The 230,686-nt window shown below is 58.1% G+C and carries 183 protein-coding genes, 3 tRNA genes, 1 other RNA gene, 1 pseudogene and 1 riboswitch (1 of these 189 running past the window's edge); of the genes and pseudogenes, 100 read left to right on the top strand and 88 right to left on the bottom strand.

All coding sequences use genetic code 11. From position 1 onward, the window contains the following. Positions 1–885, bottom strand: partial view of a heme/hemin ABC transporter substrate-binding protein gene (locus D8M41_RS07285; RefSeq protein ID WP_126926696.1) — the 5' portion only. It extends 279 nt beyond the left edge of the window; 885 of the gene's 1,164 nt are visible here — the first part of the coding sequence; the start codon lies at positions 883–885; the stop codon falls past the left edge of the window. 113 nt (positions 886–998) lie between these two features. Further along, on the bottom strand, positions 999–3,419 hold the full coding sequence (locus D8M41_RS07280; protein ID WP_126926695.1) for an HtaA domain-containing protein: 2,421 nt from the start codon (positions 3,417–3,419) through the stop codon (positions 999–1,001). Positions 3,420–3,671: 252 nt separating this feature from the next. Here D8M41_RS07280 and D8M41_RS07275 point away from each other — a divergent pair, with 252 nt between their 5' ends. Continuing rightward, a complete protein-coding gene (locus D8M41_RS07275; protein ID WP_023133632.1) occupies positions 3,672–4,325 on the top strand; it encodes a biliverdin-producing heme oxygenase in 654 nt (217 codons plus the stop codon). A 300-nt stretch (positions 4,326–4,625) separates the two neighbouring features. Here the strand turns inward: D8M41_RS07275 and D8M41_RS07270 are convergent, their stop codons facing one another. From D8M41_RS07270 to D8M41_RS07240, 7 genes are all read right to left on the bottom strand, one after another. Next, on the bottom strand, positions 4,626–5,834 hold the full coding sequence (locus D8M41_RS07270) for a type II toxin-antitoxin system HipA family toxin (RefSeq protein WP_126926694.1): 1,209 nt from the start codon (positions 5,832–5,834) through the stop codon (positions 4,626–4,628). Then, entirely contained in the window at positions 5,834–6,043 is a 210-nt protein-coding gene (locus D8M41_RS07265; RefSeq protein WP_126499555.1) for a type II toxin-antitoxin system Y4mF family antitoxin, read from the bottom strand. The genes D8M41_RS07270 and D8M41_RS07265 overlap by 1 nt, the downstream gene beginning before the upstream one ends. Positions 6,044–6,330: 287 nt before the next feature. Beyond that, complete coding sequence (purL, locus tag D8M41_RS07260; protein WP_094758650.1) at positions 6,331–8,649, bottom strand: phosphoribosylformylglycinamidine synthase subunit PurL; 2,319 nt, start codon at positions 8,647–8,649, stop codon at positions 6,331–6,333. A gap of 29 nt (positions 8,650–8,678) precedes the next feature. Further along, positions 8,679–9,491 carry a phosphoribosylformylglycinamidine synthase subunit PurQ gene (gene purQ, locus D8M41_RS07255; protein WP_126926693.1) on the bottom strand — a complete coding sequence of 271 codons (813 nt, stop codon included), beginning with the start codon at positions 9,489–9,491 and terminating at the stop codon, positions 8,679–8,681. A gap of 4 nt (positions 9,492–9,495) precedes the next feature. Continuing rightward, positions 9,496–9,747, bottom strand: a complete 252-nt coding sequence (gene purS / locus D8M41_RS07250) for a phosphoribosylformylglycinamidine synthase subunit PurS (protein WP_004006543.1) — start codon at positions 9,745–9,747, stop codon at positions 9,496–9,498. A 211-nt stretch (positions 9,748–9,958) separates the two neighbouring features. Further along, complete coding sequence (locus D8M41_RS07245) at positions 9,959–10,888, bottom strand: 3-methyladenine DNA glycosylase (protein ID WP_126926692.1); 930 nt, start codon at positions 10,886–10,888, stop codon at positions 9,959–9,961. 226 nt (positions 10,889–11,114) lie between these two features. Then, positions 11,115–12,410, bottom strand: a complete 1,296-nt coding sequence (locus D8M41_RS07240) for an aspartate kinase (RefSeq protein WP_006888570.1) — start codon at positions 12,408–12,410, stop codon at positions 11,115–11,117. Between the two features lie 127 nt (positions 12,411–12,537). Between D8M41_RS07240 and D8M41_RS07235 the strand changes: the two genes are divergently transcribed. Continuing rightward, positions 12,538–12,924 (top strand): hypothetical protein, encoded by a 387-nt coding sequence (locus D8M41_RS07235; RefSeq protein WP_126926691.1) that lies wholly within the window; start codon positions 12,538–12,540, stop codon positions 12,922–12,924. A gap of 81 nt (positions 12,925–13,005) precedes the next feature. Here D8M41_RS07235 and recR read toward each other — a convergent pair whose 3' ends face one another. From recR to ffs, 3 genes are all read right to left on the bottom strand, one after another. Continuing rightward, positions 13,006–14,082 carry a recombination mediator RecR gene (gene recR, locus D8M41_RS07230; RefSeq protein WP_037235935.1) on the bottom strand — a complete coding sequence of 359 codons (1,077 nt, stop codon included), beginning with the start codon at positions 14,080–14,082 and terminating at the stop codon, positions 13,006–13,008. Positions 14,083–14,273: 191 nt separating this feature from the next. Next, positions 14,274–17,192, bottom strand: a complete 2,919-nt coding sequence (locus D8M41_RS07225) for a DNA polymerase III subunit gamma and tau (RefSeq protein ID WP_126926690.1) — start codon at positions 17,190–17,192, stop codon at positions 14,274–14,276. Positions 17,193–17,341: 149 nt separating this feature from the next. Further along, positions 17,342–17,438, bottom strand: an RNA gene (gene ffs / locus D8M41_RS07220) — signal recognition particle sRNA small type. A 130-nt stretch (positions 17,439–17,568) separates the two neighbouring features. Between ffs and D8M41_RS07215 the strand changes: the two genes are divergently transcribed. Beyond that, positions 17,569–17,653, top strand: a tRNA-Ser gene (locus tag D8M41_RS07215). Positions 17,654–17,880: 227 nt separating this feature from the next. Next, on the top strand, positions 17,881–18,222 hold the full coding sequence (locus tag D8M41_RS07210; RefSeq protein WP_006888516.1) for a type II toxin-antitoxin system VapB family antitoxin: 342 nt from the start codon (positions 17,881–17,883) through the stop codon (positions 18,220–18,222). A 114-nt stretch (positions 18,223–18,336) separates the two neighbouring features. Here the strand turns inward: D8M41_RS07210 and D8M41_RS07205 are convergent, their stop codons facing one another. The 4 genes from D8M41_RS07205 to D8M41_RS07190 all read right to left on the bottom strand — a co-directional run bounded on the left by D8M41_RS07205 (position 18,337) and on the right by D8M41_RS07190 (position 22,994). Continuing rightward, positions 18,337–19,047 (bottom strand): TetR/AcrR family transcriptional regulator, encoded by a 711-nt coding sequence (locus D8M41_RS07205; protein ID WP_094758656.1) that lies wholly within the window; start codon positions 19,045–19,047, stop codon positions 18,337–18,339. Between the two features lie 201 nt (positions 19,048–19,248). Next, positions 19,249–20,070: a hypothetical protein gene (locus D8M41_RS07200; RefSeq protein ID WP_006888545.1), complete on the bottom strand. Its 822-nt coding sequence runs from the start codon at positions 20,068–20,070 to the stop codon at positions 19,249–19,251. A 185-nt stretch (positions 20,071–20,255) separates the two neighbouring features. Next, positions 20,256–21,059 carry a FadR/GntR family transcriptional regulator gene (locus D8M41_RS07195; protein WP_052029893.1) on the bottom strand — a complete coding sequence of 268 codons (804 nt, stop codon included), beginning with the start codon at positions 21,057–21,059 and terminating at the stop codon, positions 20,256–20,258. A gap of 261 nt (positions 21,060–21,320) precedes the next feature. Beyond that, entirely contained in the window at positions 21,321–22,994 is a 1,674-nt protein-coding gene (locus tag D8M41_RS07190; RefSeq protein ID WP_126926689.1) for an L-lactate permease, read from the bottom strand. Between the two features lie 705 nt (positions 22,995–23,699). Between D8M41_RS07190 and D8M41_RS07185 the strand changes: the two genes are divergently transcribed. From D8M41_RS07185 to D8M41_RS07170, 4 genes are all read left to right on the top strand, one after another. After that, the gene (locus D8M41_RS07185; protein WP_006888621.1) at positions 23,700–24,491 is read left to right on the top strand and encodes a (Fe-S)-binding protein; all 792 of its coding nucleotides are present in this window, start codon (positions 23,700–23,702) and stop codon (positions 24,489–24,491) included. 11 nt (positions 24,492–24,502) lie between these two features. Then, a complete protein-coding gene (locus tag D8M41_RS07180; RefSeq protein WP_006888387.1) occupies positions 24,503–26,128 on the top strand; it encodes a LutB/LldF family L-lactate oxidation iron-sulfur protein in 1,626 nt (541 codons plus the stop codon). Further along, positions 26,129–26,773 (top strand): LutC/YkgG family protein, encoded by a 645-nt coding sequence (locus D8M41_RS07175; protein WP_006888611.1) that lies wholly within the window; start codon positions 26,129–26,131, stop codon positions 26,771–26,773. 360 nt (positions 26,774–27,133) lie between these two features. Then, a complete protein-coding gene (locus D8M41_RS07170; RefSeq protein ID WP_126926688.1) occupies positions 27,134–29,353 on the top strand; it encodes a TerD family protein in 2,220 nt (739 codons plus the stop codon). A gap of 204 nt (positions 29,354–29,557) precedes the next feature. On the opposite strand, the gene D8M41_RS07165 is transcribed toward D8M41_RS07170, so the two are convergent. Continuing rightward, the gene (locus tag D8M41_RS07165; protein ID WP_006888523.1) at positions 29,558–31,117 is read right to left on the bottom strand and encodes a molybdopterin-dependent oxidoreductase; all 1,560 of its coding nucleotides are present in this window, start codon (positions 31,115–31,117) and stop codon (positions 29,558–29,560) included. Positions 31,118–31,887: 770 nt separating this feature from the next. On the opposite strand from D8M41_RS07165, the gene D8M41_RS07160 reads away from it, so the two are divergent. Beyond that, complete coding sequence (locus D8M41_RS07160; RefSeq protein WP_126926687.1) at positions 31,888–34,275, top strand: DUF6493 family protein; 2,388 nt, start codon at positions 31,888–31,890, stop codon at positions 34,273–34,275. 40 nt (positions 34,276–34,315) lie between these two features. On the opposite strand, the gene D8M41_RS07155 is transcribed toward D8M41_RS07160, so the two are convergent. After that, entirely contained in the window at positions 34,316–35,821 is a 1,506-nt protein-coding gene (locus D8M41_RS07155; protein WP_126926686.1) for a cation:proton antiporter, read from the bottom strand. A 260-nt stretch (positions 35,822–36,081) separates the two neighbouring features. Here D8M41_RS07155 and D8M41_RS07150 point away from each other — a divergent pair, with 260 nt between their 5' ends. From D8M41_RS07150 to D8M41_RS07130, 5 genes and pseudogenes are all read left to right on the top strand, one after another. Continuing rightward, entirely contained in the window at positions 36,082–37,161 is a 1,080-nt protein-coding gene (locus tag D8M41_RS07150) for a hypothetical protein (RefSeq protein WP_126926685.1), read from the top strand. A gap of 500 nt (positions 37,162–37,661) precedes the next feature. Further along, positions 37,662–37,931 carry an integrase core domain-containing protein gene (locus tag D8M41_RS07145; protein ID WP_126926684.1) on the top strand — a complete coding sequence of 90 codons (270 nt, stop codon included), beginning with the start codon at positions 37,662–37,664 and terminating at the stop codon, positions 37,929–37,931. A gap of 18 nt (positions 37,932–37,949) precedes the next feature. Then, positions 37,950–38,288: pseudogene (locus D8M41_RS07140) on the top strand (hypothetical protein); the annotation flags it as partial. Next, a complete protein-coding gene (locus D8M41_RS11965; RefSeq protein ID WP_236588944.1) occupies positions 38,288–38,833 on the top strand; it encodes a hypothetical protein in 546 nt (181 codons plus the stop codon). The pseudogene D8M41_RS07140 and the gene D8M41_RS11965, both read left to right, overlap by 1 nt. 198 nt (positions 38,834–39,031) lie before the next feature. Continuing rightward, entirely contained in the window at positions 39,032–39,511 is a 480-nt protein-coding gene (locus D8M41_RS07130; RefSeq protein ID WP_126926682.1) for an NTP pyrophosphohydrolase, read from the top strand. Between the two features lie 83 nt (positions 39,512–39,594). On the opposite strand, the gene D8M41_RS07125 is transcribed toward D8M41_RS07130, so the two are convergent. The 6 genes from D8M41_RS07125 to D8M41_RS07100 form a co-directional block, all read right to left on the bottom strand. Further along, positions 39,595–39,671 (bottom strand) — tRNA-Pro (locus D8M41_RS07125). A gap of 104 nt (positions 39,672–39,775) precedes the next feature. Then, positions 39,776–43,675, bottom strand: coding sequence for a S8 family serine peptidase (locus tag D8M41_RS12085; protein ID WP_161970775.1), 3,900 nt, complete (start codon positions 43,673–43,675; stop codon positions 39,776–39,778). A gap of 215 nt (positions 43,676–43,890) precedes the next feature. Next, positions 43,891–45,717 carry an ABC transporter ATP-binding protein gene (locus D8M41_RS07115; RefSeq protein WP_126926680.1) on the bottom strand — a complete coding sequence of 609 codons (1,827 nt, stop codon included), beginning with the start codon at positions 45,715–45,717 and terminating at the stop codon, positions 43,891–43,893. Next, positions 45,714–47,597 carry an ABC transporter ATP-binding protein gene (locus D8M41_RS07110; RefSeq protein WP_126926679.1) on the bottom strand — a complete coding sequence of 628 codons (1,884 nt, stop codon included), beginning with the start codon at positions 47,595–47,597 and terminating at the stop codon, positions 45,714–45,716. Before D8M41_RS07110 ends, D8M41_RS07115 begins: the two co-directional genes overlap by 4 nt. Positions 47,598–47,939: 342 nt before the next feature. Then, positions 47,940–48,911: a metallophosphoesterase gene (locus D8M41_RS07105; protein ID WP_037235850.1), complete on the bottom strand. Its 972-nt coding sequence runs from the start codon at positions 48,909–48,911 to the stop codon at positions 47,940–47,942. A gap of 50 nt (positions 48,912–48,961) precedes the next feature. After that, complete coding sequence (locus D8M41_RS07100; protein ID WP_126926678.1) at positions 48,962–51,097, bottom strand: transglycosylase domain-containing protein; 2,136 nt, start codon at positions 51,095–51,097, stop codon at positions 48,962–48,964. A 202-nt stretch (positions 51,098–51,299) separates the two neighbouring features. Here D8M41_RS07100 and D8M41_RS07095 point away from each other — a divergent pair, with 202 nt between their 5' ends. The 5 genes from D8M41_RS07095 (at position 51,300) to D8M41_RS07075 (ending at position 54,934) form a co-directional block, all read left to right on the top strand. After that, positions 51,300–51,503 carry a hypothetical protein gene (locus D8M41_RS07095; protein WP_006888552.1) on the top strand — a complete coding sequence of 68 codons (204 nt, stop codon included), beginning with the start codon at positions 51,300–51,302 and terminating at the stop codon, positions 51,501–51,503. A 153-nt stretch (positions 51,504–51,656) separates the two neighbouring features. Next, entirely contained in the window at positions 51,657–52,139 is a 483-nt protein-coding gene (locus D8M41_RS07090) for a RidA family protein (protein ID WP_006888354.1), read from the top strand. Continuing rightward, positions 52,132–53,199 (top strand): hypothetical protein, encoded by a 1,068-nt coding sequence (locus D8M41_RS07085; protein ID WP_006888398.1) that lies wholly within the window; start codon positions 52,132–52,134, stop codon positions 53,197–53,199. Before D8M41_RS07090 ends, D8M41_RS07085 begins: the two co-directional genes overlap by 8 nt. An 85-nt stretch (positions 53,200–53,284) precedes the next feature. After that, positions 53,285–54,283 (top strand): NADP-dependent oxidoreductase, encoded by a 999-nt coding sequence (locus D8M41_RS07080; protein WP_126926677.1) that lies wholly within the window; start codon positions 53,285–53,287, stop codon positions 54,281–54,283. A gap of 15 nt (positions 54,284–54,298) precedes the next feature. Next, positions 54,299–54,934 carry an NAD(P)-dependent oxidoreductase gene (locus tag D8M41_RS07075; protein WP_126926676.1) on the top strand — a complete coding sequence of 212 codons (636 nt, stop codon included), beginning with the start codon at positions 54,299–54,301 and terminating at the stop codon, positions 54,932–54,934. A gap of 148 nt (positions 54,935–55,082) precedes the next feature. Here D8M41_RS07075 and D8M41_RS07070 read toward each other — a convergent pair whose 3' ends face one another. Continuing rightward, positions 55,083–55,760, bottom strand: a complete 678-nt coding sequence (locus tag D8M41_RS07070) for a Crp/Fnr family transcriptional regulator (protein ID WP_006888478.1) — start codon at positions 55,758–55,760, stop codon at positions 55,083–55,085. 313 nt (positions 55,761–56,073) lie between these two features. Here D8M41_RS07070 and D8M41_RS07065 point away from each other — a divergent pair, with 313 nt between their 5' ends. After that, on the top strand, positions 56,074–57,258 hold the full coding sequence (locus D8M41_RS07065; protein WP_126926675.1) for a MarP family serine protease: 1,185 nt from the start codon (positions 56,074–56,076) through the stop codon (positions 57,256–57,258). A gap of 103 nt (positions 57,259–57,361) precedes the next feature. On the opposite strand, the gene aroQ is transcribed toward D8M41_RS07065, so the two are convergent. Both aroQ and D8M41_RS07055 read right to left on the bottom strand, forming a co-directional pair. Continuing rightward, positions 57,362–57,808: a type II 3-dehydroquinate dehydratase gene (aroQ, locus tag D8M41_RS07060; RefSeq protein WP_023133679.1), complete on the bottom strand. Its 447-nt coding sequence runs from the start codon at positions 57,806–57,808 to the stop codon at positions 57,362–57,364. Between the two features lie 338 nt (positions 57,809–58,146). Continuing rightward, on the bottom strand, positions 58,147–58,899 hold the full coding sequence (locus tag D8M41_RS07055; RefSeq protein WP_126926674.1) for an SDR family oxidoreductase: 753 nt from the start codon (positions 58,897–58,899) through the stop codon (positions 58,147–58,149). A gap of 323 nt (positions 58,900–59,222) precedes the next feature. On the opposite strand from D8M41_RS07055, the gene nth reads away from it, so the two are divergent. Beyond that, the gene (nth, locus tag D8M41_RS07050; RefSeq protein ID WP_126926673.1) at positions 59,223–60,149 is read left to right on the top strand and encodes an endonuclease III; all 927 of its coding nucleotides are present in this window, start codon (positions 59,223–59,225) and stop codon (positions 60,147–60,149) included. Then, complete coding sequence (locus D8M41_RS07045) at positions 60,142–60,909, top strand: NUDIX hydrolase (RefSeq protein ID WP_126926672.1); 768 nt, start codon at positions 60,142–60,144, stop codon at positions 60,907–60,909. The genes nth and D8M41_RS07045 overlap by 8 nt, the downstream gene beginning before the upstream one ends. 86 nt (positions 60,910–60,995) lie before the next feature. Here D8M41_RS07045 and D8M41_RS07040 read toward each other — a convergent pair whose 3' ends face one another. Together D8M41_RS07040 and D8M41_RS07035 are read right to left on the bottom strand one after the other, a co-directional pair. Continuing rightward, complete coding sequence (locus D8M41_RS07040; protein WP_039955133.1) at positions 60,996–62,531, bottom strand: glycine-rich protein; 1,536 nt, start codon at positions 62,529–62,531, stop codon at positions 60,996–60,998. A 536-nt stretch (positions 62,532–63,067) separates the two neighbouring features. Continuing rightward, complete coding sequence (locus D8M41_RS07035; RefSeq protein WP_446737495.1) at positions 63,068–65,101, bottom strand: bifunctional 3'-5' exonuclease/DNA polymerase; 2,034 nt, start codon at positions 65,099–65,101, stop codon at positions 63,068–63,070. Positions 65,102–65,654: 553 nt separating this feature from the next. Between D8M41_RS07035 and D8M41_RS07030 the strand changes: the two genes are divergently transcribed. The 6 genes from D8M41_RS07030 to D8M41_RS07005 all read left to right on the top strand — a co-directional run bounded on the left by D8M41_RS07030 (position 65,655) and on the right by D8M41_RS07005 (position 70,177). Further along, positions 65,655–67,325 (top strand): CpaF family protein, encoded by a 1,671-nt coding sequence (locus D8M41_RS07030; RefSeq protein WP_126926670.1) that lies wholly within the window; start codon positions 65,655–65,657, stop codon positions 67,323–67,325. Beyond that, positions 67,315–67,983 (top strand): type II secretion system F family protein, encoded by a 669-nt coding sequence (locus tag D8M41_RS07025; protein WP_006888264.1) that lies wholly within the window; start codon positions 67,315–67,317, stop codon positions 67,981–67,983. Before D8M41_RS07030 ends, D8M41_RS07025 begins: the two co-directional genes overlap by 11 nt. A gap of 41 nt (positions 67,984–68,024) precedes the next feature. Next, a complete protein-coding gene (locus D8M41_RS07020; RefSeq protein WP_238693492.1) occupies positions 68,025–68,768 on the top strand; it encodes a type II secretion system F family protein in 744 nt (247 codons plus the stop codon). A 40-nt stretch (positions 68,769–68,808) separates the two neighbouring features. Beyond that, on the top strand, positions 68,809–69,168 hold the full coding sequence (locus tag D8M41_RS11950; RefSeq protein ID WP_238693491.1) for a DUF4244 domain-containing protein: 360 nt from the start codon (positions 68,809–68,811) through the stop codon (positions 69,166–69,168). Between the two features lie 129 nt (positions 69,169–69,297). Beyond that, complete coding sequence (locus D8M41_RS07010; RefSeq protein ID WP_238693490.1) at positions 69,298–69,756, top strand: TadE family type IV pilus minor pilin; 459 nt, start codon at positions 69,298–69,300, stop codon at positions 69,754–69,756. Continuing rightward, positions 69,746–70,177 (top strand): Rv3654c family TadE-like protein, encoded by a 432-nt coding sequence (locus D8M41_RS07005; RefSeq protein ID WP_126926669.1) that lies wholly within the window; start codon positions 69,746–69,748, stop codon positions 70,175–70,177. The genes D8M41_RS07010 and D8M41_RS07005 overlap by 11 nt, the downstream gene beginning before the upstream one ends. 141 nt (positions 70,178–70,318) lie before the next feature. Here D8M41_RS07005 and D8M41_RS07000 read toward each other — a convergent pair whose 3' ends face one another. Then, the gene (locus D8M41_RS07000; RefSeq protein WP_126926668.1) at positions 70,319–72,997 is read right to left on the bottom strand and encodes a DEAD/DEAH box helicase; all 2,679 of its coding nucleotides are present in this window, start codon (positions 72,995–72,997) and stop codon (positions 70,319–70,321) included. 224 nt (positions 72,998–73,221) lie between these two features. On the opposite strand from D8M41_RS07000, the gene trhO reads away from it, so the two are divergent. After that, entirely contained in the window at positions 73,222–74,136 is a 915-nt protein-coding gene (gene trhO, locus D8M41_RS06990) for an oxygen-dependent tRNA uridine(34) hydroxylase TrhO (RefSeq protein ID WP_126926667.1), read from the top strand. Next, on the top strand, positions 74,133–74,636 hold the full coding sequence (locus tag D8M41_RS06985; RefSeq protein ID WP_126926666.1) for a GyrI-like domain-containing protein: 504 nt from the start codon (positions 74,133–74,135) through the stop codon (positions 74,634–74,636). The genes trhO and D8M41_RS06985 overlap by 4 nt, the downstream gene beginning before the upstream one ends. A 175-nt stretch (positions 74,637–74,811) precedes the next feature. Here the strand turns inward: D8M41_RS06985 and D8M41_RS06980 are convergent, their stop codons facing one another. From D8M41_RS06980 to D8M41_RS06960, 5 genes are all read right to left on the bottom strand, one after another. After that, the gene (locus D8M41_RS06980) at positions 74,812–75,276 is read right to left on the bottom strand and encodes a pyrimidine dimer DNA glycosylase/endonuclease V (protein WP_126926665.1); all 465 of its coding nucleotides are present in this window, start codon (positions 75,274–75,276) and stop codon (positions 74,812–74,814) included. Between the two features lie 143 nt (positions 75,277–75,419). Next, positions 75,420–76,799, bottom strand: coding sequence for a hypothetical protein (locus D8M41_RS06975; protein ID WP_238693488.1), 1,380 nt, complete (start codon positions 76,797–76,799; stop codon positions 75,420–75,422). Between the two features lie 709 nt (positions 76,800–77,508). Continuing rightward, positions 77,509–78,822 carry a hypothetical protein gene (locus D8M41_RS06970; protein ID WP_126926664.1) on the bottom strand — a complete coding sequence of 438 codons (1,314 nt, stop codon included), beginning with the start codon at positions 78,820–78,822 and terminating at the stop codon, positions 77,509–77,511. A gap of 935 nt (positions 78,823–79,757) precedes the next feature. Next, the gene (locus D8M41_RS06965; RefSeq protein WP_126926663.1) at positions 79,758–81,038 is read right to left on the bottom strand and encodes a hypothetical protein; all 1,281 of its coding nucleotides are present in this window, start codon (positions 81,036–81,038) and stop codon (positions 79,758–79,760) included. Positions 81,039–81,446: 408 nt separating this feature from the next. After that, positions 81,447–82,877 (bottom strand): hypothetical protein, encoded by a 1,431-nt coding sequence (locus D8M41_RS06960; RefSeq protein ID WP_126926662.1) that lies wholly within the window; start codon positions 82,875–82,877, stop codon positions 81,447–81,449. A gap of 418 nt (positions 82,878–83,295) precedes the next feature. On the opposite strand from D8M41_RS06960, the gene D8M41_RS06955 reads away from it, so the two are divergent. Beyond that, positions 83,296–84,366, top strand: coding sequence for an LLM class flavin-dependent oxidoreductase (locus D8M41_RS06955; protein ID WP_126926661.1), 1,071 nt, complete (start codon positions 83,296–83,298; stop codon positions 84,364–84,366). An 80-nt stretch (positions 84,367–84,446) separates the two neighbouring features. Here D8M41_RS06955 and D8M41_RS06950 read toward each other — a convergent pair whose 3' ends face one another. Next, the gene (locus tag D8M41_RS06950) at positions 84,447–85,220 is read right to left on the bottom strand and encodes a hypothetical protein (protein WP_126926660.1); all 774 of its coding nucleotides are present in this window, start codon (positions 85,218–85,220) and stop codon (positions 84,447–84,449) included. A gap of 368 nt (positions 85,221–85,588) precedes the next feature. Between D8M41_RS06950 and D8M41_RS06945 the strand changes: the two genes are divergently transcribed. From D8M41_RS06945 to D8M41_RS06930, 4 genes are all read left to right on the top strand, one after another. Further along, positions 85,589–87,316, top strand: a complete 1,728-nt coding sequence (locus D8M41_RS06945) for a DUF7059 domain-containing protein (RefSeq protein WP_126926659.1) — start codon at positions 85,589–85,591, stop codon at positions 87,314–87,316. 116 nt (positions 87,317–87,432) lie between these two features. Beyond that, complete coding sequence (locus D8M41_RS06940; RefSeq protein WP_023133706.1) at positions 87,433–87,852, top strand: pyridoxamine 5'-phosphate oxidase family protein; 420 nt, start codon at positions 87,433–87,435, stop codon at positions 87,850–87,852. Between the two features lie 201 nt (positions 87,853–88,053). After that, positions 88,054–90,855: a type I DNA topoisomerase gene (gene topA / locus D8M41_RS06935; RefSeq protein WP_126926658.1), complete on the top strand. Its 2,802-nt coding sequence runs from the start codon at positions 88,054–88,056 to the stop codon at positions 90,853–90,855. Positions 90,856–90,943: 88 nt separating this feature from the next. Continuing rightward, on the top strand, positions 90,944–91,915 hold the full coding sequence (locus D8M41_RS06930) for a Ppx/GppA phosphatase family protein (RefSeq protein WP_126500820.1): 972 nt from the start codon (positions 90,944–90,946) through the stop codon (positions 91,913–91,915). A 32-nt stretch (positions 91,916–91,947) separates the two neighbouring features. Here D8M41_RS06930 and rhuM read toward each other — a convergent pair whose 3' ends face one another. Next, positions 91,948–92,913 (bottom strand): virulence protein RhuM/Fic/DOC family protein, encoded by a 966-nt coding sequence (gene rhuM, locus D8M41_RS06925; protein WP_126926657.1) that lies wholly within the window; start codon positions 92,911–92,913, stop codon positions 91,948–91,950. 188 nt (positions 92,914–93,101) lie between these two features. Between rhuM and D8M41_RS06920 the strand changes: the two genes are divergently transcribed. Further along, positions 93,102–93,662, top strand: a complete 561-nt coding sequence (locus tag D8M41_RS06920) for an SMI1/KNR4 family protein (RefSeq protein WP_126926656.1) — start codon at positions 93,102–93,104, stop codon at positions 93,660–93,662. Between the two features lie 218 nt (positions 93,663–93,880). On the opposite strand, the gene D8M41_RS06915 is transcribed toward D8M41_RS06920, so the two are convergent. From D8M41_RS06915 to D8M41_RS06870, 9 genes are all read right to left on the bottom strand, one after another. After that, on the bottom strand, positions 93,881–95,635 hold the full coding sequence (locus D8M41_RS06915; protein ID WP_238693487.1) for a pentapeptide repeat-containing protein: 1,755 nt from the start codon (positions 95,633–95,635) through the stop codon (positions 93,881–93,883). A 297-nt stretch (positions 95,636–95,932) separates the two neighbouring features. Next, entirely contained in the window at positions 95,933–97,969 is a 2,037-nt protein-coding gene (locus D8M41_RS06910) for a hypothetical protein (RefSeq protein WP_238693486.1), read from the bottom strand. A 287-nt stretch (positions 97,970–98,256) separates the two neighbouring features. After that, the gene (locus D8M41_RS06905) at positions 98,257–99,729 is read right to left on the bottom strand and encodes a hypothetical protein (RefSeq protein WP_126926655.1); all 1,473 of its coding nucleotides are present in this window, start codon (positions 99,727–99,729) and stop codon (positions 98,257–98,259) included. Between the two features lie 3 nt (positions 99,730–99,732). After that, a complete protein-coding gene (locus D8M41_RS06900; RefSeq protein WP_126926654.1) occupies positions 99,733–101,082 on the bottom strand; it encodes a hypothetical protein in 1,350 nt (449 codons plus the stop codon). Between the two features lie 3 nt (positions 101,083–101,085). After that, positions 101,086–102,774, bottom strand: a complete 1,689-nt coding sequence (locus D8M41_RS06895; protein ID WP_126926653.1) for a hypothetical protein — start codon at positions 102,772–102,774, stop codon at positions 101,086–101,088. Positions 102,775–102,777: 3 nt separating this feature from the next. After that, a complete protein-coding gene (locus D8M41_RS11945; RefSeq protein WP_238693485.1) occupies positions 102,778–105,645 on the bottom strand; it encodes a hypothetical protein in 2,868 nt (955 codons plus the stop codon). 234 nt (positions 105,646–105,879) lie between these two features. Further along, positions 105,880–107,160 (bottom strand): hypothetical protein, encoded by a 1,281-nt coding sequence (locus D8M41_RS06880; protein WP_126926652.1) that lies wholly within the window; start codon positions 107,158–107,160, stop codon positions 105,880–105,882. A 187-nt stretch (positions 107,161–107,347) separates the two neighbouring features. Then, positions 107,348–107,857 (bottom strand): hypothetical protein, encoded by a 510-nt coding sequence (locus tag D8M41_RS06875; RefSeq protein WP_006888276.1) that lies wholly within the window; start codon positions 107,855–107,857, stop codon positions 107,348–107,350. Between the two features lie 448 nt (positions 107,858–108,305). Further along, positions 108,306–108,887 (bottom strand): hypothetical protein, encoded by a 582-nt coding sequence (locus tag D8M41_RS06870; RefSeq protein WP_006888034.1) that lies wholly within the window; start codon positions 108,885–108,887, stop codon positions 108,306–108,308. A 488-nt stretch (positions 108,888–109,375) separates the two neighbouring features. On the opposite strand from D8M41_RS06870, the gene D8M41_RS06865 reads away from it, so the two are divergent. Further along, complete coding sequence (locus D8M41_RS06865) at positions 109,376–110,698, top strand: hypothetical protein (RefSeq protein WP_126926651.1); 1,323 nt, start codon at positions 109,376–109,378, stop codon at positions 110,696–110,698. On the opposite strand, the gene D8M41_RS06860 is transcribed toward D8M41_RS06865, so the two are convergent. The 7 genes from D8M41_RS06860 to D8M41_RS06830 form a co-directional block, all read right to left on the bottom strand. Continuing rightward, positions 110,695–112,269, bottom strand: coding sequence for a pentapeptide repeat-containing protein (locus D8M41_RS06860; protein ID WP_126926650.1), 1,575 nt, complete (start codon positions 112,267–112,269; stop codon positions 110,695–110,697). The two genes, D8M41_RS06865 and D8M41_RS06860, sit on opposite strands and share 4 nt — an antisense overlap. A 53-nt stretch (positions 112,270–112,322) precedes the next feature. Next, a complete protein-coding gene (locus D8M41_RS06855; RefSeq protein ID WP_126926649.1) occupies positions 112,323–113,429 on the bottom strand; it encodes a pentapeptide repeat-containing protein in 1,107 nt (368 codons plus the stop codon). A gap of 155 nt (positions 113,430–113,584) precedes the next feature. Continuing rightward, positions 113,585–115,387, bottom strand: a complete 1,803-nt coding sequence (locus D8M41_RS06850) for a hypothetical protein (protein WP_126926648.1) — start codon at positions 115,385–115,387, stop codon at positions 113,585–113,587. Positions 115,388–116,214: 827 nt separating this feature from the next. After that, positions 116,215–117,858, bottom strand: coding sequence for a pentapeptide repeat-containing protein (locus D8M41_RS06845; protein ID WP_039955131.1), 1,644 nt, complete (start codon positions 117,856–117,858; stop codon positions 116,215–116,217). A 7-nt stretch (positions 117,859–117,865) separates the two neighbouring features. Beyond that, on the bottom strand, positions 117,866–119,365 hold the full coding sequence (locus D8M41_RS06840) for a pentapeptide repeat-containing protein (RefSeq protein WP_051122044.1): 1,500 nt from the start codon (positions 119,363–119,365) through the stop codon (positions 117,866–117,868). A 120-nt stretch (positions 119,366–119,485) separates the two neighbouring features. After that, on the bottom strand, positions 119,486–120,733 hold the full coding sequence (locus D8M41_RS06835; RefSeq protein ID WP_006888133.1) for a pentapeptide repeat-containing protein: 1,248 nt from the start codon (positions 120,731–120,733) through the stop codon (positions 119,486–119,488). Positions 120,734–120,865: 132 nt separating this feature from the next. Then, the gene (locus tag D8M41_RS06830; RefSeq protein WP_006888242.1) at positions 120,866–122,212 is read right to left on the bottom strand and encodes a chloride channel protein; all 1,347 of its coding nucleotides are present in this window, start codon (positions 122,210–122,212) and stop codon (positions 120,866–120,868) included. Positions 122,213–122,371: 159 nt separating this feature from the next. Here D8M41_RS06830 and proC point away from each other — a divergent pair, with 159 nt between their 5' ends. Continuing rightward, complete coding sequence (gene proC / locus D8M41_RS06825; RefSeq protein ID WP_006888139.1) at positions 122,372–123,220, top strand: pyrroline-5-carboxylate reductase; 849 nt, start codon at positions 122,372–122,374, stop codon at positions 123,218–123,220. Between the two features lie 109 nt (positions 123,221–123,329). On the opposite strand, the gene D8M41_RS11940 is transcribed toward proC, so the two are convergent. From D8M41_RS11940 to D8M41_RS06810, 3 genes are all read right to left on the bottom strand, one after another. Continuing rightward, complete coding sequence (locus D8M41_RS11940; protein WP_231375371.1) at positions 123,330–123,869, bottom strand: DUF559 domain-containing protein; 540 nt, start codon at positions 123,867–123,869, stop codon at positions 123,330–123,332. 708 nt (positions 123,870–124,577) lie between these two features. Continuing rightward, positions 124,578–125,240 (bottom strand): potassium channel family protein, encoded by a 663-nt coding sequence (locus D8M41_RS06815; RefSeq protein WP_037232489.1) that lies wholly within the window; start codon positions 125,238–125,240, stop codon positions 124,578–124,580. Further along, positions 125,233–126,930, bottom strand: a complete 1,698-nt coding sequence (locus D8M41_RS06810; RefSeq protein ID WP_023133741.1) for a TrkH family potassium uptake protein — start codon at positions 126,928–126,930, stop codon at positions 125,233–125,235. The genes D8M41_RS06815 and D8M41_RS06810 overlap by 8 nt, the downstream gene beginning before the upstream one ends. A 300-nt stretch (positions 126,931–127,230) precedes the next feature. Here D8M41_RS06810 and D8M41_RS06805 point away from each other — a divergent pair, with 300 nt between their 5' ends. The 9 genes from D8M41_RS06805 to ccsB all read left to right on the top strand — a co-directional run bounded on the left by D8M41_RS06805 (position 127,231) and on the right by ccsB (position 139,118). Next, a complete protein-coding gene (locus tag D8M41_RS06805; protein WP_023133742.1) occupies positions 127,231–128,901 on the top strand; it encodes a metalloregulator ArsR/SmtB family transcription factor in 1,671 nt (556 codons plus the stop codon). A gap of 124 nt (positions 128,902–129,025) precedes the next feature. Beyond that, complete coding sequence (locus D8M41_RS06800) at positions 129,026–133,012, top strand: FCD domain-containing protein (RefSeq protein ID WP_126926647.1); 3,987 nt, start codon at positions 129,026–129,028, stop codon at positions 133,010–133,012. Positions 133,013–133,378: 366 nt separating this feature from the next. Continuing rightward, complete coding sequence (locus D8M41_RS06795) at positions 133,379–133,477, top strand: 30S ribosomal protein bS22 (RefSeq protein WP_005504750.1); 99 nt, start codon at positions 133,379–133,381, stop codon at positions 133,475–133,477. A 110-nt stretch (positions 133,478–133,587) separates the two neighbouring features. After that, on the top strand, positions 133,588–133,854 hold the full coding sequence (locus tag D8M41_RS06790; RefSeq protein ID WP_006888200.1) for a glutaredoxin family protein: 267 nt from the start codon (positions 133,588–133,590) through the stop codon (positions 133,852–133,854). An 89-nt stretch (positions 133,855–133,943) separates the two neighbouring features. After that, complete coding sequence (locus D8M41_RS06785) at positions 133,944–134,630, top strand: histidine phosphatase family protein (protein ID WP_006888147.1); 687 nt, start codon at positions 133,944–133,946, stop codon at positions 134,628–134,630. Positions 134,631–134,685: 55 nt separating this feature from the next. Next, the gene (locus D8M41_RS06780; protein ID WP_006888252.1) at positions 134,686–135,303 is read left to right on the top strand and encodes a TlpA family protein disulfide reductase; all 618 of its coding nucleotides are present in this window, start codon (positions 134,686–134,688) and stop codon (positions 135,301–135,303) included. 1 nt (position 135,304) lies between these two features. Next, positions 135,305–136,318, top strand: coding sequence for a cytochrome c biogenesis CcdA family protein (locus D8M41_RS06775; protein WP_006888269.1), 1,014 nt, complete (start codon positions 135,305–135,307; stop codon positions 136,316–136,318). Between the two features lie 10 nt (positions 136,319–136,328). Next, positions 136,329–137,954: a cytochrome c biogenesis protein ResB gene (gene resB, locus D8M41_RS06770; RefSeq protein ID WP_006888138.1), complete on the top strand. Its 1,626-nt coding sequence runs from the start codon at positions 136,329–136,331 to the stop codon at positions 137,952–137,954. A gap of 3 nt (positions 137,955–137,957) precedes the next feature. After that, complete coding sequence (gene ccsB, locus D8M41_RS06765; protein WP_006888197.1) at positions 137,958–139,118, top strand: c-type cytochrome biogenesis protein CcsB; 1,161 nt, start codon at positions 137,958–137,960, stop codon at positions 139,116–139,118. Between the two features lie 254 nt (positions 139,119–139,372). Here ccsB and D8M41_RS06760 read toward each other — a convergent pair whose 3' ends face one another. Beyond that, positions 139,373–139,774, bottom strand: coding sequence for a PLDc N-terminal domain-containing protein (locus D8M41_RS06760; RefSeq protein ID WP_081481261.1), 402 nt, complete (start codon positions 139,772–139,774; stop codon positions 139,373–139,375). Between the two features lie 60 nt (positions 139,775–139,834). Between D8M41_RS06760 and D8M41_RS06755 the strand changes: the two genes are divergently transcribed. Continuing rightward, on the top strand, positions 139,835–140,122 hold the full coding sequence (locus D8M41_RS06755) for a DUF4229 domain-containing protein (RefSeq protein ID WP_023133745.1): 288 nt from the start codon (positions 139,835–139,837) through the stop codon (positions 140,120–140,122). Positions 140,123–140,286: 164 nt separating this feature from the next. Here the strand turns inward: D8M41_RS06755 and D8M41_RS06750 are convergent, their stop codons facing one another. The 8 genes from D8M41_RS06750 to D8M41_RS06715 all read right to left on the bottom strand — a co-directional run bounded on the left by D8M41_RS06750 (position 140,287) and on the right by D8M41_RS06715 (position 147,054). After that, the gene (locus tag D8M41_RS06750) at positions 140,287–141,186 is read right to left on the bottom strand and encodes an aminodeoxychorismate lyase (RefSeq protein ID WP_126926646.1); all 900 of its coding nucleotides are present in this window, start codon (positions 141,184–141,186) and stop codon (positions 140,287–140,289) included. Between the two features lie 17 nt (positions 141,187–141,203). Next, a complete protein-coding gene (locus tag D8M41_RS06745) occupies positions 141,204–141,629 on the bottom strand; it encodes a hypothetical protein (RefSeq protein ID WP_006888254.1) in 426 nt (141 codons plus the stop codon). A 159-nt stretch (positions 141,630–141,788) separates the two neighbouring features. Further along, complete coding sequence (locus tag D8M41_RS06740) at positions 141,789–143,048, bottom strand: multidrug effflux MFS transporter (protein WP_126926645.1); 1,260 nt, start codon at positions 143,046–143,048, stop codon at positions 141,789–141,791. A 209-nt stretch (positions 143,049–143,257) separates the two neighbouring features. Then, on the bottom strand, positions 143,258–143,845 hold the full coding sequence (locus D8M41_RS06735; RefSeq protein WP_126926644.1) for a hypothetical protein: 588 nt from the start codon (positions 143,843–143,845) through the stop codon (positions 143,258–143,260). Beyond that, complete coding sequence (locus tag D8M41_RS06730; protein WP_232018615.1) at positions 143,842–144,321, bottom strand: low molecular weight protein-tyrosine-phosphatase; 480 nt, start codon at positions 144,319–144,321, stop codon at positions 143,842–143,844. Before D8M41_RS06730 ends, D8M41_RS06735 begins: the two co-directional genes overlap by 4 nt. 167 nt (positions 144,322–144,488) lie before the next feature. After that, entirely contained in the window at positions 144,489–145,016 is a 528-nt protein-coding gene (locus D8M41_RS06725) for a DUF2247 family protein (protein ID WP_126926643.1), read from the bottom strand. A 95-nt stretch (positions 145,017–145,111) separates the two neighbouring features. Beyond that, positions 145,112–145,330: a hypothetical protein gene (locus D8M41_RS06720; RefSeq protein WP_126926642.1), complete on the bottom strand. Its 219-nt coding sequence runs from the start codon at positions 145,328–145,330 to the stop codon at positions 145,112–145,114. A 296-nt stretch (positions 145,331–145,626) separates the two neighbouring features. Further along, positions 145,627–147,054 (bottom strand): pentapeptide repeat-containing protein, encoded by a 1,428-nt coding sequence (locus tag D8M41_RS06715; protein ID WP_126926641.1) that lies wholly within the window; start codon positions 147,052–147,054, stop codon positions 145,627–145,629. Positions 147,055–147,541: 487 nt separating this feature from the next. Here D8M41_RS06715 and dnaK point away from each other — a divergent pair, with 487 nt between their 5' ends. From dnaK to D8M41_RS06695, 4 genes are all read left to right on the top strand, one after another. Further along, entirely contained in the window at positions 147,542–149,389 is a 1,848-nt protein-coding gene (gene dnaK, locus D8M41_RS06710; RefSeq protein ID WP_006888157.1) for a molecular chaperone DnaK, read from the top strand. A gap of 2 nt (positions 149,390–149,391) precedes the next feature. Further along, positions 149,392–149,967, top strand: a complete 576-nt coding sequence (locus tag D8M41_RS06705; RefSeq protein WP_070536282.1) for a nucleotide exchange factor GrpE — start codon at positions 149,392–149,394, stop codon at positions 149,965–149,967. 201 nt (positions 149,968–150,168) lie between these two features. Then, positions 150,169–151,200, top strand: coding sequence for a DnaJ C-terminal domain-containing protein (locus D8M41_RS06700; protein ID WP_126926640.1), 1,032 nt, complete (start codon positions 150,169–150,171; stop codon positions 151,198–151,200). A gap of 3 nt (positions 151,201–151,203) precedes the next feature. Continuing rightward, positions 151,204–151,659 carry a heat shock protein transcriptional repressor HspR gene (locus D8M41_RS06695; RefSeq protein WP_006888158.1) on the top strand — a complete coding sequence of 152 codons (456 nt, stop codon included), beginning with the start codon at positions 151,204–151,206 and terminating at the stop codon, positions 151,657–151,659. Positions 151,660–151,708: 49 nt separating this feature from the next. Here the strand turns inward: D8M41_RS06695 and trmB are convergent, their stop codons facing one another. Further along, positions 151,709–152,527, bottom strand: a complete 819-nt coding sequence (gene trmB / locus D8M41_RS06690; RefSeq protein WP_126926639.1) for a tRNA (guanosine(46)-N7)-methyltransferase TrmB — start codon at positions 152,525–152,527, stop codon at positions 151,709–151,711. A gap of 141 nt (positions 152,528–152,668) precedes the next feature. Beyond that, complete coding sequence (locus D8M41_RS12080; RefSeq protein WP_274542623.1) at positions 152,669–152,803, bottom strand: hypothetical protein; 135 nt, start codon at positions 152,801–152,803, stop codon at positions 152,669–152,671. Between the two features lie 559 nt (positions 152,804–153,362). Here D8M41_RS12080 and D8M41_RS06680 point away from each other — a divergent pair. Both D8M41_RS06680 and D8M41_RS06675 read left to right on the top strand, forming a co-directional pair. Further along, positions 153,363–154,838 (top strand): amino acid permease, encoded by a 1,476-nt coding sequence (locus D8M41_RS06680; RefSeq protein ID WP_126926742.1) that lies wholly within the window; start codon positions 153,363–153,365, stop codon positions 154,836–154,838. A 172-nt stretch (positions 154,839–155,010) separates the two neighbouring features. Further along, on the top strand, positions 155,011–157,584 hold the full coding sequence (locus tag D8M41_RS06675) for a Tex family protein (RefSeq protein WP_174232420.1): 2,574 nt from the start codon (positions 155,011–155,013) through the stop codon (positions 157,582–157,584). A 132-nt stretch (positions 157,585–157,716) separates the two neighbouring features. Here D8M41_RS06675 and D8M41_RS06670 read toward each other — a convergent pair whose 3' ends face one another. From D8M41_RS06670 to D8M41_RS06655, 4 genes are all read right to left on the bottom strand, one after another. Further along, positions 157,717–158,544, bottom strand: a complete 828-nt coding sequence (locus D8M41_RS06670; RefSeq protein WP_126926638.1) for an aldo/keto reductase — start codon at positions 158,542–158,544, stop codon at positions 157,717–157,719. 194 nt (positions 158,545–158,738) lie between these two features. Next, positions 158,739–162,851: a DEAD/DEAH box helicase gene (locus tag D8M41_RS06665; protein WP_126926637.1), complete on the bottom strand. Its 4,113-nt coding sequence runs from the start codon at positions 162,849–162,851 to the stop codon at positions 158,739–158,741. Between the two features lie 44 nt (positions 162,852–162,895). Then, positions 162,896–163,219, bottom strand: a complete 324-nt coding sequence (locus D8M41_RS06660) for a hypothetical protein (RefSeq protein WP_126926636.1) — start codon at positions 163,217–163,219, stop codon at positions 162,896–162,898. 288 nt (positions 163,220–163,507) lie between these two features. After that, complete coding sequence (locus tag D8M41_RS06655) at positions 163,508–164,056, bottom strand: hypothetical protein (RefSeq protein WP_126926635.1); 549 nt, start codon at positions 164,054–164,056, stop codon at positions 163,508–163,510. A 273-nt stretch (positions 164,057–164,329) separates the two neighbouring features. After that, positions 164,330–164,467: riboswitch (SAM riboswitch) on the top strand. 31 nt (positions 164,468–164,498) lie between these two features. Between D8M41_RS06655 and D8M41_RS06650 the strand changes: the two genes are divergently transcribed. The 3 genes from D8M41_RS06650 (at position 164,499) to D8M41_RS06640 (ending at position 167,051) form a co-directional block, all read left to right on the top strand. Then, on the top strand, positions 164,499–164,720 hold the full coding sequence (locus D8M41_RS06650; RefSeq protein ID WP_006888132.1) for a hypothetical protein: 222 nt from the start codon (positions 164,499–164,501) through the stop codon (positions 164,718–164,720). Positions 164,721–164,725: 5 nt separating this feature from the next. Beyond that, positions 164,726–165,160, top strand: a complete 435-nt coding sequence (locus D8M41_RS06645) for a plasmid stabilization protein (RefSeq protein WP_126926634.1) — start codon at positions 164,726–164,728, stop codon at positions 165,158–165,160. 94 nt (positions 165,161–165,254) lie between these two features. Then, the gene (locus D8M41_RS06640; protein ID WP_126926633.1) at positions 165,255–167,051 is read left to right on the top strand and encodes a cell division protein PerM; all 1,797 of its coding nucleotides are present in this window, start codon (positions 165,255–165,257) and stop codon (positions 167,049–167,051) included. Between the two features lie 53 nt (positions 167,052–167,104). Here the strand turns inward: D8M41_RS06640 and D8M41_RS06635 are convergent, their stop codons facing one another. Then, positions 167,105–167,572: a hypothetical protein gene (locus D8M41_RS06635; protein ID WP_006888165.1), complete on the bottom strand. Its 468-nt coding sequence runs from the start codon at positions 167,570–167,572 to the stop codon at positions 167,105–167,107. A 101-nt stretch (positions 167,573–167,673) separates the two neighbouring features. On the opposite strand from D8M41_RS06635, the gene purN reads away from it, so the two are divergent. The 5 genes from purN to D8M41_RS06610 all read left to right on the top strand — a co-directional run bounded on the left by purN (position 167,674) and on the right by D8M41_RS06610 (position 173,132). Further along, positions 167,674–168,237, top strand: a complete 564-nt coding sequence (purN, locus tag D8M41_RS06630) for a phosphoribosylglycinamide formyltransferase (protein WP_126926632.1) — start codon at positions 167,674–167,676, stop codon at positions 168,235–168,237. A gap of 110 nt (positions 168,238–168,347) precedes the next feature. Beyond that, entirely contained in the window at positions 168,348–169,952 is a 1,605-nt protein-coding gene (gene purH, locus D8M41_RS06625; protein ID WP_126926740.1) for a bifunctional phosphoribosylaminoimidazolecarboxamide formyltransferase/IMP cyclohydrolase, read from the top strand. Between the two features lie 146 nt (positions 169,953–170,098). Continuing rightward, a complete protein-coding gene (locus tag D8M41_RS06620; protein WP_006888056.1) occupies positions 170,099–170,668 on the top strand; it encodes a TetR/AcrR family transcriptional regulator in 570 nt (189 codons plus the stop codon). 155 nt (positions 170,669–170,823) lie between these two features. Then, positions 170,824–172,104 (top strand): serine hydroxymethyltransferase, encoded by a 1,281-nt coding sequence (glyA, locus tag D8M41_RS06615; protein WP_126926631.1) that lies wholly within the window; start codon positions 170,824–170,826, stop codon positions 172,102–172,104. Between the two features lie 149 nt (positions 172,105–172,253). After that, positions 172,254–173,132, top strand: coding sequence for a bifunctional methylenetetrahydrofolate dehydrogenase/methenyltetrahydrofolate cyclohydrolase (locus D8M41_RS06610; protein WP_006888049.1), 879 nt, complete (start codon positions 172,254–172,256; stop codon positions 173,130–173,132). Positions 173,133–173,269: 137 nt separating this feature from the next. Here the strand turns inward: D8M41_RS06610 and D8M41_RS06605 are convergent, their stop codons facing one another. Next, positions 173,270–174,139, bottom strand: a complete 870-nt coding sequence (locus D8M41_RS06605) for a GntR family transcriptional regulator (protein WP_126926630.1) — start codon at positions 174,137–174,139, stop codon at positions 173,270–173,272. A gap of 105 nt (positions 174,140–174,244) precedes the next feature. Between D8M41_RS06605 and D8M41_RS06600 the strand changes: the two genes are divergently transcribed. From D8M41_RS06600 to D8M41_RS06580, 5 genes are all read left to right on the top strand, one after another. Then, the gene (locus D8M41_RS06600) at positions 174,245–174,703 is read left to right on the top strand and encodes a hypothetical protein (RefSeq protein WP_232617545.1); all 459 of its coding nucleotides are present in this window, start codon (positions 174,245–174,247) and stop codon (positions 174,701–174,703) included. Continuing rightward, positions 174,700–175,548 (top strand): exodeoxyribonuclease III, encoded by an 849-nt coding sequence (locus D8M41_RS06595; RefSeq protein ID WP_126926629.1) that lies wholly within the window; start codon positions 174,700–174,702, stop codon positions 175,546–175,548. Before D8M41_RS06600 ends, D8M41_RS06595 begins: the two co-directional genes overlap by 4 nt. A 44-nt stretch (positions 175,549–175,592) precedes the next feature. After that, positions 175,593–176,672: a tryptophan--tRNA ligase gene (gene trpS, locus D8M41_RS06590; RefSeq protein WP_126926628.1), complete on the top strand. Its 1,080-nt coding sequence runs from the start codon at positions 175,593–175,595 to the stop codon at positions 176,670–176,672. Positions 176,673–176,715: 43 nt separating this feature from the next. After that, positions 176,716–177,288 carry a 2'-5' RNA ligase family protein gene (locus D8M41_RS06585; RefSeq protein ID WP_126926627.1) on the top strand — a complete coding sequence of 191 codons (573 nt, stop codon included), beginning with the start codon at positions 176,716–176,718 and terminating at the stop codon, positions 177,286–177,288. A gap of 163 nt (positions 177,289–177,451) precedes the next feature. Next, positions 177,452–178,816 carry a hypothetical protein gene (locus D8M41_RS06580; RefSeq protein WP_126926626.1) on the top strand — a complete coding sequence of 455 codons (1,365 nt, stop codon included), beginning with the start codon at positions 177,452–177,454 and terminating at the stop codon, positions 178,814–178,816. A 201-nt stretch (positions 178,817–179,017) separates the two neighbouring features. Here the strand turns inward: D8M41_RS06580 and D8M41_RS06575 are convergent, their stop codons facing one another. Then, positions 179,018–180,127: a mannose-1-phosphate guanylyltransferase gene (locus D8M41_RS06575; RefSeq protein WP_037232861.1), complete on the bottom strand. Its 1,110-nt coding sequence runs from the start codon at positions 180,125–180,127 to the stop codon at positions 179,018–179,020. A gap of 308 nt (positions 180,128–180,435) precedes the next feature. Here D8M41_RS06575 and sdhC point away from each other — a divergent pair, with 308 nt between their 5' ends. From sdhC to D8M41_RS06505, 14 genes are all read left to right on the top strand, one after another. Then, positions 180,436–180,894: a succinate dehydrogenase, cytochrome b556 subunit gene (sdhC, locus tag D8M41_RS06570; protein ID WP_080727397.1), complete on the top strand. Its 459-nt coding sequence runs from the start codon at positions 180,436–180,438 to the stop codon at positions 180,892–180,894. A 3-nt stretch (positions 180,895–180,897) separates the two neighbouring features. Next, entirely contained in the window at positions 180,898–181,383 is a 486-nt protein-coding gene (locus D8M41_RS06565; RefSeq protein WP_006888205.1) for a succinate dehydrogenase hydrophobic membrane anchor subunit, read from the top strand. Between the two features lie 46 nt (positions 181,384–181,429). Beyond that, positions 181,430–183,193 carry a succinate dehydrogenase flavoprotein subunit gene (gene sdhA, locus D8M41_RS06560; protein WP_006888069.1) on the top strand — a complete coding sequence of 588 codons (1,764 nt, stop codon included), beginning with the start codon at positions 181,430–181,432 and terminating at the stop codon, positions 183,191–183,193. 1 nt (position 183,194) lies between these two features. After that, a complete protein-coding gene (locus D8M41_RS06555) occupies positions 183,195–183,983 on the top strand; it encodes a succinate dehydrogenase iron-sulfur subunit (RefSeq protein ID WP_006888283.1) in 789 nt (262 codons plus the stop codon). A gap of 103 nt (positions 183,984–184,086) precedes the next feature. Continuing rightward, on the top strand, positions 184,087–185,337 hold the full coding sequence (locus D8M41_RS06550; protein WP_006888057.1) for an amidohydrolase: 1,251 nt from the start codon (positions 184,087–184,089) through the stop codon (positions 185,335–185,337). Between the two features lie 1,253 nt (positions 185,338–186,590). Next, positions 186,591–190,229, top strand: a complete 3,639-nt coding sequence (locus D8M41_RS06545; protein WP_126926625.1) for a hypothetical protein — start codon at positions 186,591–186,593, stop codon at positions 190,227–190,229. Positions 190,230–190,260: 31 nt separating this feature from the next. Further along, a complete protein-coding gene (locus D8M41_RS06540) occupies positions 190,261–190,965 on the top strand; it encodes a MazG nucleotide pyrophosphohydrolase domain-containing protein (RefSeq protein WP_126926624.1) in 705 nt (234 codons plus the stop codon). A 267-nt stretch (positions 190,966–191,232) separates the two neighbouring features. Continuing rightward, positions 191,233–192,516 (top strand): phosphopyruvate hydratase, encoded by a 1,284-nt coding sequence (gene eno, locus D8M41_RS06535; protein ID WP_126926623.1) that lies wholly within the window; start codon positions 191,233–191,235, stop codon positions 192,514–192,516. A gap of 169 nt (positions 192,517–192,685) precedes the next feature. Next, the gene (locus D8M41_RS11935) at positions 192,686–193,453 is read left to right on the top strand and encodes an FtsB family cell division protein (protein ID WP_238693484.1); all 768 of its coding nucleotides are present in this window, start codon (positions 192,686–192,688) and stop codon (positions 193,451–193,453) included. A gap of 20 nt (positions 193,454–193,473) precedes the next feature. After that, positions 193,474–194,064: a DUF501 domain-containing protein gene (locus tag D8M41_RS06525; RefSeq protein ID WP_023133788.1), complete on the top strand. Its 591-nt coding sequence runs from the start codon at positions 193,474–193,476 to the stop codon at positions 194,062–194,064. 65 nt (positions 194,065–194,129) lie between these two features. Continuing rightward, positions 194,130–195,098, top strand: coding sequence for a Ppx/GppA phosphatase family protein (locus D8M41_RS06520; protein WP_006888100.1), 969 nt, complete (start codon positions 194,130–194,132; stop codon positions 195,096–195,098). 46 nt (positions 195,099–195,144) lie between these two features. Beyond that, positions 195,145–196,644 (top strand): S8 family peptidase, encoded by a 1,500-nt coding sequence (locus D8M41_RS06515; RefSeq protein ID WP_126926622.1) that lies wholly within the window; start codon positions 195,145–195,147, stop codon positions 196,642–196,644. A gap of 262 nt (positions 196,645–196,906) precedes the next feature. Continuing rightward, positions 196,907–198,292 carry an NAD(P)/FAD-dependent oxidoreductase gene (locus D8M41_RS06510; RefSeq protein ID WP_126926621.1) on the top strand — a complete coding sequence of 462 codons (1,386 nt, stop codon included), beginning with the start codon at positions 196,907–196,909 and terminating at the stop codon, positions 198,290–198,292. A gap of 69 nt (positions 198,293–198,361) precedes the next feature. Further along, a tRNA-Leu gene (locus tag D8M41_RS06505) sits at positions 198,362–198,435 on the top strand. A gap of 279 nt (positions 198,436–198,714) precedes the next feature. Here D8M41_RS06505 and D8M41_RS06500 read toward each other — a convergent pair. Together D8M41_RS06500 and D8M41_RS06495 are read right to left on the bottom strand one after the other, a co-directional pair. Continuing rightward, complete coding sequence (locus D8M41_RS06500) at positions 198,715–199,146, bottom strand: DoxX family protein (RefSeq protein ID WP_037232623.1); 432 nt, start codon at positions 199,144–199,146, stop codon at positions 198,715–198,717. 203 nt (positions 199,147–199,349) lie between these two features. Beyond that, positions 199,350–200,366, bottom strand: a complete 1,017-nt coding sequence (locus tag D8M41_RS06495) for a GmrSD restriction endonuclease domain-containing protein (RefSeq protein WP_126926620.1) — start codon at positions 200,364–200,366, stop codon at positions 199,350–199,352. A 577-nt stretch (positions 200,367–200,943) separates the two neighbouring features. Here D8M41_RS06495 and D8M41_RS06490 point away from each other — a divergent pair. From D8M41_RS06490 to ilvA, 4 genes are all read left to right on the top strand, one after another. Next, a complete protein-coding gene (locus D8M41_RS06490) occupies positions 200,944–201,885 on the top strand; it encodes a Cof-type HAD-IIB family hydrolase (protein ID WP_126926619.1) in 942 nt (313 codons plus the stop codon). A gap of 154 nt (positions 201,886–202,039) precedes the next feature. Then, the gene (locus D8M41_RS06485) at positions 202,040–202,981 is read left to right on the top strand and encodes a Bax inhibitor-1/YccA family protein (RefSeq protein ID WP_023133799.1); all 942 of its coding nucleotides are present in this window, start codon (positions 202,040–202,042) and stop codon (positions 202,979–202,981) included. 149 nt (positions 202,982–203,130) lie between these two features. Beyond that, positions 203,131–204,456 (top strand): AI-2E family transporter, encoded by a 1,326-nt coding sequence (locus tag D8M41_RS06480; RefSeq protein ID WP_126926618.1) that lies wholly within the window; start codon positions 203,131–203,133, stop codon positions 204,454–204,456. A 161-nt stretch (positions 204,457–204,617) separates the two neighbouring features. Further along, complete coding sequence (ilvA, locus tag D8M41_RS06475; protein ID WP_023133801.1) at positions 204,618–205,871, top strand: threonine ammonia-lyase; 1,254 nt, start codon at positions 204,618–204,620, stop codon at positions 205,869–205,871. 104 nt (positions 205,872–205,975) lie between these two features. Here ilvA and D8M41_RS06470 read toward each other — a convergent pair whose 3' ends face one another. From D8M41_RS06470 to D8M41_RS06460, 3 genes are all read right to left on the bottom strand, one after another. Next, positions 205,976–206,311 carry a hypothetical protein gene (locus D8M41_RS06470; protein ID WP_037232633.1) on the bottom strand — a complete coding sequence of 112 codons (336 nt, stop codon included), beginning with the start codon at positions 206,309–206,311 and terminating at the stop codon, positions 205,976–205,978. 147 nt (positions 206,312–206,458) lie between these two features. Beyond that, positions 206,459–206,962, bottom strand: a complete 504-nt coding sequence (greA, locus tag D8M41_RS06465) for a transcription elongation factor GreA (RefSeq protein ID WP_126854092.1) — start codon at positions 206,960–206,962, stop codon at positions 206,459–206,461. Between the two features lie 187 nt (positions 206,963–207,149). Then, positions 207,150–207,632 (bottom strand): DUF4307 domain-containing protein, encoded by a 483-nt coding sequence (locus tag D8M41_RS06460; RefSeq protein ID WP_126499672.1) that lies wholly within the window; start codon positions 207,630–207,632, stop codon positions 207,150–207,152. A gap of 205 nt (positions 207,633–207,837) precedes the next feature. Between D8M41_RS06460 and mca the strand changes: the two genes are divergently transcribed. The 8 genes from mca (at position 207,838) to D8M41_RS06420 (ending at position 213,166) form a co-directional block, all read left to right on the top strand. After that, positions 207,838–208,806, top strand: coding sequence for a mycothiol conjugate amidase Mca (mca, locus tag D8M41_RS06455; protein WP_126926617.1), 969 nt, complete (start codon positions 207,838–207,840; stop codon positions 208,804–208,806). A 238-nt stretch (positions 208,807–209,044) separates the two neighbouring features. Beyond that, complete coding sequence (locus D8M41_RS06450) at positions 209,045–209,389, top strand: hypothetical protein (RefSeq protein ID WP_094758208.1); 345 nt, start codon at positions 209,045–209,047, stop codon at positions 209,387–209,389. 7 nt (positions 209,390–209,396) lie between these two features. After that, positions 209,397–210,194 (top strand): polyprenyl diphosphate synthase, encoded by a 798-nt coding sequence (uppS, locus tag D8M41_RS06445; RefSeq protein WP_051122052.1) that lies wholly within the window; start codon positions 209,397–209,399, stop codon positions 210,192–210,194. Between the two features lie 100 nt (positions 210,195–210,294). Then, positions 210,295–210,822, top strand: coding sequence for a prepilin peptidase (locus tag D8M41_RS06440; protein ID WP_126926616.1), 528 nt, complete (start codon positions 210,295–210,297; stop codon positions 210,820–210,822). Between the two features lie 48 nt (positions 210,823–210,870). After that, on the top strand, positions 210,871–211,374 hold the full coding sequence (locus D8M41_RS06435) for an NUDIX hydrolase (RefSeq protein WP_126926615.1): 504 nt from the start codon (positions 210,871–210,873) through the stop codon (positions 211,372–211,374). Between the two features lie 147 nt (positions 211,375–211,521). Next, the gene (locus tag D8M41_RS06430) at positions 211,522–211,986 is read left to right on the top strand and encodes a hypothetical protein (protein WP_126926614.1); all 465 of its coding nucleotides are present in this window, start codon (positions 211,522–211,524) and stop codon (positions 211,984–211,986) included. Further along, complete coding sequence (locus D8M41_RS06425; protein ID WP_126926613.1) at positions 211,970–212,350, top strand: hypothetical protein; 381 nt, start codon at positions 211,970–211,972, stop codon at positions 212,348–212,350. Before D8M41_RS06430 ends, D8M41_RS06425 begins: the two co-directional genes overlap by 17 nt. 225 nt (positions 212,351–212,575) lie before the next feature. Continuing rightward, a complete protein-coding gene (locus tag D8M41_RS06420; protein ID WP_126926612.1) occupies positions 212,576–213,166 on the top strand; it encodes a hypothetical protein in 591 nt (196 codons plus the stop codon). A 135-nt stretch (positions 213,167–213,301) separates the two neighbouring features. Here the strand turns inward: D8M41_RS06420 and D8M41_RS06415 are convergent, their stop codons facing one another. From D8M41_RS06415 to D8M41_RS06405, 3 genes are all read right to left on the bottom strand, one after another. After that, the gene (locus D8M41_RS06415; RefSeq protein WP_126926611.1) at positions 213,302–214,708 is read right to left on the bottom strand and encodes a class II fumarate hydratase; all 1,407 of its coding nucleotides are present in this window, start codon (positions 214,706–214,708) and stop codon (positions 213,302–213,304) included. Between the two features lie 233 nt (positions 214,709–214,941). Beyond that, a complete protein-coding gene (locus D8M41_RS06410; protein WP_006888076.1) occupies positions 214,942–215,697 on the bottom strand; it encodes a carbonic anhydrase in 756 nt (251 codons plus the stop codon). Positions 215,698–215,918: 221 nt separating this feature from the next. Further along, positions 215,919–216,683, bottom strand: a complete 765-nt coding sequence (locus D8M41_RS06405; RefSeq protein WP_037285747.1) for a DUF4245 domain-containing protein — start codon at positions 216,681–216,683, stop codon at positions 215,919–215,921. 258 nt (positions 216,684–216,941) lie between these two features. On the opposite strand from D8M41_RS06405, the gene glpX reads away from it, so the two are divergent. Next, positions 216,942–217,937: a class II fructose-bisphosphatase gene (gene glpX / locus D8M41_RS06400; protein WP_023133814.1), complete on the top strand. Its 996-nt coding sequence runs from the start codon at positions 216,942–216,944 to the stop codon at positions 217,935–217,937. A gap of 208 nt (positions 217,938–218,145) precedes the next feature. Here glpX and D8M41_RS06395 read toward each other — a convergent pair whose 3' ends face one another. The 4 genes from D8M41_RS06395 to D8M41_RS06380 form a co-directional block, all read right to left on the bottom strand. Next, positions 218,146–218,619, bottom strand: a complete 474-nt coding sequence (locus D8M41_RS06395; protein ID WP_126926609.1) for a hypothetical protein — start codon at positions 218,617–218,619, stop codon at positions 218,146–218,148. 275 nt (positions 218,620–218,894) lie between these two features. Further along, positions 218,895–219,917, bottom strand: a complete 1,023-nt coding sequence (locus D8M41_RS06390; RefSeq protein ID WP_037285998.1) for a lipid II:glycine glycyltransferase FemX — start codon at positions 219,915–219,917, stop codon at positions 218,895–218,897. 201 nt (positions 219,918–220,118) lie between these two features. Next, positions 220,119–220,754: a 5-(carboxyamino)imidazole ribonucleotide mutase gene (purE, locus tag D8M41_RS06385; protein ID WP_023133819.1), complete on the bottom strand. Its 636-nt coding sequence runs from the start codon at positions 220,752–220,754 to the stop codon at positions 220,119–220,121. A gap of 34 nt (positions 220,755–220,788) precedes the next feature. Further along, positions 220,789–221,979: a 5-(carboxyamino)imidazole ribonucleotide synthase gene (locus D8M41_RS06380; RefSeq protein WP_126926608.1), complete on the bottom strand. Its 1,191-nt coding sequence runs from the start codon at positions 221,977–221,979 to the stop codon at positions 220,789–220,791. A gap of 193 nt (positions 221,980–222,172) precedes the next feature. On the opposite strand from D8M41_RS06380, the gene D8M41_RS06375 reads away from it, so the two are divergent. Further along, on the top strand, positions 222,173–222,769 hold the full coding sequence (locus D8M41_RS06375; protein ID WP_023133820.1) for a GtrA family protein: 597 nt from the start codon (positions 222,173–222,175) through the stop codon (positions 222,767–222,769). A gap of 146 nt (positions 222,770–222,915) precedes the next feature. On the opposite strand, the gene D8M41_RS06370 is transcribed toward D8M41_RS06375, so the two are convergent. Further along, positions 222,916–223,728, bottom strand: coding sequence for a TIGR03089 family protein (locus D8M41_RS06370; protein ID WP_126926607.1), 813 nt, complete (start codon positions 223,726–223,728; stop codon positions 222,916–222,918). Positions 223,729–224,204: 476 nt separating this feature from the next. Here D8M41_RS06370 and D8M41_RS11930 point away from each other — a divergent pair, with 476 nt between their 5' ends. The 3 genes from D8M41_RS11930 to D8M41_RS06355 all read left to right on the top strand — a co-directional run bounded on the left by D8M41_RS11930 (position 224,205) and on the right by D8M41_RS06355 (position 226,445). Further along, entirely contained in the window at positions 224,205–224,624 is a 420-nt protein-coding gene (locus tag D8M41_RS11930) for a WhiB family transcriptional regulator (protein WP_023133822.1), read from the top strand. Positions 224,625–224,644: 20 nt separating this feature from the next. Then, positions 224,645–224,869, top strand: a complete 225-nt coding sequence (locus tag D8M41_RS06360) for a DUF3499 family protein (protein WP_126926606.1) — start codon at positions 224,645–224,647, stop codon at positions 224,867–224,869. Positions 224,870–225,020: 151 nt separating this feature from the next. Then, positions 225,021–226,445: a DUF1461 domain-containing protein gene (locus D8M41_RS06355; RefSeq protein ID WP_126926605.1), complete on the top strand. Its 1,425-nt coding sequence runs from the start codon at positions 225,021–225,023 to the stop codon at positions 226,443–226,445. 341 nt (positions 226,446–226,786) lie between these two features. Here the strand turns inward: D8M41_RS06355 and D8M41_RS06350 are convergent, their stop codons facing one another. After that, on the bottom strand, positions 226,787–228,358 hold the full coding sequence (locus D8M41_RS06350) for a dolichyl-phosphate-mannose--protein mannosyltransferase (protein ID WP_023133825.1): 1,572 nt from the start codon (positions 228,356–228,358) through the stop codon (positions 226,787–226,789). A gap of 204 nt (positions 228,359–228,562) precedes the next feature. Here D8M41_RS06350 and rsmI point away from each other — a divergent pair, with 204 nt between their 5' ends. Beyond that, positions 228,563–229,480, top strand: a complete 918-nt coding sequence (rsmI, locus tag D8M41_RS06345) for a 16S rRNA (cytidine(1402)-2'-O)-methyltransferase (RefSeq protein WP_231375375.1) — start codon at positions 228,563–228,565, stop codon at positions 229,478–229,480. Positions 229,481–229,513: 33 nt separating this feature from the next. Next, positions 229,514–230,620: a TatD family hydrolase gene (locus tag D8M41_RS06340; RefSeq protein WP_023133827.1), complete on the top strand. Its 1,107-nt coding sequence runs from the start codon at positions 229,514–229,516 to the stop codon at positions 230,618–230,620. Positions 230,621–230,686 lie beyond the last annotated feature (66 nt).

Raw genomic sequence — 230,686 nt, 5'->3', positions numbered from 1 at the left:
TCGACCGCCTACGGCAGTGATCAGCTCATCTGCGCCGTAGCCGTCTCCAAGCACGAAGAACACTCCCGAGTTACCGCGCACATACAGAAAAGCCATCGACAGGCGCTGATCTCCCTGCGGCGCGACTTCCTTCAAAGTGGTGGTTGCGTAGTCAAGGTCTTTTTGGATGCGTTCAGCCACCGTATTCCCCGCCTCCTGCACGCCGAGGGCCTGCGCCACCAGCTTGAGCTGGGGAATAATGAGGTTCATTTTACGATTCGTGTCGGTCAGTACCACCGTAATACCGGAGCTTTCCAGTTTCTGCGCCGCATCACGTGAAGAAGCTGACGAGTCGAGGAACACCACGTCTGGTTTGGCGGAGAGAATAGCCTCAACGTTGAGATCGTGCCCGTTCTGAGTCATCACCGGAAGCTTCGAGAGCGACTGCTCCGTGTTAGAGACTGTACGCCCCACCAGTCGTCCGCCCAAGCCGAGAGCTATCACATCCTGTGCCAGAGTCCCGTACGTATCGAGGGCCAGGATGCGTTCCGCTGACTTAACAGTCACCTCTTTACCGGTGTAGTCCTTAAAAGTTACCGGCAGCTGCGGGGTGGGGGTGTCCACCATTGCCTGCACCTCGGGGGTGTTCTTTGCGCTTGAGGGGCCGGTCACTTCTTTCGGGTGAGCGGCCTTGCCGTCTTTAAGTTGTTGGGCTAGTTCAGCGAGGACAGCGCTGCTTTGTTCCTCACTAACTATCGTCTGTGATGAGGCGGCATTATTCGGGTTCTGGGTACCGATGCCGCACGCGGATAGGGTGAAAAGCAACGCCGCCATCATGAGGGCAGCAATTTTCTTTGAGAAACAGCTGGGGGCTTTGATGCCGCTCACTAGTGAATGGATAAACATACGAGTTCACTCTCAAAAATATTGCGAATAGTGTGAATAATGATGCGAAATAAGTTGAGGGGTGCGGCGGGCTTCTTCACCTTCACCGCACCCCAAGCAGTGCACGCTACGCCCTAGTTATCGGATGTCTGAGCACGTGAACGACGCACATAGAACAGCGCACCCACCCCGGTGAGCAACGCTGAGACGCCACCGGCAACACTGCTCTGCACGCCGCTAGCACCCGTATGAGCCAGAGGCTTCTTATCGCACCCTTCACCCTCATACACGGTTTCGGTGATGGTCTTCTCGGTCGGCTGTGCTGCAGCGGGTGTGCTCGACTCGCCGCTCTTTGAGAGCGAAGCGTTGAAGCTCAGCGGGGACATGTCCTGCCCAGCGGAGTAGAAACCGGCGAATGATTTAGCCCCCGCCTCGGTCAGTTTGGTTGATGCACCCTTGACGGAGACCGACCCGTTAGAGGTCTGCAAACCGCTCAGGTCAACATCCAGTAAGGCAACTTCCCCGTAGCTGTTGGATTTGCCTTCCATATTGTTGCTGGTCAGGGTCGCGTACAGGACGCCCTTAGAGCCGTTAATGTCAAGGCGCGGGTTGGCGATTGTGCTGTCGAGTACGCCATGGTGGCCGGTGAAATGGATCGAACCAGTAAACGATACTGAGCCCTTACCGTTTTTCACCGTTCCGGAGCCGCTTGACCAGTTGAACGTATTATGAGCAAAAGTGGTTCCGCTCAAATCCCAGTTACCGTTGGCGATACCGCCGCGTACATAGGAGCGGAACGAATCTTTCACACCCCAGCCCAGTTCAGCCGTGACGACCTTACCGTCTGAGGCGGATGCCACGTCTTTTGCTGCGGTCGTTGGGGCGACCGCAACCTTACGGGTTCGGGTGACGGGCACGCATACCGGCTGGGCCGGGTTGGTGGAGACGGTTGTGCCCGAGCCTGAGCCGCCGCTGCTTAGGGTACTACTGGAAGAAGCGTCGCCACTATTTGAGGAGTCGGAGGAAGATACCCCCGAACCGCCACTGGCTGTGCTATCGCTATTATCACCAGCACCGGGTAGCTGCGGGGTGTTGCCGCCGCCCTGATTAGCTTTGGCGATGTCAGGCTGACTTACGTTAAGATCCGTCAGCTGCTCCCCAAGCTTCACCGACAGGTTCAACGGTGCCATGGCGCGCTTATCAGCGTCGCTGTACTGGCCCGCAAAGAGAGCATTCGAACCGGCAACAGTCACGGTTACGGCCGCGTTCGAGAGCTTAAAAACGTTGTTCTCGTAGGAGGCGCCGCTCAGATCCACCTCGGCCATTATGAGGTCTTTGAACGTATTGTGTTCGCCCTTAAGGTTTAGTGCCTCGGCATCCACCACCAAATAGCCCTTGCCGTTGACAGCGACAAGACGGGTGTTACTGAATGTGCTGTCGAGCTGCCCGTGGTGCCCGGTGATATGCACCTCGCCAGCGAACGAGATCTGGCCGGTTTGGGTGGCCGGGTCGAAGGCCCCGGATGCCTTGGTCCAGTTCAGCCCGCCAGCATTGGTTTTCTCCATACCGCTGACCTGGATGCTGCCGCGTGCGAGAGTTGACAGGTAACGCAGGAAGGAATCACGGATACCCCACTGCATGGAGCCGGACTCAACCACATGCCCTTTGGCGGTGTTCGTGCTGTTATTGGGCAGGGCCGGGGCTGCGGGTGCTGTGGGCGTTGGGGCTGCGGGTTTCTCTTCGGCCTTGGGGGCATCGGCAGCCGGTTGCTGGTCGGTTTTTGGCGCTTCCGGCTGAACGGTGTTCGTCTTAGGAGCCGGTGCCGGTGTGGTGGGCTTCTCGCTGGGTGATGGCTGGGCGGGAGTCTCTGTGGATCCCCGAGCGATACGCCCACTGAACGAGATAGCGTCTAGTTTCTGCCCTGCATCATAGAAGCCAGCAAAAACAGGGGTAGCCTCTTCGGCGAGGATTACTTTGGTTTTGTCGCTGGCGGCAAGAGAAATGTTATTGCCGTCGTGTTTGAGGTCTGAAGCGTCGAAAGTGCCCAGTTTAATATTCTGGTATGACTTCAGCGGCTGCGGTGTTGTGCCTTCGTAGGGGCGGGACTGAACATTGGCGCGCACCTCACCCTTGCCGTCTTTGCTGATAATGATGCTGAAGTCGGTGATGATGGTTTCCAGCACGCCGTGGTGCCCGGTGTAGTGGATTTTGCTTCCGGTGTAGACGATCTCATAGCCGTCGTCGGTGACTCTGCTCTTGGAGGCGTCAAACTCGCCGAAAGTGTATTCACCCTTGGGGTTAGTGCCGACTCTGGCTAGCTTTTGGGTGCCTTGTGCGACTCCTCTCAGCAAGTAGTCGCGGAAGGAATCTCTGAGCCCCCATGTTGTTTCTGCTTGAGTGAAAGAATCTGCGGTGTTGTGCACCTGCGTTTGAGAGGCTACGGATGTGGTTGTGGTATCTGCGAATGCGACGGGTGTGGAGGCGATACTGCCAAGGCCGACGGCGGCACTGGCTAAGAACGCCCAGGAGCGCTTGGCGCTGAGTGAGACAGACATGTGACTACTCTCTTTTCGAAAGGGTGATGTGATGTTCGCTTCCAGTCTAGACCTATTAGAGAAGATTTGTGTAACGTAATAGGCGTCTAAGGCGGCATGCGAGCTCTCTAAGGGTTACCTTAGCAGAAATTTTGGTAGGGGTATTGCCAAAACCAAGTTTTAGTGACAATATGTCATTAGCGAAACTTGATGACACGGTGTCAGTAAAAAATTTGGCGCCGCAAACCCTCAAACTCAACTAAGGAACCCGCTATGACTACTACCTGCGCACCTGAAACAACTAACGAACGTTTCTCTGCCCGCCTCAAAGCGGGCACCAAAAATGTGCACGACAATGCCGAGCACTCCACCTTCATGGAAGACCTCATGGGAGGTAAACTCGATACCGCCGCCTACCTGCGCCTGATCAACCAGTACACCTACATTTACGAGGCTCTGGAAGCGATCTCCGCAAACCTGCGTGAGGCAGGCAACCCCATCACCGACCCCTTCACCATTGAAGGGCTCGACCGCGCCGCGAGCATCCGCAACGACATCCGTGCACTAGGGCAGCAGGATATTGACGCGCCGCTGCCGGCAACTATCGAATATGTGGAACGAATTAACGCCACCGCCAACGTTCCTGAACGCTTCCTAGCGCACCACTACCTGCGCTACTTGGGGGACCTATCGGGTGGTCAGGCAATCGCTGCACTGGTGGCGCGCCACTACGGCATTCCCGCCGAGGCGCTGAGCATGTACCGGTTCACTGAACTGCCCAAGCCCAAAATTTTCAAAGATGGTTACCGGGAACTGCTCGATAACGCGCCCCTGACCGAAGAGCAGCGGCAGGCCCTCATTGACGAAACCGTCGAAGGCTTCCGCATTAATGCATCACTCTTTGCGCAGCTGGGCCGCCTGTCCTAGCGGCAGCTAATAAAACAGCCTCCGCTGAGCTCGTAAAATACCCGCCCTTCACGGGGCAGTTCGGGCTCGTGCGGCACCGCCGGTAGTGCGCTAGTTCGCGGGCGCACCACCGGCGTATTTCATACCTGCAGTGCTCCATCTTCTGCTCCACACCATTGCCTAGCCCACCGGCGGATAGGTTATTAAAAACACGTCAGAATTACGGTTCCCCGCCGAAATATGACATAAAGACATGCTGCACATTGAAGGCTTGAGAACCGTCCAAAAGATGGGGTGTCGTGGTGTATAAAGTCAGCGCGGCTATAGCAGGGACCTGCGCCGGTTCTTCAAAACTTTGAGAAGCTCCTTCATGCGGTGTGAATCGAATGGCAACTCTTCACGTGCTTGTTCGGCTAGGTGTTCGGTGCCTGTAAGAACTTCTTCAAGCACATGCTCGGCAACCCTGGATGACACACCTATGTTATGTGCAAATGTCAGAAACCTACGCCGCGATAAACCATCTTTTTTCCCGCTTAGAAGAAGCGCCATGCTTTTGTCCCCGTACGGGGCGGTTGAAGGGATATCGTAGATGGGGGATAGCTCATACTGCCCTTTACGATTCTCCACAATTGACAGGTTTTTGGCATGCAGATCGCCGTTTCCGGTAAGCCACGCATAGACAAACTGGCGGAAAACCTCGGGAGCTGCAATGCGGGGTGAAAACACCTGGGTCAGTAGGGCTTCAGAACATTGTTCTGCGGTTAAAAGGTACTTGTCGGAGGGGTAACGATTACTGAGTTGACATGCGTCTTCGGCTGCAAGACGATGCGCTATACCATGCTCATCAATATAACGGTCAAAACGGCGTATTAGAATTCCTGAGCGGCCCGTTGCATCATGTACAAGACGGTGAGAGACGACTTGAGGAGAAGCGTGAATGCGGCTCGCTGCTTTTAGAAAGAAAGACTCATTTTCAACTACTTGAGGGTATTCTGGAGGAGAAATTTTAAGAAGGTAGAAATCCTCACTGCTACGTAGTGGAAGAGTAAGCATCTTTCCAGAGACCTTGTCTTGAACTCCCGGTATGGCCGCAGGGTCAATCATACTATGCCGGTTTATTAGCTCTGAAAATGTTATGGTCTGAAAGTCCTCACTTTGAATGAGTTCGCCTGCATCAGGAATGACTAGCTGAGCAGGCTGGGTGTTGGGAGAAACTATCTGTACATCTCCCACGGTGTCCTCCCCGACAGCAATGAGCATCCCAAGCTCATCATCTGCTGAAGTTTTGAGGTGTTTCCGAAGGCCTGTTAGACGACGTCCTTCGGGTAAAAGCCCGGTAAAAAATGGTGGTAGCGCCCCACCTTCCCTGCGGTACGAGTCTGTGGAGAGCGGCAGGGTGGGGGATAGGGGCTTGCTGTTAGTTTCCAGGTACGTACTCGCATAGGTGTAAGCTGTGGCTCCATCGTCGGTTCGAGAAAAGTGCCCGGCGAGAATCCCTTTCTTGTAAACATCTGCGAGGATTTCAGGCATTAGCGCTCCCTCAAGATGAGATCGATACCGAGGGTATCAAGTACGGTGCTTACTTTACTGAAGGCAACGGATTCGCGACCCTTTTCGAGGTCTCGGATAGTACGCTCTGAGACTCCCGCAAGAAGTGCCAAATACTCTTGAGTAAGTTTGAGCTCACGCCGGTGCGCCCTTACCACTTGGGCAAGTGTTCCAGTGAGTTCTCGTGCCACTACCTCTCCTTATCTAATCCCGGTCAAGTAAACCGGTGAAATACTGCCGATTTATTAGTATAGCGAATGAAAAGCTGGATTTTTTGAGTAAATCGGTAAAATATTGCCGATTTCAAGGTATGGGGTGACTGGCAGGGAAGATAAAGCAGACTTTCGGCAATATTCTGCCGTTTTTGCAGGGGTGTTGGGGAAAGTCTTTCTCCGGCACAGACTAAAGAAGCCCCTTGAGGCTCAATGCAACGGTGCAGCCCGCCGCTTTGAGCCCCAAGGGGCATGTTGCAGGTGCTCTAGCCCTGCGCCACCTCACCAAAGTGAGCTGCCATGGTGCCTTCGTGAGCGGCACGCAGCTCATCAAGGTTGATGGAAACCTCGTTTTGGAAGTCCAGCGCGTTCGAGAGCGCATCCACTACGCCGATGCGCGCGAACGGGAATTGCCGGGCGGTGCACATATCCTTGAAACGTACCTCCTCAGAGCGCGGGACGGAAACCACCACGCGGCCTAAGGACTCCGAGAACAGCAGGGTGAACAAATCGAGCCCGTCGCGTTCGGCAACTTCGCCCAGCCCGATGCGCGCCCCAGTGTTGAAACGCAGGCATGCTTCCGCGAGTGCTGCGGCAAGGCCACCGGCGGCAACGTCGTGTGCCGCATCGATCATGCCGTCACGCGACATGTTCACGAGCATATCGCCAAGCTGACGTTCAACCGCCAGATCAACCTTCGGGGGCAGACCACCCAAGTGGCCCTTGAAACGTGCCCATTCTGAGCCGTCCAGCTCATCACGCGTGGTACCCAGCAGGTAGATGGCCTGACCGTCGTGTTCCGGGGCCCAACCCGAGGGGGTGCGCCGGGTAACGTCGTCCATTACGCCCATCATCGCGACCACGGGGGTCGGATTAATGGCCTTACCGCCGGTCTGGTTGTACAGCGAAACATTGCCGCCGGTGACCGGAACACCCAGCTCCATGCAGCCGTCGGCAAGACCGCGCACGGCTTCGGCAAACTGCCACATGACGTCTGGATCTTCGGGGGAACCGAAGTTCAAGCAGTCCGAAACCGCGACCGGGCGGGCACCCACGGTTGCCACATTACGGTAGGCCTCCGCCAGGGATGCGCGCGCGCCCTCATACGGGTCAAGGTAGGTAAAACGTGGTGATGCGTCAGTCGCCAGCGCGACCCCCAAATTGGTGTGCTCATCCACACGCACCACACCTGAATCATCCGGCATAGAGAGGGCTGTGTTGCCCTGCACGTAGCGGTCGTATTGATTGGTGATCCAGGACTTGGAGCACATATTCGGGGACGCCATGAACGCCTTGATAGCCTCGCCCAGCTGTTCGCCGCGCGGGCGTGCATCGTCGGCAGCGGAGCCGGTGAAATGATCTGCCTGGAGTGCATCCTGACCAGCCGGGCGCGCATAGGGACGCTCATAGGTGGGACCGTCGTGCGCCACGGTACGCGGGTCTACATCAACGATCACCTGGCCGTCCCATTCAATGATCAGACGGCCGGTATCGGTCACCTCTCCCAAGAAGGAGTACTCCACGCCCCACTTCTTCATAATCGCCTCAAAACGCTCGACGTTCTCGGGCGAAACGACCGCCATCATGCGTTCCTGCGATTCCGACATCAGAATTTCGCCGGGGGTTAAGGTGGGGTCTCGCAAGAGTACTTTGGTAAGGTCTACATGCATGCCGCCCTCGCCGTTGGAGGCGAGCTCGCTGGTTGCACAGGAGATACCGGCAGCGCCGAGATCCTGAATGCCTTCGACCACGGAACCCTTGAAGAGTTCCAGGCAGCATTCGATCAGAACCTTCTCGGCGAAGGGATCGCCTACCTGCACGGCGGGTCGCTTGGAGGGCTTGGTATCGTCAAAGGACTCTGAAGCCAGTACGGATGCGCCGCCAATACCGTCGCCGCCGGTGCGTGCCCCGAAGAGCACTACCTGATTGCCCACGCCGGATGCGTTTGCCAGGCGAATATCTTCGTGGCGCATAATACCGACCGCCAGGGCATTGACGAGGGGGTTTGCCTGGTAGCAGGCGTCAAATTCGGTTTCGCCGCCAATATTGGGCAGACCCAGAGAGTTGCCGTAGCCGCCGATGCCCGCAACCACACCGCCGACCACGCGGGCGGTATCCGGGTGGTCGATAGCGCCAAAACGTAGCGGGTCCATAACCGCGATCGGGCGTGCACCCATCGAAATAATGTCACGCACAATACCGCCTACGCCGGTTGCCGCACCCTGATAAGGCTCAACATAGGAGGGATGGTTGTGTGACTCGATCTTGAAGGTTACCGCCCACCCATCGCCGATATCGGTTACGCCAGCGTTCTCGCCGATGCCGACCATCAGGTCTTTTTTCATCTCATCGGTAACCTTGGCGCCGAATTGCTTCAGGTGCACTTTCGAGGATTTGTAGGAGCAATGCTCGGACCACATGACCGAGTACATGGCCAGCTCGGCCGCGGTCGGGCGGCGGCCCAGAATCTTCTTAATGTCTTCGAACTCGTTTTCCTTTAACCCCAGCTCTGCCCAGGGGAGTTCGGTATCGGGGGTTTCCGCCGCATGCTCGACGGTATCGAGGTTAAACTGCTTCTCGCTCATCGCTTGTGTCTATCCTTGTCGTCGTGCGTCTAGCGGGCGTTAATCAGGTTGGAAAGAACGGAGGTGAAGACGCCCAAGCCGTCGGCACCGCCTCGTAGTGAAACATCACCGAATCCGGAGGATGAGGGACCAAAACCGGGCTCAACCGCGTGTTCTGGGTGGGGCATCAGACCGATGACGTTTCCGCGTTCGTTGCTGATACCGGCAATATCGTGGCGTGAACCGTTCGGGTTGAAACCCACGTATCGGAACACGACGCGATTCTCGGCTTCGAGCGCCTCTAAAGTTTTGGCGTCCGCCACGTATTGACCGTCCTGGTTCTTGAGCGGAACCACAATCTCTTGCCCGGGTTCGTAAGATCCGGTCCACGAGGTGGCGTTATTTTCGATGCGCAGGGTTTGGTCACGGCAAATGAACTTGCGGTGATCGTTCTTAATCATGGAACCGGGGAGCAGATGCGACTCGGTAAGAATCTGAAAACCATTGCAGATACCCAGCACCGGCAGGGGAGCGGACCCCGATGTCCCCGCCGCGTTTGCTGCTGCGATGACCGAATGCATGACGGGTGCTTTCGCGGCGATAGCGCCCGCACGCAGATAATCGCCATAGGAGAAACCGCCGGGAATGATGACGGCATCAACGTTTTTGAGATCTTCGTCGTCATGCCAAAGTTCGACGACGGTTCCGCCCGCTAACCGTACTGCACGCGCCGCATCACGGTCATCAAGGGTGCCGGGGAAAGTAATAACGCCGATGCGCGCATCAGCAAACTCGGGGTTGGGTGCCGAGACGCTGAAGTCGCCAACAAGGGGAACTTCGTGTGCTGCGAGTGATTCTGCCATGCTCTTAGTCCTCCAGAACCGAGACATTCACAACGTCTTCGATGACGGGATTTGAGAGCAGCTCTTCTGCCGCTTGGCGTGCCTGCGCAAGATGCTCTTCGGTAGCTTCGCCTTCGACGGTCAGCTCAAAACGTTTGCCTTGGCGAACGTCAGTGAAGGAATTTAGACCGATACGGGGCAGCTCGTGAGCGATAGCTTTACCCTGCGGGTCAAGAATTTCGGGCTTGAGCATAACATCAACAACAATACGGGCCATGTGTGGGCACTCCTTGGGTGCGTGAGTTTTGGTTGAGCCGTCTTTAATGGTACCGCAAGCCTTGAAGTGCCGCCGTGAAAAAGCGCGCAGACATAACTCTATTTCACGGGCTGGTACGGCACGAGAACACCGGCAAAACTGCTTTCACAACAATGCCTGGCAGGCACCGCCAACAGACGGGGCCGGGATGCAGCTAGATGTAAACGTGTAATTACAAGAATGTGTTTATGGTGGTCAGCAGACGTCGCCGCAGCGCCACTGAACGTTCCGACAGCTCGCGTTGATGCTGCACATACTCGGCTTTACCCTCGGGGGTCTCTACCTTAATAGGCTCATAGCCCCAATCGAGAAGGTCGTACGGTGCGGCGCGCATATCGAGTTCGCGCGCATCCCAGGCAAGCTCAAAACAGTCCATCACGAGCGCCGAATCGATGAGCGGGATCAGCTTGTATGCCCACTTATAAATATCCATGTTGGCGTGCAGGCAGGCGGGCTGCTCCATGGTGCGCTGTGTTTCACGGGTGGGCTGCAGCTCGTTCATGGGTGCCGCCTGAGGCATGAAAAACCGGAACGCATCGAAATGCGAGCAGCGGATGCGGTGCGACTCAACCACCCGGTCGGTGCCTTCAGCACCCAAACGCAAATCCAGGTAGTCGTGACGAATATTGTTCTGAACCGATTTATACGCCATCGCCCATTCGTGCATACCAAAGCACCCGAAGAATGCCTTCTTATCGGCTGTGTTGCCCAAGATTTCGCGGGTGAACGTGAGGGCGGTACCGCGTTTGTCCACGAATTGGGGTACGTCCACGAGAACCGCGTCACCGCGTTCGGCATGGGTGTGTGCATCGTCGGGGGAGAGCCCGGCTAAGACGAGCTCGTCTTCGGTTGCCGCACGGTAGAACTTCCAGCTGACACGTTCGGCGGCATCCAGCAGAATGACACCCGCCCCAGGATGCCAGCGTTTGAACTGACCAGGCTTGAGCGTGTAGTACGTAAACAGAAAATCCTCAACCGGATGCGCCTGCCCCTGCTCGCGCCGACGCACAAACGGGTCAGCAAAACGACCCGCCCGGCGCTCATGCTCCTTCGCATAAGTACGCCACTGCGGGCCATTAAGAACCTTCAATACCTCAGCCATCCTTCTAGATTAAACTATCCGCTAAATACGCTACAGACAATACAAAATTACTGGCTATAAAAGGCAACGCTTACCAAGTGTCGTGTATGGGGGTGTACTGCATCCAGAGGAATTTCGACTGAGAGTCTTCGGATGCCTGAGAGAACCTCGGAATAGGATAAAAATAGAGATGCTAAGAAAAACTTGAAGTTTTTCTTAGCATCTCTATAGATCGGTAGAACCCAGGTTAGCGCCCGGTCCCGCCGTAGACGGTGGCTTCTCCTTCGGTGTCTAGCGCGAAGGCGGTGTGCACGGCACGCACCGCATCATCAAGCTTCGACAGCTCAGTAATCACCGAAATGCGGATCTCGGAGGTGGAGATCATCTCGACGTTCACACCCGCGTTGCTGAGCGCCTCAAAGAACGTGAACGAAACACCCGGGTTGGTTTTCATGCCCGCACCCACGAGTGAAAGCTTGCCAACGGCCTCGTTGTAGATGACCTCTTCAAAACCAATCTCTGCCTGCGCCTTCTCAAGCGCCTGCAGGGCCAGCGGCCCGTGCGCCTGGTCCAAGGTGAACGAAATATCGGTCACGTTCGGGCGGTCCGTAGAAACGTTCTGCACAATCATGTCGATATTGATCTTCGCCTCGTTAATCAGGCCAAACACGCGCGCCGCCGAACCGGGCACATCCGGTACGCCAACAACGGTAATCTTGGCCTGCCCGCGGTCGTGGGCGACACCAGAAATCAAGGGCTGTTCCAAGGGGATCTCCTTCAGATGGGTGGGGGTGAGCTCCGCCGAGTTCTCCGGGATAACAATAGTTCCTTCAAGTTCAGAGAACGACGAACGTACATGCAGTTTCAGGTTAAACCGTCGCGCATACTCCACACTGCGCAGGTGCAGAATCTTCGCCCCGTTAGCAGCCATCTCCAGCATTTCTTCGCTAGTGACGGTGTTTAGTTTATGCGCTGTAGGGACAATACGCGGGTCGGCAGTGAACACGCCGTCCACATCCGAGTAAATTTCGCACACATCGGCGTTTAGTGCGGCCGCCAAGGCGACAGCGGTCGTATCCGAACCGCCGCGGCCTAAAGTGGTAATATCCCTGCTTTGACGGTTCATGCCCTGGAACCCTGCGACAATCGCAATGTTCCCGGCCTCAAGCGACTCGCGGATGCGGTCCGGCTTCACCTCAACCAGCCGCGCCGCACCGTGCACGCCGTCGGTGATCATGCCAGCCTGTGAGCCTGTGAACGATTTCGCCTGAACACCAATATCGTTGATTGCCATCGCCAGCGCCGCCATTGAGATGCGTTCCCCGGCGGTCAGGAGCATATCGAGCTCGCGTGAGGGGGTGACTGCGCTGGTTACTTCTGCGGCGAGGTCAAGCAGCTCATCGGTGGTGTCGCCCATTGCGGATACGACCACAACCACATCGTGCCCTGCCTTGCGGGTGTTCGCCACGCGGCGCGCCACACGCTTAATGCTTTCGGCGTCAGCAACGGAGGAACCGCCAAACTTCTGGACGATCAGGCTCATTAAAACTCCCCGGGTGAGGTATGCAGTGTAAACGGTAAACGCCGGGGTGGTCCCGGCTCCTAATCCATAGTAGACGCGTGCGGGACGCCATGTGAATTATGTGGGTATGTGTATTAGAACATGAAATATGACGCAGTGTTACAGGCTGCTGGGGTCCATAAACACTCCTGTGCCTGCCGTCACCTTTAAAAAAGTTTATACCGCAGCAGTGAACGCACCGTACGCCCCACCACTGGTAGTGGTTGTGTATGTGGTGGCTGTGCTCGCCATGTTCTGCGCGTGGGTAGTAATGCCTAATATTTGGGGTCTGCTGGTGGGGCAGGCGGTGCACGGGGTGATGTACGCGCACATGATGGTTGCCATTGTCACAGCTGAGGGCGCTAAGAATAAGTCTGCTGAGCTGAGCAGCCACCTGGGGGTCGGGCAGCTTCTCGTGGTGGCGATGTTCCTGATCTGTGCTGTGGCCGGGGTCCGGCGGATCCGCGCGGTTACGGGGGAGAAAGCCTCGGCATAAACACTTGCGTGCGCTGCTCATTCATAGAGACTCTTACTTTCACGGGGTGTCTTCACTGCAGCTTATGGGGCTGAGAGCAGGCTACTCCCACGGGTTAACATATTTGGTGCCCGGCAGAGGCGGCACCTGAGGGGTGGGGGTGCGCAGTGGCTCCTCCTGGATTTTGCGGATACGCTCCTCATAGTCCGCTGAGCGGTATGCGTCGGCACGTGTTGTTTCGACAGGAATTTCGGAGGTGCCACCCTCTGGTTTGGGGGCATGATTCTCGGCGGAGTCTTGCAGCACCTGCTCTATGAGAGCCTCATTAACGGTGGCCTGCTCGCCGTGCGATGGAGGGGCAGCCGACAGAGAATTATTGTTTTCTCCCTGCTGTTCGTCAGCATCTTCAGGGTTTGAGGGGCCCGCCCCGTCCTGAGTATCGTCAAGGTCGTCGAACATGCTCCCGCTCCAGCGTTTACGCGGCGCCTTCGGCTCAGCAGCCGCACGTTCACGCTCCGCCTGCTCTTCTTCAACCACCTGCTCAAAATCTTCAGCAGCATTCGCTTGGGCGATACCCGCGCCCTCACTGATTACGCGGCGCCCCTCAAGCGCGCGCCCGAGCGTAATCTCGTCCGCATATTCCAGGTCACCGCCAACGGGCAGACCGGAAGCAAGACGTGAGAGGCGAATACCCAGCGGAACCAGCATCCGTGAAAGGTAGGTTGCGGTCGCTTCTCCCTCAAGGTTGGGGTCCATCGCCAGAATAATCTCTTGAACACGCTCATCCGCCAGGCGCGAGACCAGCTCACGAATACGCAGCTGCTCGGGGCCAAGCCCCGCCAGCGGGTTAATAGCCCCGCCCAGCACATGGTAGCGCCCGGTGAAGGAACGGGTGCGCTCAATTGCCACCACATCCTTGGACTCCTCAACCACGCAAATCACGGCTGGGTCACGCCGATCATCGCGGCAGATAACGCACTGTTTCGTCTCCGAAACGTTGCCGCATGTTTCGCAAAAGCTCACGCTCGATTTGACTGTTGAAATCGCCGTGGTCAGGCGCGCCATGTCTGAGGCGTCAGAGTTGAGAATATAGAAGGCGATGCGCTGCGCCGACTTGGGGCCCACCCCCGGCAGGCGACCCAGTTCATCGATGAGGTTTTGGACTGCGCCCTCGTACATGATTCTCCTCTTATGACGCGCGTAGCAGGGGCAAAAACGCGCCCCGTAAACCCGTACCCGTACAGCATAGGGGATGTGCTGCTGCTGGTGCCCGCTTAACCGTCATTCTTCGCCGCAAGCTTTCCCTATCGTGCGGGAGCGGCCACCGCTTTCATCTGGTCAGTTTGCGGGCTTTGGCAAGCTGGGTGCATCTATAGCGGCGTTTCGTCGATTAGCTTGCCGCCCAAGATTTTTTCAACCGCTTTGAGACCCACATGCACACTGGACTCTACCTGTTCATCATCCGCTGAGGTTTCAAAGTTTTCTTCCTCCTCAAAGGCGGCAGCAAATACACTTTTAGATGCCGGGGCCGTCGAATGCTCAGGCTCGCTGGGCTGCCCGTTGGTGGTTTCATCCTCTGAAGGCTCGGAGGCCGCCCCGCCGGGGAGGGTCTCTGCACCTACAGGGGCCCAATCCTGCCCGGGGTCGGGGGTGGAAAAAGAACCGAATGTTTCTTCTTTTTCTTGTTCTTCTGCCCTGTTTTCCTGAGGTTCATCGGCTTTCTCAGCGTGCACACCAGCAGGGGTGGAGGAGGCGAAAGAATCACGCTCCCCGAACGGCTGCTGCGGCTCTTGCCCGGTATCCTCGGGCGGGGTTTCAGCCGGTTCCTGCGGCCCCTGTTCTTCAGAGGGGTCTGAGAGCGGGGGTGCTGCGGCATCGCCTGCGCTGTGAGTGCCTGCACCATGCACGTCAGGGTCGGGGGCTGGCGGAAAGTAAGGGTCTTCGGGGGGAACATCGTGTTCGTTGAGCACGGGGTATTCCGCCGGGGAATCAGCGTAAGCTGACTCGGTGAAACTCTGAGAGGCCCTTTGAGCAGCCTGCTGGGGAGTAGTTCCCTTAGCGGGGTTTTGAGTCTCTTCGCCCCGCATACTCGTGGAGGCTGCGGTGGTAGGGGTCTGCGTATGTGCTGCCCGGTTTGGCGCGGTATTGCCCGTATTCTTGGGGTGTCCCTCTGCCGCACCGGGCTCTTTAGGGTTCTCAGGCTCGGGGGCGGGGCTTGCCGGATCCTCCTGTGGGATGGGCGCCACCTGCCATGCCGATAGAGGGTCGTCTACGCTGGTTGCCGCCGGCTGGTCTTGTCCGTTGCCCTGCGGCTGCACGGGCTGGCCGTGGCGGCGCCAGGCATCTTCACCCCCGCGCGGGCCGTCAGCAATCGCAGAGGTATCAGTACTTGTGGGCGTCGCAGACGGCACAGCGCCTTGGCTGCTGGGCGCAGCAGGACTGTTCCCCGTTTGGTTGCCAGCCGGTTTTACATCGTCACGCGGCGTTTTCTTGGCGACCTCAGCCCGCACCCGTACTTTCACGCGAAGGAATTCGCTCACGCGCTCACTGAGCTCAGTGACCGAAGCTTTGACGGCACGCAGAGTGGGCATATCGGCGCGCACATACAGCTCCCCATTGGTGTAGCGCACCGGTTCGAGGCGCAGCAGCTGTTCGGTTACGGAGCGGTCACTCACACGCCCCACGATCACACGCCAGTTGCCGCGAACCGATAGTAACGGGTCGGATGCACCCTCACTGTTACGGGCGGTCTGACGCTGCTGGGAGGCGCCCGCGGTGCGGTGGGCGGTTCCTTGATCACCCTGCGCCTGCATAGGACGCGGGGGTTGTGGGGTATGCGTAGTCTGTTGCTGATGCTGCCCGTGGGATGGGGCGCTACCTGCCGTGCCTGCACCATCATGTGATGTGCCGGGCTGGGGCTGTTCATCCCCCGGAGTGGGGCTGCTAAAGACCGGGCCGGTGTGAACCGGTGCCTGCGGAGTGGCGGGCTGAGGGTTCGTGCCAGATGGGCTGTTTGCTTGCTGGTCGGCGGAACCTGCGGCGCGTCCTGTGTTGTTCTGCCCGGGGGTCGTAGTCCGGTTGGGTGAGGGAGCAGCGCCCCGCTGTGCGGCGGGGGAGCTGCCGGTACCGCCTGCTGCTATGCGCTGTTCCAGGGATTCAAGACGTGCTATGAGCCTGGTGGTATCTTCTGCAGGAACCAGCAGCCGCGCGCATAGCAGTTCAAGCTGCAGCTGCGGGTTGGTGGCACCGGTCATAGAATTAAGCACTTCGTTAACGGTGCTCGCCGCGCCGGTTAGCTGGGCCGTGGTGAAGGCTTGCGCCTGCGTTTTGAGGCGTTCTATCTGATCGGCGGGAACGCCCTGCAGAATCTGCGCGGCATTCTGCGGTACCGCCTGCACCACAATCAAATCACGCAGGCGTTCTAGTAGGTCTTCGACGAAACGTCGGGGGTCTTGCCCGGTCGCCACCACCCGCGAGACCGCCTCGAAGAGGGAGGGCGCATCCTGAGCGGAAAACGCATCAATCACGTTGTCGAGAAGCTGGGCGTGCGTGTACCCGAGCAGGGCGACCGCGCGGTCGTAGCTAATGCCGGATTCGGTGTTGGCGCCGGCGATAAGCTGGTCAAGAATGGAGAGCGAGTCGCGTACGGAGCCGCCGCCGGCACGGATGACGAGTTGAAGCACACCGGATTCGACGGGTACGTTCTCTTCGCCGCAGAGTTTTTCGAGGTAGGGCAGAAGAACTTCGGGCGGTACCAGCCGGAACGGGTAGTGGTGGGTGCGTGAGCGGATGGTTCCGAGAACCTTATTTGGTTCTGTGGTGGCAAAGATGAATTTGATGTGCTCGGGCGGTTCTTCCACGATTTTGAGCAGGGCGTTGAACCCTTCGCGGGTGACCATATGCGCTTCGTCAATGATGAAGATTTTGTAGCGGTCGCGCACGGGTGCCAGGGTTGCACGTTCACGCAGGTCGCGGGCGTGGTCTACGCCGCCGTGGGATGCCGCATCCATTTCGATGACGTCGAGGGAGCCGCCGCCGTCGCGGGAGAGTTCGCGGCAGGAGTCGCATACGCCGCAGGGGGTGGGGGTTGGTCCTTGGGCACAGTTGAGGCAGCGTGCCAGGATTCGTGCGGAGGTGGTTTTGCCGCATCCGCGCGGGCCTGAGAAGAGGTAGGCGTGATTGACGCGGTTGTTGGTGAGCGCGGTAATGAGCGGCTCGGTGACGTGTTCTTGCCCGATGACTTCGGCGAAGGTCTCGGGGCGGTAACGGCGGTAGAGTGCTGTGCTCACGGGTGACCTTCTGGTTGACGACGCGGGGTTCTACACTATTTTAGTTCACGGATGCACGCATGGGGCTTGGTTTCGTTACCGGCGTGGGGCTGAAGCCGCGAAGCGTGGGCGCGCTATAACGGTGTGTTTCTGCTGCAAATGTTTTGGGCATAAAAAACCTCTTACGCACCCGTCATAGCTCGAATACCCTTGCTACCTTCCGGTCCTGGGGGAGTTTTCCAAGATAACGCCACGTAAGAGGCACGTACCAGTCTACCTGATTTTGCGGTGCTTGTGAATTTGGGTGTGTGGGGTGGGGCTGGTGTGGAGGAGTTGAGGTTTTCGTTGTGGGTAGTGTATTCTATTATCCGTTCGCCTTTTTGTAAGGTGTTCAGCTGGAGGATTCGCCTAGCGGCCTATGGCGCACGCCTGGAACGCGTGTTGGGTTCACGCCCTCGGGGGTTCAAATCCCCCATCCTCCGCTCTTCCCCCGGTCTCGATTTTTTGAGGCCGGGGATTTTTCTTTCTGGTGCTTGGGCGCGGCAGCTGCAGGAACCGCAGCTTTTCCTTGTGAGTCTTTGTTGTGGGCCGGCGCGGGCTGCCATGCTTGTTGCGGGGCAGTTAGGGGGAGAACGAAAACGGACTGCTGTTCCGCGCCATTGGCGTAACGCACAGCGAACACACAGTATTTCCCCGTAAAATAGTGGGTATGATTTTCAAGAAAGTGGGTGCCCACCGGCCTTACCCCCAGCACGGTATGTCGAATGCCGACTGGGGGAGTATTCCGCCACAGCAGGTGAGATTGGATTGGCTGACCACTACTCAGAAAACACTTGATCTTGAGACTCTGCTGGCGGAGGACTCCACCTATTTCGGTGACTTGTTCCCGCACGTGGTTAAATGGCAGCAGGAGCTCTACTTGGAGGATGGCCTGCATCGTGCTTTGCGCACAGCGTTGCACAGCCGGTCTGTTATGTACGCGCGTATCCTTGACTTGGATACGCTTGACCCCAGGCTGCTGCCGCAGGGCGCTAATGCGCAGAACGGCTAGGCGACTAGCTTCCCTATAGACTCAAAGAACCCCCGAGACCTTGCGGCGGGGGTTCTTTGCTATCTGCTGTCAGTAGGCCGGAAACCTGCGAGGGGTTTACAGCTCACGGTTCGGCTAGGCAATACTCAGGTGCATCGACTCGCTGTTTGACTCGTCGTTAGAGTGAGCGTTGGCGGGTGCCTGGGGTGCGCCGTCTAGCTTGATGGGCTGGCCGTCTGTGTCGAATCGTGCACCCAAGCCCATCTGGATGAAGCGGATGGTGCTTTGGATCTGCCGTTCACGGGTGTCTTCGTCGGGGGCGTCTTCGGTGCGCCCTGCACTGGAGGAGAGCGAACCGTGTACGAGCATCGCTAGTTCCCTGATATCGTTTTCGGGGATGTAGTGTTCGGCGATGGCCGCTGAGAGGATATTTGCCAGTACCATCTGCAGCTCCCGCACGTGCTTGCCGAGTTTCGCGTAGGATTCGGGGGAAAGCATGGAACGCATGGCCGGCCCGGGGGGTAGGTGGCGGCGTGCAAGGTCTTCAATCTGCAGCCGAATATAGACGGCAAGCTGGTCGATGGGGTTGTCGACGCCTTCGAGCCCTTCATCAAGTTCTTTAATGAACCTTTCGGTCTCGTCTAGGGCGTAGGCTACAAGCAGCTCACCCATGTCGGCGAAATAGTTATAGACTGCGGTGCGGCCAATGCCAGCATTTTTGGCGACATCGGTCATGGTGAGGCCCGGCAGGCCGCGCGAATATAGGAGCTTGCCAAAAGATTCGAGGATGGCACGTTTAGTGTTCTCACGCTGGGCGGCGTTAGTGGCTGCAGAAATACGAGGCATAGTGACACTTTACCGCAATGCGTCAGTAAATAGCGAATGGGTGAAGGTTTTTAGCCTAAAAAGTTTAAAAAACCAGCAACTTTTAGGGTAAATAACGGGAGTATTACGTTCATCACCTGTGTCTTGTAAAGCTCGCGGCACACCATGCGGGTGAGTCGCACAATGAAATCAGCAGCGGGTTTGCGGACAAACTATGAGGGGCTACAGGTACCCCAGGCGGGTAGCCATCGCCAGGTCATTGCGCACCAACTGGGTGATGGGGTAGTTTCGGTGCCCTTGCCCCGGCATAACGTGCAGGGCCGTGCGCGCACCAAGCCGCGCATAGAACTGGCCGCCTTCTTGCGCTGCAACCTGTGCCGACCACATCCCACCGGATCGTGTGTCGTTCAGAAGTCTGGGGGAGCGGCCGTCCTTATCGCCCACATGCCAGCTCAATAATAGGTGACTGAGGGATATATTGGGGGCGCGGTGCTGGGTTGGGATGCCGTCCGCACCGCCACCGCCAATGAGGGTGGCGCCTCCTCCTACCATTGCGTCGGCGGCGTGTAATAGCAGCTCGTAGGCAATGAACTCTGCGCCACCAGAGTAACCGGCAAGCCACACGCGGGATCGGTCGTACCCGTATCTCTCATGCAGATCTGCAGCGAGGGCGCGGAATACCCGGCCGTTTGCGCGGGCACGCACCCACCAGTTCGTGGTTGCCTCACGCAGCACACCCTCATTAACGGTTCCCGGTGCCAGCACAGGTACCAGAAGCATGCGGTGCTGATACGCGATATCCGATAGTTCTTCTCGCAGGGTGGAGGTGCGCCGCAGCAGGCGGCTGCCGGAGCGCAGCAGATAGTCGCCATCAAAGAAGAAAAGCACACCGGGAGAGGAACCTGCGCCTTCCAGACGGTGCGCATTCCCCACCCGGTAGTGCAGGGTACGCCCGTGCGCGGTAAACGGCAGATATCCCACCAGTTCGGAGGAAGAAAGCAGAGCTGGCTCAAGCATACGGCCCGCACGGCGTGCAGCGCGCATAGCGGTACTTAGAGGGGATGGCAGACGGGGGATATGCGCGGTATTTGTGTGTTTGCGCGGTTCCCTCTTGCTCATACCCCTATTTTACCGGGTGAACTGGAAACATCGGCCTGAGCGTACTCCACGTTCGTACCCTGCGTTAGGGGCCGTATCAAACCGCTGAACTTTTGCGCGGATTCTGAGGTTTACCCCCTAAGGTCGGTGTGTAACACCTGCGATGCCGGGTGAGAACCCGTCCACTCTTGCTGCTCGCGGGCCCTGTCGGAGAGCGAATAGAACCATTTAATATGTTCACATACGCGCTCATAGGCGGCCTCTTCATCACGAGTGGAAATCGCCTCATAGATTCCCCGGTGCTGATCTTGCAGAGTCTGCTTAACCGCAGCCCAGTCACGCAGCAGCGGAACCGCCTCCTGCACGTAACTGATAGTGGCCATATGCAAAGAATCAATGACCGTATCGAGCACAATATTGCCGCTTAAGCGGGATAGTTCGTAGTGAAAACGTGTGTCGCAGAAATGGAACCGCTCATTGGAAATATCTGGCGAATCCATCTCCGCCAGGTGCTCGCGGGCGTTCTCTAAGGCGAGGTCACGCTCAGCAGAATCCGGGGTGTTCGCGGCGGCACGTGCGGCAGGCCCCTCCAGCAGTAAACGCGTGGAAACCACGTCTTTAACGGGCAGGTTGCGGGTGGCAATGTGCATGCGAAGCGCCCAACTGAGCGCATCTGAGGGCTCAGAAATAACGATAGCGCCGGATTTTGGGCCCGAACCGGTGCTGGAACGAATCAGCCCCAAAGCCCCCAAAATACGCAGGGCCTCACGCACCGATGGGCGTGAAATACCGTACTGTTCGGCTAGGGTGCGTTCAGATGGTAGCCTATCGCCCACACGCAGCTCCCCCAGACGCAGCCTGCGTTCAAAGTTTTCGAGCAGGATGCTGTAACTACGCTCTTGCATGATCGTCCCTGAGCCTGTTGTGCGCGTCATGAGTATGTCCCATTTCGTGTGAAATCTGAAAGTGACTTTTAGCTTGTGCAACTCTCCAGGGTGCAAAACCCTGTGGGTGGGTGCCTGAGGGCGTGTACGCCGCCTGGGTGGGTTCGTCACAGAACCACGCCCAATGTTGTGCTCTGCAAGCCTACAGTATTTTTATGATGCCCGCACTGCCTTCCGGTAGTGCAGCGGCGGGGCGGCGCACCCTGTGGTGCCCCGCCCCGCCAGCTCTCGCTCGTTACGGAACCCTAAGGGCTAGGGAACGAGGAACGAGAGGATATTGGTCTGCAGGAAGACCAGCAGGCAGACGACCACGAGCATCGCAAACGACCAGGGAACCACGGCCTTGAGGATGTCGGATTCCTTGCCCTCCATATCCACAGAGGTGGCTGCAATAGCCAGTGACTGCGGCGAGATCATCTTGCCGACCACACCACCGGTGGTGTTTGCTGCAAGCATCAGCTCGGGGGTAGCACCGCTCACACCAGCATGCTGCAGATTCTCGGCAGCAGATACCTGTAGCTTGGAGAAGAGCGCGTTTGCGCTGGTATCCGAGCCGGTCACCGCAGTGCCGATCCAGCCCAGCACCGGTGCCAGTACTGCGTAGATGGTACCCAAGCCCGCCAAGAAAGTACCCATTGCGACGGTCTGACCCGAGAAGTTCATGACGTATGCCAGTGCCAGCACCGAGGCAATGGTCAGAATCGTCCAGCGCATACGGTAGATGACCGAACCGAACTCGGCGAAAACGGCTGGGAACTTGAAACCATACCGCCCCTTCTCGTTGAAGAAGAAGTAAACAACCGCAACGATCAGGCCCGAGATAATCAGCAGAGTACCGGGGTTTGAAAGCCAGGTGAAGGTGTAAGGGGCGTCCTTGACGGGTGTGCCGTCCTTGGTGACCAGACGGGAGCTGAGCGCGGGGATATTGATTTTAATAGCCACGGTCTTCAGCCATGCCTTCAAACCGGCATTGAGGTTCACGAGACCGAAGATAACAACCACGATCAGGTAGGGAAGAAGAGCCATCCACACACGCACGGCAGGTAGTGCTTCTTTCTCTTCGACCTGTGAAGGCAGGCCGTAACGCTCACGCACGCCTTCTACGCCGCGCGGTTTCCAGAAGCGCAGGAAGAGCACTGCTGCACCCATCGAGACGATACATGCCACCACGTCGGTGAGGTTGTATGCGGGGGTTGCTGCGGTGATCCACTGTGCAATACCGAAGGAAATGCCGATGACGAAGGCAGGGAGCCATGCATCTTTAACACCCTTCATGCCGTCGAGGATGAAGAGCAGAATGACGGGCACGAACATTGCCAGGAACGGTGCCTGGTGACCAACGATGGTTGCAATAACGTGCGGGTCTTTGCCGCCAACATCGCCTGCGGTCACAATCGGGACGGCGACGGCGCCGAACGCCACAGGAGCGGTGTTAGCAAGAAGCACGGTAATAGCTGCTTTGAGCGGCTTCACGCCGAGAGCAAGAATCATGGTTGCGGTAATTGCCACGGGGGCACCGAAGCCAGCCAGAGCCTCAAGCAGGCCACCGAAGCAGAACGCAATGAGGATTGCCTGGATGCGCAAATCACCGCCGCCGAGACGGTCAAAGGTGCGGCGCAGATCTTCAAAACGCCCTGAGAGCACGGTGATCTGGTAGAACCAGATAGCCCCCAGAATCACCCAGCAGATGACCAAACCGTAGATAGCGCCGCGCACCGCACTGAGTCCTGCCAAGTCGAATGGCATCGTAAAGCCGAGGCTTGCCACCAGGATGGATGCGGCAAGTGCCACCAGCGCCGACCAGTGTGCGCGTGCCTTGACGACGAGTAGCATGATGAAGAAGGTCAGCAGCGGTATGGTTGCCACAAGCGCGCTCAGTGCGAGGCTTCCTCCCACGGCATCGGTGACGGCAGTGAACTTATCCACTGGTAACTCCTTTGGTACAGGAATAGATGTGTGGTCAGACATTACCCGGTAAGGTAGCCCGCTGCTGTTCTATAGACCGCAGGGGTATGTGGTCAGACCAATAAAGTGCTAGTTTGAAGGTTACATGATGCTGCTCACGTGGGGCAAGTAGGGTGGGGTGGTTGCAGGGTGTACATGCTGGTAAAACCGCGCTATGAGAAGCATATGGAAAATATTTCACGATTCGGCACGCGGCTTAATGTGATTGCAAGGGGCGGGGGAAATACCCTCGTTAGTCTGGGGAGTGCCTGTTTCAAGACGCTGGCAGTCAGGAAGAAGCGGTAGGGGTTTAGGCCCCGCTGGTGCGTTTGGGGGAGAAAATCTTAAGTCCCACCCTCAGAGGTAGGGGTGGCATGACCTTAAAAAGGGTGTGGCAACCCTAAAAATAAGGTAAACCTTAAAAATAATTTGGTGAAAAAAATGTGCGGTATTTAAATTAAAGAAATGCCCGACCGATAGTGTTAAATGTACTGTAAGAAAGAAAAGTTTAACACCTAGATTTTTCCGCCCCGCCTGCCTCTGTGACCCGGCATATCAAGGAACGCTAACACCTAGCAGCTATGCTGCCGCGCTGGTGCGAAACCGCCGCTGCAACAGCAGGCGTCTTCCCACTTAAAGAGGCGGCGAGAAAAATTTAATTAACCAGGAAAGGAGCGGACAATAAACATGCGCATCGCACTTTTCTCAACATGCATTGTAGACGGCATGTATCCGCGCGTGGCACGTGCGACCGTTGAAATCCTTGAACGTCTGGGGCACGAGGTGGTATACCCTCCCGGGCAGACCTGTTGCTCCCAGATGCACGTGAACTCCGGCTACTTCGACGACGCCTACCCCATTGTCAAGAACCATGTTGATGCATTCTCCGCCTGGGACTGGGACGTAGCTGTGGCGCCGTCTGGCTCCTGTGTGGCTTCCCTGGGGCACCAGCAGCCCATGATCGCTCGCCGCAAAGGTGATGAGGCGCTTGCTGTCAAAGCCGAGCAAATTGCAGCCCGCACCTTTGAACTGTCCCAGCTGCTGATTGACGTTCTGGGCATTACCAACGCCGCCGAGCAGCTTGGTTCTTACTTCCCCGAGCACGTGACCTACCACAGCTCATGCCACGGTATGCGCCTGCTGCACCTGGGAACCCGTCAGCAGGATCTGGTGCGCACCGTTGAAGGCATTAAGTACACCGAAATTGAGGACCTCGACCAGTGCTGCGGCTTCGGCGGAACCTTTTCGTTCAAGAACGCCGATGTTTCCGGTGCGATGGTTGAAGACAAAGCAACCAACGTTGAGAAGACCGGCGCATCCGTATGCACCGGCGGCGACTGCTCCTGCCTGATGAATATTGGCGGCGCTCTCTCCCGTAAAGGCTCACCCGTAAAAACCATTCACTTTGCCGAAATCCTCGCCTCCACTAAAGCGAATCCGCTGAAGATTGACGGCAACGTAGAACTCGCCTTCGCATAGAAAGTAGGTTGATGATGACTTCCACCGCAATCCCCCTGGGTATGCCGAAGGTCGTGCACTACGGCGAAGGCAATATCTTTGAGAACGAACCGTTCCCCGAATACGCCAAACGTGAGCTGAAGAATGACCAGCTGCGCAATAACCTGCGGTTCGTAACCCACGCTATTCGCAATAAGCGTGCCCGCGTCACCAGCGAACTGCCCGACTGGCAGGACCTGCGCACCACCGGCGAAATGGTGAAGAACTATGTGCTGTACAACCTGCCGCAGATGCTGGAGCAGTTCGAGCGTAACTTTACCGCGCGCGGCGGGCACGTGCACTGGGCGCGCGATGCTCACGAAGCAAACCAGATCGCTCTCGAGCTGATTCGCGAACAGGGTGTGGACGAGATTATTAAGATCAAGTCCATGGCAACTGCCGAAACCGGTCTGAACGAGTTCTTGGAAGAGAACGGCATTAACGCCATTGAGACCGACCTTGCGGAAGAAATCGTGCAGCTGGGCGAAGACCGCCCCTCGCACATTCTGGTTCCGGCAATTCACCGTAACCGCCGCGAAATCCGCGATATCTTCCTCAAGAAGATTGAAGGCATTAACCCGGATATTACCGATGAACCCGCCGAGCTTGCGGAGGCATCGCGTAACCGTCTGCGCGAGAAATTCCTCTCGACCAAGGTCGCCGTTTCGGGCGTGAACTTCGGTATCGCTGACACCGGCACCATGACCATCGTAGAATCCGAAGGCAACGGCCGTATGTGCCTGACCCTACCCGATACCCTCATCTCGTTCATGGGTATTGAGAAGCTGCTGCCCACCTTCCAGGACTACGAGGCATTCCTGCAGCTTCTGCCGCGCTCCTCCACCGGTGAGCGCATGAACCCCTACACCTCCATGTGGACGGGCGTAACCCCCGGTGACGGCCCGCAGAACCTGCACGTAATCCTCATCGATAACGGCCGTACCGCCGTGCTGGCCGATGAACTGGGACGCCAGGCGCTGCGCTGCATCCGCTGCTCCGCCTGCATGAACGTGTGCCCCGTGTACGAGCGCGCCGGTGGTCACGCCTACGGCTCCACCTACCCCGGCCCGATCGGTGCGATTCTTTCGCCCCAGCTTTCCGGTATTGAGGCGGCGCACAATAACTCGCTGCCGTACGCATCTTCGCTGTGCGGTGCCTGCTACGAAGCGTGCCCCGTGAAGATCAACTTCCCCGAGGTGCTGGTGCACCTGCGCGGTAAGGATGTTGAGGCAAAGCACGCGAAGAAACACGCACCCACCCAGATGGATGCCATGATGTACGGCGCTAAGAAGCTGTTCTCCTCGGGTAAGATGATGGCAGTCGCCGAGCGTGGTTTGCCCATGTCACGCCTGATTACCGGCAAGAAGCACAAGATCTCTAAACTGCCCGGTATTGTGGGCGGTTGGACTGAATACCGCGACATCCCCGAACCGCCCAAGGAATCGTTCCGCAACTGGTGGCGTAAAGAAAAGTCAGGCGCACCCGCCCGCGACAGCGCCCAGCGCGTGGATATTGCAGCCCTCATTGAAGCGAATAAGGGCAAGGCCGCTGAGGCTGCCGCTAACGCCAAGGCTGCGATGGACGCTCAGGCAGCGCATGACCCCAAGGAGAATGCATAAATGTCATCAGCTAAAGAAGACATCCTCGCCCGCATCCGTACTTCCCTCGCGGATGCGCCCGTGGCGCCGGAACCCCAGCGTAACTACCGCCGGGTGAGCCACCTGAACCAGGAGCAGACCATTGAGATGCTCGTGGACCGCCTCGTTGATTACAAGGCGAACGTGTTCGAAGCGACCGAAGCGAATATTGCGGATGTGATCGCTGAGCGGCTGGGGGAGACCTCGCACTATGTGGTTCCCGTGGGCCTGAACCGGCAGTGGCTGCCGGAAGACACCCCCACCCGCACCTGTTTCACCGACTCCGGCAGCACCCTGGAGCCGGGTGCCCTGACGGTGCACCAGCTGGATGCTGTGGATGCGGTGGTCACCTCCTCAACCGTTTCCTGCGCTGAGACCGGAACGATCTTCTTGAACTCCAACCAGGATGAGGGGCGGCGCGCAATCTCGCTGGTACCAGACCACCATATTTGTGTGGTTCCCCGCTCTACCGTGGTTGAGCTGGTGCCTGAGGCGATCGATCGCATCACCTATGAGCGCCCGGTGACCATGATTTCCGGCCCTTCGGCAACCAGTGATATTGAGCTGATCCGCGTGGAGGGTGTGCACGGCCCGCGTACCCTGGACGTGATTATTCTCGACCAGTAAGCCCATAAGGGACACTCATAAAGTGCTTATCATCCCCCTGTGCCGTTCGGGTGCAGGGGGATGACTCGTACACATATTTATACTATGCAAATGGTTATCGGCAGACCGTGTTTGCGCTGTGCAGAGATACCTAAAGTGGGCGGGAGAGACCTCGAAATAACAGTATAAAAATAAGCTGTTATGAGTACTGGTGCGTCTCGAAAACCGCTACATTGACAGAAGAGTACCAACAAGAATATCCTGTTATGTTCCACAAAAACGTGGAACGTGCACCCCCGTACACCCGTAATCCGGTATGGGCGCGGGGGAAGCGCCAGCCACCTCCAGCAAGGACTGGGGTCCAGTAGAAAGACAGCACCAATGGCACAGTTGCAGCAGGTCATCCTCCGCCGTACCGGCATTTACCCTCTTAATAGCGTCCTCGCGTCCGACCCTGTTCCGCAACATGAGCTGCATCAGCGTGTGCGTGTGCTCGCCGAGCTGGGGATGGTCCTCTCCACCGAAAGCCAGAAAACCCTCATGCGCATGAGTGAGCATGAGCTGGCCGATCTTATCGCAGATTGGAAGCACCTGCACGGCGGTGACCGGGGTGGGTGCGCCTTCCGTAAAGACTTCGATATTATCGAGCCCACCCTCACTGATACACAGAGGTACACGGAGCAGATGCTTCACTACGTTACCCGGTTTATGGGCCGCAGAGAAATGGCGAAACACTTGTGCCTGTACACCGTTGCCTGCCCCTGCTGTGACGCGATCTGGTGGTTTGCCAATAACCAACCCTACGGTGATATTCCCGATGCGCAGGTCATTACCGATTTCCGCCCGTACGACTGGCAGCTGGCGTGCGAGCGTGGGGAACTGTCCAACAGTGAACGGGATCAGCGTGAGGTGGTGCTGCTGCGTGGTGAAGGGCGCATCGTGCCGCTAATATGCTCGCTCTTCACCGAAATTGCAACCCAGAACCAGGTGTACAGCGAATTCGACCGGGCCGATCTGCTTACCCTCGCTACCCACCTGGTGTTTTATGATGCACTGCCCACCCTAGAGGGGCCGTTCGCATTCCGTGAGAACCTGGCGTTTTTGGCGGCCGCAATATCCACCGATTACGCCCACCAGGCGCGCACCCTCAATGAGGTGCTGCGCATTGCGGTGGCTCTTAGCAACATTAACCTGCTGGGGACTGAAGGAGATCTGAGCCTGAGTGACCCCAGCCGGTTTAAGCTGCGCCGCCATCAGCGCACGTTCATAGCTCGGCTCATTAATACCCTTTGCGAGCGCGACTATGAGGCCGCCTGCTACGACACCGCCACGCACGCGGAGCGTTTTAAACGACTGGCACGCACCATCCACCCCGGGGAATACCCCTCCCTCGTGTACCTGAATGTGTGGGCTGACGCCCTCTACAACGGTGAAATGCGCAGTTATGAGTCTGAGGTGGATGCCGCCTACCGCAGCTGTGATGTGGATAAGGTAACGCGGGTGCTGTCCCGCCGCCCCGGGGTGTTTGCGCGTCAGCTCAACCGGGCCTTGCGGTACTTCAGCGGCGATCAGCAGCAGGTTGCTGACGCGTTCTGCCAGGTGGCGCCGCGTGTGGCTGCGCCTCTTCTGGTGCAGATGCACAATATGTACACGAATATAGCTGCTGGTTCGGGGCAGCACCGCCTCGTGATTGATAAGGCAGGGGTGGGGTCGGTGGTCCCCGCTGGCTCGTACACCCAAAGGCAGCTTGAGTTGGGCCTGCACGCCGTGAAGAGCGGTTTGTTGGGGCGGCTGAGCGGGGTTCGTGTGCATGTTCCTCACGATGTGGCTTCCTTAGCTATGCCTCTGGGTAACCGTAACGCCAGCGAGTCTCTGCTGGGGCTGAGCCGCTACAACCGTGTGCGGCTTGACCCTCAGGCGATGCAGGCGAAAAGCCCCGCTAAGAACAGCGTGATTCGGTTGTTCACCTACTGGAACTCACCCGCCGATGTTGACCTTTCGGTGCTGCTGTACGACGCGAAAGGTGCGCTGCTAGACCGCGTGTGGTACGGCAGTCAGCGGGCTAAAAAGTACTGCTACCATTCGGGGGATGTGACGAACGGAACCGGCGGCGCGTGGGAGTTTATTGACCTGAAAATTGCGCAGGCCCGTGAGGACCGGGTGCGGTACGCGGTGCCCACCGTGCAGCTTTACGCAGGGCACAGCGGGGAGAACACCCTTGCGGATGTGAACGACCTGTTCGCCGGGTTCATGCTTTTACCGCGTGTTGGCGTGGGTAAGAATGTGCATGAGGTGAGTCAGGTGCGCGCCAAGTTCACGCTCACGTCGCGGGCGCGCGGTTCGCTGCCGCTGATTTTGGATCTGAAGGAGCGCACCATGACGATTACGGACGTGGGTATTCGTTCCGGGGTGAATGTTATAGAGTCTGGCCCCGTCGTGAAGGCCATGTTCGAGCTGTTCGCCCACTATGCACCGTTTACGGTGGCTGACTACCTGAACCTGACCGGTGCCACCGTGGTGGGGGAAGATGAGGAAGCTGATATTGTGCTTCAGCCGACGGTTGCCTCGCTCAGCCAGCTCTACCGGTATAAAGGGCTGTAACACAATAGCCCATGGGTCATACCGGGACTTCCTGGTATGGAGCGAAAGCTGCACATAGTGAGCGGGTTCCGGGGGTATTGAGTACACACAAGATCTGCTGATGACCGCGTGAAAGCGCCCCGTGTGCCGGTACTGTGACCGGCGCACGGGGCGCATTATTTTCACCCAGTTGGGTGCCTGCCATGGAACAAGCAGCAGGTAATATTAGGCGCGTGCGTCGAAGTGCTGCAGGCCGGAGTCTTCGCGGCTACCGCCCTGGCCATCGCCAACGTCGCGGTAATCGCTGATCCATTCGACCTTCTGCACCCACTTGACCATCTTGTAGCCGTGCATGGAATCTGCACGCAGGCGCAGGGGTCCGCCGTACACATCCGGCAGGGGCTTATCGTTCATGCCCCACGCCAGGATGGTTTCGTCCTCCATTGCCATGGAAATGTCCAAGCACTCGTAGTAGGGCTCGGTCGGGCGGCCATCGTAGGTGTGGCCCACGTGCCCGTAGGAGGTGACCATCACGTACCGGGCGTTCTCGTCTTTCTCCACGAGGGCAAGTACGTCGCGTAGGCGCACACCTTCCCACTTGGCGATGCCCGTCCACCCCTGCATACAGGTGTGCATCGTAATGTTCACTTCTTTGCCGAGAGCCTTCAAGTCGTCGATGCTCAGCGACTTCGGCTCCTTCACCAGCCCGCCTAGCTCTAGGCGGTAGTCCACGAATTCGTTCTCGCGCAGGCGGTTCCATTCGGTGCTTTCACGCTCTGTTGGCGGGCGGGTGTTCACCCAGTGGAACGGCGAAATATCGGCATCCGTGAAGGTCTTCTTCTTTACCTGCCGGGAGGTGATGCGGTCAAGGAATACGTTACGGACCGGCTGGGTCAGACCCCAAATGAAGGTCTGGGTGAACCGCAGATCACGCAGCGACCAGTACGAGGCGCCTAGCCACAGGGCCACGGCTGCGACCACGCCAACGATCAGCATGGTGACTGCCTGGGCGAATTGGGCGGCGTCAATCTCGTTGTAGCTCTTATTCAGCATCATGTGTGCAATGTTGTATTGCGGGTGCACGATGAACACCAGTGCTACGTGCATGACTGTAAAGACGCAGTAGAACGCCATGCCCAAGAAGTGGATGGAGCGGGCGGTCTGGCGGTTGCGGAACAGCCTGACGTAGCCGGGGAAGCGGCCGCAGAACGCGGGGCTCATAATGGGCCCGGTGGCGATCATCAGCGGCGCCACAATGAACACCACGGTGAAGTACATGAGCTTCTGAAGGGCATCGTACGGCTGGAAGTGCTCAATGGAGGGCACTTGGAAGCCCGCGTAGATTGTGAGCGAGTGCCATGCCTCGGGGAAAATCTCCCAAGAGGTGGGTACGATACGCCGCCACTGCCCGGTTGCGAACAGCAGGGTCACATAGATCAGGCCGTTCACCACCCAAATAACCGTGGCTAGGGCGTGCCATGCGCGTCCCAAACCGATCTGAGCCTTACCGGGTAGCGAAATAAGAGGGGAGAGGCTTCGTTGATCGTCGCGGGCGGTGTATTCGCCAGGGACGGTTGAAACCTTGTCCTTCGTAAAACGGAGCCATTCGGAGCCCGGGGTGCAGTGATTATTCCAGTAAAAGCGCGGGTGGGAGGCGATAACTTCCCAGCCTGAGCGGATGAGGAACCCCATCATCAGAAAGTTAATGAAGTGCGTGATGCGCAGCCAGGCGGGAAAGTCCAGCTCAACACCACTCGAACTCACCATTAAAAGAGTGGTATGCATTTTTCTTCCTTCGATAAATGTACGTGTGTGCAGTGGTGTACAGGTGCGAGCGAGGGAACGGGACGGGGCTTGGTGCGCCCCGGAAATCTGTTTGTGTACCGCCTCCTTTCAGCCGGTGTTCTGCCTTGAACTTTATATGGCCTGGGGAGGGTTCCTGCGCGGGGTGCGCGATGTTTAGGCGCACCCCCGAACTGGTTATGGTGCAGGTCACAAAACCCGTATCGAATGATAGTACGATGCGGCTTTTATTCCCCATGTGCCCTTACACCCATATACTAACTGACAGGTTGTCAGTTACGGAAGATAAGCGTCGTAACACGCCGTAAAATTTGCTTTTAAGACGCGAATTTTTAAAATTTTTATAGGGTTATAGAGACATTAAGGCGGATTTATTAAGGATATCCTTATTGTGTGAGATAAGGTATTTTTATAGTTACTTCATAAACTATTGCAAGTGTAAGTTTTGAATATTCCTGCGGTTTCTTGCGAACCTGAAACTTTATTCAGAAAATATAAAGATATGCTTTATTCTATAGCATTAAAAATGTATATATTATTATATTTCTCGCCCATAACCCACAGTCAGAGAAGACACCCGCACGCCCTAAGCCACAGGATATACGCCACCCACAGCCCCGGGCAGGAGGAGCCTGCGTCAAGCCACACAAAACACCACAGGTTCGGCAGCAGTGACCGCCCCCGGCGTATCCAGGCGAGCTGAACCCTATAATGAACGAGACACCGCCCCACCCAGCCTCTAGGAACAATAAATGAGCAGCGAAAAAGACCTCCGAGCCTCTTTCAACACCTTCATGCAGGACCTGCCCCAGCTTGTTGCAGAAAAAGGCCTTGAACAGGTATACGACCTCTACAAATCCAACGGTTACGACAGCTTAACCATAGGGGACAGCCCCCAAAGCCAAGTGGACCTTCTGGCAGAGGGCATGATCCACTGGCACAATAACGGGTTCTTCCGGCTGGCCGAGCTCTACGACGGGGTGCAGCTGGAACACAACGACGACTACTTCCTGGCGCTCATGAACCTTAACACCCCACTGCGGCAGGCACTGCTACGCCACGACCAGCAACTACGCGACGAACTGCTGTGGCAGCTGCTCACCATAGAAGGCACCCCCGAGAACTCGCTCACGAATATAGATAAGTTCATGCCAGGAACCACCTGGCAGGAAGATCTGCTCACCGCCACCCACGAAGGGCTGATCCCCAAAGACCGCCTGCTAGACGCCTGCCTTGACGCATTAGCGCGGGACTTCGCCGCCTACCGTGCCGGATGGTTCTCCCGCATGTACACCGCCCTGACCCCCACCGCCGCAGAATCCGCCCAACGGCAGGGTGCGCTCGTGAACCTGCTCGGCTCATCTGTGGGAGCGACCATCACCCTGGCGGTCAAACAACTCTCAGCGGTGCACCGGGCAAGGCTTCTTGACACGGATCGATTCATCCACGGATGCGCCCCAGCGCTTTTAACAACCAAAGCGAACGCATTAGCGGTATTGAAAATCCTGGAATCCGCATGCGCCACAGGCGGGGACGGGCCGGTCACCGAACTGGCCCTTACCGCGCTGGGACACACCCACCCGCAGGTGCAGGTGGCTGCCGCACAACTACTGGTACGGTGCAACGCAGCCGAAACACTGCACCAGCACGCGCAGAGCCTCAACCCGGTGGCCCGGCAGGAGCTAGAAGAGGCCGGGCTGCTGGCAAATACAGAAGAAGAAACCGCGCAACATACAGCGGGCTCCGAAGAACCCTCCTATCCGGTGCCTGCCTCACCCGCGCAGCCAGTAACCCCATTCAGCCAGCAAGACGCCTACGCGCGCACCCTACACGCCATGCAAGAGGCCGTGCAGGGGCTGGAGAGCGAGCTGCTGTTCCACTGGCTCATGAGTGAAAACCGCGACACCTCAGTGCTGAAACCCCTCACCCGGCAGGCGGAAGAGAGGATACGCGAGCACCGTGCAGGGCATCAGATCGCATACCTCATCCTCAGCGCCCTAGAGCCGGAAAACTCAGCTGTACAAGAATATGAGCAGCACCTAGCGCATGAAAAAACACCCGTGAACGAGCGCATCCGGGAAATCGGTGAGCACCTCCGCCAGAAATGCCCATACGCCCTGCTGGCCACCCCCACAGACACCCACGGGTGGGTAGACCCCAAAATATTTATGCAGCGGCTAACCCACAACATTTCTACCGGCGCAGACATCCTGGAACAGGATTTTACGCAGGCAATGCTGCGCCTGAACCAAGGCGATCAGGCGACGCACCAGACACTCATAAACGCCCTGGAAGAAATCGAGCGCACCGCCGATGCTGCGGGCCGATACGCACCATACTTTGAGCGTGCCCGTACCAAACTCAAAGACGCGGGGAAGCCTCCTCACATTCTTGAGAACATCCAGGCGAGCTGGAGCTACCGTGAAAGCGAGACGAAACGCCCCAGCGGCAAACCCGAATTCGTGTGGTGGAGCCCCACCGTGCACCTGCCCAAAGTACGCGAAGAACACACACCGGAAGAAAAATATCTGCTCACCCTGCACTACGCGGTCATGAGCTGCGAACAGCTGGCCCTCACCTGCCCCTCCTCCACGGCACCCGTGGCAGTCGGCCTGCTAGAACAGTGGGTCTTCTTCGACGAAGAAGACCACTATATGCACAATATGGTGGGCCTTCTGAGGAGCCACCCGGGCACATGGGACTCCTTGAGTGCGCAGGCGCTCGCGGTACTGGCCAACTCAAAAAACCAGGTAGACCGTGCCGGAGCCGCAGAGCTGCTGGCGGACACCCTCGGCGGTCGGCTCTCCTACCAAGACGCCATTGCGGGATTCGCACAGGCGGCCCCAGCGTTAATGTTCACCCGGTGGGCGCATACCTTCGAGGACATGGCGGCGCTAACCCCGCGCATCACCCTGCGGTTCTTAGACGGGCTGCTGCCGCACTGTGAGCGCACCCAGCACGGGATGGGGAAGCTGCTGGGAGTATACGCACAGGAATACTTACGCGTTCACGGCGCGAAGCATAGCGCGAATAAATCCCCGCAGCTAAGCCCCGAGATGACCGCATGGTTAAACGGTTTTAAGGGCTCCTCGCAGGCGGCGAAACACGCGCGCACAATCCTTAAAGCTGCTGACTCATAACCCCCGCCGTGAGGAATGAGGCGCAGCCGCGTGCCATAGGCTAGCCAGCCGGCGGTTGTTGTGCGGCACCGGGGGACCCGTCCTTTGGCGCGGTGCTTTTAGCCTCCTGTGCTGGCGGCACCACCGGCAGCATACCTGTTGTCAGGCGCACCTGTGCCGTTTTCCGGGCCTTTAACGCTGCGATCTGCTCCTTCTGTGACGGCTGCTGATCAGCCGATGCGCCCTGCCGCCGGAACGCCCTCTTAATGGCCGCTGCCCACAGCGGGAACAGCAGCACCGTAAACGCCCCACCGGCCACCAGCAGGGAAGCGGTCGCATCCTCAAGCAGCCCACTACCGGTAGCAATAGTTGTTACCGCCACAATAATGGGCAGGCCCGCCGCCGAATACAGGGCCAGCTCAATCTTCTCACTGGTAGAACGCAGCTCCGAACCGGTATCCGTGAAACGCTCAGCCACAAACACCGGCAGCCCGCGGGCCAGCAAAATACCCACCACAACCAGCAGCAGCACCAGCGGGAAACGCGCCACCACCGACGGGTCAATCGTCATGCCGCTCACCACAAAAAAGAGCGGAATCAGAAACGAAAACCCCACCGTCTCAAGGCGGCGCGTCATCAAATGTAACGCCCCCACCGGCGTGAGCGAACGCAAAATAATGCCCGCCGCAAAGGCCCCGAGCACCGCATCCAGCCCAAAAAGCGCCGCGAACATGATGAGGGTGGCCAGCAGAAACATGGCCAGACGCAGGATCGTCTGGCTGGTCGTATTCGCCTCAGCCGCCATAATCTGCCGCAGCCCCGGCACCTTCTCAAACAGGCGGTGCGGAACAATGGCAGTCACCACCGCAACCGCCATAAACCCCAGCAGAATCAGAATCGCCAGCCCCGGCGAATGCGAAGATAACAGCAGCGACATCGCAAAAATCGGGAAAAGCTCGCCAACGGCACCATGCACCAGCACCGCATTACCCACCCGAGTACCCGCCGCACCATGCGACTTAAGCATAGGCAGCAGCGTACCTAAAGCCGTGGAACTCAGCGCAATACCCACCGCAATATAGGTGTTAAAACCCTTAGTGAAACCGGTAATAAGCGCCGCCCCCAGCACCCCCAGCCCAAAACACACGCACCAGGTGGTGATAGCGCTGCGGCCCTGCCGGCCGCGCAACGATTTCACATCAATCTCAAACCCGGCAATGAGGAACAGCATCCCCAACCCCAGCTCTTTCAGCAGCGGAATACCGCCGTCACTGCCAGAAGCCAAACCCAGCACATTCGGGCCGATCAGCATCCCAAAAATAAGCAAAAACACAACATCCGGGATGCGTTTGCCAATCAGCCGCGATATAACCGGGGACACCAGCGCCACAAGAGAAACCCAGAAAATAGAAACATACTGGGCGGTACCCTCAACACTGGTGCTTTCGGCGGCGGCACCAGAAGCCACCAGCACCTGCGAAGCACCCGTGACGCCGTGCGCAGCAGCACCGGCAGCGAGCACACCAACCGAGCCAAGCAGCCCAGTGGCGCCGAACAGCACAGACATGAAACCTCGCAGAAATAGGGTAGGGGCAACCAGTCAGCCTTAAGTGTGGCACAGCCCCGGCGAGCACGCATATTTACGGGTGCCCCACAGCAGCCTTGCGCATCCGCTTAGACGCGGATATGCCTCAGGATACTGAGCTAATATATCCTGACTAGTATCTTTAACCTTAAACCCGACGCGCACCACACACAGCGCACCGGACTGGGCTGAGGCTCAGCATCTACGTTCTGATTCGACTACGCAGGCACACAGGAGGCAATATGCCCGCAGAAACCACCGCCAAACGCGAGGCTGGTGTAGATTTAGCTCGCGCATTCGCCCTGCTGCTGCTGGTGATGCCCGTGAGCGTAGCACTGAACCTGGTGCCGGAGAACCGGCTGCACTGGCTGGGCAGCGTGCCGCCCGCCGCGAATACGCTACTCGCTGCGCTCCTTGGCATTAGCGCATACCTATACGCCAGGAGGGTGACGTTTCCCCAATTTTTTGCCAGCACCGTGGTGCGCGCCATCGCATTCTTCGTGCTCGGGTGGCTGCTCGCCCAAGGACGCGCCTACCAGCCGGTAGCAGCCCACACCGAATTCCCGATCCTATACGACCTGCTCATCCCGTTCGCCGTGCTGACCCTGCTCACCACACTATTCGTATACTCGCCGCTGTGGGTGCAGGCTGCGCTGACGGCGCTCGCCAGCCCCGCCATTCCCTTCACCTACGAGCAGCTGGTAAACCGGGGCTGGGTCGCCGACGACTGGCTGAGCCGCACCATCCCCGCCCTGTTTAACGAGTACACCGGCACCGTGCTGCACAGCGGATTGAAGATGCTCTGGCAGGTGGGGCTGGGCATACTGCTATGGCGCGCCTACGAGAAGCTGGGCCCTAAAATTGGGGTGCCCGTCGGCCTGCTGGGGCTGGGCGCGGCAGCGCTGTTCTGGGTGAACCCGAAGGCGCAATCGGGGGTGCTGGCGTGGCCTACAACATTGAGCATTGTGGGAGTGGCCGGGGTGCTGTACGTGTGCGCCGAGGCGGCTCGGGTGCTTGCCGGGCGCGGTGCGATACTTGAGCCGTTCGCGCGGGTGGGGCGCATGAGTCTGAGCGCATCCATTGTGATACTTCTGGCGGCAGTGCATGGAGGCACCTACCTGGTGCAGCTGGTCGCCGGTGCTGAATACCGTGCCCCGCTGGAAGGTACATGGCTGACATACCTGTACTGGGTGGGGTTCCTGGCGCTGGCCTGGGGTGCGGGTGCGCTTTTCACCTGGCTGTGGCAGAAGCTGCTGAGCAACAGCACGCTCTCACGCGGACCGATTGAGTGTGTACTTGCCCTCATGAGCGGGCGGGGGTAAGGCCTGGACTCGGCGGCTACAGCCCGACGACCTCAGCCTCGTTCGCACAGACTGACCACACGCGCCCTCGACCCACAAGAGACCGAACGCCTCGATTCATCTGGATGGACGCCCATACAGCGAGGCCACTACGAGCACACCGTTACCCTCCGCCCAGGGCGATGACGAGCGTTGCTGCTGCCAGCAGGAGGCAGGTCGTCAACCTCGCCGAAAATAGGCGGCCCGAGATGTGTCGACGAATGCATAAATATCTCGAACACGGCCCATCTCAACGGCCCAATTTGCTGTAACTTTCAATATTTTTAGCGGTTCAAGGCCAGCGCAGCACAAAAGGGTTATTCACGAGGTGTAGGTGAAGATGTGTCCCGCGACAAATGGATCTGTCCAGATGCCGTAGAACCCATCCCAACACCCTTAGTGCCAAGGCTACGGAAGCCTGGCACCATCGACACCACATATTGTGAACGCTTCACCACACCGATAACCTAAAAGAAAGATAAATGATCGAAGCATCATCCCGAACACACCTTGAGGGACACGAGAAGTTGATGAACGCATTCACACGTGACGATTTTGTGGCGTCGTTCAATGCCACGCTCAAGAATGAGAGGGTCCATCGGATGGTGTACCTCACGAAGGATAAGGCGGTTAGGGATATTGCCTCGTGGATAGAGCTGAGATACAACCATGTCTGCCTTCACTCAGCCCTGGGATATCGCACCCCGAACGAAGTCGAACGCGATTTCCTGGACCTGAAGAAGGCAGCCTGAAGCACAAAACAAGCACCGTCCGAAAAACACCCAGCAGTCCATATTGTGGGTCACCAGTTCGGTGGGCCACCGGAAGAGATCAACATGGTCGCGATGCTGAAAGAGGTCAACCAGAATCCGCGCCACAACACAATGGAATCTTACAAGAAGTTCGAGCAGGAAGTGGCGGACAACCCAGACGGATTCAATAACCTGGTTATTGAATTCCAGTACCCAGACCCCGCTGACCCCACGAAGCTCACCAAAACCGAACGAGTCCCAGAAAAGTTCGAGGTAAAATGGACGACTGCCGCTGGAGAGGCGGACTCGAGGCCATTCGAGAATCTTCCGCCACAGAAACGGGTAGGGGTAAACTGATGTCAATTACGCAGGGTAACCAGGGCAATTCGGTTGTTTTGAAATTTGAGGGTTTGTTGCGTGACTGGTTAGTAGATGAAGGTGGAGTCCGGGTCGATATTGATTATCATGCGACCCACCGGACGGGCCGTGTGAAGGTGTGGCTGATGTGCGGAGAAGAGCGAAAGTCTGTTCATCTCCCTCGTGAGGTGAGTTTCGCGATGCATGATATTCGTGGTTCTCAGGTGGATCAGCATCGGGGTGCGTGGTTGTACTCGCATTTTTGGATGGAGGCTGCTGAGGGGGTGCTGCATCAGGACGCGGACTGGATGCGTGAACCGGTCATTAGTGCGAGTCCGATTGTTGGTGCGGATGCGGTTGTTGAGCTGGAGTACTATCCGCGGGATCCGGAGTGGATTCCGGAGTGGATGACAGCCAAGATAGCGGAGTATCACGAGGAGGAGGCCCGGGAGTGCCAGAAGACCGACACTGAGGCTGCCCAGGCTGAGGGCAATGGCGCTGGTGAGCCGAGTTCGGGTAGGGGCGGCCGCTCTGCTATTGAGTGAGCGGGAGAATTACGTGAGTGAGGCGCGGGAGCCCGATGCCGTAGCGTCCTCGGGTGATTACTACACGATGCTGGAGTCGGCGCCGGAGGTCGATCCCGCCAGCGGGGTTAGCCTGGCGGCGTGACGAATACGCTGGCACACACGGTGTCTCTCCGATAATCTGGTGCCTACCAGCCACCAACAGAGAGAAACCAGCCCGTGAAGTACTTTGCATACATAGTAGTGGGAAGGACTGGATATGACGGATTCGATGTCCCCCAAACTCCGCAGTCTTTCGCCGATGATACCGAGCAGCGCCTTACTGAGCCCGACTTTTTGGAGGGTTATAAACGTTATGCCCTCGTGGTGTGGGCGCTGCCTGAGGGTGTGGATCATGTGGATGATGTTCCACGTGACTCTGTTGCGCTCTCCAACTATATGCAGTGCGGCGGTTCCACGCAGGCGATGACGGTTGAGGTGCGTGTGACCCAGGAAGACGGGTCTTATGAGCATTATGTGGTTGCGCGCAAACCCGTGGCAGACCCGGATGCGTGGACCACTATCACGTATAACAATACGCCCTTACAGGTGCACCCTGAGGAGGTTTTCACCGGCGAGCAGGCGGCACCTGTTTTCCGCGCCTATATTGAGGACGGCGTGATTCCGCCGCGCGAGTTGCTGCGTACACTGGATATTTAGACTTTCGACTCGGCCCAGTGGGGACCCGGGCAGAAGGCACATACAGCAAACCCCCTGAAGATTACTCTCAGGGGGTTTAGGGTTGGTCGGGATGACAGGATTTGAACCTGCGACCTCGTCGTCCCGAACGACGCGCGCTACCAAGCTGCGCCACATCCCGGGGTTACTTCTCGGTACAGCACCGTAAGCAACTCAATAAGGATAGCCCATACCCTCGTCAAGCGCAAACAAAACAGCAACCCCAGGACGTGAGACAGCGTGAGGCTACTTCATGCCGCGAAACCGGTACACAAACGCCGCCATTGCGTCGCGGTGAATCGGCTCAACCGGGCGGAACGTCCCATCACCCCAGCCGCGCGTAATACCTTTCGACGCCAGCCACGTAATCTCCCGATAGAACGGGTCGGAGGGGCGGACATCCCTAAACGGTGACTGCTGCGGGGCGTTAAACTGTGGCGAGTTGGCGTAACGGTAGAAGAACGCCGCCATCGCCTCACGGCTCACCGGCTCGTGCGGGCGGAACGTCCCGTCACCCCAGCCGCGCGTAATACCTTTTGACGCCAGCCACGTAATCTCCCGATAGAACGGGTGTGACGGGTCCACATCCTTAAACGGAGACACCACCGGAGGCGTGAAATCGGGTGCCCCCGCCATACGGTAGAAGTAGGCGGCTATCGCTCCACGCTCAATATTCTCCCCCGGGCGGTAGGTGCCATCCGGCCAGCCCCTGGTGATGCGCTCAGCAGCCAGCCACTCAATCTCGGTGTAGAACGGGTGGGCCGGGCCCACATCCCTAAACCGGTGAGAAGCCGGTGGGGCGGGGGCGGGGTTTGACGGCCCAGCCGAGCCGCTCCTCGCCTCAAGAACCTGCGCCCGCTGAACCCGGGCGGAGGCCACCTGCGAGGTGTTCTGCGCCGCGGAAGTCGAGGGGTTATGCAGATGCAGCAGCAGCATCTTCGCGGAGGTGCCGCTGCGCAGGTGAGCCGTCACGGGCGCATCCGGTGAGTCCACGAACAGGGACGGGCCGGTGCCCTGCCCGCCGTCAAACCACAGGTTAGGGGTGTACGGGTTAAAACTCACCCAGTCGGTCTCGGAGACCGTCTGCCCCAGCAGCGGCAGGCTCGTGAGCACCCGGTACTGAAGAGGTTCAGAACCCTGCCGGGCCAGCCCCAGTGAAGAAGCGGCAACCGGTATGACTGCAACATTCGTATCGAACGTATTGGTGTCGATATCGCCCCACACACCATTGACCGGCAGCGCATCCACCTCACGGCTGGCACCCGCGCGGCGGGAGGAGAGCACCGCCACCGGGTAGTCCAGGCCTATCTGCCGTTTCACCTGAACCGAGTAATCCGCGTAGCCGTCGCTGTCCGTGTCAATCTCAACCTCAATACCGTAGGCCGGGGTGAGCGCATCCCAGTTGCCTCTTGTGGCCACGCCGAAAGAAATGACACCCCGGCCCTGGGAACTGCCTGAGGCACCCAACGCCGGAAGGTTAGACGAGGCACCCACGTACTGTACCGCCATTGCCCGCGCAGATGAGCTGCTGGGAGCCGGGCCAGACTCCTCATACCCCAGTTCGAAGGCGCCCAGCTGCGAAACGTACCCGTTACGTCGTACCGGTGTGCCCTCCGGCTTAATCCGGGCCGTCTGGGAGGTGCCAAACGTTAAGGAAGCTGAAGGGACCATGAGTTCCGACACCGGTTTTGGCGCGGCGTGCAGCGGCACCACCACGGTGGAGGAGCTGTCGGTGAGCGTCACATTGCCGCTGACTGAGCTAAGGTACTGGCGGTACCGGCCGCCCTGGTCCCGGGCCGTGCCCGCATCAAGAGTCTTCGCCAGTTTCTCGGGGTCAACCGTCACCGACACCCTAAACGTGGCCTTGGCGCCAGCGGCAACACTCACGCTTTCGGGGGTTTTGACCTGCACCCCGGCCGTGGTGGTGCGCGCATCAAAACCAACCCGGAACGTGCGCTGCTGCCCGCCTGCGTTCTCCACGGTCACCTCTTTCGTGACTGTTTTCGCCCCGGTCCCGGGGGTCACCTCAATCACCCCAAAAGATAGAGAGACCTGCTGGGGGTTCTGGGTGTTGTATGCGGTGGTTCGCTCATTGACGGCCGCCTGCGCATCCACCCGGCCAGCACCCACACGGTCCACACCCAGCCGTTCGCCCGAGATGGTACGCACCTCCTGCGAGGCGGTGTTCATGATGCGCGCCTTCACCTGCTGCTGAGACAGAAACGGCTCTTTGCTCAGGATCTGCGCCGCAATACCGGCCACATGCGGGGTTGCCATGGAAGTACCACTCAGGCGGAACGGCTGGTTGCCGCTACCCGCACCTGCTGAATAAATATTCGTTCCGGGGGTGGCAACATCGGGTTTCACGAACCCGTCAGAACCGTGCACCCCGCGGGCGGATGAGGCCGCCAGCGTATCCGGGCCCTTCGAGGTAAGAGCCGTATTACGCCAGGCCGCCCCCAGCTCAACCTCCAGGGTTCCCGCCTTCACCGCCGGGTATAGTGTCTGGGCTGTTGCACGGCTTATCAGCACCCCCGGTATGGTGGTGCTTCCCGCGATGGGGCGGTCATCATTCTCCGGGGCCACCATGAGCACGCCTTTACCGTTAGCGGCGGCAACATTCGCGAACCGGCGGGCGGAATCGCACGACGCATCGGAGCCGGAAGCCTCCCAGTGAAGCATCACCCAGCGGCCGCCGAAATTCGTGCCCGTGAACGGTGCGCAGCCGGTCTTATTCGACTCGGGGGCCGCCGTGACGGTGCCGCTCACGCGCGCATTATTGGAGGCAAACGTATACAACGTGGAGTAGCTGCCCGCATAGGCCCCAGCAACAGCGGAGGGCCCCTTCACCTCAAACCTGTCAGAGCGGGTGAGGGAACTCTCCGAATTCGCCACAGTTAACGCCGAGGGGTTGTTCGCGGGCGCACCCATAATCGAGTACACGTCCCCCTGACTCAGATTCGCCTGCGCGTTACCGGCGGCAACCACCGCCAGCACCCCCTTATCAATCAGGCGCTGCAGCATCGTGTTTTCGGGGTCATCCACCGTAGAGTAGTCGCTGCCGAGGGAAAGGTTCACAATGTTCGCACCATCCGAGAAGTCCCCATCATTATTGGGGTCCAGGGCCCTATCAAGCGCCTGGCCAGTCATGGAGGAGCTGCCGCTGCACCCAAAGATACGCAGCGGCATCAGGCGCGCCTCGGGTGCGGAACCCGGCCCGATGTGCAGCCGCTGCACATCCGCAGATGAAAGCTTGGAATATTCGCCCCGGAACGTTTTGCCGTCCGCACCCACACCGTACCCTGCGGCGGTGCCCGCCACATGCGTGCCGTGCCCCGACTCGCTGCAATCCATGGGGTTACTATCGGGCACGGGGGCGTTATACCCGTTGTAGGCATCGCCGACCAGGTCGTAGCCGCCCACCACTTTCTGCGGGTCGTAGGAACCTGCGGGCATCGTGGGGGAGGATTTTGCTTTATCGTAGGCCGCCTTGGTGCCTGGGCCGCCAAAATCGGCGTGCGTATAGTCCAGGCCGGTGTCAATCACCGCGATCGTCACGCCCTGTCCGGTCGCCCCCGTGCTGCGCCACGCCTCAAGCGCACCTGTGCCCACCACGGAGATTGCGTTCATACGCTCCTTCGGCACGATACGGGAGATACGCACCACATCCGGGTGCCCGGCGAGGCCCCTGATCGCCTGCGCATCACCGGTGAGCGCCACACCCCGCTGCAGGTTATGCGTAGTGTACAGCACCTGCGAATTAGAGGAAGCGGCTAATGACTGTGCGTTTGTCACCACCTGCGACTGCACGTGGTGTGCCGCAGCAACACTCTGCGCGGTGGGGGACGCCTGGCTCATCGGGCTCACCCGGCGCCCACCCCCATCAAGAGCTAACCCGTAGGCACCCTGGCCAGCCAGCTCCACATAAGCGGTGACGGTTCCGGTGGCCTCTTTCATGGAGGCGGTGACCACCTCACCCTGCCTAGCCCCCTCCACAGTGTCCTGAGTGGCGGGGCCCGCGGAGGCGGGGGCGGGCTGTGCCGGGGCCGCTAGGGTGGCTGGTGTGCCCAGCAGGGCGGTGCATACGCTGAGCGCGGCCACGCCCAACATGCGCGCACGGTGCGCGCCGTGTGGTTTGAACATCATGGTCCTTGTGAATAGGTATGAACTGGGTGAATGATTGGGGGCCAGCATGTTGTTGCGAAAATTCTACGGTGAATACCCCCGATAGAGAAGATTACTCCGCCCGCCTCCAAAATGCATCCGCGCGCCCGGTACCACCCGATAATGCATAAATATGTGAGCAGGGGGGGCAAGGGCAATGCACCACACACGCTCTTCGGTACGCCCCAGCTGGGAGACTATTGTTCGTTATTGAGTTCGTCCCATGAGGCGCGCATCGTCGCAAACCGCCCGCCAGTGGCCGTTAGCGCCTGCGGGGAGCCGTCCTCAACCACCTCGCCAGCATCAATCACCAGCACCCTGTCGGCGGCTAGCACCGTCGATAACCGGTGGGCAATAATAAACGCGGTACGCCCCGACAGCAACGTATTCAGCGCCCGCTGCACCGCCCGCTCACTCGGAATGTCCAAGGAGGCGGTGGCCTCATCAAGAATCACCACATTCGGGTCCGCCAAAAACACGCGCGCAAACGACACCAGCTGCCGTTGACCCGCCGACAGGTTCGTTCCGGCGCGGCCCAGCATCGTCTGGTACCCCTGCGGAAGGGCACTAATAAACCCGTGCGCGCCCACCGCCTGCGCCGCCGCAACAACCTGCTCATCGGTGGCGTTCGGGTTACCCAAACGAATGTTCCCGGCGATCGTGTCAGAAAACAGGAACACTTCCTGAGTGAGCATCACCACTTCCTGCCGTAGCTGAGCGTCTGAGAGCCTGCGAATATCAACGCCATCAAGCAGTACCCGCCCATCACTCACATCATAGAACCGCGACAGAAGCTTAGCGATCGTAGACTTGCCCGCGCCCGTAGCACCCACCAGCGCCACCCGCTGCCCCGCCGGTACGCTCAACGATGTGCGCTGCAGCGCCGGAGTGCCCTCCACATAGGCGAACTGGGCGTTTTGAAACTCGACCGCCCCGCGCGCGGCACCCTCAAGAACCTGCCGCTGCACGGGGTGCTCAGCCTCACGCACCTGCGGACGCTCCGCCAAAAAACCGGAAATCTTCTCTAGTGCCGAGAACGCCGACTGGAACAGGTTATAGAACTCGGAGAGCGTCATAATCGGCTCAAACACCCGGTTCGCATAAATAATGAGCGCCAGCAGGGTGCCCACCTGCATAGTCCCGCCCAGCACCGCATACCCGCCAATCACCAGCGCCGCCGCCACAAACACATTCCCGAAAAGCATGAGAGTGGGGGAGTAGATGCCGAACATCTTAATAGAGTCCATCACGCTCACCCGGTACCGTTCGGCCACGGCGGCGTACTCTGCACGCGCCGCCGCTTCCGCGCCGAACCCCTTGACCGCGCGAATACCGGTGAACGTCTCAACGAAGCGGGTGGTCAGCTGCGCAGACTCGTTCCGTAAAGACCGGAAAATACGCGAAATACCGCGCTGAAACCAGCGGGTCAGCAGGTAAATCGGTACGCCCGTAAGCAGCAGAAGAACCCCAATACGCCAGTCCAGCACAAAAATGGCCACCACCGAGAACAGCATGTTCAGCAGGGTAGTCACCAGCTGGCTTAAACCGCTGCCCAAGAACGTGGCGATCGTCTCAACGTCGTTCGTCAGACGCGATATGACCCTGCCCGAAGTGTACGACTCGTGAAAAGAGACGCTCAGCGCCTGCGAATGTTTAAACACTCGGGTGCGTAAATGCAGCAGCACCCCTAAGGAGACGCGCACCGTATACGCCACATTCGCCCATGTGGCGCCCGCATTTACCAGCACACTCACCGCAAACACCGCTAAAAGTGTCAGCAGCGGGCCGGTGTCGCCGTGCGTGACCGGGGCAATCGCCGTGTCGAGCACCCGCGCTATGAGCACCGGCTGGGCTGCTGCCGCAACAGCCGCCACCAGCACCGAGACGACCGAAGCCGCCAGCGCCCCCATGTACGGCCGGAGCATCTGCCGCAGCAGCGCGAAGGAGCGTTTCCGCGCCTGCTTCTGCTCCTTAGGGGTCAGGTCCGTGCGCTCGTGCGGGGCTTTAGCCCCGGTTAGTTTCATTGGGTGCCTCCGCCCTCCCCGGTGGGGGAGCCCTCACGATTCTGCGTGCTCTCAGCGGCGGCGGATACCTCACTCTCGGCAATCCCAAAGAGCATGTCCGCAATATGCGCCAGAGACGCGGGGGCCTCCGGTTCGGCGCTCATTAACGCACGGTATGCAGGGAGTTTCATCAGCTCGGTGTGCGTCCCGTCGGCAACGATTTTCCCGCCCTCAAGCAGCAGAACCCGGTCTGCTAAGGCCACCGTGGAGGGCCGGTGAGCCGTCAGCAGGGTGGTTGCCCCGCCCAAGTTCCCCTCACCGCCGCGCAGGTTCGTGATGATGCGCTCCTCCGTACCCACATCCAGCGCCGAGAACGGGTCATCCAGCAGAAGCACCGCCGGGCGTGCCGCCAGCGCACGCGCCAACGAAAGGCGCTGCCGCTGACCACCCGAAAGGCTCAGCCCCTCCTCGCCGATGACGGTATCCACGCCCTCAGGCAAATCCGCCACGAAATCGCAGGCGGCAAGTTCAAGAGCGCCCGTTAGGGTCTGCTCCAGCTCCTCATCGCTGTATTCACCGCGCACACCCATCAGCACATTCTGGCGCACCGTACCCGAGAACAGCACCGCCTCCTCAAACACGAAAGCGGTCTGTGCGCGCAGCACCGGCAGGGGCATGTCGGCAATATCTTCACGCCCCAAGAGGATGCGCCCGCTGGTGGGGGAGTAGAAACGCGGAACCAGCGTCAGCGCCGTGGACTTGCCGCTGCCGGTGGCACCCACCAGCGCAACCACCTCGCCCGCGAACGCCTTAAAACTCAGCCCCTCAAGCACCCCGCCCGGTGCGGGCGCATCGATGGCGTGTTCTTCGGGGCTGTGTTCTTGGGAGCTGGGCTCTTGTGCGGGGTCGTAGGTAAAGTGCACGTTATCGAACGTCACCGATAAAACACCGCCGGAAGGGATAGGAGCCTGCTCGGCTGCCTCGTCGGTGAGTACTACTTCTTCATGCCCGTTTTCGCTCATTACTTCAACATGCCTTTCCATAGCTACCCGGTAGTTCAAATACGAAGAAATCAGTGTGGTTGAACGCAGAACGTGCCCCAGCACCACGGTCAGCACCGCAAAATAGGCGGTGAGCGACCCTAACGAAACCTCCCCCGAGGCCACCTGCGGAACCCCCACCCACAGGGCGATGAGGGTGCTCACCCCAACAATAACCCGCTGATAAAACGCCACCAGCGCCACCAGCATAGACCGCCGGTAATCCAGGGAGTTCAGCTCCTCAACGGCTGCGGTGTACTTCTGAATTTCTTCCTGGGAACGCCCTAAAGCTTTAATGACGCGGATGCCGCGCACCGACTCCTCAATACGGGTTGATACATCCCCGGTGAGCTGCTGAAGCTCCTTAGTGTACGCATTGTATTTACGCACATAGCTCACCAGGGACACCAAAAGCACGGGTACGGTCACCACGAACACCACCGCCAGCTGCCACGAGGCACCGAACATGAATGAGCTGCCCACCAGGAACATGACCGCCACCGAGATCAGCTGCACCAGCGCGAAGGAGAGCCACCGGCGGATCGTCCCCAGGTCAGACATTGACCGGGTGAGCAGCTGCCCGGATGACCAACGGTCAATCATTGACAGGGGCGCGCGCAGCAACTTGTCGAAGAAGTTCATGCGCATCCGCATTTCCATCGTGGAGGTCGGATCCACAATCAGCCACCTGCGCCAGTAAGCCAAGGATGCCTGCCCCACACCGATGAGCAGCACCAACGACCCGCCAATCCAAATGCCTGTCTCGGTGGCGTTGCGGGTCAGCTCATCAACAATGAACTGAAGCATCTGCGGAACCGATATTTCAAGTACAGCAGCGCCGATCGCAACCACCAGACCCACCGCCCACCGGCCGCGTATGGGCTTCGTGTACGGTGCGAACTTTAGGGGTGCCCGCTCACCGGCCGCGTAGTCTACGGGCGCCGGGATGGGTTCGGGAGCGGTCTCAAGGAACGGGTTGCGCCGCCGGGAGGTGCTGGTGGCATGTGTGCGAGTCGTTGCCGGTTCCTCCTGATCGGTTGCGGGGTTGTTACCCCCTGCTGTTTATGAGCGGATGCGCCGCATCGGGCGCTATTGGTGATGTGAGCCTGAGGTTTCTATTATAGACAGCGGCCTCTTGCCGTCTGCCGCGGGCTTGCTCTGCTGTGGGGTGCCCGCCCGAGATCCCGGCCGACAGCTGGGTGTTTATTCGCTCTTGGCTGTGAGGGTGACCAGCACCGCCTCTGGGGGGCAAAAAAGCCGCACCGGCGCGAACCGTGAGGTACCCAACCCCGCCGTGACCTGCACCGGCACATCCTGCTGGTAGCTTACGCCCTTAGCGCGTGAAGGCGGTAAATCGCAGTTGCTCACCAGTGCCCGCCCACCCGGTAAACACACCTGCCCGCCGTGCGTGTGCCCGGCGAAAATTGCTTGCGCGCCGTCAGCGACGAACCGTTCAAGGGTGCGCATATAGGGGGCGTGCGCAACCCCGATACGCACCCGCGGGGTGGAGCCGGTATCAAACGCTTCAGGGGCGAACCCGGGGTGCTGATCGTAACGCAGGTGCGGGTCGTCAACCCCCGAAAACTCTAGGCGCAGCCCGCCGATGCTAATACTGTCATACCGGTTAATAAGTCCCGTCCAGCCGCGTGACTCAAAAGCATCATGCATTTTCCCAATAGGAAGCGGCACGCGTGAGCCTTCCTCAATTTCTTGGGGGGTGCGTGCCTGCCACAGGTACCGGGCCGGGTTCTTGAGCACAGGGGCGAAGTAGCAGTTCGACCCCGGCACGAATACGCCCGGGAAGTCCATGAGCGGGTCTAAAGCATCCAGCAGGGGCGGCAGCCCATCAATATGTGAGAGGTTATCACCGGTATTGATCACCAGATCGGGGCGTAACCCCGCCAGCGAATGCATGAACTCTCTTTTACGTGCCTGCCCCGGAATCATGTGCATATCCGAAATGTGCAGGATACGCAGATCTGCCGTCCCCGCTGGGAGAACCGGCAGCCGCTCGTGGCGTACCACAAAATTATTCAGCTCAATAAAGTGGCCGTACGCTGCTGCGGCGACCCCCAGAACAGCACCGGCGGCAACGGTCTTTTTCAGTACCGAACCGGTGCGTGCTGCAGGAGCCGCCGCTCGGAGCATACGGCGGGACGGGGCGGAATCACGCATTCCATCCAGCCTTTCGCTCATTCAGTTGTATGATTCACTCACCCGTAACCTTAGTTGGCGGTTGAGAGCACCTTCGCGCTGGGTTGGGTGAAGTTGTCGGTGTTGTACTTCGGTGCGACCGCCTTCATGTACGTCTGCCATTGCGCACCCGCGTAGGTTGCGCCGTCCACGTACTCACGTACCTGACCGTTAATTGCCAGCCCGTTCATGGAGCGGAAGCCCTTTGCCACGTTACCAACCCAGGAGGTGGTCACCAGGCCGCGGGTGTAACCGGCAATCCAGGTTTGTGACGAGTTATCGTTCGTACCGGTTTTCGCAGCGGACCCTTCGGGCAAACCAATCCCTCGGGTGGGGGCCGAGCCTCCCTGTTGGATCACGCCTTTAAGCACCCAGCTCACACCGTTAGCGATGTCCGGGTCAAGAACCTGTTCACACTTGGCCTGGTATTCCTTGAATACCTCGCCGTTGTTCTTGGTGACCTTGTTCATCGGGCGCGGCTCACAGTACTTCCCCTCGTTCGCAAAGACCGCGTAGGCGGAGGCCAATGTTAGCGGGGACACACCGTTTTTGGTACCGCCAATGTCAGTACCCAAATCGGGGATGCTGTGAAGCGGTTCTCCTGTGCCGTCGTACATGTGCAGGGTTTTAGACATTTCGTGCACGTCGCACAAATCCAGCCGTGAGAGCATACCGTACAGGTATGAGTTCAGCGACTGCCGGATACCGTATGCCGCCGTGTTGTACCCCAGACCGCCGTTCACGGCGTTCTTGAAGGTCCACCCTTCCGGCTGGTTGCGGTAGTAGTATTTACCGCCTGTCTCGTCGTAGCATTTGGCGTTCCACGCGAAACTGGTGGGGTACGACAACTGTGTACCATTGACCATGCCGTTGACGCCCTTGCCGTCTTTAATCCACTGGGCAAGGATCACCGGTTTGAATGTTGAACCGGGCTGGAAGCCATTGGTGCCGCCGTACTTGGCATCAACGTTGTAGTTGAACTGCGAGACCGAATGGTCATTGGTGTCCTTGGGACTGCCCCATTCTGTGTTCTGCGCCATCGCCACCACATTACCGTTGGAGGGTTCGATACTGGTGAGTGCGGTGTTAATGTCATTAGTGTTGGTTGCCCCAGGCTGAGTGGCTTCAACTGACTGCTTCGCAACCTTCTGTGCCTCCGTGTTCAGGGAGGTGTAAATCTTCAAACCACCGCGCTGCAGCATGGCGTTGCGCTGAATATCGGTGGCACCGTAGGACTCATCCTGCAGGATATTATTCACCACGTAGTTGCAGAAGAAGGCGTACTCGCCAGCGTTGCTGCACCCCTTCTTCACCGGGTGAATGTCCAGGTTCACTTCGCTGGCCACTGCCTCATCGTACTCTTGCTGAGAGATCTTCCCGTCACGCAGCATAGTGGAGAGCACCACGTTGCGGCGTTCAACTGCGTTATCAGGGTGCTCGTCCGGCCGGTAGGTGTTGGGGGACTGCACCAGCCCGGCCAGCAGCGCCGACTGGGCAACGTTCAGGTCCTTCGCAGGAATACCCCAGTAGTACTGGGCTGCGGCCTCAACACCAAAGTTTGAGCCGCCCATGTTCACGATGTTCAGGTAGCCTTCAAGGATCTCGTCCTTGGACTTGTTCTGCTCCATCGAAACGGCCAGCTTCATCTCTTTGATCTTGGCGAAGTAGTTCTTGTTCCCGCCCAGGGTGGCGTTCGCATCCTCACCGTTCTGCTCAGCAGCGTTAACGATCAGGTTGTTCACGTACTGCTGGGTGAGGGTGGAAGCACCCTGACGTTTGCCGGGGTTCATCGCGTTATTGAAGAACGCACGCCCAATACCGACGGCAGAGACCGCGCCGTGGCTATAGAAATCACGGTCCTCAACCGAAATGATGGCGTTCCGCATATGCGGGGAGATCTGGTCGAGCTTCACCTGTGTACGGTTCTCTTCATAGAAGGTGGCCAGCTCGGTCTTACCATCTGCGGCGTAGATCGTTGAGGGACGTGCCAGGGGCCCCTCTGAAATCTCATCCGGTAAGTCTTGGAACCAGCTCATGGATGCGTTCACCACTGAGCCAGCGCCTACGACGGGCGGCACAACAATGACCGCCACCAGAAAACCTGCAATGACGCTGTAAGCAATAAACTGCAAAAGGTCGCGGCCGCGACGTTTCTTAGGAGAAGCCATTCCCCCAGTTTAGCGGATATAACTGGGAACTGTAGCCGCCCACGTCAGCCCGCTTTTCATGCCCGGCATGCCGCCGAACAACCTCCTTAGGGTGTCTTAATATTTGGTGTTAAACATGAAGGTGCCCGCTGTGTTCTGTCACGTACCCGTGAAATGACCGGTGATATTGTACAGTGCGCCCCCGAAGGACTACCCTAGGTGTATGAAGAAATGGGAATACGCAACTGTGCCTCTGATGATCCATGCTACTAAGCAGATCCTCGACAGCTGGGGCGAAGATGGCTGGGAGCTTGTGACGGTACTCCCCGGTGCCTCCGCACCTTCCGGCCCGAACCCTGCAGGTAATATGGTCGCCCCCACGCAGGGCAACCCCATCGCCTACTTTAAGCGCGAAAAGGCGCAGTAGTATACGCACCGCCCGGTGACCGCCCCATCTAAGGGGTGTGGCACCGGGTTTAGCGTCTCTTACTTGTGCGGCCGCGGACAACCCCGCGAAAATATACCGTTTCAAGGGCATCCTTAAACCAATCGCCGATCCCTTACCCACGGAGAGAGCATCATGACCGAACCCCGTATAGAACAACGTATCCGAGACCTTGGCTACGAGCTGCCTGAGGTTGCTGCGCCTGTGGCCGCTTATGTTCCGGCTGTTGTCTCCGGCAGTTACGTGTACACTTCCGGGCAGCTGCCTTTTACGAAGGGGGAACTGCCGGCTATTGGTAAGGTATCTGCCAGCGGGCAAGCAGGCTTTGTAGCACCTGAGGACGCTAAAAAATATGCCGCCATTTGTGTGCTTAACGCCTTGGCCGCCGTAAAATCTGTGATCGGCGATCTTGACCGGGTGCGCCGCATTGTGAAGGTTGTCGGTTTTGTCTCTTCTGAACCGAACTTCACCGGTCAGCCCGGCGTTATTAACGGTGCATCCGAGCTGCTGGGCGAGATTTTCGGTGAGGCTGGGCAGCACGCCCGTTCGGCGGTCGGCGTGCCCGTGCTCCCGCTCGATTCCCCCGTAGAAGTTGAGATTATCGTCGAATATGCGTAGCGAACTGTACACCGGAGCTATCCCCGTGGCGGGTTCCCCTCGCGTTTATTCCGGCAGGAAGAGCGCCCCCGCCCCGCGTACCGAACAGGTGCAGCGGCTGTACACTATCCCAGACTTTATGCGCACCGCCGCAGAGACGTGGGCGAACGAGCACTCCGGGGAGGCAGCCGGTACCGCCGAAACCACCGGGTGCGCCCTCAAGCACGCGGCCTCCGTTATTTTTGTGCGTGATGGCGACGACGGGCTGGAAACTATCCTTACCTACCGGCCCGGCTGCTCTCCTTTAGGGATTGTTGCTTTTCCCGGCGGTATGGTCACCGCAGAAGATGCACAGAATATCCCCTGGTGTGGCGCTGATGCGGAGCATTGGCAGCGCACCTTCGCGTTCGGCGACGCAACAATAGCCCACAAGGTGGTGGTCGCTGCGGTGCGTGAAACCTTTGAAGAAACCGGGCTGTTATTGGCTGGTGAGGACGAGGGGAGCGTAGCCGAATATACCGCTGGCAGCGACCAGATGAACCACCGGGAAGCGATCTCGGACCGCGACGAAACCCTCAGCAAATACCTGGCGATGAGCGGACTAAAAATCCGGGCTGATCTGCTGCGCCCTGTGGTGCGCTGGCAGTCGCCGGACTTCTGCCACAAACGGTACGACGTCGCGTATTTCACCACCGCCGTGCCTGTCGGCCAGCAGGCAAGCCTGCTGAAGGATAAAGGTATTTGGGGTGACTGGGTGAACGTGCGGGAGCTGCTTGCAGGCCGGGCCACTAGCAACCTCGGTGACCGTATTAACCAGCCCGATACCGCCGGTAAAACCCTTGATGAGCTGGTCACCCCCGGGGTCATGTGTACCCTTGAATCCCTGGCGAAGGTCGGTACGAGCGTGGCCTGGTTGGCTAAGAAACGAACGGTTGAGGTGAAAAAACCCATCCTTGTTAAGAACGACGGACAGTATATGCTCTCATTCACTGAGGTGGTGAAGGCCGCCCCGCGCACCGGAAAGTTTGGCGCGGTGGCTGCACCAGCAACCTCAGTCATTCCTACAGTCACCCCTTCATAAAAACGTGGAAGGCCGGATTTTCCGCACAGCGCGGAGAATCCGGCCTTTGTTGTATGTAGATAGTCACAGTGAAAGGAGGAACCTCATGATTCGCAAAGTTCAGTACAACGCTTATGGTGATCCCAGCGTTCTAGAAATGGTTGAGACAGATGAGCCTACACCGGGCGAAGGTGAAGTCCGTGTGAGCGTCAAAGCGGTCAGCCTGAACCCCGTGGATCTGAAAACCTTTGAGGGGTATAAGCCGCTTCGTGTCGCAGAGACTAGCAACCGTTTGCGTCACCCGTCCTGGTGGTTTGGCCGCGGTCCCGCACGTTTTCCGAAGGGTGTGGGGCGTGACTTTTCTGGTGTGGTAGATGCCCTCGGCCCCGGTGTGAACAATGTTGCTGTGGGCGATACGGTACTGGGAACCCTGCGCAGCGCTCCCGGCTCCGGCGTGACGGAAGGCTCCCTGGCTGAGAAGCTGGTGACTTCTGCCCAGAATATTGTTGCGAAACCTGAGAACCTGAACTTTGAGGTTGCCGCAGCCTTGGGCGTCGCCGGGGAGAGCGCATGCGGGGCGTTCCGCGCAATCGACCTGAAACCCGAGGATGTGCTGGTTATCAGTGCCGCATCCGGCGGTGTGGGAGCCGTGGCGGTTCAGCTTGCGGTGCATCGGGGAGCAACAGTTATCGGTATCGCATCGGAGAAAAACGCGGAGTTCGTACGCTCTCTGGGTGCTATTCCGGTTGCATACGGTGACGGTTTGAAGGAGCGTATTCTCAAGGCAGCACCGACCCCGGTTACGAAAATGCTTGACTGCTACGGCGGTGACTACATTCCGTTAGGGGCAGAGCTCGGCCTGAAAAAGGACGCGATGGGCACGCTGATTCCTACGCCGAAGGCGATGATGAAGGGCGCGCAGTTTACGGGGGCGCGGCATGCGCAGCCTGGTGACCTGAAAGAAGTCGCCGATCTGGTGGCATCGGGAGATATTGATGTGACCTTAGCGCATGTGTACCCGTTCAAACTTGATTCCATCCGTGACGGTTATAAAGAACTGGGCATGGGGCATGTGCGCGGTAAACTTGTGGTCACTATTCCCTAACAAAAGTCGAAAACTATGAAAATTTTAGTATCTGGTGCTACCGGAAACGTGGGTCGTTTGGTCGTGGAACAGGCGCTTGCGCGTGGTCATGAGGTAGTTGCACTTGCCCGGAACCCGCAGAATCTTCAGCTCGATCACCCGAACCTAACTACGGGCGCTGTAGATATTCTTGATGCTCAGGCCCTCAACCCCTGGCTTCAAGGCGTAGATGCGGTCATTAGCACCGTAGGGATCGGCACCTCGAAAACGCCAACAACCCTTTACTCTGCCGGGACAAAGAATCTTCTGGACGCCATGCAAGAGCATGGGGTATCACGTTTGGTTGTGATCTCTTCGGAGGTTGCCGAACATTGGGCTCATCAAGGGCTCTTCAAGCTCTGGGTGGTGTTGCCGCTGCTGCAGCATTTTTTGGGCGCGACCTACGATGATATGCGGCGTATGGATGTGGTGTTGTGGGAAAGCACCGCGCAGTGGACGGCGGTGCGTGCCCCTCGCATTCAGCCGATGAAAGCTAAAGGTTCTTATCGGCTCAATGCCCACAAGCCGCTTCGTCGCGGCTGGGTGATTACCCCGGCGGATATGGCGACTGCGTTGCTCGATATTGCCGAACGTGAGGACCTGAACCGGCAGCACGTCTACGTCGCTAACTAGGGGATACATTACGGAGAAAAGGGCACCTGTTATCGCCTGCGTAAACGTGAGGGGAGCGGGTATACGAAAACCGCATCCGAAACCGTCGAATAACACGACGTATCGGATGCGGTTTTGTGTGTGAAGACTTCAGATGTCCTCAGAGAATTTAGCGTGAACGCTGACGCAGACGCGGCAGGTCGAGAATGACGACCGCGCGTGCCTCCAAGCGAATCCAGCCGCGGGAGACGAACTCGGCCAGAGCCTTGTTTACGGTCTCACGGGACGCACCCACCAGCTGCGCAAGCTCTTCCTGAGTGAGCTCGTGGGCCACGAGGATGCCGTCGGTTGCGGGGCGACCGAAGCGATCCGCCAGATCCAGCAGGGCCTTAGCGAGACGCCCGGGAACATCCGAGAACACCAGGTCTGCCAAGGCCTCATTTGAGTGGCGCAGACGGCGTGCCAGGGTCTTAATGACCTGGTCCGAGATGCTGGGGTCCTGCTGCTGGGCGCGTTTGAACGACTCGTGCTTAATAGCAGCCAGACGGGTCTCAGAGACAGCCACGGCATTGGTAGAACGCGGGGAGGGGTCAAAAAGTGCCATTTCGCCGAAGACATCGCCGGGGCCCATGATAGCGATCATGTTCTCACGCCCATCGGCGGCGGTGCGGCCAAGCTTAACCTTGCCGGAGAGTACGGCGTAGAGCTGGTCGCCGGGGTCCCCTTCGTAGAAGAGCACGGCGTTACGGGAAAGGTCGATTTCGGTAATATCGTCGGTGAGCAGCTTGAACGCGGCGTCATCGAGGGTCGCGAACAGCGGCGAGCGGCGCAGGATATCTAGATCCATTGTTTTGTTCTCCTTGAATATGGGTGGGGTGCGAGCACCCCCTTGTGTGAGCATTCCGGCTGGTGCACCTGCTCGAACCTATGAGCTGAGGGGTCCAAGAACCGGATGTGATATATTCAACTTACTGTTATTGAGATTACCTCAAAAATCTTATTTATGCATCTGAAAACGGTTGGCCGAAAGCAAAACTTCCCTGGGAATTTTTTAAAAAACTAAAGATTTTCACAGCTTAACCCTTTAGCATCAGTACATGAGTGCGGCGTTTTCCACGCCATCATTCATTATTTCTTTATATTCCAAGAGAGGAACGCTTGTGTTTGCTAACCTGAGCCCCCTCGACATTATTATTCCCATCATCCTCGTGCTGTATTTCCTTATGGGCTTACGAAGCGGGTTCTTTACCACGCTCGGAACGTTCTTAGGGTTGGCACTGGGTGTGTGCGCCGCCGCATGGCTGGTGCCGCTGGCGGTTGCCGCCGTCAGCCCGCAGTGGATGCTTCCCACCGCTATCGGGCTTCTTTTGCTATGCCTGGTGATTGGGCAGTGGCTGGGCGTCATTGCTGGCAGGAGCATCCGTAAAGTAACAGATGTCACACCTATAAAGGGTGTGGAGAGGTTCTTCGGCGGCGTGCTGAACGTAGCCGCATGCGCCCTCGTACTCGTCGTCATCACCCTATCCATGCGCACGGTACCCATCCCGTCAGTGAACACGGCGCTGGGCGAATCGAAAACCCTCACCTGGATGGTTGAAGCAACCCCATCCGCCGTGAAAGACCGCATCGACAGCGTCCGCAACGATGTACTCACCGCAGGCAGCATCCCCGAAGTCAAACAGCTGCTCTACCCCGAGACGAACGCCCCCACCCAGCAGGTTCAATCCGATGCACTTGAGAACGCCTCATCCTCAGTAGTGCAGATCCTGGGTGCCGCTGAGCAGTGCGGATACACCTCCACCGGCTCCGGGTTCGTCGCTGGGCAGGACCTCGTAGTCACCAACTCGCATGTGCTTTCCGGAGTTACCTCACCCACCGTGCAGGACTCACGAGGACGCACCTACCCCGGCACCGTGGTCTACAACAACCCGGCGCAAGATCTAGCGTTCATTCGTGTGCCGCGTTTGCCTATCCAACCGCTGCAGGTGGCCAACACTAACGCCGAATCCGGCGAAACCGTGACCTTCATGGGCTACCCGAAGGGCGGCCCGTTCGCCGCAAAACCCGCCACCGTACAGGGCGTGGGCAACATTCAGACCATCGACTCTGAAACCGGTAAAGCCAACCCCACCCGCCAGGTGTACCAGATCGCCGCAGACGTGCAGCACGGTAACTCCGGCGGCCCGATGCTCACCCAAGACGGCACCGTAGTGGGCGTGGTCTTCGCAAAAGCAACTGAAGGCCAGACCGGCTATGCGATAACCGCATCCACCCTGAAGCAGGCGTTGGCTGCCAACGGCAATAACACCACGCCTGTCTCAACCGGCCAATGTAAAGCACGCTAGGGTGAGCAACACACCCTCATAACCCGCGTACAGCGGACTAAAACGGGGCGCCCGGTACCTTTTCCGGTACCGGGCGCCCCGTTCGCTGATGCAAAGCCCCGTGCTAAATATCGTCTTTAAGGTACTCGGCAATAAAATCAATAGCCATCACATACCCATAAGCACCCGCACCACTAATCACGGTGGTTGCCTGCGGGGACACATACGAGTGATGCCTGAACTCCTCACGCCGGTAAATATTCGACAGGTGCACCTCGACAACGGGCAGCTCGGCGGCCTCCAGCGCATCGTGAAGCGCCACCGACGTGTGCGTGTACGCTGCCGGGTTAATCACAATTGCAGCCCCACGGGTGCGGGCCCGCTGAATCTCATCCACCAGCTTCCCCTCGTAGTTTGTTTGCATAAACTCAACATCAAACCCGTGCAGGGCGGCACGCTCACGCACCGACAACTCAATATCAACCAGGGTGGTGTGCCCGTAGATTTCGGGGCGGCGGTGCCCCAGCAGGTTCAGGTTAGGGCCATTCAGCACAAAAATAGTTGCAGACATGCTTTTAGTGTGGCACATTGAAGCGTCCCCGCGCAGGATGCACGCCCACCAAACCACCCCGCCACCACTATTTAGGTTCGTGAACCAGCCGCTTGAGACTGGCGGCAGCACCACTGTTTCTGCAGTGACCGTGTAACTAGTATTGAGAAACCATCAGTATATTCTCATTAGCAGCGGCAAACGCGGGAAAACTGGAAAATTCCGGTTTTCCCGCGTTTGCTTGCACGTGTTTAGGGTGGAAAACCCTCAGGCATGAAGTGCTGAGAAACGGAAGCACCAAGCGGTTTAGCATAAAAACTAGTCTGACCCCAGACACCGAGCCAAGAAGTCTGCCGCCATCACCTATTTGCGGGTGTCTGCTCCTCCGCCCACTGAGCGACCGTGGGCCCAAGTAACTCTGCATCCTCGGGGGCACGCAGAACACCCTCAGCGAGCGCATCTAAGACAGGATCTACAACGCTTACTTTTCGACGATCACCTATGGCGTGGAGGTATGTTTGGGTCAGCTCTGGAAGCCAAATTTGCTCGGGCCCAGCGATCTGCCGGTTGCGCGGGCTTTCGGTCGCAGTTTGAACGAGTACCTTAGCCACAGTCTCCACAGCGATGGGTTGAATCAGCCAGTTTTGAACCTTCACGTTGGTCTCGGTCTGTGTGACGGCTGCAGGGTTAAGAGCAAACTCCATCCACTGCGCAGAACGGACGATGGAGTGCGGAAGGGAACTGTCCTCTAAAACCTTCTCCTGCGCTCGCTTGGCGAGATAGTAGTCAAAATCGTCGAATGCGGGGTGGTCAATATTGCAGATGGAAAGGTGAACCAGATGCTGTACCCCAGCATGCTGGCAGGCTTTCTCCAGGGTTTTGGTAACGTCTGAAAAAGTATCAACCAGGCTGGCTGTGGGGTCTGCAGGAAAAGCGTTGGACGTGTCGATGACCACCTGAGCGCCGTTCAGAGCCTCAGCTAGTCCTTCTCCGGTATGCAGATCGATGCCTGTGGCACGAGAGAGAGCAATGACCTCGTGACCTGCTTGCTGGGCGGCGTGAGCGGTGGCGCGACCAGCTGTTCCGGTGGCACCTACAATAGCGATCTTCATGTGTCCTCCTGAGGAAATCTTTCAGAGGTGGGTACAACTCCCACTATGAAATTGTTAATGTAGATCGATTAATCGTAGTTACCCTCCCAGAGTCGAGCATGACTCATTTGGGGCGCATTAGTATTATCAAAATAACGCAGATACCTGTTCCGGCTCTAGATGCTGCGCCAGGAATTCTAAGAATTGTTCAGAACAAAAATCGTTGCAGGCATATCCTGTGTATGGCATATTTACCCGCTCAAAAATGGCAGAAACCGTGCGGTAACAGCGAACTTCGGAACCCCTAGCTGGGAAAAGCAGGCAAAAACCGGTAGGCTCGCGCTATGAGCGCATCCGCACCGAAAAGCACTACCGACACAGCCCCAGAGCTACAGCTCACCGAAGAAGAACGTGAGCTGCTAAGCACCCGCACCGTGCCCGAGTTTGAAGCGGCACAGGCGGCACGTCGCCGCGCGAAAGCACTCGCCAAAGCCCCCGAAAGCCACCTTGCCACCGTGCGCCGCGCCCGCAAAATCAACCGCATCCTGGGCGAAACCTACCCCTACGCCGTGGCTGAACTCGACTTCACGAACGCCTTTGAACTGCTGATCGCCACGGTGCTCTCGGCGCAAACCACTGATGTGCGCGTCAATCAGGTAACCCCGGCGCTCTTCGCCCGCTACCCGGATGCGCCCGCCCTCGCCGCCACCACTGAAGAAGAGGTCGAACCCTATATTCAATCCCTCGGGTTCTACCGCGCCAAAGCGAAATCTATCGTCAAACTCGCCCGCCAGCTCACCGACGACTACGACGGAGAAGTGCCCGGAACACTCGATAAACTGGTGAAACTGGCAGGAGTCGGGCGCAAAACCGCAAACGTGGTACTCGGCAACGCTTTCGGGGTACCCGGGCTGACCGTCGATACCCATTTCGGTAGGCTCGCTCGCCGCATGGGACTCACCACCGAAGACGACCCCGTCAAAATCGAACACGACGTTGCCGAGCTTATCGAACCACGCGAATGGACCGACTTCTCACACCGCATGGTTTACCACGGGCGGCGCATCTGCCACGCCCGCAAACCCGCCTGCGGAGTCTGCCCCATCGCCGACCTGTGCCCATCCTGGGGCGAAGGTGAGACGGACGAAGTCAAAGCACGTAAACTCATGAAATATGAAATGGCCCCCGGTCGTGAACGCCTGCACCTGCGCTTCCTCACCGGTGCCACACGCCGCCAACTGCACGCCGAAGGATACCCGCTGAGTGCATAACACCCTGAACACCGCCGCCGAACAAGCCCGCGATGCACTCGCGAACCTTGCCGTAGGAAAACTCGATGTCAACATAGACTCCCTCATGCGGTACGCGCCCACCAGTACCCTCTCCAAAGAGGCAGCAGTGCTCGTTCTCTTCGGAGTACTCGATGATGAACCGAGCGCATCCGCAGACTTTGACGGATGCCCGGAGTGTGTGGGCGAGAACCTGGATGTTCTGCTTTTGGTGCGGGCGGATACTCTGCGCTCACACGCCGGTCAGCCTGCGTTCCCGGGCGGCAAAATCGACCCCGAGGATTATGCGCTGTCGCGCCAGCAGGGAGTTCCGGTGGGGCGCATCGCCGCCCTGCGCGAGGCCGTGGAAGAGACCGGGCTTGACCCTGCGGGCGTTGAAATTCTGGGGGAGCTGCCGACCCTGCCGCTTGCCGTGAGCGATTTCAGGGTGACCCCGGTGCTGGGGTGGTGGGCTTCACCCACGCGGGTTGGCGTGGTCGATACGAACGAGTCTGCCCTGATTGCGCGGGTGCCCGTGCGGGATCTGCTCAACCCCGCCAACCGGCATACGGCATATGTGAAGCGCGGGCGCATAACCCATAAAACCCCGGCGTTTGAGGTTGCGCACTCTAGCGGCGATGCGCGGGTCGAGTTCACCGTGTGGGGATTCACCGCGATCGTGCTCGATAAGATTTTTGATGCGCTCAGCTGGACGGTCCCGTGGGATGCCTCGGTGCTTAAACCTGCGCCCGCCTTAAAATAAGCGGGCCGGGTATGCAGAAGGGCCTGCTCCCCAGAACCGCACAATGCGGGGAGCAGGCCCTAGCTTAGGAGTATTCGCAGCCGGAATTAGTGGCTGGGAACCACCGGAGCGGGAACCCCCGGGTCATCCGGGTAGTCCTTATGTGAACCGCTCGGGTCGCACCAGATCACCTTAATACGGCCGTGACCGTTGGTGTCATTGGTGCCGAAAGTACGGTTATTGTGTGCCCAGAACTTCCTACCGTTGGAATCCCACATTTCGATTCCCGGTGCTAGGTAGCTGCCGCCGGCACCGCCAGCACCAGCGGATGCGAAAGCACCTGAGTACCGGAACTTGTTCGAGCTGCCCTCAATATCCTGTTCCTGATCCGGGGCAGTAACACGCACACCCTGACCAATGACGCTGCCGGAACCGCCGCCGCCGTAGCCGCCGCCACCGCCGCCGGAGACCGCGTACACGTAGTAGTTGGCGTTGTCGTACCCATCGGCGTAGTGACCGCCGTAGGTATCAACCGCACCCCAAGCACTCACACCGTCAGCACCGTTAACGGGCTCGGTGGGGTTGGAGGTGCTGTTGCCCTCTGCGCCTTCAAAAGCGGAAGCGAAGATATTGCCATCGTCTGAGTAGTTAATGTACGCACCCGTCGGGTGATCGAATTTGGCGTAGCTCAGGTATTCCTGGGTGACCCGGTCCTGATCTGCTGCGGGTGCTTCACCGCCAGCGCCGCCGGTTCCGTCGCTGCCGCCTTCTGCGGTGCCACTGCCCTTACCGCCGTAGACGGTCTGCTCGTAGTCGGGGTAGTTCTCCAGGGAGGTGCTCGCACCGCCGCCGTCCATGCTGTCCACATGCTGCACTACTGTGACGGTCTGGCCCTCAACGCTCTGGGGGCTCTGCTGCACCTGCATACCGCCGCTGCCCTGCTCACCGATGGTGAGGGTGGCAGTCTTGTAGCTGCCTTCTTTGGTGCGGGGGTAGTCGTTGGTGTTGTGCTGCACGGTAACACCCGCGCCGCCGCCGCCGCCAGCAATAGCGATAACTTCCTTAATGGTGAACCCATCGCTTTCCATACGAACAATAGCGGATGCGCCACCACCGGAGCCACCGTACTGGATCTTTGCGGGCTTCAACTTATCAAGGATGAACTGCGCCTGGTTATTGCGAATACCTACCTGAGAGTCGGTGGGAAGAGCAGCTGAGGAACCGCCGTCACCAAATCCTTTACCGCCTTCAGCGGGGGTGCCGTCGAAGTTTGCGGTACCAGCTGCGCCGGTCACGAAGGTAAGGGTTTCGCCGGGGGTCACATCAAGGTAGCCGGCTACCTCGGCGCCAGCGCCGCCGTAGCCGCCACCGTACTGGTCTTCGTGAGTGGAGCCACCGGCGGCACCGCGCACATAGAACTTGATCTGGTGCACGTCGGCGGGGACTGTCCAGTGGTCGTAGACCTTTTCGCGGGTGTTGCCGCGCGGGGGCTTAGCGTAGTGCTGTGAGTTAAACGTTTTATCTGCTACACAGGGCTCGACCGGCGATGTGGCGAACGCCGGGATGGAGCTAGAAGCCATGACCACGGGTGCCGCCCAAGCCGCGCCGGTAACAAGCGTGCGGCGTGAGAGTTTATTCTGCATGTTTATATCCTTGCGAAGTACTGATATACACACGCCGGTGCCCAGTACCGTGCCCGCCCCTAGCGGAAAAAGGGCGGGGTACGTGAACACAACGAGCGTATATTGAGTGTTGTGATGCGCGGTAGAACCGCGTATACGGTGAATATTCTACTCGTAAAGTCTTTCATCTTCCATATATTCATGCATGTACTGAATGCCTTGCTGTAACCCTGAATCTCAAGCTATAGCTCAAAATTTACTGCGCGGTTCCCACGTCAGTAAGCGAATAATTATTCTATAAATTATGTATTTTGATACATTTTAATCATTTCGTAATAATTGGGCCATGCGATGCGCCGCAGAAATATACGCTCACCCAGTATTCAGTCACTCAAGCACCCTGGAAAGAACTCTAAGGCACCTTCTGAAACTTAATTGAAGCGTTAAAAATGCCAAAATATTTTTAAGAGGTCCAAATCATAAAACGACACAGAAACTAAGTTTAACCTTATAAAATACTCACCTAAGACTCAGTATCTCTTCTCTTTAAGAAGACACTACTTCGCCTCCGCATAGTTCCTCGTAACCGTCACAGACACCGGAAAATCCACCGGGACCCCACCAAAGAGCAGCTGCGCAGCCTGCTGAGCAGACTCCCGCACGATCGCCTCAACACGTTTCGCCTCAACAGAAGGGCCGCACAATACCAGCTCATCGTGCAGAAAATACACAATCTTTGTGCGCATCGGGCTGCCGAAAACTGTTTCACTCAGCAGGCGTGAACGCACCCTGCCCATCCAGCACAAAGCCCACTCCGCCGCCGTACCCTGCACCACAAAATTACGGGTCATACGCCCCCACGCACGAGACGCAGAAACCGCCCGAGCCTCCGCAGCACCCGTTGAACGATCCGCCACCGTGCGCCGCCACGCATCGGAAGGGGCAGGGGAGGTGCGACCTAAAAACGTGGTGACCTGCCCGCCCTGCTCGCCAATACGCGCCGCCCGCTCCGTAAACTCCATGGCGCGCGGAAAAAGCTGCGCAATATGCGGCAGCAGCGCCCCAACCTCGCCGCTGCGGCCCCCATACATAATGGCCAGCAGCCCCACCTTCGCCTGCGCCCGCTCAGTCAGCGCCAGCCCGTGAGAACGGCTCAGCTCGGCAATGCCCTCGTACAAGTCGGTGCTGTGCCCCGCAACGCCACGTCCCGCCGCAGCCAACGCCTCATCCCGGCTGAGCGCCGCCAGAATACGCGGCTCAATCTGTGACCCATCGGCCACCGTAAATACTTGATGCTGTGGGGCTATTATTGCCGAACGGATCTCCGCAGGCAGCTGCAAAGCACCCCCGCCGGAAGCACCCCACCGTCCGGTTGCTGCACCGCCCACCTCAAGATGCGGGCGGAAACGCCCCTGATGCACCCACGTATCAGCCCAATTCCAGCCGTTAGCAGTCCATATCCGGTACAGCTTCTTATACCGCAGCACCGGGTCGATCATGGCGTGCCTTTCCTCAGCCCGCGCCGGGTTCTGCTGCGCCCACGCCTTCAATTTCCATGAACGTGTGCTCTCAACCTGCGCGCCCGCACGCTGAAGCGCCCGCAGCAGATCCTGCGGGGAATCCGGGTTCAGCTGCGGAGCGAACAGTACACGCCGAATATGCTCAGCAAGCTCAACCATTTTCGCCGGATGCTCGCCCTCACCCGGGCGCGGCCCCAACAGCTGCTCCAGATTTTTATGGTGCTTCTGCGCATCGAACGGGATGCCCCAGTGCCCGATCTCCGCGGCAACAAGAGCACCGGCTGACTCCGCATGAGCCAACAGAGAAAGCCGGTCAGGGTGCGCGGCAGCGGCAATAGTGTGCAGCTGCGCCGCGAACTCGCCAAACGTCGCGGCAATAAGCGGGGTACGTGATGCTGGGGAACTCGCATCATCGGAGCGCACGGCTGGCCCAGTAGAATCCGCTGAAGACTGCTGGGCAGCAGAAAAACTCAGATCATCAAAGAGCGCCTGCTGACCGCTCACCTGCCGAGCAGGCGGCAGGTACCCGCGCGGTGGTTCGTGGTGCGGTTCGTGCATCAGCTCAAGCACCGGCGAATAACGAACATGCCCGCCGGGGTGGGTTGCGGCAGCACTGAGAATACGCTGCACCAGCCGCAAATCATGGCATAGATGCACCCGCACCTGCGCCTTTAACAGGAGAGGGCCAAGCACACGCGTATCGGCCCACACCCACCGCACCCGCGCACTCTTGCGCGCATCAGCGCGGGACTCAACCTCACGCACATAGGCGGGCAGGTTCTCGGCGCTCACCCTGTGCGCACACACAATACGTGGGGCCGTGCTGGGGGTGCTGGAGGTGACCGTTTCTTCCCCCGCACTGGCTGGCGCATCAGCAGAGTCGTTGGCGTGGGCCTCGGCGGCAGCCTCCACATGGAAAACACCCCAGTATGCGGTGGATGAGCCTCCCGCAGGGTTCTGAAAATGCACAGGTTCCCCGCTGTTTGCAGCATCGTTCACTGTGTTGCGCGCAGAGGCGGCGCCGGGGTTCTGGGCGTCGGCGTTATCTGCGGGAACAACGAGAATGTACATACCTTCCATTATCTCCTCTGGCCGTACTGCCCGTCCTGTGGGTAATTTGTATGGCGCATACTGAAAACCGCTAAGCTGCGAATGTAGAGAAGGAAATTACCTTCCGTTACCTTCCTAAGAGTCCATGTATGTTCTTGGCAGCACGCCCAAATCCTATTTTCCCCTTATTGGGTATGAACGTGTTGGGTTTCAGTAGCTGCTTCTTCCTGAGTGGTACTGCTATAACGGCAGAATACTTCGTCTCCTGGGTAAGGGGCATGAGATAGGTGCGTGAAGATGAAAGATATGGACGCTGCCTCGGACATCCTCACACCCCTTCTCCCTTGCAGCAACGTCTATAAACAGTAAAAGTATTGAAAAGGACTTATAAGCACATAAACCCACAAAATACTATTTCATAAAACGTCATAGAAGAGCTCCATATGTGAATAATACGTATGAAACACTGTGAAAAAACGTGTGGAAAGCCGGGGGCACGGCCCAAAATGGAAAGTTATCCACAATATCGCAGAGCCCCGCCCCGTGTACGCGCAAAACCCGGTGAAATAGTGCCATGAACACCGCGCACCTCATGACAGCACCGAGTAACACCCCGGCACCGGCCCGGGCCGCTACCCACGCCGGTCACCCCGCGGCGGCACCCACACCCCGCCCTCACAGCTTCGCCGCCCCTGCCGCACCAGGTGCGGTGGGTATCCACACAGGTAATGACCTATCGCCCCTCGCCCCGCTTCTGGTAAGCTCAGCCACCAGCGACCCCAGTGCGGCCGCACCCACCGGAACCATTACAGCCGCCCAGCCCACCACCCAAAACCCCGAAGAGCCGGCGGCAGAATCCCGCAACATGCCCGCCATCATAGGCACCGCCGAAAACCCCACCGCCCGAGAGATAGCCCTGCGGGCAATGCGTATCCTACTGGGCGAATCCTCAGAATACGGACGTGAAGCCTGCGAAAACGCGCTGCAGACCGCCATTGACGAGCGGGAAGAAAGCATTAGTGCCACCGTGACGCTCGCACCGGAACACCCCGCCTCTTCCGAGACGGCGCAGGAACCAGCACCGTCAGCCCACCTCGAAAACCCGGACGATACCCCCGGCAGCGCCCTGCACGACACCGCCCTGCGCTACCTGCACCACGAGCTGCACGGCATGGGGGCACTCGAAAACCTGACCGGCATACCCCACCTGAGTGACATATATGTTAACGGCCCCGCCGACATTTGGGTGCAGGCCGCCGGGCAAACCCAGCCAACGGCACTCACCCTCGGCAACGAGGCGCGGGTGCGTTCCCTTGCCCAGCGGCTTATCCGCGCATCCGGCGGCAGGCTCGATGCGGCCCATCCGGCCGCCGATGTGCAGGATACCCACGGGCGGCGCATCCACGCCGTTATACCTCCGCTGGTGCCCCGCACCCATCTGTCGGTGCGTGTGGCGGCTTCTCGCAGGCAAACCCTTGAAGACCTGGAAAAAACGGGTATGTTCGACGCCGATACAGCCGCAGAACTGCGGAGCATTATTGCCGAGAAGAAAAGCTTCATCATTAGCGGCGGCACCGGAACGGGAAAAACCACCCTGCTCAACGCGATGCTTGCCCTCTGCCCGGCTAATGAGCGGCTTCTCACCCTCGAAGACACCCCCGAATTAGCACCCTCCCACCCGCACGTGGTGGCTATGATGACCCGCGCCGCAAACACTGAAGGAACCGGAGAAATCAACCTGGGGGAGCTGATTGTTCAGGCGCTGCGCATGGCCCCAGACCGTCTTATCGTGGGGGAGTGCCGCGGGGCAGAAATCACGCACCTGCTCACCGCCATGAACACCGGGCACACCGGTGCAGGTACCAGCCTGCACGCCAACTCGGCGCGTGCCGTACCTATGCGACTGGCTGCTCTTGGAGCGCTTGCCGGGCTGGACGCCCGCACTGTTGCTCTTCACGCGGCCACCGCATTCGACCGTATTATCCATCTGCAGAAAGACGGGCCCACCCGCCGGGTGGAGGGGATCTACGAGCTCGCGCTTGAGCGTGAAGAGCTTACCGTCCGGCCCGTACCCTCCCACACGGTACCCAAAATACAACTTTCAGAGTTTGAACTTCCGCAATACACCCCAGTCGGTGTTCCTTCACCTGCCGGTGCAGACACTACCCCTCACCTGAAACTTGCCACCGCCGAAGACCTCGCTCCATCCGAGCCTGTTATGGAAAGGCGCCTCTATGTTGCCTAAACAGCCCACCCCAGAAGAACTTCGCCTCTGGCCTGATGCCCTGCGTGCCATTGCCGTTCAGCTTGATGCCGGGCTGAGCCAGGCCCAAGCTATCGCCGGTGCCCTCACCCGCATCGCCTCCGACCGCGCAGAGCACTCACCGGCCGCCCCCGCTCAGCTGTCCTGGTTTGCGCGTCGCGGATACCGGCAGGCGACACAGGATATTGCCACTCTATTCACCGCCCTGGGGGCCAATGCCGAGTTGGGGCTGCCTCTTTCTCAAGCCTGTCAACAGTGGGTTCACACCCACACCGGCACCGCCCGCCAGCACAGCGTGCAGCGTGTTAATGAGCTGTTGGTATGTCTGCATTTGAGTGAGGCAACCGGGTCCGCATTATCGGCCACCCTGCGCCGTGCCGCCGAGCACGCTGAAGAAAGCATTGATGCGTTACTGGGGCGAGAAAGCGCGCTCGCCGCACCTCGGGCCACGGGCCGGATCCTCTCGCTGCTGCCCTTTATTGGGTTGGGGCTGGGGGAGTTAATGGGCACTTCACCGGTGAGCGTGCTGACTGGTTCAATTGCCGGGGCGTGCGCCGGATTAGTGGGGGTTGGGCTTGCGCTTGCCGGAAGACGCTGGACGGCGGCCCTAGTGCACGCCGCAGAAACCGAGACCTTCTAAAACACCGAAGAACTGCCGGAAAACCGTGAGAGGAGTAAAACGTGGATGATCTGCTGATAACCGCCAGCCTATTCGCCCTGTGTGCGGCCTGCGCCCTGTCGATTGCACGCCGTATGATCAACCGCAGAAATGTTCAACGTGAAACAAAAAAGAATAAGCATTCTTTATTTTCTGATGGGGTTTCCCGTTCTCACACTACGGCGCATCTGGACTCGCAGAGTGTAAAAACCCGTCTGCCGTTACGCACTAAACGCACCGGGCAGACGGCCGCAAAAAGCGCAGGGCCCCGTATCGACACGGCTCTTGCTCTCGAAATACTCGCCGCTCAGCTCGACTCCGGGCTGGGACTGCACCAAGCGCTCACCGCCTTAGCCGATGCGCTGCCCGGCACCCCTCCGCCAACTCAGCGAAAACGTAAACAACGCTCTGAGAATGCCGCACCATCGCAGCCTCAGGGAACGCCCGGGCGGCTGCGCAGTATATGCGCTGCCCTCACCCTGGGGGCAGACTGGGATACCGCGTGGGCGCCGCACACCGCCGACCCGCTCTTAGGCGAGTTGGGGCGCATCCTCGCACCGGGTTACGCCTCCGGGGCACCCAGCGCCACCCTGCTCAGGCACCAAGCCGATGCGCACCGCACCGGTAACCGCCGTGCCGCCGAACGCGCCGCGGGGAAACTCTCCGTAGCTCTCGTGCTGCCGCTGGGACTGTGCTCGCTACCAGCATTTATCTGCCTGAGCATCATACCGATTTTGGTGTCGCTGCTGCCTACCTTGGCAGGGTAAGACACCGCAACCTAATAAAAATCCATGAAAGGAAATAACCATGACCGCCGTATACCCCTCCCTCACCGCACTGGCAAACCAGGAATTTTTGGCGACCCACGACACCGGGTGCACCACCGAAGTGTGCACACCCCTGTGCCGCCAAGCCTCCCAGTTCGCCCAGCTGCCAACCGGGATGATCGACACCGACCGTATTACCGCCGCGTACACCGCCACCGGGGCTAACACCGCCGCCCACGCCCCGGTGGGTGACCCTGAAGAAGGCGCCAGCACTGCGGAATACGGTATTGTGATGCTCGCCGCCGTCGGTTTCGCGGGGCTGCTGGTAGCCATCCTCAAATCAGATGAGGTACGTGAAATGCTGCTGGGGGTAATCCGTAATGCCCTCTCCATTGGGTAGAACTATGCGCCGCCGCCCGGGTGCTCCCCCTTTAGCTGGTACACCCGGGGCGGTGTGTGATTCCCTGCTCTACCCGGTGGGAATTGCACGCCTTGGCAGCCGTAATACATCAGTAAAGAGTGAATAATCATGCGTATATATTCGCCGTGGCGGGTGCGTGAACCCTCCTCAGCACCCGGCCCCTCAAAAATACGTTCCGCAGACCCCTCTGACGCTGAGCACGGGGCAGTAACCGCCGAATTCGCGGTGGTGCTGCCGGGGGTAACCCTCGTACTGGCCCTCTGCTTAGGTGCCGTCGCAACAGGGGCGGCACAGGTTCGGCTAGAGGACGCTGCGCGGGTTGCCGCCCGCGCCGCCGCACGGGGAGACACCGAAGCCAGCATCCACACGGCCGTCTCCCAAACGGATCGGGATGCCGCCGTGAGCATTGCCCGCGAAGGGAACACGGTGCGTGTGAGCGCCGAACGGAAAGCCCCCGGGGTTATCGGCGCAACCACCGGCTGGACGCTCCGCGCACAGGCAACCGCCAGCGTCGAAGGATCCGAGGGGCTGCAAGATACTGAGGAAGCCGCACACCATGAAGAATAAACATTCTGTAATACGTGCTAATGCTCCCACACCCCGCACCGCCTCGGCTGGGCGTGCCACAGAAGAAGGCAGCGGCACCGTGCTTGCCCTCACCATTATCGCCGGGGTGCTTATCCTCACGGTACTCACGCTCGGAGCGGCGGGCGCCTACACCGCCCACCGGCGCGCCGCCACTGCGGCTGACCTGAGCGCTCTCGCCGCCGCCGACACGCTCAGGGGCCTGAGCGAAGGAGAACCGTGCGCGAATGCTGCGCGCATCGCCCAGGAAAACGGGGCGAACTTAGCCGCCTGCACCGAACCTTCCCGCCCCGACACGATGGATGTGCGCGTCAGTGTTCCCATTACCGGCCCCTTCGCGTTCCTAGGCGACGCAAAAGGCCAGGCGCGAGCGGGGGCACCCGATGACACCGGTGGCGAGTAGCCATGTGCGGGCCATAACGGGCCCTGCCGCAAAGTGTTCACGGCACCTCGGTGCTGTATCAATAATGGTGCCGCTAGACGAGCCATCATCCCAGCACGGCACCTCGTAAAGGGCACGTCTGCCCTCACCGCGCCGGTGCCGCTACCCGGCCTCATCGAGTGAGTGCAGCATTGCCCGCAGCAGGTTTTGTGCGCCCGCCTTCGACAGTGGTTCGTTGCGGTTGCCGCACTTGGGAGACTGCACGCAGGAGGGGCAGCCACTCTCGCATCCGCAGGAATCAATAGCATCCAGGGTTGCGCCCAGCCAGGTGCGAACCGCCTCAAACCCGCGCTGGGTAAAGCCTGCTCCGCCGGGTGCTGCATCATACACGAAGATGGTGGGGCGTTCCGTATCGGCGTGGTACAGGGTGGAGAGTCCGCCTAAATCCCAGCGGTCGCAGGTCGCAATCAGCGGTAATAAGCCGATGGCGGCGTGTTCTGCGGCGTGCAGGGTGCCAGGTGCATCAGGTTCAACCACACCGGCGGCAAACAGGTAGCTCGGCTCAAAGGTAAACCAGATAGCCTCGGTCATCAGGATGCTCGGCGGCATCTCCATCGGCTCATCGCCCAGGTACTCACTGCCGTACACCGAAAACCGTTGAAAACCCATAACCTGATCGGTCACCTGAACCCGCCCGCGATGCATCGTCAGCCCAGCAGCATCGGGCTGAGTACCGTCGAACTCATACCGCACACCCGCCTTTTCCTGCAGAATCTTCACCTCGGTCGCCTCAATCGCCCGCGTGTAATAGTCGGGGTACACCCGCGAGAGCAGAATAACGCGCGCCGCTTCATCCAGGGACTCCACCAAATACTGGGCGTTCTGGTGAATATAGATAGCCCCCGGGTGTCCCTGAGTCATTGCCTGCGCCGAATCCATTGTGCCAATCAGCGAACCATCCTCGGCATCAATCAGCTGATAGGGGCCACCGCCGGTGGCACGCAGATCCACCAGATTCGTGGCCGACTCCGCGTGCGTCCAATACCAGCCGTCCGCCCGGCGGCGCAGATAATTCTGCTGCACCAACCGGTTAAGCAGAGCCTCAGTATGCTCGCCGAACAGGGAAAGCTCCTCGGCACGCAGCGGCGACTCCGCCGCGGCAGCGCACAAATGCGGAGAAAGCACATACGGGTTCGTTGGGTCGAATACGGTAGCTTCCACGCTCTGCCCAAAAATCGCCTGCGGATGATGCACCAGGTACGTATCCAACGGATCGTCCCCGGCGATAAGCACGGCGAGCGCATCCTGACCCCCGCGACCGGCGCGCCCAATCCGCTGAATAAAGGATGCGCGGGTTCCGGGCCAGCCCGCCACGAGCACCGCATCCAGCCCGGAAATATCGATACCCAGTTCAAGCGCAGAGGTACTTGCCAGCCCGAGCAGTTCGCCGGTGCGCAGCCGATGCTCAAGCTCACGGCGTTCCTCGGGCATATACCCCGAACGGTACGCCGCCACCCGATGCGCCAGCCCCGCCTCGGTCTCATCAAGGTAGCGCTGCGCTCGCTGAGAGATCAGCTCGGCGCCGCGCCGCGACCGGGTGAAGGCAAGCGTGCGGGTGCGTGAGAGTACCAGGTCGGTGAGCATTTGGGCGCCCTGTTCGATAGCGGAGATGCGCTGTGGTGCCTGCTTTTCCGCCTCGGAACGGGTGTCGAAGGCGCTCGCACCGGCGGCGAGTTTATCCCTCACCTGCGTATCGGGCAGGAACTCCGGTTCCCACAGGATGACGGTGGATTCTCCGCGGGGTGCGGTCGATGTGGTAATCGCGTCAATGCTCCCCTCGGGCACTCCAATGAGCTTGGCGAAAGACTCGGCAGGGTTCGCGCTCGTGGCGGATGCTCCGTAAAACACCGGATTTACGCGGTAGAGCGCGCAGACTCGGCGTAGGCGGCGCAGCAGATTGGCGATATGCGCGCCGAACACGCCGCGGTAGCTGTGCACTTCGTCAAGCACCACATAGCGCAGCCCGCGCAGGAAGTTCGCCCATTGCCGGTGGTTGCCCAGAATCCCGTAGTTGAGCATATCCGGTGTGGTGAGCACAAAATTAGCGTGTTCGCGCACCCACCGCCGCTCCTGCACCGGGGTGTCGCCGTCATAGGTGGCGGCGTTGAGCCCGGGAAGATGATAGGCAGTAATGGCGTTGAGCTGGTCGGCTGAGAGTGCCCGCGCCGGTGAAATATATAGAACGTTCGCTCTCTGATGAAAACCTGTGGAACCTGCATCCGCTGCCGTGGTGCTGAGCGGTTCACGGCGCGCCCCGCGGTAGAGGGCGTCGAATGTGGGCATGAGGTAGCTCAGCGATTTTCCGGATGCGGTCCCGGTCGCCACAATCACGTGCCGCGCCGTTGTGCCTGACTTATCGTGCCCCTGCCCGGATGCTCGCCCGAAGGAGAGCCGGTGTGCGTCTTCGGCGAGTGCAGCATCGAAGGCGCAATGCGCTGCCTGTGCCGCCTGCACCTGGTGGGTGTACGGTTCGTGCACGCCTAGCGACTCGAATGCCTCAATCACGCGCGGGTGCAGCCAGTGCGGCCACGGCGAATACTGCCCTTCACGTGCGGGGATGCGGTGCACATGGGTGATTTGTGGGGGTAGCGAGCCGTCGCCGGGGAGCTTGGGTACAAGCCTGCTCAGCTGCTCGCGAAGGTTCTCGTCGGGGCGCGAGGCAGGGGAGAATCCGGGGTGCTCATCAGCCGGGGAGTCGGGGGAGGGTTCGGGGCGCATCACACCATTGTAAAACCTCGGGTACGGTAAACCAGCGTGGGCAATCAAAGGGGTGCCCGGCATGTTCCACCCGCCCCAGCAGGCAGGCATTCGCTACCAGAAAACGGCGAAACCAACCGGTGCAAGGGGGCAGAAAAACGACGAGACATACCTCATGGTGAAGACACCACATGCAACCCATCATCGCGGGAGTATCCTGCGGAAAAACAGGGATTATCGGCCACATTACGGGATGAGCGCCGCCGCCACGGCACACACGATGTACCCAGAAAGCGTAAAATAGGAGGGTGGCTCAGAATCGAATTATCTTGTATTACCAGTTTGCCCCCATAACCGACCCCGTGGCGGTCATGCTCTGGCAGCGCGCCCTGTGCGAGAAGCTCGGTTTGCGCGGGCGCATCCTCATTTCCAAACACGGCATTAACGGCACGCTCGGCGGCGAAATCAGCGCGGTTAAGGCGTACACCAAAGAGACCCGCCAGTACCCCGGCTTCAAGAACATGGAATTCAAATGGTCTGAGGGCGGTGCCGAAGACTTCCCCCGTCTGTCGGTCAAAGCGCGCGATGAAATCGTGGCGTTTGGCGCTCCCGACGAGCTCAAAGTAGACGAAAACGGCGTGGTCGGCGGTGGCGTGCACCTCAAACCCGAAGAGGTAAACAAACTCGTGGAAGAACGCGGCGATGAAGTCGTCTTCTTCGACGGACGCAACGCATTCGAGGCCAAAATCGGTAAGTTCAAAAACGCCGTGGTGCCCGATGTGCGCACCACCCACGACTTTATTCGTGAGATCGAATCGGGCAAGTATGACGATCTGAAAGATAAGCCCGTCGTCACCTACTGCACCGGCGGCATTCGATGCGAAATCCTCTCCGCCCTCATGAAAAATCGCGGATTCAAAGAGATCTACCAGATTGACGGCGGTATTGTGCGCTACGGCGAAAAGTACGGCGATAAGTCCCTGTGGGAGGGCTCGCTCTACGTGTTCGACAAGCGCATGCACATGGAGTTCACCCCGGATACCGTCACGATCGGCCAGTGCGAGCGCTGCTCGGCACCGTCTAATAAATTTGAGAACTGCTCGAATGAGAGCTGCCGCGAGCTTGTGCTCCTGTGCCCCGAGTGCGCCACCGATGATGCGAAACGCCGCTGCGTGCCCGAATGCGCGGCTGACCGCCAGAGCGTAGGGGCCGGTATCTCATGAGCGAGTCCGTGCAGGCGCCCGTGACGGTTTCACCCGCGCGCATTGAAAAACACGGCTCTTTGCTGGTCGCGGGAGTATCCCAGGTGTATAAGCTGGGGGACGATTTCACGCCGCTGTGGGATGAGCTGAATCAAAAGGCATCCCCGGCGATGCTCGATATTCTGGCGGTCACCCAGTACATTGGCGTGTGCACCCAACCCAGTACCGATGGTTTCGTGCGCTACACGGCCGGTATTTTGGTTGATGACCGTGCCTCGGCGCATAAACTTGGGCTGGGTCTGCTGGAACTTCCCGCGAGCACCTACGCGGTGGTTGAGGTTACCGGGCCGATTTCGCGGTCTATTCCGGCAGGTTTTGAGAGCTTTGAGCGTGAGTTTTTCCCGTCGCATCCGCAGTACCGCCCGTTAGGCGGTCTGGAGGTGTACGGTCGCGGCGATATGCAGGCGGCAGACTACACGATGGAACTGTGGGTTCCGCTGCTAGAGGTTCCTGTATCGTAAAGATTTTTAAAGTAACAGGACACCCTACAAAGGGAGTCCTGGCTGGCAACGTTCTGGTATCCAGCCCGTTGTATCTTTATCGTATAGGAGATAGAGATACGGGTTCAACCCTCGGAACACCTTCTCCCCAGAAGGCTGATATGGATCGCTTCGGGAAGACTATCCTGTTGAAACTCTAGAACTCCTTGGTCTTCTCCCAAGCCTCTATATCGCCGGGGACTACCTCGAACACGGGGTGCACCGCGGGCTTACCGGCCTGGGTGAATTTCGCGAGACGCTCGGTAAGAATAGGCTCCCAATCGGCATCTCGCCCGGCAACTTTGTGCGCCAGAAAGCTCAATTCGTAGGCAAGCTGGCCCTCGGCCACGGGAATAGGATCCAGGCTCTTACCCCGCTCAGTGGCAATCAACGAACGGTTGAAGGAGTACCCACGCAGCTGTGCCTCATCAGCGAGCCCATGCAGATAAGCCCCAATAGCCTCTACCGGCTGAGAATGCGCACGAAACCGAATGAGTTGCGGATGATTCGTGTACCCTCGGGTGAGCCCGCGCAGCACTTTCTGCGCAAGCAGGCTCTCACGCCAGCACGCGATCAGGGCGCGACGGTCAAGAAGGGACGGGTGGGCAGACCAAATACGCATCCATCCACTATACAGCCGCAGACCTGCGCTCTTAGGTAAAACAGCAGCGGTCTGCCCAAAAATATTGAGGCAGAATGCACCTGTGGGGCGCTCGCATCTGAACAGGATGCGAGCGCCCCACATTAGTGTAGGTACCCTCTATGCTACGAGTTCCGCGCCATCCAGTCTGGATCTTCGGGCGAGGTAGGCTCCGGATCGGGCTGCTTATTCGGATCTGAAGGGCAGAAAGAATACCTAATCATACCGTCTGTGGTTGATCCCACCACTACGGATGAGCCGCCTTCAGCGGTAATATAGGGATCGATTACGTCAGGGGAAACAAAGTTTCCGCCGCCACCGCCACCACCGGAGGCAACACCCACAAACGCGGTATCAGACTTGAGACTTTCGGATGCGACAGCCACCGCCGAACCTGACCCGCCTCCACCGTAGCCCGCGCCACCGCCGCCGGAAACAATGTACCCGGTAGCATTGCGGTCATCACTCGTGTTGCCTATAGTACTGAGTGCGTACCCATAGGCGACAACGCCGTCAGCCCCGTTGCCGTTGGGGCCTGAGCCACCAGATTTGCCCGCAGAGTTTCCGGTACGAATCTCTGTTCGCGCAGTAGAGTCAAAGGTCAGCTCTTTATCTCCCGTGACGGTAGCTAGGGCACCGCCAGAGCCACCGATCGCGCTGCTGCCGTTCGATCCGGAGGGAATTAGAACCTCGGCGTCGTAGTGCTGGTGGTAACGTTCCTGCCCCGAGAATCCCAAGCCTTCTGGCACATAGTCATCACCTGCGGAACCGCCCCGACCAATATGCAGATTAGGGCTTTCATAGAAGGTTGGGTCGTCTGTTATCCATGTTCCTCCCTCCTGGGTAGCGTGTGTGAATCCGCGTGCGCCCGCGCCTCCACCGCCTCCGGCGATGGCGAGTACGGTTTCTTGGGAGGTTTGTGCATCGACCATGACGATTGCTGAAGAACCGCCGCCGGAGCCCGAATAGACCGTAACCTTATTGCTGTGGCTGTTCAGTTTACCCTGTACGTCTGACCCCAGTTCGGTGGGCAGTGCCGCAGACGAACCGCCGTTACCGTACCCTTCGCCGCCTTTGGCGGGGCGGTCATAATATCCGACGCCGCTGGTACCCACATAGAATTTGATGCGCTGCCCGGGTGTTACCTTGACGGTTCCCTTAATGTAGCCGCCGCCGCCTCCAGTACCACCGGTTCGGTTAGGTCCTGTGAACTCCGAGTATGGTGCAATAAGGGTACCGCCTACACCGCCGAGTAGATCAAAGCGCATATATGAGGCATAGTCGGGAACCACAATTTCTTCATAGCCTTTTTCACCGGCTGCACGATTTTCCGCCGCCATGCGCATATCCTTGGCAAAAATCTCGTAGCTTTTATCGGGGTCTAGGCAGGGGCCGTCGTCGGCAGATGATGATGCATACGCCGGAATAACGGCGGTGCTCAGCACAAGCGGCGCAGCCCATGCGGTTCCGGTCACCAGATCTCGGCGAGAAATGCCTCGTCTCATAGAAAATATCCTTGTGTTTGAAATTGTTGTGAGTGTTTACCGTGCACAATGATCCCTAAGGAACAATGCGCTGCACCGCCAGGTTAGGGCTGATGAGGCTTCACAATGTGTGAGTGATGTCATGGCCAGCGGGGCTATCGTGACAGAGGCAGATACGGCGGTGGAGGCGAGGACGGCTGGTGCCGCCCATGCCGCACCGGCGACGAGTTTTCTGCGTGAGATACCCCGTGTCATGTGTGATGTAGTCCTTGGGTTGGTCTTGTGTTTGAGCTGAGAGCACCCGGCGCTTATGCGCCTCTCCCACGTAATGGGGGAGAGGCGCAATGGGGCTAGACTACTGTAGCTGAGTGAATACTTGAGTCTGCCGTACTGCCGCAGCAATGCGACCGGCGCTCCTTCATAAGTATGCCACATAAGCCCGATATTTAAGAATATATATGCATTTATAGTGTGGTGTGATGTTGGCTTACTAAACTGTAAAGTCTAGCTTTATAAAGACCTTTTGGGGTGTTTAAGAGAAAACTAAGCCACTGGTCTTAGAATGCATTTTTATCCACTCAAGGTGGCGGGGATGAGCAATAAATAAGCCGCACGGCACCGCGAACACCCAAGAGATAAACCCTAAAATAATCCCGGGTGTCCGCGCCGCCGTGCGACACGCTTATATATTTTTTAGGCTAACCGGCCGATATGGGGGCCGGATCAGCCGCTACTTGGAGACGCAGAATGCGTACTGGCCAATACCGTCACGGGACTCGCCGCGAACCGTGCCCTGCCCGCTTGAGCGCTGGAAGGTGGGGTTGATGACGTCCGCCGCGACAAAGCTGCCGCCACCGCCGCCCCCACCAGCGACCACACCTGCACTCACTGAGTAGGCATCGCTTACGGTCTTCCCATCTCCCAGCACGTTAATAGTCTGTGCGCCAATAGCTGCTGCTGCGCCTGAACCGCCGCCGCCGTAGCCGCCACCGCCACCGCCAGAAACAGCGTATGCGGTTACATTGAACTTGTAAGGGCTTCCGCCGTCGGGCTGGTCGGTTTCTTTGGTACTGATTGAGTAGGAGTATGCCACTACACCGTCGGCACCATTAGCTTTCGCGCCCGAACCGCCCGCAACACCTGCTACGGTGCTGGTGCGGATATTTGACTCGGTGGTGCTGGAGAAGGAAAGGTCCTTAGCGGTGCTGTAGGTGGCTTTGCTGCCGCCTGCGCCGCCGTTTGCGCCGCTGCCGGGGTTACCGCCGCGTACAGTTACTTTTGCGGAGGGGTATTCGTTGTACACCTCGGTGCCGTTACTGCCAGCCTGCGGGAAGTCGCTCGCATCGCCGCCATTACTGAGTACCGGGAAACCACCGTCAGTCTTCCAGCCAGCCAGCTTGGTGCCGTTTAGAGTCTCACGTGCTGCCTGGGTCATAGCGCGGGTGCCACCGCCGCCACCGCCGCCAGCAACGGCGAGCAGTTTTTCTTCCGAAGATCCCTTATCGCTAATAAGCACGGCGCTTGCGCCACCGCCTGAGCCCGAGTACACCACAATGTGGTTGTAGGTGGGGCTCTGCATTTCATCCAGGTCAGATACTTCTACGCCGGTTTCAAGAAGAGTGTTGGAGCTACCGCCGTTCCCGTAGCCTTCACCACCTGCGGCAGGCTTGTCGTAGAGGCCAAGGCCGCCAGCGCCCACATGGAACTTCACGGTCTGTCCGGGGGTGACCTTAATGGTTCCCTCAATATCTGCGCCTGCGCCGCCATCACCGACGTTGCGGTTAGCATGGTCGACGCCGCCGCCGTAACCGCCCTGGATCTTAAACCACATGTAGGTGGCACCTTCGGGGACAGTTATTTCTTCGTAGCCCTTTTTATTATTTGCACGACCTGGGGCAACTGTCTGGCGTGCTTCGAAGTCATTGAGGTTTTGGCAGGGGTTAACTGAAGATGCATACGCGGGTATAGCTGTAGATGTCAGCACTGCGGGGGCGGCCCAAGCGGCGCCTGCCACGAGCGACCTGCGGGAAATATTCCTGGTCATGGTCTGCATGTCCTTGAGTGTAGTAGTTCGAGTGTGAACGTGTCACTGCGTGGGTATTGGGCGCGTGGTAGCCACAAGAGGGTGAATACTGCGTGCGGGAAATCAATACCTACTGATGACAGTTGAAAGCTGAGCGAGTACTACGGCACCTGAGAAGGCACCTCCCCTCAGTGTGCCCGCAGGACTCATAAAACTCAAGTAAATATTGACGATTGGGTAGATTTTTTCTTGAAAATATGATAAACAACCTATCCAGGTTGCATATACTCTACTTTTTGGTTGTACTTATTCCACCCCTTGATACGTTTTAATGTTTTACCGGTGTAGTAAACCGGTGACAGGTGGCTATTTTATGATGCGCATCGCATAAAAAACAGGTTTTTCGTGATGGAAAACACCTTAAAAATAGTGTCTTGGGAGCCATGAAAAGACAAAAAACGAACCCTCTCATTTGAAAGTTAAACATTCAAACGAGAAAGTCCGTTGCTCCAACTATAGGTTTATATAAAGCTTTACCAGAAGCTCTATAGTCCGCTGTATTTCAGGGGAATCAAGGGGTGGGTGAACCCCAAGTAAGCAGCTGCATTATTGCTGCTGTGCATCTGTTGCTAGGTGTGATGCTCCTGCTGTGAGGTGGGGTGGAGAATATGCACCGCTCCACTATTGACCGCGCCACCGCTAAATGCATAAATATAGGCTGTTCCAATCATGCAATCAGCTGCAAAAACACTAGCCAACACCGTCCGCCGGCAGTGTGAACATCGGTACTGATGGCGTAGAACACGTCATTGGTGTATACCCGTATTTCATGCCATTGGCAGGGCATGAAATACGGGTAGGATTGAGAGCTTCACCTGTGTGCGGCTGGAAGCCGCAGCTAGGGGTGCGCAGAGAGGCCTATAACCTGGTTTTATGACATAAGTTCATCATTAGACCTAGGCGGGGAAACAGAAACCATATTCCAGGTACCCCGGCTCAAGATCAGTAGATGCTGTAAAGTAGGTTCCACCTATGTCTGGAGAAATATAAGAATCGCCGCCACCGCCGCCACCCATCGTGACCCCCATGCCAATGGCGTACACTTCGCCGCTGTGCTCATCATACTTTTGCATTCCAAGTGCGAGAACACCACCTGAACTGCCACCGCCCCAGCCAGCTCCACCACCGGGTGAAACCGCATACCCAGAGACGGCATGCACATATTCTGAAGCATTAGCGTCATCACCATAAAACTTATGGGTGCTGTAGGCATACCCATACGCTGCCACGCCGTCCGCTCCGTGAGCACGCAGACCGTCGCCTCCAATGCCCCCGGTGGTGCTCATGGTGCGGATGGTGACAGGTGTCTGTTCGACGCTCTTGAAAACAAACGGGTCAATAGTGGGGAGTTCGGCGGGTTCTGAGCCTTTACCCCCTATTCCACCGTATCCTCTTTTGCCTCCATGTACGAATAGTTGTTTCCCCTCGTAGAATCCGTAGTAATTACGGTAGCCGTAAAAGTTTCCGTCAACGGACCAACCATCTCCACCGTAGTGTAGTGGATGAATTGAGTCTCCTCCCATCCCCATGTAGGGGGAACCGTAATTCTCCCATGAGGCATCCCTCTTATGATCAGATGTATTTCTGGAATCATCTGCGGTACCTCGGAGACCGGCGCCTCCGCCGCCGCCAGCAACAACAAGAACTGTTTCTTGTGCAGGATCAGCAGGATCAACCCTCACAATTGCTGATGACCCGCCGCCTGATCCGCCGTATATCACTACGTTGTCTGCTTTAAGGTCTGTCAGGATCTTCTGTTCTTCGGCAGGTATAACCGATGAGGGAGAAAGCTTAGAAGAACCGCCTTTACCGTATCCGGCACCCCCTTCTGCTGGTTGGGTACCGAAAGCCTGGCCGGAGGAACCCAAATAAATTTTAAAGATCTGACCGGGGATCACCTCAAGATCCCCCGAGACCTTTGCTCCATGTCCGCCGATAGCATACGATTCCAGGTATCCGCCTGCGCCTCCAACAAGCTCGAAGTACAGACTGGCTGCCCCATCAGGTACAACAATCTCGTGATAGTTTGTTTCTGCGGCGGTAATCCTACTGCTTTTAGGGCAGATGAGACGTGTCGATGATGCCGCATAGGCGGGTACTGCTGTGGAAGCTAACACTGCAGGTGCCGCCCAGGCGGTACCAGTCACGAGTTTTCGGCGTGAAATCTCTTGGGTCATCGTATGAAATTTTCCTTGTGTTTGAGTGAATGTGAGTGAGCGTCCCACCCAAGGTGCACATCACGCTGGGCGCAGCATATGCAGCAGGTCATAAGGCCCGCCACGCAGCGGACTGCAAAAATATTCGTGCCCGTATGATAAGTCGGTCACGTAAGAAACGCCTTGAAGAGACCAGTTTATTATTCCACAGCAGAAGCGGTATTGAATAGTTTCTAAAACTCAAGTGAATAGTAAAAGATACCCCTATTCGCTGGCGCTCGAACCTGCCCCTTGAACCCATTCATGCCAAGGAGAAAACCGCCACTAAACCTATTTGGGGATAAAAATTATCTGGGCCACACACGCTATACCCACAATTAGCGTATGGGGCCCAGATAAGTCTGTGTGCTGATCGCTCGTGAACCTTGGTTAAGGCCAGGGATACATTTTCCCGTCATGGTCGATCTGGTTGTTGCGTGACGGGCAGAACGAGTACTGTGCCGTGCCGTCTGTGAACTCTTCACGGTTCTTGCCTCGGCTGTACCCAACCATCTCAACATGTGCGTCAAGCACGTTGCTGTTCACATAGTTGCCGCCCGCGCCGCCAGCACCAGAGACCGCGCCGGCGCTCACCGCGTACGTTTGCGGTTTGGAGTTATTCGCAAGCTGGTCGGTGGTTTGCGCGCCAACCACCACGGCCGCACCCGAACCGCCGCCGCCATAGCCGCCGCCACCGCCACCGGAGACAATGTACGCCGCCACGTTATAGTCGTAGGTTTGTGCGTTTTCCGGCAGGGTAGCGGCAATATTCGTGACATACCCGTAGGCGGCCACGCCGTCACCGCCGTGCCCGAAGTCGCCAGTGCCACCAGCGGCCCCGGCAACACCACGTGAGCGGATCTGCGACTGCGGTGTGCTTGTGAACGAGAGCCCGCGGGCACTTCTGAACGTGGGGTTGTTGCCGCCGCGTGCGCCTCGGCCGATGTTCCTGCCTGCGGTAGCTCCTGAGGGGGCAATAATTCGGCCGGCGCCGTACTGGGCGTATACCTCTTCAGCGTTTTTGCTGGGTTTGCTGGCCTTCGATTCACCGCCGTCGCCGCCGTTACCCAGGTAGGGCGGGCTGTAGCGCGGGGCCCACTTGGGAACATCGGGGTCGAACTGCCGCCAGGTGGGCATTTTCGCCCCATCGGGTAGGTTCGTGCGGGAAGTGGCGATAATGCCGCGTGCCCCGCCTCCGCCGCCTCCGCCTGCAACGGCAATGAGGGTTTCTGCGTCACCGTCAAGCAGCGCCAGCGCCGATGAGCCGCCGCCCGAGCCTGAGTAGATGATCAGGCGGTTGTAGTCTGCACTGGTCATGCGCTCCTTGTCGGAGTCTTCGTACACGTACTCCGGCATGAGCGCCGATGAGCCGCCGCGGGTGTAGCCGTCACCGCCGTCGGCGGGCTCATAGTAGTGGCCGATACCGCCAGCCGCCAAGTAGAAACGGTACTTCTGCCCGGGGGTGACTGCGATAACTCCGCTTACTTCCGCGCCGTAGCCGCCTGAGCCGCCGGAGTAGTCGTCCATATCAACCCCGCCGCCTTGGCCGCCTTCAATGTAGAACCGCATGTACGAGACACCGTCGGGGATGGTGATGTCTTCAATTGCGCGCTCGCGCGGGGTGCGTTCTGGGGCGACTTCGTGCATGTACTGGCGCAGACCGTAGGCGGAATCTTCACCGGGTTCGAGGTCAAAATGCAGGCAGGGGGCGAGGTCCATGATGGAGGCGGAGTACGCCGGGATCGCGGTGGAAGCTACCACCGCGGGGGCAGCCCAAGCGGCCCCTTTAACAAGATTTCTGCGAGAAAATCCCCGGGTCATGGCATGTGTCCTTGAATATGAGCGTGAGTGATATGAAGGGTGTGAAAACTCAACACATTATTGCTGGCGCATATCTATACGCTACGTCGATAGTGTTAATAGGCGCGTGCTCTTCGGCGGGCGTCTGAGTATTCACCCGTCATTCTGCCATACGAAGGTGCAGAACTACTATTTGGTGACATTCAACTAGACATTTATTTTTATTTCAATATTTATGCGCACACCCTTGAAAATCAACCGTGCAAAGTTGTATAAGAATAAGTAGTGTGATGAATATTTCGCGGAATATTTTTAATGTGGACACAAACCTTCATAAATACTTGACTTGTAAAGTAATTGGGTTTAGGGTAGGTGGGCATAACCGAGAATTAGACATCCTGTGATAAAAGCACACGGAACACACGGAAGGCAGTGAACAATGAACGCTCACAAAACAACTCCCACCCTCGAACACCTCCAACCGGCGCCCGGCACCAGCAAGAAGCTCGGCTTCCTCTCCTTTGGGCACTGGGCCGAAATTCCCGGATCGCGTGTGAACAGCGCCTCCGACTCGCTGCACCAGGCTATCGACTTGGCGGTAGGTGCCGAAGAGATCGGCCTGGACGGCGCGTTCTTCCGCGTGCACCATTTTGACCAGCAGCAGGCCACCCCGTACCCGCTTCTGTCGGCGATCGCCGCTAAAACCAGCCGCATTGAGCTTGGCACCGGCGTGATCGATATGCGCTACGAAAACCCGCTGTATATGGCCGAACTCGCCGCGATGTCCGACCTGATTTCCGCCGGACGCCTGCAGCTGGGTGTCTCACGCGGCTCGCCCGAATCCGTTATCCGCGGTTTCGAGAGCTTCGGATATTACCCCGCTGAGGGTGAAGATGAGAGCGCGATGGCACGCCGTCACCTCGACCTCTTCATGAAAGCAATTCAAGGTGAAGGCATGGCACCCTCTGCGCGAGTACAGGGCAAGTATGCCCCCGTGCAGCCGCAGTCGCCCGGCCTGAGTGAGCGCATCTGGTGGGGTGCGGGGACCGACAACACCGCCGTATGGACAGCGCAGCAGGGCCTGAACCTCATGTCTTCAACGCTGATGCTCGAAGATAAAGGCATGCCCTTCGACCAGCAGCAGGCCGAACAGATTCGCCTCTACCGCGAGGCGTGGGTCAAAGCGGGGCATACCCGCGTGCCGCGTGTGTCGGTCTCGCGTTCGGTGATCCCCATTATTGATGCCGAGTCGGCACGTTATTTTGGCCGCCGCGCGGAGGAAGATTCGCAGGATTACACCGGTATTATCGACAACACCTTCTCCCGGTTTGGGCGCAGCTACATTGGCGACCCCAACCTAATCGCCGAAGAACTAGCGCGTGATGCGGCCGTTCAGGCGGCAGACACCGTGCTGCTGACCGTGCCGAACCAGCTGGGCGTGGACTTCAACCTGCGGATGCTCGAATCCATTGTGAAGGACATTAAACCCGCGCTGACGGTGAAGGCGTAACGCGGCTGAACGGTTGAACCCCCTGCCTGTGTGAGCCCCCGGACTGCCCCGGCAGGGCACGGCTGGATAGTAAAGGATGGCTAGATAACGCCTTTGCGGCGGAGCTTACGCTCCACCGCATCGGGGCGATAACGCACATCCGCCCACGTGAGACACACAAAATCCCAGCCTTCGCCACGAATCGCCTCTTCGCGGGCTTTCTGGGCCGGGGTATCTTGCGGTGAAACATTCTGCGGCGGGGCGTGCTCCGGTGCGCCAACAACCTCAACCACCACACCGTGCTCAACGAGTGCCGCACCCACCCGGAACGTCTGCAACGGGGTAGAAATCCGGTACTGCTGCACCGGCTCCAACCCGAGGTTCAGAAGCGCCACCCGTGCCAGCGTCTCGGCGGGTGAAGCGGATAAGGGGCTCATGGCAGCCGCCACACGGTGCGCATTCTTAGACCCCCGGCTTCTGCGCACCGCCATGAGGCTATCGTGCAGCTCATTATGCGTGAGGTTGGGGAAGGAACGCAGGGTGCTTTCGGCAATCACCATGGCCTCCGCGAAATCCGTATCGCGTACGCTCCCAATGGTTGCGGTCACGGGGTCAACCACCCGCAAACCGCCGGGGCCGGTCAGTATGGTGGCGCGGTGGCTGGGCTCATCCTGCCGGTACTGCAAGCCACTGTTGGTTGCCCCGCCGCTTCCTAACACCTGGAGTTTATCGGGGATGCTCAGCGTCTGAATACCGTGAATAATGGCTGCGCTGCGGTGACTAAAGACGGGGTCACGCAGCACGCGGGCGTGCGCAATAATACGCGCCAAATGCTTATCAGCAGGGTTCAGCTCAGCCCACTCGGGGGCGCTCATGTACTGCCCCTGGGCGAGCCGAACCGTATCGCCGCCGCGCAGCCCACCGTGAGAAAACTGGGGTTCAGGCCCTTCACTAAGGCCAGTTTTTATATTTTTTATTTTATTAGATAGTATTTCATGCTTTTCCATACTGTTTATAAAAGCATTATGGCCTAAGGTTCGCTTCCCGGCGTACCCTAGCCTGTGGATAATAGCGGTTTAAACGGAAATATCCACAAGCTGAGCATAAAAACCCCGTCACGGCGCGTCACATAATCCGCCCACACAAGACACCCGACCCAGACACACCAGCCCTGGGGCAACTAATAGAAACCCAAGAGAAAAGCACCCCATCCGCGCCCGCAGCATTTTATAGAATGGGGAGCATGGCTGATGAACTGTACTCCCGCATCCCCGACACCCCCATAAGCGACGATACCGCCCGGCTTGAACGCATCCGGGGCGCCCTTGAGAAGCTCAACTACAGCTACGACGGGGTACGTGAATTGTTGGGGGAACGCGCCTTTGAGGCAATGGCGCGCGACCAGGTTGTGCCCGGCACCTGGCGGGTACAGAACATCCTCGATGATGCGAACACCACCGACCCTGACCGCCGCCTGGCGCGCATAATCGGGTTTTTCCTGTTCGCACGCACCCTAACCCGCACGGAACTTGCCGATGCGCTCGGCGGCGAACCCGCACTTGATGACTTTATCGCGGCACACCTCGTGGAACCGGCGGAGTCAGACAATGCCCGCACCCCCGAGAATACCGGCGAAGAACCGCAGTACCGCGCCGCGTTTGACCTGCGACCGCATTCGGCTGATGACGGCACCGAGCTGTGGGTGACCTCCGATTTGGGGGCGCATCAGCGACCCGGGGTGCTGCGCAAGGACCACGTGCTGGGTATTGGGCAGGCATCCCTGACCCTGGCGCAGATTACCGAGCGCACCCCCGTGGCGCGTGCCCTCGACGTGGGGGCAGGATGCGGTATTCAGACCTTCCACCTGCTCGCCCACGCAGACCACGTGACGGCCACCGATATTTCACCGCGCGCCCTCGCCTTCGCCCGGTTTAACCTGCTGCTGAATGCCCCCGCTCTGAAACTCGACCCGCAGAACCTTGAAGCACGCGTCAGCCTTCGACAAGGCTCTTTGCTGGAGCCCGTGGCGGGGGAGCAGTTCGACCTTGTGGTCTCAAACCCGCCGTTCGTCATTACCCCGCGCCGCGCGAACGAAAGCAGCGACGACCAGTTCACGTACCGCGACGGCGGGCTGCCCGGCGACGATATTGTCAGCACACTCATTCGGCGCATCCCCGAGGTTCTGGTGCCCGGCGGGCGCGCCCAGATGCTCGGCAACTGGGAAATTCACCGCGACAACACCGGCGAGGCGCAGCCCTGGGACGCGCGCCTGCGCACCTGGTTCGCCGAATCCGCCACCGGCACCCCGAGCGAAGCGTGGGTAATTCAGCGCGAAGTGCTCACCCCCGAATCCTATGCGGAAACCTGGCTCAAAGACGCGAGTGAAAACCGCGACCGCGACCACTACGAGAACACCTATCGTGCCTATCTCGACGACTTTAAAAACCGGAACGTTCATTCTATTGGGTTCGGGATGCTCTGGCTCCGCCGCCCGGCGCACACCACCGAAACCGCACCCCTGAACCGGTTCGAAGACATCACCTACCCCATAGCCCAGCCCATCGCGCAAAGCATCACCGAGGCCGTGGCACGCTTCGACCGCCTTACCGCCCTGACCGATCAGGCGCTCGCCGAAGCCCACCTGGTGGTCGCCGAAGACGTGACCGAAGAACGCCACGGCCGCCCCGGCGCCGAGCATCCGAACGTGATCCTGCTGCGCGCCGGATCCGGGCTGTGCCGAACAATCCTGCTCTCAACCGAAACCGCCGGATTCGTCTCCGCATGTGACGGCGAGCTGAGCATCGGGCAGATTCTGGGCGCGCTCGCCATGCTCCTGGGCTGGGAAGACTACACGCCGGATGCGCACGCCGCCTTCGGCACCGAGAACGAGCATCCGCGCGACACCCTGCTGGTCGCTATTCGAGAACTCATCGAAAAAAGCTTTCTGCACTTCGCAGACGAAAACAGCTAACCCCACCCGCCCCATGCTAAAAAGGCTCTTTATTCCAATAAAGCGGTGTTTTTAACGCTTTATTGGAATAAAGAGCCTTTTTATGCCCCGCCCGGCGCACCCCCTACACTAAAAGAATGAGCATACAAGAGCACAACCAGATGATGAGCACCGAATCCTGCTGGGAAACAATACGGGAAAACACGCTCGGGCGTCTCGTTATCACCGACGGCCAGTTCGTAGACGTACTACCGGCCTTCTACGGGGTCACCGGCGACGAAATCTACCTGCGCACCACCCGCGGCGACAAACTCTCCTCCGTGGTGGTCAGCCGCCGCGTAGCATTCGAAATCGACGAGCCCCTGCCGGAAGGCATACGCACCGTCATCGTCCAAGGGGTGGCGCACTGGCTGCCCAACGAAATGACCCCGGATGTGGTGCACACTCTAGGGTTGCGTCATTTTAGCGACGGCAATAAGATGCAGTGGGTGCGCATTGAGCCGCGCAAAGTATACGGCCGCGAATACCGGCTGGTTGAAACCGACAGCGGGCAGTAGACACAGCCCACACCACGGGCACCAGCCCGCAGGGCGAACCCGGCGCGTTGCCCCACCGCACCCTAACTTGCGCCCGCCACATTAATGGCTTTACATAGAGGGAACACCCGGCGCGTTGCGCCGCCAATGGGAGTTTCGGGCGCACTATGCGCTATTGTTGAATCGCATCTAGACTGAAAACCACCCCACACGAGGAGAGCCGTGCCCACCAAGGCAAAGAACGGAAAAGCCCTACTGATCGTTGAGTCCCCATCGAAGGTGAAGACCATCAGCGGTTACTTAGGCGGCGAATTTCTGGTGGATTCGTCCATGGGACACATCCGCGACCTGCCGCAGCCTTCCGAACTGCCCGAAAACCTGAAAAAAGGCCCGGTCGGCAAGTTCGCGGTCAATATCGACGACGATTTTGACCCCTACTATGTGGTCAACCCCGACAAGAAGAAAAAAGTCGCCGAACTCAAACGCAAACTCAAAGACGTTGACGCCCTCTACCTCGCAACCGATGGTGACCGCGAAGGTGAAGCGATCGCCTGGCACCTCAAAGAGGTTCTGAAACCCAAGGTTCCCGTCTACCGCATGACCTTCCCCGAAATCACCCGCGAAGCCATTGAACGCGCCTTCGGGGAACTGCGCGATATTGACCTGCACCTGGTCGATGCCCAAGAAACCCGCCGTATCCTTGACCGTATCTACGGTTACGAAATCTCACCCGTGCTGTGGCGCAAGGTTGGTCGCGGCCTATCCGCGGGTCGCGTACAGTCCGTGGCAACCCGCCTCGTTGTTGAGCGTGAACGCGAACGCATGGCTTTCGTCGCCGCCAACTACTGGGATCTGACCGGGCATTTCATCACCACCAGCAGCGAAGGTTTTGACGCCAAACTCGTGGCGGTTGACGGCACCCGAGTTGCCACCGGCAAAGACTTCGCCGACGACGGCACCCTCACCTCCACCAAAGTCACCCACCTCTCAGAGGCGGATGCACGCACCCTCGCCGAAGCCCTCACCGCCGCCCCCTTCGCGGTGCGCTCGGTCGAAACCAAACCCTACAAACGCCGCCCCGCCGCGCCGTTCACCACCTCAACCCTGCAGCAGGAGGCGGCACGCAAGCTGCGCTTCTCATCGCGCGTAACCATGCAGGTTGCCCAGCGCCTCTACGAGAGCGGCTACATCACCTATATGCGTACCGACTCGGTGGCCCTCTCAGACCAGGCCGTGAAGGCGGCACGCCGCCAAGCATCCGAACTCTACGGCGCCGAATATGTGCCCTCCGCGCCGCGCACCTACGCCTCCAAGAGCAAAAACGCGCAGGAAGCGCACGAAGCAATCCGCCCCGCAGGTGACGCTTTCCGCACACCCGACGCCGTGCGCGGCGCGCTCTCCAACGACGAATACCGGCTGTACGAGCTGATCTGGAAACGTACCGTCGCCTCGCAGATGGCAGACGCCACCGGTTCGACCGCATCCGTGCGGCTAGGGGCAACCGCATCCAACGGGCGCGACGCCGAGTTCGCAGCATCCGGCACCGTCATTACCTTCCGTGGCTTCCTCGCCGCCTATGAGGAAGGGGTGGACGCAACCCGCCTGGCAGAACGCGACGCCAAGAACGCCGAGAAACGCCTGCCCGCGCTCGCACAGGGTGACCCGCTCACCGCCGAAAACATTGAAGCCGCCGGGCATGAGACTCTGCCCCCGCCCCGCTACACTGAGGCTTCGCTCGTGAAGACTCTTGACGAGCTGGGCATTGGGCGCCCCTCCACCTACGCCGCCGTGATTTCAACGATTATGGATCGCGGCTATGTGCAGGTGCGTTCCGGTTCGCTCGTGCCTTCGTGGACTGCGTTCTCGGTGGTGCGGCTGCTTGAAAACAGTTTCGGCCCTTACGTGAACTATGAGTTCACCGCGCAGATGGAAGAAGACCTTGACCGTATTGCCCGCGGCGAGGAGTCGCGTGTGGAGTGGCTGGGCGACTTCTACTTTGGTGGCGGGGTGCAGAAGAAACGCGGGCTCAAGCCGATTGTGGATAATCTGGGTGATATTGATGCCCGCGATATTAACTCGATCCGCATTGCTGACGGCATTGTGCTGCGCGTGGGTAAATTCGGCCCCTACCTTGAGGCTGAGGGCGCCGTCAATACCGAAACCGGTGAGGTTTCTGACCCTGTGCGCGCTAATGTTCCCACCGATTTGGCGCCCGATGAGCTGACCGCTGAGAAAGCGAAAGAGCTGCTTGAGCAGGGCAAATCCGATGGGCGTGTGCTCGGCACCGATCCGGCCTCCGGGAACCAGATTATCGCCCGCGACGGGCGCTACGGCCCCTACGTTACCGAAGTTATCGAAGAGATGACGGAGGAGCAGATTCAGGCGTACCTGGATGCGCAGCCCACCGAATACTACAAGAACGGCAAACCCAAGCCGAAGAAGAAGCCCAAGCCCGCTAAGCCGCGCACCGCATCGCTCTTCAAATCTATGGATTTGGCGACCGTAACCCTAGAGGATGCGCTCAAACTCATGAGCTTGCCGCGCGTGCTCGGCACCGATGCGGAAGGCAACGAAATCACCGTGCAGAACGGGCGGTTTGGCCCGTACCTGAAGAAGGGTACCGACTCGCGGTCGATTGGGTCTGAGGAAGAAATCTTCACGATCACCCTTGAACAGGCGCTCGATATTTATGCGCAGCCTAAACAGCGCGGGCGAGCCGCCGCTAAGCCCCCGCTCGCTGAGCTTGGTGTAGACCCGAACAGTGAAAAGAATATCGTGGTCAAAGACGGGCGGTTCGGACCGTACATTACCGACGGCGTTACCAACATTACGGTGCCGCGTTCGGAAACCATCGAATCGCTCACCCATGAGCGCGCCGTCGAACTCCTGGCCGAAAAGCGTGCTAAGGGACCTGCGAAGCGTAAGACCGCGGCGAAAAAGACAACCGCCAAGAAGAGCACCGCGAAGAAAACAACCGCTAAAAAGTCCACTACTGCAAAGAAGACTGCGGCTAAGAAGGACTAGTTCGTCTGACGCTGGATGAGTGCGCATTGTGCCAGACTTAACGGAGTTGTATATTATCTCGGCACCTGCTGGGGGAGGGGAGCGCGCCGTGCGCCTTGGAGTTCTTGACGTGGGGTCGAACACCGTTCACCTGCTGCTTATTGACGGGCACCCGGGTGCCCGCCCCGAACCGTACGCTTCGCATAAGATTCCGCTGCAGCTGGTGCAGTATTTGACGCCGTCGGGTGATATTTCTGATGAGGGCCGCGCCGCGCTGACCGAGTTCGTGAAGTCTGCCCGCGATTTCGCCATTGAGAACAGCGCCGAGGACCTGCTCGCCTTTGCGACCTCCGCTATTCGTGAGGCCGGTAATGGTGCTGAGGTTCTGCAGCATGTGCGGCGGAAAACCGGGGTGAGCCTGAGCGGGATTTCAGGCGACCAGGAGGCGGCTATCACCTATTTCGCGGTGCGCCGCTGGCAGGGGTGGGGTGCGGGGCGCATCCTGAATTTTGATATTGGGGGCGGCTCGTTCGAGTTTTCCACGGGCACGGATGCCTTACCGGATGCGGCAATGTCGGTGCCGTTGGGTGCTGGCCGCCTGACCCGCGAGTTTTTTGAGGAACAGCCGCCCGCACCGAAGCAGACGAAGCGGCTGCGCGGGTATGTGTGTGAGCAGATTGAGCCGGTGGCGCAGCAGCTGCTGGCGTTTGGTGAGCCGAATATGGTGGTGGGTACCTCGAAGACGTTCCGTTCGTTGGCGCGTATTTGCGGGGCGGCACCGTATTCTGCGGGGCCGCATGTGAAGCGTGAGATGCATGTGACGGATTTGCGCCTGTGGACTCGCCGCATGGAGGCTATGGCTCCCGCCGAACGCGCTGATTTGCCCGGTGTTTCCCGAATGCGCGCCGACCAGGTTCTTGCGGGCGCGATGGCGGCTGAGGCTGCGATGGAGATGTTTGGTGTGGAAACGATGCGTGTTTGCCCTTGGGCGCTGCGTGAGGGCCTTATCTTGAGGCGCCTGGAGCACCTGGCGGAGGGCACCAGCACCCCGTTGGATCCGAAGACCCTGGTGGGGGAGTAGGAAGGGGGGACTCGGCGGGTCAAAGGCAGAAGCTAATGCGTAGCCGGGCTAATGAGCCGCTCCACGAGGGCTACCATAAGGTCCTTTTCTTTCGGGCTGCTCATGGCGACCATTAGGGTCATTGCCGCTAGGGCGTTGTTTGAGACTAGCGGTGTGCCATCGGCCGAAAACAGCAGGTTATTCTGGGCCAGAAACTCAATGAACAAGGCAGCTGCGCTACGTTTATTCCCATCAACCAGCGGGTGGTCTTTGACCATGAGGTACAGTAAGTTCGCTGCTTTCTGCTCGGTGGTTGGGTAGAGGTCTTCGCCCGCGAAACTCTGGTAGATGGTGGCGACAACCGACTTGAGTTTATCCCCGTTTTCGATCCCGAAAAGCCTATCCTGCGGGAATTCGCTGCGGGCACGGGCAATGATCGCCTGCGCTTCGGCATGAGTGAGCTGCCATACCGGCGCATTCCCGGTGGATTCGCTGGCAGAGAGAGTGCCTTCGTCGTAGTCGCGCAGGGCTTGCAGGCTTGGCAGATAGGCTGCGAGTACTTCACCGGTACCGGCCACAAGATGGTTATCTGCCCGCGCCATGACTTCTACGATCTGCCCGAGCTGTTCAAGCCGCTGTTGGTTAATGCTGTACCCCTGCACCAGGTATTCGCGCAGGCGCTTGGTGGCCCAGATGCGGAACTGCGTGGCCGTGGCTGATTTGACCCGGTAGCCCACGGAGATAATGGCATCAAGGTTGTAGTGCTCAACACTTCGCGTTACATTGCGCGTACCTTCACGTCGAACTATCCGGAATTTCCGGATAGTTGCCTCTTTCTCCAGCTCACCGCTAGAAAATATGTTGGATAGGTGCTCACTAATGGTGCGCACATCTACACCGAATAGCTCGCCCATCTGCCGCTGACTGAGCCACACTGTCTCGCCTTCTATTCGGACATCAATAGCAGGCTGATCGGTATGTGGCTGGTAAATAATGATGGAGTTATTAAATTCGTTCATGTGACACTAATTGTATTTAAAATTGATTTATAACCAATTATGGCATGAATTCAGTCGGAATTGAATGCGCATAATCTGCCTGTACCTCGATGACCGCCAGGATAGAAACAGTTATGGCTGTGCAGTAGCCTGTAAAAAGGCCCTGTGCTGACTTGTGAACTGGACTATATCTATATTGAGGAGTTTCTGTGCCTATCTATACACCTGAAGAATACCCGGCCGTGATCGAGCGTATTAAGACTAAAATTGCTCAGAAGAATATCAGCATGGGGCCTACCATTTCGGAGACGGAAATTGCTGCTTTTGAGAGTGCCTGCAACACCCGCCTGCCGCAGGCGTACCGGCTGTTTCTGCTGGAGGTTGGCGACGGCTGGAACGACCCGGCGGCGGAGGGCATCGCCAGCCCCATTCACCGGCTCGCAGAGATTGAGCACAAAGACCTTTCCCTCCCCATGACGCTCACGGACGGCTGGGTTTGGGAGGATGAGGAGGACGAAGAGCAGCTTAGCGACGAGTCCTTTGAACGTAAGCTGGGGAACCAGGGTGTTGAGATCATGGATGAGGGGTGCGGCATGACCTATGAGCTGATTACCGCCGGGCCGTGCGCCGGTGAGGTGTGGAGCTTCTCGGATGTGGGCGTTAGCCCCTGCTGTGAGCGCCAGGACTTCCTGGGCTGGTTTGAGCTCTGGCTAGACAGTGACGGCGACCCCGACTATTTCAAGGATTATGTCTACGAAGAAGACGAATAGCATATGCCGTAGGGGTTTATCAGGCCCCGTGTGCCTGGTTTTGATGCAGTTGAGGCACTTGGTGGAGGTACTAGTGCGCCGCTGAACCCGAATGTTTTGGCAGGGGATTAAGGGCGAGCAGCTGCATAAGCCGCCAGTACTTTCGCGTACTAGGGAGAGCCGTATAGTGTTGGGGACAGCTATTAAAGAATAGCTGTCCCCAAAACTCTACAGATTGATTAACTCTCCGTGTCTTCTGCTGCTACGTCTTCCACTTTTACTGTGGTGGCTTCCTCTCGCCATTTACGGAGCTCTTCGTTTAGAGATCGCAGCTTTTTCAAGAGTTCTTCCTTTTCTTTGAGATGTTTCACATCACGAAGTTTATTATTTATTTTTTCTATTTCTTGGAGTTTACCTTCAAGGTATTCCTTCTGCTCTGAAGTAAGGAATTTACAGCCAAGAGGTAAGCCTTCAAAGTTGCGGTAAATGGGGTAGCCCCTGCCGTTTTCGACTGTGAAATCATTATTAGGTGAGCCAAAAAGCGTGTTTTTGTGGTTTGTCTCATCATAGAACTGAGGAGCACAGTCTGTGAAGCGAGAAAAGCTGCTGTTGTCTCCGTCTGCTCCAAAATAAACTTTCTGATAGAAGATAGATCCGCTGAAGTGAGCCCCGCCCTGGTAGGTGGAGCAGCTGAAGTCAGCCCCGTCCTGGTAGGTGGAGCGGCTGAAGAGAGCCCCGCCCTGGTAGATGGAGCGGCTGAAGAGAGCCCCGTCCTGGTAGGTGGAGCGGCTGAAGTCAGCCCAGCTCTGGTAGATGGAGTCGCGGAAGTCAGCCCAGCTCTGGTAGGTGGAGCGGCTGAAGTCAGCCTCGCCCTGGTAGATGGAGCCGTAGAAGTGAGCCCCGCACTGGTAGGTGGAGCGGCGGAAGTCAGCCTCGCACTGGTAGGTGGAGCGGCGGAAGTCAGCCCAGCCCTGGTAGATGGAGTCGCGGAAGTCAGCCCAGTCCTGGTAGGTGGAGCGGCGGAAGTCAGCCTCGCCCTGGTAGATGGAGCCGTAGAAGTAAGCTACATCCTTGTAGGTGGAGCGGAAATTGGAAGTGCTAAAAGTAGCATCTTTCTCATAGGTAGAGCCGCTGAAATCTACCTTCTTGTAATAGTGTGATCCGCTGAAATTAACAGGTTTTTTGTAATAAGATTTTGTGAGCTCTACGGGGTAGAAGAATACGCTTCCTGAGAAGTTATACTCGAAATTTGACCATGGCCCCCAATCGTTTTCTCTGGAGGCTTGTATATGATCATGCATTTCTTTAATAATACCGAAGCGAACGTCTGCTTCAGATTTTAACACCGCTTTGTCTGCGTAGAATTCTTCTTCTTTATCTTTATAGATTCCTTCAGATGTGGGGCTGGCCTGAGATAACTCATCATAATAAGAAGCAAGGGGAAACGGAGAACGGATATAGGCACACAGGTTATTGATAATAGCCTGCCCCTCTTTAAGTCTCTCATCATCAGATAGGCTTTTCTCTTCAAGCCAATCATCCACTAATCCAACAAGTGTATATACGCCACCCATGCGAACAGGGGCTTTTTCATCGCCTAACTGTTCTACCGCTTTAGCATACCTTTCGCGCCGTTCCGCCTTAACCCAGCGCTCATGTTCTCTATCGTTCTTCTCTTTGTCCTGGTCGTTCTTGAGTTTTTCATTATTGTTTTTGCGAAATGTTTCGACAAGACCCATCACTGCGATAGCTCCACCGGTGATATAGAGAAAAGCTAACCGGAGGTTGCTCTGAGCCAGTAAGACGGGGGCACTCTTATCGTTGGCTGGTTCTCTAGGGGTTTCAAAAACTTGCTGTGGGATAGAGAGAGCACACGCTAGCCCGGTACTAGTAATCAGCAGAATAGCAATAGGAAGCCACCACCGTTTTATCCATAACCATATTTTATGCGACCGCCCAGGCTGTTCTGCTTCCTGCTGTTTTTTATCGTTCATAGGTGAGTAGACTCCTTGCGGTGAGTGTGTGCAAGTACCACCCTACCGCATCTTCAGCTCGCCTTTCAGATTTTTCTGAATTTTGGCTCAAGGTTTACCTGCAAATCTTTGTTGAGCAGGCAGGTAACGGCCCACTCCTGCGCATATTCAGAGGTCGTTGCGGGTTAAATCCTGTGGTCGAAACAAACCTGCCATACCAGCACGAACAAACCCTAGAGGGCAAACAAGCACCGTAGAATCTTAGTGCTCTTATACGGCAGGAGGTGGAGACCGCGAATCCTTTGGGGCGGCTAGTTATTAGTTATCTTCCTCTTCGGGCGCTGTACCCTCCACTTTTACTGTGGTAGCTTCCTTACACCAATCATGGAGCTCTTCGTTAAGAGCTTGCAGATTTTTCGAGAGTTCTGCCTTTTCTTTGGGGTCTTTCACCTCAAGAAATTTATTCTTCGTTTCGTCTATTTCTTGGAACTTATCTTTAAGGTATTCTTTCTGCTCTGAAGTCAGGAATTCACAGCCAAGGGGTAAGCCTTCGGAATTTAGAATAATAGGATAACCTTCATCGGTATCTACTGTGAAATCATTATTGGTTGAACCAAAAAGTGTTTTCTGATGATATGTTTCGTCATAGAAAATAGGGGCGTATTTTGTAAAACGGGACGGGTCGTTAAAAATGTATGTACCAAAATAAACGTCACTACAGAAAATAGACCCGCTGAAGTCAGCCCGACTCTGGTAGGTGGAGTCGCTGAAGTCAGCCCGACTCTGGTAGGTGGAGTCGCTGAAGTTAGCCCGACTCTGGTAGGTGGAGTCGTTGAAGTTAGCCCGACTCTGGTAGGTGGAGTCGTTGAAGTTAGCCCGACTCTGGTAGGTGGAGTCGTTGAAGTTAGCCCCGCTCTGGTAGGTGGAGTGGCTGAAGTTAGCCCGACTCTGGTAGGTGGAGTGGCTGAAGTTAGCCCGACTCTGGTAGGTGGAGTGGCTGAAGTTAGCCCCGCTCTGGTAGGTGGAGTCGTTGAAGTTAGCCCCGCTCTGGTAGGTGGAGTGGCTGAAGTTAGCCCCGCTCTGGTAGGTGGAGTGGCTGAAGTTAGCCCCGCTCTGGTAGATGGAGTGGCTGAAGTTAGCCCCGCTCTGGTAGATGGAGTGGCTGAAGTTAGCCCCGCTCTGGTAGGTGGAGTCGTTGAAGTTAGCCCAGCCCTTGTAGGTGGAGCCGGTGAAGTAAGCCCTGCCCTTGTAGGTGGAGCCACTGAAATTAATAGGTTTTGCGTAGTAAGAGTTCGTAAGGTCTATTGGGTAGAAGAAGGTGCTTCCCGAGAAATCATATTCAAAGTCTGACCACGCTCCCGGTGTGTTTTTGTCTGGGCCCTGTATGCGGTCGTGAATTTCTTTAATAATAGAAAGGCGAACGTCTGCTTCAGAATCTAATGTTGCTTTGTCTGCGTAAAATTCTTGCACTTTGTCTTGATAGACACCTTCAGCGCCTGGGGTGTCTTGCATAAGCTCATCGTAGTGAGATGCAAGAGTGAATGGAGAACGAATATAGGCACAAAGGTTATTGATAATAACCTGTCCTTCTTTGAGTCTGTCCTCATATTTTCTTATAGACTCTTCTTCGAGCCATTCGTCCACAAGCCCAACGAGTGTATATACGCCACCCATACGAACAGGTGCTTTCTCATCACCTAGCTGTTCTACCGCTTTGGTATAGCGTTCTCGTCGTTCTGCTTTACGGTCCTTAAAAGCATTCGCGTCAAACTGCTCTTGTTGTTTTTCTAGTTGCTTCTCAAACTGGTCTTTCTGTTGGTCAAGAGTATCTTGTTGATGAATTCGAAGGTTCTCAGCTGCTTCACGGTCATTATCGTTCTTACGACGAGTCTCACCAAGCGCAATAAGACCAATAAGCCCACCTGTCGCCAGGAGAATTGCTTGCCGGAGCGCCGCTGCTCCACCAGAATTAACGCCGCCTTCAGGTAGGCTCATGACAGCAGGTAGCAGGAACGCATATGAGCCACCCACTATGCCGCTCGAAAGAATGCGTGCATGGAACCAGCGAGGATCCTCATCTTTCTTGAAAATGGACCACAGAATCAGCACTAGATATCCGAGTGAAAGGATTCCGAGACCCCAAGCAAAATAGAACTGTGCGAAATGTTCAGAACTAACGTCTGGATTCCACCCTATTACCTGAGCGATACCCCACCATATGATGAGTAAGAGCACACAACCAAAGGTCACCCCTACAATCCCGCCAATAGCACGTGATTTCTCCTTCTGCTGTGAAGTATCTGGCGTAGTGCTCTGTTCTAACGTAGTATCTACATCTTCGTGTTCTTCTGGCATTGGCGCTCTTGCTCCTCAGGGTGGATGGTGTGTGTTCCTTTTTCACCCTACCGCATCTTCAGCTTACCTTTCAGATTTTCCTGAATTTTGGCTCAAGGTTTACCTGCAAATCTTTGTTGAGCAGGTAGGTAACGCCCTAGTCCTGCGCATATTCAGGGGGTGCAGGGTGAACCCTGTGGTCGAAACAAACCAGCCACACCAGAGCAGGGGCAACCCATATGGGGCATACGGCACCGTGGAATCTTGATGTTACGGCAGGAAGTGGAGGCAGTGAATCCTGCAGGCGGCTAGTTGTCATCCTCTCCAAGTGCTGTGCCCTCCACTTGTACCGTGGTAACTTTCTCACGCCAAACACGGATCTCACCGTTAAGAGATAGCGGGGTGTTGACAAGTATGGCGTTCCCCTCGGTATCTTTTACCTCACGAAATTTATTCTTCGTGTTTCCTATTTCTTGGAACTTATCTGCAAGGTATTCCTTCTGCTCTGCGGTGAGAAAAGCACAGCCAAGAGGTAAGCCTTCAAAGCCACGGTAAACAGGGTAGCCCCTACCGTTTTCGACCGTGAAATTATTGTTATGCGAGCCGAAGAGGGTGTTTTTATGGTTCGTCTCGTCATAAAACTGAGGGGCGCAATCTGTGAAGCGAGAAAAACTACTGTTGTCTCCGTCTTGGCCAAAATAAATGTCACTACAGAAAATAGACCCGCTAAAGTCAGCCTCGCCCCAGTAGGTGGATCGGCTTAAATCAGCCCCTTCCTGGTAGATAGAGTTACCGAAGCCAGTCCTGCCCCGGTAGGTAGAGCCGCTGAAATCGGCCCCACCCCAGTAGACGGAGTCATTAAAGGCAGCTTCGCCCCGGTAAGCGGAATCGCGAAAGACAGCCCAGCCTTGATAGACGGAGCCGCCGAAAACAATCTTGCCCCAGTAGGTAGAGTTGCTGAAATCAGCCCCGCGCCGGTAGGTAGAGCCACAGAAATCAGCCTCTTCCCGATAGGCGGAGCCATTAAAAACAACCCAATCCCGGTAGACGGAGCCACGAAAGAAAACTTCACCTTGATAAGTGGATCCGCTGAAGTTAACCCCATCCTGGTAGGTGGAGCTGCTAAAGACAGCCTTGTCCTGGTACGTGGAGCCGCTGAAGTTAGCCTGACTCTGGTATGTAGAACTGAGGAAATCAGCCCCGCGCCGGTAGATAGAGCCGCTGAAATCGGCCCCGCCCTGGTAAGTGGAACCACCAAAGCGAACCTCGTCCTGGTAGGTGGAGCCACTGAACTTAACAGGTTTTGCGTAGTAAGAGCGTGTGAAATCTATGGGGTAGAAGAAGGTGCTTCCCGAGAAGTCGTATTCAAAATCAGACCATGTTCCCGGGCTGTTTTTGTCCGGGCCTTGTAGGCGGTTGTGAATTTCTTTAATGATACTGAGGCGAATGTCTGCCTCAGATTTGAACTCTGCTTTATCAGTGTAGAATTCTTGTTCTCTATTTTTGTAAAAACCTTCAGATGTTGGGCTGTCTTGAGTTAGCTCATCATAGTGAAAGGCGAGAGCGAAGGAGGAACGGATATATGCGCAGAGGCTATTGATAATAACCTGTCCTTCTCTGACTTTTTCTGTGTAATCCAGGTTTTCGTCTAGTAGCCACTCATCCACGAGCCCAACAAGCGTGTATACGCCACCTATACGGACAGGGGCTTCTTTGCTTCCGAGTTGTTCCACCGCTTTGGTGTACCGTTCTCGGCGTTCTACATTATGTTTTTCTGGCATTGCTTATCGGGTCCTCTGCGCTGTGGTGACTTTTTCACGCCATTCATGGAGTGCTGTGTTGAAAGCCCGTAGCTTTCCTGGGAGTCCTATCTTTTCTTGGAAGCGTTCTGTGGTAAGAAGTTTCTCCCTCGTCTCTTCTATCTCTTTGAAGATACCGCTGAGATATTCTTCTTGTGCTTCCGCTAGGAAACAGCAGCCAAGGGGTAAATTTTCAAGGCCACGGTAAATGGGGTAGCCCCTGCCGTTTTCGACTGTGAAATTATTGTTATACGAGCCGAAGAGGGTGTTTTTATGGTTCGTCTCGTCATAAAACTGAGGGGTGCAGTCTGTGAAGCGAGAAAAGCTACTGTTGTCTCCGTCTTGGCCAAAATATATTTCACTACAGAAAACAGACCCGCTAAAGTCAGCCTCACCCTCGTAGACGGAGTGGCTGAGGCCAGCCCAACCGCAGCATATAGAGTCGTTGAAGTAAGCCCACCACCGGTACGTGGACCCACGGAAATCAGCCCAATACTGGTAGGTGGAGCCACCAAAATCAGCTGCGCCCTGATACGTGGAGCCACGAAGATCAACCCAATAGCGGTAGACGGAATCGTTAAAAGCGGCCGCACACCGGTAAACAGAGCCACGGAAGACAGCCTCACTGAGATAGGTGGAGCCGCTGAAGTACGCCCCTCCCCGGTAGGTGGATCTGGCGAAGCCAGCTGAACCCCGGTACGTAGAGCCACGGAAATCAGCCTCACCCTGGTAGATGGAACCATTGAAACCAGCCCGGCCCTGGTAGCTGGACTCGCTGAAGTAAACCTCATCCATGTAGGTGGAGTAGCTAAAATCAGCCTCACCCCAGTAGGCAGAACCACTGAAATTAACAGGCTTTGCGTAGTAAGAGTGCGTGAAATCTACGGGGTAGAAGAAAATGCTTCCCGAGAAATCGTATTCAAAATCTGACCACACCCCCGGGGTGTTTTCTTTAGAACCCTGCAAACGGCTGCGAATTTCTTTAATAATACTCAGGCGAACCTTCTTTTCAGACTCTAAACCTGCTTTATCTATATAGAACTCTTGTTCTCTATTCTTGTAGAGACCTTCGGCTGCTGGGGCGTCTTGAATTAGCTCTTCATAGTGGGAAGCAAGGGCAAACGGGGAGCGGATATATGCACACAGGATATTAATAATAACCTGGCCTTCTGCGATTCGTTCGTTATACTCTATATTCTCTTCTCTAAGCCATTCATCTACTAGACTAACGAGTGTGTACACGCCGCTCAAACGGACGGGAGCACTCACATTACCAAGCTGTTCTACCGCTGCGGCATACCGTTCCCGGCGTTCTGCATTATGTTTTTCTGGCATTGCTTATCGGGTCTTCTGTGCTGTGGTGACTTTTTTACGCCATTCATTGAATTCTTTGTCAAGAGGTTGCCGCTTTTCTATGAGCTCTTTTTTCTCTTCATCATTTTTCACGGCCAGGATTTCATCGCTGATTTCTTCCAACCTGCGGAGAATACCCTTCAGGTATTCCCCCTGCTCGGGTGCCAGGAAAGCACAGTTGAGGGGTAATCCCTCAGGCGTAAGGTAAATGGGGTGGCCCCTACCGTTTCCGACCGTGAAATTATTGTTATGCGAACCAAAAAGAGTATTTTGGTGGTTTGTCTCGTCGTAGAACGCAGGGGTGCACTGCGTGAAACGGGAGGAGCAGCTGCCGTCTATGTCTTCACTAAAATAGATTTTGTCGTCAAAAATAGACCCGTTAAAGGCTGCTACACCCTCATAAGTGGATCCGCTGAGATTAACCCAGCCCTGGTGGATAGACTCGCTGTAGTCAGCATTTCCCTGGTAGGTGGACTTACTGAAATCAGCCCAGCTCCCATAGATGGAGTTATCAAAGTTACCCCACCTCTGGTAGGTGGATCCGCTGAAGGTGGCCCACTCCCGATATTCTGAGCCGCAGAAGTCAGCCCCAGCCCGGTAGGCTGATCTGCGGAAGTCAGCTGCACCCCGGTAAGTGGAGTAGCTGAAGTCAGTGAGGGCTTGGTAAGCGGAGCCACTGAAATCAGCCTCTTGGTAGGTGGAGAAGTAGAAGTGAGCCTCATCCTGGTACCTGGAGCCGCTGAAATTAGCCTTGCCCTGGTGGGCGGCGCGGCTGAAGATAGCTCTGCCCTTATAGACGGAATCACTGAAATCAACTGTACCCGTGTAGCTGGAACCGCGATGATACGCCTCGTCGGCGTAGGTGGAGGCGCGGAAATCAGCCCTACCCTGATAGGTGGAATAGCTGAAATCGGTATCATCCCCATAGTCTGAGTTGCTGAAATCAGCGTCACTTTTGTATGTGGAGGGAGAAATGAAATCGCTAAAAACAGCTTTTTGTTTGTAGGTGGAGCGGCTAAAGTCAGCCCGACCCTGGTAGGCGGACTCCCGGAAGTCAGCTTCACCCTGATAGGTGGAATAGCTGAAATCGGTATCACCCCCGTAGTCTGAGTAGCTGAAATCAGCGTCACCGCAATAGTGGGAGCCGCTAAAATTAGCCCAGGCTTTATACACGGCATTATCGAATGCGGCAGGTTTTGCGTAGTAAGAATTTGTGAGATCTACGGGGTAGAAGAAGGTGCTTCCCGAGAAGTCGTATTCAAAACCTGACCATGTTCCCGGTGTGTTTTTGTCTGGTCCCTGTAGGCGGTGGCGAATTTCTTGAATAATGCTCAGGCGAATGTTTGCCTCAGATTCTAGCGCTGCTTTGTCAGTGTAGAATTCTTGTTCTCTATTTTTGTAAAGGCCTTCGGCTATTGGGCTGTCTTGAGTTAGCTCATTGTAGTGGAAGGCGAGAGCGAAGGAGGAACGGATGCAGGCGCAGAGGTTGTTAATAATAACCTGTCCTTCTCTAACTTTTTCTGCGTAGTCCAGGTTTTCGTCTAGTAGCCACTCATCCACGAGGCCAATAAGCGTATACACACCACCCATACGAACGGGGGCACTCGCATTACCAAGCTGTTCTACTGCTTCTGCGTACCGTTCCCAGCGTTCTGCATTATGTTTTTCTGGCATTGCTTATCGGGTCCTCTGCGCTGTGGTGACTTTTTCACGCCAGTCGTGGAGTTCTTGGGTGAGAGACCACAGCTTTTCTAAGCACTCTTTTGTCTCTTCTGGGTTACGCGGGGCATGAATTTTATCGCTGATTTCTTCCATCCTGCGGAGAATACTCTTCAGGTATTCCCTCTGATCGGGTGCTAGGAAAGCACAGCCGAGGGGTAAGCCTTCAAGGTTGCGGTAAATGGGTAAGCCCCTGCCGTTTTCGGCTGTGAAATTATTGTCGTGTGAGCCAAAGAGCGTGTTTTGGTGGTTTGTTTCGTTGTAGAATTCAGGGGCGCATTGCGTGAAACGGGAAGAGCTGCCGCTGTTTGTGCTCTGGCCACAATAAATTTCGTCGCGAAAGATAGACCCGCTAAAAGCAGTTTCGTCCTCATAGGTGGAGTTGCTGAGGCCAACCTGACCCTGGTAGATGGAGCCACTGAAATTAGCTTTACCCCGGTAAGCGGAGTTGCTGAACCTTATCCCGCCGACGTAAATGGAATTGCTGAAATCAACCTCACCCTGGTAAATGGAGTTGCTGAACCCGCCCCCATTCCAATAGGCAGAATCACTGAAACTAACCACTTCCTGGTAAGTGGAGTCGAAGAAGCTAACCATATCCAGGTAGGTGGAGTCGGTAAAACTAGCCTCATCCTGATAGGTAGAATCGTAGAAATCAGCCCAGTTCTGGTAGATGGAGCGGTCAAAATAAACAAAATCTTGGTAAGTGGATTTATTAAAACAAACCTCACCCCTGTAAGTTGAGTCACTGAAGTAAATCACATTTTGATAGGTGGAGCTATTGAAATCAGCCCGACCTTGATAGATTGAGCCGCGGAAGTCAGCCCAGTTCCGGTAGGTAGAATCGTTAAAATCAGCCCGACTTTGGTAGATAGAGTTACTGAAGTCAACCCAATCCTGATAGGTAGAGCCGCTGAAATTAACGGGTTTTGTGTAGTAGGAGTTTGTGAGATCTACGGGGTAGAAGAAAATGCTTCCTGAGAAGTCGTATTCGAATTCTGACCACGCCCCTGGAGTATTTTCATCTGGGCCTTGTAGGCGGTGGCGAATTTCTTTAATAATGTTCAGACGAATATCTGCTTCAGATTTTAGTGTCGCTTTGTCTATATAGAATTCTTGTTCTCTATTTTTGTAAAGACCTTCGGCTGTTGGGGCGTCTTGAATTAGCTCATCATAGCGGGAAACAAGGGCAAACGGGGAGCGAATATAGGTACACAGGTTATTAATAATAACCTGTCCTTCTCTAACTCTTTCTAAGTATGCCAGGTTTTTGTCTAGTAGCCACTCATCCGCGAGACCAATGAGCGTATATACGCCACCTATACGAACGGGGGCACTCGCATTACCAAGCTGTTCTACCGCTTTGGTGTACCGTCCTCGACGCTCTGCCATACGCTGCCTGAAAGCGCTTTCAAGGCATTGCTGGGTTTGCTCTGCAAGAATTTTTATCTGGTTTTCATGGCTTTCAAGAATATCTTTAATAACTGCATAAATCTTGGCGTGATCATTGCTGTTTTTTCGGTAGTCGTCAAGCAGAGAAAATGCTTCTCCCCCTGCTGGGAACCATGGAACCTCCTCCTCAGCCCGTTTCATATACTTGGTCTGCTGAGGTGTTCCTGTATTATTCAGTGAGTTGGGTGGTAATGCGGTAACTTTTTCACGCCAGTCGTGGAGCTCTTGGGTGAGAGACTGCAGCTTTTCTGAGAGCTCTTTCTCCACTTCATGATTCTTCACGGCAAGGAACTCATCATTCGTTTCTTCTAGCCTGCGAAGGGTATTCCCCAGGTAATCCTTCTGGACGGTTGATAGGAAGCGGCATTCAAGGGGTAAGCCGTCAGGGGTAAGGAGAATGGGGCAGCCCTCGCTGTTTTCGACGGAGAAGTCATTATTGGGTGCGCCAAAAAGTGTGTTTTGCTGGTTTGCCTCGTCGTAGAACGCAGGGGCGCATCGTGTGAAACGGGAAGAACTGCCGCTGCCTGTATCTTTACCAAAATCGATTGTGTCCCGAAAGATAGACCCGCTAAAAGCAGCCTCATCCTCGTAGATGGAACCGCGGAAGTTGACCCTACCCCAATAGATGGAGCAGCTAAGATCAACCCCCTCCTGGTAAGTGGAGCCGGTAAAACTAGCCTCATCCTGATAGGTAGAATCGTAGAAATCAGCCCAGCTTCGATAAGCAGACTCGCTGAAGTTGGCATCACCCCAATAGGTGGATTCGTGAAAGTCTACCCAGTCTTGATAAACAGACTTGCTGAGATCAACCTCAGCCTGGTAGATGGACTCGTGGAAATCGGCCCCGCCCTGGTAGGTGGAGCCGCTAAAATCAGTCCGGCCCCGGTAGGTAGAGTCGTTGAAACCTACCCAGTCCCGGTAGGTGGATCCACTGAAATTAGCCGAGCTCCGGTAAACGGATTCACTGAAATGAACGGGTTTCGTGTAGTAAGAGTGTGTGAGGTCTACAGGGTAGAAGAAGGTGCTTCCCGAGAAGTCGTATTCAAAATTTGACCACGCCCCTGGGGTGTTTTTGTCTGGTCCCTGCAAGCGGGCGTGAATCTCTTTCATAATGCTCAGGCGGACGTCTGCTTCTGCTTGAAGTTCAGCCTTATGAATATAGAACTCTTGTTCTCTATTTTTGTAAAGACCTTCAGCTGTTGGGCTGTCCTGAGTTAGCTCATCGTACTCTGAAGCGAGGGCGAAGGGGGAGCAGATATAGGCGCAGAGCTTATTAATAATAAACTGCCCCTCTTTAATTTTTTTATCTTCAGATAGGTTTTCTTCGTGAAGCCACTCATCCACAAGCACAACAAGTGCGTGTACGCCACTCACACGCGCAGAGGCTTCCTTGCTGCGAAGCTGTTTTACCGCTTGAAGATACCGTTCCCAACGCTCTGCCTTATACTTCTCAAACGTGGTTTGGTGAGATACATCTGAATTGTTCTCTACATTTTCGGGTGTATGCGGCATTGCTTTTAACGGTTCCTCACGGGTGAGTGGAGCGGCGTTTATTTCCTCCCCATCCTACAGCAGATACCCCGTATATGTAGGGGAAAGCGTCATCTGCTAGTTGCCACCAGGCAGAGCAGTAGCTTCTTTCTTCCACACTCGTATATTTTGGCTTAGGCTCTCCAATTTCTCCCGAAGGTCTTGCCGCTTCTGCGGCACCTGCGAGTCACGAAGAGAAGTTCGCGCCTCATACACCTTTCGGAACTTTGCCGCAAGATAGTCTGCCTGTTCTGTAGACAAAAAGCCGCATCCTAAAGGGAGGCCATTAGCGCCGAGAGCTATAGAGTAGCTGCTGTTCTCAACCACAAAATTATTGCTGGACGAGCCAAATAACGTTGCCCGCGCATCCTTCTTCTCAGCAACAAAACAAGGTGAGTTCTGAACAAACCGTGAAGGGAACGGATTCCCGAAAAAGTCGGTACCAAAATTCAGGGCACCGCAGAAAACAGACCCGTACAGGGAAACCTCTCCGTCAAAGACCGAGTCACTCACAAAAACTGAGCCTCGGTACAGCGAGCCGTCGAACCCGGCCTCGCCCCGATAAGTAGAGCTATAGAATAAAACCTCATCGTAGTAGAGAGACTGGTCGAAGAAGACCGATCCACCGTAAACAGAATCGTGGAAGGAAACCTCACCATAGTAAACAGACCAGTTGAAACGTGCCGAATCATGGTACGTAGACCCGCTCCACTGGGCTTCACCACAATAGGTTGAGTTGTTGAAGAAAACCCAATCATAGTACGTAGAATCGCAAAAATAAGCGCTTCGTTCATAGGTGGAACCGTTGAATTCGGCACTGTCGTAGTACGTGCACCCGCTGAAATCAACGGAATTCTGGTACAAGGAATCCTTCATATCAACCGGGTAGAAGAAAACACTATTCGAGAAATCGTACTCAAACCCAGACCACGAGCCTTCTACATAGCTCCTTCTGTCGCCCTGAGGAAAATGGCGCAACCGGCGGTGAATTTCCTGCAAAGCCTGCTGACGAACCTTCGCTTCTGCCAAAAGCTCCGCTTTGTGCATATAGAAATCTTGGTGGTTGTCCCCGTACACACCGTGCGGGCTGGGCTTATTCTGCGAGAGCTCATCGTACCGAAATGCCAGCTCAAAAGGGGAGCGGATATAGGCGCAGAGAATATCAACAATGCGCTGGCCCTCCGTGTGCTTTTCTTCCGCTTGTAACGCTTGGTCGGCAAGGTATTCATCCGCCAGAGCCACGAGGGCGTGCACCGCGCCCAGCCGTGTGTATGAACGGGCAGAGTCAAACAGCTCGACGGCTTTCAGAAATCGCTCCTGCCGTGAAGCGTTCAATGTGTTCTTGTTGCTGGCGGTCATGGCGGGTGGCTCCTTGCGTGGTGGTTGGAGGCGTGCCCCTTCACCCTACCGCAGCCGATCAGCAATACCAGGGATTTCTTGGCGCAGAATGTGAAAACTAGGCGTGTACCCGTAAACGTGGTTGAGCACCCGGCGGAACCAACAAACACCGGGTGCTCAACTTTTCTCTATGGGATTATGGAGGACTCTACCCAATCCTCCGTGCGGTGTACACGTAGTATCCAATGCACGCCGCGAATTCCAGGGGAACACCAATCAGCGCCCACAACGCATCTGGCGAATTAGCCCCTGACATTATCAAGTTCACCCACAGGGGAGAGACCGCCACACACAGCACCGCGCCCACACCATTTACGGTGCGAACCAGGGCGCCGCCGCGGCGGAAGTTGAAACAAATATTGGCGGTCACATGCGCCAGTGCATACGCCAGCATGAACTGCCCAATCGGGTGGAACATCACGTGTGCCCACTGCGAATAAAGGTCTCCACCCAGCACCGCTGCAAACGTAAATACGTACGGTAATGCCAACCCAATCACGCGCGCCGTGTACAGGACTGACAGTATCTTGGGGGAGGTGGTACGGTGACCCGCCGAAACCTTGGAAGCGCTGAACGAGGCTCGCAGGTTCGCCGGGCCGTCGCTGATACGGCCACCACCGATCTGGGCTGTTCTTACCTGTGTTGCGCTATTGCTCATTGCGTGCTTCCTCAGTTAGTCGAATTTCCAGCATACTCTAAGGTTTTTTGAAAACTGTCATACTTTCGGATGATTTATCAAATCTTTATATTGCTATGACGCGGAACAACACGAAAAAGCGAATAGGTTGCTGTGTGGGACAAGCCAAAAATGGGCCTTCTTTTTCTACCCGGTAAGCGCCAAGAAGCCTCAACTGTCTAATAATGACGCCAAAAACTGGGGGTTAACCCTCAAAACTTTGAACGTGTTTTGACGGGAAGGCCCTCCAAGAGGGCAGGAAGAGGTGTCCAATATATGAACAATATGCTGGGTTATATGACGATATGTTACAAACCAACCCTTCACGGGTGCGTTACATCAAAGAAGGCGGAATCTGCACCAGCAGACCCTGTGGGTGGGTTGGTTACCTGGCAGAACTCCGCCTCCTGTGATGGGTGCAGAACGACCTCTACTCTTCCTCTTCGTCCTGCCAGAACTGTGTGTGCTCCGGGGCTGCGGCTGTCTTTGGAAAATTCTTAAACGTCAAATAGAACAGGAACCCGCTAGTAATCAGCTCGGCAAACGGCACGGTGATCGTCCACCACCCCACAAAGGTTTCCCGCAGGTTCTGTGACCACGGCATGAACTGGAGCACAATGCTCATAAACACCACGGAGAGCACAACACCAGCCAGGTAGCGGCCCAACAGGGCAATAAATGCTGGCTGCTTTCCGCTGTTAAACCACAGCACACTCAGTATCTCAAACAGCACATACAGGAGAAGGAAAAGTCCCACTGGGGAGAGCAGATCGGGGAACGCGTCAATAGTGATAGCGCGGCGCTCAACCAATAAAAAGAAAAGCGCTAAAGGAATAACTGTGTAGAGAGTTCTGCCCACCGCCAGGTATTTCACCAGGTTTTGGGTTTTACGTTTTTTAGCTGCTGCTTTTTCCGCCGCTGTTTGAACGCCCGGCACCCTCACAATCGGAATCATATTAGTGGGTGCGGGCAGGGTTGACGGTGTGCTCTCGCTTGGATTCTGCGGCTCCATCGCAACTGGCCTCTCTACTTGTCGGGTATAAGTAAGTATACCGTTGCCAATGGGGGAAAAGCGCTAGCTGAAGGAACGCTGAGGTTTATCCGCAGCTTGCCCAATGCTGCATCCCAAGGAATATGCGAGCGCGCATAAAACCGAAGTAAAGATTTTCTATGCAGATAAAACTTTATTTTATAGGGGTTGATATGGGTATATATAGAATTTTTATGCTTTAAATATTTATGAGATGGGCAGAATAAAACCGGTCATTCGTCACTGTTTTTATCCGATAACACATACTCACAGAGCATTAGAAATGGCTGCACCGTCACCCCGTGGCACCATCCGGGCCGCCCCAACCGTCAGGGCATGATCGGCTCAATAGGCGCAGAAACCTCATCACACGCCCTATTAAGGACAGCCCGCCAAACCGGTACCGTACCCAGAAACGGCTGGTACCCTGGGACACACCCGAATCCGCTTCCACATATTAGGGGAAAGCCATGAACGTAGAGTACCCGAGTGAAAACGACTGCTCACGGCTACTGACCGCCGTTGCACACGCACGGCTGCAGCTGCAGCATATGACTGAATCACCCCTGCAATCTGCCATTATCGAAAGTTTTTTCCCCGAGGTTATGGAGCGCACACGGATTAAACGGGTAGTAGCCAGCGGATATATAGACTACTATCGCATTTTTGTAGACCGTCCTGTTTTCTCTGATCCCCCCAACGTGCTAAAAGCCATGAGAAAAGTGGCCCACTGCCTGGGGTCCGCCCTGACAGTCTTAGACGGTATGCGCGCTGTCCCTCCGTTTGGTGGGTCATCCCAGCCGGGCAGTATTGCGCGGGCATGCGAGAAACAAACACACCGCGCGCAGCAGCTAACAGAGGACGCGCGGGCGCTTCAGCATCGAGTGGCGGGGGCGAGAACCACCGCAGCTGCCCTCGGGCGCGCAGGCACCCCGACTGCTACAGTGCCGCCGACATTCATTACGTACGCTGCGGCAGCCCAAGAGCTCGCCCACCGCGCCCTCACCCTCAGCGAGTGGGCAGACAGAAGGCTGGATGAAAGCAAATACGGCAATGATGCACCCGGCCAGACGGAGCAGCTGTGGCACCTTTGTCTTCAAGCTGATATGTACTCCGATGCCGCCGCGCGCCTTATAAAACCAGCGCTACAGTACGTAGAGGAGATGGAAAAACATCTGACTGCAGAAACATATTTCAGCTGGTATGAGTACGCGCAAAAGGTGGTACGGGCAATACACGCAAACCTGACGTACCGCGACGATCCAGACATGGAAAGGACGTTAGAAAAACTCAATGCATTAGAGGCATCCTTATCTTTGAAAGGTGCCAATGCGGTGCCCGCAGCCGTACTTGTTCAGGAAGTAACCCTCCTAAGCGACGATGTATGCTACTGGATACTACCTGATGACCCATCCTACGCCCTTATCGACTATATAACGAGTTCTTGCGCTGAGGACGATTCTGACTCTTTACAAGTCAAAGAGCGAATCACCTACAAGGCGAACGATTGGCTGCCCCTGCCGCCACGATATCAAGGGCGTTTAGAGTGGCTTCGTCAAACTGCCTTTGACCGGCAGGCACCGTACTTTCTATTTCATGATATTTGTAGATACCGGCTAGCGGACCAACAGATACGTGAAGGCATTCACGCTGCCTACCCACAGATACACGCCAGCGGCCCAGACTCCCCGCAGGCCGTGCAGGCCCTCACCGAGGCAATACAGGCCCATATTTTCTGTCCGCTAGAGGCCCTCCGTCATGAGCACCTCCGGTTTATGCGCAAGTACAGCTAATCCTCGCCAATAAGCTCACGCGCCCAGCGGGCGAACTCTTCCACCGCCTCCTCAGAGACCTGGTGCGGCAGGTGCGCATACTCCGCAGCCGGGCCGGGGCTGGCCGGGGCCACAAAAGCCGTGGGGTGAAGCGCCTGCCGGTGCTCCTGGAGCTCATCACGTTCATCGAACGCCAGCGCGCGGGCACCCAGCGGAAGTTTCCCACTGAACCGGACAGGGGACTGGGCGGCACCCCGGTTAGTAAAAACATTCCGGGACGACGGGTTAAAGACGCAGCCCGTGAAAGAGACAGAAGCATTCCCCCAGCCAACATTGGTGAAGAGCACACCATCGAAGAAACCCGAAGCATCAAAAATAACGGAACCGGTGCTCTCGCCATACATTGAGTTACTAAAAGATACCTCCGCCGCATATATGGAGCCAGAATAATTGACCGTACCGCCAGTAAAAGAACAGCCCGAAAAATGCGCGGCACCATAATATTCACACCCGGTAAAACTGGTTCCCTGAGCAAAAGCGGAGCCCGAAAAATCCGCATCAGCCCAGCAGACAGAATAGCTGAAATCGGCTGCAGCCGCGTAGGAGCACCCATCGTGACGAACCGTATCAGCGTACCGGCCAAACCTAAAATATGCGGCGCCCTCAAAAACGGACCCGCTGAATATGGCCGGGCAGTCATACCCGGCACCGCCGAACTCGGCACCCGCACAATACACACTATTACTGAAATCAGCCACCGTACCGCAGTAGGTGGACTCATCATACAGGGCCAGCCCCTTATAGGTGCACTCCCTGAACGAGGCATCGCCGCCGTAGTAGGTGTCTGTAAACTCAGCCAGCGCCCCGAACGTGCACCGGTCAAACCGCGCCCCGCCCTTAAACGACGAAAAACCAAAAGAGGCGTCACCATAATATGCTGCACCAGAAAAATCGGTGCACTGAGCAAAATACGCATGGCTAAAGCAGGCCTCTTCCAGGAAAATACAGTCCCTAAAAGCCATTTCTCCCGTGCAATATGACGCCTTCAACAGCACCGGGTAGAAAAATACGGCACCCGAAAAATCATAATCCAGCCCCGACCACCGGTTGCCCTCCGCCTCCTGCCGATCGGGAAGGCCCTCGGTGCACGGGGGAGTGCCGTAGTCTGACTCCTGCACGAAGCGGTCGTGGATAGCCTCAAGGATGCACCCGCGTACCAGTGCCTCAACCGTCAGGGCGGATTTCTCCGCCTGAAACTGTTCACGCTGCGTGCGGGACAGGCCCTCTGGGGCGTCACCGAGCAGACGCATATAGTACTGCGCCAACTCTGTGCGGCTTGAGGTGCTACCCGCCGGGAAAGGGGAGCGGATATAGGCGCAGAGCTCGTGAATGATTGCTTGCGCCTCCTGGGCAGGTTGATCTGCGGTGAGGCTGTCTGCTGCGGCTGGGGCGGTGAGCCATTCATCAGCCAGCTCTATGAGAGCCAGCGCCCCAGCCAGCCGAGTATCGGCATCAGCATCAGATAGCTGGGATGCGGCCTGCGCAAACCTGATCTGCCGTTCAGCGGGTATGTGCTCCTGATGCTGCCTCACAATATTTCCTCCATAACAGACTTAGTTCCTGTCATCTGCCCGGTAGCCCCGCCTCAGCTGGTCTTGTCCGCCCACACAGACCCCGAAAAATTAGCAGAACCGCCGTACGTACTATGCGAAGCCGCCACCGTAGAGCGATAAACACACGCCTGAAAATCAGCGTCCTGATCATACAGACACCTCTCGCGCCGAACAGGGCCCTCATAGAGGCTATGGCTGAAAATCGCCGGGCCTCGGTAAACGCAGCGGCTAAAATCCACACGGTTGTAGTACACAGAATCCCCAAAGTGCGCATCTGCCAGATAGGTGCTGCCGCTAAAATTAGCTGGCCCCACATACGTGCTGGTGAGAAAATTCGCGGCACCACGGTAGAGACACCGGCTAAAGTCCGCAGCAGCATGGCAGGTAATACCGTCAAAATCAGCCTGCGCATCGTACCTGGCGCCGGTGAAAACTGCGCGACCATAGAAATCACAGTAGCTAAAAACCGCCGTACCGCGGCAGTGAATATCCCTAAAATCGGCCGAGGAATGGTACTCGAAGGCGCTAAAATCTGCGTCTTGGGCGAAAACAGAGCCGCTAACATCAACCTCTTCACAGAATGAGCATTCGCTAAAATTGAGCGGTTGCGCCCAATAACACCCCGCCAAACGAACCGGGTAGAAAAATACGGCACCCGAAAAATCAAAAACTAGCCAGGACCACGGCCCGGAGGCAGGCCCATCTCCGACGGCACTCAGGCGGGATACCCGGGCAGACACCTCAGCAAGAATACGTTCACGAACCCGAGCCTCAGGCGATAGCTCGTCCCGTATCTGCTGCATTTTTAGGTGTGCTTGTGGGTCGGTGTGGGCAGAACCAGCAAGCCGCCAGTACTCACTCACTAGCGGGAAGGAGGAGCGGATATAGGCGCAGAGCTCATGAATGATTGCTTGTGCCTCACGGGCAGGTTGATCTGCGGCGAGGCTGTCTGCTGCGGCTGGGGCGGTGAGCCATTCATCAGCCAGCTCTATGAGGGCCAGCGCCCCAGCCAGCCGGGTATCGGCCTCAGCGCTACTGAGCTGGCCGGTCGCCGCGGCGCGCCTCTGCCCGCGCCCCACACCCACACTCTGTGCGCCCGAGGGCTGGGCTGATTCGGGGTACTGGGCTGCGGGTCTCATACGGTGCCTCTCTCAACAGACTGGGCAACCCCCACAAAGGGGCAACAGACATGTAGCATATGCGTGCACAAACAGCAGGCGCTCGCCCATCACCGGCACAACAGACACACACCCACATATTCACATGCGGGCGCATGCACGCGGTGCACCTGAGACTACACCGCTACCGGCTGTGCCTCTTCCTTCGGGGAGTTAAGGCCGCGCACCCACCGCGTGAACCCTTTATCCTCCGGGCCCACATTCGCTAGATGCTCCAGCTCAGAGACAGTCAGCGCCCGCGCATTCTCGGGGTAGCCGTCCACCAGTTTAATGCTGTACTCGCTCTCGTCCGCGGTCGTAAAATCATTCGCCCGATCCGGGTTAAACACGCACCCGGCGAATGAAGGGGCCTGCTCCGAGAACCGTGCGCCCGCCACCGTCACATCCCCAAAATATGCGGCGCTGCTAAAATCCGGGTACTTCTTGTACACGCACCCGCCCAAATTCGCCTTACCGCAGTAAATCGACTCATAAAAATTCGTGTAATTCGCGTAGGTGGAGCCGCTGAACGAAACAAACCCACGGTGCAGGCACTCGTTAAAGTAGGTGTACCCCTGGTAGTCGCACGCCTCAAACACGGCCGAGCCCTCATAGGTGGACTCGCTAAAATCGGCGTCGCCCCGGTAGCAGCAGCGGCTCAGGTTCACATTACCCCGGTAGGTATTCCCCGAAAGGTACGCACCCATCAGGTAGGTGCACCCGCTCAGGTTTGTCTGCCCGCCGTATACGCTATCACCCAGCACAACCGCCTTGTGGTAGGTGGAGCCGCTGAAATCGGTGTCCCGGTTAAATGTTGAACCGCCAAAATCGGCGCGCTCACGGTAGGTGGAGCTGGCAAAGTTCACGTTCTTGAAATACATGCACCCCGTCAGGCGGGCCTTACCGTGCCACACCGACTGCGAAAAATCGGTGGCGCCCTCATAGATGGAGCCCGCCAAATCGGCGTTCTCACGGTACACGCACCCGCTGAAATCCGCGATATTACCCCGGTACTGGCACTCGCGCAGGCTCACATCCGCCGCATACACGCACCCGCTCAGAAGCGCCTGGTCACGGTACACGCACCCGCTCAAATCGGCGTGCAGGCCGTAAGTGGAGCCGCTCAGGCGCACCCGCCTCTCATAGGAGGCATTGGCGAACGTGACGCTGCCGCGGTAGGTTGAGCCGAAGAAATCGACATCCCCATCGTACTGAGAATCCTCAAACCGTGCTTCACCCCCGTAGGTTGAACCGGCGAAGCTCACATACCCGCGGTAGATGGAGTCGCTAAAACGCACCTGCTCACCGTACTTAGAGCCGCTAAACACGGCATCAGCGGCATACAGGGACGCCCCGAAATCCGCGTCAAAACGGTACGTGCACCCACGGAACGACACCTTCTCACCCCACGCCGACTCGCTAAAATCCACAGGGTAGAAGAACGTGGCACCCGAAAAATTGTAGGAAAGACGCGACCAGGCGCCGGTGAGCATATCGGCCTCAGCCGGAACCCGGCGGGAACCGCCCGCACCGTCCCGCAGCTGCCAGCGCACCCTGTCATGAATCTCAGAGAGGATACGCTCACGCACCTGAATCTCGGCCTCAAGCTCGGCCTGCTCCGCACGGAACCGACGCATCTGCTCCAGGTCTTCGGGGGCATCCCCCAGCAGGCGTTTCTGCTCAGCCGCCAAGGGGAACGGGGAACGCACATAGGAGCACAGTATGTCAATGACGGTCTGCGCTTTGCGGCGGCGCTGGGTTTTCGTCAGGTGCACCGCCTGCAGCCACTCATCGGCCAGCTCAATAAGCGCCAGTACGGCGCTCATGCGGGTAATGGGCTGAACATCCCCAAGCTGGCTTGCCGCCGCTGCGTACCTATCGTGCCGCAGCGCATCCTCAAGAAGACGAGAGTCGCCAAGCGACGAGCTGGGTGTATTCATGGTTTACTCCTGCGTAAAAAGATGCGTGGCTGGGTGTAGGCTTTCAGCATACCCGAGGCGTGCCGGGCAACGCACACACTAATAACGAAAATAGATGAGTATAATGCGCGGCGAATATCTGCAGAAAACAAATAATAGACGGCCGGTACGGTGACCAGAACAAGACTTTTTACCATTTAATACGGGAGTGGTTTCTAGCCGCTGACATGCCGCATTTTTAGGGGTTGTTCAAACGGCCGAGTGTGGTCTGCACGGTGACTGGTGCGGGCGCGCCGTTGGCCTATCAGCGAGCATATTATGCGCTTTTTACCCCGATATTATCACGGTACGGCGGGTGTGCTCGTGGGGTGCGGCGGTGGCGGAACAGCTGCCGCGGGCCGGTGACGGGTGCGGTGGCAGAGCCATCACCGAATACGTTTATTAAAAGTTATGGGGAAAATATTCAAAAATATGAGGGGCAAAATGTATTTTTTATCAATGGTGAGAATACTAAAATAATGTTTTATGATATGTGCCACTGGCGGCCGGGGTGAATGTAATACTCATGTAAAGATTGTGGCATGGGACACTGGTATTACGGGTGTTTACGCGTGTAGGAGCGGCAGCTGGCAAGCATGGGTGCAGTAAAAAGCCGTTAGTGAAGTACTGCATATGAAATATGGGATCAATGGTCGAGGTTTAGAGACTCATTCTCTATCAAAGAGTTAACCGCCCAAAAGGAATAACTGTATACCCGGTATCAATAATGTAATGGATATTTCCCAATATCACAGGCATATTCCCAAGTCACCGTATTGATAACCTGAGTCGGGCGGTCGAGAGCACAGCTATATTCCTCTGATCTTTTCAAACCCGGGATGCTGGTAGCGCGGGTCTTGCATGGCGAAAACCCAGGCGTGCAGCTGCTTCTTGAGAACCCGCACCCGCTGGCGGGCAGCCTCAAGCACCTCCGGGTCATCAACCGCCGGGTGGGTGAACGCCTGAACCTGCTGCCGGAAATAGTCGAGCCTGCGAACTTCCCAGGGGGTAAGCACCCGCGACCCCGCCGGGGAAGCGGTCACCGGCTGCGGGAAAGCATACTGCTCACCCGGGGTAAAGATACACTCCGTGAACCCCGGAATCCTGCCGCTAAAATCGGCGGCACTAAAATCCGTCGAGGCTAAAAACGCGGATTCGTCAAATATGACCTTCTTGCGAAACACCGTCCCGGTCAGCGTCACAGGCCCTGTAAACACCGCGTTGGCGCAGTACGACTTTTTACCGCATTCCGAGCCGCCAAAATTAACCGGGCCGTGGAACGCCGACCCCGACACCGACAGCCCGCGCCGGTACACGCAGCCTCCAAAATCAGCGCCACCGTAATAGGCGGAGCACGTAAAATCCGGGTGATGGCAGAACACCGAACCCGCATAGTTCACGTCCCCGTAGTACACGCTGGCATCGAACCGCGCCTGCTCACCCGGGCACTCAGTAGCCGCAGCCCGCCCGTAGTAGGTGCAGCCGCTCATATCAGCATCCCGCTCATACACGCACTCCCGCATGAACGCCGCCCCCTCATAGGTGCAGTGATCCAGCGCCGCCCGGCCACCGTACCGGGACCCCTGAAACATGGCATCCCGGTGGTAGAGGCAGCCGCTAAACACCGCATCTGCGCGGTACGTGTTATCGGCAAAACTGGCCCACCCACAGTAGATGCTGCCACTATAATCGACCGTATTCTTATGTGTTGAGCCGTGAAGCCACGCCTCATCACCATAGGTGCAAAAACGCCGGTTAACCGGCCCCTTATAGTGCCCCTGGGAGAAGTCCGCCACACGGTTAAACATGCACCGCTCAAAACTCACCTCACTCCGCCAGGCGCACCCGGCAAAGCGTGCCTTCCGGCGGAAAAACCCGCCCGAAAAATCGGCGGAACCATAAAACACGCACCCCTCAAAAACCGCTCTCCGGCCCCAGTATGCCCCCGAAAAATCAATCGGGTAGAAGAACACTGCGCCGCTGAAATCATAGGTGAGCGCCGACCACGAACCCGGAGCGCCCCCATGCTGCTGCGGCGTTTTCCCACCCGAGGCCGGTGCCACCGTATCGGGGGTGCGCAGGCGCGCAGCAATGGCCCTCAGAATACCGCCCCGCAGGTGCGCCTCGGCTCGGAAAGCCTCCAAAGAGGCCCGCAAACGGCGCCTCTTCTGCGCGGACCATGAACGCCGCACCGTACCGTGCGTGAGGCGCTGATACCGCTTCGCCAACCGAAACGGGGAACGAATATACATGCAGAGCGCATTAATGGCGGCCTGCGCCTGCCGGAGGCGCTGCTTTCCCGGCACCGAAGCATCAGCCAGCCACTCATCGGCCACCCCAATGAGTACTTCTGCGGCCTCCCGCCGCGCCGCAACCTGCGCATCCTGCAAGGCAGCGGCGGCGGCCGTGAACCTAGTGAGGCGGTCAGCCTCCACGGAAGCGGGCAACACCATAATGGAGCTAAGCCGCCTCAGTGAACACGCCCACAGAATCTGCCTCAGCCTCATCCAGGGTGCCGGCGACCTCATAGCGAACCCAACGGATCAGCTCAGAGCGGGGCTGCTCAAACTCCCGCGCATTGGTCTCACGGCCCGCCCCGGCAGCCTGCAGCCGCTCAGCAAGCACCTGCCGCTCGGTGGCGGTCAGGGCTCGCGCCCCCTGCGGGATCCCGCCCGCTAAAGGCAGCGGCTGCTTGCTCTTCGCCGAAACCTCAAACACGTTCTCTGCGGCAGTGTTAAAAACACCGCCAGTGAACGCCGGAACCCGTGCGAAAGATGCACCCAAAAAATCGGTGGCCCCCAGCAGGTGAGCCTCCTCAAAATCGGTTTTCTTCTTAAACTTCACCCCCGAAAAGTCGGCCCCGTCGAACCATACGCAGTTATCCAGCCACGCCTGCCCCGCAAATACGCACCCGCCAAAATGCGCCGCACCCCAGTAGACGGTGAACGCCAGGTTAGCGGTGCGGCGGAACACCGAATCCCCCAGATACGCGGCACTGTGGTAGATAGAATCCTCAAACCTCGCCCCCCGAGAATAGGTGCAGTGCTCCAGGTTCGCAGTGCCGTAGAAAGTACTCTGCCAAAAATCGGCGTCCCCACGGTACACGGAATCAGCCAGGTACGTGTACCCGTAATAGGTGCAGTCACTCAGGTACGCGGCGCCCTCCCACGTGCAGGCGCTCAAATTAACGTTCCCCTCATACACGCAGCCCACCAGGCGCGCATCAGCACCCCAGACGCATTCGCTCAGGCCAGCCCCCGCACGGTACACCGAATCGCTCAGAAACGCCTCACCGTGGTACACCGAACGGTCAAACAGGGCATCGGCCCCATAAATGGAGCGGGTAAAACGCGCCTGGTCGCGGTACGTGCACCCCCGAAAATTCGCGCCTGCACCCCAATACGACTGGGTGAAATCCACGGGGTAGAAAAAGACAGCCCCCGAAAAATCAAACCTCAGGTGCGACCACAACCCGGCGGTAACCTTCTCCGGGTCCGGGGCCGTATTCGTGGCGGGCTGCCCACCATCGGACGGCTCCCAGCGCACCCGGTCGTGAATCTCAGTCAGGATGCGCCCACGCACCTGCGCCTCAGCCGCCAGCTCGGTTTTCTCGGCTCGGAACCGGCGCGCCTGCTGCGGGGTCAAACCCTGCGGCTGATCGCCCATAAGCCGCTCATAGTCGTGGGCGAGCTGGAACGGGGAACAAATATAGGCGCACAGGGTGGTGATAATCGTCTGCGCCTTGCGGCGCCCGTGCTCCTGAGGGTCGGTCTCATCGGTGAGCCAGTCATCAGCCAGCTCCACGAGGGCGAGCGCCCCACCCAGCCGGATAATCGCCTCAGGGCTGCCCAAAAGAGCGAGGGCAGCCGTGTACCGGTCATGCCGCTGCTGGTGGCTCACAGAAAGGTGTGCAGCTGCTCCGGGGCGAGGGCTCGACGGGGAAGGCGTAACAGGGTGCATGATGGGGTGTTCTTCCGGTGAAAGGTCTGTGTCTTGTTATGGTTCGTGCAGTTCTTGAGACGGTATCGATAAATCTATGTAGGTTGATTGCTTTAGTGTACCCCGGTTTGCTGTGCCGCATCAGTCTGTTGCGAGCCCGTGCGCCCACCTGGCGAATGCCTCATGCGCCTGCTCCAGTCGCCGCGCCGCCCGCCGGTGCGAGGCCGAACCGGCCGGTTTATCCGCGAGCTGTTCACGCCGTTGCGTCACCTTCTGCCGCAGTTTAGCGAGCCGGGTCAGCTGGCCTGGGGTGAGCAGATGCGACCCCACCGGGAGGCCGCCCTCTAACACAATGGGGTGCTCCTGCTCGGGGGTGCGGGTGAACTCCTGCACGCTGTAGGGCGAGAAAACGCACCCGCGCAGCGATGGGGCGCAGTTCACAAAAACTGCGTCGGTAAAAATGGCGTCCGCCAGGTACGCGGCGCCGCTAAAATCAGCCGCACCCTCAAAGACCGACCCCGAAAAGACGGTGCGGCCACCCCATGAGCCGCCGCCAAGCCACGCATCCGCGAGGAACACGCACCCGCGCAGGCTAGCAGAACCGTAGTATGCTGAAGAGCTCAGGTCGGCATCCCCAGCAAATGTGCACCCGGTGACGGTAAACGCGCCGCGGTAGGCGCTGTACATCATCACCACGGTACCGGCGAAGAAGCAGCCGGTAAAGACGGTATCTGCCCCGTAGCGGCACCCCAAGAAGTAGGCGCCAGCACGGAAAGTACACCCCGAGAAGTTGACGGCCCCGCCCCATGTGCAGCCGCCAAAATACGCCGCGTCCTGGTAGAGGGACTCGCTGAAATCCGCCAAAGCGCGGTAGGTGGAACGGGTGAAGTTGGCGGTACCTGCAAAGGTGGAACACGAGAAAAGAGCGTCACGCATAAAAATACAGTCGCTGAAATCTACCTCATGCTCCCAGCGTGAACCGGTGAAATTCACGGTGCACACAAAAACCGCGCCCGAAAAATTGAATGCAAAACCCGACCACGTGCCCGCCAGGGAAGCGCCCTCAGCGGAAGCTACCGGGTGCTGCACCCGGCGGTGAATCTCCTCCACAATAGCCTGCTGGATACGCCCCTGCGCCCCGGCACTCTCACCAGCAGGCCTATTGTCGGCTGCAGTACTGAGCGGGGAACGAAGATACGCGCACAACCGGTCAATCACCCCCTGAACGTGCCCGCGGCGCACGCCCACCGGCAGGGACACCTCACCCAGCCACTCATCCGCAAGCTCCACCAGCGCATACACTGCGCCCAAACGCACCGCCAAATCACCACCCATCAGCGCCGCGTACGCCGCATCCCGCCGAGCTTCACGGCCCCTGCCCAAAGTCACTTGTACCCCTTTGACTCCCGTATCAGCTGCTATGACGCATTACACTGTGCGCCACCCATGCACCCCAAAAACCATCGTCTAGCGTAACGGAAACCAGCCGCCAGCCACCAGCAGCCCCGCAACTTCCGAACGCTACGCCCCCGCAAGCACCCGGGCACGGTGCGCCTCCCACAGCCTCTTCACACCCCACGCCACCCCAACAGCTACCGCGAAAGGCGCATACGCCTGCCAGTCTTGCCCGGCGAACCCGAGAATCAGGGCGCAGGCGCTCAGCGGGGCATTCATCGACAGGCTCAGGAAAGTGACCGCACCCAGCAGCCCGGCTATCCCGAGAAGTTCTGATGCATGAAGCGCTCCCGCGCCCGGTTGAAGTTGAGCTAGCGTCGGGAACACGAGGATTAGAGCGCCCGTAAGCACAAAACCGCAGGCGGAACCCAGGGCCAGCCCCGGTGTGAGCGTGCCCCCGTAGGCACCGTTACGCAGGCTCGCCACCACCAGGATCGCTTTGGCTGCCAGCAGCGCGAGAGCATAGAGAAGAGCCTGGCCTAAGGCGGTAGCGTCAAGCCTGCTGGAGCTCGAAGATAAACCGGATGCGGCATCGAAAATATGCTGGGTCAGCGGGCGGCCGTTCCCCAGAATCTCCGGCAGGAAAATCGAGGTCACCGCCACCAACGCAAGTACCAGAGGAAGCCGCCAGAGCACGTTCCGATTCGTAGTTTTGCGGCTCTCTGCGCGCTGAGACGCCGCCCGGAACCACAACGCCAGGGGAGCGATAGCCAAACCAAGAACAACCGCGAGCAGCAGCGATTCACCGGTGGTCTGCAGCTGCGGGACGGGGTAGGTGGGCGCATCCGAAATCACCAGATGCGCGGTGCAGGTTGCCACAAAAATCAGGACCGCACCCGTGAAAATATTGCGCAGCGACAGGGCTAAACCGAGAGCCTCAAACAGGAAAACAAAACCGCCCACCGGAACCTGGTACACAGCCGCTAAACCCGCCGCCGCAGCCGAGGCTACCAACACCGGGCGCACGGTCTGCGAAATGCGCATCAGATCCGCCAGACGCCCAGCAAACAGTGCGCCCAGCTCGCGCGGGGCAACCTCTTTACCCACCGGTGCACCCGCACCCACGGCCACAATCTGAGTGAGGCTGTGCAGGGTTTGCCGTAGAAATCCCGGGCGGCGCTCCTGCGGAGTTTCGCCGCTAATCTGCGCCTTAACGGACACCAGCTTAGTGTGCCGCTGAAGCGAAAACCAGATGATAGAGACCGCCGCGCCCACCGCGATCAGCACCAGCACACGTCGAACGGTATCGCTGTGATCCGTCACGATCGGATGCTCCGCCTCCGTATGCCCGAACGTGACCTCCTGCATGATATCCAGGAGGTAGTGCAGAATAATCGCCCCGCCACCGGTAGCCGCGCCAATCAGCACGGTGCACAGCAGAAGGTGGGCACAGCGAATCAGACGTGTTTTCATCGTTTTACATTCTAGCCGCGAACCGCAGCCCTTTTTTGTACCGGAGTACATGCGGGGAGCCGCCGGATCCGGTGTTGGATTGTATGCTAGATAACAAACCCTGTGGTGCGGGCGGAATGCGCCCCGCGACACGAACGAAGCAGACAGTAAGGATCGAAGATGACCGAACATATAGCATTCCTCGGCACCGGCTCCATGAACGGTTCCATCGCTGCCGGGCTCATCGCGGGCGGATACCCCGCAGAAGCCATCCGCGCCACCGTGCGCAGCAAAAACTCCATAGACCGCCTGCGCCATCAGTTAGGGCCTAAAGGGCAAGATGCCGTCGTGATCGGGTGCGAGCTCAAGCCCGAAGCCAACCGTGAGGCGGTCAGCGGCGCATCCGTAGTGCTGCTGGGGGTTAAACCCTATGGAATCGTCGAGCTGGCACGCGAAATTTCGCCCGACCTCGCCCCGGATGCACTCGTCATTTCGGTGGCGGCAGGAGTCACCCTCGATACGCTGCAGAAGGCTCTTCCTGCGGGGCAGCCGGTGATCCGCTGCATGCCCAATACGCCCTCAAGCGTGGGCAAAGGCGTGCTGGCGATCTCGGTGAGTGAGGCAGTGACTGAGAAGCAGCTTGCGCTCGCCGAGAAGATCCTAGAGACCGTAGGCTTGGTAGTGCAGGTGCGAGAAGATCAGATGGATGCGGTCACAGCTGTTTCGGGGTCCGGCCCCGCCTACGGGTTCCTGCTGGCGGAGACTATGGCGAGTGCTGGTGTGAAGCTCGGTCTGGATGAAGAGACCGCACAGAGGCTCGCATCCGCAACGATTGCGGGTGCCGGGTACCTGCTGGATAGTAACCCGGATGCCGCCGCCCTGCGTAAGGCTGTTACCAGCCCGAATGGAACCACTGAGCGCGCTATCAATACCTTTATTGACAAGGGACTTTTCGACCTCACCGAAGATGCGATGCGCGCCTGCGCCGCCCGCTCCGCCGAGCTGAGCGAGCAGTACACGGCTGACTAGTCACCCTGTCTGCGCCCATCCCTGCCTCTATTCAGAAGAGTTTTTTGCATTCAGAAGAGCTTATCGCTTCTGAATGCAAAAAACTCTTCTATATGCAAAAGGTGGGCACCTAATGGAGTAGCCCAAAATCTCGTAGGGCTTGCTCAAGTACCACCGGGTTGCGAGAACTTACGTGATGCCAGTTCACCCGCAGAATTCTCCACCCTTTTCGTAAAAGAGCGTTCTCCCGCTCTTTCTCGCGGTCAATTGCCCAGCCGTCAGGGTTCATCACCCGGCTTGTTTGCTTCACGCGCCCATCAAATTCGAGGATGACCTTCTGCTGTTCAAACCCAAAATCGCCAAAATACTCTCCCTCGTCGGTTCGCACCCGGTATTGTTCCTGGGGGTACAGCCCAAACTCATGCAACCTTAACCGTGTGAGGGTCTCTCCCGGCGAATCAGACTTATCGCTCATCAGCTGTGCGACCCTCCGTGCTTTAGCCGACCCTTTATGCGACAAATGGGTCAGAGCCTCATATAAGGCAGAACGCGTAACTCGGCTGCTTTTTCGCTGCCTGCTCAATGCCCCATCGGCAACAACCAGCGCTTCTTCTAGAGGTAAAGTTCGGGCGCACCCAATAACTGTAGAGAGCACATCGGTAGCTTTCACACCTCCGTAGAAGTAGGTGATGGGAGCCTCTAACGTGTGCCGATCTTGGTGGCTGGATATGCCTGAGTGCGGGCTTCCCGCCACTGACCTCACGTGAACTGTGCGCGGGATCTTAAGAACCGGTATCCCGTGCAGTATGGCGGCACTCAGATGCGTAAACACGGGATTTTCGCAAGATTTGGCGTACGCTATGACCCGTGCCAGGTGCTTCTCTTCCGGAGTCATCTTCTGCCACCGCAGGGTGCTCAGGTACTGGTTGTGGGCTAACCGGCGTGCATGCCCTTCACGAAGGAGCTGCTGAAGCCTCCGTGCCCCTATCCCTTCCTCTGATATTTGATAGCTGTTCTTAACCAGAGGGTATATGCGTTCTAACTGTTTACAACGTACACTGCTTTTGCTCATGACATATAGAGGACACGAATCTGAGGGTGTTTTCGAGGCAGTCCTGGCCATCCTGTGGATAACCTGGGTGGTTACCTGCGCCTCTGCACTATCCACAGGGGAACAGTCTCATGTTTAGGGGATTTGTGGGGCGTATATGACGCAATGTGAAGAGCCGTCTCATCCTATTCAGAAGAGTTTTTTGCATTCAGAAGCGATAAGCTCTTCTGAATGCAAAAAACTCTTCTGAATAGGCTTGGGGCAGCAGACAATGATAATGGCAAAGGTTAACGGTGATAGCGAGAGGCGCGGGGGAAGCCGCAGAACCTATGGGCGGGCAGCAAAACGCTCGATCAGCTCCACTTGCCCCGAGACGATAAGAATATCCCGAGAGTGAATGCGCGTGGAGGGGTCTGCGTAGGTGAATTCCTCCCCGGGGGATTTAATGCCCACCACAGACACCCCGTATTTGGCGCGGATATCCGACTCCGCTAGGGTGAACCCGTGAGTTTCCTTCGGCGGGCGCATCTTAGCGATAGCGAAATCATCGTCGAACTCAATGTAGTCCAATAGCCGCCCAGACACCAGGTGCGCGGCGCGGCGGCCCGCATCCGCCTCCGGGTAGACCACATGGTGCGCACCGATGCGCTCCAGGATTTTGCCGTGTGACGGGGTGATTGCTTTCGCCCAGATACGTTCAACCCCCAGGTCAACGAGGTTCGCGGTGATAAGCACGGATGCCTCAATCGAGGTGCCAACTCCCACAACCGCGGACCCGAAGTCGTTTGCACCCAGCTGCCTGAGCGTATCAATGTCGGCGGCATCGGCGGCTACCACGTGGGTGAGCAGGCCCGACCATTTCTGCACCAGCTCGGGGTCTTTTTCAACGGCGAGCACCTCCTGGTTCTGGGCGTGCAGCTGCGCGGCGGTTGAGGCACCAAACCGGCCCAAACCGATCACGAGCACGGGCGCATTGTGTGTATTAGCCAATGATGGGCCTTTCTTCGGGGAACTTGTAAAGGCGGCGGCGGGAGCGCAACGCCAAGGCGGTGGCGGCGGTGATGGTGCCAATACGCCCAATGAACATGAGAGCGCTGAGCGTGTAAATACCGGCGGGTGACAGCTCGGCTGAGAGGCCGTTTGAGAGCCCGCACGTGGCGTAGGCTGAGATCACCTCAAACAGCACCCTGCTTAGGGGCTGGTCGGTGAGCATCAGAATAACACCGGACCCGGCAATCACGATACCGGCACTCATCATGGTCACTGAGATGGCGATGCGCAGCACCGTGTCGGGGATAGTGCGGTTGAATGCCACCACAAACTGGTCGCCGCGTGCCTCCGCCATAATCGCCAGCATAATCACGGCAATGGTGGTGACTTTAATGCCGCCAGCTGTTGAGGCTGAGCCGCCGCCAATAAACATGAGCACGTCGGTAATGAGGCTGGTCACGGGGCGGATATCGTTCATATCGACCAGGTTGAAACCGCCTGAACGGGTCATGACGGAGGCAAAGAGCGCGCTGAGTATTTTATCCCCCGGGTTGTTCCCGCCGACAGTGCTCGGGTTATTCCACTCGGCTGCCCCCCAGGCGGCGGCGCCCAGTACGAAAAGCACGCTGGTGGTGACGAGTGTGAGCTTTGCGGTGAGCGTCCACCGGCTGGGTTTAAGCGGGTGCTGCTGCAACGCCATGAGCACCGGGAACCCCATAGCCCCCAGAAACACGGCGATACACACGGGGATGATCACGAAAAAGTCGTGGCCGTACGGCACTATCCCGTCGGAATGCGGCGTGAACCCGGCGTTATTAAACGCCGAGATCGCGTAGAAAATACCGTGCCACAGGCTGGTGAGCGGGTCTTCGCCCAGCATTAGAAAACGCGGGGTCAGCAGTAACGCTATGAACGCCTCGATACTGGCGGAGGTGTAGGCGACGGTGCGTACCACGCTACCGACCTCACCTAGCCGCCCAATATTGAGTTCTTCTTGGGCGATGAGCTTGGACCGCAGCCCCATTTTCCGCCCGGTTGCCAGGGCCAGCAGCGAGGTGAGGGTAAGGGTTCCCAAGCCACCGATCTGGCAGGCGCACAGGATAATGACCTGCCCGAACATCGACCACTGTTCGGCGGTTGAGACGGTGGTGAGGCCGGTGACGGTCACGGCGCTGGTGGCGGTGAAAAATGCGTGATGCAGCGGCGCCATTTGCCCGTCATTTGAGGCGATCGGCAGTAAGAGCATGAGCGTGAAGAACACGATAACCAGCAGGAAGGTGCTGATGGCGGTTCGTGCGGGGGAGGAGAGCACTTTCGCGTCGATAAAATCGCGCAGGTTCTCGTAGGTGCGGGCATCAAGCAGTCGCGGCTGGTGCGTGCTTGCCCCCGGTGCGGACGCCTCAACGGTGAGTGCCCCGCGCCGGGCGGTGCCGGTGTGGGTGCTGCGCGCATCTGTGGTTTTTCGGCTCGGCAGCAGACTATCGAGCAGGCCGTGTTTTGGGGGCGCGGGGGTGGTACGGGAACTGGGTGCGCCGGTGAACGGGGTGATGTCGCTGCTGTTCTGCTTGGGCAGACGCCACCTGCGTAGGGTGTGCTGGCGTTTGAAGAACTCACGGGAGGTGCGCAGGGCCTCGCGATTACGGTGGCGTTTGCGCCAGTGTGCGCGGATGCGCCGGGCGAGGCGTCCCATGGGTTCCTCCCTTCATGGTGCGGGTGGGTGCCGGTGTTAGGTGCGGGGTTTGGGCCGTGTAGGTTGTGTGGTTGGTGCAGACCCCTGAACGTGGTGGTACGGCCTCCTCTAGTGTATCCCCGATGGTGGTATTCGGTGGTGGTGTGGGGCGGTTTTTTCGCCCGCAACCTTCAACATGCAGTAAAACACATATTCTGTTTCAAGAATTTAATGGGCCGGGGTTGATAATGTCCAGTTAAGTGTGTGGTTTGGCGGCTATTGGGAACTGGCAAACTAGCGTATATATGACATAATCGATATATGCATGCAGATGTTTTTTCAGTGATTGCGGATTCGACCCGCCGCCGCATCGTGCGGCTGCTCGCCGAACAGACCCACACTGTTGGTGCGGTTGTCGAGAAACTGGGCATGAGTCAGCCAACTATTTCTAAGCACCTGAAAGTGCTGCGTGAGGCCGGTGTGGTGTCGGCCGTGGTTGAGGGGCAGCGCCGACTGTATTCGCTGAACCCCGAGGTTTTCACTGAGATTACAGACTGGGTGGATGGGATTTTGGAGGCTGCCCGCGCCTCAGCGGCAGCTCACGCCCCTGTTGCGCTTCCCGGTGGGGAGAGCTTTTCCCCCGCGTTCCCGGGCAGTTCCGTGGTGGTGGGCGGATTTACCGGTGCGCACCAGCATGAGGTGGTTGAATCCAGCGAGAAACTCGATATTCCAGCCGAGCTGCACATCCCCTCCGATGCTGAGGAAGACAATGATGAGGAACCCAGCGCGGAAGATAACGACGATACCGCCGCAGGCGGAAGTGAAGAGCCTCAGCGCCGCGTTGTGCCGTTGAGCTCGAATAACCCCAATATCCCGGCTGAGGACGAGCCCGCTGTGGAAGAAGGTGCTGACTCGCACCCCGATCCGGCTGTGGGTGTTGTGCTCAGCGCGAAAGCCCCCGAAAAGCCTGCCGAAACGGCAGAATCTGAGGGCCTGGATGAGGAGTTGGCCGGGAGCGAACAGAACGCCAGTGCCACATTTGCTGGTACCGGTGAAGTGAGCGAAGGCGTGGTGCCGATGCGCCCCTTCACCCCCTCCGCCTTTGCCTCTGACGAGGTGCCGCAACCTGATGAGGAGAAAGCACCCGTTGAAACTGCTGCGAAGGACTCCACGGACGAGACCCAGTCGGTGGCTCCTGCGGGGCGGGGTGAAGACGATGAGGTAACTGAGTCCTCTGCTGGCGTGAGCCCCTGGATTTCGGCAGGTGACGCCTCAGCCAAGCCTGCTGTATCGAATGAACCTGCCCGCGGTAAGCATGAGGCTATTGACACCAACTCCGCCAATGAGCAGCCTGCCAAGAATGAGCCTGTAAACGTTGAGTCTCAGGATGCCGTATCGGCGGCAGCTGACATGACCTCCACCACCGAGGATGCGCCCACGAAGAAGACGCACCACCACACGGGTGAGGACACGGCTGCCAGCGCCACCGAGTCTCGGAGTGAGCAGCAGACCGCCGGACTATCCGAGGTAAAAACCGGGCAGGATGCTGCCGATAGCCCGCGTACCAAAGCATCAACGGCGAAGGCAGGCCGGGATGCCTCATCCGTGGAAGCCGCCGCCGTGTCTAAGACCGTGAAGAGCGATGAAACAGCCCTGACGACTGACCCCGCTGACGGCCCGGACGCTGATGAGGATGTTGCAGCTCACGCGGATGATGCTGAACCCAAGAAGACTTACGCGGAGGGGAAGGGCACCGACCCCGAAGCGTCTGAGGATACCGAGGCAGCCGACACCGACGGCGCCTCAGTAACCGATACAGCCGATGCGGGTGCTGAACCCGAAACGGCCCAGACCGTAGAGCCCAAGGAGGCTCCCGAACCCACTGAGGAGCCGGTGTTCCGGCCGATCCCTCAGCCTGCACCGTATGAGCAGGTGACCGTTAAGGAGGAACCTCGTGGCCTTCTGGCGCGTGTCTTTGGTCGCCGACGATAGCGTGCCGCACCAGCGGCGCGCGGAGAGATAGCGAGTGGGGCGGGGCGTGCGCCCGTGTTCGCTTGATCATCAACTCATACACCTACCCTGATAAACCCTAATTTCCCGAAAGACGGAATCTACGTTGGCTATTCACCGTAAAATCCTCCGCTGGCTCGAGAACGAGCTCACTGAGGGCAACCTGCAGCTTGGCCAGGACTTGCCCGACGATCAGCGTATTGCCCGCGCGATTGGCTTGGGAAGAAGCCGTACCCGCGAGGGCTTGAAGACCCTCGAAGACATGGATCTGGTGCGCCTATACTCCGGTAAGGGCAAAGAGATCATCGCTCACCTGAACGAGGAGCCGGCGATGGCGGCAGCCGAGCCTCTGCGCCTGCACATGGCTGTTTCGCGCTACCCGAAACGTGACCTGGTGCAGACCCATATGCTTCTTGAAGGCTGGAGTGTTGCCAATATTGACCCCGGCGTCGCTGATTTCGGTGAAGTGGATGAACTGCTGGAGGAGATGCAGGAGGGTGGGCACCCTATCCGGGAGTTCCTTGACCTGTACCTGGACTTTCACCTGGAGCTGAGCCGCCTCGCCAATAACGAGCTGATTGCTGGGCTGCTGATTGCTATCCGTCAGCCGACCTTCGATGCTCTGCTGTCGCTGGCGGGGCGTGTGCCGCTGTGGAGCAGCACCATGGAGCGCCTGAACGCTGAGAACCGCGCGGTTCTTGAAGCCGTGAAGGACGCCGATTCCGCGACCGCCCGCAATCTGATGATGAACCAGATGCGCGGCCTGTTCGATGAGGCCGGGGTGGATTTGGACGAGTCGGCGGTGGCGCTTACGGGCATGCCCGGGACTTCGGATCTGCGCATGTTTGAGCCGGTTGATATTGAGGACGATTTCGGCCCGTTCCCGGAGGAAGGCCCCAGTTTCGGGTGGGGCTTCGGTGCGGAGCGGTTCGGCAACGCCCCTGGCGGCGCGCCGGTGCCTTCGTCCGGCTCTCAGCAGGCTCGCCGTGATACCTCGCAGCAGTCTCAGCAGCACTATGACGGGCAGCAGGGGCAACAAGAGCAGCAGTCTAATCTGCCGTTGAGCTTTGGTACGGCTTCCGGTCGTGCGGCGGCGGCGTTTACCCGCCCGTCTGAGGGTGTCCCCGCTGCTCAGGGCGGTAACAATGGCGCTTCGCAGCACCCCGAGAACGCATCTGGGCAACCGTATGAGGTTGATAATGCTGCCTCTGCACAGGTGCCTGACCAGTCAATGCAGCACGGCCCTGTGCCGGGTGGTGAGGAGCAGGGCGCAGCTCAGCCTACACCCGCCCAGGAGGTGCTGATTCAGGCCACCTCCGCGCTTCCGCTTCCGATTCAGCCGTTGCCGGTCGATCCTGATGCGTCTCAGCCGCTGCGTTTGACCGATGATGAGCCGCTGATTCAGGCCACGGCCGCTATTCCGCTGGATATGCGGGTGATTCCTGCTCAGGGTCTGCCCGAGAAGAAGCCCCAGCCCGCGGCGTCGGGTGAGGACGCCTCGAAGGCGGCCGCTAAGCCCGGCGAGACGCCCGCAAAGGCTGAAGGTGAACAGGCCGATAAGGCATCTGAGGATTCCCAGAAGCAGGGGTCTGCGACGAAGGATACGGGCAAGAAAGACGCCGAAGATGCTCAAGCTCAAAAGGCTAAGGGCGGGGCGCAGCCCGCAGCCGGTGATACTCCGGCTCAGCCTACCCCCGGTGAGGACAAACACGCCGAGGGGCAGAGCGGTAAGGACCAGCAGGCCCAAGATCAACAGTCTCAGGAGCAAGACCAGGCTAAGCAGCCCCAGGGTAAGCAGGCTGGCGGCAAGCCGGGCGGCTCACCTTCGGGTTCCGGGCAGAAGACCGATGCCGCTAAGGACGAGCAGAAGAGCTCGACTGAGGCTGTCCAGTCGCAGCCTGCACAGGGTGAGCAGAAGGGGCAGAGTAAACAGTCTGCCGATTCCTCGCCGCAGGGCCAGAAGAACCAGTCTGACGGTGCGCAGCAGGCTGATGGTTCCGCGCCGCTAAAGGATGGCGGCGCGCCCAAGGACGCAAAGGCTTCGGCGGCCCAAAAATCCGCTCAGCCCGATGCCCAGAAACCTGATGCCCAGACAGCTGGGGGTCAGAAGGCCGAAGCGAAGTCCCCCAAGCAGGGTGCTCAGGATGATCAGCAGAAGGCCCAGGACGCTCAGAAGCAGGGCGGTTCCGTCCCCTCTAAGGGTAAGGACGGGCAGAACGGTCAGCAGGCAGCCGACAATTCGGGCGGTTCGTCTGCTGCGCAGCAGAACTCTAAAGAGCCTGGTGCTGCGCAGAAAACACCGCAGCCGGATGCTTCAGGGGTGAACGGCTCCGCCGGTAAGGATGCTGCTTCCCCCAAGAGCGGCGAGCAGAAGGCCGAGAAGGCAGGCGAGCAGACCCAGGGAACTTCAGCGCAGGAAAGCTCAGCACAGGAGAACCCGGCACAGCAGAAAGAGCCAGCGCAGAAAGATTCGGTGCAGAATAAGCAGGACGCTAAAGCTGCACCCCAGAAGCCTGCCGGACAGGAACCTGACGCGCAGGGACCTGACGCGCAGGGACCCAATAGTGCCGCACCAGAAACTGATAATGGTGCGGGCGACAATCGTGCGGATACTGCCGCCCAGAACGGTGTGAAGCGCAACCCTGGCCCGCATGATGATCAGGGCAGCGCCGAAAAGGCCGGTGCTGCACAAACTGATGCCGCTCAGGCTAATACTGCGCAGGGCAGCTCTTCACCGCAGGACTCCGCCCAGCAGGGCGGTCAGGCCCAAGGGCCGCAGTCCGCTCAGCCTGCTCAGGCCGGGAATCCTGACGGGAAGCCGCAGGAGTCTGCCTCGGGTAGTGCCCAGCCTGCCTCCTCACCTGCTGAAGGCCCGAACGGGCACGCTGGTTACGCAGGCGCGGCTAATACCCAAGGACCCGCTGCGAACGAGCAGCCCGGGCCGCACCCTGTAGCGGGTCAGGGCACAGCGCAGGAGCAGCCTCAGCAGGAGGTGCTGGGGGCTGTGCAGTCGCTTGATGGGCAGCAGGCGCGCCCTATTTCGTCGCTGGAGAATCCGCAGGCTATACCCGCCGCACCGGATAACGGTAACGGGCAGGCTCAGCCGGATGTGCCGCAGCAGGTGCAGAACCATGCCCCCGTTCAGGAGGCACAGGGCCAGGAAACCGCACCGGACGCGCACAACCCACAGAATCACTGGGATAGTGCTGCCCCGCGCACCGGTTCCACACCCGCCCAGCAGCCCCATAGTGGGCCTCACACCGGGCAGTTTGGGGTAAGCGGGCCTGCCTCGGCTGGTATCCCTATTCAGGGGCGTACCGGTCTGAAACCCAAGCTTCCCGAAAACCCCGTGGAACGTAAGGATGCTGAGCAGCGCCGAGTGGCTGAGGAAAACTTGGCGCGCGCCGCTGAGGAGCGGGTGAAGGTGATTCGTGCCCATTCGCCCTCCGGGGCGGGCCGCCGTCACGGCCAGATCATCACGCCGGTGCGTGCTGCTGTGGCGTCTCCCTTTAGCCGCCCGGCCAACGGGCTGCAGTACCCGAGCGCGGTATCGTCACAACCGCAACCACAACCGCAACCGCAACCGCAACCGCAACCCCAGCCTGGCCCCGCAGCTCCGGCTGCTGCCGACACCGGTAATGCTGAGGCCCCGAACGGCGCCGTGAACAGCACGCCAGCTGATGCTCTTGGCGTTGAGCACGCCCCGGAGGCTCTGGCGGAGCGGCCGCTGCCGCCGGTTGAGGTGCTGGCGACCACTCCGATTCGTATCGTTCCCGCGAATACGAGCGGAACCCCTATGGTGGTCAAGGATGAGCGGTCCACGGATGAACGTGCGCCCGAGGAGCACGCCAGCGCTGAACGTAAGCAGGGCTGGCTTAGCCGCATGACCCGCTATTTGGGGTTGAGCTCGCGCGAGCAGGAGCAGGCTCTTCAGCAGCAGAATAACCCGCAGGATTCGGCGCATCAGCAGAACACTGCGAACCACAGTCAGCAGGTGTCTGCCTCCCCGCAGGGGGCTGCGGCAGATAACTCTGAAGGCGGCACCTCAGATGCCGCTAACCCTGCTGATGCGAGCCAGCACAGCCAGCAGTAGCTGGCGCAGCCAATAACGCAAACACGCGGGCGTACCCTCAAACTGGGTGCGCCCGCGCAGCGCGTTAATGCCCAGGCATACCGGCATATTCTGGGGGAGGTGCGGGCGTGCGGGAAAATTTTCTTGTGTGTGTGCAGGGGGCTGCTACCGCCTCTGCGGGGTCTTTGGGGGATGGCTCCTCATCTTTGGGTGCGTCGGAATGGTGCAATGCGGTGTTTCCTAGTACTCTAGGAAGGTAGCGTTCTCAAAACGCTGGGGCACTGCTGTGCCTAAAATGCCTTTTAGAGCGTTTATACCGGTATAAACACCCCGGGTAGCTACCGCACCGAATGGGTGCGGCCGGGTCTAGCAAAGTGAGGAAATCCTATGGGTTCCGTTATTAAGAAGCGCCGCAAGCGCATGTCCAAGAAGAAGCACCGTAAACTGCTTCGTAAGACTCGCCACCAGCGCCGCAATAAGAAGTAAACAGTAGCTTCTGTGCCCCGTGCCCGGTAAGGGTTGCGGGGCATTGTGCGTTAATGAGGGCTGACGTGGGCTATTAGCGGCGGCTGTTGAACGCTAGTAGACTGGGAGCCATGCCCCCAGCTACACCTGAACCACCCGTTATTGAGCTTTTGACCCGCCCCGGCTGCCACCTGTGCGACGCTGCACGGCACACGGTGGCGCAAGTATGCACCGAATTTGGGGTGCCCTACACTGAGCTAAACATTGAGCTGTACCCGCAGCTGCTGCAGCGGCACGCCACCGAAATCCCGGTGCTGCGCATTGACGGGCAGCCGAAGGACTTTTGGCGTATTAACCCTAAACGGATGCGTAAGCTCATTGCCGCACGCATGCCTTAGCGCCAGCCGCCCCCGCTTCTGGCGAATTAGGGGCTATATGCGGCGCCCCTCGTTTTGGGGTAGCGTAGAAAATTTGAGAGACTGAGAGAATGACTACATCGGCTAAGGTCACGGTTCACCTGATGCGCCACGGCGAGGTGCATAACCCCGACCGCATCGTCTACGGGCGGCTACCCAACTACCACCTTTCGGAGAAGGGGCAGCAGATGGTGCGCATGAGCGCCCAGGAGTTTGCCCGGCGTCGGGGTGAAGGCGCGAACATTGTGCACCTGGTATGCTCCCCGCTGACCCGCACCCGCGAGTCGGCCGAGCCGATCACTGAGCTTCTGGGGCTTCAAGCGCACCCCGATGCGCGCGTGGTTGAGGCCGATAACTATTTTGAGGGTCTGCACGTGAACCGGCAGGAGCTTCTGAACAACCCGCGCCACTGGACGAAACTGTACAACCCGCTGCGCCCGTCCTGGGGCGAGCCGTACATTGTGCAGGTGCGCCGCATGGCTCAGGCCATTAAGGATGCCGCCCGCACCGCGTACCAGCAGGGCGGGGACGGGGCCGAGGCCATCATTGTTTCGCACCAGCTGCCCATCTGGGTGACTCGCCTGGCGCTTGAAGGTAAGCTATTGCAGCACGACCCACGTGCGCGCGAATGCAACCTGGCGTCGATTACTTCGCTCACTTTCGATAACCTGTTATCGGGGAACCCGCCGCAGGTGAGCGGCTACACGGAGCCCGCATCGCCCCTGTATTCGGGAGTGATTCAGCTGCCCGGCAGCTAAGACGCGGGTGTCTGCCGTTCAGCACCCCCTTCGCACACACCACCGGAAGGAACGCATGACTCCCACCCATAACCACACCCGCCGCACCGCCCTGCGTGCGGGTATTGCGCTGTGCGCGTCAGCGGCCGGGGCGGGCCTGCTGGCTGCGTGCTCTGAAGACACCTCCCTGTCAAAACAGGCGAATTCGGGTGATAATAAAGGCTACATTGCCGGGGACGGGTCGGTGACCGAGTACCAGGAGGCTGAGCGCGGCGAGCCCGTTGCGTTCACCGGTGAACTATTCGACGGCACCAGCGTGAACGCTGAGTCGTTGCGCGGCAAACCTACGCTCTTGAACTTCTGGTACGCCGGGTGCTCTCCCTGCCGTGCCGAGGCCAAAGACCTGCAGAAGCTCTACACCGACTATAAGGACAAGCTGGGGTTCTACGGTGTGAACGTGCGGGATGAGAAAAGCACCGCCGAGGCGTTTGAGCGCAGCTTTGAGATCACCTACCCCTCGTTTAAGGACGCCTCGGGTAAGGTACTGCTGTCATTGAGTAAGTATGTGCCCGCCCAGGCGGTGCCGACCACCGTGATTCTGGATTCGCACGGTAGGGTGGCGGCACGCATCTTGGGTCAGGCGAACCCGTCGGTGCTGAAAACCCTGATTGAGACCGCTGTGAAGGGTGCCTAGCGTGCCTGCTGGAACCGGTATGATGCTCACCCCCGCCGCTGTGGCTGCCACGGCGGGTGCTGCGCCGTTGGCGAGTATCAGCTCAACCGTGCTGGATGGTTCCCTGTGGCTCTCCATCCCGTTGGCGGCGCTGGCGGGGCTGGTGTCGTTCGCTTCACCGTGTGTGCTGCCGCTGGTACCCGGCTACCTGGGGTATGTGGCGGGTCTTGCAGGCTCGCAGCCGCAGGCACCCGAAGGCTCCGCGGCCGCATTGTTCCAGGGGAAGAAAACGGCGGCGGCACATAACCCCGCACCCCAAAAAGCCGCAGAAAACACCAAAAACCCGCCCGAGGCAACATCGGGGGTGGCTGTGGCGGCCGCCCCCACCGACCCGAAAACCCCAGGTTCGCAGCCCGGTAAGGGGCGCCTTCACGCACAGCAGACCCGCCGTCACACCCGCCGGATGCTCGCCGGGGTGGCCCTGTTCGTGCTCGGGTTCTCCGCAGTTTTCGTCACCCTATCGGTGCTACTGGCCCAGGTGGGTGCCGCCCCCTGGCTGAAAGGGCAGGCGTGGGTGAATATTCTGCTGGGTGCACTCGTGATCCTCATGGGTGTTGTATTCATGGGGCGGCTGAGCATTCTGCAGGTCGATAAACGGTTCCACACCCGCACCGGCACGGGCCTGTGGGGTGCGCCGGTGCTGGGAGTCACCTTCGGGCTGGGGTGGGCGCCGTGCATTGGACCCACCTTCGCCGCAGTGCAAACCCTCGTGTTCACTGGCGGGGCCGCAACCTTCAAGGCTGTGGTGCTCACCTTCGCCTACTGCCTGGGTTTGGGTGTGCCGTTCCTACTGGTCGCCTATTTCGCGGCGCGCGGGGTGAACACCACCGGGTGGGCGAGCACGCATAAACGCGGGATTCAGCGTGCGGGCGGGGCGATGCTCATCCTGATCGGCATCCTTATTTTGACTGGCGCCTGGAACCACCTCATGGCCTGGGTTCAGGCGGCGCTACCGGTTTACGAACTACCAATCTGACGGGGTACATATGGCACGCACACACACTGACGCCCCGGCGCTGGGAATCACCGGGATGCTCCGCTGGGGTTGGACGCAACTGACGAAAATGAACACCGCCTTGCTGCTGCTTCTGCTGCTGGCGGTTGCGGCAGTTCCCGGGTCTATGTTTCCGCAGCGCATTCAAGACCCCGCGAAGGTGACGGACTATATTAAAACCCACCCCGGCTGGGGCGAGTTTGCCGATAAGATACAGCTGTTTGATGTTTTCTCCTCCGGGTGGTTCTCGGCCATCTACCTGCTGCTGTTTATTTCCCTGATCGGGTGCGTTACCCCGCGCGCTATTAAACATGCTAAAGACTGGCGTAAACCGCCCGCGCGCACCCCCAAGAACCTTTCCCGCATGCCCGTGCACCGCACGATCGATATTGACGCGGATGCGCTCACCCCCCAGGCCGCGATAGAGGACGCCGCCGCGATCCTTCGTAAACGCCGCTACCGGGTGCAGATCCGGGAGGAAGGAGACGGGCAGTACTCGGTGGGGGCCGAACGCGGCTACCTGCGTGAGGTGGGGAACATCCTGTTCCATGTGGCGATGATCGGCATCCTGGTTGGGGTGGCGGTCGGCTCGCTTTTCGGGTACCGGGGCCAAAAAATCCTGGTGGAGGGGGAGACGTTCGTAAACTCCCTGATCGGCTACGACTCGTTCACCCCCGGCACGAACTATAACCCCGACTGGCTGAACCCGTACGCCGTGACGCTCAATAACTTTCAGGTGCGCTACGACAGGCAGCGCGACAGCCACACCTACGGGCAGGATCTGGACTATAACGCCCAGCTGACCGTGCAGAACCCCGGCAGCAGCCCCGAGCAGAAAACCCTCAAAGTGAACGAGCCGGTTGATGTGGGCGGCACCAGCGTGTTCCTCTCCGGCAACGGGTACGCCCCCATTGTGAAGGTGACCGACGGTGAGGGGAAAGTGGCGTATGAAGGCCCCGTGGTGGCCCTGCCAACTGACGGGAAGTACACCTCGTCGGTGGTGCTGAAGGTGCCCGATGCCCGCCCGGCCCAGCTGGGGTTTGTGGGCATGTTCCTGCCCACCGGCAGCTATGAGCGTGGGGCGGGCATCCCGCATTCGGTGGATTCAGCCCCGGCGAACCCTATGCTGGTGCTGCAGTCCTATTCGGGGGATTTGGGTTTGAACTCGGGCCAGCCGCAGAACGTGTATGTGCTGGACACCTCTAAGCTGACCGCGTTGAACAGCATGGCGAACCAGAACGGTATTGTGCTGGATGCGCAGCACCGCATCGCCACCCTGCCGGAAGGTAACGGCACCATTGAGTTCATGGGGTATAAGCGGTACGTGGGGATGGAGGTGCGCCACGACCCGGGGCAGAATATTGTGCTGTACTCGTTTGTGGTGGCTTTTGTGGGGCTGATTGTGTCCCTGTTTGTGGCGCGCCGCCGCGTGTGGGTGCGTGCCAGCACCAATGAGGGGGTGCTTACCGTAGAGTACGGTCTGCTTGCGCGCGGGGAGGACCCGCGTCTTGCCGCTGAGGCTGAGCGTATTACGGATGCTTTCGCCGCCCGGTGGGGGCTGGAATTTGCTGAGGAGCCCTCATCCGAGGAGCCGACTGAGAAAACCGAGGGGAAGTAGCCCATGCTGAACGAGACATTAGCGCGCTACAGTGAGCTATTCATGTATATTGCCGCGCTGATTTACACCGTGGTGTTCGTGGCGTTCACCTGGGATGTGGTGAAGAATTCGCGGGTAACCCGCCGTCTGGAGGGTGCCGCGGCACCTCGTGAGGCGGAGTTAGAGGAGGAACAGGCGGCTGAGCCTGTTACCGCGGGCGCGGCCACCTCCGTTGCGGGTGCGGAGAAAACCGGCAGGAAAACCGCCGCGAAGTCGTCGGTTAAGATGAGCGCGAAAGCCACCCGTGTTGAACGCACCGGCGGCGCTGAGACCGGCACGGGCGAGCGGGGCGCCGGGTACCGGGGTGCGGCGGCACGCGCGCTTGAGGGCCATGTGGCGGACTCTTCGATGCTGTACACGGGCCAGAGCCGCCCGGCGGCGCGCATCGCCGTGATCGTTATGCTGATGGGGGCGCTGGTGCACGCGGCGGCGGTTATTATGCGCGGCGTGGCTGCGCAGCGTGTGCCCTGGGGGAACATGTACGAGTTCTGCACCACGGGCGCGCTGGTGGTGGTGGCCGTGTACCTGGTGGCGCTGATCTTCCGTGACCTGCGGTTCGTGGGCACGCTCGTGTCTGGGCTGGCGCTGATTATGATGTGCGCCGCCACCATTAGTTTCGCCACCCCCGTGGGGCACCTGAAACCGGCGTTGCAGAGCTACTGGCTGGTGATTCACGTGTCGATTGCGGTGCTTGCCTCCGGGGTGTTTACGATTACGTTCGCGATGGCGGTGCTGCAGCTGGTGCAGACCCGCCGTGAGCAGCGCATCCTGAACGGTAAATCGGGCGGGTGGGCGTTTATGCGCCTGGTTCCGAGCGCCCAGGCCCTTGAGAATTTTGCGTTCCGCCTGAACGCTTTGGCGTTTGTGATGTGGACGTTCACGCTTGCCGCTGGTGCTATTTGGGCGAGCCAGGCGTGGGGCCGCTACTGGGGCTGGGACACTAAAGAGGTGTGGACCTTCGTGATCTGGGTGGTGTACGCGGCGTATCTGCATGCGCGTGCAACCCGCGGCTGGGCTGGCCCGCGTTCGGCGTGGCTGTCTATTATCGGCTATTTGTGCATTATTTTTAATTTCACGGTGGTGAATATTTTCTTCTCGGGCCTGCACTCGTATTCGGGGTTGTAAACCCGCCCCGTAGAACTGCCTGCGTCCCTGTGCCTGTGCGCGCCGCAGCGGCCTAAAGCTAACGCGCGGCCACGAACGGTTCAGTCATAAACATGTGCTGGTGCAGCCAGCCCAGGGAGCGTGAAGACAGGGGGCCGCACACAGCATGTAGACGCTTTCCCGCCGGGGGAGCGAGGACAAACGCACACAGTGGGGGAGTGCCTGAGGTTACCCGGGGTGCTGCCCAGTGGTTGATGGTGTCTGCCAGGCCGGGGCTATTTCTCGCCGTCAGTGTCGTCTGTGGCGTCGTCGCGGGGTTCTTGCCGCTGCCTGTCTCGTTTTTGCCGTTCTGCTTTGGCTTTGAGCCAGCGCAGGTACTCTTCATCGTCGTCTGGGGCTTTCGGCGCGGGAGGCACAGTACCCCGCCTGCCTTTCAAACCCCGGCCCGTATCCGCAGCGGGCGGCTGTTCGGCTGCACTTTTTTCGCTGCGGGGCCTGCCGAAGAACAGCCAGAAAACCGGCCCCACAATGGGGAAGAAGATGATGACAATAATCCACAGCCACTTGGGGAGGGTGCGCGCATCGGCGGCCGGTGTGCGGGCGGCATCCAGCAGGGTGTACAGGCTCAACCCAATCACCAGCGCGAACGCGCCGATTATCATCATCGCTCGTGTCATGCTCTAAGTCTGCCACAGGAATCTTGGGGGCGCATCCATGCTGCGGCTAGACTGGTGGGTATGAACTTCTTCAAGTACACCCTGGTGCGTTTCGGCTTGCTCGTGTTCTTCTTCTACCTGTATGAGCTGTTGGGGGCTGGGATTCTCGTCTCGGGGGGTTGCGCGATTGTTTCGGCTTTTGCGGTGGCGTATATTTTCTTTCCGCGTCTGCACGCGGCCGCCAGCCAGGATACGGCCCGGTTTTTTAAGCGCACCCCCAAGGTGAAAAATAAGGAAGAAGAGGAAAACCGCGCTATTGAGGATGAGCTGGTGGAGTCGCAGAAAAAAGAATCTGGGGAGGACTTCTAAACGGCCCTCGGCGCCTGCGTCTGCACACGTGATGGGCGGGACCCGCTGTGTTTTTGCCAGCAGGTAGTGTGTACCCGCTGCTGTGCCCAGTCCACAGCACGCGCAGAAGGCTAGGTCTCTTATTCTGCCTAGAGATCCTAGCCTTCTGCGGACGGTGCGCCAGCCTACCCCTGTGCCAGGTATTCCAAGAACTGGTGGGTCAGCTGCGCATCGTGCGCTAACGCCGTACCGTTCAGATGCGTGACCGGGGCGAGCAGACGCACCGAGGAGGCGAGCCAAACCCCATCTGACTCGAAAAGATCCTGCGGGTATAGCGGACCGTAACCCAGCTCCCAGCCGTCGCGCCGCGCCGCCTCAAAAATAGCGCCCTGCGTGGTACCGGGCAGGATTCCGTGGTTCGGTTCGGGAGTGTACAGCGTCTTTACACCGTTTTCGATACGCGCCATCAGCACCGACGAAGTTGCCCCCTCCAGAATGCGGCGGTTGTCGGTCATAAAAATCGCGTCATCCGCACCGCGGCTGTGCACATACCGCAAAACCGCCATATTGACCGCATATGAGAGGGTTTTCGCGCCCGCCAACAGCCACGGGTATGCGGTGTTGTCGGCGGGGTCGTGCCCGCGTGGCAGCAGCATGGCCTTCACGCCGTTCTGCCGCTGGTTCACGGTAGTTTCGGGCACCGGGGACGCGATCAGCAGGGTGTATGGACCGGCGGGCATTCCCACAGAGGCACGTGGCAGCCCGCGCGAGATAATGATTTTGACAATATGCTCTTCGCCGAGTTCCGTGTGGGCGCCGGGTACGGCCTGGGCGAGAAGGTTTGCCAGCGCATCCTGAAGCTGGTGCAGGTCGGGTTCGGGCAGGTCGAGCATACGCGCCGAAGATTCGAGTCGGGCGAGGTGCATATCAAGTTTTCGTACCCGCCGATCTACGGCGAGCATGGTCTCAAAAATGCCGTCGCCACGGGTAAATCCTTGATCTTCCACGCCGATAAGCGGTTGGGTGGGGTCTACGGCAACGCCTTGCGGGTTCTCTGAATTTAGGAGCATCACGGAACTAGTCATGTTTCCAGTGTAGTGGCTCACGTGCCCTCACCGCAGTGCACGCCGAGCGGGCCCAGCTCCCAGGTGGCGCTTTCGGCGATAAAGTATATGTCTGCCTCGGCTATGTCCTCGAAGGTCTCGGGGTTGTCGTTATATCCTTCGATGTCGAGCCCGATTTTGCCGTCCCGTTCGAGAGTATGAACTCCGCTGCATATGCTGATGAACGGACCTTGCACCCGGTAGTCCGAAATATCTTCCAGGGTTACGGTGACGTACCGCCAGACGTCGTCGGTAGCGGCCTTCTCCCAGCCGCCGTCTACATGGTTCCGGTCCACCGCGCAGAATCGCAGACGAACAGCTGTTCCCTTTGCATAGGTTATGGTGATCGAATCCAGCCAGCAGTCGTAGAAGTGGTTGAACCGTTTGATGATCTCTGCACTTGTGAGGTTTTCGTCGGGGCTCACGGTCAGTCTCCTTAAAATCTTAGGATTTATCAGAATACCAGCAGCTAGGGCGATTACGAGGAGAAGCGGGTTTCTGCTCGAAAATGATGATATTTTTTCATCTTTTCGGCAAAACCCGCTTCTTGGGCATCAACGTCTTAACACGCTCGAAGCGAAGCGCTAGCGCCCACCTTCGCCGCCGTCTGCCGCATAGTCGGCGTCCTTACGCGGGGTTGTGAAGAGCACAAGCGCGGTCATCAGTGCGAAGCCCAGAATTGAGAACGCCATCGGCATGTAGGAACCTTCGCCGCCCAGCGAAACCAGGGGCGCGGCAAGTCCGCCCAGAAGCGCCTGAATCGTGCCCATCACGGCGGATGCGCTGCCCGCCATATGGCGTGCCTCGTTCAGTGCCAGCGCCGAGGCGTTACCGAAGATCAGGCCCACCGAGCAGGTGAGGCAGAACAGCAGAATCAGGGTGGGCCACAGCGAAATCCCGATGAGGAACGAACCGGTGAGCAGCACCGAAACAACCAGCAGGGCGCTCACACCAACATTCACGATGGTGCGTTGGGCGACCTTCCCCACCAACGCGGTCGCCAGCGAGCTCATGGCCACAATGCCCAGGGAGTTCACGCCGAACGCGAGAGTGTACTGCCCGGCGTCAAGCCCCAGAATTTTCTGCAGCACAAAAGTTGAGCCCGAAATATACGAGAAGAGCGCCCCGAACGCGAAACACATGGTCAGTGAGAACCCCATATACCGGCGGATCCTGAATACTTTCGGAATTTCGGAGTACACGCTCAGCGCGGTGCCTTGGTAGCGTTTTTCGGCGGGCAGGGTTTCCCGCAGAATAAAGATGACGGCGAGCATGAGGGCACCGGTAATAACGGTCAGCACGTTAAACACTGAACGCCACGTACCCCATGAGAGCACCCACCCGCCGAAGAGCGGTGCCAGCACGGGGGCGAACCCGTTAATCATCATCATGATGCCCATGAGCTTGGCGGTGGCCAGCCCCTTCGTGGTGTCGGCGACGATGGAGCGGGCCAGTACCGCGCCGACTGAGCCGCTGAAGCCCATCAGAAAACGTGCCGCGATGAACACCTCAATGGTGGGGGAGAAGGCGCATAGTGCCGTGGCGGCGAAGCACACGGCTGAGCCGATCAGCAGCGGGGTGCGGCGCCCGGTTTTATCGGAGAGCGGGCCGATTATAAGCTGCCCGAGCGCCATACCAACCATGAAGGCGCTGAGGGTCATGGAGGCGGCGGCCTCGGTGGTGTGCAGCTCCTCGGCAATGGTCGGCAGCGAGGCGATATACATGTCGATGCCCAGCGGGGCGATGGCGGTGAGCGCCGCCAGGGTGACAATAGTTGCCGGGGAAAGCCCGAATGAGGGCTTCGCGTGGTTGGGGTGCTGAGTATTGGTCTGTGACGTAGACACTGGTGTACTGTATGCTTTCTAAATTTTGGGGATGCGTAACGGCGCCGGGCCTGCCTGCTGCTTCGTGGGGCGGGCGGGTGCACCCGGCTAGAAACGCACTCATCCAGTCTAGCGGCGGTCACTCACGCACCGTAAGCCAGTGGATGCGTGACCTGCACCTCTTCCGGTGTGGTGGGGGTTAGAGGGCGGAACCAGCCTAAGCCGGTTCGCTACCCGGTGCGGTACACCCAGTCAGGCCCCTCAGGCCAGCCGGGGCTGGTGATGTAGTACGAGCCGTAATCCTCGAATAGTTGTTCTTCTTGCGCGGCCCACATGTTCCAGTAGGGCCGGTAGGTTTCCCCGTCGCGCGCCATCGCCCGCTCATACCGCACCCCGGTATCGGCCTGCACCAGCACACCGTATTTGAACGCCCCGCAGAGCGCCCCCACCCCTTCGCACACGATCACCGACGCGGCATCCGGGAGCACAGTGACTGGTGAGGCCGGGCGGTTCTGCTCCCAATCCCAGGGGGTGTAGCTGCCGGGCGTGTGCGTGGCCAGGCTGGCGCTGAGCCGCCCCCACTGCTCCACACCGGCCTCCAGACCGTCCCAACCGGGGTACATGTTCTCAAGGGATAGCTCCAGCACCGTCAGCGGCCCGCCCTGCACCGGGTGCTGCCGCAGGGTGGCGGCAAGGCGCCGCGCGAGAGTGGTTTTACCGCTGCCGCTGCGCCCGTCCACAGCAATAATGTAAGGGCGCGGGCCGCTGATAATGCGGGGCAGCAAATCATCCGTGAGGCCCCGAAACTGGTCACTCATGCGGCGTCGCCCTCGGCGGCAAGACCCGCGATCAGCGCCCGCGCCGCAGTGTCGATAAGCTCGGTCGTGTATTCGAAGTCACGCATCTGCCCGTACCAGGGGTCGTAGATGCCCAGCTCGTCCAGGTTCTTGCCCGCCATCGCGGGGTCGAAGGAGCGCATCATACGGATTTTGGCTTTGTCGTCTTCGGTGCGCGCAAGCTGCTTCAGGTGCAGGTAGTGCGGGGTGTCCATCGCCAGAATCAGGTCGTAGCGGTCGAAGTCTTCGGCTACGAATCTGGATGCGCGGTGCCCGCTGGGGTCGATGCCGCGCGCGGTGAGTATGCGGCCGGCGCGGGTGTCGATGGGGTTGCCGATTTCGTAGTCCGTGATGGCGGAGGACGCGACCTCAACCTCAAGCCCCGCCTGGCGCGCGTGCTCACGAATCAGGTATTCGCCCACGGGGGAGCGGCAAATATTTCCGGTGCAGACAGTCATGATGCGGTACATAGTTTTAAGTGTATGCCAGCGGCACCAGAAAGGCAGCGGTATGAGGGCTGCCTGCCGAAGCGTCGTTTCTATTCAGAAGAGTTTTTTGCATTCAGAAGAGCTTACCGCTTCTGAATGCAAAAAACTCTTCTAGATAGGCAGGCAAGTTTTGGCTGTTACACCTCAAAACGGGTTTTAGCCTCGCGCAAGTACGCCTCCCACAGAGCATAGAGTCTGTCGATGTTCTCTTGACGAGTGTACGTTGAAGGGTCATAGTCGGTCGGGGGCATGTATCGCACGAACGGGGTCACATCCTCGGGGTAGCCAAAATCGGCGTGAAGAATTTCTACCTCGCCCAGCGGGTCGTCAAAGTTCTTGCGGTGCTCATACACATGTTTGAGCAGCAGGTACAGCCAGAGCGCGTGGCGGGGGTCGGTGCTTCCGGGGTCGGGGTCGGTGAGTTCAGGGGAGTCTTCGCGCTGCGCGAGTTCGGCCAGAATCCCATCAACCCGGTAAGCGTGGTCGGGTTTGCACTGGTAGAGCTCGTATTCCAGGTCGCTGGAGTCTTCCTTCAGCCGGTCGGATGCGTATCGCAGAATATCTGCGTGGCTGATGTATCCCTGCGCGAGCCCCCAGCGTAGCCCCTGCCAGGTGAGGGCACTCTTCCTGATGCCTTCATAGCCTATGTAATACGTACTCAGCATCTAGTAGTTGCTTCCCATCTTTGTAGTCCCACGAATAACGCAGCATTTGGCGTATTACCTAACCCGAGAGGGTGGGCGATACGCCTAAAGGTGCTTTATTCGGGTGAGTCCTGCGACGTACCTGATGAATCCTGCCCCGGCGCGGAATTATCCTTCAGCTTGGGCCAGAAAATGTAGGTGAATATGGCGCAGACGGTCGCAACAGCCGCGCCTGCCGCAAACCCCCGCCCGGAGCCGCCAAAACCACCGAACAGGAGAGTGCCAATAGGCAGAGCGAACATGAACACGATAACGGAAGTATAGTAGCGGGTCATGGTGATTCTTTCTTGGTGTGTGCAAGGGGGTGTTGTATGTTCGGCGTTACCTCAGATGGTACTAGACATCCCGCCGCGCCGATAGCTCTCAGCCTTAACACGTCGTAATAAGGTCTTTCCACGCTCTGGTTATAGATCTGCAACTGCCCATATTTCTTATGGGTGCGGACTGCGCTAATTACGAGTACTAGAATCTTCACCCGTTTCTTCCGGTATAAACTTGAAGGGAACTCCTCATCCTCACACTGTGCACAGGTGTTCCAAGAAGGTACGTGGCTCGGTGTAATCGTTATGGATTAATGCTTTGGATTTGATTCGCTCTTTTTAGGCCAAGGGTTCATTTTAAGTTTAAGCTTCTTTTCGACCTGTGGAACGCCATTGGCAGAAACACCTTTTACAGAGATTCCCTTAATACTGTCATCAGAGATACTAATTTTGGTTAATAATGGATTAAAGACTATGCATCCCTTTGGAATAGTAATAATAGTTCTGTCGGGGCTAAGGTGCTTTTCTGTCTCAATTTTGTAGGGGCTATCAGGTGAAACTTCGAAGTTATAATTTCGTGGATCATCCTTCTTATATAGGAACCTTGCTTTATATGTTTTATCACTTAGTGTGTATTCAAATATTGGCTTATTCTGGAAGATCGCCTCGGAGAAGTCAACATTTTTGAGAAAGGTCGCCCCGGAGAAGTTAGCGTCCTGGAAGGTCGCTCTAAAGAAGTCAGCGTCCTGGAAGGTCGCTCTAAAGAAGTCAGCGTCCTGGGCGAAGGTTGCCTCGTAGAAGCATGTGTCCTGGAAGGTCGCTCTAAAGAAGCTAGCGTCCTGGGCGAAGGTTGCCCTAAAGAAACTTGATGGATTACCAAAATAACTATAATTGAATTGGGTGTAGTAGAAAAAAACTGTGTTTGAGAAATCATACTCAAAATATGACCATGTTCCAGGTTTAACTTCACCTTTACCATCTTCGTTCTTATCCTTATTGCTATTGAGTCGTTTTTCAATTTCTGCCAGAATTGTTTGACGGACCTCCTGTTCTTCTCTAAAAATTGATTTGTCGCGTAAAAACTCTTCGCGAGATTGTTTGTTGTCTTGGTGCTCTTCAGGTTTGGGAGTGGAGTTATCTACAGAATTTTCAACGGACTGTGTAACTTGGTTTTTATCTTGGTATTTCTGCTGATATTCTTCGTAACTAAGAGTAAGTTCATCATGGCGTTCAGCCAACGGAAAAGAAGAACGTATATACGCACACAGGCTGTCGATAATAATTTGTCCTTCTTGACGGCGTTTCTCCATAGAAGTGAGAGTTTTCTCGTCATCTAACCAATCATCAACGAGCTTGGCTAAGGTGTAGACGCCTCCAAGGCGGATAGCGGATTTATCGTCGGCGAGCTGTTCAATCGCTTTGGCATAACGAGCGCGTCGTTCAGCGTGTACCTGTCGAGTATGGTCTTGGTCGTTCTTGTCTTTTTCTTGAATGTTCTTGCGTCGGTTCTCCCACAGGGTAAGTATTGCAAGAACACCACCGGTAGCGGCAAGGATAGCCTGGCGTAGAGTTGAAATACTATCGCCTGCACTGAATGGTTGAGAGACTATAAGAGGAAGCCCAAACGCGCTTAGTCCACCTATAACGGCAACAGCAATAAGAACTGTATAAAACCAGTTCTTCCTCCACCATGACCCGTTTCTCTTAGGGGTCTTAGAACTTTTTGTTGACTCTGTCATTATCTTCGGTATTCCTTAACCTAATTCGAACACTCATTCTTCATCATAAGGCTAAGAATGTCCGAAGTGTCGGATTTACTGTTGTTAACCCCGTATATTACGTAGGGCAGAGGTAAAAGCCTGTGGAATCCCTGTGTCTATGTGAAATAGCCCCTGAAGGGGCTTTGAGCTCGACCCCTCACCTCTAAAGCCCTGATCTCAAACACTTGTACCCACCCAGAACTCCCGCATCCATCCGCACCCGGACTCACCCCTTCGCCCACTGCGCGAAAATAAATTGAGTCTTTTCCACTCAAGTCTGTTGACATCCGCCCAACCATGTGTAAAACTTGAGTACATGAGGCTCAAGGGGTCACTCGCTGGGCAGCAATCCAAGCACACTTTCTACCGTGCATGCGCTCGGCCTAAAACCCCTCACGCCCCGAAAATCTAACCAAGGAACCCGCCTCGCCAAGAAGCGGGGCATAACACTAAGGAGTACAAAAACATGGCACGTGCAGTCGGTATTGACCTCGGCACCACCAACTCGGTCGTATCCACCCTCGAAGGTGGCGACCCCGTAGTTATTGCAAACGCTGAAGGCGCCCGCACCACCCCCTCCGTCGTCGCATTCTCCAAGGACGGCGACGTTCTGGTCGGTAGCGTGGCAAAGCGCCAGGCGGTCACCAACGTTGACCGCACCATCTCGTCCGTCAAGCGCCACATGGGCACCGACTGGACGACGGAAATTGACGGCAAGAAATACACCCCGCAGGAAATTTCCGCACGTATTCTGCAGAAGCTCAAGGGCGACGCCGAATCCTACCTGAACGACAAGGTGACCGATGCGGTTATCACCGTCCCCGCATACTTCAACGACGCTGAGCGCCAGGCCACTAAGGAAGCCGGCGAAATCGCGGGTCTGAACGTTCTGCGTATCGTGAACGAGCCGACCGCAGCCGCACTGGCTTACGGCCTGGACAAAGGTAAAGAAGACGAACTGATTCTGGTCTTCGACCTTGGCGGCGGTACCTTCGACGTTTCCCTGCTTGAAGTTGGCAAGGACGAAGACGGCTTCTCCACCATTCAGGTGCGCGCAACCAGCGGCGACAACCGCCTGGGCGGCGACGACTGGGATCAACGCGTTGTGGATTGGCTGCTTGAGCAGGTCAAGTCCAAGACCGGTGCAGACCTCTCCAAAGACAAGATCGCTCTGCAGCGTCTGCAGGAGGCAGCTGAGCAGGCTAAGAAGGAGCTCTCCAGCGCATCCAGCACCAACATTTCGCTGCAGTACCTCTCGGTAACCCCCGAAGGTCCCATTCACCTGGACGAGAAGCTCACTCGCGCAAAGTTTGAGGACCTCACCAGCGACCTGCTGGCACGCACCAAGAAGCCCTTCCAGGACGTCATTGCGGAAGCAGGCATTAAGGTGTCGGACATTTCCGAGGTTGTGCTCGTGGGTGGTTCCACCCGTATGCCCGCCGTGGCTGAGCTGGTGAAGGAACTCACCGGCCGCGAGCCCAACAAGGGTGTTAACCCCGATGAGGTTGTGGCAATGGGTGCAGCCCTGCAGGCTGGTGTGCTCAAGGGCGACCGTAAGGACGTTCTGCTGATCGACGTGACCCCGCTGTCCCTCGGTATCGAAACTAAGGGTGGCGTGATGACTAAGCTGATCGAGCGCAACACCGCCATTCCGACCAAGCGTTCTGAGACCTTCACCACCGCTGAAGACAACCAGCCTTCCGTGTCGATTCAGGTGTTCCAGGGTGAGCGTGAATTCACTCGCGACAACAAGAACCTGGGTACCTTCGAGCTGACCGGTATCGCCCCCGCACCGCGCGGCGTACCCCAGATTGAGGTCACCTTCGATATTGACGCCAACGGCATTGTGCACGTCTCCGCGAAGGACAAAGGCACTGGTGCTGAGCAGTCCATGACCATCACCGGCGGCACCTCCCTCTCGAAGGACGACATTGACCGCATGGTCAAAGATGCCGAGGCTCACGCAGAGCAGGATAAGGCACGCCGCGAGGCAGCCGACACCCGCAACGCCGCCGAGTCCGTGGCATATTCCGTCGATAAGCTGCTGAAGGAGAACGGCGAGAAGCTGCCCGAAGACGTCAAGACTGAGGTTCAGGGCGATGTCGATGCTCTCAAGAAGGCTCTTGAAGGCGATGACGACGATGCCGTGAAGTCCGCCCTGGAGAAGCTGCAGGCATCACAGACCAAGCTGGGCGAGGCCCTGTACGCTTCCGCACAGGCAGAGGCTAACGCAGACTCCGCTTCTTCCTCCAAGGATGATGAGGACGTTGTAGACGCCGAAGTTATCGACGAGGACGAAGACGAGAAGAAGTAATCATGGCTGAACACGAAAACACTGCGGGCGACCCGCTGGAGGAGGCATTCAACGCCCCCGCCGCCGAGGGTCACCCCGAGGCCGAGGAAGCCCCTGCCGCAACCGATCAGGCTGCGGCGGGGGAAACCCCCGAACCGAGCGAGGAAGCACCCTCAGAGGATGCGAAACTCGCGGCAGAACGCCTGGACAGCCTGCTTCGCCTGCAGGCGGAGTTCACAAACTTTAAGAACCGTGCCGCCCGCGAGAAGGAGCAGCTTCGGGAATTCGTGGCGAGCGATATTGTGAGTCTGCTTCTGCCGGTGCTCGACGATATTGACGCCGCACGCAAACACGGCGACCTGCAGGAAGGCCCCTTCGCCGCAATCGCCACCAAGCTTGAGGATTCTCTCAAAAAGGAAGGCGTGGAACGCTTCGGCGAGGTGGGCGAGCCCTTCGACCCGAATATTCACGAGGCGGTCATGCAACAGCCGACCAGCGAGGTAGAACCGGACCATATTTCGATGGTTCTGCGCTACGGGTACCGCGTGAAAGAGCGCGTGGTACGCACCGCCCAGGTTGCGGTGGCTGCCGCCGAATAAACGCTCCATAGAGCACACAACGGGCGGGTTCTTGAGAAATTGAGAACCCGCCCGTTTGCCGCATATTTCCGCGGATTTTCTGGGATTTCTCTTCCAAAATTGAGTCTAGTAGACTAAACTTTATATAGGATTAAAAACTAAGGTTGTGCCCCTTTGAGCGGGGCGTTACAAGAACCCCGGACGACGGGAAAGGAGAACTACATGGCAAGCGAAAACTGGCTGTCAGAAGACTTTTATAAAACCCTCGGCGTGAAAGAAGACGCCTCCGACTCCGATATTAAAAAGGCCTACCGCAAACTCTCGCGCAAATACCACCCGGACCTGAACCCCGGGAACGAGACAGCCGAGAAGAAATTCAAGGAAGTCTCCGAAGCCTACGACGTGCTCTCGGATAAAAAACAGCGCGAAGAATACGACCAGATCCGCAAATACGGTGCCGCAGGGTTCGGCGGCAGCGGTTTCGGAGGTGGCGCATCCGGGTTCGGGGGCGCTGGCGGCGGCTTTGGCGGCCAAAACGTGCACTTCACCACCAGCGGCGGTGGCGAAGGCATCAACATTGAAGACCTGCTCGGCGGGCTCTTCGGTGGTGGTGCTGGCGGCGCGGGCGGTTCACGCCGTACCGCAGGGTTCACGAGCGCCGACTTCAGCGATGCCGGGTTTGGCGGCAGCGGCTTCGGCGGTGGTGGGCGCAAGCGCGCCCCGCAGGATAATAACCTTTCCACCAGCACGCGCATTACCCTGCCGCAGTCATATACAGGCACCACCGCGACCGTGTTCCTGCCGGACGGTACGAGCACTGAGGCGCGTATCCCGGCGGGCGTGAAGGACGGGCAGAAAGTGCGTGTGCGCGGCAAGGGACGCCCCGGAACTGGCGGTGATCTGATCGTGACCGTGCGTGTCTCGGATGACCCGCACTACAGTCGTGAAGGAAACAACCTGGTGCTGCGTGCCCCCGTCACCCTGGATGAGGCGGTCAATGGCGGTGTGCTGGAAGTACCCGTACCCGGCGGTAAAACCGTCAAACTGCGGCTGACCCCCGGCAGTGTGGGTCGTAAACTGCGTGCGAAAGGACGCGGGTTCACAACCAAATCGGGCACCGGCGACCTGCTGGTGATTCCAGAGGTGCACCTGCCGCAGAACCTGAGCGATGAGGCGAAGGAAGCCTTCGAGAAATTCATTGCTCTGGCGCCACAGGAGAACCCCCGTGAGGACCTTTTGAAGAAAGTTAGGTAGCTTATGAGTGCCCATAATAAGCAGTCGTCGGCATCTGCCTACAGTGCCGACCGGCCGGTTTTTGTGATTTCGGTGGCGGCGGAGCTGGCGGGTATGCACCCGCAGACGCTCCGCCAATACGACCGCCTGGGGCTGGTGCAGCCTTCGCGTGCGCCGGGCAAGGCCAGGCGCTATTCGCAGCGCGACGTTGATTTACTTCAGCGTATTCAGCAGCTCTCGCAGGAAGGTGTTTCGCTGGAGGGAATCCGCCGGATTATTGAGCTTGAAGAGATGGTGGAGGAACACCAGGAGCACATCGCCCGCCTGCAGGCCCAGCTTGAGGATGCGCACGCCAAACTGGGCCTGGCGGAACGAGTGTTCGCAGCCAGCACCCGCGGGGATGTGGTGAACATCCAGCGGGGGCAGCGCCCGGCACCTCGCAAACGCTCCTCGGCAGTGGTGCTGTACCGGCAGAAATAGGTCTTGACCGCCCCAATACCTGCCGCTTTGAAACGGCAGCTGCGAGTATTTACTTACGCCTATACGTCAGGTCGTGGGCGCGCCTTCCCGCCTCCCGGGCCTTCCTCTCAAAGCTAGTCAGGATGCGCCCCTCCCAGCGCGGCGCCCAACCACCCACGGGGTCGTCTTCGGTAGCGCCTTCACCGGCATGCATGTTCTCGAAATCGGGGTGCGCTTCCATGACGTCGCGCATTACGTGGGCGTATTCTTCCCAGTCGGTGGCGAGGCGCCAGATTCCGCCGGGTTTGAGCACGCGCGCAACCTTATCGGCAAAAGCGGGGGAGACCAGGCGGCGTTTATGGTGGCGTGACTTGTGCCAAGGGTCGGGGAAGAAAACCCAGAGCTCATCGACCGAGTTTTCGTCCAGCATGTTATCGAGCAGTTCGGGGGCGTTAGCCTGAGCGACGCGCACATTCTCAACCCCGGCCTGCCCCATCTTAAGCAGCAGATCCGCAATGCCGGGGGTGTAGACCTCAACGGCAAGGAAGTTCGCCTCGGGCATTTCACAGGCGCGGTGCACGATTGCTTCACCCAACCCGGAACCGATTTCGACCACCTGGTAGGCTTCGCGCCCGTAGATTGTGACCGGGTCGAAGCTGGCTTCGGGGGCTACAGAGGTATCTGCCCGCAGCCGGGGGATGTCGAGCACATGGGTGGGGGAGTACGTGTCCCACGCTTTTTGTCGGCGCGAGGTTAGGCGGTCACCGCGGCGCACGAAGGAATAAGGCTGGCGGAAGAACTCGGGCGGAACCTGCTTCTTACCGGCATCCTGCGAAGTTTCGGGTTCTAACGATGCGCCTGCGGAGGTGTTCTGCTCTTGAGATGACATACCTATCAGGATAACGTAGCGGCGCGCGGCGGCGGGTACTGTTAAAAATTCTGGGGACTAAAAGTTTCGGGGGCAGTTTCTTCATGCGACTGAAGAAACTGCCCCCGTTTGGCCTTTACGACCGCACATTCGCCGTGCAGGCTACTTTTTCTTGCTGGAGAACAGCAACGCCAGACCCGCGCCGAGCATCACGATGTTGTTGGCCAGCTGCTGCCCGTCCTGGGTGGGGCGGAAGGCTTTATCGTGCATGTCCGGGTTGCGGAAATACATGGTCATGAGGTTTGCGCTGAAAGCGGTTAGCCCGGCACCCGCCAGGCGGCTGGGGATGAAAGGGGCCAGCAGTGCAGATGAAAATGGAGGCGCATCCAGCGTATTGCTGTCGGCAGTACCATGTATGGGTGCTGGGCTTGACCCTCGGACCAGTCATTAGGTTGAAGTTACCCTAAGAAAGTGTATTATTATTCTGGTGAACGAATGAATATTTTTAAGTGTGCCGCAGGTTGGCGCATCATGTGAACCTTCCACTTGAATGTCTAATGTATCTCAATGTGTGGAATTGCCTCATGGTCCCCTTGCTTTTCGCGGCACTAAAGGCTGTCTGTGGAATCCTTGCCATGACTTGCGACACCCCGCATCGTACCGTGTATGATATAAACCATAGATTTATAACACTCAACTTAAAAATAACTACTACATACTGAGTTAGTTATGTAGAATATATATTCAAAACATTTGGTAGTTTCCTACACATCATGGGTTGTAACACCAAAGTTTGCCCCGAAAGTCGGGGCTGTCCCACGCCGAACCGGGATCCAACCACGAAAGAGGAACTGTGATGCAGCAACCTCACGAAAACGCCGCACCGGCGGCAGAGAGTACGGGCCAAGCTGAAGAACTACACCGCGGGCTGAGCAACCGGCATATTCAGCTCATTGCCATTGGTGGTGCCATCGGTACTGGCCTATTTATGGGCTCGGGCAAGGCAATCTCCAAAGCCGGGCCCTCTATCCTGCTGGTCTACATTGTTATTGGCGCCGCCATTTTCCTTGTGCTGCGCGCGATGGGCGAGATTCTTCTCTCGAACCTCAAGTACAAATCATTCTCCGACTTCACCGCCGACCTCGTTGGGCGACCAGCAGGGTTCTTCCTCGGCTGGTCGTACTGGTTTATGTGGGTGGTTACGGCAGTTGCGGATATTATCGCTATCGTAGATTACAGCCAATTATGGTGGCCTAATTTACCTAAAGCAGTACCTGCACTCGTCGTCATTATTGCACTGTTGACGCTGAACCTGCCTTCGGTAAAGAACTTCGGTGAGATCGAGTTCTGGTTCGCCATGATTAAGATCGTCGCCATCTGTGCACTCATACTGGTTGGTATCATTATGGTGGCTACCAGCTTCACCGCCCCCAACGGTTCTCACGCACAGATCGCTAACCTGTGGGAGCACGGCGGGTTCTTCCCTAACGGAGTCTTCGGCTTCCTCGGCGCCTTCCAGATCGCTATCTTCGCGTTCATGGGCTCGGAGCTAGTGGGCACCACTGCCGCAGAAACCCAGAACCCCACCGTAACCCTGCCCAAGGCCATTAACTCGGTTCCGGTACGTATCATTATCTTCTACGTGGGTGCGCTTCTGGTGATCCTCATGGTGAACCCCTGGAACGAGATTGACCCCGCGAAAAGCCCCTTCGTGACCATGTTCAGCCTCGCCGGGATCGGCATCGCCGCCCACATCGTGAACGCTGTGGTGCTCACCTCGGCAACCTCATCGGCAAACTCAGGTATTTTCTCCACCTCACGCATGGTGTACGGCCTGGCGCAGGAAGGTGACGCCCCCAAGGCACTGGGTGTTCTCTCAGCCCAAGGCGTACCCCGCAACGCACTATTCCTCACCTCCACGCTGTTGCTCTCAAGTATCGTGCTGCTTTATGCGGGTGACTCCATTATTGGGGCCTTCACGCTGGTGACCACCATGGCGGCTGTGCTCGTGATCTTCGTATGGTCCATGATCCTCATTAGCTACATGTGCTACCGCCGTAAACGCCCCCAGCTGCACGCCCAGAGCGTATACCGCATGCCCGGCGGTGTGGTGATGTGCTGGGTTGTGCTGGCGTTCTTCGCATTCTCCATCTGCATTCTGGCAACTGCCGAAGATACCCGCGCAGGGCTTATGTTAATGCCCATCTGGTTCGGCGGGCTCGCGATCGGTTGGTTTGTGAAGAACAAGCTGCACCCGGAGGTTCCCGAGACCAGTATCACCCAGTCCCACCCGATCCTGGATTTGAAGCAAGCCTCAGACGACAAGAAATAGGGTTATAGCGCCAAACGCTCATAATGGCGGGGCTCCCGCACCCATCAAGGGATGCGCTGGCCCCGCCATTAGTATATTCTGCAGCTGCTGCTTACCCCGGTACACCGCAGAAACACGCCGAACACGCCGCCTCAAGTGGCAGAGAACCCCGTGACGGTGCGAAACTAAAGGAATGAGCGCACAACGCCCCCACCCGAAACCCGCAAACAGCAGCAACCGTGACGGTGATGCCGCACCCTGGCCCGCACCTCACAACCCGGCGGAAGGGCAGGAGACAGCACCAGCACCGGGGAACCGCAGCCGCGCGCACAGCCCCTACCCGCACAGCCCCCAGCCCTGCAACGGCACCCCGAAAACATCCGGGGCAGGGGAAGAAGCGGAAAGCATCGCCGCAGAACTGCACCTTGCCCCGGCGAACGTTAACGCCGTTATTGCCCTGCTCGACTCCGGCGCCAGCGTGCCCTTCATTGCTCGTTACCGTAAAGAAGCCACCGGCGGCATGAGCGACACGAACCTGCGGGCTCTTCACACGCGCCTCACCCAGCTGCGCGCACTCAACCAGCGGCGAGAAGTCATCCACGCCGCCCTTGCTGAACGCTACACCGAAGGGGCTATCGACCCGCTCACCTACGAGCAGCTGCTCGCCGGGCTTCGCGCAGCCCGCACCAAAACCGAGCTGGAAAACCTCTACGCCCCCTACCGCAGCCAGCGCATCACCAAAGCCCAGCAGGCACGCGCCGCCGGGCTGGACGCGCTCGTTGAAGACCTGCTGGAGGTGCCCCTCGCCGGTGTGTACGATATTGCCGCCGCCTACGTGAACGAAACCGGAGAAGGCGAAGAATACGCCATTACCACCGTTGAAGAGGCGCTTGAAGGGGCACGCGCCATTCTGATCGACCGCGCCGCCACAGACCCCGCACTCACCGGGCGGCTCTACGACAAACTAGTCGCCACCGGCACCATCTCAACCCGGCTCATCGCCGGTAAAGACAATGAAGGCGCAAAATTCGCCGACTACTTCGACTTCTCAGACCGCATCCGCAGCATCCGCTCCCACCGTGTGCTTGCGCTGCTGCGCGCACGCCAGGCGGGAATCGTGAAACTCAGTATTGACGCATCCACACCCCCGCCGCCGCTAAGCCACCTCAAAGGTGAACAGCGTGAAGCCGCCCGTGCAGCCGCCGAAAACTACAAGAACGCACGTTCGGTATATGAGCGGGAAGTAGCCGCAGCCCTGCGCATCCCCGTGCAGGTGCTCAACACCGTTGATAGCGAAGACCGCGTGCTTGGCTGGCTTGCCGCCACTGTACGCGCCGCCTGGCGCAAACGCCTGCACCCACGCCTGGCCGAGCGCATCCGTGAAAAACTTTTTGAAACCGCAGAACGTGAAGCCATCGACGTATTCACCTCAAACCTGCGCGACATTCTGCTTGCCGCACCCGCCGGGCAGCGCACCACCCTGGGCCTAGACCCCGGCCTGAAACACGGCGTTAAATGCGCCGTTATTAATGGCACCGGGAAAGTGCTTGACGCCTTCACCGTCTACCCGCACGCACCCCGCCACGACTGGGATGCCGCGCTCACCCGGCTTGAAAACGCCGTGCGCACCCACGGGGTTGAGCTTATTGCTATCGGTAACGGCACCGCCTCACGCGAGACCGACAAACTCGCCGCTGAGCTGCTAGCCCGCCTGCGTACTGGCGGGTACGAAAAAGCACAAAAAATCACCGTCTCTGAGGCGGGCGCATCCGTCTACTCAGCCTCCGCAACCGCCAGCGAAGAACTCCCCGAATTGGATGTGACCTTACGCGGTGCTGTCTCTATCGCCCGGCGCTTACAAGACCCGCTCGCTGAACTCGTCAAAATCGACCCGCAATCCATTGGTGTGGGCCAATACCAGCATGATGTGAGCGTTACCGCCCTGCGCCGGGGCCTTGATGCGACCGTCGAAGACTGCGTGAACGCCGTGGGTGTGAACCTCAATAGTGCCTCAGTCCCGCTGTTGGCTCGCGTAGCCGGGCTGAACCGAACCGTCGCCGAAAACATTGTTGCCTACCGCAACGAGAACGGCCCCTTTACTTCCCGAACCGAGCTGCTTAACGTGCCCCGCCTGGGCCCTAAAGCCTATGAGCAGGCGGCCGGGTTCGTGCGTATCACAGGCGGGGTGGAGCCCCTGGACGCCTCTGCCGTGCACCCCGAATCGTACCCCATTGCGCGGCGCATTATTGCGGATGCCCTCGCCCGCAACGGTGCCGTGTGGGCCGCCGGGGCGCTCACCGTGCCGGGAACATCAGAGAACGAGAAAGCGCTGATGGGGCTGCGCCCTGCCGACTACATCACTGATACAGCGGGCGACTACACGGTGCGTGATATTTTTGCGGAGCTGCTACGCCCCGGCCGTGACCCCCGCCCGGAATTCCGCACCGCACAGTTCTCAGAGACCATCTCATGTATCGAAGACCTCGCTCCGGGCATGGTACTTGAGGGCGTGGTCTCTAACGTGGCGGCATTCGGCGCGTTCGTCGATATTGGGGTGCACCAAGACGGGCTGGTGCATATTTCACAGATGAGCCGCCGCCGCGTGCACAACACCCATGATGTGGTGCGCAGCGGCGACATTGTGCAGGTTCGAGTGGTTGAGGTGGATGCGCCCCGCAAACGCATCTCGCTCTCGCTGCTGGTGGACGATACCCCAGATACCGAACCCGGCAGGCAGAAACAGAAAAAGAATAAGCGTTCTCGATAGGGTGGGTTTTGCCGCAGGGGTGCGGGCTGTCTCCAGAGCAGAAGGTTCCCTTGCTGTGAGAGGCCATGTACCCTCTCAGCGCAAAGGAACCTTCTACATGGGTGCGATCATTGGGGCTGCTAACCCCAGCTGCTAAAACTCAGGGTTCTGCGGGTCGGGGCCTATGCGACCATCCGCCCGGGTAAGCCCATCAATCGCCGCAATGTCTGCCGCATCCAGGGTGACATTAGCGGCTGCAAAGTTCTCGGCAATGCGCGCAGGAGTCACCGACTTCGGAATCGCCACAATCCCCTTTGCCAGATGCCAGGCGAGCACAACCTGCGCCGGGGAAACGCCGTGCTTACCCGCAATCTCAACGATCACCGGGTCTTTCAGAAGCTCACCGCCCTGACCAAGCGGCGACCAAGCCTCAGTCACAATACCAAACTCACTGTGCACCGCGCGCATATCTTCCTGCGAGAAATACGGGTGCAGCTCAATCTGGTGAATCGCCGGGGTCACGCCGGTATCGGCGATAATTTCGTGCAGCTGAGCCTGCGGAAAGTTTGAGACACCAATCGAACGCACCTTACCTTGCTTTTTCAGCTCAATGAGCGCCCGCCATGACTCCAGATAGGTACCCTGCTGCGGCATAGCCCAGTGAATCAGATACAGATCCACGTAATCGGTGCCGAGCCGCTCTAGCGATGCATCAAGCGCGGCAATAGCCTTCTCAAAACCCTGATCCGAGTTCCAGAGCTTGGTGGTGAGAAAAATATCCTCGCGCGGCACGGAGCTGGCGGCAATACCACGACCTACCCCAACCTCGTTCCCATAAATGGATGCAGTATCGATGTGGCGGTAACCTGCTTCGAGAGCCGTACCGACAGCATCGGCGGCACCATTATCTTCAATCTGCCACACGCCATACCCCAGCTGAGGGATGCTGTTGCCGTCGTTGAACGTGATGTTTTTGACCATTACTTCTCCTGAAATTTGATGGGGACTGACGCCAACGGTACCCCTGGATGCGCTCGCACGCTAGAGCAGTGGGCGAATCCAGCCCAGCGCGAAACCGGTAAGCCCCTCCCCGGAGCGTAAAAAGAGCCTTGATGTGAATAAAGCGTGAAAAATCCCGCTTTATTCACATAAAGAGCCTTTTTAGTGAGGGGAAATTAGGAGCCGGTCGGGGAGAACAGCTGTCGCACCTGCTCAGCGCTGACCTTCGTTGAAGCAAACGAGCCGTCATTGACGACCGCCTCAAACAGGGCGGCCTTTGACTCTTTCAAATCCATGACCTTCTCCTCAATGGTGCCCTGCGCCACCAGCCGGTGCACGTGCACGTCACGTTCCTGCCCAATACGGTGGATACGGTCCACCGCCTGCTGTTCCGCCGCCGGGTTCCACCACGGGTCCATAATGAAGCAGTGATCTGCCTCCGTCAGGTTCAGCCCGAACCCGCCAGCTTTAAGCGAAATGAGGAACACCGGTGCCACACCGTCAGCAAAATCCTTCAAAACCTGCGGGCGGTTGCGGGTGGCACCGTCCAGGTACAGGTGCTTTATGCCTTCAGCCTCAAGCCGCCGCGAGATAGTGCGCAAATACCCCGTGAACTGGCTGAACACCAGCACCCGGTGCCCTCCCGTCAGCAGGTCGGGCAGCTGCCCCAGCAGGTACTCCAGTTTGGCCGACCCCACCTCCTCATACTCCACCGGGTCGATCAGTGCAGCATCCAACGCCAGCCGCCGCAGCAGCGTGAGCGACTGAAAAATGGTGAACCGGTTTTTATCTATGTCCTCCAGCAGGCCCAGCACCTTCTGCCGCTCACGCTGAAGCCGCGTATCGTAAATACGCCGGTGCGTGGGATTCAACGGAATATCAATGCGCATGTCGTTCTTCTGCGGCAGCTCAGCAGCCACCACCTCCTTGGTGCGCCGCAGCATGAGCGGGCCCACCCGGCGGCGCAGGCGCGGCACCGCATCGGTGTCCTCCCCAGACTCGGCCGGGCGTGCGTACAGGTCACGGAACGCCCGTGCGGACGGGAACAGCCCGTCAGCCACAATCGCCAGGATCGCCCAGAGCTCCATGAGGTTGTTCTCCATGGGGGTGCCGGTGATCGCCAGCTTAAAGTCGGCTGGAAGTGCCCGCGCCGCCTTCCACGCGCGGGTGGCTGCGTTCTTCACAAACTGCGCCTCATCCAAAACCAGCGCGCCCCACCCGGCGGGCGGCACACCAGAGGCGTCATCGACGGGGGCCTGCCCGCTGCGTTCCTGCAAGAGCTGCCCGTACTCGGTGTAGCCCGCCTCATCAATCCGAAAGAGGGCGTAACTGGTGACCACCAGGTGCGCACCAGCAGCCATTTCAGCGATGCTTTTCCCGCTTTTCGCGGTGGACGCGCTCACCACTGCAACTTTCGCGTCGGGGACGAACCGTGCTGCCTCATTCGCCCAGTTACCCACCACGGAGGTGGGCGCGACCACCAGGAACGGTGCGAACGGCGGCTGCTCGCCATCCTGCGACCGGCCTGCCGTGGCCTGTTCGGCGTGCTCCTGCATGGCGTGGGCTAAAAGCGCGAGGGTCTGCACGGTCTTGCCAAGGCCCATCTCATCCGCCAGGATGCCGCCGAGGCGGTGCTGCCGCAAGAACGCGAGCCACCGGAACCCCTCCAGCTGGTAGGGGCGCAGGGTTGCCTCCAGCCCGGCGGGTGCCTGAAGGTTCAGCGCCGAGAAGGCGTATTCCCGCACCGCCCCGGGTGTAGAATGCTCATTCTTTTTCTGGCTGTTCTGCGCTGTTTTTTCGGGGTTTTTCGTCCCTGAGAGGTCTTCTGGTGTATCCGTTTGGGCCTCGTCTAAAAGGCTGAGCAGGTTACGCACCTGCGCATCCCAGGAAGCCACCGTATTCACATGCGACGCCAGGGACTCAAGCTCATCCCACAACCCCACCTGGCGGCGGTTAATACGCAGCTCAGTACTGGAATCGTTGAGGGTGCGTGCCTCAGCAATGAGCGCCCGCAGCGCCGTGAACTCCGGGCGGTTCAGCGAAAAATAGGTGCCGTTACCCAGAAGAATCCTGTCTTGGGCACGATCGAGCGCCTCAAAAACCTGCGAGAACGGAACATGCCAGTCATTCACACGGATAGCGATACCCAGCCCGAACCAGTCCCGTGAATTCCCCTCGGTCACATTCACCTCAATGAGTGCGTCGGTGGCCTCCGTAAACTCGGGCACGGTGCCCAGCAGCCGCACCCGAACCCCGGAAATCCGCCGCAGGGCGGGCAATACGCGGGTGAGAACATCGCGGGTTTCCCAGCCCTCGGTACGTCCGCGCGTCAGCTCAATAGTGCCGGGCAGCGAGCGCACCTTACGCAGCACCCGCGCCTCAAACCGGGCGTCACGAATGTCCCCGCCGGGTTCACCCGCGTAGCCAAACACCGGCAGGCGCGTGTACTGTTCACCGGTGCCCGTTTCGCTGTCGGGTGCATCTTCGGTGGTGGAGGCACCGAGCGGGTTCAGTGGGTATTCCCAGTACCAGTCGGTGGTCGCATCGTGCGCCACCTGCTCATTAAAGGCCATCTCAAACACCAGGCGAGGTGAACGCACCTGCGGCAGGTTCAGCGCCGGGTCCGGGGTCAGCACCGGTACTGTACGCGCTAGAGCGGGCAGGTATTCGCGGTGAAAATCTTCACGGGAAGCCTCGGGCACCTCAATAGCACCGGTGGTGATGAATGAATCGGTGGCGGCGTCCAGCGGCTCAGCGAGGGGGATGAAGGCCAGCTGCAGTCCGTCTGGAATCTGCGGTATGTCGTCGTGGTGCTCCGCAGGTGCGGCACCGGCAAGCTCGGGGATCAGCTCACCTGGGGCAGGGCTGCCTGCCTGTGATTGTTCCGCCGCCGCTGGCTGCTCCGCCCCGACGGCTGCGAATTCGGCGCGGCACACACGGTCGAGTGCGCCCTCGCGGGTTGTTTTCCACCGCACCTGGGCTGCCGCCTGCTCGTACACCTGTTGCGCCAGCCCGCCAAGGGCGAAGAACCCAATGCAGCAGGTGCCCGCCCCGGCCCCGTTGTAGCCGCTGTTCGGGGTGCCCAGGGGGTGAGAGTTCGCCGCATCCACCCACACCTGCCGGATGCGCCCGTCCTGGCGGGTTTCCCAGCCGAGTATCGGCTCAAGACGCAGCCCGCCCTCCGCCGGGTCGCTCAAGGAGGCGCCGGGCAGCGTTGTGGCACGCATTTTTACGGTGGCAGGCGGCAACACCGTCAAGTTTATTTCGCGCCCTTCAAGCAGGATCGGCAGTCCGATGCGCTGGGCGCGTGCGAGCACATCCCACAGCAGGGCGCTGCCGGATGCGCTGAGCGAGACCCAGTCTCGGTGCGAGGTGTACATGGACTGCCAGGGCCGCACCACCGAGTAGAGCTCAGCAAACCACCGTTCGTGTTCGGGGTATATTTCGTGGCGCAGCACCGGCCCGCCTACGGATGAGGCGAAGGTTTCCCAGCTGAGGCCGCCCTTGACCCAGCGCCCCGTGTTGGAACGCATGAGGGGGCGGGCGAGCAGGCTAATGCGGGCGGCGGTTTCTGCGCTTGAGGGGCCGAAAGACCGGGCGGGTGCCACGCTGAAAGATAGGTCTAACGCCCCGGATACCCGGGCGGAGTCAATACCGGTGGGGGTGCCGCCTGCGGCGAGCACCTGGGAGAGGTCGCGCCTCCAGGCGGGGATGCGTGAGGGTGCGCTCTGCGGGGTGCCGTCAGGGTGAGGGCCGCCGGGGTGCTGCGCCGCCCGACGGGTGCGGGTGCTGTGCTGTGGGGTGCGGCTTTCACCCTTGACATCGGTTATTTTTTGGTCAGCCTCACCCATTGTGGCTGCGGTGCCCACCTCAAGCCCGAGCCCTTGTAGGTCTCGCACAAGGTCTTTAACCTGCTCGGGCACCTGCGGCCCGTTATCTTCGGATTCTATCCCCAGGGCGATACGGGATTGTTCCGCCCGGTCAATGGCGGTGAGCATGAGCGCGGCGGCGTGCTTACAGTTGAGGTCTACCGGGCAGGTGCAGTGCGAGACGAAGTGATTATTGGTGGGGCCTTTGGGTCGGGAGAAGCGAACATATACTTCGTAGGGGGAGGGGGTGTTGCCGTTGACGAGGCCGTGCAGCTCGTTGGCGGCCGCGTCGTACCGGTAGCGTACAACCATGCCCTTGGCGGCGTAGGTGCGGGCGCGTTGGAAGGTTCGTCCGCCGACTTGTTCGAGTATCTTGTCTTCGGTGATGGGGATGCTGGGGAAGGGATTCGGCTCGATCACCGTTCCATTATCTCAAGGGTGTCAAAGCCTTGAGGCTGTTTTCGTCACTGCTGCTTTTCGGGCGGCTGCTTGTGCTGATCTGCCCTGAGTCGCCTGAGCTGTTCTTCCCGTATTTTCTTGTCTTCACGCACGGAGGTAATGATTTTTAGAACTATGGCAGTAACTCCGAATGGAAGGCCAATACTCAGGAAAAAATAGCTGAGATTCTCTGTTGCTCGCACCAGTGGGCTTTTCGCGGTCACAATACCGCGCCATTCAAAAGCGTGGTACTCCACGAGGGCACCCCATTGCATGAGGATATACAGTATAACGCCAATGCCTAGAAGAACAACGGCTATTGTGCCAATAATACGTAGGGTGAGCTTCATACATAGCACCCAGCTTTCTGCCGAATCTTTACTGAAATAAAGGTAGAAATAGTCCCTTAAAATCCCAGCCTATAAGGTGCTGCCCCGTCCGTCCACTATGAAATTTGGAATTCTTAACTGGCGAGAAGACAGTGAAAGTATTGCTTACGGGTGAAACGTTTAACAGTAAAGTAGGAAAGATAGTTGGCTGTCAGCTTGGGGTGCTGTGCAACCACAAGAATAGTGCACGCGACCAGTGACCGCCCGTTGGTGCGAAGAGCGGTCCGCACGGACTGCCCCATGCGCTTGCTACTCAATATCCTCAATATTCATATTGGCTGACATGATGCCTTCCTGTGTCTCTTTAAATAGCTCACCAGTGTCACTTACAATATAGGATTCTCCCCGTGAATATATTAGATTATAAAGCCCCTCGTAAAACTTACCTCCAACATAATAAATATCGCCGGAATCGGGTATCTCATAGATTCTTCCCAGCTCATCAATTAAAATATCTCGACCCTCTTTAAAACCAAAATTTCTTATCTTTTTATCAATGAGATGTGGGCAGAAGTAGTCGGAGCTGTTTTCCTCTAATGAGTAATCTAATAATTCTTGGGTTGTTTCCCCAAAAGTATAAACCTCATTGTCAAACATAAACATTTCATATTCAACCGGAATGTACATATCCTTGGCTACTGAGATATACCATATCTCCCGTAAAAATTTCTTCACCAGATCAGGTAGCTCTTCCAGGTGGGGTGGTAATTTTTCAAGCAGCACATCTCGTTCAAAATACCAGCCGGAAGATGTCATCTTTTTGAAAAAATCAGAACTTATTTCATACGGTTGCTTCATTCCAATACCTCAAGTTTCCTAATATTACCTATTTACTTTTAGTCTTTCCGGGGTATGGGTGCACTCCCCCCATACCCGCATCTGTTTCTGCAAGCGTGTGGGGTGATAGAGCTATCAGCCCCTACTCATCATACGGACAGAAAACGGGGGAGAAGGGCCTCCTCTTGGCGTATAGCAAAAGAAACAGAACACTTTGTGTGTAATGTAAATCACTAAGGCTTCCTTGGGGTGGTCGTTTACAGCCGCGCGGAATCTGCTGTAAGCTGTACTCAGCTTCAAGAGTTTCGACTGATAAGCTCCGACTATGGTCGAACGCCAACCCCATGTTCACGGGTGGCTCGGATGACGAAGCGGTTTGTATTCACCGCCCCGCACACGCGGGTCGGCAACCGGTACAGGCAAGAGCAACGCGAAAGGAACGCGCATCGGCGCATGGTTGTCAATGTACAACAGCTCTGCAGCATCTAATCACCTCACCCCCACCCGCACCTACCAGGAAAAACTGCGCGCCGCCGCAGTGCCAGCACGCGGAGGGTACACCGCGGTGAGCATCCAAGACTACACGCGTATCTCATCCCAACGCGACGAATTCCTCAACTTTCTGCTGCTGCCCAACCCCGAAGGCATCCCCGCCGTTGAATATGCTGGTTTGCGCGTAGCATAGAGCGTATGAAAACCTCAGGCATACTCCTCGATTCGGATGTGCTCGCCGAAATACGCAAAGCCACCCCAGACCCCAGGGTCGTCGCTTTTCTGCGCCGCCGCGCCTGGAGGCACATGTACATTTCCGTGCTGAGCGTGGGCGAACTTAAAGGCCTCTACCCCTACTCGGAGACCGACCGGTGGATTGCTGAGCTCCTTGAACGATTCGCGGATCATGTGATTAATATTGACGCGAAAGTCAGCCTGGAATGGGCCGGACGTAACGCCCCAATCGGCTACCACAGTGTAGGCAGAGCCGACGCCGCACCGCTGCCAACTGCCGCCTTAGAGGGCCTGATCTGTGCCAGCGCCCGAGCCTATAACCTTGAAATTGTCTCTTCTAAAGCCGAGGTGTACCGCAGGTGGGAAGCGGCCGCCACCAACCCCTGGACCGAGGAATAGAGCGGCAAAAACACACACTGTGCGGGGGCCGGCCCAGGCCAGATATAGGGGCGTAATGGGGCTTGACTAAGATTCATGGCATGATTGAAGGATAATGAAAAGCTTCTCCCCCTTCTCACGGTACTCGGTCCCCATGCCCCTGTGGATGCAGGGCGCGGTTGAAATGCTCATCACCGCCCTCATCTCATTCGGTGCGGTATTCGTGCTGCTGCTGGCCGTCTGGCTTAATAACGGTTTCGACAGCGTCGATATTGCGGCGCTTTCCCGCCTGTCGGTGCACCTGTGGCTGCTCATCCACGGGGTTCCGCTGCATCTTTCCCAAGCATTCGGGCCCGCCGCGCCGCACGGGCTCATGACGTTCATACCATTGGGGCTCAGTATCGCCCCGGTGCTGCTGTGCTTCAGGGCGGGGCGGCGGCTGGCCCGCGCCTCCTACGAGGGGGAGTTCTTTATCCCGGTGGGGGCGGGGGCAGCCACCTATAGCCTGCTCTCTGCGGGTGCCTTCGCTTACGCCAGCGCCGAACACAACCCGCTCAGCCTGCTCGCGGCGGCTCTTATCCCGCTGGGATTCGTGCTGACGGGGCTTATCTGGGGCGGCTACTATGAGGCACGGTCACTGGCCCGCATGGTCGGGGTTGATACGGCTGAACAAATCTCCCGCATGAGCCAGTATTCCCGCTGGGCTGGATCCTACGCGTGGGCGGTGGTGCGGGCATCCGCGGTTGCCGTTGTCGCCTTCGTAGCAGGCGGGGCGCTGCTGCTGTTCGCCTCAATTATGGTGAACTGGGCGCGGATTGTGAGCATCTACCAGAGCCTGCACGCCGGGGCGGTGGGGGATTTCGCGGTCACCATGCTGCAGCTGGGGTATATCCCCAATATGGTCATGCACTCCATGGCTTGGTCCACCGGTTCCGGGCTGTCATTCGGGGCGGGAACGAACGTGGGGCTGGCGCATTCAACCGTGCAGGCACTGCCCCTGTTCCCCTCGGTCGGAGCCATACCCCAGAACCTTGGGTTCATCGGGTACGGGGCGCTTATTGTGCCGGTGGGGGCAGGGTTTTTGGCCGGTCTGTGGTTCTTACGCGAAGGTGAAGACCACTTTGACGAGTGGGTGGCCCTCAAAATCCGGGTGCGCGCCCTATCCCTGCCAGTATCCGCGATAGGGCTGGGGGTGCTCGTTGGGGTGTTCACCGGCTTCGTATCGTTCATACTGGGCTGGCTGTCCAGCGGGTCGCTGGGGGCCGGGCCGTTCACCGAGATCGGGCCGCACCCCGCTAAATTCGCAATGTACACCATGATCCTGGTTGGTGCCGGTACCGCAGCGGGGAACATGATATCGCGCCTATTTGTCTCTGACAGCAGTCGTGAGCTCTCACGCTTTGCCGACGAGAAACCAGCGGTAAGCGAGCGCGTCAACGCCTATTTCGGGTTTGGGGCGCATAAAACCCGCGACGTAGCCCGGCAGGATTCCGCAGCGGATAGCCACGAGTCGCGCACCGACAACCCGCGCCCGAAAACCCGGCGCAGCTGGGCTCTTTTCGGGGACGAATCTGATACCGATTCCCGCCCCTCTGCCAACGATGAACCTGCTACCGGTGGGCAGCCGGCAGGCAAGGCGGCCAGCACCGATGAAGAGGTCCCCGAGCAGGAGAGTAAGGCCGCTGCGACGGTTGAGGACACCACCCCCGAGCCCAGCGCCGAACCGAAGAAAAAACTGTTTGAGGTTGATTATTCGGCTCATGATGCTGCAGAAACAACCGAGGTCATAGAGCCGGTGCGGGACGAAGAGGCCGGTGAATCCGGTGACCAAAACCACCCGCATAGTTCACCGATGGCCGCAATGAACCGCATCTTGGGCCGCCATAAAGACAAGGGTCACCACAAGAGCTAGGCGGGCTCATGGTGCCATTGGTTCTCCGTTCCGGGGGGCACCCCGGAAGGAGGCTATGGGGATTGAGTGCCCAGCTGGGTGGCCTGCCGGTAATAGGTGTCCTGGCAGGTCTGCTGGTCGCTAACGGTCAATGACTGGTGCAGACAGTCCCGGTACTCCCAGTACGCGGGGGAGATCAGCATTACCAGGCACATGATGAGCAGGAAAAACTCGGTCAGAATCCCGAAGCTGGCCAGAACATAGAACACAATGGGGGAGCGCGTGAGCGCGGTGCGCACAATCACCACAATATTAAGCGCCAAACCCGCCAGCAGCACCACGGGCGCCAAAAGGAAAAACGGCATGGGGTAGGTCAGGCACACCAGCCCCAGGAAGGTGGAGACAACGGCTAAACCCTGGGCTCGGGCGATGCGCATCACGGTGCGGCGGCGTTCTTCAGGGTCTGGCGGCTGAGGCGCCCCCAGACGGTTCGGGTGTTGAGGGGCCGTGGGCTGCTTAGTTGGCTGGGGCGGGTTCTGCATACCCTTAAGGGTACTGCTTCTTCCGGTGGTGTTTTCGCTGGGCGCGTATCCTACATGCCCCTGTGGCGGTGCGCTAAACTATTGCTGTGCGAATTGTGATAATGGTCTCCGGGTCCGGTACTAACCTGCAAGCTATTCTCGATGCCGTGAGGGCGGGCGAGCTGAACGCAGAGATCGCCGCTGTAGGCGCTGATAAGCCCTGTACTGGTCTTAACCGAGCCGCCGCAGCCGGGGTTGAAACCTTCCTGGTTGAGCCGGCAGACTATGCTGACCGCGAGCAGTGGAACCGCGCTCTCGAAGAGAAAATCGTCTTCTACACCCCCGATTACGTTGTATTCGCCGGGTTCATGCGTATTGTGGATGCGCAGCTGGTCGCCCGCTTTGAGAACCGGATTATTAACACTCACCCCGCGTTGCTGCCCTCATTCCCCGGGGCGCACGGTGTGCGGGATGCGCTCGCCCACGGCGTTAAAATCACCGGGCTGACGGTTCATTTCGTGGATTCCGGGGTCGATACCGGCACGATTATCGCCCAGGCCGCGGTGCCCGTCGAGGACGGCGACACCGAAGAAAGCCTGCACGAGCGCATCAAGGTGCAGGAACGCCAGCTCTTGGTGCGGACCCTTGCAGAATTCGCCGCACTTCCTAACCCCCAAAACCCCTAGAACTTCCTGCCCGCACGGCACCGCATCCCGGTGCATGCGGGCAGTATTGAAACCCCGCCACGGGGTACCACCCATTCACCGAGCAAGAAGCAACGGAGTAATTAGTGTCTATGAAGAAGCTCGATCGTCTGCCCCTGCGCCGCGCCCTCATTTCCGTGTACGACAAAACTAACCTGGCGGAGTTCGCCCGCGGTCTGCACGAGGCAGGCGTGAAGCTGGTGTCTACCGGTTCGACCGCATCCACGATCGCCGCCGCCGGTGTGCCCGTCACCGAAGTCACCGAGGTTACCGAGTTCCCCGAATGCCTGGAGGGCCGCGTGAAGACCCTGCACCCGCGCATCCACGCCGGTATTTTGGCCGACCGCCGCAAACAGGAGCATATCGACACCCTCACCGAACTCGACGTTGAGCCCTTCGACCTGGTGGTTGTGAACCTATACCCCTTCGCAGAAACCGTGGCATCCGGCGCCGACCAAGACGCTATTATCGAAAAAATTGATATCGGTGGCCCCTCAATGGTGCGTGCCGCCGCAAAGAATCACGATGCGGTCGCTGTCGTGGTAGACCCCAAAGACTATGAACGCACCGTAACCGCCGCTCAAAACGGCGGGTTCTCCCTGGAGGAACGCCGCCGCCTGGCCGCCGGTGCCTTCGCCCACACCGCCGCCTACGATACCGCCGTCGCTACCTGGACCGCCGCGCAGTTCCAGCAGGATGAAGACGCCAACTTCTGGCCCCCCTACGCTGGTTTGGGCTTTGAACGCAGCGAGACCCTGCGTTACGGCGAGAACCCGCATCAGCGCGCGGCTCTGTATGTGGATCCCGCAGCAGCCCCCGGTATCGCCCAGGCTGAGCAGATTCACGGCAAGGCGATGAGCTACAACAACTATGTGGATGCCGACGCCGCCCTGCGCGCCGCCTACGATTTTGACGAGCCTGCGGTCGCCATCATCAAGCACAACAACCCCTGCGGTATCGCAATTGCAAACCCTAACGCCGCAGACCCGATTGCCGATGCGCACACTAAGGCTCACGCCTGCGATCCTCTGTCCGCCTATGGCGGCGTGATCGCGGCAAACCGCCCGGTCACCAAGGATATGGCGCAGGCCGTTAAAGATATTTTCACCGAAGTTATTGTGGCACCCGGATACGAGCCGGAAGCCCTCGAAATCCTGGAAACCAAGAAAAACCTGCGCCTGCTGGTGCTTCCCGAGGGATTTGGGCGTGAGGCTATCGAGTACCGCTCGATTTCCGGCGGCGCGCTCTTCCAGGAAGCCGACCGACTTAACGCCGAGGGTGATAACCCGAAGAATTGGCAGCTGGTCGCCGGTGAACCTGCCGACGAAGCCACTCTGCGCGATCTTGAATTCGCGTGGCGTGCCCTGCGTGCCCCCAAATCGAATGCGATTATGCTCGCCGATAATGGTGCCGCCGTGGGTATCGGCATGGGGCAGGTTAACCGCGTGGATTCGTGCAAACTCTCGGTTGAACGCGCCAATACACTCGGCGGAGAAGACCATGAGCGTGCCCGCGGTGCGGTTGCCGCATCCGATGCTTTCTTCCCCTTCGCGGACGGCCTGCAGGTTCTTCTCGATGCCGGTATCCGTGCGGTCGTGCACCCCGGCGGCTCGATCCGTGATGACGAAGTGATTCAGGCCGCGAAGGATGCGGGCGTCACCATGTATCTGACCGGAACCCGCCACTTCTTCCACTAATCTTTGGCGTTTCCCGCGCCATACTGGGGTAAAAACCGGGTCAATCCGCAGCAATAACGAAGCGCACTTTATGTGAGTCATATCATATAAAGTGCGCTTTGTGGCGATAACCCACAATGCGCCCTCAGATTCGATAGGATTAAGACGTGCCTAAAGTCAGCGAAGAATACAAAAAGAATCGGCGCTCGCAGATTATTGACGTAGCTCGCGAGTGTTTCATTAAGCATGGCTACCAGAAAACTTCGATGAACGAGATTATCGCCGCCACGGGGCTCTCGGCGGGCGCAATCTATAACCACTTCGGATCTAAAAACGACATTATGCTTGAGGCGGCACGCCTGGATTTAGCCCCCTTCACGCGGGTACGTGCCGATAAACCCTGGGACTATGTGCTGGGGTGTCTGCGGCTGCTGGATGCCACCAAAACCCGCAGGTTCCTGCTGGCCACCTGGGGTGAGGCTGTCTCATCCCCCGATATTTCCGCCGTCGTCACGGAACAGCTCACCGACCTGCGCGATATGGCACTTGACCGCTACCGTGAATGGGGCTCACGTGAACTAGACTTCACCGAAGAAGAACTCGACGGGTGGCTTGATGTTATTGGCGCGGCGGTGCTGTCCGTGCTGACAGGGTATGTGGTGCAAACCCAGCTTCTGGGGAAAGAAAAACGCGACGCATATCTTGAATACGCCTCCGCTATTCTCACCCAGTCATAAACATATGTACCCGGTGCGGGCAGTAAAGCCAGCGCTCACGCCTTGAATACACCCGCAATATTGTCTACTGATGCGCCCGCTATCCGGTACTATGAGAGGCACATCATAAATATCTAGACAGTGGTGCACAGCACCGCACCCCTAGGAGAAAAAGCATGACCGAACGCGCAACCGTGACCCTTGAGGTCCCCCTCGCCGAACTTGACCCCGAGGTCGCCGAAGCACTCGATTTGGAGCGTAAACGCCAGCAAAACACCCTGGAAATGATCGCCTCCGAGAACTTCGTGCCGCGCGCCGTACTCCAGGGGCAGGGGTCGGTGCTGACCAATAAGTACGCGGAAGGCTACCCGGGCCGCCGCTACTACGGCGGTTGCGAATTCGTCGATATTGTTGAAGACCTGGCTATTAAGCGGGTCAAGGAACTTTTCGGTGCCGAGCACGCCAACGTGCAGCCCCACTCCGGCGCCCAGGCGAATAACGCCGTCATGCACGCCCTGCTGAACCCCGGTGAGAAGATTATGGGCCTTTCACTGGCGCACGGCGGGCACCTCTCGCACGGTATGAAACTGAACGTCTCGGGTAAGCTCTACGAAGTTGTCGCCTATGAGGTGGGCAACGATGGCCGGGTTGATATGGAGCAGGTGCGGCAGCTTGCGCTCGCTGAGCGTCCCAAGGTTATTATTGCCGGGTGGTCGGCATACCCCCGCCAGCTGGATTTCGCGAAATTCCGTGAGATCGCCGATGAGGTCGGCGCCTACCTGTGGGTTGATATGGCTCATTTCGCCGGTCTGGTAGCGGCTGGTTTGCACCCCAACCCGGTGCCGCACGCCCACGTGGTTTCCTCGACCGTGCACAAGACCCTAGGCGGCCCCCGCTCCGGGTTTATCCTGTGCACCGAAGAGCTTAAGAAAAAGATCGACTCAGCGGTATTCCCCGGGCAGCAGGGCGGCCCGCTCATGCACGTGATTGCCGCGAAAGCGACCGCTTTCAAGATCGCCGCAACCGAAGAGTTTAAAGACCGTCAGAAGCGCACAATCGAGGGGGCGCGCATCCTGGCTGAGCGCCTGACCCGCCAGGATATGCGCGATGCGGGCGTTTCCATCGCCACCGACGGTACCGATGTGCACCTGGTACTGGTCGATCTGCGCCACCACCAGCTCACCGGTAAAGAGGCGGAAGACCTGCTGCACGATGCGGGTATTACCGTTAACCGCAACGCGGTGCCGAACGATCCCCGCCCGCCGCTGGTGACCTCCGGGCTGCGTATCGGCACCTCAGCCCTGGCAACCCGCGGTTTTGACGCGGCAGGCTTTACCGAGGTCGCCGACATTATTGCCTCAGTGCTGCTGCCGCAGCACGATATCGCGGCCCTGCGTCAGCGCGTGAGCGTACTGTGCGAAAAGTACCCGCTCTACGTGGGAAGCGAAAACTGGTAGACCTCTTAAAGACCCCGCCACGGCACCTCGCTGGGTGGGGTCTTTGAGCACGCACACACAACCAGCTCGCCCGGAACCACCCGGGACGGAACAAATAACCAAGGCACCGGCCTGCAGGCTGGTGCATGACACCAAGGAAGGAACTCATCATGCCACAGATTCTCGACGGCAAAGCCACCGCCGCGGCCATTAAGAATGAGCTGACTGAGCGCGTTGAGGCGCTTAAAGCTCGCGGCATCACCCCCGGTCTGGGAACAGTACTCGTGGGGGACGACCCCGCCTCCCACTCCTATGTGGGCGCCAAGCACCGCGACTGCGCCGAGATCGGCATTAACTCGATCCGCGTGGATTTGCCCGCAGACATCACCCAGGAACAGCTTGAAGCCGAGATTGATAAGCTCAATCACGACCCCGCCTGCACCAGCTACATTGTGCAGCTTCCCCTGCCTAAGCACCTGGACACTAACCGTATTTTGGAGAAGATCGCCCCCGAGAAAGACGCAGACGGCCTGCACCCCACCAACCTCGGCAAGCTGGTGCTGAACGTCTCAGAGCCGCTGGACTCGCCCCTGCCGTGCACCCCCAACGGCGTGATTGAGCTGGTGAAGCGCCACGGCATCGACTGGAACGGGAAGAACGTTGTGGTGCTTGGGCGCGGTATTACCGTGGGCCGCCCGCTGGGGCTGCTGCTGACCCGCCGCGAAATCAACGCCACCGCAACCCTGGCACACACCGGTACCCAGAACCTTGACGAGGTGCTGCGCCAGGCGGACGTGATTGTCGCCGCCGTGGGCGTGCCGCACGTACTGAAAGCAGACCAGGTGAAGGACGGCGCAATCCTGCTGGATGTGGGCGTCTCCCGCGCCGAAGACCCCGAAACCGGTAAGAAGAAACTCTTCGGCGACGTTTCCCCCGAGGCAGCCGCGAAGGCGTCCTGGGTGTCCCCGAACCCCGGTGGCGTGGGCCCCATGACCCGCGCGGAGCTGCTCGTTAACGTTGTGGAGACCGCAGAACGTCAGGCAGGCTAACTGCCTCGCCGCATCACTCAACAGTTGTTCCTGCGTAATACTCCCACGGCCGGGGTACACAACCCCCGGTAACGGGTGTTACGCAGGAACAACGTGTGTGAGGGCTCTGCCGCCTACAAGCTGCGGCTGCGAAGAAGCTAAAGAATCATCTCGTAAAAATACGCTGCGGACTCATAGAGGGTCACGCTGTACTCTACCGGTTCGCCTTCACCGGTGTAGCCGGTGAGCGTCACCTGCAGCGCAGCGGCACCCACCGTGGGGAAGCCATTAAAATCTGCGGCATCCTGCTCCGAGAACAGGGACGCCTCAATGCGCATCCGCCCGTGCTCCACCGTGTACTCCGAGCCTTCCTCCTGCGGGGAACCTCCCGCAAACGCCTGCGACACCGTCGGATCCAGCACCGTGCTGGCGGCATCAGGCACCAGGTAGACCCGCTCAAAGCCGATCGGGGTGCCATTGGCCAGCCGTAACCGCCGCGCATACAGCACCTGTGAACCGACCGGCACCAGCAGATTAGAAGAAATCCTCTCATCAGCCTCAACCCAGCGGGTAGCGATCATGCGCGTAGACGACTCCATGCCGCGGCGGCTCATGTCTTCAGCATACGAGCAGATACGCGGGATAAAGCTGGCCTGTGAATGGTCCGCGACGTACGTGCCGGAACCCTGCTGGTTATAGATCAGGCCCTTATCAAGCAGGTATTTGAGGGCATTACGCACCGTCTGACGGCTCACCCCAAACTGCAGCTGCAACGCCCGCTCAGTGGGCAGCTTATCGCCGGGGCTGCCGGGGATAATGTAGCGCTGCTCCAGCAGACGAATCACCTGCTCATACTTCGGCCCGGGCACGGGCGGCAGTGTCTGAGCCAGCAGGCCCGCCTCGTCGGGGTGTACAGGGTGCTCAGCCTCATCCACCGGGTGTGTGGTTTCGCTGTCGTGGGGGTCTCTGCCTGCGCCGAGGGTTTCGTTGGCGTCAAAGCTGCTGCCGGAAGGGTTAATCGGGATCATAAAACATAGTCTACCCTCCCGGGCAAATATTTACCCGTACAGCATCACGACAAAAATTGCTGCCCGAACCGGATGCACCGGTGCATTCCTGGCATAATGAATACTATGCTCACACACGACGCTCACCCCGATGCTGCCTCACAGGCATCTGAACGTAAAGCCATGATCGGTGCGGGGGTGGGTATGCTCATCCTTGTGGTGCTGTTGGGTGCCGCCATCGCAGCCGCCGATTCCGTGCTCGGCTGGGTACTTGCCGGGCTGATTCTTGGGTGGCTGGGGTTGGCATGCTACCTGGTGGTGGGGGTTCTCTCTGCGGTACGGGCGAATCGTGCCAGCTATAAGGCACTGGCACACGCCCGAGCTGAAGAGCAGGATGGGATGCTCGCCGATAAACTGTCACATAGTTTTCAGATTGTACTGGTACAGTCCCGGGAAATCAGCAAATACCTGGACGAAGACGGGGAACAGTCCCGCACCATGATTGAGCGTGCGCTGGATACTATTAACACCACAGCATCCAACGGGATGGGAATGGTCAACGACGAAATGAGGGGTGAAGAATGAGTCGCGCCGCTAAAACTCTGCGTGTCGCCAGCGTGAACGTCAACGGTATTCGTGCCGCCTACCGGAAAGATATGGCCACATGGCTTGCTGGCCGCGACGTTGATATTCTTTGCCTGCAGGAGGTTCGTGCTCCCGATACGATCGTGCGCGAACTTCTCAACGAAGACGACTGGAATATTCTGCACGCCGAAGCCGCCGCCAAAGGACGCGCCGGGGTGCTGGTGGCAACCCGCAAACACCCCAATGCGAACGGTGAGCTTCTGAAGAACCAGCCTGTCGCTACCCGCTCCACGATCGGCGACGACTATTTTGCGGACGCTGGCCGCTGGGTTGAGGCGGACTACACCCTGCCCACCGGCGAAACCCTCACTGTTGTAAGCGCCTACGTGCACTCCGGCGAGGTTGGAACGCCCCGCCAGGATGACAAATACCGCTTTCTCGACCGTATGCTCGTGCGCCTGCCCGAACTCGCTCAGCACTCGGATCACGTGCTCATTGTGGGAGACCTCAACGTGGGGCACACCGAGCTCGACATTAAAAACTGGAAGGCAAACCAGAAACGCGCCGGTTTCCTGCCCGAAGAACGCGCATATTTCGATAAATTCTTCGGCGATATCGGCTATGAGGACGTGGCGCGCAAACTCGCAGGTGAGGCGCCCGGGCCCTACACCTGGTGGTCCTACCGCGGCAAAGCCTTCGATAACGACGCCGGGTGGCGTATCGACTACCATATGGCTACCCCAGCGCTCGCCACGAAAGCCGTGGAAGCGACGGTTGATCGTGCCGCCTCCTACGATGAGCGGTTCAGCGATCACGCGCCGCTGGTGGTAGACTACCAGCTCTAACCCTGTACCCGAACCCCGCATTTTCACCCCAGAAAGCTACAAGGATGACCATGGAAAACCTGCCTGAGGGCACCACGTCTCATACAACCAATATCCCCAACGCGTCTGCAGGACGCACCCGCGTGTTTTCGGGGGCGCAGCCCTCAGCGGATTCCTTGCACTTGGGCAACTATATTGGTGCGGTCGGTAACTGGGTGAAAATGCAGGAAGACCCGAAGAACGAATGCCTGTTCTTCATCCCCGATATGCACGCGATTACGGTTCCGCAGGACCCAGCGGCGCTGCGTGAGCGCACCCGCGTGACCGCCGCGCAGTACATTGCTGCTGGCATCGACCCCGCGCGGTCCCCGTTCTTTGTGCAGTCCCATGTGCCTGAGCACGCCCAGCTGGCGTGGGTGTTGAACTGCGTGACCGGCTACGGTGAGGCATCCCGCATGACCCAGTTCAAAGACAAAGCGCAGAAACAGGGGACCGACAACGCCTCGGTGGGGCTGTTTACCTACCCGGTGCTCATGGCTGCGGATATTCTGCTGTACCAGGCGGATGCGGTGCCTGTGGGTGAGGATCAGCGCCAGCACCTTGAGCTCACCCGTAACCTGGCGCAGCGGTTTAACTCGCGGTTTGGGGAGACGTTTGTGGTGCCCGAAGCGGCGATTCTGAAAGAGACCGCAAAGATTTACGATTTGCAGGAGCCCACCTCAAAAATGTCGAAGTCGGCAACAACGGAGAAGGGCCTCATTAAAATACTGGATGACGCTAAAACCACCACGAAGAAAATTAAATCCGCCGTCACTGATGATGGTTCCGTGATCGCCTACGATCGTGAGACGAAACCCGGTGTGTCGAACCTGCTGTCGATCTACTCTGCACTGACTGGTGAGAGCATTGACGCGATTGTTGCCCGGTACGAGGGGAAAATGTACGGCCATCTGAAGGTTGATCTGGCTGCGGTGGCGGTTGAGAAGCTATCACCCATGCGTGAACGCACCCTTGAACTTGTGGCAGACCCCGCTGAGCTGGATCGTCTGCTGGCTATTGGGGCGCAGAAGGCGCGTGAGTTAGCGACCGTTACCCTTGAGAATGTTTATGACCGCGTGGGGTTCCTGCCCGCGCTACGCGGCTAACCACGCAACCGGTTAATACGTCAGAAACCGAAGGAGCCCGACAGTGACCGCCGAATACACCGCCAGCTTGAGGCGTCCCTCACCGACGCTGAAAGAGGGGCAGCGCTACCTGAGCCTTATTGCGCATGTGCCCGACCCCTTGGCATCCCGCCTGCTGGGGTGGAAGCGTGAGCAGGACATCGCTGTGGGGCTCAGCGCACACGTGACCGTGTATGTGGGGCAGCTCAGTGAGAAGGTCGAGGCCGGGTGGCGGTCGGTAAAGTTTGCGCAAGCCCTGGGTGATACCGGCACGGTCAGACTGCAGGTGGGTGGGGTGAGTACTTTCCGCCCGGTGACTGAGGTGGATTACCTGTCGATTGACTGCGGCGCGGATGCGCTGCACCAGCTTCATCAGGTGTGCGTGCGGGAGCTGGGGGAGTGTGCCACACCGTTCCCGTACGTGCCGCATATTACGCTGGGCCAGAACTTGTGTCCCGGGCAGGTGGCTGAAGCAAAAACTGTTTTTGATGCGCTTCCTGCTGCTGAGCGTTCTTTCGCGGTGGATGCGTTGCACGCCTACGCCTATGACGGGGCGGAGTGGGAGCTGCTGGGAAGTATTGACCTGGCCCTAGAATAACGGCTTCTTAGAACGTGGCGTAAAGAGCGGAAATATATTAGTCAGGCACGGGCGCATGCGCCCGTGCCTTTTTGGTGCCTTGCCCTACAGCCATTTATGAGAGAGGTGAGCCACTGTATAACCGTTTAGAAGAATGGTTCTCATTTATGTTATGGTGGTTCACATGCGCAACACACGTACAAAATTTTTAACATCCCTTAGTTGTTTCGGGGCGCTGTTTACCCTGGTAGTCAGCGGATGCTCCTCGGGTACTAGCTCCACTAGTACCAGTGCCTCCAGCTCGGAAAGCTCATCGGCAAGTGCCAGCACCTCCGCAGCCCCCATCGTCGAAAGCAAAGGCTCCTCCAGTCGTGTAGCTGTTACCTATGACGGCGGCGTGCTCGTATACGACGCTAAAGATATGAAGCTGCTGCAGGACATTAAAAAAGACGGGTTCCTCCGTCTTACCCCCGCCGGGGATAACCGTCACCTCGTGGTTGCTGATGGCAACAGTTACGCGTTCTTAGACACGGGGGCATGGTCGGTGCCGCACGGGGACCACTCGCATTACTACACGACTACCCCCACCCTCAGCTCCCTGTCGTTAGCTGCGGACCATACCGGGCATGTGATCACCGATAATGGGAAGAGCGCCGCTTTTGCCGACGGCACCGGCACTTTCGAGGTGTATAGCCCCTCCGACTTGACCGTGAATAAACGCACCGCCTCCGAGCTGAAAACCCAGCAGGTGAAACTGCCCGCACCGCATCACGGGTTCGCCATTCCGCTGCCGGATGGGCATTACCTGGTGTCGGTAGGGGATGAGAAGACCCGCACCGGTGCGGCTGTGGTAGACGCTCAGGGCAAGACTATTACTGAGAATAAAGAATGCCCTGGTGTTCACGGCGAGGCTATTGCCAAAGACGGTGTGATTACCGTTGGGTGCACCGACGGGGCGCTCATCTACCGGGATGGCACGTTCACCAAGGTGAACAACCCTGAAAACCCGTACTCGCGTTCCGGGAACCAGGCAGGCTCGGCCGACTCGCAGTATGTTTTGGCGGACTATAAGACCGATAAAGACGCCAAACTGGAACGCCCCGAGAAGTTCGCCATTATCGACACTGTGGCGAAAAAACGCACCGTATACTCCCTGCCGCAGGGGGTAAGCTACACGTTCCGGTCATTAGGGCGTGGGCCTCAGGGGGAGGCGCTGCTGCTAACTACCGACGGTAAACTGCGTATTTTTGACCCGGCCACCGGCTCTGAACTCGGCTCGGTACAGCTCATGGATGCCTGGAGCGAATCTGAAACGTGGCAGGATCCGCGCCCGGCCCTGTGGGTGGATGGTAAAACCGCCTATGTGAGCGACCCAGCAACGAAAAAGCTGCACGCGGTGAATATTGCAGATGCTAAGGCCCCCAAAACCCTGGTGAGCGTTGAGCTGCCGCAGACTCCAAATGAGCTAAGCGGTACATCATCCTCGAAACCGGCCCCGACTCAGGACCACGGGCACGGTGAAAGCCATGAGGGCGATCACGGCCATTAGCCGCGAAGGCACTGACTGAACACAATAAGCTGAAGGCTCCCGCTTCGGTTGATATGACCGATACGGGAGCCTTATGCATGTGCCGCTGGCAAAAGTGCGCGGGCACCCCGCACTGCTCGTCGGGGGGGGGTACCCGGGCGTGCTTTACTGAGTACGCTTTAGCCGGGCATACTTTCCCCGCGCACTTTTGCTGGTGAGATTTTAGAGCAGCTCGGTGAGTCCGCGCTCCTTGAGCTCGCTCACCGCCTCCTTGACTTTCTGCGCCTGCGAACGCGGGGCGACCAGCAGTGCGTCATCGGTGTCTACCACCACAATATCGTCCAGCCCAATCACCGAGATTTTACGGTCCGTTGTTGAGACGACAATACCGCTGCAGCCCTGGTTAAGAACATTCTGGTTATCGCCAAGGATGGTGAGATCCTCACCGGTTTTCTCCTGGTTAAGGCGCGCCACGGCGTCGAAATCTCCCACGTCATCCCAGCTGAATGAGCCGGGTACCATGGCAACATCGCCTGCTGCGGCTGCGGGTTCTGCCACCGCGTAGTCAATAGCGGTTTTCGGCAGGGTGCCCCACACTCGTTCCATAATGTCTTCGCGCTCCGGGCTGTCCCAGGCGTTAGCAATCTGCATAATACCCGCATGTAGTTCGGGCTCGTTGGCCGCAAGGTGTTTGAGCATTAACTCGGCGGGGGCTACGAACATGCCCGCGTTCCAGGCGTATTCGCCGGAGTCCAGGTACTTCTGGGCGGTTGCCTCATCAGGCTTCTCAACGAAAGAATCCACGGCGAGGGCGTGGGGTGCCTGCTCAATCCCTAGCGACTCCCGGGCGTGAATATACCCAAAAGCGCTTGAGGGGTGGGTGGGGGTGATGCCAATGGTGACAATTTTTCCGGTCGCGGCGGTCTCTACCGCTTCAATGACGACCCGTTGGAACTCGTCGACGGGGCTGATCACGTGATCAGCGGCGAAGGAGCCAATGATCGCATCGGGTTCGCGGCGGTGCAGGATAGCGCAGGCTAGCCCAATGGCGGCGGCGGAATCGCGCGGGGAGGGTTCAAGAACCAGATCGGCGGCGCGGAGCTCGGGAATCTGCTGAGTGACAGCGTTTGCGTGGGCGACCCCAGTGACCACCATGAGCGAGCCATTGCTCAAATCAATGAGTCGGTCATATGTTTCCCTTAAGAGGGAACTACCCGAATCCGTTAAGTCGAGCAGAAATTTTGGGGCGTGTGCTCTGGAAAGAGGCCAGAGACGGGAACCGACGCCCCCGGCTGGAATGAACGGTCGAAAACGCGAAAGTGTAGTATTCATCAATTACAGAATATCGCGGGATGCGTCATGTTCTCGTTTCTTAAACCTTTTTGCCAGCTGCTGATAGTAGATTTTTATCACATAAGGTTAAGGTTAGTTCCGCATGAACTCGCTGCAGAACAGGATATCGCTAAAGAGATATGACCTAATTAACCTGTCTAATATAGTCGACATTGTGTCAATAAGCCCTGCGCGAACCTGGTATCTTGTAAGCAACAATATGATTTCACGGTTGTCGCTGGGAGCGCTTCCCGCTGAGGTTTCACACAGACCCCGATGCTCTCCAGCGGTCTACAGGAGGTTATTCAGTGCCGAATATGTCTAAGGGCACCCTATACCGCGGCCGCTATGGAATGTGGTCGTGGGTGGCCCACCGCGTAACGGGTATCGCCATTTTCTTCTTCCTACTGGTTCATGTGCTCGACACCGCCGTGGTGCGTATCTCCCCTGAGGCATACAACAGCGTGCTGAGCCTATACAAGAACCCCATCATGGGTTTGGGGGAGATGGCCCTCGTTGCGGCTATTGTCTACCACGCGTTCAACGGTATCCGCATTATCCTCATTGACTTCTGGGGCCCGGCCACCAACTCGAAGGTTGAGCACATTCAGAAGCCGAACAAGGACGGGATTATTGAGACCTCCGAGAAAGCAACCTACAACCACATTAAAATCCTGTGGGTTGTGCTGGTGCTGTGGGTCATTTTTGTTGCCGGTTTTGCAGTACGCCACCTGCCGAACGTTTTCGCCCACATTGGAGGTCACTAAGCCATGGCTACCCCGCTAAAATCCCGCGTTGCCATCCCGCGCATCCGCGATAACAAGATTGATGGCGTCAAGTACAACCGCTCCTCCTCTAAACGCAATAACTTTGAGATGTTCGCCTGGCTGGGGATGCGCCTCTCAGGTGTTCTGCTGGTGGTGCTGATCTTCGGCCACCTGTTTGTAAACCTCATGGTGGGGGAAGGTATCCACGCCATTGATTTCGGGTTCGTGGGCGGTAAATGGGCCAACCCGTTCTGGCAGGTCTGGGACCTGCTGCTGCTGTGGCTGGCGATGCTGCACGGCACTAATGGCATCCGTGTGGTGATTGATGATTACGCCGAAAAAGACCGGGTGCGCGTGTGGCTGAAGATTATTCTGTTCCTCGCCTCGGCGTTCGTGCTTCTGGTGGGAACCCTCACGATCTTCACCTTCGACCCCTGCCCCTCAGGCGCGGCATCCCACCTGCTGCCCAGCTTCTGCGCCGCCCGCTAACGACGGCCAGCACACGTACAGAGTTTTCGATACAAGAAAGAACATCATGCAGGTACATAAGTACGATGTAGTGATCGTCGGCGCCGGTGGTGCCGGGATGCGCGCCGCCATCGAAGCGGGTCAGCGAGTTCGCACCGCCGTGCTGACCAAACTATACCCCACCCGCTCCCACACCGGCGCCGCCCAGGGCGGTATGTGCGCCGCACTGGCTAACGTCGAGGAAGACAACTGGGAGTGGCATACGTTTGACACCGTCAAAGGCGGTGACTACCTCGTCGATCAGGACGCGGCAGAGATTATGGCAAAAGAAGCCATCGATGCCGTGCTCGACCTTGAAAAAATGGGTCTTCCCTTCAACCGCACCCCCGAGGGGCGTATTGACCAGCGCCGGTTCGGCGGTCACACCCGCGACCACGGTAAAGCAGCGGTACGCCGCGCATGCTACGCCGCCGACCGCACCGGCCACATGATCCTGCAGACCCTCTACCAGAACTGCGTGCGCCACAATGTGGAGTTTTACAACGAGTACTATGTGCTCGATTTGGTGATGGTCAAAGATGAAGAAGGCCGCCCCCGCCCCGCCGGGGTTGTCTCCTACGACCTGGCAACCGGTGAAGTGCACGTCTTCCAGGCAAAATCTGTGGTGTTCGCCTCCGGCGGCTGCGGCAAGATCTTCAAGACCACCTCGAACGCGCACACCCTCACCGGTGACGGTATGGCGATCGCCCTGCGTAGTGGCCTGCCGTTGGAGGACATGGAATTCGTGCAGTTCCACCCCACCGGGCTGGCCGGGCTGGGTATTCTGGTGACGGAAGGCGCCCGCGGTGAGGGCGGCATCCTGCGTAACTCTGACGGCGAGCGTTTCATGGAACGCTATGCACCCACCATTAAAGACCTGGCTCCCCGCGATATTGTGGCTCGTGCAATGGCGAATGAGGTGCGTGAAGGCCGCGGCTGTGGACCCAACAAAGACTATGTGCTGTTGGACCTGACCCACTTGGAACCCTCCCACATTGACGAGAAGCTGCCGGACATCACCGAGTTTGCCCGCACCTACCTGGCGGTTGAGCCGCACCACCAGCCGATCCCGGTGTTCCCCACCGCGCACTACGCAATGGGCGGTATTCCCACGAATAACGAGACCGAGGTGTACTTCAACAGCGAAGAAACCGTACAGGGTCTGTACGCTGCCGGTGAGGTGGCCTGCGTGTCGGTGCACGGCGCGAACCGTCTAGGCACCAACTCGCTGCTGGACATTAACGTGTTCGGTAAACGTGCGGGCCGTAAAGCGGCCGAATACGCCGCATCCGCAGAGTTTTTGCCGGTTCCCGATGATGCTGCTGACCGCGTGCTGGGTCTGTTGGATACCCTGCGTGAAAACAAAGGTACCGAGAAGGTCGGCGCTATCCGTGCAGACCTGCAGAAGACCATGGACGCCGACATGCAGGTGTTCCGCACCGAAGAGACCATCCGCCGCGCCCTGAAAGTCATTAGTGAGCTGGAGGAACGCTACGAGAACATCTCCATCCAGGACAAGGGCAAACGCTTTAACCTTGATCTGCTGGAGGCTGTGGAACTGGGCTTCCTGCTGCAGCTGGCGAAAGTCATGTCGGTAGGGGCCCTGCACCGCCAGGAATCCCGCGGCGGCCACTACCGCGAGGATTTCCCCAAGCGTGACGATATGAATTTTATGAAGCACTCCATGGTCTACCTTGACCCCGAGTCTGAGTTTGAGGGCGTGAAGGGCCTGCGCTTCGACACTAAGCCCGTCATTTACACCCGCTACGAGCCCAAGGAGCGTAAGTACTAAAATGGCTGAAAACGAACTTCCTGAACCGGAATCCGTCAAGCTTTTTGAAGGTATGACCGGCGGCGACGGCGGCGCTATCCCCACCTACGACGTGACTATTCGGGTGCGACGCTACAACCCCGAGGTCTCTGACGAGGCGTACTGGGACGACTTTAAGATGCAGATGTACCGCACCGACCGTGTGTTGGATGCGCTGCACAAAATCAAGTGGGAACTGGACGGGTCCGTCTCATTCCGGCGCTCCTGCGCGCACGGCATCTGCGGTTCGGACGCAATGCGCATTAACGGGCGTAACCGTCTGGCGTGCAAGACCCTGCTGAAAGACCTCGACATGACCAAGCCGATCACGGTCGAGCCGATTAAGGGCCTGCCCTGCGAGAAGGACCTGATCGTGGACATGGAGCCTTTCTTCCAGGCGTACCGCGAAATCATGCCGTTCTTCATTAATGACAGCAATGAGCCGGAACGTGAGCGTCTGCAGACCATTGAGGACCGCGCACGGTTTGACGACACCACAAAGTGCATCCTGTGCGCCGCGTGTACCTCTTCGTGCCCCGTGTTCTGGACGGACGGTCAGTACTTCGGTCCTTCCGCGATTGTGAACGCGCACCGGTTCATTTTCGATTCCCGTGATGACGCCGGAGACCTGCGCCTTGAAATCCTCAATGACAAAGAGGGCGTGTGGCGCTGCCGCACCACCTTCAACTGCACCGAGGCATGCCCGCGCGGTATTCAGATTACTAAGGCCATTGCTGAGGTGAAGCAGGCCATTCTGGCACGCTCCCTATAGGCGCCCTCACCCAGTCCGATGCGCGGCACCGGGTGGGAAGAAACAGCCCCGTTGCGGGGTGAAAGTTCTTCCTACCGGTGCCGCGAGGTGTTTAATAGTAAGTATGGTTTTCGCTAATTCACGTTACGATCTTTCAACCCCGGTGTTTGACGAGTGGGTTGCGCGCATGATGCCCACCCTGACCGAATTCCGTCGGCAGGTGCACCGCAACCCGGAGCTTTCGTTCCGTGAAGTGAAAACAACCGAGCGTATTATGAATCACTTGCGTGGTGCGGGCATGAGCCCTGTGGCGTGCGAAGGAACCGGCTGCTATGTGGACATCGGCAACGGCCCGTTCGCCTTAGCGCTGCGAGCCGATATTGACGCCCTGCCCATTGAGGAACAGACGGGCTTGGAGTATGCCTCAGCCGTGCCGGGAGTGATGCACGCCTGCGGGCACGATATTCACCAGACGATTATGCTCGGGGTGGCGCTTGCGCTGCACGAACTGAACGAGCGCACCCCGCTGGGCCGCAGCGTGCGCATCCTATTTCAGCCTGCCGAGGAGCAGCTGCCGGGTGGTGCGGTGCAGATGATCGACCAGGGTCTGCTGCGGGGCGTGCCGCGCGCTTTTGCCCTGCACTGCGACCCGAAAGTTGATTTGGGGCAGATCGGCACACGTATCGGGGCGATCACCAGCGCCTCGGATACGATCAAAATTCATTTGAGCGGCCACGGCGGGCACACTTCACGGCCGCATCTGACGGAGGATTTGATCTACGCGATGAGTCAGATCGCGGTGCAGGTGCCCGCAGTGCTGACTCGCCGCACCGATGTGCGTTCGGGGGTGCTGGTCGCCTGGGGGCAGGTGAACGCTGGGGTGGCCCCAAACGCCATCCCCGCTGAAGGGTATTTGGCGGGAACTATGCGCTGCCTAGACGTTGAGGTGTGGCGCCACGCCGGGCAGCTGCTGGATGAGGTGATTGAGCAGGTCGCGGTGCCTTTCGGGGTGAACGCCCGGGTGGAGCATATTCGTGGGGTGCCGCCGGTGGTGAACACCGACACCGAGACGACCATGATTGAGAACGCCGCCCGGGCTGAACTGGGGGAGGACTCAATCGTGCTGGTGGAGCAGTCTATGGGCGGAGAGGACTTCGCCTGGATGCTGCAGGAAGTTCCGGGCTCAATGTTCCGGCTGGGTACCCGCGCCCCTGAAGACCCGACATATGACCTGCATCAGGGGGATTACAACCCCGATGAGCGCGCTATCGGCGTGGGCGTGCGGGTGATGGCTGCGACCGCTTTGCGTGCGGTGCGTTTTGAGCTGGCAAAAGCCGCGAAGGCCGCAAACCCGGTACGGGATGAGGCCCGGTAGAGTATATCCACTTGTCCTAGTGGGCGGGCGTTTTAACGGTGAGGATGCCCCACTGGATTCTCTCACGGAACCAAGAACATATCAGAAAATAATTGCGGTTAATTATATTTTATGATGAGCTTTGCCTTGCGCCGAAAAATAAATTATTTAAAAATATTTAATGAATTTAATTTTACTCAAGAGATTATTATATATACTCGGGGGAGCGGCGGAGAAAATGCTCATCTTTACTTAAATGCTGAACACATTAAACTAATTGCTGACATTGATACATGTTTATCAATAATTCATTATAATTAAAACTGGTATTGTAAAATACCCTGGCGCTATGAGGGTTATCTGTTAGAGGATAGGCTTCTGCACATGCACCGGGCAGGAATCCACAAGTGACCTGCGCAGATATATGTTGAGCCCGGATAGGGCGGCATGTTCGTCTTATGGACTCTCATATGAAGGGGGTAATGGGTGCAGAGAATATTACTGAATAAGCATGGGATGTGTCAGAGCTACCCGAGTTTTTATTAAGAGGGTGAATTGACCAGTTAGCTTTTTGCTATTTTCCCGCGTGATAAAGGTGAACTATTTAAGGATCGTGATAGTGACAGCACGGTAATAGCAGAACGTATCATAAGTGCCGCAGGTAGTGGATCTGCAATGTGCGGGAGTGCGATGAATGAGCATGGGTGTGGCAGAAGATGCTGGCCCCATGTAGCAAGAGATTCTCAAAACCCTGCCAAATGGTACATGCCCCAAGGATATGATGATCTTGAGATCAGACACTTGGCCCGTAAGGAACTAAAGTGTTTACACGCTCAACTACGTGAGTAGGCAAAGCTGCGAGGCGCCCTTTTCTCAGCTCTAGTCTAAAGACAATGAAAACTTACCGGTTTTGAGAATAGCTTCAGGCAGTTGCCCGACCGTCATTATGCTGAATAACAATCGTGAGGCGGTTTTTGCGCTTTCCATAGTGATGAACACACTGTCAAATTTGCTTCGGTGTGCATGGAGGCGGGTACTCCAGGTATGGTTTAGGTATTCCATTTATTGTATAAAATCCCACCCGGGCGTGCCTCATAAACGGCATGTGCCGCACCATTGAGCGGTTTTACCCGCAGAAATACGGCGGTTCACCCGCATTTCTGCGGCCCTGATATACCGGGTAGGCGATAGAATGGGATGCAGACACACCAGACACACTCAGCTCTCGCCGTGTCCGCCGGGAGCGCCGACAAGAACTAGTGGAGGGGACCACAGTGGGAATCTTTGGAATCGGCAAGAAAAAATGGGAAGCACAGGTGCGCGCAGCTGAAGAAGCAGCCGCAGCGGAGGCGGAAGAGCGAAGCCTGAGCGAAAAAGTGATGGAACAGCAGCAGTGGGAGGAATCCCTCCGGAAATTTGTGCGCACCGAAAGCCAGCGGTCCCAGGGTCAGCGTGTTGTCGAAGAAAACGCACGCCACACCGCTGCATCTGAAGACTTCTTCGAAGAACACGACCAGGACTCCACCGACAGCGCGAACCTGGTGCACCCCGGCGCTGAGGAACAGGAACTAGAAGCCACAACCAGCGAATCCAACACCCAAACGCAGGAACCCGAAGACGACGGCTACGACACTGACGATGCGCCCGCCCAGGACCCCTACGATGATGAGGGATACGACGCCTCAGCTGAGTACGAAGACGACTATGAGGACGAAGACGAAGACTACGATGATGAGGACGAAGACGAAGAGACCCGTCAGGCGCGCGTAAAAGACTATATGACCCGTCTCGGGCTAACTAACGATGAGAACGACCCCGAGCAGAAGATTGAGCTGGTCACCGACGAGACGGTGCTGCTGCACCTGCCCGACACCCCGGAAGAAGACGCCCACACCACCGTAACGGAACCTGAGACGTACGCGGGGGCGCTGCCGGTTATCTCGGCTCAAGATACGGGGGCTTCGGTGCAAGAAACAACCGATACCGGGCAGGTTGCTGAGGCGGACGATAGTGAGAACAACCCCGAAGACATCGAGCACTATGTGCCTGCAGGGCAGGAATCAGTAGCTGGTACAGGCGCAGCACACCAGAGCCCCAGCATCGCCGATGAAGTTGCCTTTAACGCATCGGATAGCCCCGCCGAGGCCCCTGAGGGAGCCGTGGACAATCATCGTTCGGCGCGCCCGGAGAATGAGGTTGAGCGGTTCGAGGAAGTCCCCATGATTGAGTTTGCCCCGATTCAGAACTCCCTCAAGAAGCCCAGTGAGAGCCCCGTAGCGAGCGTTGAGGAAGAATCGCGGGAACTGCATCATGATGATGCTGAACCTCACGAAGAAGACACCCGAACCCCGGAAGGCTCAACCGCTGAGGCTGCTGGTGCAGACCCGTTAAGCAGCACCCCCACCCCTGAGCCTGCTGCCGTGGCCGCAACAACAGGCGCGTCTGCGGCTGTAGCAGACTCTGCGGGTCTTAGCGGCACCAGTGACGACACGCATCACGCACCTGAGCCGATATTTGATGCTCCTGATGCTGAAGTGCTGACTCCTGACAACCCGCTCTACACGCTTATTGAGACCATGCGTGAGCACGGTCATGGGCAGCTCACCTTTGACCTGCACCAGGTTAATGACGATATGAACTACCGCCTGTACTACCAGGGGGATGAGATTGAAAAGGGCGTCGTAGTGCCCGGAACCATCTGGTTCGATTCTGTAGCGGCGCTTTATGTTGCGGCACAGGATTCGGGTACGGTGTGGACCCGCGCCCTCGTGGCGGCCAGCCCCAGCCTGGGCGGGCGTGTGGCGGTGCAGGCCTCATACATGAGCGCTGCGGACTCCACGAACTGGGATAAGAACTATATTTTCCCGGCAACGGAACAGGACAGCGACGCTGCGGACACTATAGCGGAGGCAGCACCCGCCACGGCCTTTGCGGAGGGCACCGAACCCGGTGCCGCCCCTGAACCGACACACGACTACGACGCTGACCCGCTGATGCGCACCAACACCGAAAGCGAGCAGGACGAAGCACCCGGCGAGAAGACGCAGGATGGCTTTGAAACCGCCGATAAGGCAGAGCCTACGCATGATGAGGTATTGAACGAAACGACAGGCGCTGCGCCTCTGCCGGGCCTTGATGAGACTCAGGCGCCGGAAGAGCAGGAGACCGCGCTCCGTGAAAACACCCAGGATGAGCCTCTGCCGCTGGGTGGACACCCCCTCAACCTGGTCAAGGCAGATGAAGGCAGCGATGAGCCTGATGAGGCTAAGGAGCTGCTGAGCGAGGCTTCCGAGCGTGATGAAATGCCTCAGCCTGCAGCCGAAGATTCTGTGCTCTCCACCGAAGATCCTGCGGGCTCCCTCACCGAGGACCTCCCCGGGGAGGATGTTTCCCGTCAAGACACGCAACAGGACAGCGCCGAGCTGGACGACACCGAGCTGGATAATGCCAAGCTGGACGGCACCGAGGAAGACAGTATTGCAGCCACCACCGATACCGACACGTCTGGGGGCAGCAACAAGCCGGGTCAGGCGGGCCACGCCAGCCTTACCGCACAGAGTCTAGCTCCGCACACTGACACCACCGCTGAAGCTGAGAACACCTCTGAAGCCGCAGACTCCGGGGCCGAAGAGGAAGACATTGATGGGATGGCCGCTGCGCTCGCGGCGATTGTGGCCAGCGCCGAAAATAAACTTCAGAAGCCGCAAGCTCAAGCACCTCTCGCTGAGGATTCTGTGGAGGACAGTGCCCCCGCCCCAACGGTGCACGAGACGGTTGCCGCCCTCAATGAAGGTGCTGCGGCCCCTGACCTGGGCGAGGACGAGCCGGTGCAGGCCCCTGACGACGGTGCGGCAGTTAACGACGATACCGGCCCTCTGCCCGCAGTCTCTGCCGACGCCTCTTGGCAGCAGGACGAGCCTGAGGACACCGCGGCAGGGGAGAAGGATAAGGAAAACACTGCCGCTGGTTCCAGCAAGATTGTGAATGTTACCTCTGCTGTTGCGGCAAATGATGCTTCAGCTGAGGCCGCCGCCGGGTTCTTACGCCCCGCCGATGCGCACACGACGAATCTTGTCGATGCTGCCGCTTTCACCCGCGCAGCGGATACCGGTGATGCTGGTACCGAAGCGGACCATACTGTTGATCCTGAAGCACAGGCCCCCATGACGGGCGCTGCGGACTTGGATACTGTGACTGCCGCAGCCAGCGAGGGCGCGGCCCATCGCGGCCCTGAACTTCCCGAGCATGTGGATGATGAGGAGCTGGTACCTGCGGTTGAGAAGGAGTCTTTACTGGCTCCCGTGCAGCAGACTGCTGCTGAGACGGAGACGGAGCAAAAGCCTGAGTCCACGTGCTCGGATCCCGATACGCCCACGGTCTGCGCTGATCCGGATACCCCCACCGTACAGCCTGCCGCAGATGTGAGTGTGCTCTCCGATACGAAGCTCGCCGAGGGGAACCTGACTCTCACCGAGGCGCAGGTGGCGCATCGTTTGGCTCCCGTGGTTGAGGCCCTGTTCGGTGAGGGCGGCACGGCTACGGATGCCACTACGGTGCTGATTCGTGTGCGTGCCCTTGGCTCGTACTATGACGCCCTGACGCATGTGCGCCGTAACGGGTTCTGGGAGCAAGTGCGCACCTTCGACTTGGTTCCTGAGGAGACTCTGGATATTCCGCGGCTGAAGACCGATTCGTATAGTGAGGGTGAGGGGTCGCCGCTGGCGATTAGTCTCACGTTCACCCCGGGGGTTCCGGTACAGGCGGCGTTTGATTATTCGAGTGAACAGGCGTTTGTGCGGTATCCGCGCCAGCTTGAGGCGGAGCGTTATGTGGAGGAGCTGCGCATGTTCCCGCGCCTTGGCGCCAGGATTCCTGCGCATATGGCGGCTGCGCTGGCGCACTGGAATCTGTAACACCCACTGAAATCTATAGGAGAATCTGCCTGTGAATGAAGATAAAGCGTCCGAGAAGGACGTAGCTGAGGTTGCCGCACGTGCGGGGAGAGCCTTCGAGCGTTTAGTGCACACGATGGCGACCCTGCGCGCGCCCGGCGGGTGTCCCTGGGATGCCGAGCAGACTCATCAGTCCCTCATCCGGTTCCTGATTGAGGAATCCTATGAGGTTGTGGAGGCTGTCGAAGCACCCGAAGGCACAAACCTGCAGCTTTTACGTGAAGAGCTGGGCGATGTTCTGCTTCAGGTTCTCTTCCACGCCGATATTGCGGCCTCAGAACCGGGCGGCTTTACGATTGCGCAGGTGATCGAGGGCCTGGACACAAAACTTCACGATCGGCACCCGAATGTTTTCGGTGATTCTTCGGGCGAGTCCCGGATGACCGCCGCCGAGCAGCAGGTTTTCTGGGATGAGCTTAAGAAGAAGGAGAAATCCGATCGGGGTCCGCTTGACGGCATTCCTCCTCATCTGCCTGCGCTGGCCTTAGCGGCGAAGGCGATTGCTAAGGCTCGCAAGGCCGATATTGTGTTGCCGCCCGAGCCTACCTCCTTAGACGACGATCTTCCGTTTACCTATAGTGAAGAAGATTTTGGTGAGCTGCTTTTCTCCCTGGTGTGCCGCGCACGGCAGAATGGGCTGGAGGCGGAACGCGCCCTGCGTACCTACACCCGTAAGTTCATTGAATACAATTCGTAGACTGTGGTAGAGCGAACGACCCGTCTGCGCCGCGTAAGCGGCAGCGGCGGGTTGTTCTGTGCTGCCATGAGCACTTTCTGCAACGTACCCCCCACTAAAGGTGTTGGATACCTTCATGAATCGCAAAAATTCCTGTTGTAACCGGTGTGTTTATGTGGGAGTTTTGCTAAAATTTTAGTTGTATACGACTTGAGCAGGCCGCGCCTATCCCGGGCGTTGACGCCGAGTGAGCCGTCCACATCCTTTACATTTTCAAGGAGCATTTTCATGGCTGTTATTACCGCTGTTCACGCCCGACAGATTCTAGATTCCCGCGGCAACCCGACCGTTGAGGTTGAGGTTCTGCTCGAAGACGGCGCTTTCGCACGCGCTGCTGTGCCTTCGGGCGCATCCACCGGTGAGTGGGAAGCGGTTGAGCGCCGCGATGGCGACAAGTCCGTATACTTGGGCAAGGGCGTTCTGGGTGCTGTCAAGTCTGTTATTGAAGAGATCTCGGAAGAAATTATCGGTATCGACGCCGCCGATCAGCGCACCGTCGATCGGGCCATGATTGCTCTGGACGCCACCAACAACAAGGGTAAGCTGGGCGCTAACGCAATTCTGGGCGTTTCTCTGGCCGTTGCTAAGGCTGCCGCAGAGTCCGCAGACCTTCCCCTCTACAAGTACCTGGGCGGGCCCAACGCCCACGTGCTTCCCGTTCCCATGATGAACATCCTCAACGGTGGTTCTCACGCAGACTCCAACGTTGATATTCAGGAGTTCATGATTGCTCCCATCGGTTTCGAGAACTACTCGGATGCGCTGCGCGCCGGTGTCGAGGTCTACCACTCGCTCAAGTCCGTGCTGCACGACCGTGGCCTCTCCACCGGTCTGGGCGATGAGGGCGGTTTCGCACCGAACCTTGAGTCCAACGCTGCGGCCCTTGACCTCATTATTGAGGCAATCGAGAAGGCTGGCTACAAGCCCGGCGAGCAGGTTGCTCTCGCACTGGATGTGGCATCCTCCGAGTTCTACAACGACGGCGCCTACGAGTTTGAAGGTAAGAAGAAGTCCGCCGAAGAGATGAGCGCATACTACGCTGATCTTGTGGCGAAGTACCCGCTGGTTTCCATTGAGGACCCGCTGGATGAGAACGACTGGGCAGGCTACAAGACCCTGACCGAGCAGATCGGTGAGAAGGTTCAGATCGTCGGTGACGACCTGTTCGTGACCAACCCCGAGCGCCTTGAGAAGGGCATCAATGAGGGGGCGGCAAACGCTCTGCTGGTGAAGGTCAACCAGATCGGTTCGCTCACCGAGACCCTGGACGCTATGGAGTTGGCACAGCGCAGCGAATACCGCTGCATGGTTTCCCACCGTTCCGGTGAGACTGAGGACGTCACCATTGCCGACCTCGCTGTGGCAACTAACGCGGGTCAGATCAAGACCGGTGCACCCGCACGTTCCGAGCGTGTGGCCAAGTACAACCAGCTGCTGCGCATTGAGGAAGAGCTGGGCGATGCTGCTGTTTACGCCGGCAAGTCAGCATTCCCCCGCTTCAAGAAAGCATAAGTGCTCGGTAGCTTATAGGCTCATGTAGTAAGAGGGTGGCTATTCCCCGTGCGGGGTGGCCACCCTCCGCCGTTGCCTGCACGGTTAATGCACGTAGCGGCGGGTACAGGATGCGGTGCCCGCCGGTAGAATAGAATGGTTACGGTCAGCGCGGTGAAGGGAGAGAGCAATGTCAGAACGGGACCGACAGAAGGATTCAGCTGCCTCGGCTTCTCGGGGCACACGACGCCCCGCTGGGGCACGTCAACACGCGGCGAAAAACCGGCCGTCCCGTTCCGCCCAAACACCCGACACCCCGAAAAACCGTGGACTGCGTAAACGCACCAAGTCGTCTCAGGCGAAGGGAGCAGGAACCTCCCGGAATAAGCAGGAGCAGCAGGACACGCAGCGGTCTCCCAGCACGGTAGGCACCCTCACCAGCGCCGTCATTGGGGCGGGCCGTTCTCCGCGGCGCGGTAAGGAAAGCCCGCAGTTAGCACGCCAGAGGCGTATGATCCGTGAGGGCAGCAGCGACCAAGACCCGGATGAGCTGACGCCAATTGCTGCGCGCGGTTTTTCGGGTCAGTTCCTGGTGGGGGCGATTATTGTGGTTGCCCTGCTGGTGGGAACCTACCCGACGCTTAATAACTATTTCACGCAGCTGCGGGAGATCGAATCAACCCGTGAACACATCTCGCAGCTGCAGCGGGAGAACGCCCAGCTGAAGGTTGAGAAAACCTGGTGGGATGACGAGAACTACGTGCGTCAGCAGGCCCGCAGCAGGCTGTTCTACGTGAATGAGGGAGACACCCCATATGCGGTGACCGGCATTGACTCGAATAACACGCAGGTGGACGACACCTCTGCCTCGGCGAAAAACGCCCCCGACGATTCGTGGACGAATAAGATGTGGAACTCGGTGGAGAACCCGCAGGGTGCACAGAAGAAGCGGCAGTAGATTTTTAGTATTGAGGATAAATGAGCACTAAAGAAGACCTGATGAACCGTGTCCCTGAAGGGGTTGGGGTGACGGTTCAGACCCTCGTCCCCACCGAGCAGGATGTGCGGGTGCTATCGGCCCAGCTGGGCCGTAAAGTGCGGGATGTGGTTGAGGTTCCGGCACGGTGCGTGTGCGGTAACCCGCTGGTGGCGGCCACCGCCCCGCGATTAGCAAACGGCACCCCATTCCCGACCGTGTTCTACCTGGCCCACCCGGTCATTACTGCGGCGGCCTCCCGGCTGGAGGCTGGCGGTCTCATGTACGAGATGACTGATGAATTGGCGCAGAACCCGCAGCTGGCGCAGCAGTACCGTGCCGCGCATGAGAATTATCTGGCCGAGCGTGAGCGTATCCGCATTATTAGCGGCACCGACGAGGTCCCGGAGATTGATGGGATTTCGGCGGGGGGTATGCCCACCCGCGTCAAGTGTCTGCACGCCGTCATCGGCCATACTCTTTCGGTGGGGCGCGGGGTGAACCCGATGGGGGATAGGGCTTTGGATGCGATCTCCCCGTGGTGGACCCCCGATACGTGTGCCTGCGACCCCGCGTGGCGGCACGCTGATTAGCTGTCAGCTGCTGTGCATACCACCTGCAACGCTCAAACCCGGCAAAACCTAGATTGGAGCCTGAGATGCGCATTGGCGCTATAGACTGTGGCACGAACTCGATCCGCCTGCTGATCGCGGACGCAGTCGTCGAAACTGATGAAAACGGCAAGGAAACCACCCGCCTGAAGGATGTGGTACGGCAGATGCGCATCGTGCGGCTGGGCCAAGGGGTGGACGCCACCGGCTGGTTGGCGCAGGAGGCGCTGGACCGCACTTTTGAAGCCGCCAGAGAGTACGCTCAGTTGCTTAAGGAGCACGGTGCAGACCGGGTGCGGTTCGTGGCGACCAGTGCCACCCGTGATGCCGGTAACCGTAAGGTTTTTATGGAGGGTATTCAGCAGATCTTGGGTATTGAGCCCGAGGTGATTAGCGGCACTGAGGAGGCCTCACTCTCATTCGCGGGTGCGATGCGTGCCGTTGGTGCGGGGGATAAGAACACGCTGGTGTTTGACCTAGGCGGTGGCTCTACTGAATTCGTGCTGGGCGGCGGCAGGGGAGCTGAGGCTAAGGTGATTTCCTCCCGAAGCGTGAACGTGGGGTGTGTGCGCCTGACCGAGCGGCATATGGTGTCCGCGCCAGTCACCGATGAGCAGGTGCGGCGGGTTGAGGCCGATACGGACGCCGCCATCGAAACCGTTGTGAGCTCTGTGCCGTTGAGCACCGCCACCCGCGCTGTGGCGGTTGCCGGTACCGCGACCACTCTCGCGGCGGCGGCATTGGGCTTAGAGACCTACGATTCCGAGGCGATTAACGGCACCTCATTGTCTCTTGAGACTGTTCAGCGTACCGCCCAGATGCTGCGTAGTATGACCCGCCAGGAGCGCGCCGAGCTGGGGTATATGCACCCCGGGCGGGTGGATGTGATCGGCGCTGGGGTGACTATTTATGCGAGGATCCTCACGCGTCTGAATGAGATTACTGATGGTGTGATTAATTCCGTAACAGTAAGTGAACATGACATCCTTGACGGCATTGCGCTTTCACAGTTATAGAGTGCAGAATACTTTACAAGGAGATCTAATTATTTAGGGAGGGACAATGGCGACTCACTGGAATAAGCGGCACGATGCGCAGCGGCCGGGCGCGGCACAACACGCCGAGACTCCCGCCTCAAAGGCACCGCGCCGGTTAGCGCACAGAGCTTTCGCCGTTGTCGCCTCCCTCACCCTAAGCGTTGGGGTGGCTGCCTCCGGCGGGTTTAACCCGGCTTTGGCGGCCCCCACGCCGGGTTCCTCTGCAACCGCGTCCCCAACCCCTTCGAAATCGGCCCCAACTGCGCCTGGGGCCTCCGCACCGGCGGCCACAAACAGCACCAGCGCGGGGGATGATGTGCGCCAGCGCGAGTACTGGATTAACGATTACAAGTTCCCTGAGCTCTGGAATCAAAGCACCGGGCGCGGAGTGACTGTGGCAGTGATCGACACCGGCGTGGACGGCACCCACCCTGACCTGGAAGGGAACGTCCTGAAAGGCCATGACGCCTCCGGCGTTGGCAGTTCAGACGGCTGGACAGGTTTGGGAACCGAGCCGATGCACGGTACCGAGGTTGCCTCCCTGATTGCCGGGCACGGGCACAACACCACAGGTGTGGCCCCTATCGCCGGGCAGCCGGGTAAACCCGCCGGCATAATTGGTGTGGCCCCGGAGGCAAAAATCCTGCCAGTATCCCTGAGCATGGGCACCGGCGGCGGTAAAAGCATTGATGAGCAGCTGCCGGAGGCGGTACGCTACGCCGTGGATAACGGGGCGCAGATCATTAACCTGTCGATCGGCTCTAATAAGGCGAGCTGGCCACGCAGCTGGGATGACGCGTTCAAGTACGCTGAGGAGAAAGGCGTGCTGGTGGTGGCTTCTGCCGGTAACCGCGGCAGCGGCATCACCCAGGTGGGGGCACCAGCTACTATCCCGGGTGTGCTCACTGTTGGCAGTGTTGATAGCTCCCGGCGGGAATCCTGGTCTTCTTCCTCTCAGGGAATTTCAATCGCTGTTGCCGCGCCCGGGGTGAATATGATCGCTGCGGCCCCGAACAATAAGTACATGCTGTGGTCGGGGTCGTCGGCTTCTGCGCCGCTGGTGTCGGGTTTGGCTGCGCTCATTAAAGCGAAATACCCTGAGCTTTCGGCCGCCCAGATTATTCAGCGCATTATTACCAGCGCCGATGATGCCGGGCCTGCTGGCCGTGACCCGTTGTACGGGTTCGGCATTATTAACCCTACGGCGGCGCTCGCACAGAGTACGTCGTCGAATGCTGCGGAGAACCCCCTGGGGTCGATTAGTAACTGGATTGCGATCCATCGCAAGCAGGAGGTGAGCGCCCCGGAGCCGACGGGCTCCGAACCGGTGCACGAGGATGGGGAGAATATTCCCCAGGCTAAGGTGCCTGAACCGAGTGTGCCTCCTGAAGATTCGGGTGTTGTTCCGCCGCTGATTGTGGGCGGGCTGGCGCTGTGGTTATTGGCGATTACCAGCTTCACGGTGCACCGTCTGCATAAGATGCACCGGCATGTGCGTCGGCCGCATGTGCGGGATGAGAACTAAAAGTCGTCATAATTTTTTCGATTTGCCGTTTATTACAGGTTCATAAAGTGTGTGTTCACCTTATCAACCGCGTAGAATGATAGGTAAGTACAGAGTGCAAAATACGTACACCCGCAGGTTCTGTGTTGTGATCCTGCGCTGTTAGGTGCATGTGTTTTTGGCTTGTCTCGTGCGATGCGCTATGCGGCGTGACGTACGGGGTCTTTTCGTAGCCAGCCCGCCTGCGCGCGGCGGCAGAATATAACCTAGGAAGTAGCATAATATGGCATTCACTAAGTTGGCTCAGGATCGTCCGCGTATCCTCATTGTCGGTGGCGGCTACGTCGGCTTCACCGTGGCGAAGAAGATTCAGAAGGCGGTCAAAGCCACCGGCGGGGTAGTGACCATCGTTGAGCCTAACCCCTACATGACTTACCAGCCGTTCCTGCCCGAGGTCGCTGCAGGTTCAATGGAGGGTCGTAACGCAACTGTTCCCCTGCGTCAGCATCTGCGTGATACTGAGATCATTCCCGGCCTTGTGGTTTCTGTGAACCATGCGGCGCGAACCGCTGTAGTTGAGCCCATTGATAGTGGTGAACCGTTCGAGCTGCAGTATGACGAGATTATTCTTGGTGCTGGTTCTGTCACTCGTGCTTTCCCGATTCCCGGCTTGGCTGAGGTCGCTATCGGTATGAAGACCGTTGAAGAGGCCGTTTCGGTGCGTAACTGGGTGCTGGAGCGTATTGAGGTTGCCTCCGTTCTTGAGGACGCGGATGCTCGCCGCCGCGCCCTGACGTTCGTTATTGTCGGTGGTGGTTTCGCCGGTGTTGAGACCATTTCTGAGCTTGAGGATATGGCGCGTGAAGCGGTCAACCGTAATGACCGCCTGACCCCCTCAGACCTGCGCTTTGTGATGATTGAGGCAGCCCCACGCATTATGCCCGAGGTACCTGAAGACCGCGCTGAGAAGGTTGTGGCCGAGCTGAGGGCCCGCGGCATTGAGATTCTGCTCAATACCTCCCTCTCGGATGCTACCGGCGGTAACCTGCAGCTGATTAATATGGCTGATAAGTCTCCCGCTGGTGAGATCGATACCGATACTTTGATTTGGACCGCCGGCGTTGCGGCTTCCCCGATGCTGAAGAACACCGACTTCCCGATTGATGAGCGCGGCCGTGTGCGTGTGAACGCAGACCTGCGTGTTGCCGGGGACGCTGGTGTGGTTGAGGGCGCTTGGGCTGCTGGTGATAACGCCGCCGTGCCTGACCTCTCCGGCGGCGGTGTGGGCGGTTTCTGCGTGCCGAACGCGCAGCATGCCTCCCGCCAGGCACTGGTGCTGGCTAAGAACATTCTGGCGGCCCGGCGCGGTGAGCCGCTGACCGACTACTACCACGAGACGATCGGTGTGGTGGCTGGTCTGGGCCTGTGGAAGGGCGTGGCGAACTTTAAGGGTAAGACCTTCGCCGGTCCGTTGGCGTGGATTATGCACCGCGGCTACCACGGTTCTGCAATCCCTACGACTGAGCGTACTGTGCGTGTTATGACTACTTGGGCACTCAACCAGCTCTTTGGCCGTGATACCACTACGATCCGCCGCCAGCGCACCCCGCGCCTGGCGTTCCAGGAGGCAACCGGTACCGCCCCGGCAAAGACGAAGGCCCACCTCTAATACGGTTTTCGGCGCCTAGGATTTGATACTGGCCCTCACTTCGTGCGAAAGTAGTGAGGGCCGGTTCAGGCCCCTATAGCCCAATTGGCAGAGGCAGCAGACTTAAAATCTGCCCAGTGTGGGTTCGAGTCCCACTGGGGGCACTGCTACTATGCAGCACATAAGCCCCACACGTACCGCGGTTTACCGTAACGTGTGGGGCTTTGCTGTACCCGGTCGGGGCCTGACCTGAGCCGTCTTTATGAATCAGTTTCTGCCCGGTCAAGATATACTGGGATGCTTGTCGTATCACCAGGCCTCTTGTATACGCTTTGGAGGCATAGCAGCGCCCTGCCAGCGGTGAGCGGCAGGGCGCTTTTAGGTAATAAAAGTGGTTTGTGAAGGTTGGTGGGTGTGCCTTGGCGCACCCGGCTTAAAGGGGGCTAGCTCTTCTTGGTGCCGCGGTGGGGCAGGAGCGCATCAATGGAGTATTTGCCGCCGCCGACGAGGATAAACATAATGGCCGCCATGCCCAGTACAAAGACGTACTCAAAACCGGCTCCGGTTTTCGGGTCGATGATGAAGGGGGCATTGACGTGAACAAAGATGTAGGCGCCCGCCATGGCGATGGTGATGGCTGCTGCTGCGATGCGTGTTCCGATACCCAGCAGCAGCATAATACCGCCGATGAGTTCGGCGCCAATAGTGAAGTAGGCCGATAATTCGGGGGCTGGAATACCCATTTTGGCGAAGATTGCTCCTTGCGCGGTGGGCCCATTGAGGAAGGCTTTTTGGAAGCCGTGCATGATGAATGTGAAGCCTAGTGCTAGGCGGAAAATAAGAAGACCGAGTGATGCAGTGCTGTCTTTAGTCATGAGAGTACCTTGCCAGAAATTTACTTTCTTTATCAAGTAAATATGAAAGAAAGGCCTCTGGATACAGCTTATTCACAGCTAAATCACAGGTTTAGTGTGATGTGCCTCTCAAAAATGGTGCGTGTATGAAGAAGCATGACATTTCATGAATAGTCACTCATGAGAGGTCGGTTCATACACGCACCAAAGAAGCAGCCGGTACTTTAGTGTTTCGTTGTCACCTCACAGGCCACACCATCACCATCTCGATCCAGCGCCGCCCGGTATCCCGGCTGTCCACGCCGAATAGGAGCTGCCCCGGCAGCCTGCGCCTCCGCACAGGTCTTGTAATACGTTCCTGCAGAATCGGGTTCCTGTGTAGGCGCTTGCACCCGAGCCTGCGGCGTACCCCGCGTGGGCTCAGTAATAGGGGAGGCCGCGGGAGTGTGCTCAATGGTGCCTGAGTTTTCCGAGCTCACACAGTCATTGAGCACCCGTACCATTGCTTCCTTTTCGGCTGCCTTAACCCACAGCCCATACTTCGCCTTAATGCGCACCTGCTTCTCCACATAGATGCACCGGTACGCCTTATTAGCTGGCAGCCAGGTAGCCGCGTCCGCATCGCTCTTCTGCTGGTTAGCCGCCCCATCTACAGCGAGCAGATTATCGGGGTCATTGGCGAGCTCAATGCGCTGCTGCTTCGACAGCTCTTGCGCGCCAGTCTGCCACGCGTCAGACAGGGCTACCACGTGATCGATCTGCACCGCGCGGGAGGTGTCTTTTCCGCGTCTAAAGTGGATACTCACCCCCGTATATGGATCCTCCAGGGTGCCGCTGAGCACTGTGCAGGCGCGTGTTCCTGGTTTAACCGTCACCTCGTACAGATCGCGGCGCAGAATATCGTTGCGGGTATCGCACCCGTTACGGTCGGTGTCTGTCCAGGCATGCCCGAACTGATCCCGCGAATACCCGGTTTTGGGTGCGCGGCCCTTGACCGGTAGGGACTGCAGGGTTGTTAAGGCGCTGGCTGCATCCGATACATTCGCAGCTGGCAGTGCGGTTACGGGGTTGGCTTCCTGCTCGGGAGAAATTCCGGTATCGTGCGTCTGCTCTTCGGCGTCCTCTTCCTGGGTTTCAAAGGCAGCGGCTGGGCTGACATAGGGGGTGCTGCTGGGTGAAGATAACTGGTTGTGGGTACTTGCTGCAGTGGGTGAAGCGCTTGATGCTGTGGGTCCCTCCACTGTGACAGTTTCGGTGGAACACCCGCTTAGTATCAGTGCACATACTACAGCGAATGAAGATATGGCTATAGTGGCCGGTTTTTGTGTGCGGCGAAAGCGCGCAGGCATAAGTTTTCCTTGAGTGAGTGAGCTATTGAGTGAGAGTGAGCTGGATGCCGTTCGCACCTGCGTGAGTTATCGGGTGATACAACAACGTATCGGTGCTAAAACATCCACATATATTATATAAAACCGACCCCGGCCCCACCGGCGAATTCGGTCACATGCGGAAGCTATTTTGAGTGTATCTGAACACGCATGAGTACCGTAGTGGGGAGTGCGTATAAAGCAGCGGTGCACAAATGACGAAACGGGATGTTTTTAGCGGGCTAAAGTTCTGATGGTAGCTTTCTTCATCGGCGAGAAACGGTTTATATGTATGTTTTACGCGGGGGTCCAGGGGCGGGGTGAGACTCCCTGCAGGCATGTAAGAAACAGGGTAAAAGCACCGGGTTTTGGTATCGCCGCTATTAGCCGTTGGTGGTGGTGATATGAGAGCCTTAAACTTATCCACCCTTCATGGAACGGAAGAACTAGTATGCCCGAAATCTTTGCTGCCTCCTCGTCCGCGAACCCCAGAGTCACCCCGCGTCTAATTGCTGTTGATATGGACGGCACTTTCCTGACGGACGCTAAAACCTTCGACACCGACCGGTTTGAACGTATTCTGCCTCGCTTGCAGGCACACGGTATCTATTTTGTGGTGGCCAGCGGTAACACATACACCAAACTCACCGACTATATGAAAGGGTTTGAGAACCGGGGCATTATCTATATTGCTGAGAATGGCGCCTACCTTGCCGATGATTCGGGAGAGCTGGCCGTTCACCCTTTCAAAGAGGCAGATGTACCGCATGTGTATGAGGTGCTGGATACCCTGCCGCAGATTGGCGTGGTTCTTTGTACAACTGAGGGTATTTTTATACCGCACAACCGGCAGGGCGCTGTCACCAGTATTGTGCAGGACTATTTTGCTGCTCAAGGTCAGCCGGTTCCGCAGGGGCTTGACCCCTATTCTTTTGTTCTCATGTTCTACCCGAGTGCCGAGCGCATCACCGACTACTCTCAAGTGCGTGGAGAACTTATTAAAATCTCGGTGCAGACTGTTCGGGCTGATACCTACAGTGTGCTTGAGACTCTTCAGCGTGAGCTGCCGCCTCAGGTTATCCCTCTGGCCAGTGGCTTTGGTGCCATTGATCTAGTGCGTGAGGGAGTGAATAAAGCCGGGGGTCTGCGTGATCTATGCGAGCGTCTGAACGTACATCCGCAGGAAGTTCTAGCCTTTGGTGATGGCGATAATGACCGTGAGATGCTGGCTTTTGCTGGTACAGGGGTGGCGATGGGGCACGCATCACAGGCGCTGCGGGCGGTAGCCGATGAGGTCATCGGCTCGCATAATGACGGTGCTGTGCTGACCTACTGCGAAAAGCTGCTCGATGTTTTAGATGCGCAGGGTCTGCCTCAGGCTCCCAGGCTATGAGCATTATTTTTTGGAATGACTCCGCCTTTTGAGAGGTGAACCCTATTATTCTCTATGAATTCGCCCAGAACGTACTATCTGGTAACTTCGGGGAAGCTATTGGTAGATTCTTTAGGTAAAATGGAAAAAATCTATATTTACCGGAGGGAAGAACATGGCGGGTAACCCGTTCATTAACTCAATCATTAAGAAAAACCGGCAGGGCGGTGACCCCCGTTTTGGCCGTTTTGGTGCCGGTGGGCAAGCTGCGCAGCAGAACCAGTACCCGCAGGGCCAGTACCAGCAGAACCCGTACGGGGCACAGTACTCCAGCGAACCCCAGCAGTACCAGGGCGGCTACCCGCAGGGGTACGGCCAGCCTGAATACCAGAACCAGCCAGGATACGATCAGCAGTACGCTCAGCAGCCGGGCTACAGCCCGGTTATTGAGGGCGAACGCCTGACCATGAACGATGTCATCATGAAGACCGGGCTGAGCCTGGCCGTCGTGGTGCTTGGTGCAGCGGTGGGCTGGTATATGCCCATTCTCCTGGTTGTGGGCCTTATCGGTGGTCTGGTTCTTGGGCTGGTTAACGGTTTCAAGCGTAAGGTGTCGCCGGTTTTGGTGCTGGCATACGCTTTAGCTGAGGGCCTGCTCCTTGGCGGTCTTTCCGGCCTGCTCAATGCGCGGTACCCGGGTATCGCTCTTCAGGCTGTGATTGCCACCGTCGTGGTGTTTGGCACGCTTCTGGCACTGTTTGCAAACGGCAAGATTCGGGCCACCCCTAAACTCACCAAGATCTTCTTGGGCGCTTCGCTGGGGTACCTGGCGTTCTTCGTTGTCTCGTGGGGTGTCTCGCTCTTTACACACACCTCCCTCATGAACACCAGCGTTGCTGGCCTGCCGCTGGGGCTCATCGTGGGCGTGTTTGGCGTGGCTCTGGCATCGTACTCGCTGGTGCTTGATTTCACTAACACCACTGAGGCTGTTGAGGCGGGCCTGCCCGAGCGTGAGTCGTGGCGTTTGGCTTTCGGCCTGACCGCCTCCCTGGTGTGGCTGTACATTGAGATCCTGCGTATCCTCATGTACCTGGCAAGCATCTTTAGCGATAACTAAATAAGATGTTCAACCGGCGGTGCTTACCCCAAGCGCCGCCGGTTTTTCGTCTAAAGAACCCTGGTGGGGTACGGTTTATGGGGAGGGCACACCGTTCCATGATGTGCCCCGCTTGCGCTTTCGTGTAGCGAAATAATTGAGGAGAGCCGATGGGCCAAACACCCGATACGAACGATACAGCACCTACGAAAAATACTACGGTTCCTTTTGCCCTCGAGACCGCCGCCGCCTGGTCGTGGCGGCTGCTGGTGGTTGCCGGGGCAGGATGGGTTCTCTGGCAGGGGCTGGCGAAAGTATCCCTGCTCGTTATTTCGCTCATGGTTGCGGCTTTGCTGGCGGCCCTGCTAAGCCCCGCCGTGTACGCCCTGCGTAAACGCGGCGTACGCGCAGGTGCGGCTACCGCCATCGCCGAAATCGGCATGATTGTGGGTCTGCTGGCGCTGGTGGCGCTTACCGGGCAGCAGCTTGCCCAGGGGTTCGTCTCGTTATGGAGCAAAGCCCTCGAAGGGTACAACGAGCTGGTGCGTTGGCTCGATAATATGGGGTACTCGCTTGGGGCGGAGCAGCTGAACCAGCTGCTGGAGCAGGGCAGGAAGCTGGCCTCCGATAACCCCAGTTCCATTGTTCGCGGGGTCTCTGAAGTGGGCAGCACCGCCGCCGAAGTGGCGACTGGAACTCTTATCACCCTGTTCACCCTCGTGTTTTTCCTCATGGAGGGCGAACGCATCTGGCTGTTTATTGTGGGACTTCTCCCGCGGCGGGCACGCGACGCTGTTAACGGTGCAGGGCGCGCTGGGTGGAAGTCCCTGGGCGCGTATGTGCGGGTGCAGATTCTTGTGGCCGCTATTGATGCGGTAGGTATCGGCATTGGTGCCGCAATCTTGGGCGTGCCGCTGGCCATACCATTGGGTGTGCTCGTGTTCCTGGGGTCGTTCATCCCCGTGATTGGTGCTTTACTCTCTGGAGCGGTGGCGGTTCTTCTGGCGCTGGTGGCCCTGGGACCGGTGCAGGCGCTCATTATGATCGGCATTGTGCTGCTGGTGCAGCAGCTTGAGTCGCACATCCTGCAGCCGCTGATTATGGGCAAGGCGGTGTCTTTGCACCCGCTGGCCGTGATCTTCGCGGTGGCCGGTGGGTCCATGATTTTCGGGGCTACGGGTGCGCTGTTCGCGGTTCCTGTGCTCGCTGTGGTCAATTCCGTGGTGCGGTACTTGGCCTCTCGCGGCTGGGAGAACGATCCGCAGCTACGTACCGAAGAGTTCCTTTTCCCGCACGAAGTGCGCCGTCGTGAAGCTGCCAAACGCCGCCGCGGTGCGGTTGAGGACGCTGCTGAGCGCGTTCGGGGGCGGGCACGCACAGCTGCTGGCCGTGACGAAGAACCCGCCGAGGAGCCTGCACTTGCAGAGCCTGCCTCCGCAGAAAATACTGATTCGCCCCAGGGTAAGAAACCCTCCCGGAAGCAGGGCAATAAGTAGCCGCTATTGTCGTGGTGTGGTGAGGCTTGTTCCAGTACTAAGCTGGGATGGGCCTCACCGTTTTATGCGGCGCAGGGCACGGTTTTATGTTCTCCGAATACGGTATGCATCCACTAAAATAGTCAATAGATGTGCCCACCTGCGAATGGAACGGACTGAACGTGAACGCACCCCTTGATGACCTGCCTGTAACCCTATCTGAGATTGAGTCAGCAGCTGAACTGCTCACGGGGGTTATTGAGCGCACACCGGTGGCGCATTCGCGGGCTTTAAGCCTCAAACTCGGTTCTGAGGTGTTCTTCAAATGCGAGAACCTGCAGCGTTCCGGCTCGTTTAAAGCACGCGGCGCGTATGTTCGCATGGCTAAACTTAGCGAGGCTGAGAAAGCACACGGTGTGGTGGCTGCATCGGCGGGAAATCACGCTCAGGGGGTGGCGATGGCGGCCGCTAAACTGGGCATTAAAGCGCGCATTTACATGCCGCTGGGCGCTGCCCTCCCCAAAATTACTGCCACCCGCGACCACGGCGCGGAGGTTGAGCTGCACGGCACCACCGTGGATGAGGCACTGGCCGAGGCAAAACGCTACGCCGAGGCAACCGGCGCGGTGTTCGTGCACCCCTTCGATAATGAGGATATTATCGCCGGGCAGGGCACCATTGGGCTTGAGATCCTGGAGCAGGTGCCCGACGTAGACACCATCATTGTGGGCGTGGGCGGCGGCGGCTTGCTGGCGGGGCTCTCCACGGCGGTACGCGCTAAAGAAGCCCAACTGGGTAAGAAAATCCGTATTATTGGTGTTCAGGCTGAGCACGCGGCCGCATACCCGCTATCGCTGGCAGCAGATGCGCTGGTGCCATTGAAGAAGGTCTCTACCATCGCTGACGGTATTGCGGTGGGGCGCCCCGGCCAGCTGCCGTTCTCCATCATTAAAGAGCTGGTGGATGATGTGGCGACGGTGAGTGAGGACGACATCGCCCGTGCCCTCATCTTCCTCATGGAACGCAATAAGCTGGTCGTGGAGCCTGCCGGGTCGGTACCGGTGGCGGCACTGATGAACGGCAAACTCAAGGAAGAATACGGCGAGCTGGGCACTGTAGTGTGCGTGCTCTCGGGCGGTAATATCGATCCGATGCTCATGCTGAAAGTGATTCAGCGCGGCCTTTCGGCGGCAGGCCGGTACATGACGATTAAGATGATGCTCTCCGACCGTCCGGGCGAGCTGGCAACAATCTCACGCATTATCTCTGAGAACGATGCGAATGTCACCGGTGTGGACCACACGCGAGTGGGCGGATCCTTATCAATGGGCGACGTCTCGATCACGATCGATATGGAAACCAACGGCACTGAGCACTGCAACCGCGTCATTTCGGCCCTTGAGGAGGAGGGCTTCCGCCCGATTATCGTCTACTAAAGACCCGGGCGTGGGCTGCCCCCACACTATACCAACCGGTACCGTTGTGACCCTGTCGGTGCTGCAACGGGGCGGGGCTTGCATCCTGCCCGGGTGCCGCCGTACTAGAGCAGGTCAAGAACCTTCACACTGTCCGTATCGCGTACAGTGAGGTCCTCCACCGGGACTTCCTTAAGATAGAGCTTGTTCCCGCCCCGAATCTCGTACTGGTACATTCTGCGGTTGAGCGCATCAAAGACATACCCCAGATAGTGCCCTACCACATGTTCCCGGGTGTCTTCGATGAAGTCTGTAATGAACAGGTGCTGTTTCTCCACCCCGATACGTGCGGCCATTTTAGCGAATTCCGCAGGAAAATCCTCCGGAAACAGCCGGGTGAGGTCCATAATATCCTGCAGAAAAATCTCGAGGGGAATATCGTCAAAAGCTACAGGTTCCATAGTTTTCCTTAAGAGGGGATATTGCAAGTGATACGCCCGAAACGGCCAGGGGAGCGGGCACTTGAAGGTGGGCTATAACGGTTACATAAAAACCCGGACTAAACGAGTAGCCCGGGTTTTCGTCTGAAACCTTTTTGCGCCCAGAGCTTAGCCCTGGAACGGGGTGACTGAAATGATCTTAGCCACCAGATCGTTGCCGTTGGGTGCCTGGTAGGTGACCTCTTCACCCTGCTTGTGCCCCAGGATAGCCGCGCCCATGGGTGACTTTTCACTGAACACCTTCAGGTCACTGCCTTCTGGCAGGGTGCTTTCAACCTCGCGGGAGCCTAGCAGGAACTTCATGGGACGCCCAGCAATCTCTGCCTCGATCACCATACCGAGCGCAACCACCCCGTCGTCGCTGGGGGCCTCGCCCACGTTAGCGTTCTCTAGTAGGTGGGTGAGCTGCTTAATGCGGGCCTCATTCTTGCCCTGCTCGTCGCGTGCGGCATGGTAGCCGCCATTCTCACGCAAATCTCCTTCGTCGCGTGCGGCGGCGATGCGCTCCACGATCTCCTGACGGTACGGGCCGGAGAGGTGGTCAAGCTCTTCTTTTAGGCGGTCGTAGGCCTCCTGCGTCAGCCATGCACCATTGTTCTCGGTTGCTGCCATTGTTTTCCTTCGGTTGTGCGCCGGGCACGCCGGTGCGGGTGTGGGGCATACAGCCCCCTTTCGACTCTAGCCATTCTAAGACAGATACGAGTCAGAGCTAAACCGGGGCACTTTCCCCACCCCTGAATCCTGGAAGAAATGGTGTGCTGGTTGGGATAGCTAGGGGAGTCAGAAAGTAAGCTGGCGGCTACTTCTTACGGCACGAATCCACGGTCACGGTGGTCGCCTCAGAAAGGATACGTAAACTCACGCTGTGCCGGCTCACCCGTTCATTACCCTGTTCGGCGGTATTCGGCGGAATCTCAACTTCAGTCCAGCCCACCGGAACACGCGAAGAGTTCAAAGCTTTGACCGAACAGATGGCCGCATCGTGCGGGTTTTTTGAGAGTTCAAACTCGCCGGATGCCTCATCGTGACTCACCAGCGTGAACCCCGTGTCGCGGGCGCTGGGGCGTGCGGCGGCATCCGCCTGAACCCAAAACACGAAAGCCCCCGCCAGCAGGGTCACCACAACAGCTAGGGCCACCCACAGGCGGGTGGGAACTGTGCGGCGGGGCCTGGGGGAGCGGCCGTAACGGTCAGCCAGGTTTGGTGATGCCGGTGCGCCCGTAGCAGAAATTTTCGGGGTTTCCTCAACGGCGGGGTGATGACGGCGAGCGTCTGCGGTCATAAATACCTCCCAGCCGGTGCGTTAACAGTCATTGACGGGTTTCCTGTAACAACGCGTTACAGCCGTTCATAAAGCGTCACGAGTACTAGGCACACGACGCGAATCTTCGGTACTATGTCACAACGAAGCGGTTATGTGCCTCTTCCATTTTAGTCCCTGAGCGGATACCACACAGACGGCACTAGATACTTGAAGGAACACACACGTGAGCGACGCTGTAGCAAGACTAAAAGCCCAGCTCCCCGAGCACCCCTCGGTGGATGAGCTGACCCCTCTCGCAGATGATTACACAGGCTTGCGTATTCTCGCAGTTCACGCCCACCCTGACGATGAGTCGTCTAAAGGTTCTGCCTCAGCAGCCGCATACACCGATAGGGGCGCCCGCTACATGGTCGCCACCATGACCGGCGGTGAACGTGGAGACATCCTGAATGAAGAGATTAAACACAGCCCCCGCGCCCACCGTGACCTTCCAGGGATGCGCCGCAGCGAAATGGCTGCCGCCGCGAAGGCGATCGGTATTGAGCACCGTTGGATGGGGTTTGTGGATTCCGGCCTGCCCGAAGGGGACCCTATGCCTCCGCTACCTTTTGGGTGCTTTGGGGTGCAGCCCCTTGAACGTGCGGCGGCGCCGCTGGTGCGCCTGGTGCGCGAGTACCGCCCGCATGTGATGATCAGTTACGACGAGATCGGCGGGTACCCGCACCCCGACCATATTATGAGCCACAAAGTCGCTGTTGAGGCATACGAGAAAGCCGGTGACCCCGAAGCATATGTGGGGGAGGGGCAGCCGTGGGCACCCCTGAAACTCTACTACGACCGTGCGTTTAATCCTGAACGGCTGGTTGCGGGACACGAATTTCTTATGGCTCGTGATGGGCAGAGCGTATTTTCGGGGTGGGTGGAAAACCTGGTTGATCAGGTCAGTACAGAAGGAATCCGTCACGAAAGCACCACGCGTATCCCCAGCTCCGCCTATTTCGACCGGCGCGACCAAGCGATGCTGGCCCACGCCTCACAAATCGACCCGAACGGCGCATTTTTTGCGATTCCTACAGAGGATGTGAAGAAGGTATGGCCGTGGGAAGACTACACGCTGATCGCCTCACGGGTGCCGGTGGGCCTGCCGGAGTGCTGCCTCGCCGACGGGCTGGATTATAAGGCGGCTGGCTAAAAGAGCCAGCGGAGGCACCCGCCCCAATCACGCCGCCCAGTACGAGCCACCGAGGAGTATTGAACTTCAGGTGATGCGCCGTTCGCCGCGCCGTCTGCCATCGGCTAGCCCGAACCCTATTTTGGGGTTATTCCCAGGTGCCATATGTGCAGGATAGCTTGTGCCGCGCAATTGAGCGCGTAGAATGAAAGCTTAGACTTTATCCGCGCCGCACGGCTGAAGGTAACGCAGGAGAACCATGAGCCTTTTCGTTCTGAACGCTCTATTCGACGTCACACATGCCGTTCTGCAAGCTGCCCCCGAGGTAACTCCAGCTTCGAACCCTGACGGCAGTCCCGCCGGTTCCCCCGGTATCGGCGGATTTTTTGCGACCGCACTTTTGAGCCTGCTCGTGGTTGCCCTTGGTGTTGATATGACCCGCCGCACCCGCCGCCTCAGGTACCGTGCCCAGTACGCCGCCGCCCGGGAAGCGGAGCTAGCTGCCGCATCAGAACACGAGGGGGAAACACCCAACGAACCAGCTAAAGCTGGGGAGGATACCGCAGCGGTAACCAAGGATGAGGTGGCCCGTGAGCGCCACTAACACCGCCATGATTCCGGTCATCACCGTACACGGTATAGCCGCCGAACCGGGCGTGACACCCGCCCCAAGCGTTTATGAACGTTCCCTCATTGACTCTTTAGCAGCACAGTCGCTGCCCGAGCACATTGGGGTGCTGGTGGACGGCAACCGCCGGTGGGCGGCCCAACGCGGACTGAGTACCCGTGAAGGACACGCCGCAGGGGCAGAACGCATTATTGATTTTTTGGGGTGGTGCACCGAGCTGAACATCCCGCGAGTAACCCTTTACATGCTCTCCACCGAGAACCTCAAACGCCCCGCCGGGGAACTGAGCGGCTTAATCAGCGTGATTGACGAGTTCCTTAACCGGCTGGTGGCCAGCCGCGTAGGCCCCGTGAATGCGGTAGGAAACATCGCCATGCTACCGCAGAGCCTGCGCGCCACCTTAGAACAGGCTATAACAGCCACCTCCACGCTGCCCGGGGTGCAGGTAAATATTGCGGTTGGTTACGGTGGGCGCCAAGAGATCGCCGATGCGGTGCGTGAGCTGCTGCGTGACGCCGCCGCCGCAGGAACCTCCGTGCAGGAGCTGGCCGCCTCCCTGAGCGTCACCGACATTAACCAGCGGCTGTATACGCGCGGAATGCCCGACCCCGACCTGCTGATCCGTACCTCGGGGGAGCAGCGCCTCTCGGGGTTTATGACCTGGCAGAGCGCATACTCAGAACTGTACTTCTGCCGTGCCCTGTGGCCCGATTTCACGCGCGTGGACTTTCTGCGGGCGTTGCGTGACTACGCGGGCCGTAACCGCCGGTTCGGATCCTAAGTCAGCTGCTGCCTGACCCCGTCAGGGGCTGTTCCGTACCGTTGCCAAGCATCAGGTACCGTTAATGGTTAGTGAGGTCATACCAGGGTAAGGCGGGCGCATGTACCAGGAAATCACCACCCTACTGCATGGCGGCGGCTGGTTAACCGTCTCCGCAGTGCTGCTGGTACTGTACTGCCTGCACACCCTCATACAGGGGATACGGCTGTGGCGCGTGGACGTGCGTGAGCACCGCCTGCCGCGCAGTATCGTGTACTCAATGATTTTGAGTACCTACACCGCCCTTCCCCTCGTGCTCCTCATGAAGGGCGACGCAGGTGCTATCGGCCGGGTATTCCTGGGTGGGGCGGTACTGTGGGTTTTCTACCTGTTGATGCGCGTCCTCTCGTTTGGGGCTCTTGGGCGCGGAGATGTACGGCTCGCTCTTGCACTCGGTGGGGCGCTTGCCTATTTTTCGATGGTGAACCTGGTGTGGGCTTCGCTCGTTACCTTCATTGTGGGTGGGGTGTTCTCCTTGGCGCTGGTTCTGTTCGGTATGGCCCGCAGCGGCACGCGTGTAGCGTTCGGGCCGTTCATGCTTTTAGGGGCGCTCACCGGGTGGGTGTGGCCCGCCTACACCCTGTTCTAGGCGGCGCAGTAACCGTCGTACTATCGAGTTAAGAAGGAGGGGCATTAAGTGCCAACCCCTGAATACATCCTCACCCTGCGGGAGAAAATCGGTCATGACTACCTGTGGCTTTCGGGCGCTACGGCTGTTATCCGCCGCGACTCTGACCACCGTGTGCTGCTGGTGCGCCGCAGCGACAACGATGCGTGGACACCCGTGACGGGTATCGTGGACCCCGGCGAGAACCCCGCGCTGACCTGTCTTCGGGAGGCGCATGAAGAGGCGGGGGTGGAGATTGAGGTGCTTGCGCTCGCGCAGCTCAAAGCCGACCCCGCCATGCGGTTCGGTAACGGGGACCGGTGCCAGTTTCTGGATCACACGTTTTTGTGCCGCTGGGTTGCTGGTGATGCGCGCGTCAATGATGACGAATCCACCCAAGTGCGCTGGGCGGATATGACGGACCCGACCGAGCGGGCCATGCTCTCAGAGAGGATGCTTGATCGTATTGATGCGGCCTTAGGCTATGACGGCCACTGCAGGTTTGGGTACGAATCGGTGTCACCGAAGGGGTAAACGGCACCATCTTGGTGCTACACGGGTGATTCGGTGCGGAACAACACCGCTGAAAACTTTCAGGTAATAGTTTCAAAAATCCTTCATTAAAGATTTAAATTTTGGTAGGTTGGGAGTGCAAGCACACACCACATCTGAAAGACACTCATGCGCCTCGAATCGTTCAAAAACGCTAAGAGTTCCCTGCCCAGCCGCCGTTTAGCCTGTGCCTTAGCCCTCGCCGGGGTGGCGTCGTTGCCGCTGACCCCAGTGCTGGCCGAACCCGAACCCCTCAACGACCCTGGGGACGATACTCAGAGCTTCTTGCCGAAGCTAAACCTTTCCCTGACCGAGAACGTCAACCCGTACATTCCGTGCACCATCTACGTGGAAGGCACCGGGTTTTACGGGGTGCAGCTTGGCCAGCGGGTGAGCGTCTATGTGGGTCTCACAGAAGACACCAGCAAACCCGAGTATTTCCCCGAAACCATTGATGACACCCACCTAGGTTTTGTGCACGTACCCGCCGAACGCATAGAGGATGGGGCGTTTAAATACGGAGCTTGTCACCGGGCAGCTCTGGTACGGGCAGTATCGTGCAGGGCTAGAGTACGCGGTGAAGACCATGATTAGCTACGCCGAAAGCACTGAGGAAGGGCATCGCACCTCCGAAACCACCAAATACGATACGCAGACCCCCATTACCGTGCTGACGGAGAGCCCTCGGCTTGACTTCGATAAGAACCCCAGCGCCGCTGGCGGGAGCATCACGGTACGCGGTACCGGATTTGAAAGCCGGTACATTCCTGCCGGTGCGAGGTTGCGGCTATTTATTAACCGCGCTGGGCTGGGTGAGCCCGGGCGGTTAGCCCCCGACCCAGTTTCCCTCATTACCGTGCGCCCCGAGAAGATCAATAACGGTGCTTTTGAAGTGAACATACCGTATGTTTCCGGCCTGGATACCACCAAAAATACACCCTTGGGGTGCAGATTATGAGCAAAACGGGCACTCTCGCCAACGACGCACTCACCACGGCTGAAACGTTCATGTTCACTGCATAAATAATGAAAAGCATCTCACGAGATGTAAATTATGATTCGCCGTTTGAGAGGGGAATAAAACTTCTACTTAAAGTGAGGAGCTGGTTAAGAGGATGAAAAATAGCGGCGGTAGCGCAACTGGTTGTACATCTGTTTTTTCAACGGAAGAAGCGTAAAACCAATGAACGCCTCCAATAAGCAGATATGGGCCGGGCGTTCTCGCCCGCTCACGCTAAACCTTAGCGGCATGCTGTACCTGTGTTATCGGGTAGCCGTGCTATTTCTGCCGATTATCGTGTTTGCCTTCCTCCTAGTTATAGGCGGGCTGCTGGGGGACCAAGGGCAGCACATTTATTTCACCCCGGGCAGGGTAGAGATGCGTGAGGGTAAATTGGCCGCAGGATTAGTAGTGCTGGGCCTGCTCATCATGTGGTTGGTAGTAACCTGCGCGCTAATACCGGCCGTTATCCATGAGCTGGGGCATGCCCTGGCGTTACGGTACGTCGCAGGTGTGCGCCATATTCGCATCGAATCGACCCCTTTGCGCTTCTCTCTTCTCACACCGCATGAGGATCTCACCCCTAAATCCTCTCTGATGGTCGCTGTAGCTGGCCCAGCAGCCGCTTTTATTGGGGGCACGGTGTGGCAGCTGATGGGGCACAGCTTCATAGCGTTTTGGTGGTATATGCACCTCATAATGCTTCTGCCTTTATTCGGCGATGGTAAAGAACTTGTCAAAGCAATAACCGCTATACGCGCTCCCGGGGCATAGCTGGGTTAGTTGTGCGCACCTGCTTATGCGTAAAAGTAAATCCCCGCCCACCCCATCATGGGGCAGGCGGGGATTTACGCTGCGTTATCGAACTCCTGCAGTTACAGGAGAATACTTAGGATACGCTGCTTGAGGTTAGAAATCACCCAGCATCTTGGTGACGTCCAGAGCTTCGTCGAGCTGAGCCTCGGTTACCTCACCGCGTCCAACGTAGCCTAAAGCCACCACGGCATCGCGCACGGTGACCTTGTTCGCCACGGAATACTTGGCGATCTTCGCGGCGGCCTCGTACCCGATGAGCTTATTCAGCGGGGTCACGGTCGAAGGTGATGCCTCCGCCAGGAAGCGGCAACGCTCCACATTGGCGCTCAGACCGTCAATCATCTTCTCCGCCGCCACGCGAGAAACGTTGGCGAGCAAACGGATGGACTGGAGCAGGTTAGCCGCCATTACTGGAATACCCACGTTCAGCTCGAAGGCTCCGTTGGTGGAGGACAACGCGATGGTCGCATCATTACCAATCACCTGTGCCGCAACCTGAATAGTAGCCTCACAAATCACCGGGTTTACCTTGCCGGGCATGATGGACGAGCCAGGCTGCAGATCGGGGATGTGCAGCTCGCCTAAACCAGTGTTCGGGCCTGAACCCATCCAACGAATATCGTTGCTGATCTTCATCAGACCGTAGGCGAGGGTACGCAGCTGACCGGAAACCTCAACCAGACCGTCGCGGTTTGCCTGCGCCTCGAAATGGTTACGCGCCTCAGTCAGGGGCAGACCGGTTTCTTCAGCAAGCAGCTCAATCACACGTGCCGAAAAGCCTGCCGGGGTATTGATACCGGTACCCACAGCGGTGCCGCCCAGGGGAACCTCAGCCACGCGGGGCAGGGAAGCGTTCACACGTTCGATGCCGTAACGCACGGTAGCGGCGTAGCCAGAGAATTCTTGGCCTAAGGTAATGGGGGTTGCATCCATCAGGTGGGTGCGTCCGGACTTGACAACGTCCTTGAACTCGGCGGACTTCTTTTCCAACGATGCAGCGAGAACCTCAAGGGAAGGGATCAGCTCTTTGACCAGCGCCTCGGTCACGGCAACGTGCACGGAGGTGGGGAAAACATCGTTGGAAGACTGGGAGGCGTTCACATGGTCATTGGGGTGAACCTCAATACCTTGTGATTCCAGGGAACGGGTTGCCAGCGTTGCCAGAACCTCATTAGTGTTCATATTCGATGAGGTACCCGAACCGGTCTGGAAGACGTCAATGGGGAAATGCTCGTCGTACTCACCGGTTGCTACCAGATCCGCCGCTTCGCGGATAGCCTGGGCGCGCTCAGCGTCGAGCACCTGAAGTTCCTCATTGGCGGTCGCGGCTGCCTTCTTCACGAGGGCAAGAGCGCGAATATGGGCTGATTCGAGGGTCTGCCCCGAAATCGGGAAGTTATCGACCGCGCGCTGGGTCTGTGCACGGTAGAGTGCGTTGGCGGGCACGCGAACTTCGCCCATGGTGTCATGTTCAATGCGGTATTCAATATTTTCAGCCATACCTCTAGGATAGGCGCAAAAATCATGCTGACACTGCGATTTTGAAGATATTACATCCAGAAAATAGGGCGAAATTTTCCGCCTCAACCTTCAGAATGTAACGCCCCGCACCCTAAACGTTGGAACGCAATAGGGAGCGGGGCAAAGCCACAGAAAAATATGTGCTTATGTGGGGTTGTACACGGATGCTTGGGGTGCGGTACGCACCCGATCGCGGGCACCCGGCAATAGGCTCACAACCCCCAGGGGGAAGCCTCGCCCCACGTTTCAGCGAAGACGATACGCGGCTGCTGTTTAACGCTCACCGGCAGGGAAGCGGTGGTCGGTGACTGCCCCTCGCCGGTGGGGGTATTGGGCAGCGTCAAGTCCTGAGAACTAAACACCAGTTCCGCTTTACCGTCACGCAGGTGATAGAACACCCCAATTACGGCAACCTCGCCGCTGAGCACCGCATCCGAGACAATATGGGACTGCTCAGTAATACGCATGGCTGTCTGCCGGGTGTGCTCACGCACCATATCGTTCACGTGCGCGTGCGGCGGCAGGGAGGGCGCAATCACCGACGGCAGAATACGCTCCACCAGGTTGCGAATAAACCCCGGCGGCATATCACCCGTCTGGGCTGCGTTGCGGGCTGCCGTGACCGCACCGCACGAATCATGGCCCAGCACCATAATGATGGGGGTTTTGAACTCCTCCACCGCGTACTCAATGGAACCGAGCACACCGTTCTCGATCACCTGCCCGGCTGTGCGCACCACGAAGGCGTCCCCCAGGCCCAGGTCGAAAATGATTTCAGCTGCTAGACGAGAATCTCCGCACCCAAAAATGCACGCAAACGGGAACTGCCCGCCTGAGAGCAGGGTTCGCCTGCTGGAATCCTGGTTAGGGTGCTCACTGATGCCCTCCACGAAGCGCTGGTTACCGTCTTTAAGACGTTTCCACGCCTGCGCCGGGCTTGGCTGAACCTGATCTTTGAGAGAACCCACCGTGCACCGTCCCCTTTCACAGTCATCCGCGGTTATTGCGGGGCCCGAACGGGACCCCGTTGAGAAACTACCTCTAGTGTATGCGCTCAGGCATCTTTTCGACGTACCACATGCCCGTGTCATCTCTCTGTTCTGCGAAAGAGGCACCAGTCATCCGTTTCCTACCACCACATTCTCATGCAACAGCGCGCTTGAACACACAGGGTCTTTACCGAATGGTGCTACCCGTGCCGGCTGGGGTCAGCCGTAGCGGTGGGGTTCTTCAAATAGGCGCTAACCGCATCTGCCAGCTGGGAAAACTCCGCGGGGTCGGCGGCTCCGCTGAGGATAATCGTGGTGCTCTGCCCTCCCGCAGAAGGCACGTGAGCCACATATGAGTACACACGCTCATTATTTTTCTTTGAGGTAGCCGCCCGTACCTCCCACTCCACCCCGGCTATCTGCTCGGTGCCCTGTTTTGTGGCGTTATCAGTCTGCTGAGCCACCCAGGTAGGGTTTGTATCTTTCGCCTGGGTTAGCTCAATAAAGTGGTTCTTCCCGGTAACCTGGCCGCTTTTAAAAAACCCAATATTATCCGGCGTATTACCATTCCACCGGGCATAGTTATAGTGCCAGCCTTCCAGCTGCGGCACAGCCACCGGAAACCCTGCCTGACGACTCGACTCAAACGCAACCTGCGCCACATTTACCTGCGGGCGGTACGGGGTTTTATCCGGGCGTGGCATAAGCCATAGCACCGGAATAAGGATCAGAATCATCGCAACCATCGAAATAATCATGTTGCGCGCCGGGGCGTTAATACGCTTCGCCTGTTTAACGGTAATCTGCGGTGTCACCGTCTGCTCACCGTCCGGACGCTCGGCTGCAGTAAGGTCCTGCGGTAGCTCGGCAGCGGAAGAGCTGGAGGATGCATCACCCAGCTTCCTCGTACCGGCGGGTGGGTTCTCGTCCTGGGGGTTGTGTGCGTTATTCTGAGAATTTTCCACAGTGTCTATTCTCTCACACCGCTGCTGGAGCACCCGAACCCAAACGGCCACTCTATACCCCCCCAACACGCACCGGACGCACCCCGTGCCGCACCATTCACGTGAGCTGCGCATCCTTGCAAACCTCTAAGAACCCACCAGAAAAACCGCTCAAAAGAACCACACAGTAAACAGCCCGCGTTATGCTAGATAACGTAGAGACCGCCAAACTATACGGCCGCCCGGCCGGCTGGCCCAATCAACCCTCGAAGGTGAGTAATGACTGAGAACAACAATAACCACGGTAGCCGTAACCTCGCGCTGGAGCTCGTGCGCGCCACCGAAGCCGCCGCCATCGCCGCAGGCCCCTGGGTGGGGGCAGGAGATAAGAACGCCGCAGACGGCGCCGCAGTGGACGCAATGCGCTACCGCCTATCCTCCGTGAACTTCAACGGCACCGTCGTCATTGGCGAAGGTGAAAAAGACAAGGCCCCCATGCTGTTTAACGGTGAAGTCGTTGGTGACGGCACCGGCCCCAACCTCGACATTGCGGTAGATCCCATCGACGGCACCCGCCTGACCGCGCTCGGCATGAATAACGCCCTCTCCGTGATTGCGGTGGCCGATGGCGGTTCAATGTTTGACCCCTCCGCCGTGTTCTACATGGAGAAGCTCGTAACCGGCCCCGAGGCCGCAGACTTCGTAGACCTGCGCCTGCCCGTGAAACAGAACCTGCACCTGGTCGCCAAGGCTAAAGGCAAAAAGATCAACGAACTGACCGTGTGCGTGCTTGACCGCCCCCGCCACGTCAAGCTGATCGAAGAAATCCGCGCCTGCGGTGCCCGTACCCGCATTATCCTTGATGGTGACGTCGCTGGCGCTATCGCCGCCTGCCGCGAAGGAACCGGTGTTGATGTGATGCTCGGCACCGGCGGCACCCCCGAAGGTATTGTTGCTGCCTGCGCTATTAAGGCCACCGGGGGCGTTATCCAGGGCCGCCTGGCACCCACCGATGACGCCGAGCGTGAGAAGGCGCTCGCCGCTGGACACGACCTTGACCGGATCCTCACCACTGATGATTTGGTCACCAGCGATAACTGCTTCTTCGCCGCAACCGGTATTACCGACGGCAAGCTGCTGCGCGGTGTACGCTACGGCAAGAACATTGTGACCACCCAGTCGCTGGTCATGCGCTCCTCCTCTGGCACTGTGCGCACTGTTGAGGCGGAGCACCGTCTGCAGCGTATGCAGGAAATTCTCGCACACACCCACTAATAGCTCCTGCTCTGTTTCACAGGGCGTAAGACAATGCGGGGGAAGGCAGCTTTATCTGCCTTCTCCCGCGTTTTCTTGGCCGCAATCGGCTACTTCTGTAAAACCTACGAGACTCTGACAATGGGATGGGAGGGAGGCAGGACGCACAGAACCTACTCAAGGCGGGGGATGAATCCCGCCTAAGGTCCCTCTGGGATCAACGAATTATTTATGGGCGTGAGATCGGTACGTGCGTGTCGTGACCGTCGAATAGTTTCACCATGCTATTCCATAGGCTGCGCCCTTGATACCCCAGCACCAGGTCATCAAGAATCCCGTATATGTTTTCCTGATCGTCAAGGTAAAAAGTCATGGGGCCTGAGGGCATGATCGCCACAGGAACCAGCCCACTCACGTGAAGTCGTTCCTCGTACCAGCTGATGTGCGCGCGGGTATTTAAAATATTAGTTTTTGCAGACTTACCCAGAACGTCGCGGAGGCAGAAGCTTATTTCATACGGAACATCCCCTCTGGCGGGGATAGACCCGTTCCGGTACTCAAGAACCCTATCACCCACAACACCCATGAGCTCAATCACGCGGTCATTAATGGCGATACCAAATTTCTGGTAGAGGGCCTTAATCTCATTAAGCTCATAGTCCGAGACGGCGTACCGATGCGAGTACCCGGAGCTGTCCAACACTTCTCTAACCCTGGCCGGTAAAAATATCATAATGTGCCCGTATGTCCTTATTTCTGTGCGTATACAGCAATACTGTGAGGTGCTCAGAGCGCCGCAAATCAGCAGCCGCGCCGGTGAAGATATTTACGCGGCTGACTCCGCCTGTGAACACCCATCTGACGGAATATAAAAGTGTGTACGGTACAGTCCCGGCTGTTTGGCGCAAGGCCACAGCGGCACCAAACAGCCGAAACCCAAGTGGTACGGTGGGCCGTTAAAACTTTTACGTGGCGGTTTTATCGTTTCAAGAGTTTCTTCAAACGTGCGGGGGCGTCCTTCACGAGTTTTTTTGTCTGAGTGAGCGCCTGCTGCGCCTTCGGCCGCGCCCGGTATGCGGCGTCGTACACCTTGTAGCCCGCAGTGTTCACCGGAACATCCCACGTGCCCGGGTAGGTGACTGACTCACCACCAAAAGATTTTTTAAACTTCGTAAACCCAGCCCACTCGTGGTCCGGCTCATCCTCCGGGGCAATGCCGAACAAATCCACGTACTTCAGACCTTTAGCCTTCGCGTCTAAAATCAGGTTCGTCACCACCGGAATGCCTGCCGAAAGCTTACGGTGCTCAAATGAGGCCGCCGCGTGGGCGTAGGTGCGGGTATCGTCTGAGTCGTAGACAAAAGCTGCGGCAATCGGCTCCACCGTGCCGTCCTCATGTGTGAGACGGGCAATATACAGGGAGGCAGCCTTAGCGGGCATGAGCACCCGTGCCACCTGCGACAGGTATTCGTCTCGCTGGCGGTTAAAGCCGTTCCGGTCGGCAGTTGCCTCCAAGAACTGATACAGCACCGCCATATCCTCAGGATCCTCAGACACCTCAATGCTCACACCTTTCTTGTGAATATTGCGGTGCAGGTTGCGGTTATTCGATTTCATCCCCTTGAGGATTTCATCGTCACTTCCCGAAAGATCAATGATTTGTGTGTGGGCAGGCTGAACCTGGCGGGGTGAAAGCACCGCCTGGCGTGAGGTCAAAAATGCCGCCGCATCACGTTCACCCCAGATCGCCGGGTTGGTGGGCTCGATTCGCACGAACAGGCACTTGTGTGCCTTCGCCTCAGCCTTCAGTGAGGTGAGGGCGGCATCAAATGTCTGTGCATCTTCGGCCACCGGCCCGTACGGGCTGTATAGGTACCTGCCGGTTTTACCGCCCTCAACGGTGGCGATATACGACCAACCCTCGCCGCTGCGGCGGATGACGGTGTGCCCGTTTGATTCTTGAAAACGCGCCCAAATCTCTGACTGAAGAATATTGCTCATGGGCACCATTCTATAGGGTTCATCCTGCGGCCGATGTGTGCTGTGTCAGTGCTTAACCCACCGAAACCGCAGGTTTTTACGGGAAAGAGCATAAATAAACACGCAGTTGCCGTGTACCCCGTGCACTAGGCGTTCATAGGGTGCGCAGCAACTGCGTAATCATAAACGAAAAACCGAAAGGGTTTTCTGCGTACTGTGTTTTTACGGGACGTACGCTTGCGGTTCGCCGGGGGTGGTGGGCTGCTTAGGCTGGGTCGGTTCCGAGCTGCGGATGGTGGGTGCATCATCCTGCTGTTCTGCACGGCGCTCCTCTAGCTTGGCTCGCAACGCAGCGCCCTTATCGACCGCGCTCTGACGCAGGTTCTTTGAGAAATCCAGCAGGTCGGAGTGCACCTGCTGCGCGAAGTCATCGGTGCCGCACCCTAAAATACGCAGAGCTAAAAGACCTGCATTACGCGCCCCGTCAATTGAAACAGTCGCCACCGGAACCCCGGCGGGCATCTGTGCAATTGACAGGAGGGAATCCATACCCTCCAGGTTCTTTAACCGCACCGGCACACCAATCACCGGCAGTGCGGTAACCGAGGCGAGCATCCCCGGCAAATGTGCTGCACCGCCAGCGCCAGCAATAATCACGCGAATACCGCGGGTGTGCGCCTGCTGACCGTAAGCGATCATGTCTTCAGGCATGCGGTGTGCCGAAACCACATCGGCTTCATAGGGGATACCGAATTCTTCAAGTACCGTCGCGGCTGCTTCCATAACGGACCAGTCGGAATCGGAGCCCATCACAATACCCACTACGGGGCTGTCAGAATCGTACGGGGAGGTCGTCATTCTCTTTCTCCTTCCACAAGGGACACATCTAAACCTATAGCGGCCTGCCATCACGCAGAATAGAGGCAGCATTCGCGGCAATATGACGCAGCTGCTCAAGTTCATGCGCACCGCCAGTAACGTTTACGTGACCAATCTTACGCCCCGGCCGGGGTTCTTTGCCGTAGAAATGTATTTTTGCGCGTGGCTCCGCACTAAAAGCCAGCGGATACACACCGAAAATGTCATCATGTTCCCCGCCCAGATAATTCTTCATCACACTCACTTCAGCAAGGGCAGATGCATCACCCAGCGGCAGGTCAAGCACCGCACGCAGGTGCTGCTCAAACTGGCTGGTGACTGCACCGTCTTGGGTCCAATGCCCCGTATTGTGGGGGCGCATCGCCAGCTCATTAATATAGAACCCGGATGCAGAACCGGGAACTTCGAACAGTTCGACAGCCATTACCCCGGTCACGCCCAGCTCTGTGGCGATGTGCACCGCCGCCTCAGATGCGGCTGCGGCCACCTGCGCCTCAAGGTTCGGGGCGGGGGAAATCACCTCATCGCACACCGAATGTACTTGGATTGTTTCAGCCACAGGCCAGGGGATAACCTGCCCGCTCTCACGGCGGGCCACCAGCGCCGACAGCTCGCGGGTAAACGGTACTTTCTCCTCCGCCAGAAGTGAGGAAAAATCGGTGCGTGATTCCAACTGGTCGAACCAGCTGGCGGCGCGTTCACGAGCGTCCCCAGCAGATTCGAGCACCAACACACCCTTGCCGTCATAGCCTCCGCGCGGGGTTTTGAGCACCGCCGGCCAGCCGGTCGCATCCCCGAACTCAAGTAGTTCGGTGAGCGTACTCACTTTAGCCCATCGGGGGTTCGGCAGTCCCAGCCGTTCGATCGCAGCGCGCATGAGCAGCTTATCTTGGGCGTACTGCAGGGCTTCCGGGCGTGGCTGCACATTCACGCCCTCTGCAATAAGGGCGTGCAATAGTTCGGTGGGAACGTGCTCATGGTCGAACGTAATCACGTCTTTACCGGCCGCGAACTCACGCAGGGTGTCAAGGTTTTTGTAATCGCCTACTACGGCGGTACGCACCGCAGCTACGGCACCCACCTGAGGGGTTTCGGCGAGGATATGCAGATTCAATCCGAGATTTGTTGCCGCCGGTGCCATCATGCGGGCTAACTGTCCGCCACCGATCACGCCAACTACTGGTCCAGTTACAGGGTAAGTCACATCACCTAAGTCTAGCGCTTAGCCAATAACAACGGTAGTAAGCTGCACATAGGCTCCCATAAAACTGGGAGTTGACTTGTAAAGGGGCAGCGGAGAAGGCATATTCGTATGTGGTGTACTACCATTTCAAGGTAGGTAGAAATACATGCGGCCCAGTGAACTATCCTCACCGGGGCACAACAAGAAGGTAAACATGAGTTCACTTCCCAGCCGAATCAAAGCGATTTGGAACACGTATGGCATTGAGATTGCCAAATTTTGCACTGTTGGCGGCGCCGCATTCGTGGTGAACTCTGTGGTGGTGTGGACGCTTATGGTGACCATCATGCACGACTCCCACACTAAAGCCAAGGTGATTGCCAGTATCGTAGCCACTATTTTCTCGTGGTTAATGAACCGGCTGTGGACGTTCCGTGAGAACCGCTCCGAGAACTGGAAGCGTGAGGCAATCGAGTTTGCGTTCGTAAATATTCTGGGAATCCTTGTTGAAGCCGGGTGCGTGGCTTTCAGCACCTACATTTTGGGGTTGCGAACTGCGCAGGCCTCGTTCATTTCGGGCACGATTATTGGCACTATTTTGGGTACTATCCTGAGGTATTTCCTCTACCGGTTCTGGGTGTACGGCAAACACCGCAAACAGGTTGCTGAGGGTGGGGCTACCGAGCATGAAGAGCTTGGCCATATGCTGGAAGAAGCAACCGAGATTATGACCCACGACTCTGAAGCAGAAGCTGTTATAGCGCAGGAGTCAGCTGCTGAGGCTGAAGTCTCGAACGGCAATAAAAATTAATGTATGACGGAATATGAAGGTGGCGGTCCATGATGTGTGGGCCGCCATCTTTATTTAACGCTGTACAGTGCAGCTTCGCAGGTGCTACCGCGTGGCTTCATCAACGCAGCAGTGTAGCTAATCTACTGCTGCTTAACCTGTAACAGTTATTTCCCCTGGCGGCGGGTATCTACAGCCCGTTCACTTGCAAGAATCGGTGCTATCTCTGCTGGGGTAAAACCTGCTGTGGGGTCGGTGATGAGTACTGCATAGCCAGCCACGAGAGCCCCGAGTACCTCGCAGACAATGGCGAGAGCATTTTCGGGTGTGCCAAAACTATGCTGAGAGTTAAGCAGGACCGCAAGGGCTGGTTCTCCGCTGTCAAGCCGCACCTGATGGGAGTCAAAGCTGCGGGCCTGCTTGAGTATTTCGGCGAGCACATCCGCATTGGTGACTCCGGCGAGCACCTCTGTGGTGGGGTGGGGCGGCATGCCCATGAACTGATCTGCCTCGCTGCGCACCAGGGCGCAGAAATCCAGGATTTCGCCGTCGTAAACATTAAAGACAGCTTCGGAATCACCCGTATAACGCATGGCCAGCGGCCCCCGGTCAATGAGCAGCAGAAAATCCGGGGAACGAGTAAAGCGTGCTGCGGTGGCAGCGTCTAACGCTACACCAACCTGCGGTTCATTACTGTTCAGCAGCGCACCTGCCCTTAATGCCGCCAAGTAGAGAGCAACACAGCGCCAGTGCACGTCGGATTCTATGTGCAGGGTGCTGCCTTCTTCGACCTCGCACTCATTGAGGAGCAGATTTGCGCTTTTATCAACCCAGTTCATGAGCACCCGCCCCGAAAGTTCGATCCGTTCCCCGCCGCGCGAATGCCAGATAATGGCCGGTGTTTGTACTGCAGCGAGAGCATGAAAAACCTGGTTGAGAGAGCGTGCGGTTGAAAGTTTGGGGAGTAGATTTTCTGCCATTCCTCAACCATACCTTAGGCTCTTATTTGTACCCAGAGTACGAATATTTATTTGTTTTGTAAACATTTTTCGTATCTTTTGCATGTATTTGTCGGTATAAAAGATTTATTTGCGACTATTCGATATATGTGGAATGAATTTATCAGCTGTAACCGCTTACTTGAGTTCCATGAGGTGTTTACACCTTTTGCAACATTAAGTCCAGTTTGACGAATAGGGCGTGTCGCCCGTCTAATGAATAGGTGGGGTTACTTCCGCCGATAGCGCAACCCTCCCGCAAAGCGCTACTTCTTCGGCATTCAATTCCACAGACCAAAGGCCAGTCACCCCAGTGTGTTGGGGGCTGGCCCCGCAGACTCATTCACATGATGAGAACACGGAAGGGACGACCATGGGTTCATGCATCAGCCCCGAGATGTAAAACACTCGGGCTGGTGCCAGCGGCGACTGCCCGGGCTTGAACCCAGCTCTACACTATGCAAACAATCCACGCAGTGCAATCACTGGAAGAACAGGCCAATGTGTTCCTTGCTGCCGCCGAGCTGAGCCTCGGCGCCGATATCGCGCCCGCTGCAGAATGCAGGGCGGCAACAGGGCTGCTGGCTTGTCCCGACGGTGGCACCGTCGACATTTGGGAGGCCGCAGCCGATATTTACGGCACTGGCGGCGAAGAAGGTGAACTTGCCTGGCAGGCTGAAGCACTTTGTGCCCAAACGGACCCCGAAGCCTTTTTTCCTGAGAAGGGCGGCTCCACACGTGATGCTAAACGCGTGTGCGGGGTCTGCCCTGTGCGCGAAGAGTGTCTAAAATATGCTATGGACAATGATGAGCGTTTCGGAATCTGGGGAGGACTCTCAGAACGCGAACGCCGGAGGCTGCGCAAGCAGGCAAGCTAAGGCTAGGAAGGTTACCCACCATGCAAACCGCACGACTGTGCTCTCGACAAACATGCAAAAGAGAAGCAACGGTTACGCTCACCTACTCCTATGCCGATTCAACGGCCGTCATAGGGCCGCTCTCGGAACATCGCGAGCCTCACGCCTATGATTTGTGTGATCTGCACGCTGAGCAGCTGACCGCCCCACAGGGGTGGCAGGTGGTGCGCGTGCCGAGCCGCCCACGCCCTTATAACGGCGCATAGGTGCCACGCTGCGTGGGGGTTATCATACCGCTCATACTACGAACCTTCTGCAGCAGTACAGCAGAAGGTTCTTAGTATGTGAGAAACTGTGACATAGCAAATCTTTACAACGCACTCACTCAATTTATTCACCCGGAACGAGAACACCTACATGCCAGAGGATCGCCAGAACGTCGATACGCCCGCCGAGCCTGATGAGAAAGGCTGGGAGGCGCTACGCCCCGCCGTTAAATACCCCGTGGCTGAGGGCGCTTTAGATGAGGCCCCTGCCGCAGATTCGCCGCAGGAGGACGTGCAGGACACCCAGCCTGAGACGCAGACGGGGGCGTTTGCGCGCATCCGGGCCGAGGCTCCAGGTACGGCGGCTGAACCAGATGTGGCCACCGGGGCTGTACCCATTGCGCCCGCACGGAGCAAATTGGGGGAGCGGGGCGTAGGGCAGCGTGTGCGCACGTACACGAGTGTCTCGACCGGGTTCATTCCGTTGGTGCGTGAGGTTCATAATGCCCCCAAGAGCCCTACCCTGAGCGCGTTGAGCCGGGATGCGCGCCAAAAAGAGCAGGAGGAAGCGCTGGCGGCCGCCCAGTCGGTTGAAGAAGCTGAGGCCACTGAAGTGGCGAAAGAAAAGCCCCGCCAGAAGGAATACCGCACTGAGACGACCACCAGCAATAAGGTGGTGCGCGTCGCTGCGGACCCCGATGAGGTTGATATTCCCAAGGAATATATTGACGTTCCCAAACCGGGTAAAGCCGAAGCAGTCAAGGTTGCCCCTAAGGCTGAGCTGATAGTGCTCGATAAGCCGCCTCTGCTTCGTCTGCGGTCAACTATTATTACCCTCGCGGTGCCGATTCTGGTGATAATGATCGCGGTCCGTGCGGTGGCTTCTGACGCATTCCTGTGGCTTGAATACCACCGTCCCGGGTTCCCGGCAGATGCCTACGGGTTTGATACCGCTGAACGGATGCGGTTGGGCTCTTACGGACTTAACTATGTGACGAACTTCGCCCCCCGCTCATATTTGGAGAGTATCACCACCGGAGCGGAGCATAAATCTGCGTTTTTGCCCGATGAAGTGGGGCATATGCATGATGTAAAACTGGTCATCCTGTACTCCACCGCTGCGGCGGTACTGATGCTCATCCTAGCGTTCATCTCAAGCGCAACCCTGCGGGAGCGTGCCCCCGGTGTTATCCGCCGCAGCCTTTTCACCGGTGCGTGGCTGACGGTGGGGATTCTGGGCGTACTTGCTGCCGTTGGTATTTTCAGCTGGGATTGGCTGTTTACAACCTTCCACGCCACGTTCTTCCCGCAGGGTAACTGGCAGTTCCATTTGAACGACACACTCATCCGCTTGTACCCGCCGCAGTTCTGGGTAGATGCGGCCATTGCCGTTGCGGCCCTGAGTATGCTGATTGTGCTCCTGCTGATGGGCTACACCTGGCCCACTCGCTACCGTAAACAGGTGGCCCTGCGCCGCAGTGCCGAACGGTTCGCGGCACTTCAAAAAGCTGATGCTCAGGTGCAGGAGGCAAAGCAGGTGAGCGCCTCCCAGCAGGCTTCCCGTTCCAACGGATAGGCCCATAATCCTTCGAGGAAGTATGCGGCGCCGACCCCAGCTATATGACGGGGTCGGCGCCGCATCTATATGTTGTGTAACTGCTGAATGTCGGGGCTGAAAAAGCATTAAAAAGCTTCCTAAACTGCTCGGTACCCCTTCATCCAGGGCAGCTCTGCACAGTTACACAGAAGTTTCTTCTCATAAGCCAGGTAGGTTGCGGCAATACGGCAGGTACGAAAAAGCGGGGGTGGAAAACCAATATTGGTTTTCCACCCCCGCTTCACATGACGTGCATTAAACGGTATCTCACGCGGTTCGGTGACGAACAGAACAGGTTTTGACAGCGAACTGCTGGTGCCCTAAATCCAGAAAGAGAACCACATATGGTGCAGCCACTCGTTATAAGGGATAGTCTGCCCCGTCCATAGCGGCCAGAAGTAGGCACTCATCAGCAGTACCGCCACCAGGTACACGCCCGTAAAGTACAGGCCCACCCGTTTGCGTCGCACTGAGCTGCCCGAATGGCCCAGCACCAGCCCCAGCACACCGGCAAGTATCAGAATCAAAAACGGCTCGAACGAGAGAGCATAGAAGTAGAACATGGTGCGGTTCGGGTAGAGGAACCACGGGAAGTAACCCACGGCAAAAACGAAGAGCAAAGATGTAAACCGCCAGTCACGGCGCACAATGGTGACGATCAAGGCTACCAGGATCGCCGCAATAAAAGCCCACCAGATGAGCGGGTTGCCGATATTGAGGATCGCCTCAGAGCAGGAAGAGGCGGTGCACCCCTTCGACCCCATCTTTGGCGACTCATAGTAGTACGAGGTGGGTCGCCCCAGCAGAAGCCACTTCCACGCGGGAGACGCATACGAATGGGGGCTATCTAGCTTGGAATGGAAATTAAACGCCGAAACATGGTACTCCCAGAGCGAACGCAGATCGGTCGGCAGCCACTGAACCCCCTGCCCGGGATTATCCTGCGCCCAATGCCGGTAGAAAGCGTTCGATGACTTAAACCAGCCCGCCCACGTGGACAGGTACACGATAAGACCCACACCAATCATCTGAACGAACGCGGGCAGGCCCTCACGGAGCGCACCCACAACCGCCCAGTTCTTCAACCCCAGGATACGGCGCGCGTTCACATCCCAGAACACGGTCAGCAACCCGAAAGCAGCGATAAAGAACAGCGAATTCCATTTCACGCCCACAGCCGCGCCGGCGCACACGCCAGCGGCCAGCCTCCACAGATGCCACCCCGAACCAGGACCAAACACAAGCTGAGGCAGCGTGCCGCCGTTCTGCTGAGCCAGAGCCACCACTTTACGTGCCAGCACCCGCCGCGATTGCTGCCGATCTAAGAGCAGGCACACAAAAGTCGCTAAAATCCAGAACATCTGGAAAATATCCAGCAGCGCCAGACGGGACTCCACAAACATGAGCCCATCCACGGATGCGAGGATCGCGGCGATAGTAGCCACCGTCATAGAGCGGAACAGCAGCCAGGCCGCATACGCCACCAAGGCCACCGACAGCGTACCAATCAGCGCCGCGCTAAAACGCCACCCAAACGGGTTATTATCCCCAAAAATCGCCATCCCGGCGGCGATCATCCACTTACCCAGCGGAGGGTGAACCACATACTCGGGGGAATCCATCAGAAGACCTGAAGGGCTCCCAGCCACGAAGGTTCCGTTCGCCTCCTTCGTCCAGTTCAGCTCATACCCGTAATGCAGGTACGAGTAGGCGTCCTTCGCGTAGTACGTCTCATCAAAAACAATCGCGTTCGGGTGTGCCAAATAAACAAAACGCAGTATGCCTGCAAGCACCACCATCAGGGCGGGCACAACCCATGCCCAGCGGGGCGCAGACACACGGGCCACACCCAAGCGGGCGAGCATACTCAACTCATTAAAACGCTCGGACATTGATGAACGGCCCGAGCCTACGGGGGAAAGAATACCGGTTTGTAACGTCACCTAAACATCGTAGAGGCTAATCCCCTCAGAAAGCCATATTTCGGGCAGGTTAGGGGATTATTCTGCAAGAAATTTTATTCCACCCAGCCCCGAACCATGGCCTACACTGAGAAGGTGAGCCGCATAAAACCACACAATAAAAACAACACCCCTATGCCCGAGGCTGAAACACCAGACCAAGCACCTGCTGAGCACACCGGGCCGCACGCAGCAGCACATGGAACTGGCGGTGGTGTCCTTATCCTTGGCGGGACCCCTATCGGCAACCTCTCAGACGCCAGCGATCGGTTACGGCAGGCGCTCACTACCGCTGACGTGATCGCCGTCGAAGACACTCGAAAGCTCCGCACCCTTGCCTCCGGGCTGGGGGTGCGCACCACGGGGCGGGTTATTGTGAACCACGACCATAATGAGGAATACCGCAGCACCCAGCTCGTGCAGGCGGTCAGTGACGGGAATACGGTTCTGCTGCTCTCAGACGCTGGTATGCCAACCATCTCAGACCCCGGCTATGTTGCAGCATGCGCCGTTGCCGACGCTGACCTGCCGGTGACCGTGATCCCCGGCCCCTCAGCGGCCTTGACCGCGCTCGCGCTCTCGGGACTGCCCACCGGGCGGTTCACTTTTGAGGGGTTCCTGGCCCGTAAAGGCTCGGAACGTACCCGAAGGCTAAACTCCCTGGCGGCGGAAGAGCGCACCATGATTTTCTACGAATCACCGCATCGTGTAGCCGCCACGCTCACAGATTTTGCCCGGGTTTTCGGGGAAGAGCGCCGCGCCGTCGTATGCCGCGAACTCACCAAACTGCACGAAGAAACCCTGCGCGGCACCCTGAACGAACTCGCCGACTGGGCGCACGCAACCCAGGTGCGCGGAGAGATCGTGATCGTGGTCGCTGGCGCCGAGCCTGCCGAAACTCCACAGGCGCAAGATATCGTGGGCCTCGTCTTGGAACGGTTGGATGCAGGCGAACGCCTCAAAAACGCGTGCGCCGCTGTCGCCGCTGAAACGGGTGCCTCCAAACAAGAGCTTTACGCAGCCGCCATTGCTGCTCGAAACGTCAACCCCTAAAACACACTTCAACACAGCCCGCAGGAGAATACCGTGTGCCAGAGCCATCCCGAGCAAACCGAACTCACCCAGGAATATCTAGATTCCCTTGCCGCCCTGGCACACTCTACGGTGCCGAACGAACAAGAGCTGAGGGCGAGCGCCCTTCCACACGGTTGGCAGGTTGAAGAAGGGCAGACCCCCGCACCCTACCGCGCCGAGCTTTACCGGGACGAGACCGGGGGAGGGATAGCGCAGGAACCTTCGGGCGAAGGCACCCGACGCCGCTCCACCAAGGGCGATAACGGGCGGTCCCGTAATCTTGTGTTCCCGCCTGCGCCCGAGCCTTTGCCGTATGCCATCGTCGATAACCATACCCATATGGATCTGCTCGATGGCGAAGTAGAAATTACCGCCCGAGACGCCCTCGATACCGGGGAAAAACTCGGCATAGGTGCCATTGTGCAGGTCGGCTGCGATATTCCTTCCTCGCTGTATGCGGTTGCCGCCGCCCGCGCCGACCGGCGGGTTCTGGCGGCGGTTGCTATTCACCCCAACACCGCTCCCGAACTGGATTCCGCCGGTACCCTTGATGAGGCGCTGGAGACCTTGGATGCACTTGCCGCCGAGCCGCGCGTGCGAGCTATCGGCGAGACTGGGCTCGACTACTTCCGCACCGGAGAAGAGGGCATTGAAGCCCAGCAGCGTAGCTTTCGTGGGCATATTCGCTTGGCGAAGAAGCATGGGTTGGCGCTTCAGATTCACGACCGGCAGGCGCATGATGATGTGGTGCGCATCCTCCTTGAGGAGGGCGCTCCTGAGTGTACTGTATTTCACTGCTATTCGGGTGAGGCTGAGCTGGCGCGTATCTGTAATGAGCAGGGCTGGTATATGAGTTTCGCCGGAACCGTGACCTTTAAGAATTCGAAGGATATTCAGGAGTCGTTGCGTATGGCGCGCCCCGAGTTGATTCTTGCCGAGACGGATGCGCCTTTTTTGACCCCGCACCCGTTTAGGGGCCGCCCGAATGCCTCGTACATGACGAACTATACGGTGCGGTTCATGGCGGCGCACCGTGAGCAGAGTCTAGAGGACCTGTGCCAAATGATCCGCGCGAACTCAGTGCGTGTGTACGGCAGCTGGGGAATTGAGGGGTTCTAGATAATGGTAACGATCAGTACACATGACTAAATCGCTTTGGTGCCACCTTTACCGAAGCCTGCACGA

The organism is Rothia sp. HSID18069, from assembly GCF_003989155.1.
In the GTDB taxonomy this organism is placed as follows: domain Bacteria; phylum Actinomycetota; class Actinomycetes; order Actinomycetales; family Micrococcaceae; genus Rothia; species Rothia aeria.
This window is presented reverse-complemented; position numbering and strand designations above follow the sequence as displayed.

Coding starts and splice junctions, on each gene's coding strand:
- D8M41_RS07280 (WP_126926695.1), bottom strand. CDS start 3,419: ATGTCTGTCTCACTCAGCGCCAAGCGCTCCTGGGCGTTCTTAGCCAGT.
- D8M41_RS07275 (WP_023133632.1), top strand. CDS start 3,672: ATGACTACTACCTGCGCACCTGAAACAACTAACGAACGTTTCTCTGCC.
- D8M41_RS07270 (WP_126926694.1), bottom strand. CDS start 5,834: ATGCCTGAAATCCTCGCAGATGTTTACAAGAAAGGGATTCTCGCCGGG.
- purL (WP_094758650.1), bottom strand. CDS start 8,649: ATGAGCGAGAAGCAGTTTAACCTCGATACCGTCGAGCATGCGGCGGAA.
- purQ (WP_126926693.1), bottom strand. CDS start 9,491: ATGGCAGAATCACTCGCAGCACACGAAGTTCCCCTTGTTGGCGACTTC.
- purS (WP_004006543.1), bottom strand. CDS start 9,747: ATGGCCCGTATTGTTGTTGATGTTATGCTCAAGCCCGAAATTCTTGAC.
- D8M41_RS07245 (WP_126926692.1), bottom strand. CDS start 10,888: ATGGCTGAGGTATTGAAGGTTCTTAATGGCCCGCAGTGGCGTACTTAT.
- D8M41_RS07240 (WP_006888570.1), bottom strand. CDS start 12,410: ATGAGCCTGATCGTCCAGAAGTTTGGCGGTTCCTCCGTTGCTGACGCC.
- D8M41_RS07235 (WP_126926691.1), top strand. CDS start 12,538: ATGACGCAGTGTTACAGGCTGCTGGGGTCCATAAACACTCCTGTGCCT.
- recR (WP_037235935.1), bottom strand. CDS start 14,082: ATGTACGAGGGCGCAGTCCAAAACCTCATCGATGAACTGGGTCGCCTG.
- D8M41_RS07210 (WP_006888516.1), top strand. CDS start 17,881: ATGATTTTCAAGAAAGTGGGTGCCCACCGGCCTTACCCCCAGCACGGT.
- D8M41_RS07205 (WP_094758656.1), bottom strand. CDS start 19,047: ATGCCTCGTATTTCTGCAGCCACTAACGCCGCCCAGCGTGAGAACACT.
- D8M41_RS07200 (WP_006888545.1), bottom strand. CDS start 20,070: ATGCGCGCTGCACGCCGTGCGGGCCGTATGCTTGAGCCAGCTCTGCTT.
- D8M41_RS07195 (WP_052029893.1), bottom strand. CDS start 21,059: ATGACGCGCACAACAGGCTCAGGGACGATCATGCAAGAGCGTAGTTAC.
- D8M41_RS07185 (WP_006888621.1), top strand. CDS start 23,700: ATGCGCATCGCACTTTTCTCAACATGCATTGTAGACGGCATGTATCCG.
- D8M41_RS07180 (WP_006888387.1), top strand. CDS start 24,503: ATGATGACTTCCACCGCAATCCCCCTGGGTATGCCGAAGGTCGTGCAC.
- D8M41_RS07175 (WP_006888611.1), top strand. CDS start 26,129: ATGTCATCAGCTAAAGAAGACATCCTCGCCCGCATCCGTACTTCCCTC.
- D8M41_RS07170 (WP_126926688.1), top strand. CDS start 27,134: ATGGCACAGTTGCAGCAGGTCATCCTCCGCCGTACCGGCATTTACCCT.
- D8M41_RS07165 (WP_006888523.1), bottom strand. CDS start 31,117: ATGCATACCACTCTTTTAATGGTGAGTTCGAGTGGTGTTGAGCTGGAC.
- D8M41_RS07160 (WP_126926687.1), top strand. CDS start 31,888: ATGAGCAGCGAAAAAGACCTCCGAGCCTCTTTCAACACCTTCATGCAG.
- D8M41_RS07155 (WP_126926686.1), bottom strand. CDS start 35,821: ATGTCTGTGCTGTTCGGCGCCACTGGGCTGCTTGGCTCGGTTGGTGTG.
- D8M41_RS07150 (WP_126926685.1), top strand. CDS start 36,082: ATGCCCGCAGAAACCACCGCCAAACGCGAGGCTGGTGTAGATTTAGCT.
- D8M41_RS07145 (WP_126926684.1), top strand. CDS start 37,662: ATGATCGAAGCATCATCCCGAACACACCTTGAGGGACACGAGAAGTTG.
- D8M41_RS11965 (WP_236588944.1), top strand. CDS start 38,288: ATGTCAATTACGCAGGGTAACCAGGGCAATTCGGTTGTTTTGAAATTT.
- D8M41_RS12085 (WP_161970775.1), bottom strand. CDS start 43,675: ATGATGTTCAAACCACACGGCGCGCACCGTGCGCGCATGTTGGGCGTG.
- D8M41_RS07115 (WP_126926680.1), bottom strand. CDS start 45,717: ATGAAACTAACCGGGGCTAAAGCCCCGCACGAGCGCACGGACCTGACC.
- D8M41_RS07105 (WP_037235850.1), bottom strand. CDS start 48,911: ATGCGTGATTCCGCCCCGTCCCGCCGTATGCTCCGAGCGGCGGCTCCT.
- D8M41_RS07100 (WP_126926678.1), bottom strand. CDS start 51,097: ATGGCTTCTCCTAAGAAACGTCGCGGCCGCGACCTTTTGCAGTTTATT.
- D8M41_RS07095 (WP_006888552.1), top strand. CDS start 51,300: ATGAAGAAATGGGAATACGCAACTGTGCCTCTGATGATCCATGCTACT.
- D8M41_RS07090 (WP_006888354.1), top strand. CDS start 51,657: ATGACCGAACCCCGTATAGAACAACGTATCCGAGACCTTGGCTACGAG.
- D8M41_RS07085 (WP_006888398.1), top strand. CDS start 52,132: ATGCGTAGCGAACTGTACACCGGAGCTATCCCCGTGGCGGGTTCCCCT.
- D8M41_RS07080 (WP_126926677.1), top strand. CDS start 53,285: ATGATTCGCAAAGTTCAGTACAACGCTTATGGTGATCCCAGCGTTCTA.
- D8M41_RS07075 (WP_126926676.1), top strand. CDS start 54,299: ATGAAAATTTTAGTATCTGGTGCTACCGGAAACGTGGGTCGTTTGGTC.
- D8M41_RS07070 (WP_006888478.1), bottom strand. CDS start 55,760: ATGGATCTAGATATCCTGCGCCGCTCGCCGCTGTTCGCGACCCTCGAT.
- aroQ (WP_023133679.1), bottom strand. CDS start 57,808: ATGTCTGCAACTATTTTTGTGCTGAATGGCCCTAACCTGAACCTGCTG.
- D8M41_RS07055 (WP_126926674.1), bottom strand. CDS start 58,899: ATGAAGATCGCTATTGTAGGTGCCACCGGAACAGCTGGTCGCGCCACC.
- nth (WP_126926673.1), top strand. CDS start 59,223: ATGAGCGCATCCGCACCGAAAAGCACTACCGACACAGCCCCAGAGCTA.
- D8M41_RS07040 (WP_039955133.1), bottom strand. CDS start 62,531: ATGCAGAATAAACTCTCACGCCGCACGCTTGTTACCGGCGCGGCTTGG.
- D8M41_RS07035 (WP_446737495.1), bottom strand. CDS start 65,101: ATGTACATTCTCGTTGTTCCCGCAGATAACGCCGACGCCCAGAACCCC.
- D8M41_RS07030 (WP_126926670.1), top strand. CDS start 65,655: ATGAACACCGCGCACCTCATGACAGCACCGAGTAACACCCCGGCACCG.
- D8M41_RS07025 (WP_006888264.1), top strand. CDS start 67,315: ATGTTGCCTAAACAGCCCACCCCAGAAGAACTTCGCCTCTGGCCTGAT.
- D8M41_RS11950 (WP_238693491.1), top strand. CDS start 68,809: ATGACCGCCGTATACCCCTCCCTCACCGCACTGGCAAACCAGGAATTT.
- D8M41_RS07010 (WP_238693490.1), top strand. CDS start 69,298: ATGCGTATATATTCGCCGTGGCGGGTGCGTGAACCCTCCTCAGCACCC.
- D8M41_RS07005 (WP_126926669.1), top strand. CDS start 69,746: ATGAAGAATAAACATTCTGTAATACGTGCTAATGCTCCCACACCCCGC.
- D8M41_RS07000 (WP_126926668.1), bottom strand. CDS start 72,997: ATGCCGGGCACCCCTTTGATTGCCCACGCTGGTTTACCGTACCCGAGG.
- D8M41_RS06985 (WP_126926666.1), top strand. CDS start 74,133: ATGAGCGAGTCCGTGCAGGCGCCCGTGACGGTTTCACCCGCGCGCATT.
- D8M41_RS06980 (WP_126926665.1), bottom strand. CDS start 75,276: ATGCGTATTTGGTCTGCCCACCCGTCCCTTCTTGACCGTCGCGCCCTG.
- D8M41_RS06975 (WP_238693488.1), bottom strand. CDS start 76,799: ATGAGACGAGGCATTTCTCGCCGAGATCTGGTGACCGGAACCGCATGG.
- D8M41_RS06970 (WP_126926664.1), bottom strand. CDS start 78,822: ATGACCAGGAATATTTCCCGCAGGTCGCTCGTGGCAGGCGCCGCTTGG.
- D8M41_RS06965 (WP_126926663.1), bottom strand. CDS start 81,038: ATGACCCAAGAGATTTCACGCCGAAAACTCGTGACTGGTACCGCCTGG.
- D8M41_RS06960 (WP_126926662.1), bottom strand. CDS start 82,877: ATGACCCGGGGATTTTCTCGCAGAAATCTTGTTAAAGGGGCCGCTTGG.
- D8M41_RS06955 (WP_126926661.1), top strand. CDS start 83,296: ATGAACGCTCACAAAACAACTCCCACCCTCGAACACCTCCAACCGGCG.
- D8M41_RS06950 (WP_126926660.1), bottom strand. CDS start 85,220: ATGAGCGCCCCCGAGTGGGCTGAGCTGAACCCTGCTGATAAGCATTTG.
- D8M41_RS06945 (WP_126926659.1), top strand. CDS start 85,589: ATGGCTGATGAACTGTACTCCCGCATCCCCGACACCCCCATAAGCGAC.
- D8M41_RS06940 (WP_023133706.1), top strand. CDS start 87,433: ATGAGCATACAAGAGCACAACCAGATGATGAGCACCGAATCCTGCTGG.
- rhuM (WP_126926657.1), bottom strand. CDS start 92,913: ATGAACGAATTTAATAACTCCATCATTATTTACCAGCCACATACCGAT.
- D8M41_RS06915 (WP_238693487.1), bottom strand. CDS start 95,635: ATGAACGATAAAAAACAGCAGGAAGCAGAACAGCCTGGGCGGTCGCAT.
- D8M41_RS06910 (WP_238693486.1), bottom strand. CDS start 97,969: ATGCCAGAAGAACACGAAGATGTAGATACTACGTTAGAACAGAGCACT.
- D8M41_RS06905 (WP_126926655.1), bottom strand. CDS start 99,729: ATGCCAGAAAAACATAATGTAGAACGCCGAGAACGGTACACCAAAGCG.
- D8M41_RS06900 (WP_126926654.1), bottom strand. CDS start 101,082: ATGCCAGAAAAACATAATGCAGAACGCCGGGAACGGTATGCCGCAGCG.
- D8M41_RS06895 (WP_126926653.1), bottom strand. CDS start 102,774: ATGCCAGAAAAACATAATGCAGAACGCTGGGAACGGTACGCAGAAGCA.
- D8M41_RS06880 (WP_126926652.1), bottom strand. CDS start 107,160: ATGACCGCCAGCAACAAGAACACATTGAACGCTTCACGGCAGGAGCGA.
- D8M41_RS06875 (WP_006888276.1), bottom strand. CDS start 107,857: ATGAGCAATAGCGCAACACAGGTAAGAACAGCCCAGATCGGTGGTGGC.
- D8M41_RS06870 (WP_006888034.1), bottom strand. CDS start 108,887: ATGGAGCCGCAGAATCCAAGCGAGAGCACACCGTCAACCCTGCCCGCA.
- D8M41_RS06865 (WP_126926651.1), top strand. CDS start 109,376: ATGAACGTAGAGTACCCGAGTGAAAACGACTGCTCACGGCTACTGACC.
- D8M41_RS06855 (WP_126926649.1), bottom strand. CDS start 113,429: ATGAGACCCGCAGCCCAGTACCCCGAATCAGCCCAGCCCTCGGGCGCA.
- D8M41_RS06850 (WP_126926648.1), bottom strand. CDS start 115,387: ATGAATACACCCAGCTCGTCGCTTGGCGACTCTCGTCTTCTTGAGGAT.
- D8M41_RS06845 (WP_039955131.1), bottom strand. CDS start 117,858: ATGGTGTTGCCCGCTTCCGTGGAGGCTGACCGCCTCACTAGGTTCACG.
- D8M41_RS06840 (WP_051122044.1), bottom strand. CDS start 119,365: ATGCACCCTGTTACGCCTTCCCCGTCGAGCCCTCGCCCCGGAGCAGCT.
- D8M41_RS06830 (WP_006888242.1), bottom strand. CDS start 122,212: ATGAAAACACGTCTGATTCGCTGTGCCCACCTTCTGCTGTGCACCGTG.
- proC (WP_006888139.1), top strand. CDS start 122,372: ATGACCGAACATATAGCATTCCTCGGCACCGGCTCCATGAACGGTTCC.
- D8M41_RS06810 (WP_023133741.1), bottom strand. CDS start 126,930: ATGGGACGCCTCGCCCGGCGCATCCGCGCACACTGGCGCAAACGCCAC.
- D8M41_RS06805 (WP_023133742.1), top strand. CDS start 127,231: ATGCATGCAGATGTTTTTTCAGTGATTGCGGATTCGACCCGCCGCCGC.
- D8M41_RS06795 (WP_005504750.1), top strand. CDS start 133,379: ATGGGTTCCGTTATTAAGAAGCGCCGCAAGCGCATGTCCAAGAAGAAG.
- D8M41_RS06790 (WP_006888200.1), top strand. CDS start 133,588: ATGCCCCCAGCTACACCTGAACCACCCGTTATTGAGCTTTTGACCCGC.
- D8M41_RS06785 (WP_006888147.1), top strand. CDS start 133,944: ATGACTACATCGGCTAAGGTCACGGTTCACCTGATGCGCCACGGCGAG.
- D8M41_RS06780 (WP_006888252.1), top strand. CDS start 134,686: ATGACTCCCACCCATAACCACACCCGCCGCACCGCCCTGCGTGCGGGT.
- resB (WP_006888138.1), top strand. CDS start 136,329: ATGGCACGCACACACACTGACGCCCCGGCGCTGGGAATCACCGGGATG.
- ccsB (WP_006888197.1), top strand. CDS start 137,958: ATGCTGAACGAGACATTAGCGCGCTACAGTGAGCTATTCATGTATATT.
- D8M41_RS06760 (WP_081481261.1), bottom strand. CDS start 139,774: ATGACACGAGCGATGATGATAATCGGCGCGTTCGCGCTGGTGATTGGG.
- D8M41_RS06755 (WP_023133745.1), top strand. CDS start 139,835: ATGAACTTCTTCAAGTACACCCTGGTGCGTTTCGGCTTGCTCGTGTTC.
- D8M41_RS06750 (WP_126926646.1), bottom strand. CDS start 141,186: ATGACTAGTTCCGTGATGCTCCTAAATTCAGAGAACCCGCAAGGCGTT.
- D8M41_RS06735 (WP_126926644.1), bottom strand. CDS start 143,845: ATGAGTGACCAGTTTCGGGGCCTCACGGATGATTTGCTGCCCCGCATT.
- D8M41_RS06730 (WP_232018615.1), bottom strand. CDS start 144,321: ATGACTGTCTGCACCGGAAATATTTGCCGCTCCCCCGTGGGCGAATAC.
- D8M41_RS06725 (WP_126926643.1), bottom strand. CDS start 145,016: ATGCTGAGTACGTATTACATAGGCTATGAAGGCATCAGGAAGAGTGCC.
- D8M41_RS06720 (WP_126926642.1), bottom strand. CDS start 145,330: ATGACCCGCTACTATACTTCCGTTATCGTGTTCATGTTCGCTCTGCCT.
- D8M41_RS06715 (WP_126926641.1), bottom strand. CDS start 147,054: ATGACAGAGTCAACAAAAAGTTCTAAGACCCCTAAGAGAAACGGGTCA.
- dnaK (WP_006888157.1), top strand. CDS start 147,542: ATGGCACGTGCAGTCGGTATTGACCTCGGCACCACCAACTCGGTCGTA.
- D8M41_RS06705 (WP_070536282.1), top strand. CDS start 149,392: ATGGCTGAACACGAAAACACTGCGGGCGACCCGCTGGAGGAGGCATTC.
- D8M41_RS06700 (WP_126926640.1), top strand. CDS start 150,169: ATGGCAAGCGAAAACTGGCTGTCAGAAGACTTTTATAAAACCCTCGGC.
- D8M41_RS06695 (WP_006888158.1), top strand. CDS start 151,204: ATGAGTGCCCATAATAAGCAGTCGTCGGCATCTGCCTACAGTGCCGAC.
- trmB (WP_126926639.1), bottom strand. CDS start 152,527: ATGTCATCTCAAGAGCAGAACACCTCCGCAGGCGCATCGTTAGAACCC.
- D8M41_RS12080 (WP_274542623.1), bottom strand. CDS start 152,803: ATGACCATGTATTTCCGCAACCCGGACATGCACGATAAAGCCTTCCGC.
- D8M41_RS06680 (WP_126926742.1), top strand. CDS start 153,363: ATGCAGCAACCTCACGAAAACGCCGCACCGGCGGCAGAGAGTACGGGC.
- D8M41_RS06675 (WP_174232420.1), top strand. CDS start 155,011: ATGAGCGCACAACGCCCCCACCCGAAACCCGCAAACAGCAGCAACCGT.
- D8M41_RS06670 (WP_126926638.1), bottom strand. CDS start 158,544: ATGGTCAAAAACATCACGTTCAACGACGGCAACAGCATCCCTCAGCTG.
- D8M41_RS06660 (WP_126926636.1), bottom strand. CDS start 163,219: ATGAAGCTCACCCTACGTATTATTGGCACAATAGCCGTTGTTCTTCTA.
- D8M41_RS06655 (WP_126926635.1), bottom strand. CDS start 164,056: ATGAAGCAACCGTATGAAATAAGTTCTGATTTTTTCAAAAAGATGACA.
- D8M41_RS06650 (WP_006888132.1), top strand. CDS start 164,499: ATGTACAACAGCTCTGCAGCATCTAATCACCTCACCCCCACCCGCACC.
- D8M41_RS06645 (WP_126926634.1), top strand. CDS start 164,726: ATGAAAACCTCAGGCATACTCCTCGATTCGGATGTGCTCGCCGAAATA.
- D8M41_RS06640 (WP_126926633.1), top strand. CDS start 165,255: ATGAAAAGCTTCTCCCCCTTCTCACGGTACTCGGTCCCCATGCCCCTG.
- D8M41_RS06635 (WP_006888165.1), bottom strand. CDS start 167,572: ATGCAGAACCCGCCCCAGCCAACTAAGCAGCCCACGGCCCCTCAACAC.
- purN (WP_126926632.1), top strand. CDS start 167,674: ATGGTCTCCGGGTCCGGTACTAACCTGCAAGCTATTCTCGATGCCGTG.
- purH (WP_126926740.1), top strand. CDS start 168,348: ATGAAGAAGCTCGATCGTCTGCCCCTGCGCCGCGCCCTCATTTCCGTG.
- glyA (WP_126926631.1), top strand. CDS start 170,824: ATGACCGAACGCGCAACCGTGACCCTTGAGGTCCCCCTCGCCGAACTT.
- D8M41_RS06610 (WP_006888049.1), top strand. CDS start 172,254: ATGCCACAGATTCTCGACGGCAAAGCCACCGCCGCGGCCATTAAGAAT.
- D8M41_RS06605 (WP_126926630.1), bottom strand. CDS start 174,139: ATGATCCCGATTAACCCTTCCGGCAGCAGCTTTGACGCCAACGAAACC.
- D8M41_RS06600 (WP_232617545.1), top strand. CDS start 174,245: ATGCTCACACACGACGCTCACCCCGATGCTGCCTCACAGGCATCTGAA.
- D8M41_RS06595 (WP_126926629.1), top strand. CDS start 174,700: ATGAGTCGCGCCGCTAAAACTCTGCGTGTCGCCAGCGTGAACGTCAAC.
- trpS (WP_126926628.1), top strand. CDS start 175,593: ATGACCATGGAAAACCTGCCTGAGGGCACCACGTCTCATACAACCAAT.
- D8M41_RS06580 (WP_126926626.1), top strand. CDS start 177,452: ATGCGCAACACACGTACAAAATTTTTAACATCCCTTAGTTGTTTCGGG.
- D8M41_RS06575 (WP_037232861.1), bottom strand. CDS start 180,127: ATGAATACTACACTTTCGCGTTTTCGACCGTTCATTCCAGCCGGGGGC.
- D8M41_RS06565 (WP_006888205.1), top strand. CDS start 180,898: ATGGCTACCCCGCTAAAATCCCGCGTTGCCATCCCGCGCATCCGCGAT.
- sdhA (WP_006888069.1), top strand. CDS start 181,430: ATGCAGGTACATAAGTACGATGTAGTGATCGTCGGCGCCGGTGGTGCC.
- D8M41_RS06555 (WP_006888283.1), top strand. CDS start 183,195: ATGGCTGAAAACGAACTTCCTGAACCGGAATCCGTCAAGCTTTTTGAA.
- D8M41_RS06550 (WP_006888057.1), top strand. CDS start 184,087: ATGGTTTTCGCTAATTCACGTTACGATCTTTCAACCCCGGTGTTTGAC.
- eno (WP_126926623.1), top strand. CDS start 191,233: ATGGCTGTTATTACCGCTGTTCACGCCCGACAGATTCTAGATTCCCGC.
- D8M41_RS11935 (WP_238693484.1), top strand. CDS start 192,686: ATGTCAGAACGGGACCGACAGAAGGATTCAGCTGCCTCGGCTTCTCGG.
- D8M41_RS06525 (WP_023133788.1), top strand. CDS start 193,474: ATGAGCACTAAAGAAGACCTGATGAACCGTGTCCCTGAAGGGGTTGGG.
- D8M41_RS06520 (WP_006888100.1), top strand. CDS start 194,130: ATGCGCATTGGCGCTATAGACTGTGGCACGAACTCGATCCGCCTGCTG.
- D8M41_RS06515 (WP_126926622.1), top strand. CDS start 195,145: ATGGCGACTCACTGGAATAAGCGGCACGATGCGCAGCGGCCGGGCGCG.
- D8M41_RS06510 (WP_126926621.1), top strand. CDS start 196,907: ATGGCATTCACTAAGTTGGCTCAGGATCGTCCGCGTATCCTCATTGTC.
- D8M41_RS06500 (WP_037232623.1), bottom strand. CDS start 199,146: ATGACTAAAGACAGCACTGCATCACTCGGTCTTCTTATTTTCCGCCTA.
- D8M41_RS06490 (WP_126926619.1), top strand. CDS start 200,944: ATGCCCGAAATCTTTGCTGCCTCCTCGTCCGCGAACCCCAGAGTCACC.
- D8M41_RS06485 (WP_023133799.1), top strand. CDS start 202,040: ATGGCGGGTAACCCGTTCATTAACTCAATCATTAAGAAAAACCGGCAG.
- D8M41_RS06480 (WP_126926618.1), top strand. CDS start 203,131: ATGGGCCAAACACCCGATACGAACGATACAGCACCTACGAAAAATACT.
- D8M41_RS06470 (WP_037232633.1), bottom strand. CDS start 206,311: ATGGAACCTGTAGCTTTTGACGATATTCCCCTCGAGATTTTTCTGCAG.
- greA (WP_126854092.1), bottom strand. CDS start 206,962: ATGGCAGCAACCGAGAACAATGGTGCATGGCTGACGCAGGAGGCCTAC.
- D8M41_RS06460 (WP_126499672.1), bottom strand. CDS start 207,632: ATGACCGCAGACGCTCGCCGTCATCACCCCGCCGTTGAGGAAACCCCG.
- D8M41_RS06450 (WP_094758208.1), top strand. CDS start 209,045: ATGAGCCTTTTCGTTCTGAACGCTCTATTCGACGTCACACATGCCGTT.
- uppS (WP_051122052.1), top strand. CDS start 209,397: ATGATTCCGGTCATCACCGTACACGGTATAGCCGCCGAACCGGGCGTG.
- D8M41_RS06440 (WP_126926616.1), top strand. CDS start 210,295: ATGTACCAGGAAATCACCACCCTACTGCATGGCGGCGGCTGGTTAACC.
- D8M41_RS06430 (WP_126926614.1), top strand. CDS start 211,522: ATGCGCCTCGAATCGTTCAAAAACGCTAAGAGTTCCCTGCCCAGCCGC.
- D8M41_RS06420 (WP_126926612.1), top strand. CDS start 212,576: ATGAACGCCTCCAATAAGCAGATATGGGCCGGGCGTTCTCGCCCGCTC.
- D8M41_RS06415 (WP_126926611.1), bottom strand. CDS start 214,708: ATGGCTGAAAATATTGAATACCGCATTGAACATGACACCATGGGCGAA.
- glpX (WP_023133814.1), top strand. CDS start 216,942: ATGACTGAGAACAACAATAACCACGGTAGCCGTAACCTCGCGCTGGAG.
- D8M41_RS06390 (WP_037285998.1), bottom strand. CDS start 219,917: ATGAGCAATATTCTTCAGTCAGAGATTTGGGCGCGTTTTCAAGAATCA.
- purE (WP_023133819.1), bottom strand. CDS start 220,754: ATGACGACCTCCCCGTACGATTCTGACAGCCCCGTAGTGGGTATTGTG.
- D8M41_RS06375 (WP_023133820.1), top strand. CDS start 222,173: ATGAGTTCACTTCCCAGCCGAATCAAAGCGATTTGGAACACGTATGGC.
- D8M41_RS06370 (WP_126926607.1), bottom strand. CDS start 223,728: ATGGCAGAAAATCTACTCCCCAAACTTTCAACCGCACGCTCTCTCAAC.
- D8M41_RS11930 (WP_023133822.1), top strand. CDS start 224,205: ATGCAAACAATCCACGCAGTGCAATCACTGGAAGAACAGGCCAATGTG.
- D8M41_RS06360 (WP_126926606.1), top strand. CDS start 224,645: ATGCAAACCGCACGACTGTGCTCTCGACAAACATGCAAAAGAGAAGCA.
- D8M41_RS06355 (WP_126926605.1), top strand. CDS start 225,021: ATGCCAGAGGATCGCCAGAACGTCGATACGCCCGCCGAGCCTGATGAG.
- D8M41_RS06350 (WP_023133825.1), bottom strand. CDS start 228,358: ATGTCCGAGCGTTTTAATGAGTTGAGTATGCTCGCCCGCTTGGGTGTG.
- rsmI (WP_231375375.1), top strand. CDS start 228,563: ATGCCCGAGGCTGAAACACCAGACCAAGCACCTGCTGAGCACACCGGG.